The sequence below is a fragment of the Myxococcus sp. CA056 genome, assembly GCF_013336715.1.
Taxonomy (GTDB): Bacteria; Myxococcota; Myxococcia; order Myxococcales; family Myxococcaceae; genus Myxococcus; species Myxococcus llanfairpwllgwyngyllgogerychwyrndrobwllllantysiliogogogochensis.
Window position 1 is genome coordinate 183,859 of sequence record NZ_JABUMT010000005.1, and the last position, 230,686, is coordinate 414,544.

The 230,686-nt window shown below is 68.6% G+C and carries 168 protein-coding genes, 5 tRNA genes and 2 pseudogenes (2 of these 175 running past the window's edge); 96 read left to right on the plus strand and 79 right to left on the minus strand.

What is annotated here, in order from left to right:
• A protein-coding gene (gene cysC, locus HUA76_RS23005) for an adenylyl-sulfate kinase (protein WP_174462079.1) crosses the window boundary here: on the plus strand, positions 1–122 show its end. The gene continues 436 nt to the left of window position 1, outside the view; only the last 122 of its 558 coding nucleotides appear in the window; its start codon lies beyond the left edge, outside the window; it ends in the stop codon at positions 120–122.
• On the opposite strand, the gene HUA76_RS23010 is transcribed toward cysC, so the two are convergent.
• On the minus strand, positions 119–1,705 hold the full coding sequence (locus tag HUA76_RS23010) for an MBL fold metallo-hydrolase (protein ID WP_141644535.1): 1,587 nt from the start codon (positions 1,703–1,705) through the stop codon (positions 119–121). The two genes, cysC and HUA76_RS23010, sit on opposite strands and share 4 nt — an antisense overlap.
• 224 nt (positions 1,706–1,929) lie before the next feature.
• On the opposite strand from HUA76_RS23010, the gene HUA76_RS23015 reads away from it, so the two are divergent.
• The gene (locus HUA76_RS23015; RefSeq protein WP_174462080.1) at positions 1,930–3,138 is read left to right on the plus strand and encodes a PLP-dependent aminotransferase family protein; all 1,209 of its coding nucleotides are present in this window, start codon (positions 1,930–1,932) and stop codon (positions 3,136–3,138) included.
• A 61-nt stretch (positions 3,139–3,199) separates the two neighbouring features.
• On the opposite strand, the gene HUA76_RS23020 is transcribed toward HUA76_RS23015, so the two are convergent.
• Both HUA76_RS23020 and HUA76_RS23025 read right to left on the minus strand, forming a co-directional pair.
• Entirely contained in the window at positions 3,200–5,755 is a 2,556-nt protein-coding gene (locus HUA76_RS23020; RefSeq protein ID WP_254614416.1) for an RCC1 repeat-containing protein, read from the minus strand.
• A gap of 381 nt (positions 5,756–6,136) precedes the next feature.
• A complete protein-coding gene (locus HUA76_RS23025; protein ID WP_174455311.1) occupies positions 6,137–7,132 on the minus strand; it encodes a peptidyl-prolyl cis-trans isomerase in 996 nt (331 codons plus the stop codon).
• 566 nt (positions 7,133–7,698) lie between these two features.
• Here HUA76_RS23025 and HUA76_RS23030 point away from each other — a divergent pair.
• Together HUA76_RS23030 and HUA76_RS23035 are read left to right on the plus strand one after the other, a co-directional pair.
• Positions 7,699–8,439, plus strand: coding sequence for a hypothetical protein (locus HUA76_RS23030; RefSeq protein ID WP_174462081.1), 741 nt, complete (start codon positions 7,699–7,701; stop codon positions 8,437–8,439).
• A gap of 11 nt (positions 8,440–8,450) precedes the next feature.
• Positions 8,451–8,813, plus strand: coding sequence for a hypothetical protein (locus HUA76_RS23035; protein ID WP_174462082.1), 363 nt, complete (start codon positions 8,451–8,453; stop codon positions 8,811–8,813).
• Between the two features lie 679 nt (positions 8,814–9,492).
• On the opposite strand, the gene HUA76_RS23040 is transcribed toward HUA76_RS23035, so the two are convergent.
• The 3 genes from HUA76_RS23040 to HUA76_RS46480 all read right to left on the minus strand — a co-directional run bounded on the left by HUA76_RS23040 (position 9,493) and on the right by HUA76_RS46480 (position 13,365).
• A complete protein-coding gene (locus HUA76_RS23040; RefSeq protein WP_256434490.1) occupies positions 9,493–10,011 on the minus strand; it encodes a peptidylprolyl isomerase in 519 nt (172 codons plus the stop codon).
• Positions 10,012–10,265: 254 nt separating this feature from the next.
• A tRNA-Arg gene (locus HUA76_RS23045) sits at positions 10,266–10,339 on the minus strand.
• Positions 10,340–11,376: 1,037 nt separating this feature from the next.
• On the minus strand, positions 11,377–13,365 hold the full coding sequence (locus tag HUA76_RS46480) for a VCBS repeat-containing protein (protein WP_174462084.1): 1,989 nt from the start codon (positions 13,363–13,365) through the stop codon (positions 11,377–11,379).
• On the opposite strand from HUA76_RS46480, the gene HUA76_RS23055 reads away from it, so the two are divergent.
• The 9 genes from HUA76_RS23055 to HUA76_RS23095 all read left to right on the plus strand — a co-directional run bounded on the left by HUA76_RS23055 (position 13,348) and on the right by HUA76_RS23095 (position 21,170).
• Positions 13,348–13,788, plus strand: coding sequence for a hypothetical protein (locus HUA76_RS23055; RefSeq protein ID WP_174462085.1), 441 nt, complete (start codon positions 13,348–13,350; stop codon positions 13,786–13,788). The genes HUA76_RS46480 and HUA76_RS23055 overlap by 18 nt on opposite strands.
• A 349-nt stretch (positions 13,789–14,137) precedes the next feature.
• Positions 14,138–14,680 (plus strand): TetR/AcrR family transcriptional regulator, encoded by a 543-nt coding sequence (locus HUA76_RS23060; RefSeq protein ID WP_174462086.1) that lies wholly within the window; start codon positions 14,138–14,140, stop codon positions 14,678–14,680.
• A gap of 12 nt (positions 14,681–14,692) precedes the next feature.
• The gene (locus HUA76_RS23065; RefSeq protein ID WP_174462087.1) at positions 14,693–15,928 is read left to right on the plus strand and encodes an MFS transporter; all 1,236 of its coding nucleotides are present in this window, start codon (positions 14,693–14,695) and stop codon (positions 15,926–15,928) included.
• A gap of 151 nt (positions 15,929–16,079) precedes the next feature.
• Positions 16,080–17,351, plus strand: coding sequence for a CCA tRNA nucleotidyltransferase (locus HUA76_RS23070; protein WP_174462088.1), 1,272 nt, complete (start codon positions 16,080–16,082; stop codon positions 17,349–17,351).
• 107 nt (positions 17,352–17,458) lie between these two features.
• Positions 17,459–18,505 (plus strand): tRNA 2-thiouridine(34) synthase MnmA, encoded by a 1,047-nt coding sequence (gene mnmA, locus HUA76_RS23075; protein WP_141647737.1) that lies wholly within the window; start codon positions 17,459–17,461, stop codon positions 18,503–18,505.
• Positions 18,506–18,535: 30 nt separating this feature from the next.
• The gene (locus HUA76_RS23080; protein ID WP_141647738.1) at positions 18,536–19,309 is read left to right on the plus strand and encodes a hypothetical protein; all 774 of its coding nucleotides are present in this window, start codon (positions 18,536–18,538) and stop codon (positions 19,307–19,309) included.
• A 73-nt stretch (positions 19,310–19,382) separates the two neighbouring features.
• Complete coding sequence (locus tag HUA76_RS23085) at positions 19,383–19,748, plus strand: integration host factor subunit beta (RefSeq protein ID WP_141647739.1); 366 nt, start codon at positions 19,383–19,385, stop codon at positions 19,746–19,748.
• 135 nt (positions 19,749–19,883) lie between these two features.
• Entirely contained in the window at positions 19,884–20,780 is an 897-nt protein-coding gene (locus HUA76_RS23090) for an SPOR domain-containing protein (RefSeq protein WP_174455323.1), read from the plus strand.
• Between the two features lie 27 nt (positions 20,781–20,807).
• The gene (locus tag HUA76_RS23095) at positions 20,808–21,170 is read left to right on the plus strand and encodes a cupin domain-containing protein (RefSeq protein ID WP_141646421.1); all 363 of its coding nucleotides are present in this window, start codon (positions 20,808–20,810) and stop codon (positions 21,168–21,170) included.
• A 30-nt stretch (positions 21,171–21,200) separates the two neighbouring features.
• Here the strand turns inward: HUA76_RS23095 and HUA76_RS23100 are convergent, their stop codons facing one another.
• The gene (locus tag HUA76_RS23100; RefSeq protein WP_141646422.1) at positions 21,201–21,830 is read right to left on the minus strand and encodes a hypothetical protein; all 630 of its coding nucleotides are present in this window, start codon (positions 21,828–21,830) and stop codon (positions 21,201–21,203) included.
• Positions 21,831–21,924: 94 nt separating this feature from the next.
• Here HUA76_RS23100 and HUA76_RS23105 point away from each other — a divergent pair, with 94 nt between their 5' ends.
• The 9 genes from HUA76_RS23105 to HUA76_RS23145 all read left to right on the plus strand — a co-directional run bounded on the left by HUA76_RS23105 (position 21,925) and on the right by HUA76_RS23145 (position 31,485).
• On the plus strand, positions 21,925–22,104 hold the full coding sequence (locus HUA76_RS23105; protein ID WP_044281109.1) for a ribbon-helix-helix domain-containing protein: 180 nt from the start codon (positions 21,925–21,927) through the stop codon (positions 22,102–22,104).
• Between the two features lie 28 nt (positions 22,105–22,132).
• Positions 22,133–23,089, plus strand: a complete 957-nt coding sequence (locus tag HUA76_RS23110; protein WP_141646438.1) for a UDP-glucuronic acid decarboxylase family protein — start codon at positions 22,133–22,135, stop codon at positions 23,087–23,089.
• A gap of 69 nt (positions 23,090–23,158) precedes the next feature.
• Complete coding sequence (locus HUA76_RS23115) at positions 23,159–24,100, plus strand: NAD-dependent epimerase/dehydratase family protein (protein WP_174462089.1); 942 nt, start codon at positions 23,159–23,161, stop codon at positions 24,098–24,100.
• Between the two features lie 229 nt (positions 24,101–24,329).
• Complete coding sequence (gene lepA, locus HUA76_RS23120; RefSeq protein ID WP_174462090.1) at positions 24,330–26,141, plus strand: translation elongation factor 4; 1,812 nt, start codon at positions 24,330–24,332, stop codon at positions 26,139–26,141.
• A gap of 2 nt (positions 26,142–26,143) precedes the next feature.
• Positions 26,144–27,400 carry a signal peptidase I gene (gene lepB, locus HUA76_RS23125; RefSeq protein WP_174462091.1) on the plus strand — a complete coding sequence of 419 codons (1,257 nt, stop codon included), beginning with the start codon at positions 26,144–26,146 and terminating at the stop codon, positions 27,398–27,400.
• A gap of 85 nt (positions 27,401–27,485) precedes the next feature.
• On the plus strand, positions 27,486–28,379 hold the full coding sequence (locus HUA76_RS23130; protein WP_141646426.1) for an aspartate carbamoyltransferase catalytic subunit: 894 nt from the start codon (positions 27,486–27,488) through the stop codon (positions 28,377–28,379).
• Positions 28,376–29,680 (plus strand): dihydroorotase, encoded by a 1,305-nt coding sequence (locus tag HUA76_RS23135; protein WP_174462092.1) that lies wholly within the window; start codon positions 28,376–28,378, stop codon positions 29,678–29,680. The genes HUA76_RS23130 and HUA76_RS23135 overlap by 4 nt, the downstream gene beginning before the upstream one ends.
• Positions 29,680–30,804: a glutamine-hydrolyzing carbamoyl-phosphate synthase small subunit gene (gene carA / locus HUA76_RS23140; protein WP_141646428.1), complete on the plus strand. Its 1,125-nt coding sequence runs from the start codon at positions 29,680–29,682 to the stop codon at positions 30,802–30,804. Before HUA76_RS23135 ends, carA begins: the two co-directional genes overlap by 1 nt.
• Before the next feature lie 15 nt (positions 30,805–30,819).
• Entirely contained in the window at positions 30,820–31,485 is a 666-nt protein-coding gene (locus HUA76_RS23145; protein WP_141646429.1) for a hypothetical protein, read from the plus strand.
• 19 nt (positions 31,486–31,504) lie between these two features.
• On the opposite strand, the gene pyk is transcribed toward HUA76_RS23145, so the two are convergent.
• The 3 genes from pyk to HUA76_RS23160 form a co-directional block, all read right to left on the minus strand.
• Positions 31,505–32,905, minus strand: a complete 1,401-nt coding sequence (gene pyk, locus HUA76_RS23150; protein ID WP_174462093.1) for a pyruvate kinase — start codon at positions 32,903–32,905, stop codon at positions 31,505–31,507.
• Positions 32,906–33,121: 216 nt separating this feature from the next.
• Positions 33,122–33,829: a bifunctional nuclease family protein gene (locus tag HUA76_RS23155; protein ID WP_174462235.1), complete on the minus strand. Its 708-nt coding sequence runs from the start codon at positions 33,827–33,829 to the stop codon at positions 33,122–33,124.
• 177 nt (positions 33,830–34,006) lie between these two features.
• Positions 34,007–34,381, minus strand: coding sequence for a hypothetical protein (locus HUA76_RS23160; RefSeq protein ID WP_181791072.1), 375 nt, complete (start codon positions 34,379–34,381; stop codon positions 34,007–34,009).
• 81 nt (positions 34,382–34,462) lie between these two features.
• On the opposite strand from HUA76_RS23160, the gene HUA76_RS23165 reads away from it, so the two are divergent.
• A complete protein-coding gene (locus HUA76_RS23165) occupies positions 34,463–36,280 on the plus strand; it encodes a long-chain fatty acid--CoA ligase (RefSeq protein ID WP_174462094.1) in 1,818 nt (605 codons plus the stop codon).
• A gap of 128 nt (positions 36,281–36,408) precedes the next feature.
• Here the strand turns inward: HUA76_RS23165 and HUA76_RS23170 are convergent, their stop codons facing one another.
• The 8 genes from HUA76_RS23170 to aroF form a co-directional block, all read right to left on the minus strand.
• On the minus strand, positions 36,409–37,710 hold the full coding sequence (locus HUA76_RS23170; protein ID WP_174462095.1) for a citrate synthase: 1,302 nt from the start codon (positions 37,708–37,710) through the stop codon (positions 36,409–36,411).
• Positions 37,711–37,787: 77 nt separating this feature from the next.
• Positions 37,788–39,071: a 3-phosphoshikimate 1-carboxyvinyltransferase gene (locus HUA76_RS23175; RefSeq protein WP_174462096.1), complete on the minus strand. Its 1,284-nt coding sequence runs from the start codon at positions 39,069–39,071 to the stop codon at positions 37,788–37,790.
• A 2-nt stretch (positions 39,072–39,073) separates the two neighbouring features.
• Entirely contained in the window at positions 39,074–40,144 is a 1,071-nt protein-coding gene (locus HUA76_RS23180; RefSeq protein WP_174462097.1) for a 3-dehydroquinate synthase family protein, read from the minus strand.
• Entirely contained in the window at positions 40,141–41,160 is a 1,020-nt protein-coding gene (gene aroC / locus HUA76_RS23185; protein WP_141646432.1) for a chorismate synthase, read from the minus strand. The genes HUA76_RS23180 and aroC overlap by 4 nt, the downstream gene beginning before the upstream one ends.
• Entirely contained in the window at positions 41,157–42,428 is a 1,272-nt protein-coding gene (locus HUA76_RS23190) for a shikimate dehydrogenase (RefSeq protein ID WP_174462098.1), read from the minus strand. Before HUA76_RS23190 ends, aroC begins: the two co-directional genes overlap by 4 nt.
• Positions 42,425–42,970 (minus strand): shikimate kinase, encoded by a 546-nt coding sequence (locus tag HUA76_RS23195; protein WP_246137561.1) that lies wholly within the window; start codon positions 42,968–42,970, stop codon positions 42,425–42,427. Before HUA76_RS23195 ends, HUA76_RS23190 begins: the two co-directional genes overlap by 4 nt.
• 37 nt (positions 42,971–43,007) lie before the next feature.
• A complete protein-coding gene (gene ubiE, locus HUA76_RS23200; RefSeq protein WP_141646435.1) occupies positions 43,008–43,697 on the minus strand; it encodes a bifunctional demethylmenaquinone methyltransferase/2-methoxy-6-polyprenyl-1,4-benzoquinol methylase UbiE in 690 nt (229 codons plus the stop codon).
• Positions 43,694–44,611, minus strand: a complete 918-nt coding sequence (gene aroF, locus HUA76_RS23205) for a 3-deoxy-7-phosphoheptulonate synthase (RefSeq protein ID WP_174462099.1) — start codon at positions 44,609–44,611, stop codon at positions 43,694–43,696. Before aroF ends, ubiE begins: the two co-directional genes overlap by 4 nt.
• Before the next feature lie 104 nt (positions 44,612–44,715).
• On the opposite strand from aroF, the gene HUA76_RS23210 reads away from it, so the two are divergent.
• Genes HUA76_RS23210 through menE form a run of 6 tightly spaced genes read left to right on the plus strand, consistent with a single transcriptional unit; the run spans position 44,716 to position 52,159 of the window.
• Positions 44,716–46,026, plus strand: a complete 1,311-nt coding sequence (locus tag HUA76_RS23210; RefSeq protein WP_174462100.1) for an isochorismate synthase MenF — start codon at positions 44,716–44,718, stop codon at positions 46,024–46,026.
• Positions 46,010–47,779 carry a 2-succinyl-5-enolpyruvyl-6-hydroxy-3-cyclohexene-1-carboxylic-acid synthase gene (menD, locus tag HUA76_RS23215; protein ID WP_174462101.1) on the plus strand — a complete coding sequence of 590 codons (1,770 nt, stop codon included), beginning with the start codon at positions 46,010–46,012 and terminating at the stop codon, positions 47,777–47,779. Before HUA76_RS23210 ends, menD begins: the two co-directional genes overlap by 17 nt.
• Positions 47,770–48,630, plus strand: coding sequence for a 2-succinyl-6-hydroxy-2,4-cyclohexadiene-1-carboxylate synthase (gene menH / locus HUA76_RS23220; protein WP_174455337.1), 861 nt, complete (start codon positions 47,770–47,772; stop codon positions 48,628–48,630). Before menD ends, menH begins: the two co-directional genes overlap by 10 nt.
• Entirely contained in the window at positions 48,627–49,550 is a 924-nt protein-coding gene (locus HUA76_RS23225) for a 1,4-dihydroxy-2-naphthoate polyprenyltransferase (protein ID WP_371817249.1), read from the plus strand. The genes menH and HUA76_RS23225 overlap by 4 nt, the downstream gene beginning before the upstream one ends.
• A gap of 9 nt (positions 49,551–49,559) precedes the next feature.
• Entirely contained in the window at positions 49,560–50,720 is a 1,161-nt protein-coding gene (locus tag HUA76_RS23230) for a mandelate racemase/muconate lactonizing enzyme family protein (protein WP_141645888.1), read from the plus strand.
• The gene (gene menE, locus HUA76_RS23235) at positions 50,717–52,159 is read left to right on the plus strand and encodes an o-succinylbenzoate--CoA ligase (RefSeq protein ID WP_174462102.1); all 1,443 of its coding nucleotides are present in this window, start codon (positions 50,717–50,719) and stop codon (positions 52,157–52,159) included. The genes HUA76_RS23230 and menE overlap by 4 nt, the downstream gene beginning before the upstream one ends.
• 270 nt (positions 52,160–52,429) lie before the next feature.
• On the opposite strand, the gene HUA76_RS23240 is transcribed toward menE, so the two are convergent.
• Entirely contained in the window at positions 52,430–52,642 is a 213-nt protein-coding gene (locus HUA76_RS23240) for a hypothetical protein (protein ID WP_141645890.1), read from the minus strand.
• Between the two features lie 364 nt (positions 52,643–53,006).
• Between HUA76_RS23240 and HUA76_RS23245 the strand changes: the two genes are divergently transcribed.
• Positions 53,007–54,674: a bifunctional 3-(3-hydroxy-phenyl)propionate/3-hydroxycinnamic acid hydroxylase gene (locus tag HUA76_RS23245; RefSeq protein WP_217440066.1), complete on the plus strand. Its 1,668-nt coding sequence runs from the start codon at positions 53,007–53,009 to the stop codon at positions 54,672–54,674.
• A gap of 96 nt (positions 54,675–54,770) precedes the next feature.
• Here HUA76_RS23245 and HUA76_RS23250 read toward each other — a convergent pair whose 3' ends face one another.
• Both HUA76_RS23250 and HUA76_RS23255 read right to left on the minus strand, forming a co-directional pair.
• The gene (locus HUA76_RS23250; RefSeq protein WP_141645892.1) at positions 54,771–55,520 is read right to left on the minus strand and encodes a hypothetical protein; all 750 of its coding nucleotides are present in this window, start codon (positions 55,518–55,520) and stop codon (positions 54,771–54,773) included.
• Between the two features lie 20 nt (positions 55,521–55,540).
• Positions 55,541–57,685, minus strand: coding sequence for a hypothetical protein (locus tag HUA76_RS23255; protein ID WP_174462103.1), 2,145 nt, complete (start codon positions 57,683–57,685; stop codon positions 55,541–55,543).
• Between the two features lie 540 nt (positions 57,686–58,225).
• On the opposite strand from HUA76_RS23255, the gene HUA76_RS23260 reads away from it, so the two are divergent.
• The 5 genes from HUA76_RS23260 (at position 58,226) to sdhB (ending at position 64,091) form a co-directional block, all read left to right on the plus strand.
• Positions 58,226–58,645: a sensor histidine kinase gene (locus HUA76_RS23260; RefSeq protein ID WP_254614418.1), complete on the plus strand. Its 420-nt coding sequence runs from the start codon at positions 58,226–58,228 to the stop codon at positions 58,643–58,645.
• A gap of 183 nt (positions 58,646–58,828) precedes the next feature.
• A complete protein-coding gene (icd, locus tag HUA76_RS23265; RefSeq protein ID WP_141645895.1) occupies positions 58,829–60,127 on the plus strand; it encodes an NADP-dependent isocitrate dehydrogenase in 1,299 nt (432 codons plus the stop codon).
• Positions 60,128–60,159: 32 nt separating this feature from the next.
• Positions 60,160–61,104: a malate dehydrogenase gene (gene mdh, locus HUA76_RS23270; RefSeq protein WP_141645896.1), complete on the plus strand. Its 945-nt coding sequence runs from the start codon at positions 60,160–60,162 to the stop codon at positions 61,102–61,104.
• 222 nt (positions 61,105–61,326) lie between these two features.
• Entirely contained in the window at positions 61,327–63,204 is a 1,878-nt protein-coding gene (gene sdhA, locus HUA76_RS23275) for a succinate dehydrogenase flavoprotein subunit (RefSeq protein ID WP_174455550.1), read from the plus strand.
• An 80-nt stretch (positions 63,205–63,284) separates the two neighbouring features.
• Positions 63,285–64,091 carry a succinate dehydrogenase iron-sulfur subunit gene (gene sdhB / locus HUA76_RS23280; protein WP_141645897.1) on the plus strand — a complete coding sequence of 269 codons (807 nt, stop codon included), beginning with the start codon at positions 63,285–63,287 and terminating at the stop codon, positions 64,089–64,091.
• Between the two features lie 378 nt (positions 64,092–64,469).
• Here sdhB and HUA76_RS23285 read toward each other — a convergent pair whose 3' ends face one another.
• A complete protein-coding gene (locus HUA76_RS23285; protein WP_174462105.1) occupies positions 64,470–65,552 on the minus strand; it encodes a S41 family peptidase in 1,083 nt (360 codons plus the stop codon).
• A gap of 321 nt (positions 65,553–65,873) precedes the next feature.
• Between HUA76_RS23285 and sucC the strand changes: the two genes are divergently transcribed.
• From sucC to rsmI, 12 genes are all read left to right on the plus strand, one after another.
• On the plus strand, positions 65,874–67,034 hold the full coding sequence (gene sucC / locus HUA76_RS23290) for an ADP-forming succinate--CoA ligase subunit beta (protein WP_141645899.1): 1,161 nt from the start codon (positions 65,874–65,876) through the stop codon (positions 67,032–67,034).
• A gap of 40 nt (positions 67,035–67,074) precedes the next feature.
• Positions 67,075–67,971, plus strand: a complete 897-nt coding sequence (sucD, locus tag HUA76_RS23295; RefSeq protein WP_141645900.1) for a succinate--CoA ligase subunit alpha — start codon at positions 67,075–67,077, stop codon at positions 67,969–67,971.
• Positions 67,972–68,002: 31 nt separating this feature from the next.
• A complete protein-coding gene (gene ndk, locus HUA76_RS23300) occupies positions 68,003–68,446 on the plus strand; it encodes a nucleoside-diphosphate kinase (protein ID WP_141645901.1) in 444 nt (147 codons plus the stop codon).
• A 205-nt stretch (positions 68,447–68,651) separates the two neighbouring features.
• A complete protein-coding gene (rlmN, locus tag HUA76_RS23305) occupies positions 68,652–69,788 on the plus strand; it encodes a 23S rRNA (adenine(2503)-C(2))-methyltransferase RlmN (RefSeq protein WP_174462106.1) in 1,137 nt (378 codons plus the stop codon).
• An 89-nt stretch (positions 69,789–69,877) separates the two neighbouring features.
• Complete coding sequence (rpsP, locus tag HUA76_RS23310) at positions 69,878–70,141, plus strand: 30S ribosomal protein S16 (RefSeq protein ID WP_141645903.1); 264 nt, start codon at positions 69,878–69,880, stop codon at positions 70,139–70,141.
• A gap of 26 nt (positions 70,142–70,167) precedes the next feature.
• Entirely contained in the window at positions 70,168–70,452 is a 285-nt protein-coding gene (locus tag HUA76_RS23315; protein ID WP_141645904.1) for a KH domain-containing protein, read from the plus strand.
• Positions 70,449–71,012, plus strand: a complete 564-nt coding sequence (gene rimM, locus HUA76_RS23320; RefSeq protein WP_141645905.1) for a ribosome maturation factor RimM — start codon at positions 70,449–70,451, stop codon at positions 71,010–71,012. The genes HUA76_RS23315 and rimM overlap by 4 nt, the downstream gene beginning before the upstream one ends.
• A complete protein-coding gene (trmD, locus tag HUA76_RS23325) occupies positions 71,009–71,752 on the plus strand; it encodes a tRNA (guanosine(37)-N1)-methyltransferase TrmD (protein WP_174462107.1) in 744 nt (247 codons plus the stop codon). Before rimM ends, trmD begins: the two co-directional genes overlap by 4 nt.
• 122 nt (positions 71,753–71,874) lie before the next feature.
• Positions 71,875–72,258 (plus strand): 50S ribosomal protein L19, encoded by a 384-nt coding sequence (gene rplS, locus HUA76_RS23330; protein WP_141645907.1) that lies wholly within the window; start codon positions 71,875–71,877, stop codon positions 72,256–72,258.
• Positions 72,259–72,351: 93 nt separating this feature from the next.
• Complete coding sequence (locus HUA76_RS23335; RefSeq protein WP_174462108.1) at positions 72,352–74,250, plus strand: chromosome segregation protein SMC; 1,899 nt, start codon at positions 72,352–72,354, stop codon at positions 74,248–74,250.
• Positions 74,251–74,293: 43 nt separating this feature from the next.
• On the plus strand, positions 74,294–74,671 hold the full coding sequence (locus tag HUA76_RS23340; RefSeq protein ID WP_174455348.1) for a YraN family protein: 378 nt from the start codon (positions 74,294–74,296) through the stop codon (positions 74,669–74,671).
• A 9-nt stretch (positions 74,672–74,680) separates the two neighbouring features.
• Positions 74,681–75,511, plus strand: coding sequence for a 16S rRNA (cytidine(1402)-2'-O)-methyltransferase (rsmI, locus tag HUA76_RS23345; protein ID WP_174462109.1), 831 nt, complete (start codon positions 74,681–74,683; stop codon positions 75,509–75,511).
• A gap of 111 nt (positions 75,512–75,622) precedes the next feature.
• Here rsmI and HUA76_RS23350 read toward each other — a convergent pair whose 3' ends face one another.
• From HUA76_RS23350 to HUA76_RS23370, 5 genes are all read right to left on the minus strand, one after another.
• Positions 75,623–76,942: a hypothetical protein gene (locus HUA76_RS23350; RefSeq protein ID WP_141646342.1), complete on the minus strand. Its 1,320-nt coding sequence runs from the start codon at positions 76,940–76,942 to the stop codon at positions 75,623–75,625.
• Positions 76,943–77,037: 95 nt separating this feature from the next.
• Complete coding sequence (locus tag HUA76_RS23355) at positions 77,038–77,964, minus strand: M23 family metallopeptidase (RefSeq protein WP_371746259.1); 927 nt, start codon at positions 77,962–77,964, stop codon at positions 77,038–77,040.
• Between the two features lie 196 nt (positions 77,965–78,160).
• Positions 78,161–79,585, minus strand: coding sequence for a sigma-54 dependent transcriptional regulator (locus HUA76_RS23360; RefSeq protein WP_174462110.1), 1,425 nt, complete (start codon positions 79,583–79,585; stop codon positions 78,161–78,163).
• 25 nt (positions 79,586–79,610) lie between these two features.
• Positions 79,611–80,477, minus strand: coding sequence for an encapsulin nanocompartment shell protein EncA (gene encA, locus HUA76_RS23365; protein WP_174462111.1), 867 nt, complete (start codon positions 80,475–80,477; stop codon positions 79,611–79,613).
• A gap of 47 nt (positions 80,478–80,524) precedes the next feature.
• Entirely contained in the window at positions 80,525–81,004 is a 480-nt protein-coding gene (locus HUA76_RS23370; protein WP_141646338.1) for a ferritin, read from the minus strand.
• 105 nt (positions 81,005–81,109) lie between these two features.
• Here HUA76_RS23370 and murJ point away from each other — a divergent pair, with 105 nt between their 5' ends.
• From murJ to HUA76_RS45500, 6 genes are all read left to right on the plus strand, one after another.
• Positions 81,110–82,810, plus strand: coding sequence for a murein biosynthesis integral membrane protein MurJ (gene murJ, locus HUA76_RS23375; RefSeq protein WP_174462112.1), 1,701 nt, complete (start codon positions 81,110–81,112; stop codon positions 82,808–82,810).
• 284 nt (positions 82,811–83,094) lie between these two features.
• A complete protein-coding gene (locus tag HUA76_RS23380; RefSeq protein ID WP_174462237.1) occupies positions 83,095–85,053 on the plus strand; it encodes a S1 RNA-binding domain-containing protein in 1,959 nt (652 codons plus the stop codon).
• Positions 85,054–85,150: 97 nt separating this feature from the next.
• Positions 85,151–85,224, plus strand: a tRNA-Met gene (locus tag HUA76_RS23385).
• A 68-nt stretch (positions 85,225–85,292) separates the two neighbouring features.
• Positions 85,293–85,366, plus strand: a tRNA-Met gene (locus HUA76_RS23390).
• Between the two features lie 528 nt (positions 85,367–85,894).
• A complete protein-coding gene (locus HUA76_RS45490) occupies positions 85,895–93,208 on the plus strand; it encodes a myxosortase-dependent M36 family metallopeptidase (protein ID WP_174462113.1) in 7,314 nt (2,437 codons plus the stop codon).
• A 307-nt stretch (positions 93,209–93,515) separates the two neighbouring features.
• Positions 93,516–95,927 carry a cation:proton antiporter gene (locus HUA76_RS45500; RefSeq protein ID WP_217440067.1) on the plus strand — a complete coding sequence of 804 codons (2,412 nt, stop codon included), beginning with the start codon at positions 93,516–93,518 and terminating at the stop codon, positions 95,925–95,927.
• A 19-nt stretch (positions 95,928–95,946) separates the two neighbouring features.
• On the opposite strand, the gene HUA76_RS23410 is transcribed toward HUA76_RS45500, so the two are convergent.
• On the minus strand, positions 95,947–97,005 hold the full coding sequence (locus HUA76_RS23410) for a patatin-like phospholipase family protein (protein WP_141646335.1): 1,059 nt from the start codon (positions 97,003–97,005) through the stop codon (positions 95,947–95,949).
• A 108-nt stretch (positions 97,006–97,113) separates the two neighbouring features.
• Between HUA76_RS23410 and HUA76_RS23415 the strand changes: the two genes are divergently transcribed.
• Positions 97,114–98,781, plus strand: coding sequence for an amidase (locus HUA76_RS23415; protein WP_174462114.1), 1,668 nt, complete (start codon positions 97,114–97,116; stop codon positions 98,779–98,781).
• A 13-nt stretch (positions 98,782–98,794) separates the two neighbouring features.
• On the opposite strand, the gene HUA76_RS23420 is transcribed toward HUA76_RS23415, so the two are convergent.
• Together HUA76_RS23420 and HUA76_RS23425 are read right to left on the minus strand one after the other, a co-directional pair.
• On the minus strand, positions 98,795–99,166 hold the full coding sequence (locus tag HUA76_RS23420) for a DUF1330 domain-containing protein (protein ID WP_141646334.1): 372 nt from the start codon (positions 99,164–99,166) through the stop codon (positions 98,795–98,797).
• 264 nt (positions 99,167–99,430) lie between these two features.
• Positions 99,431–100,138, minus strand: a complete 708-nt coding sequence (locus HUA76_RS23425) for a 2OG-Fe(II) oxygenase (protein WP_174462115.1) — start codon at positions 100,136–100,138, stop codon at positions 99,431–99,433.
• A gap of 110 nt (positions 100,139–100,248) precedes the next feature.
• On the opposite strand from HUA76_RS23425, the gene HUA76_RS23430 reads away from it, so the two are divergent.
• The 4 genes from HUA76_RS23430 (at position 100,249) to HUA76_RS23445 (ending at position 110,305) form a co-directional block, all read left to right on the plus strand.
• Positions 100,249–101,304, plus strand: a complete 1,056-nt coding sequence (locus HUA76_RS23430; RefSeq protein WP_254614420.1) for a methyltransferase — start codon at positions 100,249–100,251, stop codon at positions 101,302–101,304.
• A gap of 229 nt (positions 101,305–101,533) precedes the next feature.
• A complete protein-coding gene (locus HUA76_RS23435; RefSeq protein ID WP_174455358.1) occupies positions 101,534–102,358 on the plus strand; it encodes a hypothetical protein in 825 nt (274 codons plus the stop codon).
• A gap of 126 nt (positions 102,359–102,484) precedes the next feature.
• Positions 102,485–104,644 (plus strand): flotillin family protein, encoded by a 2,160-nt coding sequence (locus HUA76_RS23440; protein WP_174462116.1) that lies wholly within the window; start codon positions 102,485–102,487, stop codon positions 104,642–104,644.
• 147 nt (positions 104,645–104,791) lie between these two features.
• Positions 104,792–110,305: a DNA repair ATPase gene (locus tag HUA76_RS23445; RefSeq protein WP_174462117.1), complete on the plus strand. Its 5,514-nt coding sequence runs from the start codon at positions 104,792–104,794 to the stop codon at positions 110,303–110,305.
• Positions 110,306–110,375: 70 nt separating this feature from the next.
• Here the strand turns inward: HUA76_RS23445 and HUA76_RS23450 are convergent, their stop codons facing one another.
• Positions 110,376–111,074 carry an expansin EXLX1 family cellulose-binding protein gene (locus HUA76_RS23450; RefSeq protein WP_174462118.1) on the minus strand — a complete coding sequence of 233 codons (699 nt, stop codon included), beginning with the start codon at positions 111,072–111,074 and terminating at the stop codon, positions 110,376–110,378.
• A gap of 126 nt (positions 111,075–111,200) precedes the next feature.
• Here HUA76_RS23450 and HUA76_RS23455 point away from each other — a divergent pair, with 126 nt between their 5' ends.
• Positions 111,201–111,806: a hypothetical protein gene (locus HUA76_RS23455; RefSeq protein ID WP_217440069.1), complete on the plus strand. Its 606-nt coding sequence runs from the start codon at positions 111,201–111,203 to the stop codon at positions 111,804–111,806.
• Positions 111,807–111,898: 92 nt separating this feature from the next.
• Here the strand turns inward: HUA76_RS23455 and HUA76_RS23460 are convergent, their stop codons facing one another.
• The gene (locus HUA76_RS23460; RefSeq protein ID WP_174462119.1) at positions 111,899–113,752 is read right to left on the minus strand and encodes a von Willebrand factor type A domain-containing protein; all 1,854 of its coding nucleotides are present in this window, start codon (positions 113,750–113,752) and stop codon (positions 111,899–111,901) included.
• A gap of 98 nt (positions 113,753–113,850) precedes the next feature.
• On the opposite strand from HUA76_RS23460, the gene HUA76_RS23465 reads away from it, so the two are divergent.
• Positions 113,851–114,339, plus strand: a complete 489-nt coding sequence (locus tag HUA76_RS23465) for a VOC family protein (protein ID WP_174455361.1) — start codon at positions 113,851–113,853, stop codon at positions 114,337–114,339.
• On the opposite strand, the gene HUA76_RS23470 is transcribed toward HUA76_RS23465, so the two are convergent.
• Positions 114,333–115,433: a heparan-alpha-glucosaminide N-acetyltransferase domain-containing protein gene (locus tag HUA76_RS23470; protein ID WP_174462120.1), complete on the minus strand. Its 1,101-nt coding sequence runs from the start codon at positions 115,431–115,433 to the stop codon at positions 114,333–114,335. The genes HUA76_RS23465 and HUA76_RS23470 overlap by 7 nt on opposite strands.
• 249 nt (positions 115,434–115,682) lie before the next feature.
• Here HUA76_RS23470 and HUA76_RS23475 point away from each other — a divergent pair, with 249 nt between their 5' ends.
• Together HUA76_RS23475 and HUA76_RS23480 are read left to right on the plus strand one after the other, a co-directional pair.
• Entirely contained in the window at positions 115,683–116,723 is a 1,041-nt protein-coding gene (locus HUA76_RS23475; protein ID WP_174462121.1) for a pirin family protein, read from the plus strand.
• A gap of 192 nt (positions 116,724–116,915) precedes the next feature.
• The gene (locus HUA76_RS23480) at positions 116,916–118,271 is read left to right on the plus strand and encodes an MFS transporter (RefSeq protein ID WP_371817259.1); all 1,356 of its coding nucleotides are present in this window, start codon (positions 116,916–116,918) and stop codon (positions 118,269–118,271) included.
• Positions 118,272–118,333: 62 nt separating this feature from the next.
• On the opposite strand, the gene HUA76_RS23485 is transcribed toward HUA76_RS23480, so the two are convergent.
• Positions 118,334–119,524, minus strand: a complete 1,191-nt coding sequence (locus HUA76_RS23485; RefSeq protein WP_174462122.1) for a hypothetical protein — start codon at positions 119,522–119,524, stop codon at positions 118,334–118,336.
• A 454-nt stretch (positions 119,525–119,978) separates the two neighbouring features.
• On the opposite strand from HUA76_RS23485, the gene HUA76_RS23490 reads away from it, so the two are divergent.
• Positions 119,979–120,311, plus strand: a complete 333-nt coding sequence (locus HUA76_RS23490) for a hypothetical protein (protein ID WP_174462123.1) — start codon at positions 119,979–119,981, stop codon at positions 120,309–120,311.
• Positions 120,312–120,543: 232 nt separating this feature from the next.
• Here HUA76_RS23490 and HUA76_RS23495 read toward each other — a convergent pair whose 3' ends face one another.
• The gene (locus HUA76_RS23495; protein WP_174462124.1) at positions 120,544–120,774 is read right to left on the minus strand and encodes a hypothetical protein; all 231 of its coding nucleotides are present in this window, start codon (positions 120,772–120,774) and stop codon (positions 120,544–120,546) included.
• A gap of 471 nt (positions 120,775–121,245) precedes the next feature.
• On the opposite strand from HUA76_RS23495, the gene HUA76_RS23500 reads away from it, so the two are divergent.
• The 4 genes from HUA76_RS23500 (at position 121,246) to HUA76_RS23515 (ending at position 124,538) form a co-directional block, all read left to right on the plus strand.
• Positions 121,246–121,653, plus strand: a complete 408-nt coding sequence (locus HUA76_RS23500; RefSeq protein ID WP_174462125.1) for a DUF1801 domain-containing protein — start codon at positions 121,246–121,248, stop codon at positions 121,651–121,653.
• A gap of 188 nt (positions 121,654–121,841) precedes the next feature.
• On the plus strand, positions 121,842–122,294 hold the full coding sequence (locus tag HUA76_RS23505) for a GNAT family N-acetyltransferase (RefSeq protein WP_174462126.1): 453 nt from the start codon (positions 121,842–121,844) through the stop codon (positions 122,292–122,294).
• A 37-nt stretch (positions 122,295–122,331) separates the two neighbouring features.
• On the plus strand, positions 122,332–124,065 hold the full coding sequence (locus tag HUA76_RS23510; RefSeq protein ID WP_174462127.1) for a hypothetical protein: 1,734 nt from the start codon (positions 122,332–122,334) through the stop codon (positions 124,063–124,065).
• 233 nt (positions 124,066–124,298) lie between these two features.
• Entirely contained in the window at positions 124,299–124,538 is a 240-nt protein-coding gene (locus HUA76_RS23515; protein ID WP_174462128.1) for a hypothetical protein, read from the plus strand.
• An 87-nt stretch (positions 124,539–124,625) separates the two neighbouring features.
• Here the strand turns inward: HUA76_RS23515 and HUA76_RS23520 are convergent, their stop codons facing one another.
• From HUA76_RS23520 to HUA76_RS23585, 14 genes are read right to left on the minus strand one after another with little or no spacing between them, the layout of a single operon-like run.
• Positions 124,626–125,393 carry a hypothetical protein gene (locus tag HUA76_RS23520; protein WP_174462129.1) on the minus strand — a complete coding sequence of 256 codons (768 nt, stop codon included), beginning with the start codon at positions 125,391–125,393 and terminating at the stop codon, positions 124,626–124,628.
• A 15-nt stretch (positions 125,394–125,408) separates the two neighbouring features.
• Positions 125,409–127,118: a hypothetical protein gene (locus HUA76_RS23525; RefSeq protein WP_174462130.1), complete on the minus strand. Its 1,710-nt coding sequence runs from the start codon at positions 127,116–127,118 to the stop codon at positions 125,409–125,411.
• Between the two features lie 27 nt (positions 127,119–127,145).
• Positions 127,146–127,358: a hypothetical protein gene (locus HUA76_RS23530; protein ID WP_141640590.1), complete on the minus strand. Its 213-nt coding sequence runs from the start codon at positions 127,356–127,358 to the stop codon at positions 127,146–127,148.
• The gene (locus HUA76_RS23535) at positions 127,355–129,109 is read right to left on the minus strand and encodes a tail fiber domain-containing protein (RefSeq protein WP_174462131.1); all 1,755 of its coding nucleotides are present in this window, start codon (positions 129,107–129,109) and stop codon (positions 127,355–127,357) included. Before HUA76_RS23535 ends, HUA76_RS23530 begins: the two co-directional genes overlap by 4 nt.
• Complete coding sequence (locus tag HUA76_RS23540) at positions 129,106–130,509, minus strand: hypothetical protein (RefSeq protein ID WP_174462132.1); 1,404 nt, start codon at positions 130,507–130,509, stop codon at positions 129,106–129,108. The genes HUA76_RS23535 and HUA76_RS23540 overlap by 4 nt, the downstream gene beginning before the upstream one ends.
• Positions 130,506–132,071, minus strand: a complete 1,566-nt coding sequence (locus tag HUA76_RS23545) for a baseplate J/gp47 family protein (RefSeq protein WP_141640591.1) — start codon at positions 132,069–132,071, stop codon at positions 130,506–130,508. The genes HUA76_RS23540 and HUA76_RS23545 overlap by 4 nt, the downstream gene beginning before the upstream one ends.
• The gene (locus HUA76_RS23550) at positions 132,068–132,553 is read right to left on the minus strand and encodes a hypothetical protein (protein ID WP_141640592.1); all 486 of its coding nucleotides are present in this window, start codon (positions 132,551–132,553) and stop codon (positions 132,068–132,070) included. Before HUA76_RS23550 ends, HUA76_RS23545 begins: the two co-directional genes overlap by 4 nt.
• A 48-nt stretch (positions 132,554–132,601) precedes the next feature.
• The gene (locus HUA76_RS23555) at positions 132,602–133,012 is read right to left on the minus strand and encodes a GPW/gp25 family protein (RefSeq protein ID WP_141640593.1); all 411 of its coding nucleotides are present in this window, start codon (positions 133,010–133,012) and stop codon (positions 132,602–132,604) included.
• Entirely contained in the window at positions 133,012–133,662 is a 651-nt protein-coding gene (locus HUA76_RS23560) for a hypothetical protein (protein ID WP_141640594.1), read from the minus strand. The genes HUA76_RS23555 and HUA76_RS23560 overlap by 1 nt, the downstream gene beginning before the upstream one ends.
• Positions 133,663–133,664: 2 nt before the next feature.
• Positions 133,665–134,297, minus strand: a complete 633-nt coding sequence (locus tag HUA76_RS23565) for a phage baseplate assembly protein V (RefSeq protein ID WP_141640595.1) — start codon at positions 134,295–134,297, stop codon at positions 133,665–133,667.
• Entirely contained in the window at positions 134,294–134,848 is a 555-nt protein-coding gene (locus tag HUA76_RS23570) for a hypothetical protein (protein ID WP_174462133.1), read from the minus strand. The genes HUA76_RS23565 and HUA76_RS23570 overlap by 4 nt, the downstream gene beginning before the upstream one ends.
• Positions 134,845–135,729 (minus strand): hypothetical protein, encoded by an 885-nt coding sequence (locus HUA76_RS23575; RefSeq protein ID WP_141640597.1) that lies wholly within the window; start codon positions 135,727–135,729, stop codon positions 134,845–134,847. The genes HUA76_RS23570 and HUA76_RS23575 overlap by 4 nt, the downstream gene beginning before the upstream one ends.
• Before the next feature lies 1 nt (position 135,730).
• On the minus strand, positions 135,731–136,759 hold the full coding sequence (locus HUA76_RS23580) for a hypothetical protein (RefSeq protein ID WP_174462134.1): 1,029 nt from the start codon (positions 136,757–136,759) through the stop codon (positions 135,731–135,733).
• 4 nt (positions 136,760–136,763) lie between these two features.
• Positions 136,764–137,471 (minus strand): hypothetical protein, encoded by a 708-nt coding sequence (locus HUA76_RS23585; RefSeq protein WP_217440071.1) that lies wholly within the window; start codon positions 137,469–137,471, stop codon positions 136,764–136,766.
• 7 nt (positions 137,472–137,478) lie between these two features.
• Here HUA76_RS23585 and HUA76_RS23590 point away from each other — a divergent pair, with 7 nt between their 5' ends.
• Positions 137,479–137,898: a hypothetical protein gene (locus HUA76_RS23590; protein ID WP_174462136.1), complete on the plus strand. Its 420-nt coding sequence runs from the start codon at positions 137,479–137,481 to the stop codon at positions 137,896–137,898.
• Between the two features lie 439 nt (positions 137,899–138,337).
• On the opposite strand, the gene HUA76_RS23595 is transcribed toward HUA76_RS23590, so the two are convergent.
• From HUA76_RS23595 to HUA76_RS23645, 11 genes are all read right to left on the minus strand, one after another.
• Entirely contained in the window at positions 138,338–139,198 is an 861-nt protein-coding gene (locus HUA76_RS23595; protein ID WP_174462137.1) for a hypothetical protein, read from the minus strand.
• Between the two features lie 3 nt (positions 139,199–139,201).
• On the minus strand, positions 139,202–139,591 hold the full coding sequence (locus HUA76_RS23600) for a hypothetical protein (RefSeq protein WP_174455379.1): 390 nt from the start codon (positions 139,589–139,591) through the stop codon (positions 139,202–139,204).
• Between the two features lie 15 nt (positions 139,592–139,606).
• Positions 139,607–140,875: a phage tail sheath C-terminal domain-containing protein gene (locus tag HUA76_RS23605; protein ID WP_246136933.1), complete on the minus strand. Its 1,269-nt coding sequence runs from the start codon at positions 140,873–140,875 to the stop codon at positions 139,607–139,609.
• 329 nt (positions 140,876–141,204) lie between these two features.
• The gene (locus HUA76_RS23610; protein ID WP_141640603.1) at positions 141,205–141,711 is read right to left on the minus strand and encodes a hypothetical protein; all 507 of its coding nucleotides are present in this window, start codon (positions 141,709–141,711) and stop codon (positions 141,205–141,207) included.
• 236 nt (positions 141,712–141,947) lie between these two features.
• Entirely contained in the window at positions 141,948–143,489 is a 1,542-nt protein-coding gene (locus tag HUA76_RS23615) for a DUF1501 domain-containing protein (RefSeq protein ID WP_174462138.1), read from the minus strand.
• A 3-nt stretch (positions 143,490–143,492) separates the two neighbouring features.
• Positions 143,493–145,163 carry a DUF1800 family protein gene (locus tag HUA76_RS23620; protein ID WP_174462139.1) on the minus strand — a complete coding sequence of 557 codons (1,671 nt, stop codon included), beginning with the start codon at positions 145,161–145,163 and terminating at the stop codon, positions 143,493–143,495.
• Between the two features lie 108 nt (positions 145,164–145,271).
• Positions 145,272–145,748, minus strand: a complete 477-nt coding sequence (locus tag HUA76_RS23625) for an MEKHLA domain-containing protein (RefSeq protein ID WP_174462140.1) — start codon at positions 145,746–145,748, stop codon at positions 145,272–145,274.
• Between the two features lie 25 nt (positions 145,749–145,773).
• On the minus strand, positions 145,774–147,510 hold the full coding sequence (locus HUA76_RS23630) for a thiamine pyrophosphate-dependent enzyme (protein ID WP_174462141.1): 1,737 nt from the start codon (positions 147,508–147,510) through the stop codon (positions 145,774–145,776).
• Positions 147,511–147,787: 277 nt separating this feature from the next.
• A complete protein-coding gene (locus tag HUA76_RS23635) occupies positions 147,788–149,680 on the minus strand; it encodes a hypothetical protein (RefSeq protein WP_174462142.1) in 1,893 nt (630 codons plus the stop codon).
• A 175-nt stretch (positions 149,681–149,855) separates the two neighbouring features.
• The gene (locus tag HUA76_RS23640; protein ID WP_254614449.1) at positions 149,856–150,371 is read right to left on the minus strand and encodes a DUF3105 domain-containing protein; all 516 of its coding nucleotides are present in this window, start codon (positions 150,369–150,371) and stop codon (positions 149,856–149,858) included.
• A 54-nt stretch (positions 150,372–150,425) separates the two neighbouring features.
• Positions 150,426–151,520, minus strand: coding sequence for a DHH family phosphoesterase (locus HUA76_RS23645; protein WP_174462143.1), 1,095 nt, complete (start codon positions 151,518–151,520; stop codon positions 150,426–150,428).
• Positions 151,521–151,758: 238 nt separating this feature from the next.
• Between HUA76_RS23645 and HUA76_RS23650 the strand changes: the two genes are divergently transcribed.
• From HUA76_RS23650 to HUA76_RS23665, 4 genes are all read left to right on the plus strand, one after another.
• Positions 151,759–153,591 carry a M2 family metallopeptidase gene (locus HUA76_RS23650; protein ID WP_174462144.1) on the plus strand — a complete coding sequence of 611 codons (1,833 nt, stop codon included), beginning with the start codon at positions 151,759–151,761 and terminating at the stop codon, positions 153,589–153,591.
• 117 nt (positions 153,592–153,708) lie between these two features.
• The gene (locus tag HUA76_RS23655; protein WP_141640610.1) at positions 153,709–153,912 is read left to right on the plus strand and encodes a cold-shock protein; all 204 of its coding nucleotides are present in this window, start codon (positions 153,709–153,711) and stop codon (positions 153,910–153,912) included.
• Positions 153,913–154,119: 207 nt separating this feature from the next.
• Positions 154,120–156,105 (plus strand): hypothetical protein, encoded by a 1,986-nt coding sequence (locus HUA76_RS23660; RefSeq protein ID WP_254614421.1) that lies wholly within the window; start codon positions 154,120–154,122, stop codon positions 156,103–156,105.
• A 30-nt stretch (positions 156,106–156,135) separates the two neighbouring features.
• Entirely contained in the window at positions 156,136–157,086 is a 951-nt protein-coding gene (locus HUA76_RS23665; protein ID WP_174462146.1) for a class I SAM-dependent methyltransferase, read from the plus strand.
• Between the two features lie 10 nt (positions 157,087–157,096).
• On the opposite strand, the gene HUA76_RS23670 is transcribed toward HUA76_RS23665, so the two are convergent.
• Positions 157,097–157,822 (minus strand): FKBP-type peptidyl-prolyl cis-trans isomerase, encoded by a 726-nt coding sequence (locus tag HUA76_RS23670; protein ID WP_174462147.1) that lies wholly within the window; start codon positions 157,820–157,822, stop codon positions 157,097–157,099.
• A gap of 164 nt (positions 157,823–157,986) precedes the next feature.
• On the opposite strand from HUA76_RS23670, the gene HUA76_RS23675 reads away from it, so the two are divergent.
• From HUA76_RS23675 to HUA76_RS23740, 14 genes and pseudogenes are all read left to right on the plus strand, one after another.
• Positions 157,987–158,337 (plus strand): PilZ domain-containing protein, encoded by a 351-nt coding sequence (locus tag HUA76_RS23675; RefSeq protein WP_141640614.1) that lies wholly within the window; start codon positions 157,987–157,989, stop codon positions 158,335–158,337.
• 116 nt (positions 158,338–158,453) lie between these two features.
• Positions 158,454–159,260, plus strand: a complete 807-nt coding sequence (locus tag HUA76_RS23680) for a hypothetical protein (protein ID WP_141640615.1) — start codon at positions 158,454–158,456, stop codon at positions 159,258–159,260.
• 48 nt (positions 159,261–159,308) lie between these two features.
• Positions 159,309–159,722 carry a PEGA domain-containing protein gene (locus tag HUA76_RS23685; protein ID WP_371823510.1) on the plus strand — a complete coding sequence of 138 codons (414 nt, stop codon included), beginning with the start codon at positions 159,309–159,311 and terminating at the stop codon, positions 159,720–159,722.
• A gap of 293 nt (positions 159,723–160,015) precedes the next feature.
• Entirely contained in the window at positions 160,016–161,173 is a 1,158-nt protein-coding gene (locus tag HUA76_RS23690) for an AI-2E family transporter (protein WP_174455555.1), read from the plus strand.
• 5 nt (positions 161,174–161,178) lie between these two features.
• Positions 161,179–161,964 carry a hypothetical protein gene (locus tag HUA76_RS23695; protein WP_174462148.1) on the plus strand — a complete coding sequence of 262 codons (786 nt, stop codon included), beginning with the start codon at positions 161,179–161,181 and terminating at the stop codon, positions 161,962–161,964.
• Complete coding sequence (locus HUA76_RS23700) at positions 161,961–162,647, plus strand: uracil-DNA glycosylase (RefSeq protein ID WP_174462149.1); 687 nt, start codon at positions 161,961–161,963, stop codon at positions 162,645–162,647. The genes HUA76_RS23695 and HUA76_RS23700 overlap by 4 nt, the downstream gene beginning before the upstream one ends.
• 96 nt (positions 162,648–162,743) lie before the next feature.
• Positions 162,744–162,815 (plus strand) — tRNA-Val (locus HUA76_RS23705).
• Between the two features lie 76 nt (positions 162,816–162,891).
• Positions 162,892–164,820: a threonine--tRNA ligase gene (gene thrS, locus HUA76_RS23710; RefSeq protein WP_174462150.1), complete on the plus strand. Its 1,929-nt coding sequence runs from the start codon at positions 162,892–162,894 to the stop codon at positions 164,818–164,820.
• Positions 164,821–165,092: 272 nt separating this feature from the next.
• Complete coding sequence (gene rpmI / locus HUA76_RS23715) at positions 165,093–165,299, plus strand: 50S ribosomal protein L35 (RefSeq protein WP_141640619.1); 207 nt, start codon at positions 165,093–165,095, stop codon at positions 165,297–165,299.
• 95 nt (positions 165,300–165,394) lie between these two features.
• On the plus strand, positions 165,395–165,742 hold the full coding sequence (gene rplT, locus HUA76_RS23720) for a 50S ribosomal protein L20 (RefSeq protein WP_141640620.1): 348 nt from the start codon (positions 165,395–165,397) through the stop codon (positions 165,740–165,742).
• A 160-nt stretch (positions 165,743–165,902) separates the two neighbouring features.
• Positions 165,903–166,952, plus strand: a complete 1,050-nt coding sequence (gene pheS / locus HUA76_RS23725) for a phenylalanine--tRNA ligase subunit alpha (RefSeq protein WP_141640621.1) — start codon at positions 165,903–165,905, stop codon at positions 166,950–166,952.
• Between the two features lie 91 nt (positions 166,953–167,043).
• A complete protein-coding gene (pheT, locus tag HUA76_RS23730; protein ID WP_174462151.1) occupies positions 167,044–169,458 on the plus strand; it encodes a phenylalanine--tRNA ligase subunit beta in 2,415 nt (804 codons plus the stop codon).
• Between the two features lie 99 nt (positions 169,459–169,557).
• Positions 169,558–169,836 (plus strand): annotated as a pseudogene (locus HUA76_RS23735) (integration host factor subunit alpha); the annotation flags it as partial.
• Between the two features lie 208 nt (positions 169,837–170,044).
• Positions 170,045–170,121, plus strand: a tRNA-Pro gene (locus HUA76_RS23740).
• 57 nt (positions 170,122–170,178) lie between these two features.
• Here the strand turns inward: HUA76_RS23740 and HUA76_RS23745 are convergent.
• Complete coding sequence (locus HUA76_RS23745) at positions 170,179–171,486, minus strand: polysaccharide deacetylase family protein (RefSeq protein WP_174455392.1); 1,308 nt, start codon at positions 171,484–171,486, stop codon at positions 170,179–170,181.
• 135 nt (positions 171,487–171,621) lie between these two features.
• On the opposite strand from HUA76_RS23745, the gene HUA76_RS46485 reads away from it, so the two are divergent.
• Complete coding sequence (locus HUA76_RS46485; RefSeq protein WP_174455393.1) at positions 171,622–172,368, plus strand: galactosyltransferase-related protein; 747 nt, start codon at positions 171,622–171,624, stop codon at positions 172,366–172,368.
• A gap of 15 nt (positions 172,369–172,383) precedes the next feature.
• Positions 172,384–173,211 (plus strand): glycosyltransferase family 2 protein, encoded by an 828-nt coding sequence (locus HUA76_RS23755; RefSeq protein WP_174462152.1) that lies wholly within the window; start codon positions 172,384–172,386, stop codon positions 173,209–173,211.
• A 92-nt stretch (positions 173,212–173,303) separates the two neighbouring features.
• Here HUA76_RS23755 and HUA76_RS23760 read toward each other — a convergent pair whose 3' ends face one another.
• The 3 genes from HUA76_RS23760 to HUA76_RS23770 form a co-directional block, all read right to left on the minus strand.
• Positions 173,304–174,233: a biosynthetic peptidoglycan transglycosylase gene (locus HUA76_RS23760; RefSeq protein WP_217440074.1), complete on the minus strand. Its 930-nt coding sequence runs from the start codon at positions 174,231–174,233 to the stop codon at positions 173,304–173,306.
• Positions 174,234–174,328: 95 nt separating this feature from the next.
• Positions 174,329–175,150, minus strand: a complete 822-nt coding sequence (locus tag HUA76_RS23765) for a sulfotransferase domain-containing protein (RefSeq protein WP_174462154.1) — start codon at positions 175,148–175,150, stop codon at positions 174,329–174,331.
• Between the two features lie 206 nt (positions 175,151–175,356).
• The gene (locus tag HUA76_RS23770) at positions 175,357–176,100 is read right to left on the minus strand and encodes an aspartate/glutamate racemase family protein (RefSeq protein WP_174455397.1); all 744 of its coding nucleotides are present in this window, start codon (positions 176,098–176,100) and stop codon (positions 175,357–175,359) included.
• A 143-nt stretch (positions 176,101–176,243) separates the two neighbouring features.
• On the opposite strand from HUA76_RS23770, the gene HUA76_RS23775 reads away from it, so the two are divergent.
• On the plus strand, positions 176,244–177,551 hold the full coding sequence (locus tag HUA76_RS23775) for a nucleotide disphospho-sugar-binding domain-containing protein (protein WP_174462155.1): 1,308 nt from the start codon (positions 176,244–176,246) through the stop codon (positions 177,549–177,551).
• Between the two features lie 56 nt (positions 177,552–177,607).
• Here the strand turns inward: HUA76_RS23775 and HUA76_RS23780 are convergent, their stop codons facing one another.
• The 4 genes from HUA76_RS23780 to HUA76_RS23795 all read right to left on the minus strand — a co-directional run bounded on the left by HUA76_RS23780 (position 177,608) and on the right by HUA76_RS23795 (position 211,881).
• The gene (locus tag HUA76_RS23780; RefSeq protein WP_174462156.1) at positions 177,608–189,886 is read right to left on the minus strand and encodes a non-ribosomal peptide synthetase/type I polyketide synthase; all 12,279 of its coding nucleotides are present in this window, start codon (positions 189,884–189,886) and stop codon (positions 177,608–177,610) included.
• Positions 189,879–207,881 carry a non-ribosomal peptide synthase/polyketide synthase gene (locus HUA76_RS23785; RefSeq protein WP_174462157.1) on the minus strand — a complete coding sequence of 6,001 codons (18,003 nt, stop codon included), beginning with the start codon at positions 207,879–207,881 and terminating at the stop codon, positions 189,879–189,881. Before HUA76_RS23785 ends, HUA76_RS23780 begins: the two co-directional genes overlap by 8 nt.
• 203 nt (positions 207,882–208,084) lie before the next feature.
• A complete protein-coding gene (locus tag HUA76_RS23790) occupies positions 208,085–210,511 on the minus strand; it encodes an acylase (RefSeq protein WP_371823511.1) in 2,427 nt (808 codons plus the stop codon).
• Positions 210,512–210,723: 212 nt separating this feature from the next.
• Entirely contained in the window at positions 210,724–211,881 is a 1,158-nt protein-coding gene (locus HUA76_RS23795; RefSeq protein WP_174462159.1) for a hypothetical protein, read from the minus strand.
• 168 nt (positions 211,882–212,049) lie between these two features.
• Here HUA76_RS23795 and HUA76_RS23800 point away from each other — a divergent pair, with 168 nt between their 5' ends.
• Positions 212,050–212,925 (plus strand): class I SAM-dependent methyltransferase, encoded by an 876-nt coding sequence (locus HUA76_RS23800; protein WP_371745683.1) that lies wholly within the window; start codon positions 212,050–212,052, stop codon positions 212,923–212,925.
• Here HUA76_RS23800 and HUA76_RS23805 read toward each other — a convergent pair.
• From HUA76_RS23805 to HUA76_RS23815, 3 genes are read right to left on the minus strand one after another with little or no spacing between them, the layout of a single operon-like run.
• Complete coding sequence (locus tag HUA76_RS23805) at positions 212,900–214,222, minus strand: nucleotide disphospho-sugar-binding domain-containing protein (protein WP_174462160.1); 1,323 nt, start codon at positions 214,220–214,222, stop codon at positions 212,900–212,902. The two genes, HUA76_RS23800 and HUA76_RS23805, sit on opposite strands and share 26 nt — an antisense overlap.
• Positions 214,223–214,230: 8 nt before the next feature.
• Complete coding sequence (locus tag HUA76_RS23810; protein WP_174462161.1) at positions 214,231–215,283, minus strand: hypothetical protein; 1,053 nt, start codon at positions 215,281–215,283, stop codon at positions 214,231–214,233.
• A gap of 26 nt (positions 215,284–215,309) precedes the next feature.
• The gene (locus HUA76_RS23815; protein ID WP_141640637.1) at positions 215,310–217,349 is read right to left on the minus strand and encodes a carbamoyltransferase C-terminal domain-containing protein; all 2,040 of its coding nucleotides are present in this window, start codon (positions 217,347–217,349) and stop codon (positions 215,310–215,312) included.
• 321 nt (positions 217,350–217,670) lie between these two features.
• Between HUA76_RS23815 and HUA76_RS46490 the strand changes: the two are divergent.
• The 3 genes and pseudogenes from HUA76_RS46490 to HUA76_RS23825 form a co-directional block, all read left to right on the plus strand.
• Positions 217,671–217,757 (plus strand): annotated as a pseudogene (locus HUA76_RS46490) (hypothetical protein); the annotation flags it as partial.
• A gap of 243 nt (positions 217,758–218,000) precedes the next feature.
• Positions 218,001–219,464, plus strand: a complete 1,464-nt coding sequence (locus tag HUA76_RS23820) for an ATPase domain-containing protein (RefSeq protein WP_174455405.1) — start codon at positions 218,001–218,003, stop codon at positions 219,462–219,464.
• Positions 219,461–220,540: a hybrid sensor histidine kinase/response regulator gene (locus HUA76_RS23825; protein WP_174462162.1), complete on the plus strand. Its 1,080-nt coding sequence runs from the start codon at positions 219,461–219,463 to the stop codon at positions 220,538–220,540. The genes HUA76_RS23820 and HUA76_RS23825 overlap by 4 nt, the downstream gene beginning before the upstream one ends.
• A gap of 41 nt (positions 220,541–220,581) precedes the next feature.
• On the opposite strand, the gene HUA76_RS23830 is transcribed toward HUA76_RS23825, so the two are convergent.
• Positions 220,582–221,199 carry a hypothetical protein gene (locus tag HUA76_RS23830; RefSeq protein WP_141640640.1) on the minus strand — a complete coding sequence of 206 codons (618 nt, stop codon included), beginning with the start codon at positions 221,197–221,199 and terminating at the stop codon, positions 220,582–220,584.
• A 157-nt stretch (positions 221,200–221,356) separates the two neighbouring features.
• On the opposite strand from HUA76_RS23830, the gene HUA76_RS23835 reads away from it, so the two are divergent.
• Positions 221,357–222,478 carry a hypothetical protein gene (locus HUA76_RS23835; RefSeq protein ID WP_254614423.1) on the plus strand — a complete coding sequence of 374 codons (1,122 nt, stop codon included), beginning with the start codon at positions 221,357–221,359 and terminating at the stop codon, positions 222,476–222,478.
• A gap of 60 nt (positions 222,479–222,538) precedes the next feature.
• Here HUA76_RS23835 and HUA76_RS23840 read toward each other — a convergent pair whose 3' ends face one another.
• Positions 222,539–223,780 (minus strand): GNAT family N-acetyltransferase, encoded by a 1,242-nt coding sequence (locus HUA76_RS23840; RefSeq protein WP_174462163.1) that lies wholly within the window; start codon positions 223,778–223,780, stop codon positions 222,539–222,541.
• Positions 223,781–223,814: 34 nt separating this feature from the next.
• Positions 223,815–224,504, minus strand: a complete 690-nt coding sequence (locus HUA76_RS23845; RefSeq protein ID WP_141640642.1) for a glutathione S-transferase — start codon at positions 224,502–224,504, stop codon at positions 223,815–223,817.
• A 104-nt stretch (positions 224,505–224,608) separates the two neighbouring features.
• On the opposite strand from HUA76_RS23845, the gene HUA76_RS23850 reads away from it, so the two are divergent.
• Together HUA76_RS23850 and HUA76_RS23855 are read left to right on the plus strand one after the other, a co-directional pair.
• Positions 224,609–226,912: a lantibiotic dehydratase gene (locus tag HUA76_RS23850; RefSeq protein ID WP_254614424.1), complete on the plus strand. Its 2,304-nt coding sequence runs from the start codon at positions 224,609–224,611 to the stop codon at positions 226,910–226,912.
• Positions 226,913–226,949: 37 nt separating this feature from the next.
• On the plus strand, positions 226,950–228,407 hold the full coding sequence (locus tag HUA76_RS23855) for a hypothetical protein (protein ID WP_254614425.1): 1,458 nt from the start codon (positions 226,950–226,952) through the stop codon (positions 228,405–228,407).
• 15 nt (positions 228,408–228,422) lie between these two features.
• Here HUA76_RS23855 and HUA76_RS23860 read toward each other — a convergent pair whose 3' ends face one another.
• The 4 genes in view from HUA76_RS23860 to HUA76_RS23875 are tightly spaced (at most 23 nt apart) and all read right to left on the minus strand, a layout consistent with a single transcriptional unit that may run on beyond the window.
• Positions 228,423–229,292, minus strand: coding sequence for a cupin-like domain-containing protein (locus HUA76_RS23860; RefSeq protein ID WP_141640643.1), 870 nt, complete (start codon positions 229,290–229,292; stop codon positions 228,423–228,425).
• A 22-nt stretch (positions 229,293–229,314) separates the two neighbouring features.
• Complete coding sequence (locus HUA76_RS23865; RefSeq protein ID WP_141640644.1) at positions 229,315–229,647, minus strand: hypothetical protein; 333 nt, start codon at positions 229,645–229,647, stop codon at positions 229,315–229,317.
• 23 nt (positions 229,648–229,670) lie between these two features.
• Entirely contained in the window at positions 229,671–230,459 is a 789-nt protein-coding gene (locus HUA76_RS23870; RefSeq protein WP_141640645.1) for a thioesterase II family protein, read from the minus strand.
• Positions 230,456–230,686 carry the 3' end of a glycosyltransferase family 4 protein gene (locus tag HUA76_RS23875; protein ID WP_141640646.1) on the minus strand. 1,074 nt of this gene lie beyond the right edge of the window, so 231 of the gene's 1,305 nt are visible here — the last part of the coding sequence; its start codon lies beyond the right edge, outside the window — the gene reads right to left on this strand; the stop codon is at positions 230,456–230,458. The genes HUA76_RS23870 and HUA76_RS23875 overlap by 4 nt, the downstream gene beginning before the upstream one ends.

A 230,686-nucleotide genomic window follows, 5' to 3' on the forward strand; every position in this document is an offset into this window, starting at 1 on the left:
ACGAGGCTCCGGAGGCGCCCGAAGTCACCGTCCGCTCGAGCTCGGAGCCCTTGGAGGCGGGCCTTGAGCGCGTGCTGGCCGCGCTCCAGACCCGGGGACTCCTGGTGCCTCGCGCCGCCTAGAGCACGCGTTCCATGCGCACGTAGGGGCGCTCGGCCTGCATGCCCTTGGAGCGGCAGTGGTCGATGAACTTGTTCGACTCGATGAGCTGCGGGGTGGTCTCGTTGTAGACGAGGATCATCACGTGCCGCAGCCAGGGCTCCTGGCCCATGGCGTAGACGTAGACCTCCTTGGGCGTCAGGTGGTTGGTGATCTCCATGGCGCGGTTGCAGTCGGAGCCGTTGAGGCGCCGCGCCTGGTCCATCTTCCGGGGCAGCGGGTTGGACAGGAGCGGGCCGTACATCCAGCTCATCGGGCCGCCCTCGCACTCCATGCCGAGGAACAGGATGTCGATGGGGCCGATGATGTCGCGCAGGTGCTGGTACATGCGCGGCTCAATCGCGTTGGAGTCCGCCGCCATCAGGATGGACTTGCCACCCACGCGCACCAGGTGGGCCGTCTTGGCCTGGATGGCCAGGTCGCTGTGCTCGCCGAGGAAGGGCAGGCCGGTGATGGAGCCGCCGGGGATGGTGATCTCCTGGAGGTCGTCGATCTCCACCACGTTCTTGAAGCCCGTGTGGTGGAGCATCAGCCGCAGGGAGGGGTCCGCCAGCGAGTTGCCGTTGTTGCGCGGGACGATGATGGTGCCCACGCGGTGACGCAGCTGGAGGAGCGTCTCCATCATCAAGTGGTCCGCGTGGCCGTGGGTGAGGACCACGTAGTCCACGTGCTCGGGCAGGTCCGCGTGCGTGTAGCGCGGCAGGTCCGTGGGGAACTCGTAGCTGATGACGGGGTCGGTGAGGATGCTGACCTCCTTCGTCTCCAGCAGCACGCAGGCGTGGCCGAAGTAGCGCACCCGCACGCCCTCGCCGTCATAGCGAGGCGCCTTGCGAGGCACGGCGTCCGTGAAGAGGTCCGCGAACGCCGCGGCGGCCGAGGACGGCACGCCGAGCATCTCCGCCACCTGGCCCGGCGAGCCCGGGGTGTGACGCATGCGGAACAGCGCGTCCAGGCCCTCGTGGCGGTAGGGCACCTTGAGGTGCACCGGCATGTCCTCCTCGAGGCGCGGCGTGCTGAAGATGTACGGGCGCCAGTCGCCGTCCACCTGCATCAGCGTCACGCTCTGCGAGGACTCTTGATAGAAGCGGCTCTTGTACAGCAGCGGCTCGATGAAACGCGCGCTGGCGCGGTTGCTCAGGTCGTACGTGAGCTCCACGTAGCCGCGCAGCAGGTCCGGGACCTTGGGGTAGAGCGCTTCCAGCGAGCCGCCGTTGTTCGGCGCCATCAACTGCTCCAGCTCCGCCACCGCCTTGGTGTACGCGAGCATGTGCGCCTGGTCTCGCAGCGTCCGCTCGAGCAGCTCCTTCACCCGGGCCGCGCGCGCCGTGGGGTGGTTGATGAACGGGCCGCCCATCAACATCGGGTTCTTCAGCGCGGCCACGTGGACGTCGGGGTTGGCGACGAAGGACTGCATCAACTTCTGGTGCAGGTTCGTCACGAACAGCGGCGCGGTGGCGGGAGACAGCAGGTACCACCAGGCGTACCACTGGTTGTACAGTGGCTCGATCGCCACGTTGGGCTTGAGGTACATCGGTCGGTCCAGCATCGGTTCTCCAGGCGAGGTTTGATTATCTGGGAGGGCATGGAGACAGGGAAGCCCCTGATGACGTTCGCCTGCCTGCTGGACCTGTAAGGGTGGGCCCTGAGTCCACACCGCGAGTCTCTCCCTCTAACGGCTTTTAGCCCTCGCGGATTTCGCCTGCGCTACCATTACGTCGGACCTTCAAGAGTGCGCACGTTTTGTGCGTCAGCGTCCGGAGGCTTCTCCACGTGACGGCATCCTCGACTTCCTCTTCGGAGTTGCCGCTGGCGTCCTGGGCCCGGCGGCTGGCGCCCTCGGCCATCCAGGACATGCTGCAGATCATCACCCGGCCGGGCGTGTTCTCGCTTGCGTTGGGGCTGCCCGCCGCGGAGCTGTTTCCCACGGAGGGGATGGCGGAGGCGGCGGCGCGGGTGCTGGCGGAGCAGGTGGGGGCGTTGCAGTACTCGCCGACGCTGGAGCCCCTGCGCGAGCAGGTGGTGGCGCTGATGGCGAAGCGCGGGGTGCGCTGCTCGACGAGTCAGGTGTTCCTGACGACGGGGGCGCAGCAGGGGCTGAACCTCCTGACGCGGCTCTTGCTGGAGCCGGGGCAGACGGTGCTCCTGGAGGACCGGGTGTACTCGGGCTTCCAGCAGGTGTTGGATCCGTTCCAGGCGCGGCGGCTCACGGTGCGCAGGGATGCGCGGACGGGGTTGGACCTGGTGGACGGCCTGGCGTCGCTGCTCGCGTCAGGGGAGCGGCCGGCGTTCTTCTACACGATGAGTGACGGGCACAATCCGCTCGGGACGAGCCTCGCGATGGATGCGCGGGAGAGACTGGTGGGGCTGGCGCGGGAGTACCGCATGCCCATCATCGAGGACGATGCGTACGGCTTGCTCCACTACGAGGAGGGCGGGGCACTGCCTCCGCTGCGCTCGTTGGACGCGCAGTGGGTCTATTACGTCGGCTCGTTCTCGAAAATCCTGGCGCCGGCGCTGCGGGTGGGCTGGGTGGTGGTGCCGGAGTCGCTGGTCTTCCGGTTGGCGACGGTGAAGGAGTCGAGCGACATCGACACGGCGACCTTCACGCAGCGGATGGTGCTCTCGTTCCTCCAGTCGGGGAAGTTGGAGGCACACCTGACGCGGCTGCGAGGGGAGTACCGGCTGCGGCGGGACACGTTGCTGAGGGCGCTGGAGGCGCACCTGCCGGCCGGGGCCTCGTGGACGAAGCCCACGAGCGGGATGTTCGTCTGGGTGGAGTTGCCGGAGGGGAGCGACACCACGGTGTTGCTGGCCCGGGCGCTGGAGACGCAGCAGGTGGCGTTTCTTCCGGGGCAGGCTTTCGGCGTGAGCGGCGGGCGGTCGGCGTCACATGGGCTGCGATTGAACTTCTCGAATTGTGATCCAGCGCGCATCGAGGAGGCCGTGCGTCGGCTGGGCACGGTCCTTCGGGCGGCTTGAGTCTGGCTTTGGACGCGAAGGGAAGGGGCGGGTGCTTCGGAGGCCCCCTCCCTTCAGTCGCCTATGGCAGCGTGACCTGCCTCGGGTGGTGGACGTCGGCCGAGGTCCCGTCGCCAAGCTGACCCATGAGATTGTCGCCCCAGGTCCAGACGGTGCCGTCATCGCGGACGGCCAGGGAGTGGCGGTTGCCCGCGGCGATCTGGATGAGGTTGGAAATGCCGGCCACCTGGAGCGCGGTGAGTTGGTCTCCGGAGCTGGCGTCTCCGCGCTGGCCGTGGCTGTTGCTACCCGTGGCCAGGAGCGTCCCGTCCTCGCGCAGGGCCAGGGAATGCTCGCCGCCGCCGGCCAGGGCTCGGATGTGGGTCAGCCCGCTCATCCGATCCGCTATCCGTCCACCTGTGTCCCGTCCGGTGCCGAGCTGTCCCTGCTTGTTCCATCCCCAGGCCCAGGCGGTGCCATCCGTCCGCATGGCGAGCGAGTGGTCCCTGCCCGCGGCCACATCGAAGACGTTGGTCAACGCATACACCGGGAAGGGCACGTGGCGGTGGGTGTTCGTTCCATCGCCGAGCTGGCCGACGACGTTGAGGCCCCAGGCCCAAAGGGTGCCGTCATCGCGCAGGGCGAGTGAGTGGTACCCACCCGCGGCGATTCGGGTGACGTGGGTGAGGCCGGGCACCTGAACAGGCACGCTTCGGTCGGTGGTTGTTCCGTCGCCAAGCTGGCCGAAGAGGTTGCTGCCCCAGACCCAGACGGTGCCGTCTTCGCGCAGGGCGAGCGAATGTTTCATGCCCACGGCGATTCGGGTGACGTGGGTGAGGTTGGGTACCTGGATGGCTTTGCGGCTGATGACCGTTGTCCCATCGCCGAGTGTGCCGGAAGCATTGGTACCCCAGGCCCAGAGGGTGCCGTCGCCACGCAGGGCCAGTGAGTGCGTGTCGCCCACGGCGATGGCGACGATGTCGGTGAGTCCGGACACCTGCACCGGGGAGGGGCGCCGGAGGAAGGTCCCATCGCCAATCTGGCCGTTGTCGTTGTCACCCCATGCCCAGACGGAGCCATCCGCGCGCAGGGCCAGTGAGTGGTGGTCGTCCGAGGCGACGTGAAGCACACCTGTCAGCCCGGGGACCTGGGTGGGTGTATGGCGTCGAGGAGGCGCGCCCACGCCGAGGCGCCCGTCTCCGTTGTGGCCCCAGGCCCGCGGGGTGCCGTCAAGAAGGAGCGCGAGAGAGTGCTCCTTGCTGGCGGAGACGGAAACGACGCCGGTCAACTCCGGCACCTGGACGGGCGTGTGGCGGTCCACTGCCGTTCCGTCTCCCAGTTGACCGTAATAGTTTTCCCCCCACGCCCAGACCGTCCCGTCGTCACGCGTGGCCAGGGAGTGGCTGGTTCCCACTTCGAGGGTCGTCACACCTCTCAACCCGGTGACTTCCACGGGCTCGTTCCGGGAGATCTCCGTCCCATCTCCCAGGGCGCCTTTGTAATTGAAGCCCCATGCCCAGACGCTGCCGTTGGTGAGGAGGGCCATGGACCGGCCCAGGCCGCCGGAGAGGGCAACGACCGGCCCCAACCCCGCGATTCGCACGGGCGTGGAGCGGTCCGTGGTTGTTCCATCGCCGAGCTGGCCCAAGGCGTTGAAGCCCCACGCCCAGGCGGTACCGTCCGCGCGCACCGCCAGGGATTGCGAGGCTTTGCCGACGGCGACGCGGGTGACTCGATTCAGCCCCGATACCGGCACGGGCGACCTTCGGGTCGTGGTCGTTCCGTCGCCAAGCTGGCCGAAAGAGTTGCTACCCCATGTCCGGAGGGTGCCGTCCTCGCGGAGCGCGATGGAGTGATAGCTCCCCGCGGCGATGCTGATGACCCGGGTCAGCCCGAGCAGCTGTGTGGGCGTGGAACGGTCCGTGGTCGTTCCATCGCCGAGCTGGCCGCGGACGTTGTAGCCCCAGGCCCAGACAGTGCCGTCCTCGCGCAGGGCCAGCGAGTGGGACTCTCCCGCGGCCACGGCGGTGATGTTCGTCAATCCGGCCACCTGGACAGGGGTGTCGCGGTCGAGGGCGGTCCCATCGCCAAGCTGGCCGAAAGCGTTGCTACCCCATGCCCAGACGGTGCCATCCGCGCGCAAGGTCAGCGAGTGGCGAGCGCCCCCGGAGACCATGGGGCCTGTGCAGGGGTGGGCTGACAGCAGGAACGTCTGGGTGGTGGAGAGGTCGTCATCATCCGTCACGGTGGCGGTGACGGCGATGCGAGTCCCCGCGGGCAGACAGGGGGGCGCGGTCCACTTCACCTCGCTGATGTTGACTGTGTTGGTCGGAGTCCCGAGCGAGCCCGTGCTGGCCGTCCACGTATAGGTGAGCTGGGGCGTCTTGTCGTCCCGCGTGATGACTCGGAGGGAGACCACCTCTCCAGGCCTGGTGTTGACGGCGGACTGGGTGGTTTCGATGAGCGTGGGCGGCTCGAGAGGAGGGCCAGCATCGGGTGGGCCCGCGTCTGGGGCGCAGCTCGCGGGGGTTGTCGTACAATCGTCGGTGGGCTCCGGGTTGGAGGAGCAGCCGGCGCCGAGGGTCAGCAACGCCGAGGCCAGCAGGAGTGGGAGGGCGAAACGACTGTGTCGCTGCATGGGCATTTCAATCCTTGCGAAGATTCGAGGGACTGAAGGGCTGCGGACGGTGTTCGGCACGCGGGCGCTGGCAATCGCAGCCTACTTCATGCCGGGTTCACATGAAGTGAACGAGGGGCCGACTCCGGGCCACCTGTGCACCCAGCGTGCCCCGCCTGCTCCCACGAAGAGGAGTCACTCGAGAATGCAGGGGTGTGCACGCCCATGTATGCCCAATGACGCACGTGTATAGGGGGCTGCACAGCTGGCCCTCCGCACCACACGCGGGTCCTTGGCGGGGTCGTGATGTCTGTGATGCCTTCTGTCGCGATCAGGTCGGGCTCGCGAGCCGGCGCGAACCGCTGAGGCGGTACGCCGGCTCGGTGTGTCGCAGCGAGCCGCCTACGGGTGAGGCTGGGACGTCGGAGCAGGGGCTGCGGGCTTGTTCTCCGCGCCTTCGATCTTCAACTGCTCGAGGGCGTCTTCCTTCACCTCGATCTTCGCCTGGGCCTTCAGTCCGTCGATGAAGCCCTCCATCGCCTTGGAGCGGCGCTCGCCCGTCAGGCGCGCCTCGATGCGCGGCTTCGCCTGCTCGAAGGTCTGGTTCATCCCGACCTGCCGGCTCTGGAACTTCACCAGGTGGAAGCCTTTGTCGGTCTCCACGACCTGGCCAATCTCAGACGACGACTTCAGACCGAACGCCGCATCCGCCAGCGCGGCGCCCCAGGCCTGGGTCAGCTCCTCCCGGCTGCGGAAGCCCAGGTCGCCCCCGGCGGCCTTGGTGGCGGAATCCTGGGACTGCTGTGTGGCCGCCATTTCGAAGGCGCTCTTGATGGGGCCGGCTTCCTTTGTCTTCAGGTCCGCGAGCAGCTTCACCACGGTGGTGCGCGCCTGCGTGCGCTTCGCGGCGTCAGCCGGCGGCGCCTCCAGGAAGATGTGGCTCACCCGGACGCGCTCGGGCTTCACGAACTCGGAGGTGTGCTCGTCGAAGTACTTGCGCAGCTCCGGCTCGGAAATCGTCCCGGCGGCGGCCTCCTGCTGCTTTCGCAGCAGCTTCTGCACCATCACCTTCTCCAGCGTCGCCTTGATCTCCGGGTCCTTTTCCAGCCCCTGCTTGCGAGCTTCCTGCACCAGCAGCTCGAAGCGGATGAGGTTGTCCAGGAACTCCTTCTTCTTCTCCAGTGTGGCGTAGCGGCTGCGCACGAACAGTGGCTGCTCGTCCAGCTTCGCCTTCACCTCCTGGGTCGACAGGGAGCGGCCATTGACGACCGCGACCGCGGGGCCCGTGTCCTTGGCGCTCTGTTCCGCTGGGGGGGCGCTGCCACCGCCACAGGCGGAGAGGGCGAGGACGGCGACGATGGCGGACAGGACTCGGGTTCGGACGGAGGGCGTGTGCATGGGCGGACTCGACCAGCGTATATCCAACAGGGCGGGAGGTGCGAACCCCGTTGTTCCGAGTGAGCATCCAAGCGCGCCCATGCCCTGATGGCCCCGTGTGCCAGCCAGGCGCGGCTCTCCCTGGTGTGATGACGGCCACCACGATGGAACGTCCTGCCCGCAGTCACGGCTCCTTGGGTTGTTGTGGCGAACAGGCGCGAGCAAATGCCCGCTCGGGGGTCCACTGGCAGGGGCTCAGGAACCCACCCAGACTGACCACCAGACTCACGATGCCCAGGGCAATCCAGAGGAGGAGGACGCGTTGGGTCGCGAGGCGTGACAACGGCAGGGGGATGAACATCCGGGGTCCTCTCCTCTCGCGAACAGGGTGTGTCCGGTAGGAGAGCAGGGTGGAGGGAGCCACCCGGGCAGGTCCATCCCAGGAATGTGGGGTCTTCGAGGGGGATGCCGGTCAGGGCGTGGGGCCGGGGAGAACTCAAGGGGACACGGAACGTGCGGGCGGCCCTGGGCGTCTTGTGGGGGATCGGGCGAGACTCCTCGCCCATCCCCTCCGTCTGGAGAATTGAATGGGACTCGCCGAACGCAAGGCCGCGAAGCAGTTCGAGGAGACGCACTACCCGAAGATAAAGAAGGACCTTGAGGCCGCCGCGCGCTTCGAGGTGCCCATCGAGGTCGACTGGGCCAGTCTCACGGCGGAGGGTTATGCGGACCTCTACGCGGAGGCGTGGCCCCAGGTTTACTTCAGGCCGCTCATCGGTGCGTTGGCGGCCCTGGGCCAGGACGACCTGGGCCGGGAGTTCCTGCGAGGCGCGCTCAAGCGCATCGTCATCCGCAATTCGTCGAGCAACTCCTCTTCGTCCAGCATCGCCACGTTTCAGGACGGGGTGCTCACGTTGGACCACGAGCCCGTCACGAATGTGGACCAGGTGGAGGACCGCAAGGAGTCCATCCGGAGGACGATCGAGGCCGCCCCGGAGCTGCCGAACCCGTACACGGGTGACTCCCTGCGTGCCTTTCTGGATGCGGATGCCAAGGGGCTGGACGCCGTGCTCCAGGTGTTGCTGCGCATCAGCGGGCGGCAGCGTTCGGGGATTCCCCTGCTGCTGCCCCGCGCGACGTTGTCCCTGCGCAGTGGCCGCGCCGTCACTGGCATCGTCCGAGAGATGCTGGAGGACCGTCGCGAGGGCCGCGCCATCCTGCTCCTCATCCCCCGCGAGAGCGGCTACCCCAAGAGGACGCGGTCATCATCCCCGTGGGCACCATCGAGACCGTCACGGTCCACGATGTCGCGTCGTTCGGTGAGCTGAAGCGCGATGCCGTGCCTGTTCCTTCACTGCTCGAGCTTCGTCGTCAGCTCGGCGCGCTGGAATCCCGCTTTCGAGCCGTCACGGAGTCTCCGCTGACGCTGGCGCTGGCCCCCGGAGTCAATCCCGCGAGCGCCGAGGAGCTGCGCGCGCTCGGCTTCCTCGTGGCGCGTGTACATGAGGTGCTGGAGTCCCTCCAGAAGGACGATATCGGCCGCACCGCGCTGAGGGAGAAGGTGAAGCGCATCCAGTTGCGTACGGACCTTCACGCCGCCGTCACCGTCTCGAGTGGGACGCTGGAACTGGTGGCGGGCCTGCGTCCCGTGAGCTGGCAGACGCGCGAAGAGCTGGAGCAGACGCTCCAGGCCGCGCTGTAGCGCCCACGTCACGAGCGATGCCTTCGCCTCCCCAGCGCGGACCCCACTGTAGGGGCTCGCGCACGGGTGAGGCACTTGCCGCGGAGTGAGAGTCCCCTGCTGGCGGTGACGCGGAGTTTCCGTGCTGGTGTGACACGAGCCTGATGCTGAACTGGCTGAGCTTGATGCGTCGGGGCTGCCATCGAATGAGGTGTGCACGACTGAGTCGCGATATACTGCGGCCCACGGACTTGATGGTGAATTGCGCGAGTTTGCCAGGAGGAGGGGAATTCAGTGGGAGCTGTGGATGGGGGCTCTGGCGAGATTGTCTCCGTGGAGGGGCTCTCCGCGACTCGCGGTGACTTCATCATACTGGCGAACCTGCGAATACCGCGCATTGCGTTCTGTGAACTGAGTGAGGCGGAGTATGCGTATTTACTGGTTGTATGTTTGTGACTTCGGCCATGCCTGGCACATCGAGCGGGATGACGAAATTGTTCCGAACTTCGCGGAGCAGATCTGCTCCAAGGGGCATCCGGCGGTTACGGGGTCTCGTCATGTCGCGATGGACCTGGTGGAGATACGATTCAGGCCAGCGGGTCGAGTAGTTGATCCGTATAGGCCCCCCGGAAAGCAGAACGCGTACGAGAAAGATTTCCATCTGGTGCTCACGGCAGTCGGGGGCACGGAGGAAGTTGTCTCACAGCAATTGTATAAGTGGCGCGAGGTGCTTGCACTTGCTGAGCGATTTCAGGGAAGGCCCGTGGAGGAGTGTTTCCGGCGAATGAGGGAGAGTGGGCTCTGACTTATGCCGGTGTTGTTTCAGCGTTGCTGGCGAGTGTCGACAGTTATGTGTGTGGGTGATGTCATGGGAGATGGGAATGGAAAGCGACTTCCTGCTGCCCCGTCCCGACCTGCGGCTCTGGAGCTTCACCAGATGGACGCCCTTGTCGGTCTCCACGACCTGACCAATCTCAGACGACGACTGCAGACCGAGCGCCGTCTCCGCCAGCGCGGCGCCCCAGGCCTGGGTCAGCTTCTCCCGACTGTGGGAACCCCAGGTCTTCCCTGCGGCCTTGGAGGCCGCGGCCTGCGACTGCTGCGAGGCCGCCAGTTTGAACGCGCTCTTGATGGGGCCGGCTTCCGTCGCCTTCAGGTCCGACAGCAGCTTCACCACCAAGGCCCGTGCCTGGGGCCGCTTCGCTGAGTCCGCCTGCAGTGCCTTCTATGGGGGGCTGTACCTCGACTCGGGCCGCACCGCCCCGTTGTCCGGCACTGTGATCGCGGGGTGATGGCCGTCGAGGCAGGGCCCGCTGAGGGATGGGTAGCCCCGCTTCCACGGGAACTGGCCGGTCGGACTACCCGGGGGGCTTCAGCGTCGCAGCGCCACAAGGACGCCACGCCGGCGCGTCAGGCACTGTCCGCGACAGGTGCTGCGAGCGGAACCCCTTGGAAAATCAAGGGGTTCCGCTATGACCCCGACAGGAATCGAACCTGTGGCCTGCGGTTTAGGAAACCGCCGCTCTATCCAACTGAGCTACGAGGTCGGACGGCTAAAGCTGCGGAACTACTTGTACTTTCTGATGAAGGGCCGCCACCTTCGACGAGTCCTTCACCCCGGTCCGTAAGCAGTACGTAACCGGCCAGCGCGTTATAGCAGGCGGCTGGAGGCGTGCAACGAGAGTGAGGCCCTGGCCGAGCTGCCACTCTCCGAGCGGCGCCCCTGACGCCTATCCGACAAAGGGGGAGGCAGCCGACGCGGTCTGCTCAGCGGGGACCAGGTGGCCCGCTTCCTCGCCTCAAGGCCGAGGGACGCAGCGGGCGCCACCACCGCCCTGCGCAATGGCAAGAGGCGCGCTGGGGGTGAAGCCTCCGCGTGCGGCACGTGAACCCTCCGGTGCTACCGTCCCTGTTCCAATCACATCGGCTGGCCAGGGAAGGCGCAGGACCTTGCTGAGTGACGGAGGTCTTGTATGCGTCGTGCTGATGCACGAGGGCCTTCGATCTCCCCTCTGTGATGCCGCCTTGAAACAACTGTCCATCCCAGCGTGAGAGGTTTCTGCCCGAGGATGGCGGAAACGCATGCTGGATCACGAAGTTTCATGGAGGCCCATCAGAATCCTGAGCCGCCACTTCGTTGGGGCAAACAAGGGCGGGTCTGAAACCGGTGGCAGGTATGCAATGGTACGTGGATTGCTTGTTGGGGGCGACTCTTCACGAGAATGGAGTCGTGCGGATGTTCTGGAAAAGAATGGTTGTCATTCTGGGAATCGGTGTCGGGGCGGTGGCTTGTGGTGATAGCGACAACGAGGGTGGAGGGGATCCGTTGACGCCCGAGGAGTGTCTCGCGAAGGGAGGGAGTCCACGGGGAGATCCGGGAGATGGAAGCACCCACAGGGACGGGTGTCCTCTGGGGCAGCGGTTGCTCGGAGACCTCGTGTTCGGCGAAGAGGGAGGCATCTGCTGCAAGTAGTCGCCACCCAGATGTTCAGCCGCCCATATCCCGTGGGGGCGACTGCTCGGGACCTGGATGGCCCAGGTCCCGAGTGCGTCATGGCTCATTCTCGCGAGCCATGTCCGCCTGTCATTGCTGCCATTCCCTTCCCATGGGCAGCTCTCCGGTCCGTACCCCGGCTCTGCTTCGTGTGCTCGTGATCTGCGAGCCCGAGAAGGTGATGGTGTAGTACCCGCCCGCTGCTGGACTGCTCGTGCGAGGCGTGTAGACCGCGATGTCTGTCTTGCTGTCTCCGTCGTAGTCGCCCGTCACGGGAACATCGCCGACCCCGCCGAGGAACTTCACGTAGGACGTCCCCGTCGAGCTGTGGACGTAGGTGAAATAACCGCCGCCGTCGTTCGTGGGCCAGCGGGGCGTGTAGAGGGCCAGGTCGCTTCGGCCATCGCCGTCGTAGTCCCCGACGACAGGAATGTCTCCGACCTGTCCCATCGTGTCCCAATCCCAGGCGTTCTCCGCGGGCTTCCACACCGTGAACCATCCACCCCAGCCCGTACCTGCTTTATGCTTATACATGGCGAAGTTATCGAGGCCGTCGCCGTCGAAGTCTCCGACGATGGGCGTGTCGTCGGGCTCGCCCATTAGGAAGGTCTGCGGGAGACCATCCAGACTCGAGAGCCACCGGAACTCTCCATAGTACAGCCCGGAAGGGGTACTCTTAGGGGCGGTGAAGTGATGGTACACGGCGATGTCCGTGGTCCCATCGCCGTCGTAGTCAGCGGCGATGGGGATGTCGCCCTGCTCCCCATAATCGAACCAGCTCCAGTGCTGCCCCCGGCTCCGCCACACCGTGAAGAACCCCGCAGCGTTGGAGTTCTCGGCGGGAGTGTACACCGCGAAGTCCGTGAGGCCGTCTCCGTCGTAGTCGCCAGTGAGCGAGATGTCCCCCGGGAGACCTCCTGGGAAGCGCATCGGCCGGGGAAGCGAGCTGGCCTGGACAGTGAGAAGCCCTGTCTGCGGCATGGCGGGTGACTCCCAGTACCAGGTGAAGTCCGACTTCCCATCCCCATCGAAGTCATCCTTCCGCCCATAGATGGGCGCGTCCGTGTAGACATGGACCTCCCAGGGGCCGAACGTGTCGGTCCATCCACCCTGGCTGGAGTTGTAGAGGATGCTGCTGCGCTGCTCGAAGAGGGGGCGAGCCGGCGAAGTTCCATTCCAGGCAACCGGAGTGATGGGGCCGGTCACCGCCGTGGGCGTGCGGTTGGCGACGATGAGGATGTTGTGCTGTCCGATGGTGCTTCGGATGCCCTCGAGCTGTCCGGCGCCGGCATCGGGCGCGAAGCCCCCAAGGGCATACGTTTCGTCCGAGAGCAGCGCGGGCTCCAGGATGCGCAGCTGCGAGGCGACCTTCTTGATGTCCCACCAGAGCTGAGAGTCTTGCTCGATGTTTTCCGTTCCCCACCAGAAGATGCCGCGAGCCTCATGGATGATGGAGGAGTACGCCATGAAGCGTGTCTCCGTGTAGTTGGGTCTGCGGCCTATTGTCGGTCCCATGTGAGAGCTGCAGCACTCGGCATAGCCCTGTCCCTGAAGCACTATCAATATGGGGCCCGCGGGGGAGTAGGGTGCCACGAAGTTGTCGTCATGGAGCACCTTCATGGCTTCGATGCTCTCCGCCGGGTGATTGAGGGGGGCCAGGGGGAATGGTGGAGAACCGCCGCCGGGCAGGAGGGAGATGGGGTACCTGTCCTGTCCCCACGCGTTCGCCGCGGCCCTCCATTTCCGGTACTCCGATGCGGGGAAGCCGGGGATGCCTTCCCAAGCCGCAACGCCCTCCGCATCATTGGCGGCGATCTCCGTGTAGTAGACCGGGTGGGCCGGGTCTCTCTCGTTGACGAACGCGCGGAAGCTCGTGGCCTCCTCCACGGTGGGGATTCGAGCACGATTGGTGTCTGTCTTGGGCCCGTCAATGGCCCCGCCATCCCATACGATCTGTCCTCCTCCATCCTTGTTCCAGCCCATCTCGTCCATGGAGTCATAGCCGAGGAGTGCCGACTTGGCCTTCAGCTCCTGGATCTTGAGGTCGAGGTCGCTGCCGATATGGTGCTGATCGGCCACCTCTCGCACCCAGTGGAGCTCACTTTCCCACTCTCCTCGGTGACTCCAGTTCCAGGCCTTGGCGAGGGCGTGGACGCCGCGCAACTCCAGCTTGTCAAGGTCGGCTGCCGTCAGATCCTGCATGTCCAGGATCAAGGTATTGAATCCCACGCGCCCCAGTTCATCCAGCGCGACCTCTGTCTTGTCGATGTTTGGGAAATCCTCCGAATCACCCGCATCCGCGGTGACTCGATCAGGATAGTCGAAGGCGCCAATCACGAAGAATCGCTTGCCTTCGTGAATCCAGAAGGGTGCTCGATCAGTGGGCCCAGGAACTTCGGTAGGGTTGCAGATCGGCCGTGGGTCCAAGGGGCCGCAATCCGGATCAGCGAAAGAGATCTGCGGCACGATCAGACCCAGCGCGGCGACGGTGACCGCCAGTAGCAGTCTGCGTCTTTGGGGTGATTCAGGAGGAGCTGATTTCATGGAGGAGTGTCATACACATCGCGAGCTTCTCCGTCGATAATCTCCGCCAGCGCGAGAGCCATTCCTTTCCGTGTGGACCAGCGTCGAGGGCGGGAAGGAGGGGCTCGGGTGTCTGAGATTGCCAGCGGGCCTCACGGGAGCCTTCTCCGGCCGGATGGAACGACCTGGGCCGCCGGGCTGCTGGATGCCTGCTCGACTGCTTCGGGCCCGAGAAGGGTCCTCGCTCGGGAACAAATTGGCCCCGGACAATGTCGATATGTACGAACGTACACATGGAGGGTATCTTCCCCCAGAGCCAGGAGCCCCCATGGCGACTCGCCGAAACGACCCCGACCGACGCGACCGCATCATCGACGCCGCGCTCGCCGTCATCGCGGAGGGCGGAGTGGCGGGCACTTCGCACCGGCGCGTCGCGGACCGGGCCGGGGTGCCTCTCGGCTCGATGACCTACCACTTCACGAGCATGGACGAGCTGCTGCGTGAGGCCTTCACCCGCTTCGCCGAGCGTGTCAGCGAGCGCTTCACTGCGCGACTCTCGGCGGTCGCTTCTCGTGACGAGCTCGCCACGGCCATCGTCGATCTGGTTCACAAGGACCTCGTGGCCGGTCCCGACGACCTGGTGCTCACGCTCGAGCTCTACACCCTCGCGGCCCGGAAGCCCGCCTTCCGGAAGATCACCCACGACTGGATGCGCCGCAGCCGCGCGGTGCTCGAACAGCACGTCGACGCGCGAACCGCCCACAAGCTCGACGCCTTGATTGAAGGGCTGTTCATCCACGTCAGCCTCGACCCGACACCGCACGGCCGCGACGTCACTCGCGACGCCGTGCTCCAATTCCTCTCATCCTAGAGCTGCTGCCTCATGACCATCCCCCTCCGCCCCCCGGTGCTCCGCGAGCACCGAGCGGCTCGCGCCGCCGTCGCGGTGCTGTTCCTCACCAATGGCGCCATCTTCGCCAACCTGTTGCCGCGCTATCCGCAGATCAAATCCGACCTCGGGCTCAGCAATGCCCAGTACGGACTCGCCGTCGCGTCCTTCCCGTTCGGAGCCCTGGTGGCCGGGCTGGCCGCCGGAGCGCTCATCCGTCGCTTCCGCTCGTCACGGGTCGCCGTGGCCGGGACGGTGCTCACGGGGTTGGGCGTGTTGTGCGCCGGTGTCGCGCCCTCGTGGGTGGCGCTCGCGGTGACACTCTTTCTCGCCGGCAGCATGGATGCGATCACGGACGTGGCCCAGAACTCCCACGGCCTGCGGGTGCAGCGTCTCTATGGCAGGTCGATCCTCAATGGGTTCCACGCGGTCTGGAGCATTGGCGCCGTGCTGGGGGGACTCATGGGCGGGCTCGCCGCGGGGCTCAACGTGCCACGTGGTGTCCACCTGGGTGTCTCGGCCCTGGTCTTCTCACTCGTGTCGTTGACCGCCCTGCGCTACTTGCTGCCCGGCCCCGAGCCCACTGCGTCCAATGTCTCATCCGAGGACGCGTCGCAGCTGGAGAGTGACCCGGCACGCCGTGGAGCGCCGGGTCGACTGCGCCTGGGGCTCGTGGTCGCCGCGCTGGTCCTGATTGCCCTCGGCGGAGCGCTCGTCGAGGACGCGGGGTCGACCTGGGCGGCTGTCTATCTTTCCGGCACGCTCGGCGCGGGCGTCGTGGTCGCCTCGTTCGGATACGTGGCGCTCGTGGGTTCGCAGTTCATCGGGAGGCTGCTCGGCGACAGGTTCGTCGACAGGTTCGGACAGCGCGCCGTGGCTCGGGCAGGAGGCGGGCTCGCGGCGGTGGGCATGGGGGCGGCTCTGCTGTTCCCGTCGGTGCCCGCCACCATCGCGGGGTTCGCGCTCGCGGGCTTCGGAGTCTCGACGCTGGTGCCCGCCGCCATGCACGGTGCTGACGAGCTTCCCGGACTGCGACCTGGCACGGGCCTCACGCTCGTGAGCTGGTTGATGCGCCTGGGCTTCCTCTTGTCGCCTCCCGTGGTCGGCCTCGTCGCCGACGCCGTGGGACTTCGCGTGGGGCTGCTCGTGGTGCCGCTCGCCGGCGTGCTCGTGCTGTCCTTGTCCGGAGTTCTGTCGGCCACCCGCCTCCCTGAGAAGCGGTCCGGCTGAGCGGGCCGCACGGGGGGACGGATCCACCATCCATCGCGGAACACTGCCGCGAGTTGCACGGGGCCTGTCGCCAGGGCCCTGGCTTCGGAGGGGCGCGCGCAAGTACAACCCGGGTTGTCAGGCGGGCACGTCGCTCGCCGCCCCTGGACCCATGCTCGCCAACCTCCACAACGCCGACATTCCCCAACCCGTGCTCGACGTCATCGCCCGGCTGCGAGAGCTGGGCCACGCCGTGTATCTGGTGGGCGGCTGCGTCCGGGACATGGTTCGCAAGGTTCACCCGAAGGACTTCGACGTGGCCACCAGCGCGCTCCCCGAGGAGGTCCAGCGCGCCTTCCGCAAGGTCATCCCCACGGGCATCCAGCACGGCACCGTCACCGTCGTGCAGGGCGGCACCCACGTCGAGGTGACGACGTTCCGCTCGGAAGGGGACTACCTCGACGGACGGAGGCCCAGCTCCGTCGCCTTCGAGCGCGACATCGTCAAGGACCTGTCCCGCCGCGACTTCACCATCAACGCGATGGCCTACAACCCACTGGACCGCGACCTCGCGGACCCGTTCGGCGGCCAGACGGACCTCCAGGCCCAGCTCATCCGGTGCGTGGGTTCGGCCCTGGAGCGCTTCTCCGAGGACGGTCTGCGCCCCATGCGCGCGGTCCGCTTCGCCGCGGTGCTCGGCTTCTCGCTCGACCCGGACACCCGCGACGCCATTCCCGCGACCCTCGCCGTGTTCCGCAAGGTGGCCCTGGAGCGCGTGCGCGAGGAGCTGACCAAGTTGCTGCTCTCTCCGCGCGCGGAAGGGGGGCTGCTGCTGCTCGCGGAGACGGGGCTGCTGGACGTGTTCCTCCCCGAAGTGGCCCGAGCCACCCCGGAAGCCGCCCAGCTCGCGCGCGCCGCGGTGCAGGCCGCGCCGAACGACATCGAGATTCGCGTGGCCGTGCTGCTCGCGGACCTCGTCGACCGCGCCCAGGCTCGTGACATCGGCCTGCGGCTCAAGTTCCCCAACAAGGTCGCCGACCTGGTGGCCCTGCTCGTGGAGACCGCGAAGTTGGAAGAGCGCTTCTCGGACACGGACCCCTCGCTGCGCCGACTCCTGGCTCGCGTGGGGCTTCCCCAGCTTCCGCAGCTCCTCGCGGTGGCCCGGGCCCGCGTCCAGGTCCGTGCCCCGGAGCGCCTGCCAGACCTGGAGCGCCTGTTCGCGCGGCTGGAGGCCCTGGCCGCCGCGAAGCCGCCCCTGGTGCCCAAGGACCTGGCGCTCACCGGGGGCGATATCATGGCCACGCTCGCCGTCGGCCCGTCGCCCATCGTCGGCGAGGCGACACGCTTCCTCATGGACTCGGTGCTCGACGAGCCTGCCCTGAACACCGCCGAGGGCCTCAAGCAGCGGCTCCAGGCCTGGCAGTCGGCTCGCACGGGGGCCTGAGCCCGGCCGGTGGGCGGCCCTCCCACCGGGCTCCGGGGTCGGGTTTGGGGGGCTCCCCCCGTCCTCCCGCGTGCGCCCGGACGCTGGGGCGTGTAGGAAGGGGCACCATGCGAGTCGTCGTTGCGATGAGCGGCGGGGTGGATTCCTCGGCCGCTGCCGCCCTGCTCAAGGAACAGGGCCACGAGGTCATTGGCATCACCCTGCGCGTCTGGTCCTACGAGGGCAAGGCGAAGTGTGGGAGTTGCTGCAGTCCGGACGACATCGATGACGCACGCGCCGTCGCCCAGACGCTCGGGATTCCGTTCTACGTCGCCAACGCGGAGGAGATCTTCCAGGACCGCGTCGTCAATCCCTTCGTCCAGTCCTACCTCGGTGGGCGCACGCCCATCCCGTGCGTGGCCTGCAACCGCGACGTGAAGTTCAACTTCCTCCTCAAGCGCGCCCGAGCGCTCGGTGCGAGGCTTGCGACCGGCCACTACGCGCGCGTGGAGGAGACCGACGGCCGCTATGTCCTGCGCCGCGCCGTCGACGCCGCGAAGGACCAGAGCTACTTCCTCTTCACGCTCGGCCAGGACGAGCTGCGCGACATCGTCTTCCCCGTGGGCGACATGACGAAGGCGGAGGTCCGCGCCGTCGCCGAGCGCCACGGCCTGACCACCAGCCACAAGCCGGAGAGCATGGAGATCTGCTTCGTGCCGGACGGTGACTACGCGGGCTTCGTGGAGAAGGTCGCCGGCCCCCAGCCCTCGGGTGAGATTGTCGATGGGGACGGCCAGGTGCTCGGCACCCACCAGGGCATCCACCGCTACACGGTGGGGCAGCGCAAGGGGCTCAACCTGGGTGGCGGACAGGTGCGCTACGTCCAGCGACTGGAGCCGGAGACCCACCGCGTGGTGGTAGGCAGCGCCGAGGAGACGGGGCGTGATCGCTTCGGGCTGCTCCAGCCCCACTGGGTGGATGCGCCACCGTCCCCGGAGACGCCCGTGGAGGTCCGCATCCGGCACCGCCACGCGGGGGCCGCGGGCCGTGTGGAAATCTCGCCCCATGGTCTCGTTTCGGTGAAGTTGGATGCCCCCGCGCGAGCCGTCACCCCAGGACAGGCCGCGGTGGTCTACGCTCAGGACAAGGTGCTGGGTGGTGGTTGGATCGTCTGAGCTCGAGTCGTCTTGAGGAGGAAGCGGGACATGGCGCAGCGCCTCATGGGATGTCTGCTCGTGGCCGCGACCGCGAGCCTGGTCACCGCCTGTAAGGAGCGCTCGGACAAGCCCATCGCCGGGTTGCTCGCGGCGGGGGCCCCGGTGCTGCGCACGCAGGGCAAGGAGCAGCGCACCGTCGCCGTCGGCGCCCAGCTCACGGGGGACGCGCTGCTCACGGCCACCGGTCCCGCCGTGCTCGAGTACTTCGGCGGAGGCCTGCGCTTCCTCGAGAAGGGCGACACGCTGGAGATTGGCGACGCGGACGAGGCGAAGCTCCACGGCTCCAACCTCCCGGCGCACCGGTGGGTGGAGGGCAGCGTGCAGGAGGCGCCGCGCGCGCTGCGCATCGTCGCCGCCCGCTACACCAACGTGCAGGTGACGCCCAAGAGCGCGCACGAGGACGCGTACACCTCCACGCAGTACTTCGTCGCCTTCTTCACGCCCAACGGATTGCAGCGGCTGGGCTCGGACACCGATCACGAAGGGCCGCACACGCCGCTGCCAGCGCCGCCGTTCCGTCCGAAGGTCCCCTTCATCCATGCGGGAGACCTGGGGGAAGGTGGGTTGGTGGCGGTGGTGGATGATGGCTTCGCCGTGGCGGAGACGGATGACCTGGCCACCGCCGTGCTCCTGGAGGGGCGCGAGGTGCCCCTGGGCCGCACCGTCCGCCTGCTCGTGCCGGATGGGGCGGAAGTCACCTTGAGAGCGAAGGACGGCTCCGAGGTCGAGGTCGAAGGCCCCGCCGACCTGCGCCTGCGCTGAGGCGTGGGGCAGGGTGGTTTGTCCTCGCGGGTGCGCCTTCTGTAGAGTCCACCGTCCCTCGCGGAGGTGTGCCATGACGAGGAGTGAGCTCATCGAGCGCATCGCGGCGCGTGCACCCCACGTCCCGCGGCGCGAGTTGGAAGCCATCGTCCATGCCGTCTTCGACTGCATGGCGGAGGCCCTCGTGGCGGGAAAGCGCATCGAGCTGCGAGGCTTTGGCGTCTTCTCCCTTCGCACGCGCCGCGCCCGTACGGGACGCAATCCGAAGACGGGGCAGAGTGTCGCCGTGCCGGAGCGCCGCACGCTCAGCTTCGCCGCCGGCAAGGAGCTGCGTGCGCGGCTCAATGCGCCCGCGCCGAGGCAGGAGCCCGTGGGCTCCGTGCTGCCCTCGGTGGCGCTCGCCACGGCGGTGTTGCCGGTGACGTCCGTGGCGCGGTGACGGCGCGGCCCCGACGCCGCTTCCGTGAATTTGACCGGGTGGGGGGTGGGGCGTACTTTGCCTCGACGCCGACGCTACAGGCCGCAACACGGACTCGTGTGGCCCGCTCTGTCCGCGCGCGAGGATCCCTGAGTCATGCGAGACGCCCACCGGATGAAGGAGAAGTTCGACGTCTCTCTCGACAACCGGCAGATTGTGAGCCTGTTGATCGCCGGCATCGTCGTGCTCGGCGCCGTCTTCGTGTTGGGCGTCGTCGTGGGGAAGAAGCTCGCCGGTGACGTGCAGACGGCCAGCGCTCCCGACCTGCTCTCCGCGCTGGATGCCAATGCCCAGGCGCTCCAGGCCGTGCAGCACAAGGACTCCGCGCTCACCTTCCAGGACGAGCTGACGCGCAAGGCCAGCGCCGAGCCCGTCGCCGTCGCTCCCAAGCCCGCCGCTCCCAAGCCCGCCGCGCCCGTGGAGAAGCCCGCGCCCAAGCCGCCCGAGCCCGCCAGGACCGCCGCGATGGCCCCGACGCCGGACCCCGACACGGGCGAGCTGCCCCCGGAGGAGCCCGCCGAGGAGCCCCAGGCCGTCGCTGTCGCCGAGACGCCCAAGCCCACCCCCGCGCCCGTCGCGGAGAAGCCCGCCGCCGCTCCCGCCGAGAAGCCCGCCCCCGTCGCCGCGAAGCCCGCACAGGTGTCGGGCAAGGTGGAGACGGCGGCCGTGCCCACGCGGACGACGCAGAAGGAGGGTGGAGGGATGAAGGACGCCATCGCCCGCGCCGCGCAGTTGCCGGACCCGGCGGTGAAGGGTGGGGCCTTCACGCTCCAGCTGTCGGCGTTCCAGGACAAGCAGGAGGCCGACCGGTTCATGGCCCGGTTGCGTGATAGGGGCTATGCCCCCTATATCGTCACGGCGGAGGTGGCCGGTAAGGGCACCTGGTACCGCGTGCGCATGGGCACCTTCGCCTCGAAGGACGCTGCGACGCGGTATCTGTCAGACTTCAAGCGTGAGACCCAGCTCGACGCGTTCGTGGCCGGCACGAACTGAGAGCGGGCGAGGAAGACGGGAAGCACCATGACGACGACTAGGCGGGTGGAGAAGCCCTGGGGCCACGAGCTCATCTGGGCCCACACCGAGCGCTACGTGGGCAAGCTGCTGCACGTGAAGCAGGGCCACAAGCTCAGCCTGCAGTACCACAACCAGAAGGACGAGACGATCCACGTCCAGAGCGGCAAGCTGCTCTTCGTCGTCGACGAGGGACAGGGGCTCATCGAGAAGGAGATGAACCCGGGGGAGAGCTACCACATCAAGCCCCTCACCAAGCACCGCATGGTGGCCATCACCGACTGCGACATCCTCGAGGTCAGCACCCCCGAGCTGGATGACGTCGTGCGGTTGGAGGACTCCTACGGCCGCACGGGCACGAGCAAGCCGTAGTCGCTCCGCCGTGAAGGCGCGGCTCGCCCTTCAGTCGCGGGCCGCGTTGTTGGGATTGCGGGTCCACTTGTCGACGGTGCCATCGCCGTCCAGGTCCTCGCCGATGCGGTCCACCTGACCGCCCTCCCAGTACTCCCAGTAGTCCACGCGCCCGTCGGAGTTGGTGTCGCGCTCCTTGCGCACCAGGACACCCCGCTCGTAGAAGGTGACGCTGTCCGCGCGGCCGTCGCCGTCGAAGTCCCGCTCGCGGCGAGTGTTGGCCCCCTTCTCGTAGAAGTAGGTGGCGTCCACCTTGCCGTCGTAGTCCAGGTCCATCACCTCGCGCATCAGCGCGCTGGCCTCGTCGAAGTAGCGCGTCAGGTCCACGCGGCCGTCCCAGTTCAGGTCCAGCTCCTGGCGCACCTTGCGAAACCGCTCCTCGCCATTCGCGCCCGCGTCCGCCACCGTGTAGGTCCACACGTCCGGCTTGCCGTCGCCGTTCACGTCCTGCTGCGTGACGTGTTCGCCACGCGCGGGTTCCGGGTGGATGGCCTCGGACGAGGCGGGTGAGGACTTACCCGGGGCGTTGGTGCCGCGCTCGGCGGCCTTGTCGCTGGCGCAGCCGGTGAGCAGGCCGGAGGTCATCAACCCGAGGAAAATCCAGCGCTTGCTGCCGGTCATGCGGTGCTCCCGGGACGCAGCGGCCTCTCCGCCGAGGCGTGCGCACGAGATGCTTTCGCGCGCCACGTCATTCCATATATTTTCACATATAGCCATGGCCCGAAAGAAGATCAGCACCACCATCTACATCACCCCGGAGCAGAACGAGCTCCTCAAGGCGCTGAACCAGAAGACGAAGGTGCCCGTGGCCGAGTACATCCGCCAGGGCATCGACCTGGTCCTGGAGAAGTACAAAGCGCAGCTGCCGGGGCAGGCGACCTTCGACGAGATTTGACAGAGAGACGAGGCGCGACGTGAAGAGCATGCAGGGCAAGCGAGTGGTGGTGCTGGGGGGCGCGGGCTTCGTGGGCTCGCACCTGTGCGAGCGCCTTCTGGACGACGGTGCGGCCGCCGTGACGGCCGTGGACAACCTCATCACCGGCAACGAGGAGAACCTGCGCACGCTGAAGGGCCGGCCGGGTTTCAGCTACGTGAAGGCGGACATCATCGAGGGCATCCCGGTGAAGGAGCCCTTCGACTACATGTTCAACATGGCCTCGCCCGCGTCGCCCATCGACTACGCGAACCTCCCGCTGGAGACGCTGCGCGTGGGGTCCATCGGCACGGAGAACGGGCTGAAGCTGGCGGAGGCGAACAAGGCCGTCTTCCTGATGGCGTCCACCTCCGAGGTCTACGGAGATCCGCTGGTGCACCCGCAGCGCGAGGACTACTGGGGCAACGTCAATCCCATCGGCCCGCGTTCGGTGTACGACGAGGCCAAGCGCTACGCGGAGGCGGTGACTGCGGCCTACGGTCGCAAGGGCGTGCAGGTCCGCATCGTTCGCATCTTCAACACCTACGGCCCGCGCATGCGGCTCAACGACGGCCGCGTGGTTCCGGCCTTCGTGGGCCAGGCGCTCAAGGGCGAGGACTTCTCCGTCTTCGGCGATGGCAGCCAGACGCGCTCGTTCTGTTACGTGAAGGACCTGGTGGATGGCCTGGTCCGGCTCGCGCTGTCGGACGAGCCCCATCCGGTCAACATCGGCAACCCCCGGGAGATGACCATCCGTCAGTTCGCGGAGGCCGTGCGCACGGCGGCGGGCGGCGGGGGGAGCATCATCGAGAAGCCCTTGCCCAAGGATGATCCCAAGCAACGTCAGCCAGACATCACCCGCGCCCGCACGCTGCTCGGCTGGGAGCCCAAGGTGCCTCTGGAGGAGGGTCTGCGAGAGACCATCGCGTGGTTCCGCGAGGTTGCCGTGCGGCGATCCCCGTCATAGGTTGCCGCCGCGAGAGACTCTGAAATCAAAGACAGTTTGGCCACGGCCGGGTGGCGGGGAGACGGAAGCGTGAAAGTCCTGGTGACGGGTGGAGCGGGCTTCATCGGCTCGCACGTGTGCGACGAGTTCCTGAAGGCGGGACACGAGGTCATCGCGTTGGATGACCTGTCGGGTGGCAAGAAGGAGAACCTGGACCCGCGCGTCCGGCTGGCCGTGCATGACATCCGCAGCCGCGAGGCCGCGGAGCTCATCAAGTCGGAGAAGCCCCAGGTGCTCTGTCACCTGGCGGCGCAGATGGACGTGCGGCGCAGCGTGGATGATCCGGGCTTCGACGCGGATGTGAACATCCGCGGCATGCTGAATCTACTGGAGGCCTCGCGCGTCGCGGGCGTGAAGAAGGTCATCTTCAGCTCCACCGGCGGCGCCATCTACGGCGAGCAGGACGTGTTCCCCGCGCCGGAGTCCCACGCGACGCGCCCGGTGTCCCCGTACGGGGTCTCCAAGGCGGCGGGGGAGCTGTACCTGGGCTACTACCGGGCCCAGTACGGCCTGCCGTACGTCGCCCTGCGCTACGCCAACGTGTACGGCCCGCGACAGAACCCGCATGGCGAAGCGGGCGTGGTGGCCATCTTCTGCCAGCGCCTGCTCTCCGGGCAGGACTGCACCATCTTCGGTGAGGGCAAGCAGACCCGCGACTTCGTCTTCGGGCCCGACGTGGCCCGGGCGAACCGGCTGGCCTTCGAGAAGGACTACGTGGGCGCCATCAACATCGGCACCGGCGTGGAGACCGACATCAACCGCCTCTATGCGCTGCTGGCAGAGGCCGCGGGTTCGACGGCCGCCGTGGCCCACGCGCCCGGCAAGCCCGGCGAGCAGCTGCGCTCGTGCATCGACAACTCGCTCGCGAAGAAGGTGCTCGGCTGGGAGCCGTCCGCCGACCTGCGCGAGGGGGCTCGCCGCACCGTCGCCTACTTCCGCGAGAAGGCCGAGCCGGTCCGCGTCCACGGCTGAGGCTGGCTGACGGGAAGCAGGGCAGGGGAGTCCGGGAGGAAGTCGCCTCCCGGACGGGGCCTCGTGCCCTGTCGTCCCCGGGTGGCCGGGCGTCCGTTCAGGGGAGCACGGTGGTTGGGGGAACAATCGGGCGCCCCCGACGGGTTGCTCGTCTGGCGGGCGTTCGCGCGTAGATTTTCGCGCGGTTCGATGTTAGGCACGCCCGCTTCTTCCGACGAGCGCCACGAACATGCCGGCTGAAAACGCGCACATCCGCAACTTCTGCATCATCGCCCATATCGACCATGGAAAGTCGACGCTGGCTGATCGCCTCCTCGACAAGACGGGGACGCTGAGCAAGCGCGAGGCGCAGGCCCAGTTCCTCGACAACATGGACATCGAGCGCGAACGGGGCATCACGATCAAAGCCCAGTCCGTGCGGATGAACTACACCGCGAAGGACGGCAAGCAGTACGTCCTCAACCTCATCGACACGCCGGGGCACGTCGACTTCGCGTACGAAGTCAGCCGCAGCCTGGCCGCGTGCGAGGGCGCGCTCCTGGTGGTGGACGCGTCGCAGGGCGTGGAGGCGCAGACGCTGTCCAACGTCTACATGGCGTTGGACCACGAGCTGGAGATCATCCCGGTCATCAACAAGATCGACCTGCCCAGCGCGGACGTCGACCGCACCCGCGCGGAGATTGAAGACGTCATCGGCATCGACGCCTCCGTGGCCGTGCCCGCCTCCGCGAAGGAAGGCATCGGCATCCACGAGATTCTGGAAGCGGTGGTCGCGCGCGTGCCGCCGCCGATGGGCTCGCCGGACGCGCCGCTCAAGGCCCTCATCTTCGACTCCTGGTACGACAACTACCGGGGTGTGGTGACGCTGGTGCGCGTGCTGGAAGGCACGCTCAAGCTCAAGCAGAAGATCAAGCTGTTCAGCAACAACAAGGTCTTCGAGGTGCAGGAACTGGGTGTCTTCACCCCGTTCTCCCGCCCCGTGACGCAGCTCATGGCCGGCGAAGTGGGCGTGCTGGTCGCCAACATCAAGGAGCTGCTGGACGCGAAGGTCGGCGACACCGTCACGGAGGAGGCCCGTCCGACGCAGGAGCCGTTCCCCGGCTTCCAGGAAGTGAAGCCGATGGTGTTCTCCGGCATCTTCCCGATCGAGTCCGACCAGTACGAGAACCTGCGTGACGCGCTCGCGAAGCTGAAGCTCAACGACTCCGCCTTCACGTATGAGCCCGAGTCGTCCACGGCGCTCGGCTTCGGTTTCCGCTGCGGCTACCTGGGCCTGTTGCACATGGAGATCGTCCAGGAGCGCCTGGAGCGCGAGTACAACCTGAACCTCATCACCACCGCGCCCAGCGTGGTGTACCAAATCACCAGCGGCAAGGGTGACGTCCAGCTGGTGGACAACCCCGCCAAGCTGCCGCCGGTGCAGAACATCGCGAAGTTCGAGGAGCCCATCCTCACCTGTCACATCCACGTCCCCAATGACCACCTGGGCGCCATCCTGAAGCTGTGCCAGGACCGCCGTGGTGTGCAGAAGGACATGAAGTACCTGGGCAGCAGCGGGCAGCGCGTGCAGGTGACGTACGAGATGCCGATGGCCGAGGTGGTCTTCGACTTCTTCGACAAGCTCAAGAGCGTGTCGCGCGGCTACGCCAGCCTGGACTACGAGCTGACCGGCTACCAGGAGGCGGATCTGGCGCGCCTGGACATCCTCATCAACGGGGAGCCGGTGGACGCGCTGAGCGTCATCGTGCACCGCGAGCGCGCCTACCTGCGCGGTCGCGAGGTCTGCGCGAAGCTGAAGGAAGTCATCCCGAAGCAGATGTACGAAGTGGCCATCCAGGCGGCGATCGGCGCGAAGATCATCTCCCGTGAGACCATCTCCGCCATGCGCAAGAACGTGCTCGCCAAGTGCTACGGTGGTGACATCAGCCGCAAGCGCAAGCTCCTGGAGAAGCAGAAGGAGGGCAAGAAGCGCATGAAGCAGGTGGGTACGGTGGAGATTCCGCAGGAGGCCTTCCTCGCGGTCCTCAAGTCGGAGCAGTAGCCATGAACGCTGCCAGTCCTTCCGCCAACCCTCCCGCGAAGCTGGCGACCGCGATGGCGGCCCGGCGCACCCCTGAACAGGTGCGCGCGCGCCGTAAGTTGCTGTGGCGCGAGATGCTCACCAGCCTGTGGGCCCCGCTGTGCATCGTCGCCCTGGTGCTGTTCCCGTACACGACGCTCATCGAGTTCGTGCCCACGGCGGCCGCCTGGGCCCAGCCCGCGATGAAGGGGCTGGGGCTGCTGATGGTGGCGTACTTCGTCGCGCTGCTGGTGTGGCGCAACGTGTCGCCGCGCGAGAAGCAGCTGCGCCGCCAGCGGCACGAGGCGCATGAGCTCATCTCCGAGAACGAGCGCATCCTCCAGAAGCCGCAGGTGCGCGAGAAGCTCTCCCCGGCGCTGACGGAGCAGATCACCGAGCAGGCGCTGAAGGTGGAGTCAGCCTCGGCCGAGGGAGATCTGGAGAAGCTGGCCCGCGAGGTGAGGGCGCTGGAAGCGCTCACCTCCCAGCACCTGGGTGCGTTCCGCAAGGAGTCGCCCATGGATTTCGTGGGCGGCTTCGTGAAGATGTTGCTGGTCGCCCTGGTGTTCCGGACGTTCATCGTGGAGCCGTACCGGATTCCCTCCGGCTCCATGCTGCCCACGCTCCAGATTGGCGATCAGGTCTTCATCAACAAGTTCATCTACGGGGTGCGCGTCCCGTTCGCCAACGTGGTGCCGTTCGTCATCGTCCGGCCTCCGGGGCGCGGGGACGTCATCGTCTTCAACAACCCCGTCAACGAGGCCACCGACTACATCAAGCGCGTGGTGGGCGTGCCCGGCGACACCGTGGAGATCTTCGACGGCGTGGTCCACATCAATGGCCAGCCGCAGACCCGCGAGAGTGTCGACAGCGAGTACATCGTCCACAACATCACGGATGCCGGTCAGTGGTACGACCAGCAGGAGTCGCTGTACCGGGAGAACCTGAGCGGCGTGCCGCACAGCGTGCTCCAGACGCCCTCGCGGATGCCTCGGCACGAGGGGCCCTACGTGGTGCCCGAGGGTCAGGTCTTCGTCATGGGCGACAACCGCGACAACAGCTCCGACAGTCGTCACGGCCTGGGCATCACCGGCTACGGCAAGACGGAGTTCGTGCCCTACGGCCACATCAAGGGCAAGGCGATGGTGGTCTGGCTGTCGCTGGGCTACCACGGCCTGCTGCACGGCCTGTTCGGTGGCACGGGTCTCCGGTTGGACCGCTTCTTCGAGCCCGTGCGCTGACCCACACCCGGGGGGCAGGCGACCCGCCACGCCTCGGACGGTGCTTGACGCGCCGCACGGCCCGGGGTACGCGGCGCCCCCGGCCATGAGACACCTCCTTGGAATCGAAGGCTGGCGCCGGGACGAGCTCGAAGCAGTGCTCGACAGGGCGCGCGCGCACCTGCCTGGTGGTCCAGACGTCACCCACACCCTGCGCGGCAAGGTGGTCGCCAACCTCTTCTTCGAGGACTCGACCCGGACGCGCACCTCGTTCCACATGGCCGCCCGAGGCCTGGGCGCCGGCGTCCTCAACTGGAGCCCCTCCGGTTCGTCCACCTCGAAGGGCGAGACGCTGCTGGACACCGCTCGCAACATCGAGGCGACGGGGCCCGTGGCCATCGTCATGCGCCACCGCTCGTCCGGTGCGCCCCACCTGGTGGCCAAACACGTCCGCTGCGCCGTCATCAACGCGGGGGACGGCACCCACGAGCACCCCTCCCAGGCCCTCCTGGACGCCTTCACCCTCCGTCAGCACTGGGGCAGCCTGGACGGCCGCACGGTGCTCATCGTCGGGGACATCCTCCACAGCCGCGTGGCCCGCTCCAACCTGTGGTGCCTGAAGGCCCTGGGCGCGCGGGTGGTCTTCTGTGGTCCGCCCACGCTGGTGCCCCCGGGACTGGAGTCGCTGGGCGCCGAGGTGACGCACAACCTGGACGCGGTGCTGCCTCAGGCGGACGCGGTGATGTGCCTTCGCCTGCAGATGGAGCGCATGGGCGAGGCGTTCCTGCCCTCGACGAAGGAGTACTCGCGCCTGTTCGGCCTCACCCCGGCCCGAGAGGACAGGATGAAGGCGGGCGCGCTGGTGATGCACCCGGGCCCCATCAATCGAGGCCTGGAGCTGGCGCCCTCGGTGGCGGACGGGCCCCGCAGCGTCATCCTGGAGCAGGTTTCCAACGGCGTCGCCGTGCGGCGGGCCATCCTCGAGGTGTGCGCGTCATGAGCTCCACGGTGCTTTTCCGGAGAGGGCGCGTCATCGACCCGCGCAACGGCGTCGATGGAGTCCGCGACGTCCTGGTGCGTGACGGCAAGGTGGCGGAGGTCTCCGACGCGCCGCTCCCCGTGCCCCCGGGCGCGGAGGTGGTGGAGGCCGCGGGACGCTGGGTGCTGCCGGGCTTCATCGACCTGCACGTCCACCTGCGCGAGCCGGGCGAGGAGGGCAAGGAGACCGTCCTCACGGGCTGCCGCGCCGCCGTGGCGGGAGGCTTCACCGCCGTCGTCGCCATGCCCAACACCAAGGTCGTCAACGACAGCGGGCTCGTCACGGAGCTGGTGCTGTCGCGCGCTCGCGCCGCCGGCCTGTGCCATGTGTACCCCGCGGGCGCCATCACCAAGGGCCTCAAGGGCGAGGAGCTGGCGGAGACGGGCGAGCTGGTGTCCTCCGGCTGTGTCGCCATCACCGATGACGGCCGCCCGGTGATGAACGCCGCGCTGATGCGCCGCGCGCTCCAGTACGCCACGCTCTTCGGCGTGCCCGTGATGGTGCACGAGGAGGACCTGACGCTGTCCGCCGGTGGCGCCATGCATGAAGGCACCACGTCCACGCGCCTGGGCCTGCGCGGCATTCCCGCCTCCGCGGAGGTGGCCATGGTGGCGCGAGACCTGGTGCTGCTCGAGGAGACGAAGGGCCGCCTGCACATCGCCCACGTGTCCTGCGAGGGCAGCGTGCGCCTCATCCGCGAGGCGAAGCGCCGGGGCCTGCTCGTCACGGCCGAGGCCACCCCGCACCACGTCATCCTGGATGACCGGGCAGTGGGGGACTACGACACCCACGCCAAGATGGCGCCGCCCCTGCGCGCGGACCGGGACGTGGAGGCGCTGCGCGAGGCGCTGGTGGATGGCACCGTGGACGCCATCGCCACGGACCACGCGCCCCATGGCGTGCTGGACAAGCAGGTGGAGTTCGAGAAGGGCATCAACGGCATCGTCGGGCTGGAGACGGCCCTGGGGCTGACGCTGGAGCTGGTGCACGCGGGGCTGTTGGGCGCGAAGCGGGCCGTGGAGCTGTTGACGCACGGCCCGGCGAAGGCGTTCGGCCTGCCGGGCGGTCACCTGGCTCCCGGGGCCCCGGCGGACATCACCGTGGTGGACCCCTCGGAGGAGTGGACGGTGGATGCCCACCGGTTCTATTCCCGCAGCCGGAATACGCCCTTCCATGGCCGTAAGCAGAAGGGCCGCGTGGTGCAGACCTGGGTTTCTGGCCGGAAGGTGTTCTCCGACGGCCAGGTGAAGGAGTCACGGTAATGACGAAGCGGGCAGTGCTCGCCCTGGCGGATGGCACCACCTTCGAGGGCCGTGCCTTTGGCTCGGTCGGCGAGACGGTGGGTGAGGTGGTCTTCAACACGTCCATGTACGGCTACCAGGAGATCCTCACGGACCCCTCGTACGTCGGGCAGATCCTCACCATGACGTACCCGGAGATGGGCAACGTCGGCGTGACGCCGGAGGACGAAGAGGCCGGCAAGCCGCACGCGGTGGGCATGGTGGTGCGCGCTCTCGCGAGCCAGCCGTCCAACTGGCGCGCGCGCGAGTCGCTGGATGCGTACCTCAAGCGCCACAACGTCGCCGGAATCGAAGGGCTGGACACCCGCCGCCTGGTGCGCCACCTGCGCACGCATGGCGCGCAGATGGGCGTCATCTCCAGCGAGGGCCTGTCTCCGGCCGCGCTGTCGGAGCGCGCTCGCTCCGCGCACGGGATGGAGGGCCTGGACCTGGCCAGCGGCGTGTCGGTGAAGACGCCGTACACGTTCACCGCGCCCTCGCCGGACGTCTTCACGGGCATTGGCGAGGCCCACCCCCAGGGCGACCCGCGCTTCGACGTGGTGGCCTACGACTACGGCCTCAAGAAGTCGATGCTCCACTTCCTGGTCGACGTGGGCTGCCGCGTGACGGTGGTGCCCGCGCACACCACGGCGGAGGAAGTGCTGGCCCGCAAGCCCCACGGCGTCTTCCTGGCCAACGGCCCCGGAGACCCGGCGGCGGTGAAGGGCGCGGACCGCACCGTGGCGGCGCTCCTGGGCAAGGTGCCCGTGTTCGGCATCTGCCTGGGCCATCAGATCATGGCGCTGGCGCTGGGCGGCCGGACGTACAAGATGAAGTTCGGCCACCGTGGCGGCAACCAGCCCGTGAAGGACCTGACGACGGGCAAGGTGGAGATCACCGCGCAGAACCACGGCTTCGCCGTGGACGACGCCAGCCTCAAGGGCAAGGCGGTCGTCACGCACATCAACCTCAACGACGGCACGGTGGAGGGCCTGGCCGTCCCAGATGCGCGGGCCTTCAGCGTGCAGTACCACCCCGAGGCCTCTCCCGGCCCGCATGACGCACGCTATCTCTTCGGTCGCTTCGCGAAGCTGATGGCGGGGTAGGATGACCGACCTTCTATGGACTCCCCGCTGTCACCGCTCTCCTACCAGCCGTACCTGGACCAGCTCATCGCCTTCGGCAGCGTGGAGTCGCGGAAGGCGGACCTGCTCGAAGCCAAGGCGGAGTACTTCCGCCTGACAGGCGAGGTCTTCGAGGACGACAAGCTCTTCGAGCTGCGCATGGCGTCGTTCCTCGACTACTACCTCTATGACCGCGTCTCGCCTGGAACGGGCAAGACGCCGGCCGTGGAGTTCTACGAGCAGCGCCTGGCGAACACCTCGCCCGAGGAGTCCAACGCCTTCCGCAGCTTCACGGAGACGGTCCACGGCATCTTCGAGGTCCGCAAGCTGGGCAAGGGCCTGGTGCGCCTGCGCGACATGTACTCGGGCAAGGACTTCGACGTGACGGAGCGGCGCAACATCGCCGGGCTGGAGACGGGCGACATCCTCGAGGCCCGCCTCATCCCCTTCGGTGGGCACCTCCTATTCACCTCCTCCTTCTGCTACCACCCGCGCGCCGCGGTGAAGTCCATCAAGGCCGAGGTGAAGCGCCGCAAGAAGAAGGAGCCGGAGCGCACGCCCAACGAGCTGGTCTGGGAGTGCGCTCGTCGCGCCCTCAACATGGAGCGCTACCGTCAGCTCGCCGTCGAGAAGATCTACGACTTCGAGCAGAAGGTGCTCTGAGTGACGACGTCCACCGCGCTCACACGCGGTGGATGCTCATCAGATTGGTGTTGCCCGGTACGTTGAGCGGCACTCCCGCCACCACGACGACGGGCGCGCCCACCTGGCAGATGCCCTCGCGCAGGCACAGCTTGCGCACCTGCCGCAGCATGGCGTCCGTGGACCTCACGCGGGGCACTTGGAGTCCCGTCACGCCCCAGTACAGCGCCATGCGGTTGACGGCGGCCTCGTTCGGCGTGAGGGCGATGATGCGCGCGTGGGGCCGGAACTCGGAGATGAGGCGCGCGGTGTGGCCGCTCTCCGTGTACGCGACAATCGTCTGGATGTTGAGCTGGCCTGTCGCCGCCACCGCCGCCGCCGCGACGCCCGTGCCCAGGTCCTCCGAGCGCTCGAAGGGGGAGTGGTGCTGGTGTCGCACCACGCCGCGCTCCGTCTCCTCGACGATGCGGGCCATGGTGGACGCCGCGTCGATGGGGTAGCGCCCCGCGGCCGTCTCGCCGGACAGCATCACCGCGTCCGCGCCGTCCAGGATGGCGTTGGCGACGTCCGACACCTCCGCGCGCGTGGGGCGCGGGTTGCTCACCATGCTCTCCAGCATCTCCGTGGCGACGATGACCAGGCCGCCCATCTGGTTCACCACGCGCACCATCCGCTTCTGGATGGCGGGCAGCTGCTCCAGGGGCATCTCCACGCCCAGGTCCCCACGCGCCACCATGATGCCGTCCGCGGCCCGGGCGATGGCTTCGAGCTGGTCCACGGCCTGGGGCTTTTCAATCTTGGCGATGAGCGGCGTCTTGTTCTTCGCCACGTGCTTGCGGGCCCGGTGGATGTCGTCCGCCGTGCGCACGAAGGACAGCGCCACGTAGTCCACGCCCACGTCCTGGCCGAACGCCAGGTCCACCTCGTCCTTGGGTGTAATCGTGGGCACGGACATGGGCGAGCCCGGCAGGTTCAACCCCTTGTGGTCCTTGAGCAGGCCGCCGATCTCCACCTCGCAGAGGACGTCCTGGCCCGCCACGTTGCGCACGCGCAGCCGCACCCGGCCGTCGTCCAGGAGGATGGCCTCTCCCGGCTTCACGTCCTTCGTCAGCGACTTGATGGGGGTGGGGATGATGGAGCCCTGGCCCATCACCGCGCGCGTCGTCACCGTCACGCGCTCGCCCGGCTTCACCGTGAGCTGTCCACCCTCGAACTTTCCGAGGCGAATCTTGGGGCCCTGGATGTCCTGGAGGATGGCCACCGGCAGCTTCAGCCGCTTGGACGCCTTCCGGATGAGGGCCACCCGCTGGCGGTGCTCGTCGTGCGTACCGTGCGAGAAGTTCAACCGCGCCACGTTCATCCCCGCGCGGATGAGGCCCTCGATGACCTCCAGCGAGCTCGATGCGGGCCCCAGGGTGCAGATGATCTTCGCCTTGCGCATATGCGCGCGCATCCTAGGCGGCGGGGTGCGTGGCTTGACAGCCTCGCGCCCGGGAGACTAACTCTTTGCCCCAGGCGCGGTGCCGACCCCCGGGTTGGACCCACGCCAGCGTCTTGCAGGCACTCGATGTTCGAGAGAGAAAGCCCGGCTTCCCTGGGAGGGGGGGCCGGGCTTTCTCGCACCTGTCGCTGGCTCTGCTCGCCCCCGGCTCGAAGCCTAGAGGTCTATCTTCTTGCCGGTGCCCTGCGGCGCGCCGAGCGGCGGGTGGCCAGGCGGAAGGGCCTCCGTGTCCATGTCGATGGGCGGATTGCCGGGCGCGGGCATCCCAGGAGGCGGCATCGGGGCGGGCTCTTCCAGCTGTCCGCCAGGGCCACTGCCACCCACGCCGGGCCCGCCCTTCTGGAGGGATTCAATCTCCTCGCGGCTGATGCCGGCCAGCGTCAGCACCTTGCGCGTGACGCGGATGCGGGCGTGGCTGGTGAGGGCCATGGCGATGGAGTCCGACGGGCGGGCCTCCAGCGTCATCTTCTTCGCACCCTGCTCCAGGAACACGCGGCCCGAGTAGACGTTGTCGCGCAGGTCGTCGATGCGGACCTCCGTCACCTTGGCGCCGAGCTGGTCGACGACGTCGTCCAGGAGGTCCTGGGCGAGCGGCTGGGGCGGCTCGCGCTCCGCCAGTCGGAAGGCGATGGAGACGGCGGAGGCCTCATCCACGAAGACGGGGAGGACGACCTGGCGGTCCTTCGTGGTGAGCACGACGGCGTGCGTCTGGGCCTCCACCAGCGGGACGACGTCCTGTACCTCCAGTTCGACCAGCTCGTTGCAGGCCTTGGGGTCGCCTCCGTGCTCGGTGATGCACGGTTGCCCGGAGTCGCCCGGGAGTGTGGCCGCGATGGCCCCGGGAGCACTGAAGGCGGGGAGCATCAGCACCCCCCCGAGCGCCAACAACAGCGCCGACAGGGGGGCGAAGAAGAAAGTGGCGCGGTTGGGTGTTCTCACACCCTGAAACTACGCACCCACCCCCCTCTCGGGAGGGTAGCGATTCAGCCCGGTTGCCCTGGACGGCGTGAAACGGCCGCCCGGAGGGCAAGGGAGCAGACGTCAGGGACGCTCGTCCTCGTCCTCGTCGTCGTAGTCCTCGTCGTCCTCGACGTCCTCGTCTTCATCCTCGTCGAGGTCGTCGTCCTCGTCGTCGGATTCCTCATCCTCCTCTTCGTCCTCTTCGTCGATCGTGTCCGCGACGTCCTCCGACTCCAACGTCATGGAGACGGCGAACTTCTTGTCGAGCACGGCGATCTGCGCGCGCATCTCCGAGAGCGCGGCGACGAAGTCCTCCGAGAGATTCGCGGGCGCTTTCGCGTCGCAGTGAGGACAGATGATCTTCTCCGTCCCCTCGATGAGGTCTTGAACGTCAAGCTCGAAGCTTGCCTCGCACTTCTGGCAGGTGAAGTCGATGCTCATGGTCGGGCGCGGCATACAAAGCCATCCAACCAGCTGTCAACGTCCGCGAACCGGGGGCGTGGTCGGGACGCCCCTACATCCGCTAACCTTCGTCGGATGGACCTCCCGAAGACGATGGTGCATGCCCTCCATGACCGGGCCGCGCAGCAGGAGCATCGGCCGGCCCTCTGGACCCGCCGGGGACACGGCTATGTCCCTACCTCCTGGTTCGAATACGCCCAGCGGGTCAAACGCTTCGCCCTCGGCCTGAGGACGCTCGGGTACGGGGAGGGCCAGCCGCTGGGCATCATCAGCTTCAACCGCGAGGAGTGGCACGTCGCGGACCTGGCCGCCATGGCGCTGGGAGGCGTCCCGGTAGGTCTGTACACCACCAGCGCGGTGGAGCAGCTCGAGTACATCCTGGGCCACTGTGAGGCCACCGTCCTCGTCGTGGAGAACGAGAAGCACCTGCGCACCGGCCTCGCCCTGCGCGAGCGCCTGCCCAAGCTGCGCCACCTCATCATCCTGGACGCGCCGTCCACGCCGCTGCCGGAGGGGGTCCTGCGCTACGCGGACGTCCTGGAGAAGGGCACGGGGGTGGATGACAAGCCCTACTGGGACAGCGTCAACGCGCTGAATCCGGAGGCGCTGGGCACCCTCATCTACACCTCCGGGACGACGGGCCACCCCAAGGGGGTCATGCTCAGCCACTACAACCTGTCCTGGACGTCCCGGCAGCTCATCACCGCCGTGGACTTCAAGCACCAGCAGGACTCGGTCATCATCTCCTATCTGCCGTTGTCCCACATCGCCGAGCAGGTCATCTCCCTGCACTGCCCGCTGATACTGGGCATCCAGGTGTACTTCGCGGACTCGGTCGAGGCGATGCCGGCGAACCTGAAGGACGTGAGGCCCACGTTCTTCTTCGGCGTGCCGCGCGTGTGGGAGAAGTTCAAGGCCAAGGCGGAGGAGGGGCTGCGCGGCCAGCCCCCCATGAAGCGCCGCATCGTCTCCTGGGCCCGGGGTGTCGCCTCGGAGCTGCATGCCCGCGCCCAGCGCCACGAGCGCATCCCGGTGCTCCTGGAGGCCCAGTACCGGCTGGCCCAGCGGCTGGTGTTCGAGCCGCTCAAGACGCGCATCGGCATGGAGCGGGTGGATTTCTTCGCCACGGCGGCGGCCCCCATCGGCCGGGACGTGCTGGAGTTCTTCGCCTCCATCGACATGTTCATCCACGAGGTGTGGGGGATGACGGAGGTGGCGGGCCCGGGCACGGTGAATACGCGCGAGGCCGCCCACCTGGGCACCGTGGGGCGCCCGCTGATTGGCGTGGAGGTCCGCATCGCCGAGGACGGGGAGATCCTCGTCAAGGGCGGCAACGTGTGCATGGGCTACTACAAGAACCCGGAGGCCACCGCGGAGCTGCTGGAGGGCGGGTGGCTGCACACCGGTGACGTGGGCCAGCTCGACGGAGAGGGCTACCTCCACATCACCGGCCGCAAGAAGGAGATCATCGTCACCTCCGGCGGGAAGAAGACGGCGCCCGGCAACATCGAGGAGCTCATCAAGTCCCTTCCCGGGGTGGGCCACGCGGTGGTGGTGGGCGAGCGGCGCAACTACCTGGTGGCCCTGCTGGCGCTGGACGTGGAGAAGTGCCGCGCCCTGGCCCAGCAGAAGGGCTGGCCCGAGGACCTGAAGACGCTCTCCCAGGACGCGCGCCTGCGCCAGCTCATCCAGGAGGGGTTGGACCGCGACATCAACCCGAAGCTGTCCCGCTTCGAGTCGATCAAGCGCTTCGCCATCCTGGAGCAGGACTTCACCGTGGACGCGGGCGACCTGACGCCCACCCTGAAGGTCCGCCGCAAGGCCGTGGAGCAGAAGCACGCCGGGCTCATCGAATCGATGTACGCCGAGCCCACCACGGCCCAGGCGGGCTGAAGCGGGGCGGTGCGGGCGACTCCGAGGCGCTGGAGTCGCCGGACGGGCCCGCAAAGAGAAAGGGGCGGGGAACCTCGCGGTCCCTCGCCCCTTCTCACTTCATGCCCAGGGGTGTGTGGACAGGCCGCCTACTTCGCGGCGCGCTTGTCCATGGCGATGTAGTCGCGGCGCTTCTGGCCCGTGTAGACCTGACGGGGACGCGCGATCTTCTGCTCGGGGTCCAGGACCATCTCCTCCCACTGCGCGCACCAGCCCACCGTGCGGGGAATGGCGAAGAGGACGGGGAACATCTCGGCCTGGAAGCCCATCGCCTCGTAGATGAGGCCGGAGTAGAAGTCGACGTTGGGGTAGAGCTTGCGCTTGACGAAGTACTCGTCCTGCAGTGCGATGCGCTCCAGCTCCACGGCGAGCTCCAGCAGCGGGTTCTTGCCCGTCACCTCGAAGACCTCGTCCGCCACGCGCTTGATGACCTTGGCGCGCGGATCGTAGGACTTGTAGACGCGGTGGCCGAAGCCCATCAGCTTCTTCTCGCCCTCGCCGCTCTTCACCGACTTGATGAAGTCGGGGACCTTGGAGACGTGGCCAATCTCGCGGAGCATGCGCAGCACCGCCTCGTTGGCGCCGCCGTGCAGCGGGCCGTAGAGGGCGCCGATGCCCGCCGTGACGGCCGAGTACGGGTCCACTTCCGACGAGCCCACCGTGCGCACGGACGTCGTCGAGCAGTTCTGCTCGTGGTCCGCGTGCAGGATGAAGAGCACGTCCAGCGCGCGCTCCAGCACCGGGTGTACCTTGTAGGTCGTGGTGCCGATGCGCTTCACCATCGCCAGGAAGTTGGCGACGTAGGACAGGTCATTGTCCGGGTAGATGTAGGGCAGGCCCATCGTGTGCCGGTAGGAGAACGCGGCGAGCGTGGGCATCTTGGCGATGAGCCGGGTGATCTGGATGCGGCGGCTCAGCTCATCCTTCGTGTTCTTCGCGTCCGGGTAGAAGCTGGACAGCGCCGCCACGGTGGAGCCCAGCATGGACATGGGATGCGCGTCGTAGCGGAACCCATCCATGAAGGACTTCACGTTCTCGTGCACGAACGTGTGGTGCGTGACGAGGTGGACGAACTGCTCCAGCTCCTTCGGGGTCGGCAGCTCTCCGTTCAGCAGGAGGTAGGCGACCTCCAGGTAGCTGGACTTCTCGGCCAGCTGCTCGATGGGGTAACCGCGGTACTCCAGGATGCCTTTGTCACCATCGATGAAGGTGATGGCGCTCTTACAGTTCGCGGTGTTGAGGAACGCCGGATCGTAGCCCATGAGGCCGAAGTCGTCGTCCCCGACCTTGATCTGTCGGAGGGCGTTGGTGCGAATACAGCCGTTCTCGACCGGGACCTCGTACGTCTTGCCGGTCCGATTGTCGGTGATCGTCAGCGTGTCCTTGGGCATGGGCGGAGATTTCACAGGGCGCAGATCGCTTTCAACAAAAAAGAACGATAAGTCGGATGGGGAGACACTGATGGTTCCTACGGCTGCTCGGAAATACGTGCTCCCGAGCGGGACAGCTGCCGCCAGAAGCCCGGAAAACTCTTCTCGACACACTCGGGGCCGGTCAGGACGAGGGTCGCTCCGGACAGCACGCTGAGTGTCGCGGCCGTCATCGCCAGGCGGTGGTCACCCCGGCTGTCCATGGTGAACCGGGCAGGAGGGGCCGCGGGAGGCGTCAGGTGGAGGATTTCCCCCTGGAGCTCCGTCGTCCCTCCGTAGGCGCTGACCAGGTCTCGGATACCTTCCAGCCGGTCGCTTTCTTTCAATCGGAGAATTCCGACGTCCGTCAGCGTGGAAGGCGCGGGGAGCACACAGGCGAGCGCCGCCAGGGTTGGCAGCAGGTCCGGACACTCCTTGCCCGAAGCCCGCAAGCCTCCCGCCGGGTGGCCCGTCACCTTCAACGTGTGGGCCGGACCTGTCGGCGTCGTCCCCAGGCCCACCTGCTCGATGAGGCGGAGGATGGCCTGGTCCGGGTGGGCGCTGGCCGCGTCGGCTCGCTCCACCGTGCCCCCAGCCTTCCAGGCGATGAGCAGGAGGTAGCCCAGCGACGACCAGTCCCCGGGGAGCGAAGGGACGCTCGGAGGGGGCGTGTAGCCGGAGACGGTGTATCGGGAGTCGGACTTCTGGACCTCGAAGCCGAAGCGCTCCAGCCACGTGAGGGTGAGCTCCAGGTAGCCGGCGCTCGTCAGCGTGCCTTCGATTTCGACGCTCCACGCCCGGCGCTCTCGCAGGAACAGCGCGGCGCAGCCCAGGAGCAGGCTGGATGCGTACTGGCTGCTCTGGTCGCCGGGCACCCGGAAGACGGGCGACACCTTCGAGGTGTCCGTTGGCGCGGACAGCTCCACGGGCCAGGGCTGGCCCTCGGTGAGCGTGAGCCCCGCGGGACCGAGTGCGTCCTTCAGCGAGGTGAAGAGTGGGCCGTGGGGACGCTCACCCAGGCGAGGCGTGCCGGTGAGGCGCACGCGAGCACCCGGCGTCACCGCGACCTGGGTGGCCAGGATGCGGAAGGGGGCGCCACCGTCCGCGCAGTCCACGCCACGCACGGGCCCGGCGGGCAGCCGCAGGGCTTCCACGCCCCGGCGCAGCACTCGCACGTCGGCGGGGAGGTCCTCGTCCGCTTCGGCCTGGACGGAGGGCAGGGGCCAGGCGCCCGTGAGGTGACCCAGCACCAGGGCGCGCTGCGCGTCCGATTTGGAGACGGGCGGGGTGAGCGGCGAGGCCACGAGGTGGCTCGGGTCCAACAGGATGCGACGGGTGCTCATGCTCACGGGCGCACCGCCTTCGTCCACGCCGGCCACAGCTCGCGCCACGTCGACGCGGCCACGTCGCGGACCTCGGTGGCGCCGATGGCCGTCAGGAGCACCATGCGCAGCTCGCCCCGGGCTCCGGCCTTCTTGTCGGCGTCGAGCAGCGTGGCGATGTCCTTCAGCGATGGGCGGCGCAAGAGGTCGGCGACTCGCTCACGGTCGAGGACACCCGGGCCGTCGATGAGGGCACGCTCGACCTCGGCGGCCACGGGCTCCGGGGTGACGCCCAGGTGGCGACCCACGTCCAGGGCCAGGAGGATGCCCAGGCCCACGGCGTCACCGTGGGACAGCTTGAAGTGGGACACGCTCTCCAGCACATGGCCGAAGGTGTGGCCGAAGTTGAGCACCCGGCGCAGGCCCTTGTGCTCGTAGGGGTCCTGCTCGCACACGCTCTCCTTGAGGCCGCGCGCGTCCTTCACCAGCTTTTCGAGCGCGGGCGGCTTGCGCAGGTAGCGGCGGAAGAGGGCCGCATCCAGGCTGATGACCATCTTCCACGCCTCGAGCGAGCCCTCGCGCACCTGTGTCGGCGACAGCGTGGCGAACAGCTCCGGGCAGATCCACGACTCCTCGGCGTAGTGGAAGACGCCGGCGGGGTTCTTCACCACGCGGCCCTTCACGGTGAGGTCCACCGCGCCCTTGCCACCCAGGCTGCTGTCGACGGCGGCGAGCAGCGTGGTGGGCACCTGCACCAGCCTCACACCGCGCTTGAGCAGGTGCGCGGCGACGGTGGAGACATCGCCCACGGTGCCTCCGCCCACGGCGAGCAGCGTGCCGGAGCGCGGCAGGGACAGCCCCGCGGCGAGCACCTTCTCCAGGGCCTTGAAGCTCTTCGCGCTCTCTCCGCCCACGAGCTGGACGATGGCGCGAGGGTTCTGCGCCTCCAGCGCGGGGATGAGTCCCGGGTGGAGTCGGGCGACGGTGCGATCCACCACCGCGAGGCTGCCTTCAGGAAGGCGTTTGGCGAGTCGCGAAAACGGACCCCAGCGGTCGTTGGGAGGACGGTAGGCGCCGGGAGGGTAGGGGCTCATAGGGTGTTGGGGCGTGCGTTCATCTGTTGGACGAGGTCTGCGATGACCAGTGACACCATGGACTCCAGCACCGGAACGGCGCGGGGCATGATGCACGGATCGTGACGGCCACCCTTCGCGTGGTCCGCCAGCGTCGCTGGGGGTTTGAAGAAAGCGCGGACCTGGAGCGGCTCACCGTTGGTGAGGCCACCCTGGATGCCGCCGTAGACGTCCTTGACGGAATGGAACTGGGTGCCCGGCTGGCCAATGCGCTGGAGCAGATCCGGCGGACCCCAGACGACACCCGTGATGGCGCCCACGCTGCCCAGCGCCTGGGCGATGAGCGCCTTTATCTTCCCGAAGATGGGCTCGCCCAGTCCCACGGGCAGCCCCTCCACGCGGATGTCGATGGAGCCACCGAGGCTGTCCCCGGCCTCCTTCGCGGAGAGGATGCGGCGCGACATCTCCTCGCGGACCGCCTCGTCGGGGCAGCGCGTGGGGTGCGCATCCACCATGGCGCGCGTGAGGCCCGGCGCGGGCACGGAGGCGATGAGGTCACCGACCTGGGACACGTACGCGACGGTGCGCACGGTGGGCATGTCCCGCTCCAGATAGGCCTCCGCGATGGTTCCGCCGATGACGCGGCAGAGCGTCTCGCGTCCGCTGGTGCGACCGCCGCCGCGGTGGTCCCGGTGCTTGTAGCGCTCGCGCCACACGGCGTCCGCGTGGCCGGGCCGGTCCACCTGCTTGAGCTGCTCGTAGTCGCCCGAACGCTGGTTCGTGTTGCGCACCATGGCGGCGATGGGCGTGCCGAGCGTCTTGTCCTCGAAGACGCCGGAGAGGATCTCCACCCGGTCTGGCTCGTTGCGAGGCGTGACGAGGGCGGACTGGCCCGGGCGGCGCCTGTCCAACGCGGCCTGGAGGCGCTCTTGCGTGAGGGGCACGCCCGCGGGGCAGCCGTCCACCACCGCGCCGAGCGCGGGGCCGTGGCTCTCACCAAAGGTCGTCAAACGGAAGAGGACTCCGAAGGTGTTCATGTCGCGGTCTCCCAAAGCTGTCGCTGCCGCCGGGCCTGCGCGACGAACCACGCCGCACCCAGCAGGACCGGGGTGCCGCCGCGCCGCGTAATCTCCGCCGCGATGCGTCGGCCGGGCGCACCGTATGCGATCACCGCGACGCGTGCTCGCTCGAATCGCAGGGAATCCGGCGGCTCCACATGGACCGGCCAGGTCCAGACGCCTGAGCCGGTGAGGGGTGCCTGGATGTCCGCCCGACGAAGGATGCGCAGGGCTTCACCGCGCTCGGTCGCCACTGTGCGCAGCGCGGACGTGGCGCCTCCGTCACCGAGGACGAAGACCTCCGTCGAGCCCAGGCGCTCCAGCACCTTCCGGGCGCCCTCGGTGTCCGTGTTGAAGGACTCCCACCGGGTGCCTCGACGGACCAGGGTGTTGATGGCGTCCAGTGACGAGCCCGTGTGCCGCGCCAGTGGCATCTTGAACGGGCTGGTGACGGCGAAGCCCGCGTAGTGGGGCAGGAGCGAGTCCAAGAGGGCCTCGACGGGGCCGTCCGCGGGAATGTCGATGCGATCAAAAGGCTGCCGGTGGATGCGAGGCGAGCGCGAGTGGGCGATGGACATCCCGAAGATGCCCAGCCGCAGCGGGGCCGGCAGTGTGGTGCGGTCCGCGCCGCGCCACTCCCGAACCACGTCGTCGAGGAGTCGCTGTCCCGGCGCAGCGGCCCAGGAGCCGCCAGCGGCCACGTAGTCGAGCATGTTGTTCCGGGCGAGCACGGCGCGCGCGGGCAGCGCCACCGCGCCCATGCCGAGCACCGTGACGCGAGTTACTCCGAACCGGTCCGCCAGCCTGCGCTGTGTCTCCAGCAGGGTGCCGACATGGTCCGGATGGGTCATCGGCTCCACGTGTTTCACCAGCGCGTCAGCGGGCACATCGCGTTCCCACAACCGCAAGGCTTCGTCGGTGGTGAGCTGTCGGTCCGCATGGTGCGACGCGAGCAGCTTGCCGGAGGGCGCATCGAGCGAGCCCTGGTGCCCGGTGGCGTCCATCAAGTCCCTGTCCACGCGCCACGCGGCGGTGACCCATGCGGACGGCAACGGCTTGCCACGCTCGGAAACGAGCAGCGGGAGGACGGCCGCGAGCGCGGCTGGGTCCACGGCCTCCGGGGCGTGCAGGTCCGTGCGAATCTCCAGCACGTCGGCGCCGCGACGCTGGCACTCCCGGGCGAAGTGGACGGCGTCAGTGCCGAGCAGGGTGGGAGGCAGCGTCACGACACGCCGTGCGGGCGTCACGGGGACTCCTCGAGGTGGAGGCAGCCCCGGAGGAAGTCCACCAGGGCGACGGTGGGAACGCGGGCGTGGAGGGCCTCGCGCTCTTGGAAGACGGAGGAGAGTTCCTCCTCCAGGGAGAGGCCCGGACGCAGCCGGGGTCGGGTCCGGTCGTGGAGCAGTCGCTCCCGGTAGGTCTCGAACGTCACTGGGATGAGCAGGGTGAACATCCCCTCCAGCGCGTCCGGGTGGTGCGAGAGGAAACCGCCGCCCACCGCCACGAGGGTTCCGGAGGGAAGCTCCAGGAGCGCGCGGCGCTCGGCGGCGCGGAACTCCGTGGGCGCCTCCGCGACCCACTTGCGCAGCGGGCGGCCGTGGGTCTGCTCCAGGTGGGTGTCCAGGTCCAGGCCCCGCCGCGCGAGCAGTCCGCCGACTCGGGGCAACAACGTGGATTTGCCCGCGCTGCGATGGCCACACAGCACCACCGTCTGTCCCGCGGCCGGGCGAGGCGTGGGCCCCGGACGCGCGACGGCTTCTCTCAGCGTCGGCGCGAGCCGGGGATCCACTGAGTTGAGGACATGCTCGACGAGTCTTCTCTGGCCTTCAGCGGACGATGCCGACATACACGTTCGCCGTTCCGAACATCAGCGGATGCGCGCTTCGCTCCGCATATGCGCCGGACTGGTCCATCAGCGACAGGAAACGGTCTCCGGCGGGGAAGGCCGCCGAAGTGCGGGGCAGGTACTCATAGGCCGCGCGGTTGCCGGTGAGCAGGCCGCCAATGGCCGGCATCACCGTCTTGCTATAGAAGCGGAAGAGCGCTCCGAAGACGCCGTTGGGCTGACCGAACTCCAGCACCACGACGCGGCCTCCCGGCTTCACCACGCGCCCCATCTCGCTGAGGCACTTCACCGGGTCATCCACGTTGCGGATGCCGAAGGCGATGGAGGCCACGTCGAAGCTGTTGTCCGCGAAGGGCAGCGCCATCGCGTCGGCGACCTGGAAGTCCACCTGGAGGCCCGCCTTGGCCGCCTTCGCGGGGGCGCTCTCCAGCATCTCCGGGCAGAAGTCCGTGCCGACGACGCGGCCGTTGCTTCCCACCTTCCGCTTGAAGACCAGCGCCAGGTCTCCGGTGCCGGAGGCGCAGTCGAGGACGCTGTCGCCTTCCTTGGCCCGGCTGAGACGCACGGCCGTCCGACGCCACAGGCGGTGGATGCCGAACGACAGGACCTCGTTCGTCACGTCGTACCGCGTGGCGATGGAGGAGAACATCTGACGGACTTCGGTACTCATCGCGCCCTCACGACCTGGGCCGGACTCTCCGGCCGCCAAAGGTGTCGGCCCACCGCGTCTAGCACGGCTGGCAGCCGCTGCATCAACGTTTGAAAGCGCTCTGGTGTCAGGGCCTGTGCCCCATCGCACAGCGCCTGCTCCGGCTTCGCATGGACTTCAATCAACAACCCATCCGCCCCCGCCGCCGCCGCCGCCAGGGACATGGGGAGGATGAGCTCCACCTGTCCCGTCGCGTGCGAGGGGTCGACGATAACGGGCAGGTGTGTCCGCTGCTTGGCCCAGGCGACGGCGGCCAGGTCCAGCGTGTTGCGCATCTCCGTCTCGAACGTCCGGATGCCCCGCTCGCACAGGAGGACCTGCTCGTTGCCGCCCTCGAGGATGTACTCGGCCGCCAGCAGCCACTCTTGAACGGTGGCGGACAGCCCCCGCTTCAGCAGCACCGGGCGGCGTATCTTGCCCAGCGCGCGCAGCAGGGAGAAGTTCTGCATGTTTCGCGCGCCCACCTGGAGGATGTCCGCGGACTCCGCCATGAAGGGAATCTGCGCGGTCTCCATCACTTCACTGATGATGGGCAGCCCGTGGCGGCGCCCGGTGTCGGCCAGCAGCTGCAGCCCCGGCTCTCCCATTCCCTGGAACGCGTAGGGACTGGTGCGAGGCTTGAACACGCCACCTCGGAGGATATGGGCACCCGCTTGAGCCACGGCGGCGGCGGTCCGGTCGACCTGCTCCACACCCTCCACGGCGCAAGGGCCAGCCATGACGACGAACCCCGGGCCGCCTACCTCCACGCTGCCCGCACGCACCCGCGTCCCTTCGGGTCGGAACGCTCGGAGCACGCGCCGCGCACCCGTGTCCTTCCCGGCGTTCGCCGGCACGGATTCGTCTGGCTGCTTGCCTCCCACGAGCCCTCCCATCCACCGAGTTCAAGAGGTTTTGAACTCCTTGGTGCATGTATAGCCGAGATGGCTTAGAAGACAACCGAAGGTGATTTCAGGGCAGTCGCGGATGAGGACCGCTGATGAAGACGCTCAATCCCGTTGAGGGCCAGCGCTGGGTGGCCGGAATGATGCCCCTGGCGGCGGTGGATCCACTCTCCGGAGCGGATTCGCTGGGCGTTCCGACGGTGTATTGGGAGCGGCCCCTGGCTCAAGAAGCGGCGGCGGGGTGGGGCGAGGCGGCGGTGGTGGTGGCCGCTGAGTCCGGGCAGGTGCCCGCGGTTCTCACCACCCTGGCCGCGACGTCCTTGCGCTGGCTGGGCGCGGTTCCCGACAGTCTCCCGGGTCCCTGGTTCGGTGGGATTCGTTTCGGCGCGACGGGCCTGCCGGATGAGGCCTGGGCGGCGCATGGCGTGGCGCGCTGGACGCTGCCCGAGGTGCTGGTGTGGCGCACCGGGAGCGGGCTGGCGGTGGCGGCCTTCGCGCCCGAGGGACGTGGCGGCGAGGACGTTGTGCGCTCGCGGCTGGAGCGGGTGTGCGCGCGCTTCTCGGAGGCGTACCGACACGCGCGGGGCGGTCCGGTGGACCTGTCGCAGACCTCGTCGCGTCCGGAGTTCGAGGCGCGGGTGGAGCGTGCGCTGGAAGCCATTGCTTCGGGGCAGCTCCAGAAGGTGGTACTGGCGCGCGCCGTGGATGTAGAGGGGCCGGTGCCCTTCGACGTGGTGGACGTGCTGGCGCGCCTTCGGGAGCAGAACCCTCGCTGTGCCACCTTCTTGTTTCGAGCGCCGGACGGGACGTGCTTCCTGGGCGCGACGCCGGAGACGCTGTGTCGGGTGGAGGGGCGGGTGCTGGAGACGGAGGCGCTCGCGGGGACGGCCGCGCCACATCAGGCCGAGGGGCTGCGGGGGCAGGACAAGGACGTGCGCGAGCATGAGGCGGTGGTCCGCTACATCCTCGCGACGCTCCGGGGGCTTGCGGCCGACGTGCGAGCCGACGCGGAGCCCCAGTTGTTGACGTTGAAGAACGTGGTGCACCTGCGCACGGCCATTCGCGCGGAGCTTCGCGAGGGTGTCTCGGCCGCGCAGGTGGTGGGGGCGTTGCATCCCACGCCGGCGGTGGGTGGCACTCCGTGCGAGCGAGCGCTGTCCTTCCTGGTGGAGCACGAGGGACTGGACAGGGGCTGGTACGCGGGGCCGGTGGGTTGGGTGGGGCCGGGGCGTGCGCACCTGATGGTGGGGTTGCGCTCGGCGCGGGTGCGGGGCTCGCGGGCCCGGCTGTTCGTGGGTTGCGGAATCGTGGCCGGCTCCATCGCGGAGGCGGAGTGGCGGGAGACGGAGATGAAGAGTCTGGCCGTGTTGCGTGCGTTGGGAGGCGGGGATGTCGGGCGACAGTAATCTCAACCTGCTGTGGGCTCGTGCGCTCGTGGAGGAGTTGGTTCGCGGTGGCGCGCGGCACGCGGTGGTGTGCCCGGGCTCGCGCTCCTCGCCGCTGGCGATTGCGTGTGCTCGCGCGGAGGGCCTGCGCACCTGGTCCGTCATCGACGAGCGCAGCGCCGGTTTCTTCGGGCTGGGGCTCGCGAAGCAGTCACGTGCGCCAGTGATTCTCGTGGCCACGAGCGGCACTGCGGGCGCGCATTTCTATCCCGCGGTCATCGAGGCCTCGCTGTCCCAGGTGCCCCTGATTGTACTCACTGCGGACCGCCCGCTGGAGCTGCAGGGGTGGGGCGCGGCGCAGACGGTTCCCCAGGCCCGCTTCTATGGCGAGCACGCGCGCAGCTTCACGGACGTGGGCGTCCCCGAGGCCAGTGACGTGGCGCTGATCCACCTGCGCGCGACCGCCGCCCGGGCCGTGTCCACCGCGCTGCGCGCGCCGCGGGGCGCCGTGCAACTCAACGTCCCCTTCCGCGAGCCGCTCGCGCCCGTGACGGAGGCCTTCGGTGAGGAGCGCCTGTCCGTGCTGTCGAAGGCGGGCCGCGCGGGTGCGCCGCTCACGCGAATCGTGCCACCTACGCCAATGCCGGATGCGGCGGTGTTGGAGTCGCTGCGTCAGCGCATCGCCGCGACGGAGCGGGGTGTCATTGTCTGTGGTCCTCGCGACGAGGCGGACGGGTTCGCCGACGCCATCTCCGCGCTGTCCCAGGCCACGGGCTACCCCGTGCTCGCCGAGGCGACGTCCCAGGCGCGTTATGGCGGTGGGCCGCTCACGCTCTCGTATTACGACGCGCTGTTGCGCCATGCGCCCTTTGCTCGGACGCACCGCCCGGAGTTGGTGTTGCGCTTCGGTGGCGGGCTGACGCCCAAGTCGCCGCAGCAATGGGTGGAGGCGTCGGGCTCGGACGTCGTCCTCTTCAGTGATGGGGGCGCGTTGTTCGACCCGACGCATCGCGCGTCGACGGTGGTGGAAGGCTCGGCGGTGGCGGCCTGCGCGGCGCTGGCGAAGGGACAGACCCGGGGCCCGGGACGGTGGGCGCAGGGCTTCCTCGCGGCGGAGCGACTGGCGCGAGGCGCGCTCGAGGCCGCCTTCGCCGAGCGGCCCGACCAGCTCAGCGAGCCGCGCATCGCCCGCGAGGTGGTGGCCGCGCTTCCCGCAGAGGCTCCGTTGTTCGTCTCCAGCAGCATGCCCATTCGCGACGTGGATGCCTTCGCTCCGGCGGGTCCCGTGCCGCTGCGGGTGCTGGCCAACCGTGGGGCGAATGGCATCGACGGCATCATCTCCAGCGCGCTGGGCATGGCCGCCGCGGCCTCGCGTCCCGCCGTGCTGCTCACGGGTGACCTGGCGCTGCTGCACGACGTGGGGGCCTTCGTCACGGCCGCGCGCGCCCGGGTGCCACTGACGGTGGTCGCCGTGAACAACGACGGCGGCGGCATCTTCTCGTTCCTGCCCATCGCCCAGGCGGCGAAGCCGGACGAGTTCGAGACGCTGTTCGGCACGCCGCACGGCGTGGACCTGTCGCACGCGGCGGCGCTGGGCGGAGCGCGACTGCACCGGCCGACGACGCCCTCGGCGTTGCGGTCAGCGGTGCGTGAAGGGCTCGAAGGCGGCCTGCATCTCGTGGAGGTGCGCGTGGACCGGGCCGCCAACGTGGATGACCATCGGCAGCTCTTCGCGAGGATGGCCGCCGCACTGGGAGACGGACCATGGGCGTGACACTGGCCTACGAGACGTGGGGAGAAGGCTCCCGGCCCCTCGTGCTGCTGCACGGCTTCACCGGCAACCGGGCTTCGTTCAACGGGTTGCGGCCATTGATGGGGCGCTCCGTGCGAGCCATCGCGGTGGACCTGCCAGGACATGGCGCCACACCGCTGCCCGAGCGACAGGGCCGCGACGGCTTCCTGGAGACGGTGGACGCGCTGGTGGCCCTGGTGGACTCGCTCGGCGCGGGCACGGTGGATTTGCTCGGATATTCGCAGGGTGCGCGGGTGGCCCTGGCCGCGTCCGTGCGTGCGCCGGACCGGTTCGGTCGGCTCATCATGGAGAGCGGCTCGCCGGGGTTGCACCGCCGTCAGGAGCGTTCCGCGCGACGTGAGGCGGACGCGCAGCTCGCGGCGTTCATCCGCGCCCGGGGTGTGGACGCCTTCGTGGAACGCTGGGAAGCGCTGCCCCTGTTCGACAGCCTTCGCACCATGCCCGAGGAGCGCCGCGACACGCTGCGCGCGCACCGTCGAGGCTGCACCGTGGAGGGGCTCGCCGGCGCACTTGAGTGCCTGGGGCTTGGAGTACAACCGGATTACTGGTCGGAGCTTCATCACCAGCGGTTGCCCACGTTGCTGCTCACGGGAGCGCGGGACGAGAAGTTCACGCAGACGGCGCGCAAGATGGCGACGGAGCTTCCGGTGGTGTGGCGACATGCCTTCTCGGATTGCGGCCACGCGCCGCACCTGGAGGCACCGGAGGACTACGTCCGGGAGGTGCTGGGCTTCCTCCAGACGCCCTGGTTCGAGGCGCCCCAGTTCGAGGCCGTTGCTCCGGTGGCGAGTTCAGGGAGGGTGAATCCGTGAGTACGTCCGTCCCTGGATCCCCCGTGGCGATGGCGAAGCCTCGGCCCACGGTGAAGACGTGGTTGCTGGCGGTTCGTCCCAAGACACTGACGGCGGCGCTGGTGCCGGTGCTGGTGGGAACGACGCTCGCGTTCGGCCTGGGAGTGGGGCGCATCGTCCCGGCCCTCGCGGCGCTCCTGGGCGCGGTGCTCATCCAGATTGGCACCAACTTCATCAACGACTACTACGACTTCAAGAAGGGCGCGGACACGCACGAGCGACTCGGTCCGGTGCGAGTCACGCAGAGCGGGCTCATCGCGCCGAGCACGGTGCTCGTGGGCGCGGCGGTCTGCTTCGCCCTGGCGACGGCGGTGGGGGCGTACCTGGTCGCGGTGGGTGGCTGGCCCATCGTCGCCATCGGGCTCGCGTCGCTCCTCTGTGGCTACGCCTACACGGGTGGGCCGTTTCCCCTGGGCTACAACGGCCTGGGCGACCTCTTTGTCTTCATCTTCTTCGGGCTCGTCGCGGTGACGGGGACCTTCTACGTTCAGGCCGGCACGGTGCATCCGGCGGCGTGGTGGGCGGCGATTCCGGTGGGCGCGAGCGGCACCATGCTCATCGTCGTCAACAACCTGCGGGACGTCACCACGGACGTGAAGGCGGGCAAGCGGACGCTGGCGGTGCGCTGGGGGACGACGGCGGGGAAGGCCGAGTACGTGCTGCTGCTCCTGGCCGCGTTCGCCACGCCCATCGCGATGTTCGTGCTGGGACTCGCCGGACCCTGGGTCTTTCTGTCGTTCCTGAGCCTGCCCCTGGCGGTGCCGCCACTGAAGCGGGTGCTGCGAGAGCAGGGGGCCGCGCTGAACCCGGCGTTGGGGGGGACCGCGCGCTTCCAACTCTTCTTCGGCGTGCTGTTCGGCCTGGGCCTGTACCTGCGATGATGTGAGTCCATGCGTATTGTTCAGGCGACGCTGACCCCGCTGCGGTTGGAGCTGCTCCAGCCCTTGAAGACGGCCCGAGGCTCCTACTCCGCGCGCGAGGGCTTCCTCGTGAGGCTCGAGGATGAGGACGGGAATGTGGGACTCGGAGAGGCGATGCCGCTGCCGGAGTTCGGCACGGAGTCCTTGTCCGTGTGCGGCGAGGTGCTGGGGGCGTGGCTGTCGTCGCTGAAGGGCCAGCTCCTGGGCGACTCGGTGCGCGCGGTCGAGGACACGTTGTCTCCCTTCCCGCCGACGGTGGCGCGCGGCGAGGGCGTTCGTGTCCGGGCCCGTCATCCCGCGCCGCCGGGCCCCGTGCCCGCCGCTGAGCATGCGCTGGAGTTGGCCCTGTTGGACCTGCTCGCGAAGCGCCAGGGCGTGCCGCTGTGCTGGCTGCTGGCCGAGGAGTCGCGTCCCGAAGTGCTGGTGAACGCGCTGCTGAGCGAGGAGGCGCCGGAGGCATTGGCGGAGGAGGCTCGGCGGGCGGTGGCCGAAGGTTACGGGACGCTGAAGCTGAAGGTGGCGACGCGTTCGCTGGAGGCAGACGAGCAGCGCGTGAAGGCGGTGCGCGAGGCCGTGGGGCCGGACGTGAAGCTGCGGTTGGACGCGAATGGCGGTTGGTCCGAACCGGACGCGAAGCGCGCGCTCGACAAGCTGGGCTGGTACGGCCTGGAGTTGGTGGAGCAGCCGACGCCGCCGGAAGACCTGTCGGCCCTGTGGCGTGTGCAGCGAAGGGCGCCGTGCATGGTGGCGGCGGACGAGTCGCTCGGCTCACCGGAGACGCTGCGTGCGCTGCTGTCGGTGGATCCGCTGTTGGGCGGTGGACCGGCCGTGGGCGCGGTGGTGCTCAAGCCGATGGTGCTGGGCGGACTGCTGCCCGGACTCGTGGTGGCGATGCGGGCCGCGCGGTTGGGAATGCAGGCGTATGTGACGAGCTCGCTGGATGGCGTGGTGGCCCGAGCGGGCGCCGCGCACCTGGCGGCCGCGCTGCCTTCGGGGTCGCTGGCATCGGGGCTCGCGGTGGGGCGTCTCTTCGCGCATGAGCCCGCCATGCATGAGTACCAGCCCGTGCACGGGCGCATCCGTCTTCCGGAGTCGCCTGGACTGGGCCTGGATGCCGGGGTGGTGGTGTGACGAAGTTCGGGTGCCCCATTCGCGAAGGGGCCTCGCGTCACCCGGACGCCGAGGCGCTCACCTTCGCGGGGCGCTCCTGGAGCTACGGCGCACTGGATGCGGAGGTGCGTCGGTGGGTGGCCGCGCTGGAGGCTCGCGGGATTGGCAAGGGCCATCGCGTCTGTGTGCTGGCGACGAATCACGCGGCCTGTGTGTTCCTCTTCTGGGCCGTGGGCCGTGTCGGAGCCGTGCTGGCGCCGCTCAATGCGCGCCTCACCCGCGTGGAGTTGGCGCCCCTGGCCCAGGATGTCGAGCCGGGTTTGACGCTCGCCCTGGGGACACTGCGTGAGCGGCTTGTCGGCGCGGAGGTGTTGGAGACCTTCGTGGCCGAGGCTTCTTCCGACACGTGCGTGGAGCTGGAAGAACACGAGCCTCGGGTCGTCCTCTTCACCAGTGGGACGACGGGAAGGCCCAAGGGCGCGGTGCTGACGGAGGGGAACTTCCGGGCGTCGTCGCGCGGGTCCGCGGCGAACCTGGGAGAACACCCGGCGCCCCGTTGGCTCGGGACGTTGCCGCTGTTCCATGTCGGTGGCCTCGCGATGCTGACGCGCACGGCGTACGAGGGAGGCTGTCTCGTGCTGCACGAGCGCTTCGACGCGGAAACCACGAGTCGTGCCATCGACGAGGAGAAGGTGTCTCACGTCAGTCTCGTCGCCACCACGCTGGAGCGGGTGCTGGATGTCCGTGCTGGGCGACGGGTGCCTGAGACTTTCAAGGTGGCGCTGATTGGCGGAGGGCCGGTGCCCGTGCCCTTGCTGGAGCGGGCGCGCGCCGTGGGCTTGCTCGCACTCCAGACGTACGGGCTCACCGAGGCGTGCTCGCAGGTGACGACCGAGCGGCCCTCCGAAGCGGATGGTCGGACGGCGGGTCCACCGCTCCCGGGGATGGAGGTTCGCATCGTCGGTGAGCGCGGCGAGGTGCGAGGCCCCGGGCAGGAAGGCGACATCGAGGTGCGCGGGCCCACGGTGATGGCGGGCTATTGGCGCAGGCCCGAGGCCACGAGTGAAGTCTTGCGAGAGGGCTGGCTGCGCACGAAAGACCTCGGTGTGCTTAACGCACGGGGCAGGCTCACGGTGCTGTCGCGCCGCACGGACCTCATCGTTCGGGGCGGTGAGAACATCTACCCGGCCGAGGTGGAGGCGGTGCTCGCCAATCATCCCTCGGTGCAGGAGGCCGCGGTCGTCGGCGTGGCAGACCCACGCTGGGGCGAAGTGCCCGTGGCCTTCCTCGCGCTGCGCGTGGGGCAGTCGCGTCCCGAGGTGGAGGCGATGGAGGCCTGGTGCCGCCAATCGCTCGCGGGCTTCAAGTTGCCCGCTCGGTTCATCTGGGTGGATGCCCTGCCACGCAATGCCATGGGAAAGCTGGAGCGCTCCTCGTTGCGCAAGGCCGCCGAGGACTGAAGGCGGCGCTCTTCACACCCCTTCGCCGAAGTTCGGCGCGTGACACTGGGCGTCCTGGTGAGAACCCGGTAGTCTGAGGTGGGAGTGGATTGATGTGTCAATCAATCGTGAGACAAACCGCTTTCGCCAGAGCCCTTCCCTCGGATGGGAGCTTTCGTGAGGCCCCTTGAAGGGACCGTTCACTTGCTCACCCTCGACGAGGGGGCCGGGGCTCCTGGTGGGGACGTGACGCCGGAAGCCGGGAGACTTCCGGCGAGCGTCATGCCCGAATCAGGACTCCGAGACCGGGTGGCCCCAGGGGTTGGTGCGAGGATACTCACGCAGCATCGCGCTCAGCCGGTACGCCGCCGCCACGGTGGCGCTGACGCGCACCCGGCGGGTCAGGGAGGCTCCACGGGCCGCCGCCGCGCCCAGCCGCGCGGCCTGCTGCGCGAGCTGTCGCTCCACCTCGGGGGACCAGCGGGAGAATTCGAGCCATTCCATCGGACTGCTCCTTCGCGAACTTCGCGTGAGGGGGAAGCGCCACCAAAGCATCCGTCGATCCCCGAAAGCACGACGCCGCGCGTTGCCCACGACGTCTGTGCTGCTTTCCCGACAGGGTCTCCGTCGCTACTCGACACTGCGATTTCATGCGGACGCAAATCTTGAAGCTCACGAGGAATGAGCACCCACTTGAGCCCACGACGGGAATCCGCCGGGTAGGGAGCACCCCTCGCTTGAAACGGAAAACATCCGGGAGTGATTGGAAATTCTGCCCGAGAGGTGAATCTCAAGCAGGCAAGGAATCCTCCCCCAGGCGTTCTTTGAACCAAGAGGCACTTGATAAATCCAAGGCCTGGCCTGGGGGATGAATCAAAGGCAGCTCAACAAGCACGACACCCGGAGGGCGGACGTGGCTCCTGAAACTGTTGATGTCATCATCGTGGGATGTGGACCGGTCGGAGCGATGGCAGCCAATCTGCTGGGGCTCCAAGGCGTGAAGACCCTGGTGGTGGAGAAGGAGCTGTCCGCGCATGGTCAGTCCCGCGCCATCAGCGTGGATGACGAGGCGCAGCGCATCTTCCAGTCCGCGGGGCTGGAGGGCGAGCTGGGGCCGGGCTTCCATCCGTGCCACACGCTGCGCTACCTCGATGACCGGCTGCGCTCGCTCGCGGAGGTGGACTTCGCGAACCTGGACCAGCCATTTGGCCACTACGTCGGCGCCTTCTTCCAGCAGCCTCGCATGGAGGCGGTGCTGCGCCGGGGCATGGCGCGCTTCGAGCACGTGGAGCTGTGGCAGGGCCGCGAGGTCGAGTCCTTCGTCCAGGACGGTGAGGGAATCACCGTGCGCGTGCGTGAGTGCGGCACCGAGAAGTCCGTGACGGTGAGGGCGCGCTACCTGCTGGCCTGTGATGGCTCCCACAGCACCATCCGCCGCAAGCTGGACCTGAAGCTGGAGGGCACCACCGCGCTGGAGCACTCACTGGCCATCACCGTGAGCACGGCGTCTCCAGAGCCCGACTACACCAGCTACCTGTGTGGCCCGAACCGGCGGGGGTTCATCGCGCGCACGGCGCGGGACGAGATGCGCTTCGACATCATCGTGGACCCGGGCGCGGACCTGGAGGCCGTGCGCCAGCCCGAGCATGTGCGCTCGCTCATCTCTCACTACGTCGACCCGGCGACGGTGACGATTCGCTCGGTCAACGTCCACTCGTACCACAGCCGGATCGTGGACCGCTGGCGGGTGGGGCGCGCCTTCCTGCTCGGAGACGCGGCGCACCTGATGCCGCCCTTCCTGGGACAGGGCCTGTGCGCGGGCTTTCGCGACGCGGCGAACGTGACGTGGAAGCTGGCGCGGGTGCTGGACGGCTCGGCGGATGACTCGCTGCTGGACACGTATGAGCACGAGCGGCGCGGCCATGTCTCGGAGGTCATCAAGAGCTCGGATGCGATGGGCCGGATGATGATGACGGGAGGCCAGGTGCTGGCGCGCGCGCGCAACGTGCTCATCCAGGTGCTCTACCGGCTGCCCGTCACGGGAGAGTTCATCCGCCAGTTCAAGGTGAAGCCCGCATTCGCGCTGGAAAAGGGCTTCATCCTCGGCACGCAGCGGGCGAAGGCCGCGCCTGAAGGCACCTACTTTCCGCAGCCGCGCGTGGAAGCCACGGAGGGGCAGCGGGTGTTGATGGACCACGTGCTCGGCGACGGCTTTGTCGTGCTGACGCGGCCCGGCGCCTCGCAGGACACGCAGCGCGAGGCGCGCGCGCTGGCGGCGGAGCTGGGCGCGCGGGCGTGGTCCGTGCTCTCCGCGGAGCGCATCGGCGAGCCTCCTCCGGACGCGTTCGTGGACACGGAAGGCCGGCTGGGCGCGTGGTTCTCACGGCACGACAAGGACGTGGTGGTGCTGCGTCCGGACCGGTACGTGTTCGGCACGGCCACGGGGCCTCGCCTCGACGGGCTTCGTCGCGCGCTGCGAGGTCTCATCCGTCCCCGGCCGCGGGGTGGCGCCTCGGAGGTTCGTCGGGCCGGGTAGGGGAGGGCGTGGAAAAAGTCGACGGGGCGCCCGGGCCGGAACATGGCCACAGGCGCCCCGGAGTCGGGCATGGCTGGACTTCCGCCCGACGGGACGTCAGGCCGCGGCGGCGGGCTTGAGCAGGCCCTGGGCGCGCTCGACACAGTCGCCCATGAAGCGCAGGTAGATGTCGAGCGCCAGGGCGCCCGTCTTGCCGATGACCTCGGCCTTCTCGGGCACCTGGGTCAGCAGCTTGCCCAGCATCACCTCGTTGAGGGCGGTGTGGCCCACGTCGATCTCCGCGTGCTCCTTGACGAAGGACATCGCCTCCATGATGTCCTCGCCACACACGCGCTTGGCCTGCTCCATCAGCCCGGGCGCGAAGACGACCGACAGGTTCTCGATTTCATATTCGATCGCGACCTGGGCGGCGGGCATGGGACCGACGATGGTGTCCTCGTGGATCTTCCGGTACTCCACCATAGCCTGCGTGGGCACCTGGTTCAGCAGCGCCGTCGCATCCAGCTGGGGACCGCGCTTGGCATTCCACCGGGCGACGAGGCTCTTGGTGTCCTCGATCATCATCAGGTGGTGGCCTTCCTCGTGCTTCGCGTGGGTGATGAGCTTCTCGCCCACGTCCTTGAGGCCCATCTTCACGGTGGCCTCGCCCGCGCGGCGGATCCATCCGTCCACCGGCTCCGTCATGTACACGCCCAGCGAGTTGAGCTGGATGAGGAAGCCTTCCACGAGCGCGGGGTCCACGTTCGGATCCAGCAACGTCTGGAGCGCGGGGGAGGACTTGAGGCGCTCGCGCACCTCGACCACGTGGGGAACATACTTCTGCTCCACGAGTTGCTTGTTGCTCATGTCTGAACCTCTAGGGCGTGTTAGCGAGGGTTGTGGGCGCCACGGCGCCCGATGGTCAGCTCACTGATGTGCTCGAGGAAGTCGGGAATCAGCTTGGAGGAGATGATCCACATGAATGGATCAGGCCCTCCGTGGATGCCGGCCTCCTGCACGTAATCCCCCCCCTCGTCCTCACACAGGAAGTGGAACGAGGTGCGGCGGCGCGCTGCGTACCAACGGCGCGCGGCGTCCACCAGGGCGACATAGGTGGACGGTCCTTCTTCGGTCAGTGAGAACAGGCGGGCCATGTCCAGCAGGCAGTACAGGTTCGTGCCCCGCTGACCCAGCTCCAGCACCGTCGCCGCCACGGGCACGCCGCCCCGCCGCGCGACCAGGATCTCTCGCTCACGCTCGAGACCGAATTCCTTCCAGCGCGCCTGCACCGGGCGCATGTCGATGCGCTCCCGCGTGAAGTCCAGCGCTTCCACGTAGCAGGCCGGGCGCGTGCGAGCGATGGAGTCCGCCAGCAGCGTCAGCTCTTGCGGCGTGGCGAGACCCACCTGGATGCCCTCGTGGCTGCGGCCCGTCTGCTCGTGGGTGAGCACGTCCAGCATGTGGACCTTGCGGGTGAAGGCCAGGCCCTGGCCCGTCTCCATCTGCCGCTCGGCGTAGCGCACGTGCGCCTTGGCGATCCACGGGTTGAGGGCCTCCACGTAGGCCACCACCCAGCGGAAGTCCGGGTCGCTCTGCGGGTGCTCGAACGTGCGCACGTACAGGTCGCGCATGATCTGCCCCGGCTCCTGCACGCTCGGCGGCGGCTTGCCGGGGCGCTTGGCGACCTGATGCCCCATCCACGCGTGGCGGTAGGGCTTCATGAAGGACAGCGTCGCCTCGGGCCCGCGCTCGGACGGCCACACCGCCTGGCAGAACAACTGCGGAATCTCCGCGCCGCGCTTCGCCATGCCGCGGAAGGCCAGCCGCAGCTCCTCGAACTCCTCGGTGGACTTGCCCGCCAGGCTGAAGAAGCCGGAGCGGGTGAACAAATCCCACAGCCCGTCCTCCATGTCCTCGCTGGTGCGAGTCGCGGGGGACGTCGTCTGCGACACGAAGCGCACCCAGCGCGCCTCGTCCACGGAGTAGGGCTGCACGCTCAGGCCGCACAGCACGTGGCCATCCGCGCGGGGGCTGGTGACGTAGCGGATCTCTCCGCGCAACGTCAGCGTCTGGCCCGCGCCCGTCTCCAGCTCGATGTGGGGCGGCAGCAGGCCGGGGAACATCAGGTCCTCCGGCTTGCAGCGGATGCACAGGCCGGAGAAGGACAGGTCCACCGCGTCGCGCGTCAACTCGCCCAGCTCGCGCCAGAGCGGGTGGTGGAAGCGCACGCTCGCGCCCGTGGGGGCGGGGACCCGGCGGTGCCAGCGATGACGGATGCGGGAAATGCGCGCGGGCATCGGCGTGAAGAGCCGATCTCCGTCCATGCCGCCCGCGTCCAGCCGCATGCGGTACGCGCTGTTGTAGCCGATGACGTCCACGTCGTAGGGCGCCTCGCCCCACTCGGCGACCGCCTCCTCCGTGCGCCACTCCAACTGGGCCGTCGCCGAGTTGAAGCGCTCCAGCACCATGCGCACCGAGCGGCCCATCCGTCGCAGCACGCCCTTGTTACCGGAGGCGCAGATGGCGGTGAGGATGGAGCGGATGCGCTCCGGCTGCTCGATGATGTCCTGCATCGGCATCGCGGAAGCAGCGGGCTCCGCCACGCCGTTGCGCAGGGCATCCGCGAGCATCGAGAGAATCTGCCGGCCCTGCTCCACGGTGACTCCCACGAGCTGCAGGCCCACGGGCGCGCTCGCCGTCTCGGAGTCGGTGCGGATGAACGCGCCCACCAGCGGACCAATCGTGACGCCAAGACCCTTGAGGAAGACGGGCAGGGTGGGCGCCTCGGCGTGATTCACGGGGCCGCGAGGCATCACCCAGACCACCGTGGGGCTCAACCGCGTCACCTCGCCAATGGTTCCTTCCAGCGAACCCAGCGAGCAGGTGATGGCGTTCGGCCCCCGGCCATGCAGCGAATAGCCCGAGTCATCCAGCGCGGCTTCCGCTGGCGGCAGCGGAATCACATTGATGAATGCGTCTCGGCTATCGAACTCGACCGTCCGCCGGTCGGAGAGCGGGTTTCCCCCTTCCATGTCCAGGAGCCCCCTTCTCCGGTAGTGAGGAACGCCTGATGCGGATGGCGAAGTTGCAAGCACAACAGTTCCTCCCTGCTCCAGCGGTGCTGCGGTGGGCGGCATTTCGCTATGGGTCCGTATCATACGGAGTCGACAGGAACAGTCAAATCGAATTTGTGCAGCCTTGCTGTTTTCGTCAAGGCGGGAATCTAGGTCACTGGGTCAACCGTGACAGGTCATTTCTCCAAGTTTCACGAACTGTATGCCCAGCACCCGACAACGCCACCGCCAAGATGTCGCGCAACTGTAATGTCACCAGTCAACCACGCTCTGAGTGCTTTCTCGTAGTGAAATGGAGCGAGTCGGATTGCTCCAGTAAACTCCGTCCGGCACGCCAACCAGATGAGGTGAGCGATGAGCGCGGCACGGGATTGGGTGGGCAGGACTTTGGGTGAAGCAGGGGACGGTGTCGGACACCCTGCGCGCGCCCCTCGTCTGGAGTCGGTGGAGGGGCCAGACTTCCACCAGGTGGATGTGGCGGCGCTCATACGTGAATCCATGGAATTGCTGGAAGCCGCGCGAAGAATCCACGGCATCGCGGTGAACCTGGAACTTCCGGATGAAGCCGTGCTGACCCGCACGGGGCTGCGACGTACACGGCAGGTGTTGTTGTTGTTGCTGGCCCACGCCGCCGACCTTGCCGGGGAAAGCGGGGTTCGCGTGTCATTGGATCCACCCGATGACTTTGGAGACGAGGGGCCTCGCTTCCAGGTGGTGACGCCGGATGCGCACCTCTCCGAGCGGGAGCTCCGGGCCGTCTTCCTGTCGCCCATGTTGGTGGGGCCCACCCACCGGCGGCTGGCGCGCGCCCGGGAGCTGGTGGAGTCCGTGGGCGGCACCTTGGATGTGGTGCGCGGCGCGGAGTCGGGGCTCACTGTGACGGTGGAGCTGCCCGCGCCGGGCCTGGCCTGCTGGTAGTCCGGCCGGCGAGGACATCGAGCGCTCGGGGGCGCGCGGGAGGGTCGTCCTCTCGTGCCGCGCCGCTGGGTCCGATAAGTCCTGCAACCTGGAGGGGTGGCCAAACTCCTTGACGGGAGGGGGGCGGGTTCTCGACTATCCCGCGCCAATTCTTACACGGCCACACCTTCCAGGAGTACGTCCATGGCGCCCCCGTCGTCCGGCGAGAAGATCACCCTCCAGAACGGCAAGCTGTCCGTCCCGGATCACCCGATCATCCCTTACATCGAGGGCGACGGCACTGGCCGCGACATCTGGCGCGCCTCCCAGGCCGTCTTCGACGCCGCGGTGGAGAAGGCCTACAAGGGCAAGAAGAAGATCGCCTGGTACGAGGTGCTCGCCGGCGAGAAGTCCTTCAAGGCGGTCAACAACTGGCTGCCCGATGAGACCGTCGAAGCCTTCCGCACCTATCTGGTCGGCATCAAGGGCCCGTTGACGACGCCGGTGGGCGGCGGCATCCGCTCGCTGAACGTGGCGCTGCGCCAGATGCTGGACCTGTACGTCTGCCTGCGTCCCGTACGTTACTTCAAGGGCGTGCCCAGCCCGGTGAAGACGCCGGACAAGGTGGACATGACCATCTTCCGTGAGAACACGGAGGACATCTACACGGGCATCGAGTTCGAGGCCGGCACCCCGGCGGCGGACAAGTTCCTGGCCCTGCTGAAGCAGGAGTTCCCGAAGGAGTTCGGGAAGATCCGCTTCCCCTCCGACGTCGGCATCGGCCTGAAGCCGGTGTCCCACGAGGGCAGCGATCGGCTCATCCGCGCGGCCATCCAGTACGCGGTGGACCACAAGCGCAAGAGCGTGACGCTGGTCCACAAGGGCAACATCATGAAGTTCACCGAGGGCGCCTTCCGCAAGTGGGGCTACGAGCTGGCCGCCCGGGAGTTCGGTGACAAGGTCTACACCTGGGACCAGTGGGAAGTGACGAAGGCCGCCAAGGGTGAGGACGCGGCCAACGCGGAGCAGAAGGCCGCCGTCGCAGCCGGGAAGATCATCATCAAGGACTCCATCGCGGACATCACCCTGCAGCAGGTGCTCACGCGTCCCGACGAGTTCGACGTCATCGCCACGCTGAACCTCAACGGCGACTACCTGTCGGACGCGCTCGCGGCCCAGGTGGGCGGCATCGGCATCGCCCCGGGCGGCAACATCAACTACGTCACCGGCCACGCCGTCTTCGAGGCGACGCACGGCACGGCGCCCAAGTACGCGGACCAGGACAAGGTGAACCCCGGCTCCGTCATCCTCTCCGGTGAGATGATGTTCCGGCACCTGGGCTGGCACGAGGCCGCGGACCTGATGATCCAGGGCATGGACCGCGCCATCGCCGCCAAGACGGTGACCTACGACTTCGCCCGCCTGATGAAGCAGGAAGGGCAGTCTGGCGTGAACGAGGTGAAGTGCTCCGAGTTCGGTCAGGCCATCATCAAGCACATGTAGTCCCCTCACGGGGAATGGGAGACGGCGAATCCATGGCTCAGAATCGCAAGAAGAAGATTGGCCTCATCGGCGGCGGGCAGATCGGCGGCAACCTCGCGCTGCTGGCGGTGCAGAAGTCGCTGGGTGACGTGTTCCTGTACGACATCCCGGTGGCCGAAGGTCTGGTCAAGGGCAAGGCGCTGGACATCAACCAGCTCGCGGCGGTGGATGGCTACGACTGTCGCGTCACCGGCACCACGGACTGGAAGGACGTCGCTGGCTCGGACGTGATCATCATCACGGCCGGCATGCCCCGCAAGCCGGGCATGAGCCGCGAGGATCTGCTCGAGATCAACCTCAAGATCATGAAGGACGTGGCTGCCAACATCAAGCAGCACGCCCCGGGCGCGTTCGTCATCAACGTGGCGAACCCGCTGGACGCGATGGTGTTCGCGCTCCACAAGATCGCGGAGCTGCCGGACAACATGGTGGTGGGCATGGCGGGCGTGCTGGATACCAGCCGCTTCAAGTGCTTCGTGGCGGAGGCCCTCGGCTGCTCCATCCGTGACGTGGAGGCGCTGGTGCTTGGCGGCCACGGCGACGACATGGTGCCCCTGGTGCGTCACAGCACCGTGGGCGGCGTGCCCCTCACGGAGCTCATCGCGAAGGACAAGCTGGACGCCATCGTCAAGCGCACCCGCGAGGGCGGCGCGGAGCTGGTCGGCCTGTACAAGACGGGCAGCGCCTACTTCGGGCCCGCGGCCTCCTCCATCGCCATGGCGGAGAGCTTCATCTTCGACCGCAAGCGCATCCTGCCGGGCGCGGCGCTGCTGAAGGGCCAGTACGGCATCAGCGACTACTTCTTCGGCGCTCCCATCCAGATCGGCGCGGGCGGCATCGAGAAGATCATCACCGTGGACCTCAACGAGGCCGAGAAGGCCGAGCTGGCGAAGTCCTTCCAGTCGGTGAAGAAGACGGTCGACTCCGTCAAGCTGTAGTCCGTTCCAGTCGTGGAGCCCGCCGGAAGCAGTCGGCGGGCTTCGCGCCTGATGCCGCGGATGACGCGGGCTTATCGTTTTCGACGCCGCCGTTGCGGCGCGGTTCCGCCAAGTTAACTAGCCTGTAGAACTCGCACGGGGATGTCCGGAGCGTGGCGCGCCGAAACGGCGAGCCGGCTGACGGCAGGCGTGTCCGATGTCCCGGCAGTCAAGGAGACGATGATGGCAGCAGCAGCGCGGTTCACAGTGGTGGGCGGCGGTCTCGCCGGGCTGATGACGACGATCAAGCTCGCGGAGGCGGGCCACCAGGTGGATGTGCTCTCGCTCGTCCCGGTGAAGCGCTCGCACTCGGTCTGCGCCCAGGGTGGCATCAACGGCGCGGTGAACACCAAGGGCGAGGGCGACAGCCCGGAGATCCACGTCAAGGACACGCTGCGCGGCGGCGACTTCCTGGCCGAGCAGATCTCCGTGAAGGGCATGTGCTACGCGGCCCCCGGTATCATCTACCTGCTGGACCGCATGGGCGTGACGTTCAACCGCACGCCGGAAGGCCTGCTGGACTTCCGCCGCTTCGGCGGCACGCTGCACCACCGCACCGCCTTCGCCGGCGCGACGACGGGCCAGCAGCTGCTCTACGCGCTGGACGAGCAGGTCCGCCGCTATGAGGCCGAGGGCAAGGTCACCAAGTACGAGTACTGGGAGTGGCTCGGCACGGTGAAGGACGAGGGTGGCCGCTGCATCGGCAGCGTGGCCGTGGACCTTCGCACCATGGAGATCCGCACCTTCCCGGCGGAGGCCGTGTGTCTGGCCACGGGCGGCCCTGGCATCGTGTTCGGCCGGTCCACCAACTCCATCATCAATACCGGCACCGCCGCGGGTCGCGCCTACATGGAGGGCGCCATCTACGCGAACGGTGAGTTCATCCAGGTGCATCCGACGTCGATTCCGGGCGAGGACAAGCTGCGCCTGATGAGCGAGTCGGTGCGCGGCGAGGGTGGCCGCGTCTGGGTGCCTCGGAAGAAGGGCGACACGCGCGGGCCCCGGGACATCCCGGAGAGCGAGCGCTGGTACTTCCTCGAGGAGAAGTACCCCAAGTACAAGAACCTGGTCCCCCGCGATGTGGCCACGCGGGAGATCTTCATCGTCTGCCGCGACCTGGGCATGGGCATCGGGGGCAGGGACGGCGTGTACCTGGATGTGACGCACATCCCGGCCAAGACGCTGGACGCCAAGATCAAGGGCGTCATGGAGATCTACGAGAAGTTCGTCGGTGACGACCCGCGCGTCACGCCGATGGTCATCTTCCCGGGCATGCACTACTCGATGGGCGGCCTGTACGTTCAGTTCGAGGCGGACTCGAAGACGCTGACGCCGCTGGAGGGCAGCCCGAAGAACCAGTCCACCAACATCCCGGGCCTCTACGCCGCGGGCGAGGCGGACTACGCGTTCCACGGTGGCAACCGCCTGGGCGCCAACTCGCTGCTCTCCTGCATCTACTCGGGGATGATCGGCGGCCCGGCCATGGCGTCCTTCGCCAAGAGCAACACGACGAGCGCGGCGGCCATGCCGGAGAAGTACTTCCAGGATGCGAAGCGCTACTGGGAGGACCGGTTCGGGACCATCAAGAAGATGGCCGGCGCGGAGAATCCCTACGGTCTGAGCCAGGAGCTGGGCGACGTGATGACGGAGAACTGCACCGTCGTCCGCTACAACGACCGGCTGAAGAAGACGGTGGACAAGATCCGCGAGCTGAAGAGCCGTTGGAAGAACGTCAACGTCCTGGACACGGGCAACTCGTCCAACCGGTCGTTGTCGTACACCAACCAGCTCTGGAACATGCTGGAGCTGGGCGAGGTCATCGCCACCAGCGCGCTCTTGCGCGACGAGAGCCGTGGCGCGCACTACAAGCCGGACTTCTCGCTGCCCGAGCCGAAGACGAAGGACCCCAACGACGATCCCGCGTGGATGGCGCTGTGGCAGGCGCGCCATGACAGGTGGGCGAAGACGACCATCGCGAAGTACGCGGAAGAGGGGCCGAACATCTCCTATGAGGACGTCCCGACGCCGGTGCTGAAGCCCGAGCCGCGCTGGTACGCGTAAGGCACCGGGGAACTTTCTGGGTGGGCCCGCGTGAGAGCGCGGGTCCCCGTAACTGACTTGGAAGTGAAGGGTCGAGCCACATGGACACCGCACAGGCAGGCGCCGTCAGCACCCAATCCATCTCCTTCCGAATCTGGCGGCAGGACGCTCCGGACCAGCCGGGCCGCTACGAGGAGTTCAAGGTTCCCTATCGCAAGGGCGCCAACGTCATCTCGTGCCTGATGGAGATCCAGCGCAACCCCGTCACGGTGGAGGGCAAGCGCGTGCCCCCCGTGGTGTGGGACGCCGCGTGTCTCGAAGAGGTCTGCGGCAGCTGCGCCATCAACATCAATGGGCGGGTGCGCATGGCGTGCTCGGCGCTCATCGACAAGCTGGAGCAGCCGATCACCCTGGAGCCCATGAGCAAGTTCCCCGTGGTCCGGGACCTGGCCGTGGACCGCAGCCGGATGTTCGAGGCGCTCAAGCGGGTGAAGGGCTGGATTCCCACGGACGGTACCCACAACCTGGGGCCGGGCCCGCGCCAGTCGCCCGTGGACCAGTCGACGATGTACGTGCTCTCCACGTGCATTACGTGTGGAAGCTGCCTGGAGGCGTGCCCCCAGGTGACCATGGACAACGACTTCGTCGGCGCGGCGGCCATCAGCCAGGCCCGCCTGTTCAACATGAACCCGACGGGCAAGTTGAACTCCGAGGAGCGCGTGCGTTCGCTCATGGGGCCCGGCGGCGTGCAGGACTGCGGCAAGGCGCAGAACTGCGTGAAGGTCTGCCCGAAGGAGATTCCGCTCACCACCTCCATCGCGATGATGAACCGTCAGGTGACCAAGCTGGTCATCAAGGACCTCTTCTCGCAGGAAGAGGAGAAGAAGGGTCACAGCGGTCCGGGGTGACGGGGCTGTTGTTCCCGTGAAGGCCAAGCGGCCTCATGCGTGTGTCCCTGGGACACGGCATGGGGCCGTTGCCGTTGATGCGCATGGCATGGAGAGGTGCGTGCTTCGCGTGGCGGTCCACGGTTTTCGGGCGGTGCGAAGCTCCGCGAGTTGCTCGGGCTCAGCGTGGAGGGCCGAGGTTCTTCCGTGCGGACTGGAGTGCCGCGCGTCGCCAGGGCTCAGCGTGGCGAATCGAGGCCCTTCCGCGCGGACTGGAGTGCCGCGCGTCGCCAGGGCTCAGCGTGGCGAATCGAGGCTGGATCTCCGCGAGTCGCTCGGGCGCAGCGTGGCGGGTCGAGGTTCTTCCTCGCGGACTGGACCTCCGCGCGTCGCCAGGGCTCAGCGTGGCGAATCGAGGCTCTTCCGCGCGGACTGGATCTCCGCGAGTCGCTCGGGCTCCGAGGCCTGCTTCACGAGGGTGTCGAGCGCGGCGGCATACGCCATGCGCAGCGCCTCCGAGGCAGGCACGGCCACGTCTGGAGTCACCCCGGTGCCTTCCCAGTTCGCCCGAGTCACGGCGTGGACGGTGCGCCCCATGGGGACACCGACGAGGAAGTGCTCGTCCACGGGAAGCACCACGCCCGTGTTGGCACCGCCGCGCGTCTTCTCACCGACCACCCGCGCGCGCTTGCGCGCCTGGAGGTCATACGCGAACAGCTCCGCCGAGGAGAACGTGTCCTTGTCCGTGAGGAGGTAGACCTCCTTGTCTCCGTAGCGTCCCGCCAGGAGCTCCGTCGGAGTGTGGAGCGACGTCGTCTCCCGGCCTCTCCACACCGTGTCACGCACGTGGACGGGCGCGGGCAGGAGCCATGCGAGGTACTGGGCCACCAGGGTGGAATCGCCGCCGCCATTGCCGCGCAGATCCACGATGAGCGCGTCCGTGGAGGACAGCAGGGTCATCGCCGCCGCCGTGGCATCACGCGCGAGCTTCTCGTCGGGGAAGCGGGAGAGTCGAAGGTAGCCGACATTGCCTTCCAACCGCTCCACCCGAGTGATGCCCCGCGCGTCGAACCGCGCCTGCCGCGCGTGAATCGCCTCGCGCTCGGCGCGCCACGCTTCGATGTGCGCCGGTGCGGGCTCCCAGGGAAGGGGAACGTTCGTCGGCACGGGCCTCGCGCTGTGGATGACCACGAAGTGCGCGTCCTGTCCGGCTTGCTCGAGGTGCACGGTGAGGACCTCCGCGAACCGCTCCGGGTCGGTGATGGCGTCATAGTCCCCGCGCTTCAATCTCGCGCGCAGCAGTCGGTGCGCCAGCTCTCCCAGCTCCGGAGAGTGATGCCTCGCGCGGACCTGCACGAGCACCGCCTCGATGATCCGCGTGCGCTCCGTGGCGTTGAGCACCGGCGGCTTCGCGGGCGCGGACGCAAGGGCAGGGGACGCGAGCAGTGCCACGGCGACGAGGTGCCACGGGCGCAAGCACATGGGGCGAAGGCTCCTGGAGGGAACACGTCACGGCTGCGACACGGAACGCGTGGCGACCCGGGTCATACCGTCCCCGGGCCTGGCTCCCTGGTCGTGGGGCTTCGTGCGTGCTCGGGCCTTGTTGCTCCGTTGCTCGGAGTTCGGACGCGGTGAAGGCGTCCTCATCTACCCGGACATTCCTGGTTATCAGCTGTCCACAGCCTGCCGCACCGCGGTGTGTGCCGGGTCAAACGGCCTTGCCATCCGTCGGTTTCTGCGCAATGAGGGCCACGCGCTGACGCCTGTAAGGGGTCGTCCCCCTCGTCTCCACATGGAGCCTCGATGAAGATCCACGAGTACCAGGGCAAGGAAATCTTCCGGAAGTACGGTGTGCCCACGCCGAAGGGAATTCTCGCCCTCTCGCCGAATGACGCGGAGGCCGCTGCCAAGGAGCTGGCCACGCCGGTCGTCGTGGTGAAGGCCCAGATCCATGCCGGTGGCCGAGGCAAGGGCGGCGGCGTGAAGCTGGCCAAGAGCCCCGCCGAGGCGAAGGAACTCGCCAAGCAGATGCTTGGCATGATGCTGAAGACCATCCAGACCGGGCCGGAAGGCACGAAGGTCCACAAGGTCTACATCGAAGAAGGTCTCGCCATCGGCCAGGAGCTGTACCTGGGCGTGACGCTGGACCGCGTCACCAGCCGCGTCACCTTCATGGCGTCCCGCGAGGGCGGCGTGGAGATTGAAGAAGTGGCGGAGAAGCACCCCGAGAAGATCCTCCGCGAGACGGTGGACCCGGCGGTGGGCTTCCTGGACTTCCAGGGCCGCAACCTGGCCTTCGGGCTGGGCCTGTCGGGCCCCACGGTGAACAAGTTCGCCCAGTTCTGCACCGCGCTCTACCGGATGTTCATCGAGACGGATGCGTCCCTGGTGGAGATCAACCCGCTGGTCATCCTGAAGGATGGCGGCGTGGTGGCGCTGGACGCGAAGGTGACGTTCGACGAGAACGCCATCTACCGCCACAAGGACCTGCTGGCGTACCGGGACCTGGCGGAAGAGGACGCGCGTGAGACGCAGGCCAAGGAGTGGGATCTGGCCTACATCGCGCTCGAGGGAAACATCGGCTGCATGGTGAACGGCGCGGGTCTGGCCATGGCCACCATGGACACCATCAAGCTGGTGGGCGGCTCGCCGGCCAACTTCCTGGACGTGGGCGGCGGCGCGAGCAAGGAGAAGGTGACGGCGGCCTTCAAGCTCATCCTGGCCGACCCCGCGGTGAAGGCTGTGCTGGTCAACATCTTCGGCGGCATCATGAAGTGCGATGTCATCGCGGACGGCATCATCGCCGCGGCCAAGGAAGTTCAGCTCAAAGTGCCCCTCATCGTTCGCCTGGAAGGCACCAACGTGGAGCAGGGCAAGGAACTGCTGCGCAACTCCGGCCTCGCCATCACCCCGGCGGACAACCTGCGTCAGGCGGCCGAGAAGGCCGTCGCCGCGCTGAAGTAGTCCGCGCGCTTCATCGCCCACACTTTTTTGAAGGAGCGCCATGAGCATCCTCGTCAACGAAAACACGAAGGTCCTCTGCCAGGGCATCACCGGCTCGGCGGGCTCGTTCCACTCGAAGCAGATGTTGGAGTACGGCACGAAGCTCGTTGGCGGTGTCACGCCGGGCAAGGGCGGCACCAGCTTCGAGGGCAAGGTTCCCGTGTTCAACACGGTCGCCGACGCCGTGAAGCAGACGGGCGCGAACACGTCCGTCATCTTCGTCCCGCCCCCGTTCGCCGCGGACTCCATCATGGAGGCCGCTGACGCGGGCGTGTCCCTCATCATCACGATCACCGAAGGCATCCCGGTCCTCGACATGGTGCGCGCCAAGCGCTACCTGCAGGGCAAGCCGGGCGTGCGCCTCATCGGTCCGAACTGCCCGGGTGTCATCACCCCCGGCGCCAAGTGCAAGATCGGCATCATGCCGGGCCACATCCACAAGCCGGGCCGCATCGGCGTGGTGTCGCGCTCTGGCACGCTGACGTACGAGGCCGTGCACCAGCTCACGCAGCTGGGCCTGGGCCAGTCGACGGCGGTGGGCATCGGCGGAGACCCGGTCAACGGCACGGACTTCGTGGACGTGCTCAAGCTGTTCAACGCGGATCCGGACACGGACGCGGTGATCATGATTGGTGAAATCGGCGGCAGCGCCGAGGAGCTGGGCGCGGAGTACGTCGCTCGCGAGTTCACCAAGCCCATCGCCGGGTTCATCGCCGGCCAGTCGGCGCCTCCGGGCAAGCGCATGGGCCACGCGGGCGCCATCATCTCCGGCGGCAAGGGCACGGCGACGGAGAAGATCAAGGCGATGGAGGCCGCGGGAATCGTGATGGCCGCCAGCCCCGCCGAGCTGGGCACCACCCTCCAGGAGGCCGTGAAGCGCGGCCCCAAGAAGCGCTAACACCCCTCAGGGGCACAAGGAGCCAGTCAAAATGGCCATCGAGCGTACGCTGTCCATCATCAAGCCGGACGGTCTGCAGAAGGGCGTCATCGGGAAGATCATCAGCCGCTTCGAGGAGAAGGGTCTGAAGCCGGTCGCCATCCGGCTCCAGCAGCTCTCCCAGAAGGAGGCCGAGGGCTTCTACGCGGTCCACAAGGCCCGGCCCTTCTTCAAGGACCTGGTGCAGTTCATGATCTCCGGCCCCGTGGTCCTGATGGTGCTGGAGGGCGAGAACGCCGTCCTGGGCAACCGCGACATCATGGGCGCCACCAACCCCGCGCAGGCGGCCGAGGGCACCATCCGCAAGGACTTCGCCACCAGCATCGACCAGAACACGGTGCACGGCTCCGACAGCCTGGAGAACGCGAAGAACGAGATCGCGTACTTCTTCCGCGAGACGGAAGTCCAGCCGTACGAGTACACCGCCAAGAAGTAGGCGGCAGGCCCCGGAAGGGGCCTCTGACTGACGGCCCGGTGTCGGCACCCGCGAGGGGCTGGCCCGGGCCGTTGGCCTTCCAGCGGGGCAGGGGAGGGGTGCTCATGCCTGGAGCAGGACTCAGGGGGCGTGCGCTCCTTTGACTTGTCGTGCCCAGGTGTGGGAAGGGACGCCCCGGGCCTTACCGTTCAATAGCGCGACGACGATGACCGAGACCTCCGCCACCCCCTCTCTTCCTGTCACGGAGCCACTGCCGGCGCCCGCGCCCGCGAAGCTCGTGGACGTGGCCAGCCTGTCGCTGGAGGCGCTCACCCGCTTCGTCACCGAGCAACTGGGCGAGCGCGCCTTCCGTGCCCCCCAGGTCTACCGCTGGCTGCATCAGCGCGGTGTCACGTCGTTCGACGAGATGACGGACCTGTCCAAGGTCCTGCGCGAGAAGCTGAGGGTCGCCGCGGAGATCGTCCCGCTGGTGAAGGACCTGGAGCAGCGCAGCATCGACGGCACCATCAAGTACCGGTGGAAGACGCGGGACGGGCGCTACATCGAGTCCGTCTACATGCCCTCCGAGGACCGCAGGACGCTGTGCGTGTCCACCCAGGTGGGCTGCGCCATGGCCTGTGGCTTCTGCATGACGGGCACCATGGGCCTCAAGCGCAACCTGACGCCCAGCGAGATTGTCGCCCAGGTCCACGCGGTGAACCGCGAGGTCCGCAAGAACGAGGGCCACGAGACGCTGCGCCCGCTCTCCAACCTCGTGTTCATGGGCATGGGCGAGCCGCTCCACAACTTTGAAAACCTGAAGACGGCGCTCTCCATCCTCCAGTCCGAGGACGGGCCGAACTTCAGCCACCGCCACATCACCGTCTCCACCGTCGGCCTCGTTCCCATGATCGAGCGCTTCGGCCAGGAGACGGACGTGAAGCTGGCCATCTCCCTCAACGCCAGCACCGACGAGCAGCGCAGCAAGACGATGCCCGTCAACCGCAAGTGGAATATCGCCGCGCTGCTGGATGCGTGTCGCAAGTTCCCGCTGCGCCAGGGACGCCGCATCACCTTCGAATACGTCCTCATCCAGGGCTTCAACGACAGCGATGAGGACGCGCACCGCCTCATCCAGCTGCTCAAGGGAATTCCGGCGAAGGTCAACCTGATTCCCTACAACGAGAACCCGGGTCTGGGGTTCCAGACCACCGCGGAAGAGCGGGCGGAAGAGTTCCGGGCCATCCTGTCGGATGGTCACGTGTCCGCCTACATCCGCAAGAACCGGGGCCGGGACATCGCTGGAGCCTGCGGGCAGCTCGCCAATCGTGGTGAGTCGTCCGCAGCCGAAAGCACGACATAAAGTCCCGAGCTTCCTTGACAATCCGGCGGGTGCGGCGTTAAGAGCGCCACCCCGTTTCCATCGTCGTAACCTGTTCGCTGGAGTACTCCATGGCCGTCGTCCTCCGTCTTGCCCGCGCGGGCGCCAAGAAGAAGCCCTACTACCACGTGGTCGCCACCGACTCCCGCAACCCGCGGGATGGCAAGTTCATCGAGGCCGTTGGCGCGTACGACCCGAACATCACCCCCCCGAAGGTGGAGTTCAACGAGGAGCGGCTGAACTACTGGCTGAAGACGGGCGCGACGCCGTCGGAGACCGTGGCGGACCTCATCAAGGTCGCCGCGAAGGCTCCCAAGTCCACCCCCGCGGCTTGATCCGCGACCGCCTGTACTGAGCGGACGTGGAGCAACTCCTCACGTATCTGGCGCGGGCCCTGGTCGATCAACCGGACCAGGTGGGCCTGCGCATCTCCGAGGTGGACGGCGCGCGGCTCTATGAGCTGAAGGTCGCCCCCGAGGATGTTGGCAAGGTCATCGGCCGTGATGGGCGTACCGTGAATGCCCTCCGGACGCTGCTCAATGCCGCGGCCCAGAAGTCAGGCCAGAAGGTTCGTCTGGAGATCCTCGACGACCGGCGCAATGCGGCCAGCGGTCAGCCCGCCGCCGCACCGGACACGTCACGGTGACTCCGAACCCCTTGCTTGAGCTGGGCTTCATCTCGCGCGCGCACGGACTGCGCGGCGAGGTGGCCGTGCGTCCGTTTGATCCAGGATCGGAGACGCTCGCCACCGTCGAGCGGGTTCGCATCCGCACCCGGGCGGGCGTGGAACGCGACCTCAAGATGGAGGAGCTGCGGCCCACGCCGAAAGAGGACATCGTCGCCTTCGAGGGCGTGGAGACGCGCACGGAGGCCGAGTCGCTCGTGGGCTCCACCGTGTTCGTCTTCCGCGAGGACCTGGAGCCGCCCGAAGAGGGCCAGTTCTTCCAGGGCGATCTGGTGGGCCTGTCCGCCGTGGACGAGGCCGGCACGCCCCTGGGAACGGTGGAGGAGATCTGGGCCACCGGCGAGGTGCCGAACCTGGTGATCCGCGCCGCGGGGCGGCAGGAGTTGGTGGTGCCGTTCGCGGATGAGTTCGTCCCCACCGTGGACATCGCCGCGCGGCGCATCGTGATCCGCCCTCCCGAGTACGTGGAAGTCGGCCGCCGCGACGCGGACAAGGATGCGCCCGACGGGTCCGAGCAGTGAGTCCGTCGTATCCGGTGGAGCTGCTCACGCTGTTCCCCGGCATGGTGACCGGCTACCTGGGGGCCAGCATCCTCGGCAAGGCCCAGGAGAAGGGCCTGCTCTCCACCACCATCACCGACATCCGCGAGTACGCGGAGGGCAAGCATCGCGTCACGGACGACGCTCCCTACGGGGGCGGGGCTGGGATGGTGATGAAGCCCGAGCCGCTGATCGCCGCGATTGAAGCCGCGCGGGCGCGACTGCCCGGCGCGAAGGTGCTGCTGATGAGCCCTCGCGGCGTGACGTTCACCCAGGCCGCCGCACGTGAGCTTGTCTCCCACACGGCGGGGTTGATCCTCGTCTGTGGTCGCTACGAGGGCGTGGACGAGCGGGTGATGAGCTACCTGGATGGGGAGCTGTCCCTGGGAGACTTCGTCCTCACCGGTGGGGAGGTCGCCGCGATGGCGGTGGTGGACGCCGTGGCGCGGCTGGTCCCCGGGGTGCTGGGGAATGTGGCGTCCTCGGTGTCGGAGAGCTTCGAGGAGGGCACGCTGGAGCATCCCCAGTACACGCGCCCGCCTGTCTTCCGGGAGGTCGAGGTGCCCGCCGCCCTCCAGTCGGGAGACCATGCCCGCATCGCCCGGTGGCGCCGTTGGAAATCGCTGGTGCTCACACGAGAGCGCCGGCCCGACTTGTTCTCCCGCCTGACGTTGTCCAAGGCGGATCAAAAACTGCTGGCTCGCCGCGAGGAAGACCTGTAACCCTGGGGGTTCTCAGTGGATTGGGCTTCAGCGGGCTTGTCCGACACCATTCTCTCTGGTAGTACGGCCCGCTCTTTCACGCGTTCATCGTCGCGTTAGCTTCCGCTTTACTGGAGTCTGTCATGCGTAACAGCGCCATTCAGCACGTCGAGGCCAAGTACCTGCGCCAGGACGTCACCTCGTTCCGTTCTGGTGACTCCGTGCGCGTCTTCTGGAAGGTGAAGGAGGGCGAGAAGGAGCGCGTCCAGGCGTTCGAGGGCACCGTCATCCGGAAGACCTCGGGCAGCCACAGGGCCACCTTCACGGTCCGCAAGGTGTCCTTCGGCGTCGGCGTGGAGCGCATCTTCCCGCTGCACAGCCCCCGCTACGAGAAGATCGAGGTCCTCTCGCGTGGCCGCGTGAACCGCAGCCGCCTGTTCTACCTCCGCGACCTCAAGGGCAAGGCGGCCCGCGTGGACGTGCAGGAAGATCCCGACAGGGCCCCCAAGGCCGCCAAGGCCTCCTGAGCGCCTGAGTCCTCGTCGGCCCACGGGCCGTCGTGAGAAGGAGCGTCCGATCCCGGGCGCTCCTTTTTTCATTCGCGGTAACATGCGCCGGCCATGCAATTCGTCGAGGTCGCCGTCCAGAATGTCCGGGGCTTTACTCCCGCGGGCCGCTTCTCGCTGAAGTCCGGGTACCTTGTCCTCAAGCCGCCCTCGGCCGAGGCGAGCCCGTTCGCGGGAGTCCTGCTCGCGCTGCTCTTCGCGGACGGTCGGGGCGGAGACGCCTCCTTCATCGCGCCCGGTGCGAAGTCCGGCAAGGCCGCGCTGACCTTCCAGGGCGTGGATGGTGCGACATACCGGGTCCTGCGGGAGCTGGGCGGCTCGGGGACGCTGCATCGCTTGAACAAGGCGACGCAGCAGCCGGAGCTGGTGTCGTCGGATGCCTCGGAGATGAACCAGTTCATGCGCGGGCAGGTGGGGCTGCCTCCGCGGACGACCTTCGAGCAGCTCTACTGCCTCCAGGTGGGGCAGCTTCCATCCCGGCGTCCGCGCAAGGCCGCGGCCAAGGCGGTGGACCCCAAGGCGTCCGGCAAGTTCCCCTCGCTGGCGTCCGTCTCCACCGTCGCGCCCTCCGACGACATCGCCGCATCCGAGGCGAAGGCGCGTGCGTTGGAGGCGGAGCTCATCTCCGCGCGCGAGGTGGATGGGCTCCAGTTCAAGGTGGACGGGTTGTCCTCGCAGATCTTCGACGCGGATCAGCGCCTGAAGGGCACCGAGGGGCTGAAGGTCGCCATCCACGACGCGGAGAATGCGTGGCGGGCCGCGCCGACGCCGCAGACGCTGGGGCTTCCCCAGGACATCCTCAACCGGGTGCAGCGCTATTCCAAGGTGGTGGCGAAGCGGGACGATGCGCTGGTCCGGCTCGGCGCGGACCGGGATGCGGACGCGGCGGATGTGCCGGACTCGGTGGAGCCGCTGACTGAGGACCGTGGCTTCTGGGTCGGCATCGCCGTGGGCGTGCTGTTTCTCGGGCTGGGGTTGGGTCTGGGGCTCGGCATCGACAGCACGTTCCGCTACCTGGCGCTGCTGGACATCCCCGCCTTCGGCTTCTCCGCGTTCGTCGCGCTGCGCTACGTGGATGAACTCCAGAAGTCCTCGCAGCGAGGCAGCAAGGAAGGTCGCTTCGACGCACGCGAGAAGAAGATCCACGAGGAGTTCGAGGCCGAGGCCGCGCCGGTGCGCATGGCGCAGAAGGCACTCGGCGTGGAGAGCCTGGACGAGATTCCCGCCGCGCTGGAGCGCAAGGAGCTGCTGGCCGCTCGCGTGGTGGAGCTGAAGGATCAGCTCGCGGCGGTGGAGGCGGACCCCGAGTTCGTGGCCGCGTCCACTCAGCGCCAGGCGCTGAAGGACCAGCTCGAGGCGCTCAACGCGGAGCTCATCCAGAAGGGCTCCTACGTGCGCGACATTCGCGAGGTGGAGCGGGAACTCGGCCGGGTGAAGGAGTCCATCGCGCTGGCGAAGGCGCCACCTCCGCCGGCCGCCGCCGGGCCGGATGGTGCCCCCGCGCCCGCGGAGCCGCTGGACGATCCTTCCCCCGCGCTGCTGGCCCAGGCCGCGGACATCTTCACCACAGACGTGCTGAGCGTGCAGGCCATGCTCAAGGATCGCTGCGTCCAGTACCTCACCGCGCTCACGGACCGCCGATACCAGGGTGTCGAGTGGGACAAGGAGGGTCGGGCCTTCGCGCTCGCGGGCGGGCGACGGGTGCCGGTGGGCGAGATTCCGCCAAAGGACCTGGACCTGTATTACCTGGCGCTGCGGCTGACGGTCGTGGAGAAGGGGAGTGCGCGCGTGAAGCGGCCCTTCGTCCTCGAGGATGTCTTCGCGGGCGTCGAGGAAGTGAAGCTGCCGCTCATCGCCCGCATGCTGAAGCACCTGGGCACGCTGACGCAGGTGCTCCACGTCACCCCGCACCCTGGCTTCGCCCAGATGTCGGACGGCACGGTTAACGTGTAGTCCGATGTGGAAGGTGTCCTCCGTGGGGGAGGACGGTGGGGGTATGGGGATGGGGCGTGGGGTGCGGCGGGAGTTCGGGGATGAGGCGGAGTCGGTGGCGGTGCGGTACCTGGAGGAGCGGGGCTGGCGGGTGAGGGCGCGGAACTGGCCGTGTCGTTACGGCGAATTGGATGTGGTGGCTGAGCGAGAGGACACCGTGTGCTTCGTCGAGGTGCGGATGCGCTCCTCGGCCGTATGGGGAGACCCGGCGCACACCGTGTCGTTCGCCAAGCAGCGTCGGGTGGTGAAGGCGGCGCTGCACTATCTCTTCGCTCATGACCTGCGTGAGCGGATGATGCGCTTCGACGTGATTTCCGTGGTGGGGCGTGGAGCGCGCGCCACCGTGGAGCACATTCCCGGCGCCTTCGATGCGGGCATGTAAGGGGAAGGCATGGCTGGAACGCTGTACCTGGTGGCCACGCCCATCGGGAACCTGGGTGACATCTCTGCGCGCGCGCTGGAGACCCTCCGCGCGGTGCGCTTCATCGCCTGCGAGGACACGCGGCACTCCCGTGTGCTGCTCGACCACTTCGGCATTGGCGGCAAGGACCTGGTCAGCCTGCCCGCCTTCGCGGAGGGGCAGCGGGCCGGGCGAATCCTCGATCGAATCGCAGAAGGGGATGACTGCGCGCTCGTCACGGACGCGGGCAGTCCGGCCATCAGCGACCCCGGAGAGCGACTGGTGGCGGAGGCGCTGGAACGAGGGCTGACGGTGGTTCCAATCCCGGGCGCCACGGCCCTCGTCGCGGCCCTGAGCGCGTCCGGGCTGCCCACGGGGCGCTTCCACTTCCTGGGGTTCCTGCCCCGCAAGGGCGCCGAGCGGCGCGCCATGCTTGAAGAGGTGGCCGCGCTGTCCGCGACGCTGGTGCTCTACGAGTCTCCGCGCCGTCTGGGAGAAACGCTCCCGGACCTGCAGGAGGTCTGGGGGGACCGCCGTGCGTGTGTCGCCCGCGAGCTGACCAAGCTGCACGAGGAGTTCGTGCGAGGGCCGCTGTCAGAGCTGTCCGCGCGCTACGAGACGGAAGAGGCCCGGGGTGAGGTCGTGGTGCTCGTGGAAGGCCGCACCGGAGAGCGCCGCTGGTCCGAGGAAGAGCTGCGGCGCGGGCTCGAAGAGGGGCTTGCTCGCGGCGAGAAGCTCAAGCCCCTGAGCACCGAGCTGGCGCGTCGTGCGGGCTGGTCGGGACAGGACGTCTACCGACTCGGGCTGTCGCTGAAGCGGTGAGTCGAAGCGGGACCCAGGAGGCGCGTTCTCCCTCCTGGCGTCCGCGTTGCTGCTGCCCGCGACACCGGGAGGCAGGCGGTGGATGCCGCGCCTCCCGGGTGTCATCTGCCGCTAGAAGTTGAACGAAGCGCTCAGGTCGAAGCGGAACGTCGTGCTGCCGATGGCGCGGAACCGGCGGGAGACAAGGTCGTAGCGCCAGTCGAACGTCGGGTTGAGCTCGGGCGAGCCCACCGCCGTGTCGACCTGACCATCACCGTTGAGGTCCTGGCCCATCTCCTCGTTCGTCAGCGTGTGGTCCGTGTTGTAGAGGAACGTGCCCGACGCGCGAATCTTGAAGGTGTCCGACGCGCTCGCGGTGGCGCCGAGCATGCCGCCGACCTGGAAGTACTCCTCGGAGGTGAGCAGCTTGCGAAGCGCCGCGCTCAGCTCGTTGTTGTACCGGCCCGCGCCCACGTAGTTGCCGATGGCCCGCAGGTCCAGGGTGAACTTCTGGTGCTTCTGAGGCCTGTCGAACGGCACCAGCTCCACACCGGCGACCATCCCCAGCATCTCCGGCGACTTGATGCCCGTCTCCTTGCGGTTCCACGGACCTTCGCCGCAGTTGCCGGGAGCACCCAGGTTCGTGGGGTTCGACGTGCGCTGGTCGCAGTTCGAATAGAAGAGGGGACCTCGGACGGGGATGGTGTAGCTGGCCTTGAAGTACGGCTCGGCCACGCCCATGCGGCGCGAGAACGCCGTGTAGAGCTGGTACTTGTGGACCCGGTCGCCAATGTTGCCGCGCTCGTCCGAGTTCGTGGTGTCCACGCTCGGGTCCCTCACCTTCGCGGTGGGGGCCTCGTAGTCGATGCCGACAATCCAGGTGGGCTTGGTCTCGTCCTTCGCCTGATTGAAGAAGGCGTAGGCCAGGCCGAAGTGGAGGTTGCCCAGTCCGCCCCGGAAGCTCTCCTGCGGCACGCCGAAGAGCGGCACACCGTTGGTCTGCGGGTCCGAGAGGCATCCCGCGATGGTCGAGCCATCCGCGTTGATGCAGTTGTTGGTGATGGTGGAAGACTCCTGGGACGACTGGGAGGTGAAGTCCCATCGCTCGTTCTGCTGGAACACCAGCGGGAGCGTGAAGGACAGCTCCAAGTCCCTGTAGAGACCCACCGCCAGCCTCAGGTTGAGGCGGGCATCGACGCCCTTGTACCAGAGCTCCGCGGCGTCACCGCGCGTGGCTGGCGAGCCATCCTCGTTGGGCGGCGTGCCCGCGGGCGCGAGCTGCTCGCGGACAATCTTCGCGCGAGTCTGCGTACGTTCGAACCCGACGTCGATGAACAGGTCGAACGGATCGTCATCCTCGAAGGAGGAAGCGATCCGGGTGATATCTGCCGCGCTGGCGGCGAACGGCGCGCCCAGCGTCAGCGCGGCGAGTACGGCGCGAAGCCTGTGCATCCGACCTCCGACGGCGAAACGAGCGGGCCTTCCGGCAAGCCCGGGGGCTTCCAGCTAGCCGCGCCGTCGAAGGAGTGTCAAGAATCGGGTTGCTTTTACTTCCCCGCGACGGAGGTTCCGAGCAGCCCTTCCAGGCGCCGGACCTCGTCATCGAAGCCCGTCTTGTGGCCGGCCGCCATGGTGCGGCGGTAGGTCTTGTGCTGGTCGAAGGGGTCCAGCACCCGGTCGTCCTGGGTCATCAGCTGGTAGTGGAGGTGGGGCGCGAAGGAGCGGCCCGTGTTGCCGCTCCGGGCGATGACCTGGCCCACGTTGAAGCGCGAGCCCGGGTGGATGTCCTTGGACACCTCGTCCAGATGCAGGAAGAGGGCGCGGCGGCCACGGCCGCCCGTCTCCACCAGCTCCAGGCAGTTGCCGTTGCTGCCCCAGTTCCAGTTCTTGCGCTTCACCACGCCGGCGAAGGGCGCCTTGACGGGCGTGCCCACCGGGGTGCGGAAGTCCACGCCCTTGTGGCGGCGACCGTCGCGCAGCAGGGACGTCACCTGCTCGTAGTCGTCCAGCGGCGACTTCTCCAGGCGCAGCTCCAGCTCCTCGCCCGTGGACAGGTAGTAGCGCGCGGCGCCCTCGGTTCCGGCCTGGTAGCGGTACGCACTGAGCGTCTTGCCCAGCTTGGCGCTGGTGAAGCGCACCGCGTGGACCAGGGGCTCCTCGTTGGGGCGGCGCTGGAAGAGCACGTCCAGGGTGTCGCCGCGCAGGATTTCACCCGGAACCTCCACCCACCACACCAGCGTGCGCGTCACCACCTGCGCCAGGGCCGGGCCCACGTCCGCGCCAGCGGAGTTGTTGAGGGCCGTCTCCAGCGGGCCCTCGATGCGCATCGACGCGCGCTCCAGGCCCGCGGCCTTCACCGGGTCCACGGGAACAGGCGCGGCGAGAGGGGCCGCCGCGAGGGCGCCCGCATCCGCGGGGCCGGTGGCCTCGGCGACAGGCTGGTGGATGGCGGCCTCGCCCGTGGCGTTCGCCATCCGTTGCTTCCACCACCACACGCCCCCGGCGGCTCCGCCAAGGATGAGTGACACGGCGACCACGGGCCCGATGGGGCTGCGCTTTGGAGGTGCACCGAGGGTGGGAAGGTTCGGCCGCATACAGGCTCCCTGGTTTGGAAAGAGTGGGCGGGCGCGAAAACCAGCGCCCGCGACGAGGAATTCCGCCAGCCGAGGGTCAATCCTCGGGGCCGTCCTCTTGCTCGTCTGGCGTGGTGTCGCGCAGACCGAATTCCTTCATCTTCGTTTGCAGGGACTTGCGGCTGATCTGCAAGAGCCGCGCGGCCCGGGTGACGTTGCCGCCCGTCTCATCGAGCTTCTTGACGATGAGGTCCCGCTCCAGCTCCGCCGCCTTCATCCGGACGATGTCCTTCAGGCCCACCTCACCCGTGGGAACTTCCAGGGTCGGTGCGCTGGGGGGCGGAGCGGGGCTTGCCTGGACGCCCGCTCCCTGCCGAACGGGCTCTGGCAGGTCCTTGGCGGTGATGAGCGGCCCGTCCGCGAACAGCAACGCGCGCTCGATGAGGTTCTCCAGCTCGCGGATGTTGCCCGGCCACGCGTAGCCCTGCAGCAGCGCCAGCGCGTCGTCGGTGATGCCTTCAATCTTCTTGTTGAGGCGCCGGTTGTACTTGTCCACGAAGTGCCGCGCGAGCATCAGGATGTCGCTGCGGCGTTCTCGCAGGGGGGGCAGGGTGAGCGGCACCACCGCCAGCCGGTAGTACAGGTCCTTGCGGAAGCGGCCGGCTTCGATCTCCGCCTGGAGGTCGCGGTTGGTGGCGGCAACGAGGCGCACATCCACGCGCGTCGTCTTGATCCCGCCCACGCGCTCGAACTCGCCTTCCTGGAGCGCGCGCAGCAGCTTCACCTGCATCTCGACGGGAATCTCCCCGATTTCGTCCAGGAAGAGGGTGCCGCCGTCGGCCAGCTCGAACCGGCCGGGCTTGGAGGTGACGGCGCCGGTGAAGGCTCCGCGCTCGTAGCCGAACAGCTCGCTCTCCAGCAGCGTGGCGGGGATGGCCGCGCAGTTGATCTTGATGAACGGCTTGTCGCGACGGCTGGAGGCGCCGTGCAGCGCGGTGGCGATGAGCTCCTTGCCGGTGCCGCTCTCGCCGGTGATGAGCACCGTGGAGGGCGTGTCCGCCACCTTGTCGATGACCTTGTAGACGTCCTGCATCTGGGGCGACTCGCCGATGATGGCGGCGCGCGCCTTGAGGTCCGGACGGACGGAGCGACGGGCGCTCTCGTTCGTCTTGGCGGCCTTGGCGACCACGGCGGACAGCTCCGTCTGGTCGAAGGGCTTGGTGATGTAGTCGAACGCGCCCGCCTTGATGGCGTCCACGGCCGAGTCCACGGTGCCGTGCGCGGTGATGATGATGACCGGCACGTCGGGGTTGGCGGAGCGGATGGTGCTCAGCACCTCCATGCCGCCCACCTTGGGCATCACCAGGTCCGTCACGACGATGTCGGCGCCGTTCTTGTGGAACTCCGCCAGCCCCTGCTCACCGTTCTCCGCGACGGTGACGTCGAAGCCATCCCGGCGCAGCATCGCGGCGAGCACCTTGCGGAGATTCGCCTCGTCGTCAATCACCAGGACTTTTGCCATGGGAGCAGGGCGCGGAGGGGCCGGACTAACGACGGGCCGACGCCGCGGTGGGGCCCTCAATGGTGCAGATGGCGTCCGGGTGCTTGATGCGCAAGAGGAGCGCCTCCAGCACGCGGAACGGATGGTTCATCCTCGAGGCACCCAGGTAGGCCGCCACCATGTCCATGGCCACGGCCAGGTCCATGTTCTCCCGGCCCGTGGACACCACCACGCCCGAGTCACCGCGCAGGCGGTTGGACTGGTAGACGCCGTCCGAGGCCAGCTGCTTGAGGGTCTCGATCTCCAGCACGCCCGTCTTCTCGTAGATGCGGTGCAGCGCCGAGTACAACCGGGGCGACAGCACGACGGCATAGGGGCCGAAGTGGCCGTGCTCGTTGAGCGTGCGCGTGGCCTCGACGACGGCCTGGAAGCCGCCGCCCGCCACCGTCCAGTCACCCAGCGGCACGGTGAGCCGGCCGTTGGCCGTCATCAGGCCCTCGTAGCCCAGCTTCGCGTCACCGTAGAAGATGAGCTCGTCTTCCTGCTGCGCGCACAGCGCCGCGGCGCCCGCGGCGGCGGACACGTCCAGCGGCATGTTGTGCGTCCGGGCCGCCTCGATGTCGCGCCAGTGCAGCAGGAAGTCCTTGTAGATGATGGGGATGGTCTTGAACTTGCGCGCGTCGGTGAAGACCATCGCGGTCTCCTGCTCGCCGACGATGTCCACCGCGCCCGGGGACACGCCCTGGAACTCGTCGTAGGGCACCGTCTGCACGCCCGCGCCCAGCGGACCGTAGATGTCGAGGATGCGGCGGCCCACGAGCGAGCGCCGCGCGACCTGGATGACGGTTTCATTCAGGCGCGCCCACTCCTCTTCACGGAGCGGGTTCTCGGCATGTCCAAGGAAGTCAGGCATCGAACAGTCTCCAGATACTCAACAAGGAGAAAAGAAAAGGAACGTCTTCAGCGATTGCCGCCGCCGCCACCACCGCCACTCCGGCGGAGCGAGCCCACCGTGAGGGGATGGGACTCCACGGCGGGCGGCGGAGCGGGCAGGCCGTACATCAGGCGCTGCGGGGGAAGGGCGGTGAGCGGCTCCACCGGGGACCGGCCGTTGATGACGTTCGGCGCCGGTGGGGTGGGGGAGGGCGAATGGGCCGCGACGGGTGTGCCCGCATCGGCGACGGCCTGCTGGAAGTGCCCGGCCGCGATGGGACTGGTGAAGCGGGCGTCCTGGTTGGCGTCGAGCATGCGCAGCATGTGAACCGCCTCGGACACGTGTTCCTTCTCCTCTGTCGCCAGGTGGAGGAAGAACGCCTTCACTTCCGGGTGGGAAGCGGCCCGGGCGAAGGACTCGTATTCGTTGATGGTCTCCAGCTCGCGCGCCAGCACGCGGCGAATGCGCGCCACGTCGTCCAGGTCGCTGTCCGGGGTTTCGGCCATTGGGAATGGACCCTTGCAATCCGCCGGGGGCACCGTCAAGAGAAACAGGGCCCGGTGGGTTTCCTGCTTCATGCCACTTGACGTCACGCATAGAGTCCGGCGCTCGTGACCGCCTCCGTGCCCGAGCCTTCTCCGCCGCCTCCCACCGCCCCGTCTCCTCGGTCCGAGCGCTCCAGCGGCCGAGGCGCGTTGCTCGTGGCCACGGGTATCCTCGCCTCGAAGCTCGTGGGGCTCGTGCGCGAGCGCGTCTTCGCGCACTACCTGGGCAACGAGGCGGCGGCGGCCATCTTCAAGGCGGCGCTGCGCATCCCCAACTTCCTGCAGAACCTGTTTGGCGAGGGAGTGCTCTCCGGCTCGTTCATTCCGGTGTACGCCCAGCTGCTCGGCCGCAAGGACACGGAGGAGGCGGACCGGGTGGCGGGCGCGGTGTTCGGCCTGCTGTCGCTGGCCACCGCGCTGCTCGTGGGCGCGGGCATGCTCTTCACGCCGCTCTTCGTGGACCTCATCGCCCCGGGCTTCGAGGGCCACGCGCGCGAGCTGGCCATCCGCGTGGTGCGCGTCCTCTTCCCGGGCACTGGCTTCCTGGTGCTGAGCGCCTGGTGTCTGGGCATCCTCAACAGCCACCGCCGCTTCCTGCTGTCGTACCTGGCGCCGGTGGTGTGGAACGGCGCCATCATCCTCACGCTGCTGGTGCTGGGCGGCCGCTATGGCGAGGAGCGCCTGGTGGAGCTGCTCGCCTACGGCGTCGTGGCGGGCAGCTTCCTCCAGTTCGCGGTGCAGGTACCAAGTGTCCTCAAGTTGCTGGGGCGCTTCAGGCCCTCGCTCTCCACCGCGGCGGCGCCGGTGCGCCAGGTGCTCAAGAGCTTCGGGCCCGTCGTCCTGGGGCGCGGCGTGGTGCAGTTCAGCGCGTGGGTGGACACCGCCTTCGCCACGCTCATCTCCGAGCGGGCCATGTCCTCGCTCGTCTATGCGCAGACCATCTACCTCATCCCGGTGAGCCTCTTCGGCATGGCGGTGTCCGCGGCGGAGCTGCCGGAGATGGCGCGCGCGGCGGATGGCGAGCGGGAGGAGGTCGTCGCGAAGCTGCGGACGCGTATCGACGCGGGCGCGCGGCGCATCGCCTTCTGGGTGGTGCCCTCGGCCGCGGCCTTCTTCTTCCTGGGAGACATGGTCGCCGCGGCGCTGCTGCAGACGGGCCGCTTCGGCGCGGCGGACTCGCGCTACCTCTGGTACCTGCTCATCGGCGCGTCCGTGGGGCTGGTGGCCGCCACCGTGGGCCGGCTTTATGCCTCCGCGTTCTACGCGCTGAAGGATCCGAAGACGCCGCTGCGCTTCGCCATCGTCCGCGTGGCGCTGGGCTCGCTGGGGGCCTGGGTCCTGGGCCTTCACGGGCCCGAGTGGCTGGGGCTCCCCCCTGAACTGGGCGCGCTCGGCCTCACGCTCTCCAGCGGCATGGTGGCCTGGCTGGAGTCGACCCTTCTGCGCCGCAAGCTCTCCAGGCAGCTGGGCCGCGTGGGCGTGCCTTCGGGGTTGCTGCCCCGACTGTGGGGCGCGGCGGTGATCGCCGGAACGGTGGCCCTGGGGGTGAAGCTGGGGCTCGCCTCGGTGCTGGGTCCCATGCCCGGAGTGCAAGCGGAGTGGGGTGGGGCCTTCCTCGCCCCCCCCGCGATGCATCCCATCCTGGGATTCATCGCCGTCGCCCTCCCAATGGGAGTAATCTATTTCGCGGTGGCCGCGGCGCTCGGCGTGCCGGAGGCCAGTGCGGTGTTCCGCAAGGTTTCTGGCCGCCTGCGTCGCAAGCGCTAAGTGCGCGCCATGGCTCGGCTCCTGACGGAGCAGGCAGGCTTTGATTGGGGGTGCAACCAGGTGTCGGAAGGGATGGCGTAAAGGGCTCTCGTCGTTAGGGTCCTGGCGGTGGTGTGGACCACGTGCGCGTCATCGGGGCTTCCTCCCGACAGGGCGCGCGTGTAGAGTGCGCCGCCTTTTTCATGGGCTCCGGCTTCACGGGAAGTCTGGGCTGACTTCGTCTCAGGAAGGTCTCGGCAGTGAGCGACGAGAAGAACGGTTCCAATGCGGGCGGTCCTGGCGGAATGGGCCCCAAGAAGCCGAAGGCGACCTTCGGCGACGTGATGCTCGGCATTCCTTCGGGCGGCGCAAGCCGTGGCGAGGGAGGTCGTGGCGGCGGCGGCGGTCGCGGAGGCGAGCGCGGCGGTCCCGGTCAGGGCCGCGATGCGCAGCCGCGTCCCGAAGGAGGAGCTCCTCGCGAGGAGCGCCGTCCGCGGGGCGGTGGCAGCCCAGGGGGTGAGCGCCGCGGTGGTGGCGGCGAGCGCCGTCCGTCCGGCCCCATGGTCGTCGTGAAGCGTGCGTCGGGTGCCATCGAAACGCGGGGTCCGGTGGGTGAGCAGCCCGCCGAGGCGACCGCGACGGCGGAGGCCACCACGGCCGCCGCCGAGGCCTCCGGCGCCACTCCGACTCCCACGCCGCGCCCTGTCGCGCCGACGCCGGCGCCTTCCACGGCGCTGTACGAGGAGGTCCCCGAGTCCGAGTCCTTCGCCGAGATGTTCGAGGTGCAGGTGAAGGAGGGGGGCGCTCCGGGTCGTCGGGGCGTCCGCCTGGGCGAGAAGGTCAAGGGCACCATCTTCCAGCTCGGCGCGGACACCGCGTTCGTGTCGCTGGAGGGCTCGTCCAAGAGCGAGGCGATGATCGAGCTTCGCGAGCTCAAGGACGACGAGGGCATCCTGCGCTTCGGCGTTGGCGACAGCCTGGAGGCGCACGTCATCGAGGTGGGCGCCAAGGGCATCGTGCTGAGCCGCGCGCTGGCCAAGGGCAGCGCGTCCATGGCGATGCTGGCCGAGGCCCGCGCTTCCGGCATGCCCGTCGAGGGCATGGTGCTGAGCGTGAACAAGGGCGGTGTCGAGGTCGCCATCGGTGACCAGCGCGCCTTCTGCCCCATCAGCCAGCTGGACCTGCGCTACGTGGAGAAGCCGGATCAGTTCATCGGCGAGAAGCTCAAGTTCCGCGTCACGGAGGTTCGTGACCGCAACGTGGTGCTGTCGCGCCGCTCGCTGCTCGAGGACGAGCAGCGCACGCTCGCCGCGGAGACGCGCAAGACCCTGTCCGAGGGCAGCATCGTCAAGGGCAAGGTCTCTGGCGTGCGCGACTTCGGCGTGTTCGTGGACCTGGGCGGCGTGGAGGGGATGATCCCCGTCTCCGAGCTCTCGTACACGCGCGTGGGTCACCCCAGCGACGTGGTGAAGTCCGGCGACGAGGTGGAGGTGGAGATCCTGCGCATGGAGCCCGCGCAGCCCAACTCGCCCGACAAGACCAAGCAGAAGGAGCGCATCACGCTGTCCATGCGCTCGCGGCAGGAAGATCCCTTCAAGAAGGCGATCTCCGAGATCAAGGAGGGCGACCGCCTGCAGGGCAAGGTCGTCCGCCTCCAGCAGTTCGGCGCGTTCGTGGAGCTGCGTCCGGGCGTGGATGGCCTGGTGCACATCTCCGCGCTGAGTGATCGCCGCATCGCGCACCCGCGCGACGTCGTGAAGGAAGGCGAGACCATCTGGGTCGCCGTCGAGAAGATCGACGCGAACGAAAAGCGCATCGGCCTGCGCCGCATCACCGAGGACGAGGCGCAGCGTCCTCCCGAGGAGCGCACGGCTCCGGTGGCCGCGGAGAAGACCGCGCCTTCGGCTCCGGCCACGCCGCGTCCCAAGGCGGGGCAGGTGGTGGTGGGCAAGGTGGACCGCATCGAGCCCTACGGCGTGTTCCTCCAGTTCCCGGGTGGCAAGGGTCTGCTCCCGGCCAGCGAGACGGGCACCGAGCGCGGCACGGATCTGCGCAAGCACTACGCGCTCGGTCAGGAGGTGAAGGTGGCGATTCTCGACATCGACGCCTCCGGCAAGATTCGTCTGTCCGTCACCGCCGCGGTGCGCGCCGAGGAGCGTGCCGAGGTGGAGGAGTGGCAGAAGACGCAGCAGCCGCAGGGCGCCGCCGCTGGCAAGAAGGGCTTCGGCACGCTCGCCGATCTCTTCAGCAAGTTCGGCAAGTGATTCACCGGACTCGAGCACGTGTGACGCGTGTTCGAGTTCGCGGGAAATAGATGTTGCAGTCCACGGCGAGGGGCGGTACTACCTCCCTCGCCGCTGACGCGGGGTGGAGCAGCCTGGTAGCTCGTCGGGCTCATAACCCGAAGGTCGCAGGTTCAAATCCTGCCCCCGCAATTAGGAATGCCAGAGGCCCGGAGAATAGAAAGCCGGGCCTCTGGTGTTTATAGGCAAACACAACATGTCGCGGGGTGGAGCAGCCTGGTAGCTCGTCGGGCTCATAACCCGAAGGTCGCAGGTTCAAATCCTGCCCCCGCAACTTGGTGTCTTTCGAGGGCCTGTCTGGATTCGGAAGAAACCGCAAGGTTGAAGACCCCGGTCGCCAGAGATGGTGGCCGGGGTTTTCTCTTTGGTGCGCTTGGATGCCTTCGCGTCAGCGCGCCGCCCCGCCCCTCAGCCCAATGGCAGATCAACCCGGGGGCAGGGGAGTGTCCGTGCCCTGACGACCGCCTGGACTCCCCGTCACGTCTGGCTTGACACCGGAGAAACTGGGTAGGTCCGTCAGCACTGGAATGTTGGCCCTGGACATTGCAGCCCCTTGAGATAACTGGGGATTTTTCAGACGAGGTCTCTCGTGGATACGGAAATCTCCCGCCATCATAGAAAAAACCGCAATGTCGCCTTTCAACCTACACCAGTAAAGGCACTAATCTCTCCAACAGGTGACAATTTGTCACCTGGGAGCCAATCAGAACAGACCTGAGCTTCCGGCAAGGCTGTCGGAACGCGACGTATCGGGTCTCCCGGGCGGCTCCCACCCCGCGCAATCCCATGGGAGCACCCCCACGTGAGAAGGTTGGTTGCCAAGCTGTCCGGCCTGGCGCTGGTACTTTCAGGTACTGGCTCCTTCGCCCGGACGCTGCCGAACTACGACGCATTCCTGGAAGCCAAGCCCGCGGGCCGCACCGCCGCGAGCTTCAAGCCGGTGGACGCCGACACGGATGCCCGTGTCACCCACCGGGATGAGCACACCGGCGCCCCTCGCTTCCTGTGGGCCACTGGTGGTGCACAGAACAAGCTGAAGGCGCAGTACGCCAGCATGGCGCCGGCGCAGGCGGCCCTCACCCAGCTCAACGACTACGCGGCGATGTACGGCGTGAAGTCGTTCGAGGTGGCCGGTGCCCGCGTCTCCGCCGTCAAGCAGCTGCCCCAGGGTGTCAAGGTCGTCACCGTGGCGCAGGAGGTTTCCGGCGTCGAGGTGTTCCGCCAGAGCCTCCGGCTGCTGTTGAACAAGAACAACGAGCTGGTGTCGGTCTCCGGCACCATCTCCGAGCACGTGACGGCGCGGGCCGCGCCGGAGCGGATGCGTTTCAAGCTGTCGGCGAAGTCCGCCATCGCCGCCGCCTTCCAGGACGTCACGGGCTCCGCGCTCGACGGCAGCCTGCTGAACCAGGTGAAGAGCGCGAAGCCCACGGGCCGCTATACGCGCTACGCCCTGGCCTCGTACGCGCGACCGCAGGAAGAGAGTCTTCGCGAGCCCGCCCGCGCCAAGCAGGTCTACTACGCGCTTCCGAACGCGCTGGTGCCCGCGTACTACGTGGAGGTCATCACCGGCCGCGAGAACAGCGTCGATTCGGACGCCTACGCGTACGTCATCTCCGCGTTGGATGGTCGCGTGCTGTCTCGCAAGGACATGCGCGAGCAGGCCGCCTTCAGCTACCGCGTCTTCGCGGACACCACCCCCCCGTATACGCCTCACGACGGTCCCGCTGGCACGAACGCCACGCCGCACCCGGACGGTGCGCCGACGGGCTTCCGGCCCGCGTTCGTTCCTCCCTCGCTCGTCACCCTTCAGAACGCGCCCTACAGCCAGAATGATCCGTGGCTCGCGGCGGGTGCGACGGTGACTGCCGGCAACAACGTGGACGCGTACGCGGACCTCTTTGCGCCGGACTTCTTCAGCGCGGGCGACCTTCGCCCCACCGTCACGGCTCCCGGCGTGTTCGACCGGACGATGCTGTTCGACATCCAGCCGAACGCCAATGCGGAGCAGATCGCCGCGGCGACGACCAGCTTGTTCTACCTGAACAACTGGCTGCACGACTGGTACTACGACTCCGGGTTCGACGAGCTCTCGGGCAACGCGCAGCTCGACAACTTCGAGCGCGGTGGCGAGGACGGCGACCCCATCCAGGCGCAGGCGCAGGATTACAGCGGCACCGACAACGCCAACATGCTGACGCCAGCGGATGGTGCCTCACCGCGCATGCAGATGTACCGCTTCTCCGGCCCGCGCGAGACGTACCTGACGGTGAATGCTCCCGCCCATGTCGCGGGTAACTATGCCGTCGGAATCGCATCCGGCATGGGTGCCCAGGCGTTCGACGTGGTGGGCAATGTCGTCATCGCGCTGGACGAAGTCACCGCGGGGGGGCCGTCCACCACGGACGGTTGCACCCCCCTGACCAACGCGGCGGCGGTGGCTGGCAACATCGCCCTCATCGACCGCGGTGGCTGCGGCTTCGTCGACAAGCTCACCAGTGCGCAGGCCGCTGGGGCGACGGGTGTCATCATCGCGGACAACGCCGCGGGGCCGGTCGCGGACATGGGCGGCACCTCGACCACGCTCACCATCCCCGCGCTGCGCATCACCCTGGCGAATGGCAACCTGCTTCGCAATGAGCCGGGCCTCAACGTGCGCCTGTTCCGTGCGCCGAGCATCGGCCCGGACGGCACCGTCGACAACATCATCGTCGCGCACGAGTGGGGGCACTACATCAGCAACCGCCTCATCCTCGATGCGGGCGGCCTCGTCAACCAACAGGGCCGTTCCATGGGCGAGGGCTGGGCTGACTTCCACGCGCTGCTCATGGTGACCCGGGCGGAGGACATCAACGTCCCCTCCAACCCTGACTGGACGGGTGCGTACGGCGCGGCGGAGTTCGCCCCCCGCTACGGCTCTCCCGACAGCGCTTTCTTCGGCATCCGCCGCGTGACGTACTCGTCCGACATGGCGAAGAACGCGCTGACGTTCCGCCACATCGCGAACTCGTCCGCCCTGCCCACCACCGCGCCCATCATTACGAACACCCTCCCGAACTCGCAGTTCCACAACTCAGGTGAGGTGTGGGCCACCATGCTCTGGGAGGCCTATACGTCGCTGCTGCGCGTCCACCCGTTCCAGGAGGCTCAGGACCGGATGAAGCAGTACATCGTCCTGGGGTACATGCAGACGCCCTACGCGCCCACCTTCCTGGAGGCGCGTGACGCCATCCTCGCGGGTGCCTATGCCATCGACCCCGCGGATGCGGAGCGGATGTGGACGGCCTTCGCCAAGCGTGGCGCCGGTGTCGGCGCCGTGGCCCCGTCCTATGTCTCCACCACCCACGAGGGTCTGGTCGAAAGCTTCCGCACCGGCCCCGCGCTGGGGCTCGTGAGCGCGACGCTCTCCGACGACCTGCCCACCGGTTCGTGTGATCGCGACGGTGTGCTCGACAACGGTGAGACGGGTCGCATCGTCGTCACCATCGCGAACACCGGCTCGCACCCCGCGCGCAACGCCTCGGTGACGGTGTTCTCGCCGTCCCGCGGTGTCGTCATCGGCAACGCGGGCGTGGTCCGCCTGCCTGAGATTCCCGTGTTCGGCCAGGTGACGGTGGCGCTGCCGGTGACCCTGACGGGCGCCGCGACGGCCTCCGTCGCGGAGTTCATCATCGCCTTCCGCGATGAGAACCAGGCGGTTCCGGGAGACGTCATCGCCGCGCTGAACGCGGTGACGAACTACGACGAGGCTCCGGAGACCAGCCGGACGGAGAACGTCCAGTCCAACCCCGCGACGCTCCCCTGGGAGCTCGAGTCCAGCGAAGCGCCTGAAATCAACGAGTACTTCTTCGGGCTCGTCTACGTCGATGACGCGTTCATCGACCGCGCGTTCTTCGGCGAGAACCGGGAGTTCCCCACGGACTTCTGGCTGAAGACCCCGCCGCTCAACGTGAGCGCCACCGCGCCGTTCATCGTCAGCTTCGACCACACCCACGACTTCGAGGCCGACGCGAACGCCAACTACGACGGCGCCGTCATCGAGCTCACCGAGGACAATGGTCAGACGTGGATCGACATCGGCGTCCCCCTGTACGGTGGCGTGCTGGATACGGCCCCGGGCGTGCTGAACCCCCTGCAGGGCCGTCAGGCCATCGTCGGCACGAGCGCGAACTTCCCCACGCTCGATCCCGCGACGCTGGACCTGGGCACCACGTACGCTGGCAAGACGGTCCAGATCCGCTTCCGCATCGGCACCGACAACTTCGTCGGCGCGACGGGCTGGGCGCTGGACAACCTGTCCTTCAGCGGCATCGACAACACGCCGTTCACCTCCCTGGCGGCGGACAACAACGTGTGTCTGAATCGTCCTCCGGTCGCCAACGCCGGTCCGGACCAGACGGTGCCCGAGCGCACCGCGGTGACGGTGGCGGGCAGCGCGACGGACGCAGACGGCAATCCGCTCACGTACACCTGGACGCAGTTCTCCGGCACGGCGGTGACGCTGTCCGGCGCCGACACGGCCACCGTGACCTTCACGTCCCCTGAAGTGGCGTCGGACCGCGACATCGTGCTGCGGCTGAACGTCAGCGACGGCAGCCTGACGTCCACGGACTTCGTGACGGTGCGCGTGCTCAACGTCAACCGCGCTCCCACCGTGAACGCGGGTCTGGATGGCTCGGCGAATGAGCGTGGCAGCTTCACCCTGTCCGGCTCCGCGAGCGACGCGGATGGCGACAGCGTCACCTACCTCTGGACGCAGGTGTCCGGCACTCCGGTGGCGCTGACGGGCTACACGGCCGCCTCCGCCACGTTCGCGACCCCCGAGGTGGACTTCGACACGACGCTCACGTTCCGCCTCACCGTCTCCGACGGCAAGGTCAGCGTGAACGACACCGTGGACGTGGTCATCCACGACGTGAACCGCGCCCCGGTGGTCACCGCTTCGTCGGTGACGGTCGATGAGCGCAGCACCGCCAACCTCACGGCCACGGCCTCTGATGCGGACGGTGACACGCTGACGTACGCCTGGACGCAGCTGTCCGGTGCCCCGGTGACGCTGTCCGGCGCGGACACAGCGACGGCCTCCTTCGCGACGGGCGAAGTGGCCGCCAACGCCGTCCTCACCTTCCGGGTGACGGTGTCTGACGGTACGGCGACCGCCACGCAGGACGTGACGGTGAACGTGCTTCACATCAACCGCGCGCCGACGGTGAACGCGGGCCTGGATGGCTCCGTGAACGAGCGCGCCGTGGCCACGCTGAGCGGCTCGGCGAGCGACGTGGATGGCGACGCCCTGACGTACACCTGGGTGCAGACGGCCGGTACTCCGGTGGGCATCACCAACGCCACCTCGGCCATCGCCACCTTCACCGCGCCGGAGACGGCGACCGGTGAGACGCTGACGTTCCGCCTGACGGTGAGCGACGGCGGCTCCACCGCGAGCGACACGGTGAACGTGCAGGTCAATCCGGTGAACCGCACGCCGGCGGTGACGGCCTCGCCCGTCACGGTCAACGAGCGCACCACCGCGACCCTCATCGCCACCGGGACGGACCCGGACGGTGACACGCTGACGTACGCCTGGACGCAGCTGTCCGGCGCCGCGGTGACGCTGTCCGGTGCGAACACCGCGACGGCCACGTTCACGGCCGCCGAGGTCATCACCACCGCCACCCTGACGTTCCGGGTGACGGTGTCGGATGGCACGGCGACCGCCAGCCACGACGTGACGGTGACGGTGCTCAACGCCAACCGCGCGCCGACGGCGAACGCGGGTGCCGACGGCACCGTGGGTGCTCGCTCCGAGTACACGCTGAGCGGCGTTGGCGGTGACGCCGACGGCGACGTCCTGACGTACACCTGGGTGCAGACGGCTGGTACGCCCGTGGGCATCACCCACGCCACCACCTCTACCGCCCGCTTCACCGCTCCCGACAGTGTGGAGACGCTGACGTTCCGCCTGACCGTGAGCGACGGGACGTCCGTCGCGAGCGACTCGGTGAACGTGGCTGTCACGAGGGTCAACCGGGCTCCGTCGGTGACGGCGTCCGCGGTGACGGCCGACGAGCGGAGCACTGTCTCCCTCGTGGCCCAGGGCGTCGACCCGGATGGCGACGCGCTGACCTACGCGTGGGCGCAGCTGTCCGGCACTCCGACGGTGACGTTGGAGAACGCCAACACGGCGACCGCGACGTTCGACGCGGGTGACGTGGACGACGACGCGGAGCTCACGTTCCGCGTGACGGTGTCGGATGGTGGCGCCACCGCGAACCAGACGGTGACGGTGACGCTGCGCAACGTGAACCGTGCTCCCACGGCGAACGCGGGTGCGGCGGCTTCCGCCGTGTCCGGTACCACCGTGACGCTGGATGGCAGCGCGAGCAGCGACCCGGATGGCACCTCGCTGTCCTACACGTGGACGCAGATCAGCGGCCCGTCCGTGGCGCTGTCCAACGCGGTCTCCGCCCAGCCGTCCTTCACCGCTCCGTCGGTGGAGGCGCAGCGCGACCTGGTGTTCAGCCTGGTGGTGAACGACGGTGCGGCCAGCAGCGCGGCCTCCCTGGTGGTCATCACCATCAACCCGGCGGCCATCCCCAACCGGTCTCCGGTGGTGACGGCGTCCGCGGTGACTGCCGACGAGCGGAGCACCGTCTCCCTCGTGTCGCAGGCCTCCGATCCGGATGGCGACACGCTGACCTACGCGTGGACCCAGCTGACGGGCGCTACCGTGGAGCTGCAGAACGCCGACGCGGCGACCGCGACGTTCGATGCGGGTAACGTGGACGACGACGCGGTGCTCACGTTCCGTGTGACGGTGTCCGACGGCACCTTCGATGCGACCCAGGACGTGACGGTGACGGTGCGCAACGTGAACCGTGCTCCCACGGCGAACGCGGGTACGGCGGCCTCCGCCGTGTCCGGTGCCACCGTGTCGCTGAACGGCGGCGCGAGCAGCGACCCCGACGGCGCCACGCTGACGTACCAGTGGACGCAGGTCAGCGGGCCGGCGGTGACGCTGTCCAACGCCACGGCCGCCCAGCCGACGTTCACCGCTCCGACGGTGACGGCCGAGCGCGACCTGGTCTTCGCCCTGGTGGTGAGCGACGGTGCGGCCAGCAGCACGGCCTCCCTGGTCGTCATCACCATCACCGCGCCGCCGGTTCCGAACCGTGCGCCCGTGGTGACGGCGTCCGCGGTGACGGCCGATGAGCGGAGCACTGTCTCCCTCGTGGCCCATGCCACGGATGCGGACGGCGACACGCTGACCTACGCGTGGACCCAGCTGACGGGCACCACCGTGACGCTGCAGAACGCCAACACGGCGACCGCGTCGTTCAGCGCGGGCGAAGTGGATGACGACGCGGCGCTCTCGTTCCGCGTGACGGTGTCCGACGGTGACGCCAACGTGAACGCGACGGTGACGGTGACGGTGCGCAACGTGAACCGTGCTCCCACGGCGAACGCGGGACCGGCGGCTTCCGCCGTGTCCGGTGCCACCGTGACGTTGGACGGCAGCGCGAGCAGCGACCCCGATAGCACCACGGTGACGTACCTGTGGACGCAGATCAGCGGTCCGGCCGTGACGCTGTCCGAGGCCACGGCGGCTCAGCCGACCTTCACCGCTCCGACGGTGACGGCCGAGCGCGACCTGGTGTTCAGCCTGGTGGTGAACGACGGGGCGGCCAACAGCTCGGCCTCCCTCGTCGTCATCACCATCACCGCGGCGCCGGTGGAGAATGTCGCTCCGGTGGCCAAGGCCCGCATCATCCTCAATGGCAGCCAGACGTCGATGACCCTCGACGGCTCGGCTTCCTCTGACGCGAATGGCGATGCCCTCACCTACAAGTGGGAGCAGACGGGCGGCCCGAGCGTGACGCTCAACGAGTCGACCAAGGCGGTGCTCAACGTGGACGTTCCGGAGCTGGATGACGACAGCGCCACGTTCACGTTCAAGCTGACGGTGAAGGACAGCCACAACGCCACCCACAGCGTCACGGTGGCGGCCACGGCCACCCCGGATGATGGGGGTGGTTGCTCGTCCACGGGCGCGGGTGCTCCGGCGGGCATGCTCGCCCTGGCGCTGCTCAGCCTGCTGCACCGTCGTCGTCGCGTGAACTGAGCCGGAAGCCGCCTCCTCTCGGGCAGGCGGTCTCCTCCGGGGACGGGCGCCTGACAGGCCCGGACCCGGAGGCTCTCCAGCGGTTCGAGCATTCTTGAAGTCCGACGGCCGGCATCCTCTCGCGAGGGTGTCGGCCGTCGTTCATTCCGGCGTCGTTCGCGGGACAACGTTCGTGGGGGCGAAGTGACGAGCCCCCGCCGCGTGACGGTGACTGGTGCACGAATCCGCCGCGCGGCGCACGGGTGGCCATGCGCGCTGGGGCAGGCTCGGCTCCCGTGTGGCTCGACCGGGCCGCCGCCTCCCGTCCATGTTCCCACTCGCCTCGGCCGCGCCGCCGTTCCTGCAAGAGATTGTCATCCTGATCGCCGCGGGCGCGGTGATGGCCTACGTGGGCCATCGCTTCAGGCTGGTGCCCATCGTCGGCTTCCTCCTCGCGGGCGCGCTGATTGGACCCAACTCCCTGGCCCTGGTGAAGGACCTGGAGCTGGTGAACTCCGCCGCTGAACTCGGCGTCATCCTCCTGCTGTTCAGCATCGGCCTGGAGTTCAGCCTGGAGAAGCTGGCCCGGCTCAAGCTGCTCCTCTTCGGCGGCGGAGGGCTCCAGGTGGGGCTGGCGTCCGTGGGGATGATGGGCTTGCTCATGCTGTTCGGCGTGGCGTGGCGGCCCGCGCTGTTCACCGGCTTCCTCGTCGCGCTGTCCTCCACCGCCATCGTCCTCAAGCTGCTCGGAGACAGGGGAGGGACCTCGTCCGACGTGGGGCAGGTGTCCCTGGGGCTGCTCATCTTCCAGGACCTCGCCGTGGTGATGATGGTGCTGCTCGTCCCCATCCTGGCGGGGAAGGGCGACTCACCGCTCCACTTCGTGTGGGCCTTCGCCAAGGCGCTCGGCATCATCGTCGCGGTGCTGGTGGTGGCGCGGCGGCTGATGCCCCGGCTGCTGGAGGTGGTGGCGCGCACGTGCTCACCGGAGCTGTTCCTGCTCACCGTCATCGCGGTGTGTTTCGGCACGGCGTTCCTCACCAGCCTCGCGGGCGTGAGCGTGTCCCTGGGCGCCTTCCTCGCGGGACTGGTCGTCAGCGAGAGCCGCTTCAGCGAGCACGCCTTCGGAGAAATCCTTCCGCTCCAGATTCTCTTCAGTGCGACGTTCTTCGTCTCCGTCGGCATGTTGCTGGACGTGGGCTTCCTCGTGGCGCACCTGCCCGTGGTGTTGCTGGCCATCGTCGCGGTGCTCGTCGTGAAGGCCGTGACGACGGCCATCAGCGTGCTGGCGCTCGGCTATCGCCCGCCGGTGGCGGTGGAGAGCGCGCTGCTCCTGGCTCAAGTGGGGGAGTTCTCCTTCGTGCTGGAGCGCAGCGGACGGCGCCTGGGGTTGTTTCCCGCGGGCCTCCCCGAGGGCTCCCAGGCGTTCATCGCGGCCACGGTGATGTTGATGGTGCTCACTCCGCTGCTGTCCCGGCTGGGCATCTGGGCGGGTGGACGCCTCACCCGCAGAGGTCACAACGCGATGGCGCAGGAGGGCCCTTCCACGGACGAGTCCGAAGCCCTCGCAGCCGAGTCCTTCGCCCGCTTCGAGAACCACGTCATCGTCGCCGGCTACGGAGATGGCGCGCGCCGACTCACGCGCGTGCTGCGCGGCTCGGGCATTCCGTTCCTGGTGGCCACCTTGAGTCCCCAGGGCGCGAATGAAGCGGAGGCCGAGGGCATGGCGGTGCTTCGCGGCGACTATGCGCGTCAGCGCACGCTGCGCGTGGCAGGCGTCCAACGCGCGAAGCTGTTGATGGTCGTCGACGACGAGGTCGCCATGGCCCACCGCGTGGTGGCGGTGGCGCGGATGGAGAATCCGACGCTGCGACTGGTGGCTCGCGTGCGCACGGTCGCGGACGTGGAGCCGATGAACGAGGCTGGCGCGGACGTCGTCGTGTGCGAGGAGCTGGAGAGTCTGGTCGCCGTGCTGACCTCGCTCCTCGAGGACTATCAACAGTCCCCCGAGGAGATCGAGGACCATGAGGACGCCGTGCGGCGCTCCGGCTACGCGGCGCTGCGACTGGCGGGCTCGCTGGAGAAGCCGCTGCTCGTCTGCGCCCTGGAAGAAGACTGCCTGGGCTCTCGCCGCGTGACGGTCCGCCCGGGTGCGCCCATCGTCGGACAGACGGTGGAGGCGCTGGTCCAGCGAGCCGGTGGGGCACTCAAGGTCCTGGAGCTGCGAAGGGAAGGGGTTCCGCTGTCGCGAGTGGAGCCGCACACGCGGTTCGAGGTCGGTGACGAACTCGTCCTCAAGGGCTCGGTCACGGCCTTCGAGCGCGGCGCGGAGTTGTTCCGCTCACCGCCTCCCGAAGGACTCGAGGTGGAGGCCGGGCCACCGGAGAACGTCGCGCCCCGCACGGCGGCGGAGCTCATCGACACGCAGGCCACCATCGAGTTCCATCCGAGCGCGGGCACGGGGCCTTGTGCCCACCTGGACCAGCTCCGTCCCGTGCGGCCCCGGACGCGCGGGTGCGAGGAGTGTCTCAAGCTCCATGACACCTGGGTCCACCTGCGGCTGTGCATGACGTGCGGCCACGTGGGCTGCTGCGACGACTCCAAGAACAAGCACGCGACGGGGCACTTCCACGAGACGACCCATCCCCTCATCCGTTCGCTGGAGCCCGGTGAGAGCTGGGGCTGGTGCTATCTCGACGAGGTCCAGCTCGAAAGCGAGCCCGCGCCGGCAGGGAGGTGAGCGCCGCGCGGCTCCAGGCTCAGAGCGGCCTCACGTGCTCGGCGAGTCGCCCCGTGGCGATGAGCTCCTGGAGTTCGTCTCCCATCCGCTCGCTCTCGGAGACCACCTGGTTCCAGGCGCGGATTCGCGCGGTGTCGGTCATCCGCTCGAAGTCGACGCGGTCCGGAATCTTTCCACCGGGCAGCCTCGCCACCAACTCGGGGGAAGGGGAGATGAGCAGCGCCCTGCGGAAGTTCTCCGGCCGCGCCCGTCGCCAGCGCAGGGCCTTGTCGAACCAGCCGGGCACCACATACGGATAGAAGTGCGGGTACAGCACCAGTCCCTCACCAGGACCGAAGTCCAGGTCCAGGTGGTAGTCGATGACGCCACCATCCCGGTACACCCCTGGATGCGCACCGGGGATGCGCACGCCGCTCAACACGAGCGGAATCGAGCCCGAGGCGATGAGCGCCGGCTTCAGGTTCTCCGCCGTCAGGGGCAGGTGGACGGACGGCAAATCCTTCTGTCCCGCGAAGGGCGTCGTGTCGCCGGCCGTGTCGAAGATGACGCGGCGCAAGTGGAGGCTCAGGCTCTTGCGGCTCACCACATTGCCCATCGCGCACAGCGCCAGGCCCAGGAGCTGGACGCGCGGATGCTCGACACCCAGGGGACCCCGACACAGCGCGGTGACGATGTGCAGCCGCGCCCACGGATGGTGGAGGATTTCCTTCAGACCATCGTCTCCGAGGAGCGCATCGAGGATCCGCTCGCTCGTCTCGCTCACCAGGGAGGGCGAAGGCTTCGGCGGATAGCGCTGGTCGATGTACGCAGCCTCGAAGCGCCGCAGCGCGGACACCGGGTCGTTCTGGGCCAGACACGCGAGTCGCCAACTGCCGATGGAGCTGCCAATCAAGTGCAGGGGGCGGGTGCGTCCCTTGAAGAGCTCGCCGAACAGGGCGCGGTCCAGCCCGGCCAGCACCAACCACTTGGGGCCACCGGAGGCTCCAGGCACCACATCCACGTCGTCACCGCGCAGCCCCCGCGCACGCAGCAGCCGCAGCGCGTCAGGTCCCGCCAGAAGCGTCAGATTCGAGGCCATGTCGGGGTTGCACCGTAACAGGAGCGGGTGGGTTGCGCGGGACTTCCGTGCTCGGGCGCGCATGGCTTGCGACAATCCATGCGCCACTGCTGTACTGCGCGCGCCCCCATGAAAAAGCCCACGCCTTCCGGACATCGCTCCTGGGAAATGAGTCGGCGCGCCTTCCTCGGTGGCTCGGCCGCTGTCACGGCCCTGGCCACGGTGGACGCCACCGCGAACCCTCGGGGGCACGCTGCTCCTTCCTCCAGTCCGTTCGAACTGGAGGAGGCCACCATCGTCGACCTCCAGGCCGGCCTGCGCGAAGGGAAGTACACCGCGCACGGCCTCACGGAGCGCTACCTGGCGCGCATCGCGGCCATGGACCGCACCGGCTCGCTGCCACTCCTGTCCGTCATCGAGCTGAATCCCGACGCGCTCGCCATCGCCCAGGCGTTGGACCTGGAGCGCAAGGAGAAGGGCGCTCGCGGTCCGCTGCATGGCATCCCCGTGCTCATCAAGGACAACATCGCGACGGCGGACCGGATGCAGACCACCGCGGGCTCGCTCGCGCTCGTCGGCGCCGTGCCCTCGCGAGATGCGTTCGTCGTCGAGCGCCTGCGCGCCGCGGGCGCTGTCATCCTCGGCAAGACAAACCTCAGCGAGTGGGCCAACTTCCGCTCCACGCGCTCCGCCAGCGGCTGGAGTGGACGCGGCGGGCAGTGCCGCAATCCGTATGCGCTGGACAGGTCGCCGTCGGGCTCCAGCTCGGGCTCGGGCGCCGCGACGGCCGCGAACCTCTGTGTCGTGTCCGTGGGCACGGAGACGGATGGCTCCATCGTGTCGCCCGCCGCGGCGTGCTCGCTCGTGGGACTCAAGCCGACGGTGGGACTCGTCAGCCGCTCGGGAATCATCCCCATCTCTCACAGTCAGGACACCGCGGGCCCGATGACGCGCACGGTGGCGGATGCCGCCGCGCTGCTCACCGTGCTCGCCGGCGTCGATGCCTCCGACGTGGCGACCGCCGCGAGCCAGGGCCGCACGGGACTGGACTACACGAAGTTCCTCGACGCCGACGGGCTGAAGGGCGCGCGCATCGGCGTCCCTCGCGAGCGCTTCTTCGGCTACCACGCCGCCACCGACGCGCTGGTGGAGCAGGCCCTGGAGGTCATGAAGTCGAAGGGCGCCATCCTCGTCGACCCAGCCTCCATCCCCAACGTGGCGAAGCTGGACGAGCCCGAGTTCGAGGTGCTGCTCCACGAGTTCAAGGCAGGCGTGGAGTCGTGGCTCGCGAGCCTGGGCGGCACGACGAAGCTGCGCACCATCGCGGACCTCATCCGCTTCAACGAGGAGCACCAGGACTCGGAGATGCCGTACTTCGGGCAGGAACTGCTGCGTCAGGCGCAGGCCCGCGGACCTCTCTCCGATGCGAAGTACCTCAAGGCGCTCGCCTCCAGTCGCAGGCTGTCACGCGCGCAGGGCATCGACGAGGTGATGCGCAAGCACCAACTGGACGCGCTCGTCGCGCCCACGCAGGCGCCTCCGGGGCTCATCGACCTGGTGAACGGCGACCACTGGCTGGGCAGCAGCTCCACCCCAGCAGCCGTCTCCGGCTACGCCACCCTCACCGTGCCCGCGGGCTACGTGCGCGGGCTGCCCGTGGGGCTGTCGTTCATCGGTCGCGCATGGAGCGAGCCCACGCTGCTCAAGCTCGCCCATGCCTACGAACAGGCCACGCGGCACCGACGTCCGCCTGGCTTCGTTCCCACCGCGGACCTGCGCCTCGTCGCCGGGCGCTGAGTCCTCGCCACGCTCAGGGCGACGCAGCCCAGGGAAGCGTCGCCTGCATCACCGCCTCGTGCAGCGCGGCCGTGCGCAGATGGCTGAAGCGCTGGTAGTCCGGGTCGTTCACCATCTCCAGGAACGCCGCGCGGCTCGGGTAGCGCACCAGCATCACCGCGTCCCAGGTCTGCCCTGGCTCCGCCACCAGCGCGGTGGAGCCGTCGCCCGCGTAGAGGGGCTGCGCGCCTGCCTTGATCATGAACGGCATGATGGCGTTCGCGTACTCCGCGAACGAGGCCCGTCCCCCCTCCTTGAACCGCACCAGGTTCATCATCACCAGCGGCCCCCCGGGGTCTTCCTGGATGAAGCGCTGAACGTCGGTGCCCTGCGGATCGACAGCCACGGTGCCTCCTGAAAATCGAATCGGTCCGCCCCCCATCGAGACGGCGTGTCATTGTCGCTCAGTCTCACCGTACGGTGAACCCGGAACAGGACAGACCCGGGAGCCCCAGAAACTGGGGCCCACGCCACCCACGGCGAGCGCGCCGCGGAAGTCAGGCTCCGTCTCGACGCGCCCGCCGCCCGCCTCACGTGGGATGCCGAAGCGATTCAGGCCCGCCGTGTCGGGTCCATCCGGAGGGCTCCACGCGGGCCGTTGAAGGCTCGTTCAGGTGTTTCCGGTGTCGGTGCGCTCGCGCTGAGCATCCAGGTAGGCGGCGAAGCCCGCCTTGGACTGGATGCGGAAGGGCGGCAGTCGCGCGAGTGCGTCGGGCGCGAAGACGTATTGCTCGCAGACGAGACTCGCGCGCTGCGAGTCGTCCCGCGCGCCGAGGAAGGGCTGCACCTCGTGCTGGAGATGTCCCTGGAAGTGCACCAGCAGCCCGGGCCGTGGCCGCACCTCGCCCACGTCGCGATTGTCATGCAGCAGGCGAAGCGCGCCGCCGCGCGCGCCCTCGGGCATCTGGAGATACAGGACGCTCACGTGTCGAGGCGTGGCCTCCGGGACGCCGCTGGGCCCCTGCAACGTCGCGTCGATGTGTCGGCCCACGCCCTTGCCCGCGTCGAGCAACAGCAGGTTCAGATAGAACGCGTTGGGCGCTGGCTGGCGCGAGCCGAACAGCCGCTCCCTCCACGGTCTCAAGCCGCGCGCGCTCTCCGGCGCCAGCACCCGCGCGAGATACGCGCGCAGGAACGGGAAGCGCGCCTCCAGGGTGCTCCTTCCTTCATGTGTGAAGATGAAGGCGAAGCCCCGACTCGCCTGGAACGTGCCCATCAGCGGGCTGCGGGCCACGAAGCGAGAGCCCAGCAGTGCGTCTCGCAGGGACTCCAGCTCCACGGGGGGGAGGGCTTGACGGTGGGTGATGTAGGGGCGCACGACAAAAGGCGGGGATTGCGAGGGAAGAGACGAAGAAGTGCTTTTACAGCCTACCTTTTAGGTTCCAGAATTGCCGTGTCTCACTCCCCCCGCGCAAGGTCCCCCCCTGCATGAGCCAGCAACCTCGTCCCGTCAACGCCGCCCCCGCCGCCCCCAGCTCACCTCCGCCCGCGGTCGTGATGACCCAGATGGTCTACGGCTTCTGGGTCTCTCGCAGCCTGCAGATCATGGCGGAGCTGGGTATCGCGGACACCATCGGTGATGAGCCGAAGAGCGTGGAGGAGCTCGCGCAGGCGAGCGGCACCCATGCTCCGGCGTTGAGACGCTTGCTCCGACTCCTGACCGGCCTGGGGGTGCTGGTCAAGGACGAGCAGAGCCAGCGTTTCGGCCTCACGGAGCTGGGCAGGATGCTTCAGAAGGACAGCCCGGGCTCGGTCTATGGCTCACTGCGCGCGCACGGCCACCTGCTGTCCTGGCAGGCGTGGGGAGACCTGGTGTCGTCGCTGAAGACGGGACAACCCTCCGTGGAGAAGTTCATGGGGGACAGCTTCTTTGGCTACATGTCCAAGCACCCCGAGGACGCGGCCATCTTCAACGGCAGCATGGCCGCGTATCAGAGTCTCAACGCTCCGGCGGTGGTGGGCGCGTATGACTTCTCCACCGTGAAGTCCGTGGTGGACGTGGGCGGTGGAACGGGCACGCTGCTGGCTCACATCCTCCAGTCCCATCCGAACCTCCGGGGCGCGCTCTTCGAGCTGCCGCACGTCAAGGCGGAGGCCACCGCGCGCCTGTCGAACCTGGGCATGGCGTCGCGCAGCGAGGTGCTGGAGGGCAACTTCTTCGAGAAGATTCCGTCGGGTTACGACATCTACATCCTGTCGCAGATCCTCCACGACTGGGACGACGAGCGCAGCCTGAAGATCCTCACCAACGTGCGCGAGGCGATGCATCCGGGCGCGAAGCTGCTCATCGTGGAGACGGTGCTGCCGGGCGACAACGTGTCGCACTTCGGAAACCTCTACGACATGGCCATGCTCGTGCTGGTGGGCGGCCAGGAGCGCACGGGGACGGAGTACACCGCGCTGTTGGAGAAGGCCGGGCTGCGCATCCATCGCGTGCTGCCGACGTACATGCCGCCCAGCGTGGTGGAGGTCGTTCCCGCCTGAGTCGCGCATTCCCACGGCCCGGCGTCGCAGCTCACGCCGGGCCCGTGCTCCCATGTCCGGGTGGGGGTGGACCCCGGACGCCCGCCGCGGCCGGGCCCTCCAGGAGTCGTGAAGCCCGGGGCTGCTTGACGATGCGGGCTTCGCTCGGAGGCTCGGCGAGCGTCCGTCCAGGAAATCGACGGGGGCGGTTTTCGGAGGGAATCAGGCTCGATTAGAGTCCCGGGCGACGATGACGCCCTTCTTCGACGCCATCCTCGCGTTCCCGACCGCGATCTTCACCACCGCCATGGGCGTGGTGCTCACATATTGGCTGTTCGTCATCATCGGGGCAGTGGGTATCGACCTGCTCGATGGCGGCCACGTCGACTTCGAATCGGGTGGAAAGGCACTGGGTGCGGCGTTCGAGGGCGGGGGCAAGGCCCTGGCCGGGACGCTGGAAGGTGGAGCGAAGGCTGCGGGCGAGGCCATCCAGGGCGGCGGCAAGGCGATGGGCGCGCACGACCACGACGCGCACGTGGACGGCGGCATCCTCTCCACGCTGGGTTTCGCGGGCATCCCGCTCACGGTGTCCGTGAGCCTCGTCTCGTTCTTCTCGTGGTTCCTGTCTCTCGTGGCGACCCCGCCCGCGCACGCGGCGCTTGGAGGCGTGCTTCCCTCGTGGTTGATCAGCAGCGCGGTGGGGCTCTTGTGCTTCGTCGCGGGGCTGGTGATTTCGGGCATCGCCGTGCGGCCGCTCAAGCCCGTCTTCGTGGCGCGCAAGGCGCCCGGGCGTGACTCGCTGATGGGCCGGGTGTGCACCATCTCCAGCGGCGGTGTCACGGACCGCAACGGCCACGCGACGTTCGAGGACGGCGAGGCGGGCTTCATCTTGAACGTGGTCTGCTCGAAGAAGAACGGGCTCAAGCGGGGAGATCCCGCGCTGGTGCTGTCGTACGACGCCCAGCGGGATGTCTACGAGGTGGAGCCCGTGGACTGGCTGTTGCCGGAAGAGATGGATCAGCTTCGCGACCCCGCTCGGGCCGCGGCGCTGGCCCGCGCGCGAGCGCGTACATGACTTGAGTCGAGGCGCGGTCCGCTCAGGGGGGCGGACCGTGTGTGGATTCGACGCCAGAGGGCTTTCGCGGGGGATCTCTGGCGCCTGATACAAGGCCCGCTGTCAATACTTCACAGGAAAAAGGCCATGGATCCCATCACCTTGGTAGCCGCCGTCGGCGGAGGCGTCATCCTCCTCACGGGCATCGTCCTCACCATCGTTCGCCTGTACCGGCAGGTGGATCAGGGCAAGGTGCTCATCGTCAACACGCTGAAGACCGAGCCGCTCGTGACCTTCACCGGCGCGGTGGTCTTCCCCATCATCAACCGGGCCGAGGTGATGGACATCGCGCTGAAGACGGTGGAGATCGACCGTCGCGGCAAGGAAGGCCTCATCTGCCAGGACAACATCCGGGCGGACATCAAGGTCACCTTCTTCGTGCGCGTGAACAAGACGCGTGAGGACGTGCTCAAGGTCGCCCAGTCCATCGGCTGCGTGCGCGCCAGCGACCAGGAGACGCTCGAGAAGCTCTTCGAGGCCAAGTTCTCCGAGGCCCTCAAGACGGTGGGCAAGAACTTCAACTTCGTGGACCTCTACACCAAGCGCGCGGAGATCAAGGACAACGTGGTGGAGGTGATTGGCCGGGACCTCAACGGCTACATGCTGGAGGACTGCGCCATCGACTATCTGGAGCAGACCCCGGTGGAGATGCTCGACAAGGACAACATCCTCGACGCCGAGGGCATCCGGAAGATCACCAAGCTGACCACCGAGCAGAACATCGTCACCAACGAGCTGCGCCAGACGGAGCGCCAGGCGGTGACGAAGCGCAACGTGGAAGCCGACCAGAGCATCTTCGAGCTGGAGCGTCAGCGTGAAGAGGCCTCCGCGAAGCAGCGGCGCGCCATCGAGACGGTGCAGGCCGAGGAGTCCGCGGAGACCGAGCGCGTGAAGCAGGAGCAGTACTCCAAGGCGCAGCTCGCTCGCATCAAGGCGGAGCAGGAGATCCTCGTCCAGGAGCAGAACAAGTCGCGCGACGTGGAAGTGGCCCAGAAGCACCGCGAGCGCGAAGTGGGAGTCGAGGCGGAGAACGTGGAGCGCGCCCGCTCGCTGGCGGCCATCAGCCGGGAGCGTGAGACGGAGCTGGAGCGCATCGACAAGGAGAAGGCGCTCGAGGAGCAGAAGAAGAACATCGCCGACGTGGTGCGCGCTCGCATCGCCGTGGAGAAGACGGTGGCGCAGGAGGAGGAGCGCATCAAGGACCTGCGCGTGGAGTCAGACGCCCTTCGCAAGAAGCAGGCGATCATCATCAACGCCGAGGCCCAGGCGCAGGAGAAGACCGTCAAGGACGTGAACGCCGCCAAGGCCAACAGCGAGATGGCGGTGTTCATGGCGAAGGAGAAGCTCACCCTCGCCGAGGCGGACCTCGAGGCCGCCGACAAGACGGCGAAGGCGAAGATGCGCCTGGCCGACGGTATCCAGGCCGAGTCCGCCGCCGAGGGCCTGGCGGGCATCCGCGTGAAGGAAGCCGACGCCGCGGCCACGGAGAAGCTGGGCATGGCGCAGGTGCGCGTGAAGGAGGCGGAGGCCGGCGCGATCGAGAAGCAGGGCCACGCGCAGGCGCAGGTCGTCCGTGAGCGGCTGCTGGCGGAGGCCGCGGGTGAGCAGGAGAAGGGAATTGCCCGGGCTCGCGTGCAGGAGGCCGAGGCGGTGGCCATCCACAAGCGCGGCGAGGCGGAGGCGTTCGCCACGAAGGAGATGCAGCTCGCCGAGGCCTCGTCCATCCAGGAGAAGCTGTTCGCCGAGGCCCGGGGCCTCGCGGAGAAGGCGGCGTCCATGAAGTTGATGGACGGCGTGGGCCGCGAGCACGAGGAGTTCCGCCTCAAGCTCAACAAGGAGCGCGACATCGAGCTGGAGACGATCCGCGTGCGCAAGGACATCGCCCATGCCCAGGCCGAGGTGCTGGCCAAGGCGTTCGCCAACGCGAAGTTCAACATCGTCGGTGGCGACGGCCAGTTCTTCGAGCGCTTCGTCAAGGCGGTGTCGTTCGGCACCGCGGTGGACGGCGCGTTGGACCACGGCGAGGCCCTGAAGACGGCGCTGGGGGGCTACCTCAACGGCCAGAAGGACCTGCCGGCGGACCTCAAGGAGATCCTCTCCAAGCCGGGTCTGAGCAATGACGCGCAGAACCTGGCGGTGGCGGCGCTGCTGCACCGCATGACGCCCGGCCCGACGGACCCGGCGGCGAACCTGAAGGCGCTCTTGGGCGCCGAGGGCAAGCCGTCCGCCTCCGACAAGCAGGGCTGATTCGGGCAGCAGAAGGGTCCGCCCTCGCCGAGCGCGAGGGCGGGCATGGCGTCACGACGACCTCGCCCCCAAGCCTTCCGGGGTGGCGTCCTTCCCATCCGGGCGGGACGGGGGCGGGGTCCCCGCGAAACTTTCCGGTGAGCACTCATGGCAACTGACGGTGGCAAGGGCGCGGCGCCCACGGGCGAGGCGGCGCTTGAGGGGGGCAGCTACGAGGTCATCCGGACGCGCCTGCTGGCACAGGCGGACGTGCTGGGCGCGAAGGCGAACGACCTCAATGCGCGGCGCAAGGCGTTCTTCGGCGGCTCGGAGCTGGCGGTCACCGGCAACGAGAGGGTGCGCACCGAGAACAACTGCGTGGCGCGCGACATCGTCAGCGTCGGCAAGTACCTGCTCTTTGGCTACAACGTCTTCATCGGGTTGAAGAAGGAGACGTCCGTCGCGGATGTCTTCTCGCTGCACCGGTTCGAGAAGACGGCCGACGGGTTTGATTTGTCCGCCGTGCCCCACACGGAAGCCGGCGGGTTCCTGGCCGACCCGCGCTTCGTCAAGGACTTCAGCGAGCTGTACCGGTACTACAAGGACGCGAAGCTCCTGCAGCTGAGGCGCAAGGACGCGCGGCTCCTGGCCATCTTCCAGACGGGCCAGACGGCGCGAGACCTCAAGGTGTTCCGCTTCAACCTGGACACCGAGGGCCGCGCCACCTACCTGGACAACCAGGGCGAGAAGGACCACGTCTTCCCCCCGTCCCACGACTTCGAGTGGACGGTGGCCACGCGCGAGAACTACGTGCTGGGCCAGCACCCGCACGTCAACGTGTTGGATCAGGTGTTCGTGGAGACGGTGAAGGGCGACCTCACCGTCAAGGTGGAGAACAACACCTCGTCCGGCCTGGGCATCTACAGCGAGCCGGTGGAGGACGCGAACCAGTCGCTGGACGACGCGCGGTTCGCCTGGGCCCGGGTGGGGACGCTCATCCTCATCCGGGTGCTGCCCTTCCGCGAGAAGGCCTGGCGCTACCTGGTGTTCAACTCGCGCACGCAGCACGTGGTGCGAATCGACGCCATCGGTCAGGCCTGCATCCGACTGCCCGAGGACCAGGGCATCATCTTCCCCGGGGGCTATTACCTCCAGACGGGCGACTACAAGGTCTTCGACGGTGACGCCACCGGCTCGGGGATGGAGTTCAAGCACGTCATCCGCTCGCCCAACGGCGAAGACGTCCTCTACATCTTCCACCAGCGCGAGGAGGGCCGGTACCTGCTCTTCCCGTACAACCTGGTGCGCAAGGAGGTGCAGAACCCGCTGGTGTGCAATGGCTACAGCCTCTTCGCGGACGGCGGGCTGGTGGTGTTCCGCGAGACGTCGCAGGAGCCCACGCGTGTTCACCCGATGCAGGTGTGGCAGACGCCCTTCGTGTCGGATGAGCACGCGGCGGCGGCACCCACGGCGCCCGGCTATCTGGGCAAGGTGGGCAACGCGGAGCTGGTGCGAGGCATCTCCGACTCGCTGACGCTCCAGCGCATCGCGAAGACGGACAAGCCCAACCGCCGCACGTACGAGGACCTGGTCGCCGCCGCCACGCGCGCGCTGGATGCGTACTACTGGCTGGGCCACGCGGAGACGGGCCTGCAGGAGCCCGTGGAGCTGTTGCGCCGCACGTCCGAGCTCATCATCGATGAGTTCGAGAAGGTGCTCGCCCTCCAGAAGCGCGCGTCCGAGTCGCTGGCCGAGGCGGAGAAGGCGCAGACGAAGTTGCTGGGACGCGTGCAGCCGGAGCTGCTCACCTCGGCCGAGGAGTTCATGCACGTGCTGGCGGAGTTGCGTCAGCAGCGCGGGCACCTCATCACGCTGAAGGACATCCGCTACATGGACCTGGGGCGCGTGGATGCCCTGGAGAAGGCGGTGGTGGAGGCGTCCGACAACACCAGCTCCGGCTGCGTGGACTTCCTCCAGAAGGGAGAGGCGCTTCAGCCCCTGGCCGCGCGCCTGGACGAACTGCTCGCGAAGCTGGAGCCGGTGAAGACGACGGTGGAGCTGGCGCCGCTGGGCGAGGACATCGAGAAGACGGCCCAGGGCCTCACGGTCCTGGGTGAAGTCGTGGGTGGGCTCCAGGTGGGAGACCCGCTGGCCCGCGCCCGCATCCTGGAGGGCATCTCCGAGCTGTTCGGCCGGCTCAACCGCGTGCGCGCGAGCCTCGCGGCCAAGCGCAAGGAGCTGTCCAGCCGGGAGAAGCGCGCGGAGTTCGGCGCCCAGTTCAAGCTGCTGGGGCAGGCCATCGAGAACGCGCTGGCCCAGGCGGACCTGCCGGAGAAGTGCGACGAGGGGCTGTCGCGTCTCACGGTGCAGTTGGAGGAGCTGGAAGGGCGCTTCGGTGAGTTCGACGAGTTCCTGGGGCAGATCACCCAGAAGCGCGAGGAGCTGCTGGAGGCGTTCGGCGCTCGCAAGCAGACGCTGGTGGATGAGCGGCAGCGCCGGGCCCAGAGCCTCTTCGGCGCCGCGGAGCGAATCCTCCAGGGCGTGCAGCGCCGCTCCAAGTCGTTCAAGTCGGACGACGAGCTCAACGGGTACTTCGCCACCGACGCGATGATCCTCAAGCTGCGGCAGCTCTCCGAGCAGCTCCTGGGACTCCAGGACAGCGTGCGCTCGGACGAGGTGCTGTCGCGGCTCAAGTCCTCCAAGCAGGACGCGCTGCGGGCCCTGCGCGACAAGCAGGACCTGTTCGCGGACGGCGATTCGCTCATCAAGCTGGGCACCTACCGCTTCAACGTCAACACGCAGCCGTTGGACCTGACGTTGGTTCCGAGAGACGGCGCGCTCTATCTCCAGCTCACCGGCTCCGACTACGCGCAGAAGTTGGAAGACCCGGAGCTGCTCAAGCACCAGGGCCTCTGGGAGCAGCACCTGGTCTCCGAGACGCGGGACGTGTACCGCGTGGAGTACCTGGCCTCCTGCATCCTCTCCGACGCGGAGGACGGCAAGGGCGGGCTGACGCTGTCCGCGCTGCATGAGGCGGTGATCGCCGGCACGCTGCTGGAGCGGGTGCGCACCTACGCGGCGGACCGCTTCGATGAAGGCTACGAGCGCGGCGTGCATGACGTGGACGCGGCGGCGGTGCTGGAGAAGCTGCTGACGCTGCACCAGGGCGCGGGCCTCTTGCGCTTCGCGCCGGTGCCTCGCGCGTGGGCCTCGCTGTATTGGGCCTTCGACTCCGACGAGGGCGCGCGGACGCTGTTGCACCGTCGGGCGCGGAGCCTCGCTCGGCTGCGTCAGACGTTCTCCTCGGTCGGAAGCCTGTCCGAGCTGGGGCTCGCGTTGGGGGAGGCCGTGGAGGCGTTCCTCAAGGCGCAGGGGCTTGCGCACTCGCCTGCGGAGGCTCGTCAGGCGGGACGTTACCTCGTGGAGGAGCTGGCGGTGGATCGCCCTCGCTTCACCACGAGCGGCGAGGCGGTGGTGCTGCGGGACGCGTTCCTGGCGCAGTTGGAGCGTCAGGGCACCCGGACCGCCTTCGAGGAGGATCTGCGCGGACTGGAGAAGGACCTGTCCTCGCGGCTGCTCATCGCCAAGGCGTGGGTGGAGGCGTATCTGGCCCAGCGCGACGGGGGCCCCGGTGACGCGGGCTACTTCGCATTGGAGACGGCGGTGCTGCTGCTCACCGAGCGCAAGTTGGACCGCGAGCCCGCGGGCGCTCTGACGGCGGCCGAGGTGACGGGGCTTCTGGGCAGTCACCCGCGCGTGCACGACCGGAAGCTGTCCTTGCGCCTGGACGAGTTCCTGGCGCGGCTGGGCGAGTTCCGTCAGCTCCGCGTGCCGCAATACCAGACGTACCGTGGACTGCTGCGGGACTTGCTGGAGCGCGAGCGCCGCAAGCTGCGCCTGGAGGAGCTGACGCCGAAGGTGCTGTCGTCGTTCGTGCGCAACCGCCTCATCGACGAGGTGTACCTGCCGCTCATCGGCGCCAACCTCGCCAAGCAGCTCGGCGCGGCGGGCGAGGGCAAGCGCACGGACCGCATGGGCATGCTGCTGCTCATGTCTCCGCCGGGCTACGGCAAGACGACGTTGATGGAGTACGTGGCGAGCCGGCTGGGCCTCACCTTCGTCAAGGTGAACGGCCCCGCGCTGGGCCACTCGGTGAAGTCGTTGGACCCGGCGGAGGCGCCCAACGCCACGTCGCGGCAGGAGGTCGAGCGCATCAACCTGTCCTTCGAGATGGGCAACAACGTGATGCTCTACCTCGACGACATCCAGCACACGGACCCGGAGCTGCTCCAGAAGTTCATCTCGCTCTGCGACGGCCAGCGCCGCGTGGAGGGCGTGTGGAACGGCCGGACGCGCACCTATGACTTGCGCGGCAAGAAGTTCTGCGTGGTCATGGCCGGCAATCCCTACACGGAGACGGGGGAGCGCTTCCGCATTCCGGACATGCTCGCCAACCGCGCGGACACCTACAACCTGGGTGAGATTCTCGACGGCAAGGAGCACCTGTTCGCGCTGAGCTATCTGGAGAACGCGCTGACCTCCAACCCGGTGACGGCGCCGCTGGCCACTCGCGACGCGGCGGACACGCACCGACTGCTTCGCATGGCGCAGGGCGAGGAGGTGCCCGCGGGCGAGCTGAAGCACGGCTACGCGGCGGCGGAGCTGCAGGAGATCATCGCCATCTTCCAGCGGATGTTCCGGGTGCAGTCGGTGCTGCTGAAGGTGAACATGCAGTACATCGCCTCGGCGGCGCAGGACGAGCGCTTCCGCGCGGAGCCCGCCTTCAAGCTCCAGGGCTCCTACCGCAACATGAACAAGCTGTCGGAGAAGCTGGTCGCGGCCATGACGGACGCGGAGTTGGAGCGGCTCGTCGACGACCACTACCAGGGCGAATCCCAGACGCTCACCACGGCGGCGGAGCAGAACCTGCTCAAGCTGGCGGAGATGCGTGGCCGCCTGACGCCGGAGAAGGCGAAGCGGTGGGAGGACATCAAGCAGGGCTTCGCGCGCGTCAAGCGCATGGGGGGCAAGGAGGACGACCCCGTGGCGCGCGTCACCGGTCAGCTCAGTGGAATCGAAGAGCAGCTCGGCGCGGTGCGCGATGCGGTGGCGAACGCGGCCACCCAGGTGCAGCAGGCCTCCGCGGACCGGAACGAGGACCCGACGGCCGAGGCGCTGCCCTACCTGGAGGCCCTGCGCGACGCGGTGCTGGAAGTGGCGAAGGTGGGACGCGAGGCGAAGGACAGTCCGCCGCCTCTGCCGGTGGCCGCGCCCGCGCCGGCGACGGACCTGGCGCCATACCTCAAGCACATGGCGCAGCTCCTCAAGGCGCTGACTGAACGGGTGGCGACGTCCGCCCAGGCGCCCGTGGTGCAGCAGGCTCCGGCCCAGGACTTCGGGCCGTACATGGAGCAGCTCTCCAGGGCGCTCTCCGCGCTCGCGGACCGACCGGTGAACGTGTCCGCGCAGATGCCGGCGGAGGCGCTCCAGCGGGCCGCCGTGGCAGGGCCGTCTCCGGCGGAGCTGAGCCGGCAGATAGAGCTGGTGGAGGGCGTGCTGCTGCCTCTGGAGCGGGCTTCCCGTCGCGCCGTGCAGGGCGAGGGTGAGAACGTCAAGTCGCTCCAGGTCTGGCAGAACGTCACCGAGGCGCTGGAGCTGCTGCGCTCCATGCTGCGTCGGTAGTCGCTCGGAGCTTTCGCGGCCGGGGCTCGATGGTGTGTCGAGCCTCGGCCGGTGCGAAAGCGGCCCCGCGTCAGCGGAACTGGGCGGAGCCCTCGAAGGTGTCGTTGTCCAGCACGCGGGGCAGGGTGTCCTCCACCTGCTCGCCGGTGGTCGACGTCACGCGCACGGTGAAGGAGCCTTCGCCCATGCCGTCGCCGTTGACGAAGTAGTTGTAGTCCTCGCGCGGGACGTCCTTCCACGCGCCGTCGCCGCGACGCCACTCCAGCTTGGAGATGGGCACCCGGTGGTTGCGCACCTGGATGGCGGTCCACCACGGGTTGCTGCCGTTCTTGAAGTGGTACTCCAGGCCGCCGGCCACGTCGCAGGAGACCACCTTCCAGGTGATGTCCACGCGGCCCAGGCGCATCTCGGCGATCTTCGCGAAGGCCTGCCGGCTGAGGTCCAGGTGACCGGCCTCGCACTCCGGGCACCTGTCCACGATTCGCACCCGCACGTTGCCGCTGGGCCCCTTGATGTCCACGCACTGGCCACATGCCGCGCTGTTCGCGTACTGCGGGGTGTTCATCGCCGCGACCATCAAGTCATCCGGGCTGGCGTCGTAGCTGCAGTTCCCCGCGCCGGTGGCGTCGTAGTACGTGGCGATGCCCTTCTGCTCCTCACCCAGGGGGACGCCTCCTCCGCTGGGGTCATCACCGCATCCTCCACACGCGAGGAAGAGGGTGGCCATGGGAACGAGCAGGAGGCGGGAGGGCAGGTGGGATGGGCGCATACGGCCCGAAGGATACCGCAACGTGTCCGCGCCGTGCCCACCCCACACTCACGGAAATGTCGCTGCAATGACTTGCAGGGCTGTTAGCGTGTCGCCGCTTTCAAACGAACAGGGGGTCGTCACGTCATGAAGTTCTTCAGGCGCGCTGTCTGTCTTTGTGTGGCGGTGGTCCTTTCCGCGTGTGGTGGAGAGCCCTCCCCGGGAGCGACGGAAGATGTCTTCGCCTCGAGTGAAGCCGCCGCGACTTCCGTGACGTACGACGGCTGTCTCCTCATCCTCACGGCGGTGTCGACGGGAGGGTTCCCGCCGAACTATCGAATCGTCTTGAGGCGGCAGGTGATTGAGTTCTGCTACCTGCCACCCTCCGAAATCAATCTCGACACGTCTGTCAACTACCTCCCCGCCCTGTCACTGGTGGCCAACGACCAGGGAGTGGTCGCAACCTATGTGAAGAAGCAGAGTGTCAGTGGCAGCTCTCCCAGCACGCTTGGCATCAGCCATGTCGACCCGGCGACGATGACTGTTGTCCGGAAGACAGGGCTGGCCGTGTACCTGGGCACCGGCAACATCACCTCGGGAGTCCCATTCCTCGAAGCCGACGGGACGACGCTCACCGTGAGCGGAGGCAAGACGGGTCGCATCGGGGGAGAAACGGGCAGCGGTAGTCACTACATCGCCACGTTCCCGGACTTCTTCACCAGCACCACGCCGCCCACCGTCGTCGCGTACTGAGCGCGTCCGGGAGGCTCGCCGGAAAAATAATGGGGTGGAAGGCGCCCCCCGGGCCTTCCACCCCATTCCCCCTGCAACCTGCTTGGGTCTGCTTACTCGCCGCGGGCGGACGCGCCGGACAGGGCGCGAGCCTGCGACACCAGCTTCACGAACTCGTTGCGGTCAGCGTCTCCAGCGGCGGCGCCCTCGGCGAGCTTCTGCGCGGTGGCCAGGCTCCAGCCCTCGGCGGCCGGGTTGCCTCGGAGGATGTCCGCGGTGGAGGCGACGGCCACGGCGAAGCGGAAGTCGGGCGAGGCGGCCTCCAGCGACGCGCGCAGCAGGGAGCGCGTGAAGGGGAAGGACTGCTCGGCGGCCTCGGTGCCGTTGGGCGCCTTGGCACGCACACGCACGGTGGCGAGCGACTCCTTGGCGTCCTTCACCAGCTCCACCTCGTACAGCGCGGTGACGTTGTGGCCCGCGCCAATCTCACCCGCGTCCACCTTGTCGTTGCGGAAGTCGTTGTCCGCCACGTCCCGGTTCTCGTAGCCCAACAGGCGGTAGCGACGCACCGCGAGCGGGTTGAACTCCACCTGGAGCTTCACGTCCTTGGCGATGACCTCCAGCGTGCCGGTGAGCTGCGTCTCGAAGACCTTCTTCGCTTCCTTGTAGCTGTCCACGTAGAAGCAGTTGCCGTTGCCCTTGTCCGCGAGCTTCTCCATCATGTCGTCGCGGTAGTTGCCCATGCCGAAGCCCACGGCGGTGAGGGTGACGCCCTCGGCCACGTACTTGTGGATGCTCTCCAGCATCGCCTGCGGGCTCAGCGTGGGGCCGATGTTGGCGTCGCCGTCGGTGAGGACAATGACGCGGGAGACCACCTTGCCGGAGGCCTTCTTCACCGCGTGCTTGTAGGCCATCTCCATGCCGGAGCCCATGGCGGTGCCGCCCCCGGACTGGAGCGCGTCCAGCGCGGCGTGGATGCTCTTGACGTCCGTGGCCGGCGTGGGCGCCAGCACGTCCCGCGTGGAGCCCGCGTAGGTGACGATGGCCACCGTGTCGTTCTCGTTGAGGTTCTTCACGGCGATCTTGATGGCTTCCTTGGCGAGCGGCAGCTTGTCCTGGGACGCCATGGAGCCGCTGGTGTCGACCAGGAACACCAGGTGCGCCGGCTTGCGCTGCGAGCGCGAGACGACCTTGCCCTGCACGCCCACGCGCACGAAGTGGCGCTTCGAGTCGAAGGGCGACGGCGCGGCCTCCAGATGCACGGTGAAGGCCCCCGTCTCCGGCGGGGCGTAGCGGTACTTGAAGTAGTTGACGAACTCCTCGACGCGCACGGCGGAGGAGGGCGGCAGGTTGCCGTTCTGGAGGTAGCGGCGGGCCACTGTATACGACGCGGTGTCCACGTCCGCGGCGAAGGTGGACAGCGGGTCCTTGCTCGTCTCGGTGAAGGTGTTGGGCTTCCAGGCCTCGAAGCTGTTGCCCTGCGGACCCGCGTGGGCGTCCGAGCCGTCCACGTCCTTCTCCGTGAGGCGGGCGCTGGCCTCGAGCTTCTTGGGAGCCATCCGGGACGGCTTCGCCATCTCCGCGCCCTGGGCACGGCCGATGACGCCATTGGCCACCGCGCCGCCCATCGCACCCGTGGCGGGCGCGACCATGAGGGGCTCGGGAGCGGGCGCGTCACGCAGCTCCGCGTCGATGCCTCGCGGCGCCTTCCTGGCCCGGTCCTCGCGAGGCGCCGGGGACTCGGCCGTGGCCCTGGCGTCGTCGCCCTCGGCGGCGGCGAAGTCCTGGGGCGCGGCGCTCGGAGGCGGGGCCGGCTTCGCGGTGGCCTGGGGCCGTGGGGTGGAGCGCGTTTCAGGGGCCGTCAGGGTCTGGCGCTCGTCCATGGACATGCAGGCGGGCAGGACACAGGCGACGAGCAGGGCACTTCCCCACTGGCTCAAACGGCGCTTCAGGAAGGTCTGGGACATGTGTTCTCCGGGGGACGGAATCAACAGGCGCCGCATCGAAACGCACGACCTGACAAATGGGTCTATTCCCGCGATTTTTCCCGGTAGGTTCCGGGCCCATGCAGACCTCGAGACCCTTCCGAATCCTGGGCATCCAGCAGATCGCCATCGGCGGCGCCGACAAGGGCCCGCTCCGCAAACTCTGGGTGGACCTGCTGGGCTTGACGCCTCACGGCACCTACCGCAGCGAGCGGGAGAACGTGGACGAGGACATCGTCACCGCCGGTGCGGGGCCCTTCAAGGTGGAGGTGGACCTGATGCAGCCCATCAACCCGGAGGGCAAGCCCCGGGTCCACGAGACGCCGCTCAACCACGTGGGCCTGTGGGTGGATGACCTGCCCGTCGCGGTGAAGTGGCTGGAGCAGCAGGGCCTGCGCTTCGCCCCCGGAGGCATCCGCAAGGGCGCCGCGGGCTTCGACATCTGCTTCGTCCACCCCAAGGGCAACGAGCAGTTCCCCTACGGTGGCGAGGGGGTCCTCATCGAGCTGGTCCAGGCGCCGCCGGAGGTCATCGCCGCGTTCGAGCGCCTGTCCACCGACGCTCACTGAGGAACGGCGGGGCGCAGCCTCTTGCTCAGGGACTGGAGCGCCATTCTCACCCGGTGCTCCAGCCGGTCCCACGCCAGGCACAAGAGCCATGTGGCGACGATGAGCACCGCGGTGAGCAGCCAGTACTGGCCCCAGCCGCTGCGGTCTCCCCAGAAGCGCTGGAAGGAGAAGACGCCGCCAAGCCGGTAGAACAGCAGCATCTCGTGGAAGAAGTAGGCGGAGAGCGACGAGGTCCCGAAGACCTCGATGAACCGCCGCAGCCGTGAGGGCGCATGGCCCGCGGGCACCCGGGCCTCCAGCCCCATCAATCCGAGCAGCACGGCGCACACCCACGCGAAGCGCGCCGCGGAGTTCGACGGGTTGGCGACGAAGAAGCGGTGGTGCGGGTAGAGCTGGAAGAGGAAGTCGCCCGACGCCGCGCCGATGGCGCCCACCGCGACGAGCAGGAGCAGCGCCAGGGCCAGCGGACGTCGGCCCCAGGCGCCCGCGAGTGTCCCCGCGAACGCGCCCAGCCACGCGAAGCCCATCCACGGCAGCAGGGGGAAGGGCGCGAAGGAGGACTTCTTCGTCAGCGTGGCCCAGGGCTCGGGCACGTGTTCGCCCAGGGGCGACACGGCGAAGACGATGAAGGCGAGGGTCAGGCTCACGCCGGCGAGCACGCGAGGCCGGGGCGCCAGCGCGGCGGCCACCGGCAGCATGAGGAGCAGACACACGCCCACGCACTGGAGGATGTCCATGCGCAAGAGCCACTTGGGCTCGCTCAGCAGTGGGAACCACGCCCAGTTGACCAGGGAGGCCACCAGGAGGACCTCGCAGGTGCGGCGGAAGTTCTTGGGCACGCGCTCGCGCAACTGGCCACTGGCGGCGCTGCGCACCATGACGAGCGCGAGCGCGAAGCCCGCGGAGAAGATGAACGCGGGGGCGACCAGGCCATCGACCTTGAGCAGGCGGCCCACCCAGGCGCTCTTGCGCAGCTCCGGGGTGAGCAGGGCCAGCGAGTGCGTCTGCACCATGAACAGGACGGCGATGCCGCGCAGCCAGTCGATGGCACGCACGCGCTCGTGGGACACGGGAAGGGGCGAGGAGGGGCTCAAGGCGGCGCACCCTACGGCAAGTCCGGGTCGGCGTGTATGGGGAGGACGGCTCGGCGGGCGGGCGGGCCCCGGGCATGAAAGGATGCGCCCCGTCCATGCCAGGATTACAGCCTGGAGACGGCGTCATTCGTGAGGTGGCTCTTGGGTGATGAGGTCAGTCGGAGAGCGGCGCTGAAGGTGCTCGCGGTGGCGGGGGCCACATCGGCCGCGAGCTGCTCTCGGAGCACGGGAAAGTCAGAGGAGCAGGGGATGAGTCAGCAGCAGGGAAGTGAGCAACCCGCCGTCATCGCCCTGAGCCCGCTCAGGGGGATGCCCTGGCCCACGCCAGACCCGTTCCTGTTCTGCGTGCACCACGTGGACGCCTACCCGGCGGGCAACGAGCGGATGGGGCCCACCGCGTCGCTTGCGGGCCGGCAGCTCGGGCAGGACTTCGACGGTCGGGACGGCTGGAACATGTACCACGGCACCGTGGTGCCCGGCTTCCCGCAGCACCCGCACCGGGGCTTCGAGACCGTGACGGTCGTCCGCAGCGGGCTGTTGGACCACTCGGACTCGCTGGGCGCGGCGGCGCGCTTCGGCGGCGGGGATGTGCAGTGGCTCACCGCGGGCAGCGGCGTGCTGCACTCGGAGATGTTCCCGCTCTTGAAGAAGGACCAGCCCAATCCGGTGGAGTTGTTCCAGATCTGGCTCAACCTGCCGAGCGCGGACAAGCTCGTGACGCCGCACTTCTCCATGCTGTGGGACCACGTCATCCCCCGGCACGTCGCGAGGGATGAAGCGGGGCGCACCACCGAGGTCACCGTCGTCGCCGGAACGCTGGGCGACGTGAAGGCCCCGCCGCCGCCGCCGAAGTCCTGGGCCGCGCGGGCGGACTCGGACGTGGCCATCTGGACGCTCAAGCTGGCGCCGGGGGCGCGCTGGACGCTGCCCGCCGCCGCGCGCGGGAGCAATCGCTTCCTGTACTTCTTCAAGGGCTCCGCGCTGAAGGTGGGAGGCCGCGCCATCCCCGCTTCACACGTCCTCCAGTTGCGCCCCGACGTGGACGCGGTGCTGGAGAACGGCCCCGACGAGGCGGAGTTGCTGATGCTCCAGGGGCGGCCCATCAACGAGCCCGTGGTGCAGCACGGCCCCTTCGTCATGAACTCCCGCCAGGAGATCCAACAGGCGTTCAGCGACTACCAGCGCACGGGCTTCGGCGGCTGGCCCTGGAAGAGTGACGACCCGGTGCACGCCCGGGAGGAAGGGCGCTTCGCGCGCCACGCGGATGGCCGCCTGGAGCGACCGACCTGACGAGCCAGGGCACCGATGCTCGGCTCCCTGGCTCCTTCGCGGGCAGGGGAGCCCCCGGATGGAGTGTCGTCGAGCGTGACATGCACGTGGGCTCCCGTGCATAGAAGAGAGGTGTCCGACTCTCCTGGCTCCTCTCCACCTGGATCGCCGCCCGCGTCCGCCAACAGAGGCTCCCGGCTCGCGTCCATCGCGGTGGCGAGCGCGCTGTTCATGGAGTTCGTCGACTCGACGGCGCTGTCCACCGCGCTACCGACGCTGTCCGTGGCCTTCGACACGGACCCCATCCACCTCAAGCTCGCGCTGACGTCCTACATCCTGGCGCTGGCGGTGCTCGCGCCCGCGAGTGGCTGGGTGGCCGACCGCTTCGGTCCTCGTCGCGTCTTCATGCTGGCGATGGGCGTGTTCCTCATCGCGTCGGTGTTGTGCGGCTTCTCGCGGACGCTGCCCCAGCTCGTCGTCTTCCGCACGCTCCAGGGGTTGGGGGGCGCGCTGATGACGCCGGTGGGCCGGCTCATCGTGGTGGGCTCGGCGCCCCGGGACAAGCTGGTGTCGGCGCTGAGTTGGTTCACGATGCCGGCGCTGGTGGGACCGCTCATCGGTCCGCCGCTGGCGGGCCTCATCCTCGGCGTGGCGGACTGGCCGTGGATCTTCTTCATCAACGTCCCCGTGGGGCTGCTCGGGATGCTCGCGGTGTCGCGCTACGTGCCGGAGCTGCCCCAGCCGCACCCGGGCCCGTTCGACTGGAAGGGCTATGCCATCGCGGCGGTGGCCATCATCCTGACGATTGGCGCGGCGGAGACGCTGGGCGTCGGCCTGGTGCCCGTGCACATCCAGATGGGCATGGCGCTGGTGGCCGTGGGGGCCATCGCGCTCTACGTGGCGCACGCGCTGCGGATGAAGAAGCCGGTGTTGGACCTGCGGCTCCTGAAGCTGTCGACGTTCCGGGCCAGCACGGCGGGCGGTGGGCTGGTGCGGATGGGCCTGGGGGCGACGCCGTTCCTCTTGCCGCTCATGCTCCAGGTGGGCCTGGGGTGGGGGCCGTTCGAGGCGGGCATGGTGACCATTGGCACGGGGCTGGGGGCCATGTCCTGCAAGCCCGTGGCGCCGTGGGTCATCAAGCGGCTGGGCTTCCGGACGACGCTTGTCGGTTCCAATCTGGCCGCGGCGGTGCTGACGGCGCTCCCGGCGTTCTTCCGCAACTCCACGCCCATTCCGCTCATCGTCGCCACGTTGATGGTCAGCGGCTTCGTGCGCTCGCTGCAGTTCACCGCCATCAACGCCGTGGCGTACGCGGACATCCCTCCGGAGAAGATGAGTCAGGCCTCCACGGTGGCGGTGGTGACGCAGCAGATGGCGCTGAGCGTGGGCATCAGCCTGGGCGCGCTCATGCTTCACCTGGCGCGAGGCAGCGGGGATTTGCCGCTGACCCCGGACCGCTTCTTGTTGCCGTTCCTCGCCGTGGGCGTGGTGTCTTCGCTGGCGGGGCCGCTGTTCAGGCGGTTGCCAGAAGACGCGGGCTCGCGCATCGGTGGGCGCGCGGTGAGCTGAGCGGAGGCGCCGCGGCCCGGGCTGGAGGGGACCCGGACAGCGAACGCCCCCGCTCACTTCCCTTAGCGACCGTCGTGGTAGCAGAAGCCGTAGGTGCGGTCGAAGCCGCCGCCGGAGCGGCCGTAGTTCATGTAGCCCAGCTCCTCGCCCGGGCCGCAGTTGCTGCGCGCGCGCTCATAGGCGTAGCAGGTGCCCTTGCCCGTGCGGGCCAGGTCCAGACACGCGCCGCGCGCGCCCTCGGTGCCGCAGAACTCCGCGTAGCCCACGTTGCACTGCTCGCCAATCTGCGCGGGGTCGAAGTCGAAGCCGAGCGGCTGGAGCACGGACTGCTCGATGCACAGGCCGTAGACGCCGCACACGGTGCCCGTGGGGCAGCCCGGGTTCGCCGCCATGAAGTCACACGTCTTGAGGCACTGGGCGTTCGCGGAGAGCAGGTCCGTGCAGGTGAAGCCCTGCTCGCAGTCCGTGGAGTCCAGCTCGTACTCGCTCACCGCCGGGGTGGTGGTGCACGCCTGGCCGTGCGTCTTGGTGCCCAGCGCGCGCTCCAGCGTGCCGTCGCTGGCGGCGTAGTTGGTGGGCACGCAGGTGGTGTCCGGCAGGTTCGCCGTCAGCGAGCCCTCGCGCGGATCGCAGCCACCCGGGCGCACGGTGTTCCACGTCGCGAAGCGGATCCACTTGCACTCGCCGCCCGGCACCACGGCGCTGCCCCAGTACGGGGCGTTGAGCGGCGCGGCGTCCACGGACTCGCGGAGCACCACGTTCGCCAGCGCTCCAATCGTCTGGTCCGGCGAGACCTTCAGCGCGACGAGCATCGTCCCGGAGTCGGCGACGAGGTACTTCTCCGTCGGCGCACCGGAGTCCTGGTAGCCCATCACGCAGCGATCACACGTGAAGGTGTTGCCTCCGCCCACGGACAAGTCATACAGCCCGGGCGCGGTATTCACGTCCAGCCGGAGGTACGCCAGGTTCGTGGCGGTGGGGGCGGCTGGGTTGGTGAACGTGCCCCGGTACATCGGCTGCTGCGAGTATCTCACCGGCGTCAGCTCCACGCCGTTGCTCAGCTCTCCCAGCGTGATTTCGGTACAGCCCGGGGGAGGCGTCAGTGCCTTGGACTGCTCCTCGATGGAGCGCACTTCCTCCTGGTTCGTCGCGGGCTCCTTCGTCGTGGTGGGGCCACAGCCCACCAGCCCGGCGAGAAACACCGCACCCCAACGCAAACCCTTCGCAGACGTATCACCGAGACGGGACGCCATGTTTCCACCAATCCTTGTCATGCACGCACGCGTGCCGCCAGCCGGGAAGTTCCGGGGGCTCTGGGAATACTTGTAGTGTTGATACTGATGCAACTTCATTTCGACCAAGGTCGAGATGGAGCGAGATGACCTTCAAATGGCAAGTAAGTCCGCCCGCGCAGGGATGGAACGGAGCGCGCGCTGGAAGGTCGCATCTGTTTCCCGTGTTTTACTCGGAGTTCTGAAAGGGGATGTTTCGTGCGGACTGCGCGTGTGATTGGCGCAAGTGGCGGAAGGGGACTGGCCGCGCGGTCCACTCCGAAGAGCGGCGCCCAATGACTACGTGGGATCCACAGGGTCCTGGATGCCCCGGACGGGTGTGATGCCTCGGGCTGAGGAGGAGGGCGCTTCCTCGCACCGAGGTCCGCGAGGGAATGTGCTCTCCTGCAGGCCTCCCTTTGGAAGGAGTGTCACCATGAAGAGCACCCTGCGTGGTTTCGCCGTGCTGGCCGCGGGCTTCCTGATGGCGTGTGGCGGGGAGCCCCCGCCGCTCTCGGAGCAGCCCGTTCCGTCGACTGTCCTGGAAGGCGCGCCCACGGAAGGCACCGCTGGGGAGGTGTCCGCCCAGGCCTGTGTGCAGCTCTACCGCCCTCGGTACAGCGCCTGGTACAGCTCGCTCCCCTACAGCGAGGAGGGGCTGGTGGCATCCTGCTATACGAACGATGACTGCACCACGGAGTGTTCAGGCTCGGGGGATGGGCCGTACGCCTCGCACTCCGGCTTCTTCTACTGCACCTACTGCCCCTGATGGGCAGCGGGACCGAGTGCGCCCACGGCGTTCGGCCCCAGCGGTGAGCAGCGAACCCTGTAGCCCAGTGAGCCGCGCCAGCAGGTGGGGCTCAAGCTGTGCGCACGGGACGGCCGCGTAGCGCTTGGGTCCGCCCCGGAGTGTTGGGGCGGACCTTCAATCCTTCAATCGCAGGGAAGCGTCGAAGGCAAAGTCGACTGCGAGTGCGGAGCGGCGTCCTTCACTGGGATGCTCAACGGAGTTGCATCGATGTCGTGATGCTTTCGACCGTCCGCAGTTCCTCCGGCGAGAGTGCATGCACTGCCTTCAGAGCCTGCTCATGCGCTGCTTTGTACGCCGGCTCGTCCGAGCGCAGCATCGCGGCCTCACCCGCACGCACCGCCGTCGTCAGCGCCATGACGGCGCGAGTGTTGACGAGCTTCGCGGCGAGCGCTCTCTCGAAGTGGTCGGCATTGCCAGCCACGGTTTCAAATCCAGAGCCCTTCGCGAGACCTGGCCCCTGAGGTTGGTCCGGCTGCTCGGTAGGGAAGTCTGAGCAGATCGCTGCTCCGTCAGCGGAGCACGTGCACGACTTCGTCCCTGAACATGCGCCGCCCGAGCATTGCGCACTACATGCCGAGGCGGTGGTTGGAGTCATGAGCCCAAACATCAACGTTGAAGTGATGATCGATGCGCGCAAGAACACGATAGCCCCTCGCTGGAGTTTCTGTATGGGATGCGATTCTAAAGTATATGGAATGGTTGGGATGTAAAGGTGGGTCGGTTTTGAGCCGCAAGTGCCCCCACGGGACTGCGTCGCGGATTGGGATGCCTGTAGGGCTCGCTTCTCCCCTGCGGTAGACGTGGCGGAAGCCGCGCATTCGATGCCGGCCAGGTCCAGGGTTCGGTCATGGTAGACACCGGGACGCAATCACCGGAGAGGAGACACAGGACCATGGCCGCGAAGCGCGCTGTGACGCCCCCGCAAGACGGCTCGAAGGAGGTCACCGCGCTCCTCGACGAGCGAGCGCACCCGCTGCGCAAGGACATCGACCAGGTCCGAACGCTCATCCTCGGTGTCGACCCCTCCATCTCCGAGGCGGTGAAGTGGAACACCGCGAGCTTCCGCACCACCGAGTTCTTCGCGGCCGTGCACCTTCGCTCCGAGGACCGCGTGCAGCTCGTCTTCCACACCGGCGCGAAGGTGAAGCAGAGCGCGAAGAGTGGAGTCGAGCTCGACGATCCGGAGGGACTCTGCCGGTGGCTCGCGAAAGACCGCTGTCTCGTCACGCTCGAGTCCGTACGGAGCCAGCGCAAGGCGCTCGAGGCGCTCGTGCGTCAGTGGATTCGACAGGTGGAATGAACCCAGGGTGAAGACGCAGTCCGTGCGGGACCTCGGCGAACGGCATGGGGCTCCTGCGTGCCTTGCGGTCCTGGGGCGTCTCGCCGGTCCAGATTCCCGCGCTTCGTCATGCCCGAAAAAGCTAGAATCCGTCCACCATTCGCCTCGCGACGTCCCTCGCGGCGCAGACTGGACGGAGCTGTTTCAGAATGATTCTCCGCATCGTCACGGATGAGGACCTTCCCATCTTCTTCGAGCACCAGTGCGACCCGGAAGCGCTGCGCATGGCCGCGTTTCCATCGCGGGAGCGCGACGCGTTCATGACTCACTGGCGCACGAATGTTCTCTGCCCTGAAAACGTCAACCGCACCATCGTTGTGGGTGGCGTGGTCGTTGGGAACATCGGCAGTTGGGAACAGGATGGAAAGCGCCTCATCGGCTATTGGGTGGGGCGCGAGCACTGGGGCAAAGGCATCGCCACCCAGGCCCTCTCTGAGTTTCTCGCGCTCGTGCCCGCCCGGCCGCTTCATGCGTGGGTCGCTCTCCACAACGCCGCGTCGATCCGCGTCCTCGAAAAGTGTGGCTTCCAGACCATCACCGATGAGCATCAGGAACACCCGGATGGAGTCGCCGAAGTCCTCATGAGGCTGGGTTCGACGTAGCGAAGGTCGTCTGGATTTCCCTTCGAGGCATCACGACATGTCACGTTACGTCTTCGACTGGGGTTCGGACTCGGTGGAGGTCGACCTCTCGACCCAGGTTCTCGAACTCGAGGTGGCCGAGGAGGAGTCTTTCTTCTCGTTGCGAGGCAGGAAGGACCTCGAATCTCGGCCGGTTGACCCGGCGGACCCCTCCCTGGGCTCCATCTCCGTGGTGCCCAGACAGCTCGCCCCTCACCTGTACGCGAAGCTCTCGGACATCTCGTCTTTCTATGCATGGGCGCCAGCCCAGGCCTTCGCCGTCAAGTCCAAGTGCTTCGATGACGGGCTCCTCGCCACCGTGGAACTCCTCGTGCAAAAGGGGACGCCCCGGTTGCCTGGAAAGCGCGGGCTCGTCCTGGACGTGTGGCGTGCCCTGCGGCCCCGATGGCCCGAGGAATCATCGGACGAACTTCGAGGGACCTTGTCCTTCCTCCAGGCCGCCCTGTCGCTGACGGGCTCTCCCGAGGAGTCGAACAAGACCTTGACGCTGCACGCGAAACGATGCCGCCAAGCCTTCGAGGCGGATACCTTCAAGTCGAAGCCCCTGGGCTTCTACACGTGGAACAATGCATTGACTGCCTTGTTCAAACAGGGCCGTCTTCTCCAGGAGGAGTTGTCTCCAGAGTCCGCGGAGCTGCTTGCGCGGATGCTGACGGAGGATCCGTCGAGGCTGTCCACCTATCAGCGACACCTGGGGCTCATGGCGCGGTTGACGAACCCGCTGTCGAAGCCCGCGGTCCATGAGGCGGGGTTGACACATTGCTTCTTTCCTCCATCGGACTCGCACGAAGGGCGACTCGTGAAGCAGCTCTTCGGCGAGGTATCTCCTCCTGACGGGTACTCGTTCGTCGATGACTTCATCCAGCGGATTCGCGACGGGCGGATCGAAACCACACCTGGGACGCACTCCGGAGTGTATGACTATCAGATCCACGCACTGGCGCCCCTGTTGTTCCCAGAGCGAACGCCCGAGTCAGAGCGGCTCATCGTGGGCCCGAAATATCGCGCGGAGCTGGAGGCGCAGTTCCGGACGCTCTTCGCGCTGACGAGGGAGACGCAGCTCAAGCAACTCGAGAGCCTTTCCGCAGGGGGAGCCCCGCTCGTCGTGGCTCCCCGCCTCAGCATCGAGCCCCTCGCGGAGCACTATCGACGGCGTGCGGAGGCTTATCGTTTCCTCCGGCATGTACTCGAGGAGTCTCTTGGTGCGGACGTCCTGGCCGGAGCGCGGCGCACCCTGCCCAAGGGGACCCAGGAAGAGTCGTTGTGGGATGAGCTGGTGTGGATGGAGCAACTCTTCCGAGGTGCCCATGTCATCGTCCGACAGGAACTCGGATGTGGCCTCATTCCCGAAGCAGACCTGCCCGCGGCCATGCTCACGCGCCGCTGGCTCCGGGATTGGAGGAGGGACTCGGATATCAGCGCGGATACTCGCTGCGTGGTGCCCGTGTACTTCGATAAGGAACGCGACCTGACCAAGGTCGTGGCGGTGATGGGGTTCCTCTCCATCACCGTGGAGGCCCGCTTTCAACAGGCTCCTCAGGTCCGGGTCTTCGGGGCTGATGGGCAGGAGCGTGCTGACGCGAAGCCGCTGTTGTTTCCCACCAGGTACAACACCCTCTGTCCCGTCGCGGAGGAGGTCTACGTTCGCCGGGTTCCCGACCGGAAGGAGTTTCGCGAACTCTGCGATACGCACGGCTCACGGGAGGCCATCCTGAGTGCCCTGCGGGCCTGAGCGGTGAGGGTGCGTCATCGCGGGTCTGGATCGTTGGAATCAAGCATTGATACTTTTCGACGCCACCGTGCTTTCGAAAGCAGGCCGAGAGGGTGGGTCGGTTCTGAATCGCAAGCACCAGATGACGCAATGTGTTGTTGATGGTGCGGAGCCGAATCGCACCGGGTGGCCCTGGGAGGAGGTGCTACTCTTGCAATGTCTTTCAATCCAGAAAGGCGCTTGAGGAGGCGTACATGCGGATCAAGTCCTTTATCACCAAGGCGCTGCTGACCGTGGGCTTGCTGTCGGGCTGTGGTGGCGTTGACGCGGAACAGGACCCCTCGGTCGAGGCTCTTGCATGCGGGGGCGTGTGCGACCGCCTCTACAACCGCTGCCTGTTTCTTGAAAACAGGCCGGCTGATGAATGTGTCGCGGATTGGGATGCCTGTATGGCTCGCTTCTGCCCCGCGGTAGACGCGACTGAAGCTGAGTAGCAGGTCCTTGAGCAAGAGCGGCCCGCCCGGGCATTCCCTGGGGCGGGCCGTTGTACGGCGGTTGCTCCACGCGCCAGCCTCCGACGGCTACGTCACCCGCCGCACCTCGAGGATGGTGCCCTCCAGCTCCGGCGTCCCCAGTGAGATGAGCTGTTCCAACTCGCCCCGGATGATGAAGTTCGCCTGGGCGCGGCTGAAGAACGTCTCACCCACGGGCTCCATGGCGCGCTGGATGTCCAGGAGGCTCGCCGCGGGCTGGAGCAGACGCAGCCTCACGCCCGACTCGTCGGGATACGTGTCCTCGTCCTCCAGGTTCCCCATGTCCGCGGAGGCGGCCAATGCCGCGGCCAGCGCACGAGAGAGCAGGGGTGCGGCGTTGCCCGGGGCCTTCACCCACGCGCGGATGGACAGCGACAGCTCGCACCGGCGCCGCTCCAGGAAGCCGTCGGCGCGGTCTCCTCGCAGGAAGGCGACCACGGCCTCGTTGGCCACGGCGGGCGCGCGATAGAGGCGCAGCGTGGTGTCCTCGAGCGTGTAGTCATCGCCCCTGCGCAGCGGGTGCCCGGGCGGTGACTCCACTTCGCTCACCTGTCCGCGCGCATTCGCGGGGAGCGTGAAGTCCTTCGTCGTCCCGTTGCCCGCCCAGCGGTGCACCTGGGCGAAATAGGACGGCTGTCGTTGCGCCGCCAGGTCATCGCCTTCAGGGAGCGCCAGCTTCAGTCGGGAGGCATAGACCTCGACGAGCGCCTCCGCGTCGGCGGCGGGTCCTCGTGAGGGGCCGGTCGCGACCTCCACTGTCTCGGGGACGGCGGGGCGCAGGGCATCGTGGAAGTAGGACTCGATGGCGAGGAGCATGGGGTGGGGGTCTCGCTACCTCGGGAAGAGTGCGTAGGTCTCCCGCTGGGGGATGACCACCTGGAGCCCGGAGAGGGTGATGTCACCGGCCACTCGCGACTGGACGAGGACTTCCAGCGGCGGCGGGCTTCCGGTGCCCCCGGGCGGTGTGAGGGTGGCCAGGGCCTTGGCATCCAGCGCGACGGAGCCGTCCTCGCGAGCCGTCACGTCGAGCACCTTCGCGCCCCAACGGAGCTGGAGGCGGGGCGGGGGCGGAGGCATGGCGGTGAGTGGACGCAGGCGTGGACGCGAGCATGCCCAGAGCGCCTCCGCGTCCTCTTCCGCCCCCGGAAGGCCATTCTCCCGAGGCAGCCAGGGGCCCATGGCCTCGGTGCGATGCAGCGCGGTGCCAGGCGTCAACGCGCCCGGCGTGGGAGTGGTCTCCGCATGGTCCGTGAGGCTCCAGAGGACATCTCCTTCGTCCACCGTGAGGACGGCCCACCACGGGCCCGTTCCGAGCGCGAGCGGCTTGCCAGGAGTGAAGGCGACCCAGCGCGAGGCCCACGGAGCCGAACCCTCCTGCTCCAGCAGCAGGGGAATGGAACCGCCAGCCAGGGGCGCATCATCGGGCCGGTCATGCACGTCGGCATGGAAGGCGAGGGTTCCCACCACGCGCCGGGTCAGCGGCCGCAAGTGGAGGTCCAGGGCCGCGAGCGGGCCCGTGGCGCGCGTCGCACGGAAGGCCTGCGCGGCGGAGTACCCGGAGCCGCAGTGGTGAGACAGCGCGGGCATCGAGGGCGGGCGCGGCGCGAGGGGAAGGTCCTCATCGTGCAGTTGATGCTGGATGTGGAACCGCACCTCGGAGAGCGCGCGGTCCCTGGGCACGGTGACTCGCGCGGACACGCTGCTGTCCGTGTTCACCGCCAGCGTCTGGCTCTCCGCGCCGTCGCTCCAGCGCTGGATGACCTCCAGCGTGTCCATGACGAGCTGGACGCGGTCGAACATGCCCAGCCCCGACGAGCGCAGCGCCACCGCCACCGCGCCGGACTTGAGGTCCACCGGCCACGCGCGCTGGAGCGCGTCGCTCAACGCATCCTCCAGCACCAGCTCCTGCCGGGGCAGCAGGGGCAGCGCATGGTGGAAGAACAGCGCGCCCGCGCCTACGCCCACGGTCGCGGTGAGGTCGGGAGGCCGCGCGGGTGCGCGCAGGGCGATGCTTGCCACCTGGGTCGCCGCCAGCGTCTTCGGAGTCCCCACCGGAGGCGGCGCGCTGCTCGCCTCCACGAACTCCACCAGCAAGCGGCTGGCGAGGATGCCCGGCAGTGGCGCTGGCGCCACGGCGTTCACCGACACCGTGTCCGACGGCGTCGGGGGATACCAGGCGCCGCCCTCCGCGACGCTCAGGCGTCCCTTCTTCTCCGTCTGCGTGGGAGAGGTCGGCAGCCGCACGTCCACGGAGGACAGGGGACGACGCGCCCCCCAGTCCAGGCTGAGCCAGGTGATGGGCTGCGCGGGGTCCAGGACGGTCTGCCCCCCGCTGGTGGCCAGCGTGGCGGTGGGCGACAGGTTCACCGTCACGTCATCCGACGGCGCGCGGACGGTGAGTGCCGCGCGCACCAACGCCACGCCCGCCGGCACTTCCAGGGCGACGACGAGACCGGCGGTGTCCACCGGAATCTGTGCGGCCGTGGGAGGCGTGGCCGTCCCGGTATAGGTCAGCGTGGCGCCGACGCGCGTATCACTCATGGCGGAGTCCTGACGTCGTGCGGGGAATCAGCGAGCGGCTTCCTTGATGTCCGTCACGGTGGCGGTGCCGCCCTCGGCCTTCGCGGGCAGCAGCTCCTGGAGCACCTGCATGGCGCCCTCGATTCGCAGCATCGTCTGCACCAGGTGCGAGCGCTTCGCCTCCAGCTCCGCCATCATCTTCTGACCTGCTTCGTGTTCGGCCCGGAGGTCCGCGAGGCGCTTCTCGATGGCATCCATCATGACTTCAGCTCCTGGTTCTGGAGACGCTGCTCGAGCGCCGCCAATCGTTCGTCGTATTGCTGCTTGAGTTCCTTGAGGGCCGCGATGGCGAGCACGCTGAAGGCCTGGTGGGCCAATCCCTTGATGACCTTGCCGCCCGCGGACTCGAGCTTCAGCTCGCTGACCAGCTCCGGGAAGACGGTCTCCACCTCCTGCGCCACCAGACCCAGGTTGAGGTCACCGGTGTTCTTCCAGTTGAAGCTCACGGGCCTGAGCGCCAGCACGCGCGGGAGGATGTCCTGGAGCGAGGTGATGTTGTCCTTCAGCGACGCGTCCGAGGGGCCGCGCCAGATGCCGTCCTGCTGCATCCACTGGCCGTTGCCGTTGCTGTGGAACAGGTGGAAGGTGCCCTGGCCCTCGTAGCAGAGGTCCATGAAGCGGCCGGACGTGTTCTCCTGGATGCGCAGGCCCGCGTTGGCGGCCTGCTGGACGATGTGCAAGGGCGTGGACGGGCGGGGCGTCCCCATGCCAATGAACCCATTGACGAGCGTCAACCGCTCGGCGCCGGACTGGTTGAAGATGATGGAGTCGCCCGGCTCGTTCGTGCAGGCGATGACCAGCCGGCCGTTCTCCTCCTCACCGGGCAGCGGGTTGGGCACGCGGTAGTAGCGGATGAAGGCCGCGTCTCCGGTGCCGCCCCACGAGTCCTCGGGGAACTGGATGCCGTTGCCGGACGCATTGCCGATGGAGGGCATGATGGCGCCGCTGACGCGCAGGCCGCCGCCCTGGATGTCCAGGCGGGCACCCGGCGTCACGGTGCCGATGCCGACGCTGCCATCCGCGCCCATCCACATCGTCTGGGTGCCGTTCACGCTGAAGGAGAATGCGTTGCCAACCCGGGCGCCCACGTCCCAGAACAGGCCCGTGGCGACGCCGCCGCTCAGGCCGTAGCGGATGGACGCGCGGTTCTCCGTCTTGTGCCAGATGACGTGGGGGTTGTTGATCATCAGGCCCGCGCCACCGCCGGCGCCGATGGTCACCTGTGCCGTGCCGCTGCCCCAGTCCGTCGTCGTGTTCACCACGAACCTGTCGAACCCGGCGGCGGCCCCCGAGAGGCGGATGTCCAGCGCCCCCTGCGGGTCCGTCGTGTTGAGGCCCACGCCGCCGCCGGACTTGATGTGGATGCGCGGCGTGCCCAGGCCCGAGCCCGTGTCCGCGTCGCCTCCGTCCTCGGTGATCTGCAGGCCGGTGGCGGTGGCGCCCTGCTCACCGCGGAGCTGCCAGCTCTTGGCGCGGCTTCTCAGCACCAGCCCCGCGCCCTCCGTGCCGCCAGTGGTCCGGATGACGGCGCCAATGCCCCAGCCCGTATCGCCACCGCTCCGCAGCTCCAGAGGGGCGTTCTGGTTGCCACTGCCCGGCGCCACGACGAGCAGTCGCTTGGTCCCCGCCGCCGCTCCGATGCCTACGTTGGCCGTCGCGACAGACAGCGGGCCCGTGAGGCTGCCACCGCCGATGGACAGCTTCTGGGTGTCCAGGGTGCTCAGTCGGGTGGCCAGGTCCACGCCGCCCACCGACATCGACACGGTGGCGTCCACCCGGCTCACCTTCAGCACGGCGGTGGCGGAGATGCTTTCGCCATCCAGTTGCCGGCCGTCGTCGGCGCCATGGTGGGTGTGGGCGCGGATCTCATCCCGCGTCTTGATCTGCATGTTGTTCCAGGTGTCCGCCAGGATGGGGTCACCGGACTTCGCGGTGTAGAAGGGATCACTCATGACTGGAACCTCGAGGTATCGAAGCGGGTCGCGGAGAAGACGCCGTCCCAGGCGAGCTTCTCCTGGGGATCTGGGAACTGTTCGTGCAACTCGATGGTGGAACCGAACGAGGTCAGCGCGTCCTTCGGCTCCAGCTTCTCGGTCAGGGACGTGTCGACCTCCATCCGGAGCGGTCCCTCGCTGGCGACGAGCGCCTCCGGAGGCAGGGGCAGCGTGAACTCGATGCGCGTGCGCACGCCGGCGCAGCGGCCGTACTCCAGCGCGCGCATCAACTCCTTCACCAACCCAGGCAGCCCGGGCACCACCTGGTCCTCGTTGGGCACCTGAAGGTGCGGCGGGATGTAGTCGACGGGGATGGTCAGCGTGCAGGTCGCGGGCGTTATCTCCGTCCAGTCGAGGCGCACGTCCGCGCGCGGCGTGGCTCGCACGGGCAGGGCCCACGCCACGGCGGCGTCCCGTCGTGTCTGGGACCAGCTCGTGAGGTAGGAGTGGACCTGTTGTTGATCCAGCGTGTCGTAGCGCCAGTGGTTCTCGCCCAGCGCCAGGTCGGGGACGTGCTGGTCCTCCTCGAACACGGAGAAGCGGGACTCGGGCGCATCGAAGCGCGTGAGGACGCCCGGGTCCGTCAGGGCGGAGAAGCGGGTGGGGTGCGTCCGGATGACGGGGTTCTTCACGGGGTCCACGGGAATGCCGTCGATGAAGGCGGCTCGCTCGTCGCGCAAGGTCAGCGTGGAGTTCAGGGGAACCCGGCCCAGGAAGATGAGGTCCAGCCCGGACTGCTCGTGGCGGAAGACGGGCACGGCGATCTCCTTCTCCGTCGCCTTGAGGGAGATGGCCGGCGATGCGACGTGGAGCCCTCCGTTCGTGGCGATCAGCCGCTGGCCCCCGCTCACGTTGCGGAAGCTCGCGCTCGAAGGCGTCGGAGGATTGTCCTCCAGTTCGACGCGAATGGTCCGGTAGGTGCCATCCGTGCGCGGCACGGAGAAGAGGCCGACCGCGAGCTTCCCCTCCCAGGTAATCACCGGCGGCTGCCGTGCCATGTAGACCAGGGACACGAGCCGGAGCAGCGCGCGCGCGGAGGCCATGCCGGTGCGGTGCAGCTCCACCACGGTGGCGACGCGCTGGCGGAGGTAGTCGGCGGACTCTCCCCGGCGAGGCAGCAGGTTGTAGAGCGCGGCGAGCTGCCCCAGCTCCGAGTCCGCCTTGTTCGCCAGCGACTCCTCGACGGGAAAGCCCCGCGCGAGCGCGTGCCAGCGGGAACGCATCAGCCGCGTCAGGCCTCCCTCCATCTGCTCCAGCTCCTGGGCGAGCGTGGAGAAGAAGAGGTTGAGCTTCGTTCCGGACTGCAGAACGGGCGGCAGGTAGCCCACCATGCGACGTCTGCGTTGGTCCGCGCTCATCCGACACCCACCAGCTCTGCCCCGCCGAACTGCAGCCGGACGTCGGCGCGCACCAGGAGCTGGGTGACCTGGGCGGGCACGACATGGGCGGGATTCGTCGCCAGGACGAGCGTCGCGGTGATTCCGGTCTCCAGGGTGACGTCGCAGCCCAGCAGCGCTTCAATGCGCGCCTGCGTCTTCAGGCTCTGCTGCAGGGAGTCGAAGGTGAGCTTCGCCTCGCGACCCATCTGTGCGTCCTCGGAGAGCCGCGCCGCGTACACGTCCAGGGCGCCTCGCAGCGCCTCGCGCACCTGCTCGGCCGTGCGCGCCTCGCCACTGGACAGCGAGACGACCAGGTCCAGCCGCCACGTCGGCGCGCGCAGGCGGGTGATGCGCGGCGGCTTGAGCTCCAGGTCGATGCGCGCGGCCTCCAGGGGCTCCAGCTTCCAGTCGCGGTTGGCGCCATACAGTCGGCCCGCCGTCTCCTTCACGAGGACCTTCTTGATGGGAGGTCCGGGGTCGGTGCCCCAGACATACGTCTCCACGGACAGCTCGTTCACCCTGCGCACCGCGGGGTTGCCGAAGAGCAGGGCCTCCAGCTTGCGGCGACTCACGGGCGCGCCCACGGGCAGCTCGTTCATGTGGAGCGCGAGCGTCTGCTGGAGCTCCCGGCGGAGCCGGTCGAACGTCACCTCGTCCATCTCCGGGTTGGTGGGCTCCACCTGGAAGTCCACCTGGAAGAAGACGGTCTTCGCGTAGCGGAGCCGGACGTGGATGCCGGCGGCCTTCGTCTCCCGGATGGCGGACTCGACGCGGACCACGCCCTCGACGTCCGACTCGAAGTCGGTGTCGCCGACGAGGACATCGACGACGCCCGGAGGCGCGTCGGCGGGCTCCCTCACCGTGACTTGCTGCACGCCCTGCTGGCGCACGGCGGCGGCGATGGACTCCAGCGTGCCCTTCTCGCCATCCCGCAGCGCGGTGCGAGCGCGCGCGCGGAGGTTCTCGTCCGTCTCATCATCCGAGCCGCGCCGCAGGGGGGCCGGATTGGTGACGGCCTCGATTCCCAGGATGGGCCTGGGCATCAGCGTCAGCCGGAAGGGGTTGATGACGGGAGGCGCCTCGGCCGCGGCCCCGGCGTCATCCTGGATCTCCTGCACGGGAATGAGGACGCGCGTGTCGCCCTTGCGCAGGGTGGCGTCCTCGAGCGTCTCGAAGAGGGGGAGCGGCTTGCCGTCCGCCGCCAGGCCCGTCAACTGCCGTCCCGCGGGAATGCCGATGTCCTCCGGCGCGGGGGCGGCGCGGCTGAGCTCCACCTCGCCGGTGAGGCGACCTGCGCGTGCGCGCTTCAGGCCCAGCACGGCGACGACGTTGTCCAGCGCGGCGCCTTCTGCCGTGTCGAGGTAGCCGGAGCGATGGGCCAGCTCCATCATCGCGTAGAAGGTCGCCATCTCCCGTGCGTAGGCTTCGGCCAGGGTTCGCGCCATGCCACCGGCGTTGGGGTCCGTTCCCGGCCCCATGTTCTTCAGCAGCCGTTCGACGATGGCGCTGAAGGTGGTTGTCTCGGGAGGGATGAGGCTCAAAAGGAGATCTCCCACATCATCTTCATGACCATGTTGGAGCCGCGATTGACCTCCTCGAAGCGGACCCGGTTGAAGAGGATCTTCGTGGTCTCCCCCAGGGTGACTTGAATGCCGGCCTCGGTGAGCGGCTGCACCGTGGCGTCGGTGATGGCGGGCAGGGTGGCCGTCACGAGGGCGCGCACCAGGCTGGAGCCGTCACCCGGGTCGATGACCTCCACCTTGGGCGCGGGGTCCTCGGCCTCGGCCGCCGGGCCCTTCAGCACGGTGTCCCCGGGCACTGGCGCCTCGGTGCCAGTGCCCACGACGATGGACCATTTGACGGGCAGCCCGTTGACCCGGCCCATCAGCAGCTCCGCCACCAACCGCTTGCCCGCGGTGGTGATGAGGTTGGGGACCCGGCGCCGCTCCATCAGGGAGCCATCCAGGTTGAGCAGCTCGAGGGTCAGCACTCCGTTCATGCCCTGCTTTTCCTTGCCGTTCATCACGCTCTCCCGAAGTCGTGTCCGTACCCGTTGCCCACGCCGCCGCGCTCAACCCAGGTCGAGCGCCAATCCCAGCTCCACCGCTTCACCGCTGATGGCCTTGATGCGGGCTCGCACATCCACCGCGCCCGGCACATCCGCCCGGGCCGTGACGCTCAACTGCGTCACCTCGTCCACGCGCGGGTCTTCCTTGATGGCCTGCCGCACGTAGCGGCGCAGCAGGTCCAGATTGGCGCGATCCAACGGCTCGCCGATGAGGTCCGCCACGCGGCTGCCGTAGCGCTGGTGGCCCAGTTGCTCCAGGTGTCCCCGGTAGACGATGAGCCGCATCGTCAGGGCCTGGATGAGGTTGTCCTTGCCGCTCACCGTGGTGGCGCCGTCGTCCGTGGACCAGTCCAGGTCCACGCCGCCCGATTCGTTGAACTTCAGGCGCAGGTCCGTCTTGAGCTCGTCCGCCATCAGAGCAACCTCCCCGGGCCCGCCGTCGCCCCGGGCGAGCTGGGAATGCCCGGGGAGACCTTGAGGCGCGTCATCATCTGCGTGAGCGCGTTGGACAGCGTCTCGGCCATGGCGCCCGCGAGGTCCGGCGCGTTCTCGCCCCGGATGCCACCGGCCATGAGGAAGCCCAATGCAATCGGCTGGAGCATCGGCTTCGCGGGAGCGGCGCCCATGAGACTGCCGGGCGACGACGTCACGAAGCCCGCGATGGCGATTCCCGGCGCCACCATCACCTGGACGGTGAAGAGGATGAGGGCCTGCTCCACCGTCTGGGCAATCGCCTTCGCCAGCGCGTCCCGCTGCTCGCCGTTGATCTTGTTCGACGCGAGCAGGCCCTTGGCGATGGGCTCTATCTGCGACGCGCCGGGGCCCCCTGCCGGCGGTGGCAGCATCATCCCGGGCCCCGCGGTGCTGCCCGCGCCCGGTGGCGGCGGCGCGGCGGCGGGGATTCCCGGCGTCACCATGGCCATGGAGGCGAAGAGCGTGAAGGCCTGGCCGCAGGCGTCACCGAGCGCGGTGGCCAGGTCCGGAGCGTTCTCTCCCCGGAGGCTCGCGGACTGCATCGCGCTCTTCGCCAGGGCGCCTATTTCGCTTCCGCTCGGTGCAGGCATGGTTACTTGGCCTTCACGTCCTTGGAGCCCTTGAGCGGAGCGCCGGTGAAGTAGCACTTGTGGCTCATCTCGGTGATGACGCCACTGCCTCCCTTGCCCAGGTCGATCTTCCCGGACGCGTCCACCGTGCAGTCCGTGCACTTGAGCTGCACGTTGCCTTCCACCTCCAGCGACAGGTCCGTCTTGCCCTTGATGGTGATGACGTCGTCCTGCTTCACCGTCACCACCGTCTCGCCGGCGGTGATGACCACCGACTGCTCCTGGTCGATGGCGATGGACGTCTTGCCACCCGGTGGCGAGACGACGCGCCACTCGTCCGCTTCGTGAATGGGCGGGTTGAGCTTGTCCGAGTACAGGCGTCCGGTGATGACGGGGCGGTTGGGGTCGCCGTTGAGGTAGGTGATGACGACGAGGTCTCCGGCGTGCGGCGCGCTCACCATGCCGATGTGCGGCGTGGCGATGGGGACGCGGCGCAGCTCCAGGCCGCTCTCGCGCAGCTTCACGTGGCACTCGTGGTTGTTCGCGTCGCCGTCCGCGTGCGGGAAGGCGCTCGTCACCACTCCCAGGTCGCCCAGGCGCAACGACGCCAGCTCGTCCCGGATGATGGAGCGGATGATGGTGACCAGGTCGCTCACGTCGTGCCTCCCGCGAGCAGCGGCATGCTGCCAGCACCCAGTGAGGGAGCGGGTGTCGTGGGCGGCGGCGCGGCGAGCAGCGCCTCACCGAGCGCCTTGAGCGTCGCCTTGACGCCGATGACGGACTCGCGAAGGGACGTCAGGGACTGCTTGGGCAGATAGCCCTGGAGGATGACGACGGCGCCGGCGCGAATCTTCTCCAGGACCAGGTGCGCCGCGTGGGCCGCGCCGGCGAGCGGGGCGAGCGCCTCCATGCCCATGTCGCGCATCTCCTGCTCGGACTTGTCGCCAATGGCCTTCAGGCCCTCCAGCGCGGGGTCCAGTTTCTCCAGCAGCTCGGGGATGGCCGCGACCTGCTCCAGCTTGGCGATCCACCCGATGATGAGGTTCAGTGCATTGCCCAGCGCGTCGATGCCCACCTTCACGGGGGCGCCGATGCCGAACCTGCGCACCAGGCTGACGATGGCGTTCACCGTGTCCGTCTTGAGCAGGTTGTCCACGGCGATGACGAGTCGGGTGATGCTGTCGACGATATCGGCGGTCGTGCTCACGGAAGGTTCTCCAGGTCCTTGAAGGGTCCGAGCGGATCGAACCCGCCGATGGCCGCGCCCAGTGCGCCGGCTTCCTTGCCCACGGCCTGGAGCTTCGCGAGGAAGTCCCCGGCGCCCGCGATGCCCTTGACGATGTCGAGCGCGGCGCCCAGGTCCAGCCCGGTCATCTGCTCCAGGATGTTGATGCCCTCGGTGGCGAGCTTCTCGATGAACTCGCCCAGGCTTCCGGCCTGGCTGAGCGACTGCACGAATCCGATGATGGCGCCGGGGTTCACCTTGCCGAGCGCGCCCAGCAGGCTTCCGAAGTTCTTCCCCGTCAGCGAGCCCTTCGTCCCGTTGACCACCGAGCCCAGCTCGTCCGGAGACAGGTGGCCGAGCAGGTCCGGGTTCGCGTCGACGGCGTCCATCAGCGACTCGGGGTTCTGGAGCACGCCCGCGGCGTCCGTGGAGCCCTGGGCCCAGGACTGCGCGTCGTCGGCCACCGCGTCGTTCACCGCGCCGACGCCCGCGTCCTGGGTGGCGGGGGGCTCGACGTACTCCTTGACGCGCAGGAAGAAGCTGAAGCGGTTCTGGTGTCCCGCGAGCTGGCGGACCTGGAAGTCCGCGATGAGGACGTCGGTGAGGTCCGCTCCGGCGATGGCGTCCGAGGCGAACGACATCGGCGTCGCCTTCATCTGCGCTTGTCTCAGCTCCTCCAGCGCCGCTTGCGGGTCCTCGCCGAGGAGGAGTCCTTCCATGACGACGGTGACGGGCTCACGGCCCAGGTCCTGGAAGACGGAGCCGGACTGACCGGGCACGCGCTGCTGCACGAGGTTGCGCGCGTCCTCGGTGTAGATTTGCGTGAGCCCGATGAGCTCGATTTTTCCGATGCGGACGGGCATGTCAGAGTTCCATCCGGGTGGCGAAGCCCGTGCGGGCATTCAGGGTGTGACGCACCGAGCGGACGCGAAGCACCTTCCCGGACAGCAGGGCCTCCACGGGATGGCCCTCCGGGATGTCGTCCACCTTGATCAAGTCTCCAGGCTTCACGGCGGGCGCTCCCAGCACCTCGATGAAGCCGTGCAGCGGACGGGCGGCCAGCGCGCCCACGCGGGCCTTGGCCTGATCGGACGCGTCGGCGCCCGCGCGGACCGAGCCGTCCTTCACTTCGCGCGAGCTCTTTCCCGTGGAACCCGCCTGCACCTTGCCGCTGGTGCCCAGCGCGGCCTTGCCGTGGACGGAAGCCAGGTCATCCACCAGCCAGTGCGCCTTCTTCTCGCCCTGTGAGCTGGCCGCGCCTTCGCCCCAGACCTCGAAGCCGTCGATGGCGGGGAGCGGCTTGCCCAGCTGCGTGCGCAGCACCTGGGCGTCGTAGGCGAACGTGTGGTCCGCGCCGCCCTGCTTCGGCGCCGTGAAGTACACCTTCCCCTCGCCGTCGGTGAAGACGTCGAAGCCGCACTGCTCTCCGAGCTGGAGGATGTGCCGCAGGGCGCGAGGCCCGCGGTGCAGCACGTAGCTGGGGAATGTCGGGCCGTCGTCGATGGTGCCCGGCGTGCCGCCCGCCTTCTTCACCAGCTCACGGACGATGGAGCCCGCGGACATCTGCTCGTAGGCGCCCGACACGTCGAGCCGCGCGAGCTTCGCCAGGGCATCTCCGCCGATGACGATGGACGTGTCCGGCGCGGCGCGGGCTTCCAGCACCAGGCCGGTGAAGACGGTGACCGCGCCATCGCCGCCATCCAGGGCGATGGTGGTGGTTTCTCCGGGAGGAGGGAGCGCCGCGTCGGAGGGCACGAGCTCCACGGTGCACCGGCCGCCCGCGCCGTCCATGGTCAGCTCGCTGGTGATGGAGCGGATGAAGGCCTGTCCCTGGCGGGCCTTGTTGGAAGCCCGGAGGGAGCCAATCGTCACGGAGTATCCGATGCCTGCCATGGGCTCAGACCTCCAGTCCGTGACGGCGTGCCGTCTCGCGAAGGATGTCCACCAGCGCGTCTTCCAGCGTGCGCCGGTCCATGCCCGCCGTCGCCGTCTCCGTGCCCAACTGCACGTTCACGTTGAACGTGTTGCGAACCGCCGCGTTCGCACCGGAGTCCACGGCGGGAGTCGAGGCGGGACGCGAGGAGCGCTCGACGGTAAGGGCCTCGTGGGTGACTTGCTGGGCTCGCTCCAGGACGGGCGTCAGCCCCTGGCTCACCTGGCGCACGACCTGGGATGTGGCCAGCGCGGCCGGTGGCACCGCGCGCTCCGGCTCGGGCGACGACGGAGGGGCCACGGGCGCGGCTTCCGTGGGCGGAAGGAAGGTGAGGCGGGACCTGGGTCGTGAGACGGCGGGCGCGGCGGGACGCACCACGGGCGTGGACTGCGCGACTGACCCTGGCGCCCGGAACGCGGCGGGAGTCGATGACAGCACGCGCATGACGGGCGTCGCGGACGGGAGGCTCGTGTGAGCCTCGACGGCTGCGGAGGGGGGACGCGGGGTGACCCCGGCCGGAGTGCTCGCCTCGTAGCGAGGTGCGTCCGCTGTCACTTCGCGAGCCGCGGGCGGCACGTTCGAGGAAGCATCTTCGCCGCGTGAGGGCAGGGGACTGGCGCGCTGGAGCGTGGGGACGCTCTCGCTCGCCGAGGTCTCGGCGGGGAGCGGCATCGGTCGCATGAGTCGCACGACCTGTCGCTTGGGCGACCGGGGCTCGGTGGCCTTGATGGAGACGCGGAGTCCCTCGGACGAATCGCTGCTCGTGGCGAGCGACTCCGGAGGGGCACTCAGGGGGGACGAGCTGGCTGTTGATTCGACGCCATCGCTCGGAGTCCGCGCCGCGACAGGCGCTTCGTCCGTGCTCCTGTCCCCCATGCCCGAGCGCTTCGACGGACCCGCCGAGAACTCCGAGGGCAACGAAGTCGATGCGCCCGCGTGGAGTGTGGCTGCGTCGAACCTCACCGGGTGGCTCGCACCGGAGTTCACCGAGTGCGTGTCGTCGCCGGGAGCCAGCTCGGAGACTCGCGCGTCGCTCGCGAGGGGAACACCGGCGCGCTTCCCGGACGAAGGCAGGTCGTGCGCCGGAGAGGAGGAATGACCCTCATCGGACGTGGGCGCACGACTCACGGACCTCGAGACCTCGGATGCGGAGACCGGCGTCACCGCGGGCCGCGAGGGCGCGACGGACCGGGGAGCGATAGGGGCCGAAGGGACGCTGATGGGCTCAGGTCGAGCGACGAGAGGCCCGGAGGGGCGCTGTCCATGAGGACCCGGAGCTGCATCCACCTCGCCGCTGGACCGTGAAGGCGAGAGGAGACCGGTGGGCCGAGCCGTCGCCGGTGCCTCCACTCCGGGACGCACGGTGGTCGCATCGCTGCCGGAGGTCGGCGCTGACGCCTCGTCAGGTGAAGGCTCGCCTTGCTCCGAAGCATGAGGAGCAAGCTTGACGCCGAGCTGTCGGGCGACACCTTCGAGTGCTCGAAACGCCGGGCGGGCCAGTCGCGAGGTCAGCTCGGTGGTGGTGAACGTCGTGCGCATCAGTCGTCCTCCACCTGAATGACCACCGCGTCGGGAAAGTCGGAGAGTCTCCTCGGCCGCGAAGTCGGGGCCGGGGCGGGAGCACCAGGCTCCGTGAGCTGCAACATCGCGAGCAGCCGGTCCACCTCGGCGGCGGGGGTTGCCCAGACCTGGGAAGGTGTCCACCCCAGGGCACGACAGAGCTTCAACGTCACTTCCGCGAGGACCCGGGCTTGTTTGCCCGAGGCACGCATCGTGCGGTCTTCATCGCGCTCGTCCCCCGCGTTGAGCGCGACCACGCCGTCCAGCAGCGCGGCGGTGCTGGCCCCATCCAGCGTCTCCAGGGGCGCCGTGGGAAAGTGCTCCACGACGGAGCTGGAGAGCATCGAGCGCAGGTAGCGCTCCAGGCTGAGTTCCCTCGAGCCATCGGGCTGCGACGTCAGGCTCTCCTCGAGCGCCCGGGAGCGCTCGGAGAACGTCCAGGGCCGCAGTCGGGCACGCACCGCTCCCGCCTGCACCCATCCCGGTGGAAGCGTCCCGGGCGAAGGCTCCTGTGCCCCGCCCGAGGCCCACCACAACGCGAGGGGCGCCAGCTCCGCGTGGAGCGACTCCGGCACCCCTGAGTTCCGCAGCACGTCGGCGGCGAAACCGTCGGCGTCGAAGGCCAGTCCCGCGCCATCGAGCCGCGCATGAAGGTCGAGCGCCCGCAGGTGCGCCTCGAAGCTCCATGGATGGAGCGCGAGACGTTCGCCCGTGGAGCACTCCACCTCCAGGGGCCCGGAGTTGACTCCGGGGTGGAGGTGGAAGGTCCGGCCGTCGATCTCCAGGGAGATCGGCGCCGCACCGGACTCCGTGCGTGAGCTGGCGGGCGACTCCCTCACGGACTATTCCTCGCGGATGCGGGTCGCCGTGAAGGCGTACGTCGTGGCGGCGCTGCCGTGCGCGTCCATCTGGAAGGACTTGCCCTCGACGAAGCAGTCGTCGAAGGACAGGGTGCGCGTGTCGTCCGTGCCCTCGGTGCGCTTGAGGTTCGCCACGAGCTGGAACTTGCCGCGCTCGGAGAGCAGGGTGTCCAGCTTCACGGCCGCGGAGCGGATGACCAGCTCACCGACGACGGTGCGCAGGCCGAAGATGACGTCGACGCGCTCGTTGGACCCGATGGCGCGAATGTCCTCGCGCTCGGTGACCACTCGGAATGCGATGGATTGGAGGCCGTCCACGGCCTCTCCGTCGACGAGGATGCTGCTACGGTTGGCTGAGAATACCGTTGGCATCGGTGCGTTCCTTCATCAGACCTGGACCGTGATGGTCGCGTAGATGTAGTCGATGGCGCGGACGGGTCTGACGGCCATGTTGACCCTGACGATTCCGAGCGCGAAGTCCGCCTGCGAGGAATAGACCTCCACCTTGAAGGCGGGATCCTTCCCGTCGGTGGAGGGGACGATGGCGCCGTCCTTCTGCATCTGCACCAGCGCCTCCACCAGCTTCTGCTTCAGGGCGCTGCGCCCGTCGGCGTTGTTGAGCAACCCGATGAACAGGTCGCCCACCATCTTCAGCGTGCGCACCGCGCGGTCCGCGACGCGGCGGACGTTGATCTGATCTCCGTCCGTCGTCAGGCCACGCACGACGATGGTGCCCCGACCGCGCTCGGTGACGACGGGGACGACGAAGGCACGCAACAGCGCCTTCTGGTCCTCCACGCCCACCAGCAGTTCGTTCAGTCCGGAGACGCGCTTGAACGTGGGGGACTGGTGCGGCGCCAGGCTCCCCACCATGCCGGCGACCGCGCCCACCGTGCCGTGAGGCGCGACGAGCACGAACCGGTCGCTGACCAGGTTGGCGGCGAGCTGCGTGTTCTCCGCCATCGTCCCGGCGGGAGGAACCTGTCCGAAGCCGAGGCGGCCCTTGCTCTCGCTGCTCAGCGTGTTGCAGTGGCTGATGACGTCGCCGTAGATGCGCGTCAGCTTGGTCCGGTCGGAGAAGTCCTGCACCGCGGCCAGCACCAGGTCCACGTCCGGCTGGTCCTTCAGTCGGCCCAGCGCCGTGGCGTAGTCGTCCGGCGTGGCGTCCTTGCCCGTGGCCAGCGTGTACGTGCCCGCGGTGGGCCAGCCCACGCCCTTCGTCGTGTCGATGCGGATGAACGACGACGTGTCCAGCGACGAGGTCAGCGACGCGGAGTTGACGTTGCGCAGCACCTCCACCGAGCCGCTGGAGGGGTGGGTGACCTCCAGGTCGAACGACACCGACAGGTCGATGTTGTCACGGTAGGTGACCTTCAGCGTGATTCCGTTGGCCCACAGGCCTGGGACTCTCGCGATGAAGGTGGCGCCAAACTTATCGCCGACGTGCCCCGGCGGATATTTGCTGTTGTCGGCCGCGACGGCGATCGTCGCGGCGGTGCCCGCGGTGGCGGGCAGGGGGGAAATCACCAGCTCGGAGACGCCATTGTCCAGCGCCTGGCGCGCCTCCGGGAGGCTGTAGGCGCTCGCGCGCCCGGCCACCTCCAGGAAGCGAGACCAGCTGCTGGCTCGGACGACCTTGCCGTTGGCTGACTCCAAGAAGCCTGTGATTCCAAGAACCCCAGACGGTGCAAGCTGTTGGGGCAACACTTCCTTGACGACCGTGACCTGGACACCAGGAATGATGAGACCTGTGGCCATACGCTCCCCGACCCTCGCCAGCGAGGGGGTGGAAATCCCTGCTCCGGGTGCAGGTTCCCTGGACCGCGTGCCTGGGCTTGCGCCCACCCCTGATGGGGGACGGTCCTATTCATAGACACTGATTTGAGAAAAGCGTGCGCAGGGCCGTGACGACACGCTGGAATTCCTGGCGGCGAGCCATGACGCCCGCGACACACCAGGAGATGCGACAGACGACAGGGGTTGAATCAGGGATTGGTGGCGGGAATCTGCACACCCGTCTTGCGCAGCGCGGCGATGGTGGTGGCCGCCAGCGTGGAGAGTTCGCCGATGATGGCCTTGCCCACGTTGAGCAGCAGGTCGACGATGGCGACGATGTGCTCGACACCCGCGCCCACGAAGTCGACGATGATGTTCAGGAAGCGCTGTCCCGTCAGCGCCAGGTTCCGCGCGGAGTCAGGCAGCAGGTCCAGCGTGGAGTTCACCAGGTCTCGGCCCGCTTCCAGCACGTCCTTGATGGACGTGACGACCTGCGGATCCATCAGCGGCTTGATGAGACCTTCGACTTGTTTGAGCACCGAGCTCAGTACATTGCGTACCGGCGTCCAGATGACGGAAATCTTGTCGGTGATGCTCTTGAATCCCGTACCGCTCACGGCCAGATACAGTTTGTACAGCGCCTGTTCGACCTGGATGGCGATGTTGTCCACTGTAGCCAAAGCGTCGGAAACGTTCGCCGCTGCGTCTGCTGCCATGGATATGTCCCCCTCAAGTGAAAATGAGTGCGCTCATGCGAAACATGAACGCATGCGCACAGTATGTTAGCGAACACTCCGGTTTCAAGGGTTTATCAGGTAGGGCACGAAACAACGGTTCGGCCCTACCATTTCCGGGTTGTCATTGCTGACCCTGGCTCAAGGTGACGCAGGGGGTCGAGGGGCGCGGGGTGGATGAAGGGGAGGTGACCCCGCGCCCCTCTGAGAACCGTCGCTCAGGGGTCCGGCAGGAGGAACGGAATCCGGTAGGCGCGCGCGGCGGCGGGGAAGCCTCCGGAGGTTGCGGCGGCGACGTAGTCGGTGAGATTGGGGAAGGCATGGTCGCGATCAGCGACGCCGCTCAGCCCCAACCACGACGCCAGGGTAAAGCCGTATTGGTCCACGGAGAGTGAAGGCAACCAGCGGCCCTTGGCGTCGACGGAGTCCAGGTTGTTCACGGCGCCGGCGGACAGGTCCAGGTTGGGGAAGGTGCCGTGGAGGCGGCGGCCCTGCACCCGGTCTCCCAGGACGATGGCGTGGCTGCCCCAGCCGTGGTCGGAGCCCTTGTCTGAGTTCTCAGCCAGGGTCCGGCCAAAGTCGCTCATGGTGAAGAGCGTGGCCTGGGGAGGATTCACTCCGAAGACGCCCTCGGTCTTCAGGCGGGTCATCGCCTTCTGGAAGGCGTCCAGCGCGAAGTCGACCTGGAGGAGCAGCGCCGTCTGCGTGGCGTCCTGGCCCACGTGGGTGTCGAAGCCGCCGAGCCCCACGGAGAACATCTGTCGGCGCACGCCCAGCCCTCCGCTCGTGGACGGCACGGCGCCGGCGACCAGGTCGCGTATCACCTGGTAGAGCTGCGTGTGCAGCGTCCAGCCCGTCGTGCCTTGCGGCGGGGTGAAGTAGCCGTCGATGTCGAGCCGCGCCTCGTTGGGAAGCGCGTCCCACGCGGCGGCGCGCGCGGTGGCTCGAGCGGAGGCGAAGGTCTGCGCGGTGGTGAAGACGCCACCGTAGGAGGCCTCCAGCGTGACGCCACGGTCCAGGGCCACGATGTCCGCGAGCGCCTCCGAGCGGAGGGTGTTGAAGTCCGCGTCGGACGTCCCCTTCATCTCGAGCACGCCGGAGGAGGACACCATCATCGGCTGTCGCTCGGCGCCGCCGGAGTACAGGGCCTTGCCGCCGAAGGAGGTCACCTCCGGATAGTCACCGGGGTTGTGCGTGTGGAGGCGGTCGGCGGTGCGTCCGCCCCAGCCGGTGGCCTTGCCCTCGAGCGCTGGGGGCAGGTCCACGGTGGAGGGGTTGGAGATGCCGCTGGCCCAGGCGTCCTGCTGGTCGCTGTGAGAGAAGAGGTTGTCGGGGCGGGGCACATCGCCCAGCTCGTAGTTGACCTTGCGCATGGGGAGGGTGAGCGGCCCCACGTTGCAGACGAAGGCCGCGCGCTCCTGCTCGAACAGCGCCTGGAGCTTCTCCAGCGAGGGATGGAGCCCATAGGCGCCCGGCGCCAGGCCCACGGGGTTGATGGGCCGCAGGTCGTTCAAGGGGATGCCGAGCGTGGAGCGCGCGTCGAGATATTGCGCGTGGATGCCGGCGTCCCGGGGGACGAGGACGTTGTTGGTGTCATTGCCACCCAGCAGAAAGACACACACCGTCGCGCGGTAGCCGGCGTAACCGGACAGCGTCGCGGCGGCGGCGTTCCCGAGCCAGCCGGGCATGGGGGAGGAGACCGCCAGATATCCCAGGCCCAGCGAGGTGCCACGGAGGAATTGTCGTCGTGAGAAGCTCATGGGCTACCTCTGGATCTGGAATTCGGGAGCGAGGGACGTGAGGTAGACGGCGAGCTTCTTCCTGCGCAGGGTGTCGCCGGCATCCGGGTGGGAGATGGCATTGAGGACGATGTCCCGCAGCTCCGGAGACATGGTGCCGTGCAGGAAGTAGCGGTTGAGCCACTGCACGGTGTCGCTGGAGTTGACGGGGAGGATGTCCAGGTCGATGAGGACGCCCGCGTTGGCCGTGGCCGCCGCGAAGAGCAGGTCATGCGTCACATTGGCGCGCGCGGTGACGGTGGCCGTGTCCAGGATGGCGAACTCGGGACCGAGCAGACCTCCTCCTCCCGGGGCGGGCGCGTTGGGCGGGTAGTAGCTGAAGACAGACGGAGGCTGGGGCACGTATTGCCCCATGGATTGGCTCCAGGAGCTCAGCTTCGCGCCGGGGTCCAACGTGCCCGTCGTGTCGAGCGTTCCCTTCAGGCCGCGGACGAGCGTGGTGACGTGGAGCGCGGGCGAGCGCAGGTGGCCGAAGGTCGCGAGCTGCGCGGCGGGAGGCACGGGGCCCCGGGCCTCGTCGTGCTGGAGGATTCTGCGGATCACCGCGCGCAGGTCTCCCCGGACGTCGCTGCCATTGTTCTTGAAGATGTTGACCACGTCCTGCACGTACTCGGGGCTGGGGTTGCTGGTGACCAGGTGCTGGATGAGCTGCTTGCAGATGAACGGCGGCAGGTTCGGGTCGTCGAAGACGTTGTCGAGCGCCTCTTTCAGGTGCTGACGAGGCGTGCCGTTGGCGGTGGTCCACACGCCCCGGAGCAGCTCCTTGGACGTGCTGTTGTGGTTCACCGCGCAGTCCATCATCGGCGCCGCGTAGGTCGGCGGATTCGTCCGGCCGATGGTCGGGCAGGTGGGGCCGGCATAGGTCCAACCGGAGAGGGCGTGGGCGAACGCCTGGACCTGCGCCTCGGTGTAGGACGGCGTCGTGCGGCCCAGGTTGTCGAGCACCGGGGTGCCGTTCTCATTCAGCTTGTGGAGGCCGAGTGTGAAGAGCTGGAGCATCTCCCGCGCGTAGTTCTCGTTGGGCTCGATGGGCTGGCCATTGGGCTTGAAGGCCCGGTTGTTGGCCATGTCCAGGTACGTGCCCATGGCGGGGTGCAGCGTCACGTCCTCCAGGAGCTGGCGGAAGTTGCCGAACGCGCGCTGGGACAGGAGGTTGAGGTAGCTGGCCATCGCCACGCGCGGCTCGGGCTCCGGCGTGGACATGACGTTGGGGATGCCGTTCTGGGAGACGACGAGAATCTGGCTCAGGGCGAAGGCGATGCGCAGCCGGAGCTGGTCCTGTCCATGGACGGCATGGAAGAAGAACTGCGAGCCCAGGTCCTTCGTCGCAAGGCCGTCGAAGGTGGAGCGCGGCGCGGCGAATTGGTCGGTGATGGCCTGACGGATGCCCACCGTCATGACGTGCTCGACGGTGTCGATGGGCGGCGTCGGGGCGCCAAAGGCCTGCCGGGGTCCGAAGGTCGCCTGCTCCAGGAAGCGCAGGGTGTTGGGCTCGGTGGGCGTCTCGAGGGGCTCGGCGTGCTGCTCCTGTTGTCCTGGCGCGTCGAGCGGTGGGGTATGGGAGGTGGGCGGGCCCTCGTCGGGTGCGCATGCGGCCACGCACACGGCGAGGGTGAGAGTGAGGCGTCGAATCATCCGGAGGTACTCCTTCAGTGGGTCCACGAAGGGGGAGAGGACTCCCCCGGGAACAAAAACACTGAAGTCCGGAAATAGTTGCGCTCCCCGGTGGGGATTCCGAGGGCTCTAGAGAGGCCCGGGCCAGACGAGGGCGCCCAGGCCGACGAGCCTGTCGGCCTCGTCGTGTAGCAGCCAGAGTTCGGCATCGCGAATCCGGAAGAGTTTTCCGCCCTTGGTGATGCGGACGCCCGTATAGCCGAGGATGGAGCCTTTCTCGTACGTGGCCTTCACGGCGGCGTCGCGGTCCTCCTGCCCTTCGGGAGTGGCGCTGTGCCGGGCGGGCGTGGAGAGGAACTCCTCGGGTGTGTAGCCGAAGTGCTGGGAGGCGGAGGCGTTGGTGTAGAGGTAGAGCGGGTCCTCGCTCGCGTCCTGGGCGAGCAGCATGAACGGGGCCTGGGTGTGAACCCATTCCAGCCGGGCTTCTGGAGGCGCTCCCTCCAGGTGAGGGGGACAGAAGCCGACGCCCAGCGGCTTGCCACGCTTCCGCTGGTAGGACGCATCCATCATCTTCAGGAGGGGCAGGACGATACGCTGTTCTCTCATCGGGTGTGCTCCTTGGGAGAAGAGGTCAGAGGTTTCCGGCGCGTGGATTGAGTCCGAGGACCTGCTCGGTATCGACGGGGACCGTCACGAGGATGGACTTGCCGGACTGCTCGCGGTGGAGACCCAGGATCTCCTCGAGGTTGGTCAGGTCGGGCTTCAAGTCGAAGGCCGCCCAACCGCAGGCGCGCGCCATCTCGCCGAAGTCCATCCGCGTCAGCTGGGTGTGATGGCGGGAGGGGCCCACGTCCGGGAGGATGGTGGGCAGGGCCTGCTCGACGATGCCGTAGCTCGCGTTGTCGAGCACGAACAGCAACAGGTCCAGGGCGCTGGCCTCGGAAAGACAGCCGGCGAAGAGGCGGAAGCAGCCGTCTCCCGTGAAGCCCACGACATGGCTTTGGGGCGTGGCCAGCTTCGCGCCGATGCTCAAGCCCAGGACGTTGCCCATCGCGGAGCCCCGGTAGAGCGAGAAGAAGCGGGTGTTGGGGTGGGGGCGCTGGGTGACGTACTGGCGATCCTTGTAGGAGAGACAGACGTCATCGAAGCCGAGGGTGTTGGGGGCCCACAGGGAGTCGAGCCGACTGAAGAACTGGCGCATGTCCACGAAGCCGGGCCGAGGCGGCTTGCGTTCGGAGGTGTTGAGGTTCGGAGGGGCGGGGCGGGTGCGCAGGGGGCGCGGCGGATGGCTCTCCAGGTGTTCGACGAGCGAGTGGAGCGCGCTCTCCAGCGGGGTCACCCATTGGCGGAAGGCATGACGCGCGCGGTGGGCGAAGCTCCCATTGTGTTGGCCGTAGCCGTCCTCGATGGAGGTGATGACGAAGGTATGGCCGGCCTGGAACTTCTCCAGATTGACGGTGTACTCGTCCGGACAGGCGCCGAGCACGAGCAGCACGTCGTCCTCGCCAATGCTCTTCCACACCGCCATGGCCGCGTCATTTCCTCCGAAGGAGATGTAGCCATGTCCCATCGTGTTTCCGCGCTCGACGCCATTCGCGCCGTTGATGCTCCAGACCAGCGGTGCGCCCAGCTGTTGGGACAGCCGTGTCGTGAGTCGTTGGGCATGGGGGACGCGCGCCAGCTCCTCTCCGGCCAGGATGATGACCCGGCGCCCGTCGAGCTCCGAGCGGATGGACTCCACGAGCTCCTGGACCTGGGAAGGGTTGGCTTTGGCGGGACGGATGGCGGAGAAGTGGCACCGCTCCATGCCGGTGGGGCGCTTGAGGACGCCAGGCTCGATGACGAGGACAATGGGCTTGTAGCGCTGGAGTCTGTGCTGGGCCTGCAGGAGCTGCTGGACGATGGTCCCCGGCTGGTCGAGCACGAAAACGCCCTGGGGGATTTCGGCCTGGAGCTGCGGGATGATGTTGTTGCCCAGCGCGGAGGTGTCCTGGATGGGACTGCGCCCTTCGGCCGTCGCCGACGAGATGGGGACGAGGAAGACGGCGGGAATGTCGTGCAGCTTGGCGTCGGTCAGCCCGCATGAGAGCAGCTTCGTCGCCGCGCCCGTCGTGGCGACACAGCAGCCCAGCGCTCCGGTCGCCAGATAGCTGCCCAGCGGAACGAAGCCCGCGGCGTACTCCCCCAGGGTGAAGAGGCGCAGCGCACCGTCGGGTGGAGAGCTGGCCATGCCGGGATGCGGCTCCAGGTTCCGGAGGAAATGCAGCAGGCCGCCTCCCGTGACGCCCGTGCAGGTCGTGATACCCCAGGCGCTCAATGCATTCAGGACCACTTCGTAGCCGGTCAGCCCGCGATTGGATGTGTTCATTGCGATGAGACTAGGGGGGCGTTCGTCGATCTGCATGGCAATGATTGTTTTTTAAATTCGCGCCAGGGGAGATGGATTGCCCGCATGTCGGGCTCGATTGCGGGGTTTGCTTGTGATTGATTGCGGGACGTGGCGTGAGGCAAGCCCGGCGGCACCCCGCAGACACAGCGGGGTGCGGGTGTCGTTGCTCGGACCTGTCGGGGAGGAAGACTGTCGGGCCGGGAGCGAGCGCGCGGTGGGAGGTCCCGCCGGGCTCGGCTCCTCGAGCCCTGGGGTGCTACCAGGTGATGGCGTCCAGGTGGACGGTGCCCGTCCATCCGCTGTTCGTCGTGAACTCGACCCCGAGTTGGTAGAGCGGTGTCGTGCTGTTGGTGGGCAGGGCCACCGTCACGGTGTTCCACGTTCCCGTCTGGAGGCTGCCCATCGCCGTCCAGCGCCCGGTGTAGCGCCAGCCGCCTGGCTCTCCTTCCAGTGCGAAGGGCTGGATGGCGGTGATGCCACTGCCGCTGGGAATCCAGACGCGGAACGTCACGGTCGCCCCGCGAGGAACGGGGGCGGTGAGGACGGACACGACGCCCGTTCCCGAGGTCCCGCTGAAGGGCACCGCGAGTGAGCGCGTCCCCGCCTGGGCTCGCGCCGTGGAGGACGTCGCGGCCTTGAGTGGGGCGCCCGAGGACGACCAGCCCTCGGTGCTGGACTCGAAGCCGTAGCCGCGAGTCGTGCTGCCGCCGTCGCTCGTCCCTGCGTCGGAGCCACCCGAACCGCCGTCGCGCGTGCCGCCGTCGTTCGTCCCGGCGTCGGAGCCACCCGAACCGCCGTCGCGAGTTCCGCCATCCGAGCCGCCGTCGCGCGTCCCGGCGTCGGTGCCCGCGTCGGTCCCTCCACCCGAGCCGCCATCAGCGCCTCCTCCCGCGCCGGGGAGGGTGGTGCCCGTGGCGGGGAGGGTCAGTCCACCCGCGAGGAGGAACGGGGCCGCGTGAGTCTTGAGGTAGGGCTGTCCATCCGCGCCCAGGTCATTCGGATACGAACTCTGTCCGCCCGCGCCCGCGCCGAAGAGGAGCGCGATGACGCCCGTGTTGGCGAACTTGCGGCGGTGCGCGTCGCCGCTCGTGCCGAAGAAGTATTCGGTGCGGTTGTCGCGATAGCCCGCGCGGGTGCTGCCGTCGTTGTTGATGTTGCGATGCTGGGAATTGCCGAGCGGAATCTGCCAGAGCACCCATCGCTTGCCGGTGGACTGGTTCATGAGCGTCAACCACTGCGCGTAGCGATTGAAGGAGCGCGAGGAGATGGAGGCGTTGTCACTGGCATCCCACCAGACGTCCTGGGCCCGCGTCAGCTTGTAGAAGTCCGCGTCGCGGTCCAGCGGGTCTCCGACGAGCACGTCGTAGGTGGCGCCCGTCACGTTGGTTCCAAGGCCCAGGGGTTTGAGGAAGTTGACGACCTTGTCCACCTCGGGCTGGAGCGGGTCGGTGACGGAGCAGCAGGAGATGTCCTTGCCGCTGGCCCACGCGGAGATGTGGATGCCGAGGATGACGTTGTTGGCGCCCACGGACTTGCGGAGCTGGAGGAAGGCGAGGCCCCAGCCGGCCACGGTGTTGGGGAGGCTCGCGAGCTCGGGCATTCCCGTGGCGGCGACCGCGGCATAGGCGTTGGGATTGGAGTTCGTCTGGAACTGGAGGAGCCCCACGGCGTCCGGTTCGATGTGAAGCAGCACCGGCTTGCCGAGCTCCTTCGCGCGCTGGAGCAGAATCTTCAGGTCGCCGAAGTAGCCGCGCATCGTGGCCGCGTTCTGCACCTTGGCGAGCGACTCGCCCTCACCACCGCCCGGCTCGGCGAACAGTTGGTAGAAGACGGGCGCGGGGAGGAAGCCCTGGGTCTTGGACTCATCGAGGAAGGCCTTCCCCCAGCTTCCATCGGGCTGCCCCCAACCCCAGTTGTCCACCCAGCCCTTGGTGAAGTAGCGGTAGCGCACGTCCCAGGGGACGCCGCTGTCTCGCATCCAGTTCTGACCTGCTTCCTCGAAGAGTCCCACGGCGAGGCGATTGGGCATCCCCGTGGGAACGGGGCCCTTCACACCCGGTGGTTGTGATTGAGCGAGGGCGGGCGACACGGCGGCTGTCAGCCACGCCAACGCCAGCACGGCGAGGTTTCGTCGGAGCGTTGGTTTCATGCCCCTGACTACAAATGGCTGGCAGTCGACAAACCGGTTGCCCGCACCCAGCGTCGGGACGCCTGCCCTCCGTACCGACGGGCGAGCCCCCGCATTCGTGGCCCGCGCCGCGAGGGGCAACTGTCATCCGCCGGAGCCACTCATGGGCTCCGAGCGAGGAGTCATGCGCGAGGTTTCACGGGCCCGGGCAGGCAAGGCCAGGCTCGGGGGCATCCGAGTCCTGATGTGCCAGGAGGCAGCGAAGGGCCTCCGGGTCCACGGCGTCCGCCAGGTACGTGCGTCGCCAGAGCAACGCGGCCACGCGCTGGGGCATCTGCGGGTCCTGCGCCACCAGGGCTCGGCGCACACCGTTTGCGCCCGTGGGCACGCTGGCCGCGGCGGCCTCGAGCTTCGCGACCTCGTCGGGACAGCCGTCGGGGCAGTTGTAGAGAAACACCGCGTGCCCGTGCTCCAGGTTGTGGACGTACAGGCAGCGAGACACGGGCTCCGCGTAGACTCCGCAGCGCGCCACGTTGCCGCAGTGCGGGCCGGAGTTCGGTGGATTCTCTCCGTTGCCGCAGGCCGGGCTGTCGCAGACGGCCAGGTGGCCGGACGAGGTCTGCGCGGAGAGCGGGAAGCTGTATTGCTCGCAGCCGCGAAGTTCCCCGTCATCCGAGGAGTCGCACGCGGACAGCGACACGAGCGCGAGCAGCGAAGGGAGCACGACGAGGGCGTGTTTGAGTGGCACGGCCCTTGTCATATCCCATCAGCCCGGGAACGCGCCTCGCCGCTCCACGTCTTGAGCGCGCAGTCCTGGAAGGCCCACGGCCTCCGCGAAGCGGAGGAAGTCGGGCTGGGACAAGCTCCCACCCGTGGCGTGGGCGTGGCCCGCTGTGAGCGCGTCTCCCAGCGCGGAAGGCGCCAGTCCCTGGAGGAGGGTCATCGGGTCTCGGGTCGCCTGGCTGCGCAGCGCGAAGTCCACGCGCCCGGGCAGGTAGCCCGTGTTGGCGGCGATGACCAGATGCTCGGGAAGGCGCTGCGCCCACCTCACGGCCACCAGGGGGTGTACCAGGGCCTCGGAGCTGAACAGCAGGAGCGCCACGTTCGTCGCGATGCGTGGAGGTGTCTTCGCGCAGCGTTCGACTTCCCGACGCACTTCCAGGCGGCAGTCGCGCAGTTCGTCCACGCCGGGCACGTGGCCGTCCGCGACGTCCTTCGCGTTGCGTGCGCGCAGGAGGACCTCCAGCGCCCTGGGTGCGGCGAAGCGCGCGGAGCGTCGCGCGGCGTTCACCAGGGACACCGTCTCCACCACGGCCTTGCGGTTCGCGCGTCGCAGCGCGTCCTTGAGGAACGGCATGGGCGCGTCGGTGCCGAGCGCGCCGGCCGAGCCGAGCACCGCGAGCCACTCCAGCGGCCCGGGCACGACGAGCGGTGACACGAGCACATAGGTGAGCAGGCTGGTGCTCGCGGCGGGCTCATGGCCGTGCGCGGAGAGGAGCCGAACCTCGGCGGGAAGCGGCTCGGTGTCTCGATGACGGTCCACGACGAGCGTGGGGAGGAGAGGTGTCGCCCGGCTGCCCATGGCGAGCACGATGAGGGCTTCGGGCGAGGAGGCGCGGACCCGCTCGAGGAACCCTGGCGAATGGGCATGCTCTCCCTTTCCCGGCACGCGGAGGGCGCCGGATGCACCCAGCGCTTCCAGGGCACGGACGATGAGCACGCCGGACGCGAGCCCATCCACCTCCGAGTGGGGCACCACGAGCACCCGCTTCCCTCGCTGTTGTTCCATGAAGCGACGGGCCTCGGTGAGTGCGTCCTCGGGCGCGGGCCAGGTCGGGTCCTTCGTGTGTCCAAGCAGCATGGCTTCAAAGCTGTAACGCGGCCTGGGGACTCGGGAGGGAGAGGGCAGGGGACTCGCCTGCTCCACGGGCGGGCCCTGGGGCGCGTGTCGTCCCTTTCGTCCGGGGCGCTCGATGCCGCTTTCGCGTTGCGTCAGTCGGTGACGAGGCCGGACGCCGACGTGGTGGGAGGGACGCGCAGGTGCTTGAGGGCCTACTTTCGGGATGTCATTGGCCGGCGGTTCCTCTACGGTCCGCCCCATGAAACGGACCCGACTTCCGCAGTCATTGCTGCGCTCGGCCCTCGCGGCCATGGTGCTGACCGCCGTCCCGGGCTTTGCCCAGGCGCCCGCCGCGAAGGCCACGCCCGAGGAGGCGAAGCAGTTCGCCGAGAAGGTGAACGCGGACCTCAAGCGGCTATGGACGAAACAGGCCACCGCCGAGTGGATCAAGTCCACGTACATCACCGATGACACCGAGCGGAACGCCGCCTACGTCAACGAAGAGGTGCTCGGCTACGTCAACGGCGCCATCAAGGACTCGCGCCGCTTCGACGGCCTGAAGCTCGATGCGGACACCGCGCGCATGCTGCACCTGCTGCGCGTGTCCCAGGCGTTGCCGGCGCCCTCGGACGCGAAGAAGCGCGCGGAGCTGGCGACGACGGCCGCGAAGCTGGAAGGACTCTACGGCAAGGGCAAGTACTGCGGCGCCGACGGCAAGGGCAAGTGCAGGGATTTGGAGGAGCTGTCGGACGTCATGGCGGAGAGCCGTGACTACAACGCGCTGCTGGATGCGTGGCAGGGCTGGCACTCCATCTCCAAGCCCATGCGCCCGCTCTACCAGCAGCTGGTGAGCATCTCCAACGACGGCGCCAAGGACATCGGCTTCAACGACCTGGGCACGCTGTGGCGCTCCGGTTACGACATGCAGCCCGCCGAGTTCGAGAAGGAGGCCCAGCGCCTGTGGGGCCAGGTGAAGCCCCTGTATGACGACCTGCATTGCTATGTGCGGGGCCGGCTGGCGAAGCAGTACGGCGCGGAGAAGGTTCCTTCGGGCAAGCCCATTCCGGCGCACCTGTTGGGCAACATGTGGGCCCAGGAGTGGAACAACATCTACCCCCTGGTGGAGCCGTTCCCCGGTCAGGCCAGCCTGGACGTGGACTCCGAACTGAAGAAGCAGGACTACGACCCGCTGAAGATGGTGCGGCTGGGTGAGAAGTTCTTCACCTCGCTGGGCCTCAAGCCGCTCCCGGAGTCGTTCTTCGAGCGCTCCCAGTTCACCAAGCCGAAGGACCGGGACGTCGTCTGCCACGCCAGCGCCTGGGACGTGACGTACGAGAACGACCTGCGCATCAAGATGTGCATCAAGCCCACCGAGGAGGACCTCGTCACCATCCACCACGAGCTGGGTCACAACTACTACTACACGTACTATTACAACCTGCCCGTGCTCTATCAGGCCGGCGCGAACGACGGCTTCCACGAGGCCATTGGCGACGCGCTGACGCTGTCCATTACCCCCGCCTATCTCCAGCAGGTCGGTCTGCTGAAGGAAGTGGCGAAGAACGACAAGAACCTCATCAACCTCCAGATGAAGGACGCGCTGGAGAAGGTGGCGTTCCTGCCCTTCGGCCTGCTGGTGGACCAGTGGCGCTGGGAGGTCTTCTCCGGCCGGGTGAAGCCGGCGGACTACAACAAGTCCTGGTGGACGCTGCGCCAGAAGTATCAGGGCGTGGGCGCGCCGGTGGCTCGTTCCGAGCAGGACTTCGACCCGGGCGCCAAGTATCACGTGCCGGCGAACGTCCCCTACACGCGGTACTTCCTGGCCCGCATCCTCCAGTTCCAGTTCCACAAGGCGCTGTGTGAGGCTTCAGGTTTCAAGGGCCCTCTGCACGAGTGCTCCATCTACGGCAACAAGGAGGCCGGAAAGCGGCTCCAGGCGATGCTGGAATTGGGCGCGAGCAAGCCCTGGCCGGAGGCGCTCCAGGTCGTCACTGGAACGCGGAAGATGGATGCGACACCACTGCTGGATTACTTCAGCCCGCTGCGCCAGTGGTTGAAGGCCCAGAACAAGGGTCAGAAGTGCGGCTGGTAACGTGCTGAAGTGGACTTCCCGGGGAAAGGCCGCATAGATTCCCCGGGTCCTTTAGGGTTCGCTCGGTAGGACCGGACGGCGGATTTTCGCGTCCGTGACGAAAGAAGAAGAAATCGAATGGCTACTGGTACCGTGAAGTGGTTCAACGATGCGAAGGGCTTCGGCTTCATCACCCAGGACGGCGGTGGTGAGGACGTGTTCTGCCACCACACCGCCATCAACATGGATGGCTTCCGCACCCTCCAGGAGGGGCAGAAGGTGGAGTTCGAAGTGGCCCGCGGCCCCAAGGGTCTGCAGGCGCAGAACGTCCGCGCTGGCTGATTCCCGACGTCGTTCGCAACGACTTCCTGGATGCATCATGAGGGTCCGGCCTGCCAAGGTCGGGCCCTTCGTGCTTTCTGGTGCCTGCCCATGTCCTCTTCAAAGCCACGCTTCGTTTCCGCCGTCCGTTCCTGGCCTCTGTTGTTGGCATTGGGATGTGCCACCCCCGCACGGCCCCCTGTCATTGCGCCGGAGGAGTCCCGAGCCATGAAGCCCGCGTTCGACCTGGCGGCGGTGAAGGCCGGACTCGTGGCGAAACATGGGGAGGCGTCGCGCGAGCGCATCGAGCGGGGCGTCGATCAGGTCGCCCTGCAATGGCGGGCCGAGGACGGAGACCTGTCTGTCTTCGTGAGTGAGCAGTTCGTGTCGGATGCGCGGGTGTTGGACGCGACGTTCGCCCGGTTGGAGCGGCTGTTCGAGCAGTTGGATGGGCACATGCTCGAGCTGGGGCGCGAGACGCAGTGGTACACGGACCTGGACCTGGGGCCGCTGTTGCCGGTGGAGCCGCTGGTGGCGGCCTATGACCCGTCCTCGCACGTCACCGAGGACCTGTTCCGCGCGAAGGTCGCCTTCGTGGTGCTGCTCAACTTCCCGCTGACGACGCTGTCGGAGCGTACGGAGAAGGGGCCCACGTGGACGCGCAGGCAGTGGGCGGAGGCGAGGCTCGCCGGGCGCTTCAGCATGCGGGTTCCCGCGGATATCGCCCAGGAGTCCTCGCGTGAGGTGGCGGCGGCGAACCTCTACATCGCCGAGTACAACGTGTGGATGCACCACCTGCTGGACGAGCGCGGCGAGCGGCTCTTCCCGAAGGGGCTGCGGCTCATCAGCCATTGGAACCTGCGCGACGAGCTGAAGGCGGACTACGCGGACCCGCGAGGGCGCGAGAAGCAGCGCATGATCGTCCAGGTGATGGAGCGCATCATCACCCAGACGATTCCGGCGGCCGTCATCGACAACCCGAGGCTGGACTGGAACCCATACACCAACGTCGTCACGGTGGCGCCGGCGGACACGGTGAAGGCGGATGCGCCATCGAAGGAAGCCAAGGCGGACGCGACGCGGGAGCAGGACGTGCGTTACGCGCGGCTGCTCGCCATCTTCCAGGCCGCGCGCAGGGCGGACCCGTACGTGCCGGTGGCGCCCACGCGCATCGCTCGCGCCTTCGAGCTGGGTCGGGAGCTGCCCGAGGAGCGGGTAAAGGCGCTGCTGACGCAGGTGTTGGAGTCCCCGCTGGTGCCGCGTGTGGCGAAGGAGATTGAGACAAGGCTGGGCCGGAAGCTGGAGCCGCAGGACGTCTGGTATGCGGGCTTCAAGCCGGGTTCCCAGCGGCCGGAGTCGGAGCTGGATGCGTTGACTCGCCAGCGCTACCCGAGCGCGGAGGCGTTTGCGCAAGACATGCCCCGCATCCTTCGAGGCATGGGGTTCAGCGCGCAGAAGGCGGACTGGCTCGCGGCGCACATCCGCGTGGATGCCTCGCGGGGGGCGGGACATGCCCAGCAGGCGATGCGCAGGGGGGACTTCCCTCGGCTGCGCACGCGCGTGGAGAAGGAGGGCATGAGCTACAAGGGCTACAACATCGCGGTGCACGAGCTGGGGCACAACGTGGAGCAGGCCTTCAGTCTCTACGGCGTGGACCACACGTTGCTCACGGGTGTCCCCAACAACGCCTTCACGGAGGCGCTGGCCTTCGTGTTCCAGGCGCGGGATTTGGAGCTGTTGGGGCTGGGCAAGCCGGATGCGGCCAGCGAGCGGGAGCGGGTGCTCGGCGACTTCTGGCAGACGTGGGAGCGCTCGGGCATCGCGATGGTGGACATGGGCGTGTGGCACTGGCTGTACGCGCATCCGGAGGCCACCGCCGCGGAGCTGCGTGAGGCGGTGGTGTCGATCTCCCGCGACGTGTGGGCCCGCTACTTCGCGCCGGTGCTGGGGGGCGAGGGGACCACTCTGCTCGCCATCTACAGCCACATGATCAGCTACCCGCTGTACCTGCCGGATTATCCGCTGGGGCACCTCATCGCGTTCCAGATTGAAGAACACCTGTCTCGCAAGGGGCCGCTGGGCGCGGAGTTCGAGCGGATGGCGACCTATGGCTCGGTGACGCCGGACGTGTGGATGACGCATGCGACGGGCGCACCGGTGAGCGCGGAGCCGCTGCTGCGGGCGACGGAGGCCGCGTTGAAGGGGAAGCCGTAGTCCCACGCGGTGGTAGGCTGCGCGCCGCACATGCCCATCAAGCGTCGACTCAAGGAGCTGCTGGCCCAAGGACTGGTGAACGGAGGTCGGCGGCTCGGGCTGCTCGACGACCCTCGGCTGTTCCAGGTCTTCGAGCGGAGCGGCTACCACGTCACGCCGAACCACTTCTATCAGCCCATCCCCGACACAAGCTCGCTGCCGGAGTCGCTCTGGAGCGCGCGCTCGGAGCTGGTGGGCGTGGACCTGCGCGAGTCCAGGCAGCTCGAACTCCTGGAGCGCTTCTCCACGCAGTATCGCGACGAATACACGGCCTTCCCGCGCGAGCCCACGGGCGTCCCGCACGAGTTCCACCTGGACAACAGCGCGTTCGGGACGGTGGACGCGGAGCTGCTGTACTGCCTGGTGCGGGAACTCAAACCGCGCCGGCTCTTCGAGATTGGCTCGGGCTGGTCCACGCGACTGGCCGCGCAAGCGTGCCGGGTGAATGAGTCACACGGCGCGCCCGCGTGTGAGCTGGTGGCGTTCGAGCCCTACCCGAGCGACGTGCTGCGCGCGGGATTCCCCGGGCTGACGCGCCTGGAGCCGATGAAGGCGCAGGACATTCCGTTGTCGGAGGTGGCGAGGCTGGAGGAGAACGACATCCTCTTCATCGACTCGAGCCACGTGTTGAAGGTGGGCAGTGACGTCCAGGTGGAGTTCCTGGAGCTGCTGCCCCGGTTGAAGAAGGGCGTGGTGGTGCACATCCACGACATCTTCCTGCCAGCGGAGTACCCCAGGTCCTGGGTGCTGGAGCACCGGCGCTTCTGGACGGAGCAGTACCTGCTCCAGGCGTTCCTGTCCTTCAATGACAGCTTCGAGGTGCTCTGGGGCAGCAGCTTCATGCACCTGACGCATGCGGACCGACTGCGTCAGGCCTTCCCGTCGTATCGAGGCGCTCCCGTGGACTGGCCCGGGAGCTTCTGGATTCGTCGGGTGAAGTGAGCCGCGCGGCTTACCGCCGGGACGTGTCGCCGGGAATGTCCACCAGCTCCACGTCGAAGACGAGGACGGCGTTGGGCGGAATGCGCGAGCCCGGAGGAGGGCGCTCGCCGTACGCGGTGGCGCCGGGGCACGTGAGCTTCGCCTTGCCGCCCACCTTCATCCGCGCGACGCCCTGGGTCCAGCAGGCGATGACGCCGTTGAGAGGGAACTCGACGGGGATGCCGCGCTTGGCCGACGTGTCGAACACCGAGCCATCCACCAGTCGCCCTTCGTAGTGGACCTTCACGGTGTCGGTGACGCGGGGGCTCTTGCCGTTGCCCGCCTGCGTCTCGCGGTAGATGACGCCCGTAGGCAGCTTCACCGCGCCGGGCTCCTTCGCCGCGCGCTCCAGCGCCGCGTTGCCGGCCTGGGACTGACGCGACTTCGCGAACGCCTGAATCTTGGGCGCGTACTCCTTGGGCTCGACGGTGGCAGTGCCCGCCATTCCGTCGGCGACGCCGCGCTGGAGGATGAGGACTTCTTCTGGCGTGAGGGCGAAGAGGGAGAGGTCCTTCCCCACGCTGACGCCGAGCGCGTAGATGGTCTTTCCGTCCTCGGAGAGTTCCCCGGCAGGAGTCGGGGCCGCGGGAGCCTTCGCGGTGGGCTCGGACTTCTTCGCCGCGCCGCCACCCTGGGCGTGTGCTCCCGTGGTGCCAAGCACCAGGGCGAGTGTCGCCATGCACATCGTCGTTCGCATGCTTCCACCTTTCATCATGTGGGCTGGAATATAGGGCCCACGCGCTCGCGCCCAGCACGGAGTGGTGGGTCGTTTTCTTGCGAGTTCAGCACCTGCCTCTACCCTGCATCCAGGTTGCTTCAACCCCGGAGCAACCTGTTGCACGCAGCGGAGGCGACGGAGCGATGAGCGACAAGCGGAAGGCGAAGCGGGCGCCCCTCGACATCTACCTGAACAAGTACATGGGCGGCGTGCCGTACATGTCGCGGGCCGCGGACATCAGCCCGGAAGGGGTGAGTCTGGCACGGTTGATTGAACCCCAGCACGAGGCCAAGCGCGTGGGCCTCCAGTTCCAGCTCCCGGGCTCGGAAGAAATCATCTACGCGGAAGGCGAAGTCGTACGCGAGTGGGTGGAGCTGTCCACCGCCAAACGCGGCGAGCGCTCCGGCGTGAAGTTCACCCTCCTCACCGAGCGGCACCGGAAGATGATCGACGCCTACGTCGACCGTCACGGCCGCCCGGGCAGCGAGAACTGACGCGACGCGTTGCTCCTCGGAGGTTGTCTTGACTTCCAAGGAGGCGGGCTCCTTGAATGGGCAGCCATTCTGCCCTGGGACTACCCAAGGTATCGGGTGAGGACGGGAGGAGCTCCATGCGGCATTTGCGATGGGCGGTGTTGCTGGCCGTGCCTCTGTCGGCGTTCGGCCAGGGCAAGGCGGCGAAGCCCGTCCCCACCGTTGAGGTTGTCCGTCCGGTGGGGAGTGTGGGCGTGAATTGGGAGGGGCAGGTGCTTCGGGCGACCGGGGCGGGTGCTCCCGATTTGAAGGCGGCAAATCCGGGGCAGGCGCGCCTGGGGGCCGAGCGCTCCGCGAAGCAGGATGCGTCCAAGAATCTCCTCGAGCAGGTGCGCACGCTGCAGTTGAGCGCGGGGCGGAGCGTCGGCGACGAGATGGCGCGGAGCGAGGTGCGCGAGCGGGTGGAGACGGCGGTCCGCGGCCACAAGGTCGTCGCCAAGCGTTTCTTCTCGGACAGTGGCGTGGAGCTGGATGTGGAGGTGCCGCTGGCGGCGATTACGTCCGCGTTGGTGGTGCCCGCACCGGGAGCGACCATCGTCTTCAACAGCGCGGGCGCGAAGAAGTACACGGGGCTCGTGGTGGATGCGCGAGGTTTGGGGCTCAAGCCCGTGCTCGCGCCCCGGCTGCTGGATGCGGCGGGCAAGGCGCTCTACGGCGCGGGTGCGCTCGCGAGCGAGGTCCGTGAGTCCACCGGTGTCGCCGCGTGGTTCAACAGCCTGGATGCGGCGAAGAAGGCCGCGCTGGTGGGAGAGAAGCCCATGGTGGTGAAGGCCACCGGGTTGAAGGGCTCCGACCTGGTGCTCGCCTCGGATGACGTGAAGACGCTGGGAGAGGTCAACACGGGCTTCCTGGCCGAGGGCCGTGTCGTCATCGTCACGCAGTAGCGCGGATGCTGGCTCCCGAGGCCCGGTTCCGCGCGGCAGGGGACTTCGGTGGAAGGTCGACAGGGTGATGGGGTGAGTGGTGCGCGGGTGGGACGGTGGCCGAGGTACGGCGCGGGATTGTTCCTGCTGTCACTGCTGGGGTGCGCGGGGCAGCAGGAGCCCGACTCGATGGCGCGGGCGCGCGAGCTGATGGCTGGTGCCCAGGGCACGAGCGGAGACGTGGTGCTGCGGTGTGATCCCGATGACGCCGAGGTGTATCTGGACGGCGTGCTCCAGGGCGCGTGCAGCGACTACGCCGGCAATCCCCGGGGGCTGACGCTGGGGACGGGCCTGCATCAAATCGAAGTGAAGAAGCAGGGGTACTGGCCCTATACGACGTACTACGAGCCCAGTGGTGCCCGGGCGAGGCTGACCATCCAACTGCGCTCCTCGGAGAGCGCGCCCGGGGGAAGCACTCCGTGACGGGTGTCGCCGGTTCGCGGCGGGGATGTCCAAGGGGGCTGCCTGCCGTTCATCCAACCAGGCGGGACCGCGCCACGGATGCCCTCGTGGTTTCCCTGGAAGCCTGGGCGATGATGAGCCGTGGGTCCGGGCTTTTCCGTCCGAACCCTGACGGGGCCTAAGCTGGACGCTTTCGGGATGCGCAATGACGGCTTGAAGAAGCCGTAATCCACGAACGATTCGTGGAAGAGGAGTGGGTCATCGGACGCCGCAACAACAAGAAGAGCAGCCCCGGGTCGGTGAGCCAGTCGCCGGTGCCTCCCGTGCTTCACTCCGTGAAGGAGGCGCCGTCGCCGCCGGTGGCAGCGGTGCCGGAGGTCGAGCTGACGGAGGTCGAGGCTCGTCGCATCGACCTGTGGTGGTCGGCGGTGATGGTGGGCTCGCTGGGATTGGTGTTCGCGCTGCTGGCGGTGTTCGGCGGCGTGGCGGTGCCGGTGCTGCTGGCGCTGTCCGGAGCCTACATCTTCAATCCGATGGTGACGGCCCTGGAGCGCAGGGGGTTGGATCGGACGCTGGGGACGACGGTGGTCTTCGTGGCGGGGACCCTGCTGATGGTGGGCGCGGTGCTCTATCTCGTCCCGGTGTTTCGTGACGAGGCGCTGAAGCTGCCGGACTTCTTCCGTCGCGCGAGCACGCAGGTGGTGCCTCGGCTGGAGGGGTTGCTGGGGCGCTCGGTGCCGGACCTGGTGCGGCAGCGCACCACGGAGTTGGGACAGCAGGCGTCGGACCTGGTGCAGAGCGCGGGCCCCGCCGCCGCGCGCCTCCTGGCGGCCTTCGCGGGCAACACGGCGCGGTTCGTCGTGACGCTGCTGGGGCTGGCGGTGGTGCCGGTGCTGGCCTTCTTCTTCCTGCAGGACTACCCGCGATTGATGGGGCGGCTGAAGGACCTGCTGCCGCGTCGCGCGGTGGGGCTGGTGGGGCGTCGCTTCGCGGAGGTCGACGAGGTGCTGTCCGCCTTCGTGCGCGGGCAGCTGACGGTGGGCGCGATGCTGTCGGTCATCTACGCCGCGGGCCTTTCGGTGGCGCGCATCGACATGGCCATCGTCATCGGGGTGATCGCCGGGTTCGGCAACATGGTGCCGTACCTGGGGACGGGGCTCGGCATCGTGCTCTCGCTCGTGGGGCTGATGCTGTCGTGGCAGGGGCCCTGGCAGCTGGGCGTGGTGGCGGGCACGTTCATCTTCGGCCAGATGCTGGAGGGCTTCGTCATCACCCCGCGCATCGTCGGAGAGAAGGTGGGGCTCGCGCCGGTAGCGGTCATCATCGCCATCCTGGCGTTCGGTGAGCTGTTCGGCTTCGTGGGCATCCTCCTGGCGGTGCCGGTGGCGGCCATCCTCAAGGTTGTCTTGAGCGTGGTGGTGCAGCGCTACCAGCGGACCTCGCTGTACACGGGCGAGGCTCGCTCGAAGTGATCGGCGTGGCGGTGTTGCTGGCGGCGGTGCTGGCGCAGGCTCCAGGCCCCGCCAGCCTGACGCTGCCCCACTATCGGCTCCACCTCCGGGTGGATGAGTCGGTGGATGCGGATGCCCTGCGCTCCCTCGCTGGTAGCGGGACGGTGCTGTGGCTGAGCACCCGCTCGAACATGTTGCGAGACTCGACGCTGGAGGCGCTCAAGAGCTTCCCCGAGGTCTATGTCCAGGTCCGTCCACCGCTCCTGGAGGCGCATGCGCGGCAGCTCGGGCGGGCACCCCGGGTGGGGCTCTGGGTGGATTCGTCGACGCTCGACGCGTCGGGCTGGCACCACCGGCTGGGGCCCAGGGCCGTGGCGGTGGAGGTCCGTGGGGTGCTCGATGTGGACGTCGCCAGTCGCGTGGCGGACGTGAGGCCCTCGCGGGTGGCGTGGTTTCCCGGGCCCGAGGATGCGAGCCTGGCGGGCTGGGGCGAGTTCGTGCAGCTCCCGGGTGCGAAGCTGCTGGGGCCCATCGCGCTGGGTGGGCGCGACGTGGCTCTCGGCGCGTGGCCCTGGAGGTCTTCGGCTTCGAGGGTCTTGTTGTGGACCGACGCGAAGGGGAGGGCGCTGGGAAGCGCTGTCCGGCGGATCCGCGTGAGGGAGCCCTTGGATGAGGTGACCCTCGTCGCGCTGTTCGTCCAGGAGCCGGCCACGGAGCTGGAGCTTGAAGTGGGCGCGGACCTGGAGTCCCTGGGTTATGCCCGGGCCTGGGTCGAGCGGCTGGAGGCCGCGGTGAGCGGGAGCGCGCGGTGACGAAGCTGGAGCAACTGCATCAGGAGATTTCGTCGTGCCGGAGCTGTCCCCGGCTGGTGGAGTGGCGCGAGGAAGTCGCCCGGGTGAAACGCCGCGCGTACCGCGAGTGGACCTACTGGGGGCGGCCGGTGCCGGGCTTCGGAGATCCGCGGGCGAGGCTCGTCATCGTCGGCCTGGCGCCGGCGGCGCATGGGGCCAACCGGACGGGGCGCATGTTCACCGGAGACAGGTCCGGGGACTTCCTCTTCGCGGGACTGCACCGGGCGGGGTTCGCGAACCAGGGGACGAGTGAGCACCGGGAGGACGGGCTGGCGCTGAGGGATGCCTTCATCGTGGCGGCCGCCCGCTGCGCTCCACCGGACAACAAGCCGCTTCCCGAGGAGCTGGCTCGCTGTGCGCCGTTCCTGGATCGGGAGATGGCCCTGTTGCCCGCCCGGGTGCTGCTCGCCCTGGGGGCCATCGGCTGGAACGCGGCGCTCGCCTCGCTGGAGCGGACCGGAATGAAGTTCAGATCGCCGCGCCCCGCGTTCGGACACGGGGCGGAGCTGGAGCTCCCGGATGGGCGGATCCTCCTGGGCTGCTACCACGTCAGTCAGCAGAACACGCAGACGGGGCGGCTGACGCCGGCCATGTTCGACGCGGTGATGGCGAGGGTCCGGGCGCTGATCGCAGCGAAGCCGTAGGGACGCGCCGGGAAATTGGGAAGATCGGATGCGCAGTCGCGTGTTTGCTTGACAGCTACGGGAGCCCGCTGTTATTCCCCGCGCCACCTCAGCACCGGGTCGTTAGCTCAGCGGTAGAGCACTACCTTGACACGGTAGGGGTCAGTGGTTCGATCCCACTACGACCCAACACAGTTGATGTGATCTCCAGCGGGCGGCACGGCTTTCAAGAGCCCTGCCGCCCGCGGTTTTTCCGAGGTATCGCATGTCCGACATGATCACGGTCACCCTCCCCGACGGCAGTCAGAAGCAGGCCGCCCGGGGGACCACCATCGCGGACTTCGTTCGGGAGAGCATCGGTGCCGGCCTGGCGAAGGCCGCGCTGTTCGCTCGGGTGAACGGTCAGGACATGGACCTGGCCCGGAAGCTCGACGAGGACGCGAAGCTGCAGATCTTCACGCCCAAGAGCCCGGAGTCCCTGGAGCTCATCCGGCACGACGCGGCCCACGTGGTGGCCAGCGCCGTCCAGAAGCTCTTCCCCGGCACGCAGGTGACCATCGGTCCCGCGACGGAGGAGGGCTTCTACTACGACTTCTTCCGCGAGAAGCCGTTCACGCCCGACGACCTGGAGAAGATCGAGGCCGAGGCGAACGCCGAGCTGAAGCGGGACCTCACGTTCGTCCGGACCGAAATCTCCATGGACGACGCCATTCGCCTCTTCGAGGAGAAGGGCGAGAAGTTCAAGGTGGAGATCGTCAAGGACATCGCCGCGCGCGGCGCCAAGACGCTCACCCTCTACACCCACGGTGACTGGGTGGACTTCTGCCTGGGGCCCCACGCCCCGAGCACCGGGAAGATCGGCGTCATCAAGATCCTCTCGTCCAGCGGAGCGTACTGGCGCGGTGACCACCGCAACCCGATGCTCCAGCGCGTCTACGGCACGGCCTTCTTCGACAAGAAGGCGATGCAGGAGTACCTGACGCGCATCGAGGAGTCGAAGAAGCGCGACCACCGCAAGCTGGGCAAGGAGCTGGACCTCTTCCACTTCCACCCGTACGCGCCCGGCGCCGCCTTCTGGACCCCGAAGGGCACGACGTTCTACCAGACGCTCTCCGACTGGATGCGCCGGCTCACGGCGAATGACGGCTACGTGGAGATCAAGACGCCCCTGATGTTCAACAAGGGCCTCTGGGAGACGAGCGGCCACTGGGGCAAGTACAAGGAGAACATGTTCCTCGTGCTCGACAGTGAGTCGGGTGAGCATGACTTCTCGCTCAAGCCGATGAACTGCCCGTCGCACCACCTGTTCTACGGCTTCAAGAAGCACAGCTACCGCGACCTGCCGCTGCGCCTGCACACCCAGGACGTGCTGCACCGCAACGAGGCGGCGGGCTCGCTCGGCGGCCTCACCCGGGTGCGCCAGTTCGCGCAGGACGACGCGCACATCTACTGCACGGAGGCGCAGATCACCGACGAGGTGAAGCGCTTCGTGAAGCTGCTGGACCACGTCTACAAGGCGGTGGGCCTGACGTACGCGGTGAAGCTGTCCACGCGTCCGGAGCAGCGGCTGGGAGATGACTCCCTGTGGGATCGCGCCGAGGCGGGCCTGAAGACGGCGCTCGAGTCGCTGGGCCTGGAGTACGAGCTGGCCCCGGGCGACGGTGCCTTCTACGGCCCGAAGATCGACTTCACGGTGTCCGACAGCATCGGGCGCCGCTGGCAGCTGGGCACCATGCAACTGGACTACCTGGCCCCGGAGCGCTTCGACCTGTCCTACGTGGGCGAGGACAACGCGCTCCACCGGCCCGTCGTGCTCCACCGCGCCATCTTCGGCTCCTTCGAGCGCTTCACCGCCATCCTCATCGAGCACTTCGCGGGGGCCTTCCCGGCGTGGCTTGCGCCCATCCAGGCGGTCATCGTCGTCGTGGCGGACCGGCAGGCGGACTACGCGCGCAAGGTGCGCGACACGCTGCGGGCCAAGGGCTTCCGGGTGGACTTCGACGACCGAGGCATGTCCCTCAACGCGAAGATCCGCGAGGCGCAGCTCCAGAAGATTCCGTTCACCCTCGTGGTGGGCGACAACGAGGTCGCCGCGGAGGGCGTGGCGCCCCGCCGGTACGGGGGCGAGGACCTCAAGAGCATGAAGCTTGCGGACTTCGAGGCCCTGTTGGCCAAGGAGACCGCCCTGCCGTAGGCCGTTGGACGGGGTGGTCCGTGCATTGCGGACAGGTCTTGACTCCCCGTCATGCCCAAGTATCTTGGGGCACTTTTGTAGGAATCGTCGCACCCAGCCCGAAAGGGCAGGGGGCGCGGGGACGGTAGGTCGACGGCTTGGCGTGCGGTCGGCGGTAGCCATTCCAGTTGAAAAGAAATAGTGGTAGAGGCTGCCGGCTCCCGCCGTGGCCTTGGGTGAAAACGCCAGAGGCCGTGACGCTGACGGCACGCTGTAAGGAAGGAATCAGGACGATGCCGAAGTTGAAGACCCGCAGTGGCGCGAAGAAGCGCTTCCAGGTGAAGAAGAGCGGCAAGGTCAAGCACGGCAAGGCCTACGGCAAGCACCTCTTCACTCACGCCAAGACGCCGAAGCAGAAGCGCGGCAACCGCGGCACCAGCCATCTTCGCGACATGGATGCGAAGAAGGTCATCAAGGAAATGTTCCCCTACGGGGCCTGAGCCACGGCTCGGCAACCTCGTGGCCCTTGGCGGAGCGGCGTGAAGCCGGCACCGCGCGGGGGCTGACAACCTACGCAGTCCGGAGTGAGTGAAACATGCGCGTCAAGAAGGGTGTAAAGGCTCGTCGCCGTCGCAATAAGATTTTGAAGCTGGCCAAGGGTTTCCGCGGCCGCCGGAAGAACTGCTTCCGCCGGGCGAACCAGGCGGTTGAGCGCGCCCTGGACTACGCCAGCCGCGACCGCATGCAGCGCAAGCGGGACTTCCGTCGCCTGTGGATCGTCCGCATCAATGCGGCGGCCCGCACGGTCGGCCTGTCCTACTCGAAGCTGATCGCCGGCCTGGCGAAGGCGAAGATCAGCCTGGACCGCAAGGTGCTGTCGGACATGGCCATCGCGGACCCCTCGGGCTTCGCGGCCATCGCCAACATCGCGAAGGCGGCCTGATTCACGCCGGTCCTCCCTGAGGGCCAGCGACAGAGCGGGTGAGGTGGCCTTCACGGGCCGCCCGCCTGCGTGAGTAAACGGGCTGCCTCTCCAGGGCGGCCCTTTTTTTTGCCCCGATGGGCCATGCGTCCAGGGGCCGTGCAACGGAGGCGACAAGGCCATGCGGGACAGGTTGCAGGCGTTGGCGGAGGCCGCTCGGCGGGAGATCGCGGGGGCGTCCGAGTTGCCCGCGGTGGAAGCGCTTCGGGTCCGTTACCTGGGCAAGAAGGGCGAGCTGTCCGGAGTCCTCGGCGGCATGGGCAAGCTGCCCCCCGAGGAGCGACGGGCGCTGGGTGAGGTGGCCAACATCGTCAAGGCGGAGCTGGAGAAGCTGCTCGCCGAGGCCACGCAGCGCGCGGAAGACGCCGCGCTGGAGGCCCAGCTCCAGGGGCCCGGGCTGGACGTGACGTTGCCCGGTCGCGCGGTGGCGCCGGGGAGCCGGCACCCGGTGTCGAGGACGATGGAGGACATCGTCCGGACGTTCTCCCGGCTTGGCTTCGACGTGGCCGCGGGCCCCGAAATCGAGCTGGACTACTTCAACTTCGAGGCGCTGAACCTCCCGAAGGACCACCCCGCGCGGGACATGCAGGACACGTTCTACGTGGACGAGCCGTCACTGGGGCACGCGAAGAAGGCGGACAGCTCCGTGCTGCTGCGCACGCACACGTCGCCGGTGCAGGTGCGGTACATGCTGCAGCGTAAGCCGCCCATCCGCGCGGTGATGCCGGGGCGGGTGTACCGCCGCGACTCGGACATCACCCACACGCCGATGTTCCACCAGGTGGAGGGCCTGCTGGTGGACAAGGACGTGACGTTCGCCGAGCTGAAGGGCTCGCTGGACGCGTTCGTGAAGGCGTTCTTCGGCTCGGACACGCGCACGCGCTTCCGCCCGTCGTTCTTCCCCTTCACCGAGCCGTCGGCGGAGGTGGACATCTCCTGCACCTCGTGTGGCGGCAAGGGCTGCCGCGTGTGCAAGCAGACGGGCTGGCTGGAGGTGCTGGGCAGCGGGATGGTGCACCCCAATGTGTTCACCTCCGCGGGGTATGACCCGGGCGAGGTGACGGGCTATGCGTTCGGCATGGGCGTGGAGCGCATCGCCATGCTGCGCTACCGCATCGACGACCTGCGGATGATGTTCGAGAACGACGCTCGGTTCCTCGAGCAGTTCTGAGTCCTTCGGGCGCGGCCGCCCGGAGCCTCCCGCCTGGCGGGGTGGCGTGGCCGCGCTCCTGTCTTCGTCCCGAGAGCAAGAGGGTGGACCTGTGAAGATTTCGGTGAAGTGGCTTGGCGACTACGTGGCGCTGCCGCCGTCGGTGGACGAGCTGGCGCGCAAGTTGACCGCCGCGGGCCTGGAGATCGAAGGCCTGGAGCGTCCGGGAGATGGGCTCCGAGGCGTGGTGGTGGCGCAGATCAAGGAGTCCGTGCAGCACCCCAACGCGGACAAGCTCTCCGTCACGCAGATTGACGCCGGGGGCGGCGCGCTGGTGCAGGTGGTGTGCGGCGCGAAGAACTACAAGGTCGGCGACAAGGTGCCGCTGGCCACGGTGGGCACGAAGCTGCCCAACGGGATGGAGATCAAGCAGGCCGCGCTGCGAGGCGTGGACAGCTCCGGCATGCTCTGCTCCTCGAAGGAGCTGGGGCTGAGCGAGGAGTCCAATGGCCTGCTCATCCTGTCGCCCGACTTGAAGCCGGGCACGCCCATCGCGGAGGCGCTGGGGCTGGATGACGTGGTCCTGGAGGTCAACGTCACGCCGAACCGGCCGGACGCGCTGAGCCACCTGGGCGTGGCGCGCGAGGTGAGCGTGGTGACGGGGGCGGCGTTGAAGGTGCCCCAGCCGAAGCTGACGGAGTCGGGGACGCCGGCGTCCCAGAGCGCCAAGGTCCGCGTGGAGGACTCGGTGCGCTGCCCGCGGTATGCGGCGCGCGTGGTGGAGAACGTCACCATCAAGCCGTCGCCGCAGTGGATGCAGGACCGGCTGAAGGCGTGTGGCGTGCGGGCCATCAACAACGTGGTGGACATCACCAACTACGTCAATCTCGAGTTCGGGCAGCCGCTGCACGCGTTCGACCTGGACAAGCTCGCGGGGCAGGAGATTGTCGTCCGCGGGGCGAAGAAGGGCGAGAAGCTCACCACCCTGGACGGCAAGGAGCGGACGCTGGACCAGGAAGAGCTGGTCATCTGTGACCGGGACCGGCCGCAGGCGCTCGCGGGCGTCATGGGTGGCGGGGACAGCGAGGTGACGGAGAAGACGACGCGCCTGTTGCTGGAGGCGGCGAACTTCCTGGGCTCGGGCGTGCGCCGGGCGGCGAAGCGTCATGCGCTGCACACCGAGGCGTCCCACCGCTTCGAGCGTGGGGCGGACCTGGACGCGGTGGTTCCCGCCATCGAGCGGGCGGCGCAGCTGCTCGTCGAGCTCGCGGGCGGCACGGTGGCGCCGGGGTTGATCGACATCTATCCGGCCGAGAAGCCGCCGCGTCAGGTGACGCTGCGCTTCGCCCGGGTGGAGAAGGTGCTGGGCGTGGCGGTGCCCGAGGCGGAGGTGCGGCGCATCCTGGAGGCGCTCGGCTTCCAGAAGCTGGCGGAGAGCGCGGGGCAGGCGACGTACTCGGTGCCTCGGGCGCGGGTCGACGTGGAGCGCGAGGAGGATCTGCTGGAGGAGGTCGCTCGCGTCTTCGGCTACGACAACATCCCGGCGAAGCTGCCGCGCGGGCTCGCCTCACTGGCGCCCGAGCCGGCGCACTCCGAGGCGGAGCGTCGCCTGCGGCAGGCGATGTCGGGTGCGGGGCTGGACGAGGTGGTGAACTACTCGTTCGTCGCGCCCAAGAGCCTGGAGGTCCTGGGCCTGAAGGAGCAGCCTGTGGCGCTGCTCAACCCGCTGAGTGTCGAGCAGTCGGTGATGCGCACCAGCCTGCTTCCCGGGCTGCTGGAGAACCTGTCGCGCAGTGTCCGGCACCAGGTGGAGTCGGTGTGCCTCTACGAGACGGGCCGCGCCTACTTCCGGGACGCGGAGGGGGGGCAGGGGACTCGGCCGGCGGCGCGCGAGGTGAACCGCGTGGCGGGCCTGGTGTGGGGCCTGCGAGGTGGCGGCCGGAGCTGGACGCAGAAGGATGCCCGGGCGGACTTCTACGACGCGAAGGGGGCGGTGGAGGCGGTGCTCGGGGCGCTGCGTGTGGAGGGCGTCACCTGGTCGCTCGGCGGGCCTGCGGCGTACCACCCGCGTGCCAGCGCGGAGGTGAAGTTGGCGGACGGCACGGTGCTGGGCCATGTGGGTGAGCTGCACCCTCGCGTGGTGAAGTCGCTGGGGCTGCCCGAGGGAGTGTTCGTGTTCGAACTGGACACGGAGCCGCTGTACGCGGCGGCTCGGCTGGTGCCCGAGTATCACTCGCTGCCCAAGTTCCCCGCGGTGCTCCGCGACCTGGCGGTGGTGGTGCCGGTGGAGCTGGCGAACGACTCGGTGCGGAAGGTGATCCTGGAAGTGGGGCGTCCCCTGGTGGAGGACGCGCTGGTGTTCGACGTGTACACGGGCAAGCCGATTCCCGAGGGGAAGAAGAACCTGGCGTACGCGCTGCGCTACCGCTCGGCGGAGCGGACGTTGACCGACGTGGAAGTCACGGAGGCGCACCAGCGCATCATCAGCGAGGTGAACCAGCGCCTGGGTGCCTCGCTGCGTGCCTGAATTCCTGAATGAAGTCAGAGGGTTGACTTGCCTTCGGGAAGGCTGCCACAGTATTTGGGCGTTCACCGTGCTGAGGGTGGGGGCATCCCGAGGATTCGCATGACGAAGGCGGACATCATCGAGGGCGTCTACGAGAAGGTCGGCTTCTCGAAGAAGGAGTCGGCCGAAATCGTGGAGCTCGTGTTCGACACGCTCAAGGAAACGCTGGAGCGCGGCGACAAGATCAAGGTCTCCGGGTTCGGCAACTTCCAGGTGCGCCAGAAGAAGGCGCGCGTGGGTCGCAACCCGCAGACGGGCAAGGAGATCGAAATCTCGGCCCGTCGGGTGCTGACCTTCCGGCCGAGTCAGGTGTTGAAGAGCGCCCTCAACGGGGAGGCCCCGCCGGAAGATCACGCGGAGATCGACGCGCGCGAGGAAGCGGCGGCGGACGCGGCCGAGGCCCGGGGCGAGGACTTCGACGAAGAGGGAATGGAAGATTCAGAAGGGTGAGTTTTCCCAACGCGGCCTGCTGCTCCTGCTTGACCTGGGCGTTGTGTAGGGGCATAAGGGCGCACCGTTTCACGACGGCGGCAGCAACCGCGGTTCTCGGGGCGTAGCGCAGCCTGGTAGCGCACTTGCTTGGGGTGCAAGTGGTCGCAGGTTCAAATCCTGTCGCCCCGACCATCGAAGGCCCTGGACTCCTAGGCGAAAGCCAAGAAGTCCAGGGCCTTCACCTTTTTGTCACGGCTTCGACGCGGCGGTGGCGTCCCAGCTCGGAATCTTCTTCTCGGCGAGCTCGCGGAAGGAGGGGAACTCCACTTCCTGACAGTGGCGGGCCCCCTTCTCATCCGGACAGCCCGCGGCGGCGTAGGTGAGCGTCTTCTGCATGGCGCGCCAGTAGTCGCCGCCCCGGAACAGCGCGAAGTGGTGGCCCATGTTCCACGGCACCCGCCCGAAGTCCTCGTAGGCCGCGTGGAGAGCCTTCTGGTAGTCCTCCTCCATCTGCGCTCCCGTGCCCCCCTTCGAGTTGTATGCGTCGTCCATCGAGTACGTGAGCGCACCCTTCATCCACATCAGCGGGAACTGGGCCATTCCCAGTCCGGGCTCCTTCGTCATGCGCCGGGGCGGGCCCAGCTTCCAGCTCGGGCTGCTGTCGTACGCGTAGCCGCGCGCGGACAGCACCCGGTAGAGGGCTGAATTGAAGTGCAGGAAGGGCGCGCGGAACCCCACCACCCGGTACGGCTTGAGGTTCTCTCGCTGGGGCTTCCCCTCCGCGTCGAACAACACCTTGCCTTCATGTTCGATGGGGAAGGCCGGAGGGGGAATGCAAACGTCCGTCGCGGTCGTCCACGTCGGGCTTCCGCAAACCAATCCCGCCACGCAGGGTGTATTGGCATTGCAGGTCGTGCTGCACACGCCCACGTCCTCGGTCAGGTGCAGGCACGTACCGCCCTGGCAGTCCGCGTCGGCGCCGCACCGCGCACCCGGCTGTCCCGCAGCCGCCGTCTTCAAGGGCTCCCACTTCGGGAACACCGCCTTGCCCTTCGCATCGACGACGGGCTCGAAGAGGTTCGCCTCCACCAGCGCGTGGAACTCGTCGATCTCCTTGCGCCAGGCGTCATCAGTCCATGTCTGCCCGGACGCGTGGCGGACCGTGTGGTTCGCGACCTCGTGCCCCTCGTTCAGGGCCTGCTGGGTGAGGGCCCACCGCACGCGGGCCTCTTCAGCCGTCGTCGGCACGTCGAGCGGATCAATCGCCACACCCTGCACCGTGGGGTCGTAGTACGCGGTGTTGATGAAGTAGGTGTAGTGGAGCGGCTTGCCTGTCTCCCGCTCCAGCTTCCGGGCGAACCCCAACGTGTCGAGCCACATCGCGAAGCGCTTGCTCCCGTCGAATGAGGCGGTGACTTGCAGCGGGTGCGCGCCGAAGTCCGTCTCCATCGGCTCGCCGAAGGGGGCATCGCGCTTCTTGCAGGATGCCGCCACGCAGACGAGGACGGCGAGGAGTGACATCCGCGTGAGGCGCGAGCGGACAGGGGCGACAAGCATGGGGGCGTGCTCCAGGGCAGAAGCCGTGAAGCGCGTAGAATAAGTTAAAGCCGTGAACACGGCTATTCAGGAAAATGTATCATTCGGTCCTCGCCAGGCGGTCCGGGGCTTCCGGGCACGAAGTGGAGGGAACGGGTGAATCTCAGTGTCGTCATGCCGTACTTCAAGCGCATCCGGGAGTTTCAGAGGGTGCTGCTGCTGAACGCGCCGTACTTCGCCCGGCCAGGCACCGAGGTGGTCATCGTCCTCGACGAGCCGAGCGAAGAAGGGGAGGTGATGCGCCTCGTCCGCGACTTCCCCTCCATCCGGTGGCGCATCATCGTCAACGACTTCGACCACCCCTGGCGGCCGCCGTGTCGCGCCATCAACGTGGGGGTGCGCAATGCCATCGGCGAGCACGTGCTCGTCATGTCGCCCGAGTCCGCCTTCGTCACCGACGTGCCCGCCATCGCGCTCGCGCATATCGCGGCCAACCCCGGTACGGCGGCGCTCGGCCACGTCGCCTTCGCGACGTTCGACCAGGTGGAGTCCGCCGGAGGTTCTCTCGCGACGGCGTTCACGGAACCCGTGACGATCTACGGCTCCATCTGCGTGGCCCGCGAGCGCCTGAATGCCATCCATGGCTACGACGAGAGCTTCGACCAGTGGGGCGGTGATGACGACAACCTGCGCGTGCGCCTCATGATGACGGACACGTACCTCTTTCCGCTCGAGGACATGCGCATCCTCCACCTGTCCCTCGAGCCCCGGCAGGTGCGGCAGGCCAGCGCGATGCCTTCACCCGAGTACACGCAGCGCATCTTCAGCCCCTCGTCGGCGCAGGCGAACCCCGAGGGCTGGGGTGAGAGCTTCAAGCGCATCGCCTTCGACTGGCGGCGATAGGAGATGGGACACCCCATGCTCGTGGCGGTCCTGCAGCTTCGGAACGAGGCGTACTACCTGCGCGGGTGCCTGGACCACCTGCGCGACCATGTGGATGCCTTTGTCGCGCTGGACGACGGGTCGACGGATGAAACGCGCGCCATCCTCGCCGCCGAGCCCAAGATGGCCGACGTGCTCACCAATCCGCCGCGTCCCGACGAGGTGGGCTGGGATGAGCCCGGTAACCGCTCCCGACTGCTGCGGCGGGCGAAGGAGCTGGGCGCCCGGTGGGTGCTCTGCGGTGACGCCGACGAGCGCTTCGAGCAGGGCTTTCTCGCGCGGCTGCCGGAGTACCTCCTCAAGGCGGAGAAGCAGAACCGGCCCCTGGTGGCGATGCGCTACCGGGAGCTGTGGGACGGCGTCGCGCAGTACCGCGCCGATGGCCTCTGGGGCCGGAAGACCCGCTGCTGCGCTTTTCCTCTTCCTGATGCGATGACCTTCGGAGGCCGGCGCCATACGAAGTTTCATGGCGTGTGGTACCCCGAGCAACTCCTGGGGGCCCGGCACCTGATGCTGGACCACGGCCTGTATCACCTGCGCATGGTGAAGCCGGAGGACCGCATCGCGCGGAGAGACCGCTACGTCCGGTTGGATCCGGAATCGCGCTTCCAGCGCGTCGGGTACGACTACCTCACCGAGACGCGAGGCGTGAAGCTCAAGCCCATCCCTCCGGGCCGGGAGTATGCGTTCCACACGCTCCCCGAGGATCTCCGGCAACAGGTGCCCGCCGCATACCTGGACGGAAGGCCGGCCCCATCCGCCAGCGGGCTCACCGGTTGGTTGCGCCGGCTGTTCTCCTCGTAACTCCTCCGTCAGGGCAGGCCAGCCCCAGCCCCTGTCGGTGAAGGCCTGCTCTCGCGGATGAGGGCGTGCCCTGCGCGGGCGCCCGTTGCCTCTCAGAACTTCGGGACGGGGTTGGGGCCCGTGTAGTAGCCGAGCTCGCTGCGATAGCCGCAGGACTCCTCCAGCATCCGCTCCTCGGGAATCTCCTCGGTGACGACACGGAAAGGCACGGGGGGCGGCTGCACGTCGGCGGGAGTGGGGAGCCGCAGCGCTTCCTGCAGCGGGACTCCCTTCTCGAGGGCCTGGAACAGGACCTGATGGCGGAGGACCAGTGACTGGTACTGCTCCGGGCCGAGCAGGCCGGAGATGAACATGCGCCACAGGACGGAGGCCTGCTTCTTTCGTGCTCGCTCGCGATTCGGTCCCTCCAGGGGCTGCCGCGGCGCGGGCGCGATGGCCGCCAGGAGCGTGCCCTCGAAGGCATCGAGCTGCGCGGGCTGCTTCTGGAAGTAGTACTGGCTGGCCTGTCCCACGCCCCAGACTCCGGGGCCCAGCTCCATGATGTTCAGGTAGAGCTGCAGGATGCGCTGCTTGGGCACCTCGCGCTCCAGGTCGCGGGTGAGGAGGATCTCCCGCAGCTTCCGCTCGAAGGTCTGCTCGGGTCCGAGGAAGAGGTTGCGCGCGAGCTGCATGGTGATGGTGCTGTGCCCGACGACCCGGCCGTTCAAGCGGCCGTGTATGGCCAGCAACGTCTGCCGGTAGTTGAAGCCCCGATGCTGGAAGAAGATGGTGTCCTCCGCTTTCACCACTCCGCACACCAGCGCGTTGGACATCGAGGAGAGGGGAAGCCAGGTCACCGCGAAGTTCTCGGGGAGCTGTCCCTCGGAGATGGCCAGGCGCATGTAGTTGGTGCGCTCCGGGTTCTCCTCGCCCAGCCGGCTCACGGAGGGCAGCTGATGCGACACCCAGGTGACGTACAGCGCGAAGGGGATGCCCACGACGGCGAGCAGCACCAGCATCCCGCGCGCGAGGCGCCGGAACACGCCGCGCCGCTTGGGCTTGGGGGAAACGGACCGGTCAGGGGCGCTACGGGGGCTCTGAGACATGATGCTGGCAACCCTATTCTCGTGGTCAGCTGTCAGACTTCGTTGCCGGTGATGCCAAGCTCGCGGAACAGCGGGGCCAGCGTCTTTTCGAGCAGGGCCTGCTGCCCGGCATCGAGCGCGTCGCGGCCGCTCCCCACCTTGCCCTCGCGGATGAATCCCTCCGCGCTCAAGCCTCCTGGCATGGGCGGCGCGAAGCGGGCGTTGTGCCGCTTCATGTACTCGAAGCTCGTCTTCTCCAGGATGTCCGGCAGTCGCTCTGGAGGAAGTGGAAGCGCGAGGAACGTCGCGACGCGCCGCAGCTCCCGCTCGCGGTCCGTCACGAGATCCTCGTAGCGCACGTGCAGGACGTTGGGCGCCCGGCTGTGCGGCCACCAGGACCTGAGGTGGGACGACCACCCGCGGTTCTTCATCTCCCGCTGGAAGAACTGATCGAAGTCCAGATGCGCGCCATGGGCTCTGCACACGTGGTGGTAGTAGGACACCAGGGTGTCGGACGCCGCACGCGTGACGTAGATGACTCGGCTGTTGGCGGGAGGCCTCAGCAAGCCATGGCTCAGGTGCGTCTTGAAGATGCGGGGCGAGGGCAGTCTGGCCAGCACCTGCTCCGCCTGGGGCTTCGTCCCGAGCTGCTCCAGGAATGGGGACACCTGGAGGATGTGCTCGAACTCGCCACGTCCCTCGTGGATCAACTGGAAGACGATTTGCTGCATCCACGTCGTCCCGGCCTTGGCCGCGGTGGCGATGTAGATGTCCCCAGGGCGGGGCTTGAGCCAGACGTAACGCACGCGCAGCCACGAGCGCGCCGACCGAAGCGCCCACCGTGCGCGCATCAACCCGCCAACCAGACCCCTCATCGGGTCCGGTGCTGGCCGGGTCGGACGATTCGTGACGCCGTGCCGCTCACTCATGCTCACCCGGCCAAGCTTGCCAGAGCTGCATAGTCAGAACATCGCAATATTCAGGCGATTTCTGAATTTACTTTCTTGCCCGCTATTCGCAACGCAGTGAGCCGCGACACGGAGGTGCGGGAGGGAGTCTCCAGGCACTCGCGCCCAAGCCTCTACGCGCTGCGCTTGAGGGCGTACCGGTGCGTGACGAGCGCGGGCATGCGGTTCGCCACCAGGTAGAGCGGGTCGATGTTCCGCAGGCGCTCCTGTGGGGGGCGGGTGCGCATGTACCGGGTGACGAGGTGAAGCTCGGTGCAGCCCGCGATGAAGCCGTCCACGCCATGGGCCCGGACCAGTCGCTCGCACAGGACGGCCGCCTCCGTGACGTCGCCGTGTCGCTTGAGCCGGTAGATGGCGTCGTGCAGTTCGACCTGCTCCGCGGCGCTCGTCCAGGTCAGGTGGGGCTCCGCTGCGCGCCAGCGCTCGCTGCGCTCGAAGACGCGCGCCGCGCGGGTCCCCTGGCTGGAGAGAATCAGCCAGCGCTTCCCCTCCGCGCTCACCTCGTCGAGGGTGAGGTCCACGAGCGACACGGTGAGGTCGCGCAGCGGCGCGGGGATGTGTTCGAGGAAGTGGTGCATCGTGATGCAGGCGATCACCATGCGCCGCGCACCCATGTCCCGCAGGCGCATCAACGCGCCCTCGAGCCATCGCGCCACCAACGCCTCCTGGCCCTGGATGATCGCCTGGGTGCGATCCGGCACGTTCGGGTCCGACAGCAGGACACAGGCCGGCCCCGACTGCTCCACCTCGAACGGGTTCTCCTCGTAGATGGTCTTCAGGAACTCGGCCGACGCCAGGGGCCCGAGGCCCCCCACGATGCCCAGGAGCTCGCTCGGCGCCGGGACCGCGTCCCACATGTTCGTCCGCGCGGCAGGCGGCAGCCCAAGGCTATCCAAGGTCTCGTCTCACCGGATGTCTAATCTTGCAGGTTTGAACAATAATCCACGAAAAACCATTCTACAATCCGTTCGATCCAGATCGACCTCCTCGAAGGATTCAGATGGCCACCATCCTCCTCGCGCCGCTGCCTGTTCCGGGCCACGTCAATCCCAGCTTGCGGATCGCGCGGTCGCTCCAGCGCGGCGGTCACCGGGTCATCTACCTGGGCATCCTGGAGATAGAGGACGAGGTGCGTGCCGAGGGGTTCGAGTTCACGCCCCTGTTCGGGGACGTCTTCCCCAAGGGGAAGCTCACCGAGCTGCGAGCGACCGCGGCGCGGCTGAAGGGACTGCGCCTGCTGTGGTTCCTGCGCACGCAGGCCCGTTGCTTCAACGAAGCGCTGCGCCGGATGGTCGAGGGGGAGGTCGATGCCCTCCTGGCCCCGCTTCGACCGGACCTCCTCATCTGCGACGAGAAGCTCCGGCACCTCGCCATCATCGGGCACGGGCTCGACGTCCCCGTTCTGCAGATGAACGTGACGATTCCCCCGGAGTTCATTCCACGCCCCGAGGGCGCCTCGCGGGGACCGGGGCGTGGCGCCGCGATGCCGGGTGAGCGACTCCTCATGGCGCTGGGGCTCTTTCCCCGCCTTCGCCCAGCCCTGCTGGCGTTGGCGCGCAAGCACCGCTACCCGCTGAAGAACATCAAGACCGTTCCGATGCTCGACCGGAGCCTCTCGCCCGAGCTGCTCCTCTGTCCCAAGGAGTTCGCCGAGGTGCGGGTGCGCAGCACCCCCGGGGAGTATTGCTACATCGAGCCGTGCATCGACCATGAACGCCGCGAGCCCGAGTTTCCCTGGGAGCGCCTGCGCGAGGACCGACCGCTGGTCCTCTTCGCGCTCGGGACGCTCGCCGCGACCTCGAAGCACAACCTGCGCATCCTCCAGGAGGCCTTCCTCGCGGCCGCCCGCCGCCCGGACCTTCAGTTCGTCATGGTGGTGGGCTCCACGATGGAGCCCGCGATGTTCGACGTGCCGCCCGGCGTGATCGCCGTGAAGGTGGCGCCGCAGCTCGGCCTGCTTCGGAAGGCGGCGGTGATGGTCAACCATGCCGGGACGAACAGCGTGAAGGAGTGCATCGCCTTCGGCGTGCCCATGGTCTCCATTCCACTCCAGTTCGATCAGCCCGACATCGGCCGGTTGATTGAACTTCATGGGGTGGGGCGCACCATCCCACCTCCAGAGGTCACCGCCGACCGGCTGCTCGAGGCCCTCGACGACGTCCTCCAGAATCCCGCGTACAAGAAGGCCTGCGAGCAGTTGCGGGTCCACTTCGTCCAGGCCGCGAGCGCACGGGGGGCCGCGGGCCCCATCGAGGAGTTCCTCGCGCGCCGCTCTGCCTCGGTGGGTGAGCGCCGCCGCCTGGCGTAGGCCTTTCGCGCGCTCACTGCGTCCGCGCGCGGACCCGGTCGGGCTCATTTGCATCCTCACGCCGTCTCGTGCCTTCCATGGGCGAGGCCCAGGGCGTGCGTGCGTCGCGGAAGCTCGGACAGGCGCTGGTCGGGGGCCGCGACGATGAACTCGAGCAGGGCCTGGAAGTCGTCCTGCATCGCCTGGATGCTCTCGTGCTCGAACAGGTCGGCCTTGTACTCGAAGGTACCGCCCAATCCTTCCGGTGCCTCCACGACGTTCAGCTTGAGGTCCGTCAGGGACCGGGTGCGATGGAGGGGGAGAGGGGACACCGACAGCCCGGCCACGGAGGTGGCTTGTGCGCGATCCACGCGCGTGAACGAGAAGCCGACCTGCCACGGGGGCGGCATCAGCTTGACCAGTTCGGTGTGCGGAAGCCCCTGGTGCTGGAACGCCTCCAGGTACGTCGAGCGAGCCCGCCGGAGGACCTCGAGGAAGCTCGGGTCACCCGACAGGTCCGTCCGCAACACCATGTAACCGGCGAACATCCCCAGGACCTTCTCCAGTTCCATGCGCTGGCGGTTGGCGTGCGAGAAGCCGACCGCGATGTCCTCCTGCCTGGCGCAGCGCGACAGGACCACCTGGAATGCCGCGAGCATCAGCACGAACGGCGTCACGCCCTCCTTGCGGCAGAGCGCCCGGGTTGCCCTGGAGAGCTCGGGCGAGAGGTGGAACGGCTGGAGGCTGCTCACGATGCCCTCGTGCCGCTGGCGCGGGCGCCGGTAGGGAAGCGCCACCTCCAGGACTGGACTGGCGAGCTTCAGGGACCAGTAGGCGCGCAGCTGTTCCAGCGCTCCCCCGCGCAGCCAGTCGTGTTCCCAGCGGGTGACGTCGCGGTACTGCAGCGCGGGCTCGGGGAGCCGCGGCGGCAGCCCTTCACGGAGCGCGGCGTAGACCTCCGCCAGCTCGCCCATGAAGAGGGACGTGGAGACGTAGTCGGTGATCGCGTGGTGCTGGTTGAGGAGCAGGACGTGCGTGTCGGCGGTGAGGCGGAACACCCAGGCGCGGAGCAGCGGTCCCTGGGCGACGTCGAACGAGCGGTGCTGCGCCTCGTCGATACGCCGCATGAGCTCCGCCTGGCGCTGTTGCTCCGGCAGGTCGCCGAGCTCGACCACCTGGAGCCGTGCTTCCCCCTGCGAGGCAATCCGCTGCATCGGAGTGCCGTCGATGAAGGGGAAGCTCGTGCGGAGGATCTCGTGGCGCCGGACGAGCAGGTCGAAGCCTTCCCGCAGTGCTTCCGTGTCGAGCGGGCCGTCCAGGCGGAACGCCGCCGGGGAGGAGTTCGCGAGGTCCTCGGGCCCCTTCTCCTCGTCCGACCAGTAGACCTGCTGGCGCGGCGAGAGGGGCAGCACCTCGCACGGTGGCGTGGCAACGACTGGCGGGACGCGCGGCCCGGACGTGCCTCCGAGTGAGTCGATATGCGTGGCGAGCGCCGCCACGGTGGGCTTCGAGAAGAAGTCGGTCAGCGACAGCTCCAGGCCGAAGACTCCGCCCACGCGCGTGGTCACCTGGGTGGCCATGAGCGAGTGTCCGCCCAGCTCGAAGAAGTCATCGTCGACGCCCACGGACCCGCACTGGAGGACGTCGGCCCACACCTCGGCGATGAGCTCCTCGGTGGGCGTGCGGGGCGGGGTGCGCTGGCGGGTATCATCAGTGCCGGGCGCCGCCTCGGGAGCGGGGAGCGCCTTGGCGTCGACCTTTCCGTGGGGTGTCAGCGGCAGGGCCATGAGGAGCACCCACGCGGACGGCACCATGTAGTCGGGGAGCCTCTCGCGCAGGAACGCACGGAGGTCCTCGACGGCGAGCCGCGTGTCCTCCCGGGCGACGAAGTAGGCCACGAGCCGCTTGCCTCCCGCCGCGTCGGCACGGGCCACGACGACGGCCTCGTGCACCCCGGGGGCCTGCCCGAGCACCGCCTCGACCTCCCCCAGCTCGACGCGGAAGCCGCGGACCTTCACCTGGTTGTCGACGCGGCCCGAGAACTCGAACTCGCCCGACGGCAGGGCGCGCACGAGATCTCCCGTCCGGTACAGCCGCTCACCGGGGGTGAGCGCGAAGGGGGACGGGATGAACCGTTCGGCGGTGAGGTCCGGGCGCTCCAGATACCCACGCGCCAGTCCCACGCCACCCACGTACAGCTCGCCGGTGCTCCCCAGGGGAACCGGTTGGAGGTGGGGGTCGAGGACGTAGAGCCGCACGTTCGGGAGCGGACGGCCGATGCTCGGCCGCTCGACCTTCACGTCAGGGCTGATGCTCGCGCACACCGTCACTTCGGTCGGGCCGTAGGCGTTGAGGAATCGCCGGCCCGGCTTCCACCGCGCGGCGAGCTCCGGCGTGCACGCATCGCCTGCGGAGATCACCACCCGCAGCGTGTCCAGCGCTCGCGGCTCCAACTGCGCGAGCACCGGCGGCGTGAGCGTCACGGTGGTGATGGCCTCCCGTTGAATCAGATCGCGCAGGGGCGCACCGGGCATCAGCTCGTTACGGAGGGGCAGATGGAGGCAGCCGCCGCCCAGCAGGGTGGCGAAGACCTCGGAGACAGACGCGTCGAAGCCGAGCGCGGCGGCCTGGAGCACCCGACTCCCGGGCGCGATGTCGAAGGCCGCCACCTGGGCCAGCGCGGTGTTGCACAGGCCCCGATGAGCGAGCAGGACGCCCTTGGGCTGGCCCGTGGAGCCCGAGGTGAAGATGACGTAGGCCAGGTTCTCCGGCGTCACGTCGACCGACGGCGCGCTCGTGGGGTGGCGGGCGATGTCCGTCCAGTCCGAGTCCAGGCAGACCGGGAGCTCCGAGCGGAGGGGCAACTCGTCGAGGACCGCGTCCTGCGTGAGCAGCACCGACACGGCGGACTCCCGCAGCAGCAGGGAGAGCCGCTCCGTGGGGTAGCCAGGATCCAATGGGACGAAGCTGCCCCCCGCCTTCAGCACTCCCAGGAGGGCCACCACCAGCTCCAGCGAACGTTCCAGGCAAACGCCGACGCGCAGCTCGGGCCCGACGCCGAGCCCACGCAGGTGGTGCGCGAGCTGGTTGGCCCGCTGGTCCAGCTCCGCGTAGCTCAGCGCGCGCCCCTGGAAGGACACGGCCGGCGCTTCCGGTGTGCGGCGCGCCTGCTCCTCGAAAAGGTGGTGCGCGCAGCGGTCCTCCGGGAGTTCGGCGTCCGTCGCGTTCCACTCGACGAGCAGCCGGTGGCGCTCCTCGTCGGCGAGGACGGGCAGGGCGGACAGCCGCAGGTCCGGCGCGGTGACCACCGCCTCCAGCACCCGCTGGTAGGCCGCGGCCATGCGCGCGATCGTCGCCTCGTCGAAGAGGTCGGTGCTGAACTCCCACAGCCCGACGAGGCTGCCCTCGAACTCCTCCAGGACGAGCGTGAGGTCGAACTTGGACGACGCGTTCTCGAACGCCACGCCGCTCAGACTCAGGCCCGGGAGCTGGAGCTCCGTGAACGGCTGGTTCTGCAGCGCCAGCTTGACCTGGAACAGCGGCGTATGGCCCAGACTCCGCTCGGGGTTGACCGCTCGGACGAGCTCCTCGAAGGGCAGGTCCTGGTTCGCGTACGCCTCCAGCGCCGTGTCACGCACGCGCGTCAGGAGCGCGCGGAACGGGGGGTTGCCGTCGAGCTGCCCGCGGATGACGAGCTGGTTCACGAAGAACCCGATGAGCCCCTCCAGGTCGGCGTTGTTGCGGCCGGCGACGTCGGTCCCCACGGTGAGGTCTTCCTGCCCCGTGTAGCGCGAGAGCAACGCCTGGAAACCGGCCATGAGGGTCATGAACAGCGTGACCCCCTCCGTCCGGCCCAGCCGCTTCAACGCCTCCACGAGAGGCGGCGGTAGCGTGGCCCGGTAGTGGGCGCCCCGCAGGCTCTGCGCCACCGGACGAGGACGGTCCGTGGGCAGGGCCAGCACCGGCGGCACGCCCGCGAGCCGACGCCGCCAGTACGCGAGCTGGGCCTCCAGCACCTCGTCCCGCAGCCAGCTCCGCTGCCAGTGCGCGAAGTCGGCGTACTGCAGCACCGGCTTCGGCAGGGGCGAAGGCTGATCCGCGACGAAGGCGACATAGAGCGCCATGAGGTCCCGGACGAGGATTCCGCGCGACCAGCCGTCCGAGATGATGTGGTGCATCGCGAACACCAGCACGTGCTCCGCCTCGGACAGTCGCAGCAGCGAGAGGCGTAGCAGCGGGCCTTGGGCCAGGGCGAAAGACCACCCCGTCTCCTTGGCGACGAGCCGGGCGACCAGGTCTTCGCGCTCGGGCTCGGGGAAGTCCGACAGGTCCACGCGCCCCAGCGGCACCTCGAGCTCGGCGGCGATGCGCTGCACCGGCTCCTCTCCCACGAACTCGAAGGTCGTGCGCAGGCTCTCGTGGCGCCGCACGATCTCCGCGACGCAGCGCTCGAGCACCTCGGCGTCGAGCGCCCCACGAACCCGGATGGCCCCCGAGATGTTGTAGGCCGGGTCGCCGGGCCGCAGTCGATCCACCACCCAGAGGCGCTTCTGCGCGAAGGACAACGGCAGCCCTTGCGTGCGCGGTGCGGGCACGAGCGGCGGCCTGCCCCTGGCCGACTGCCTGCTCATCGCGAGTTCGTCGATGCGCGCGGACAGCGCCTCCACGGTGGGGTGTGTGAACAGCTCACGCAATGGGACTTCGACTCCCAGGGCCACACGCACGCGCGACACGGCCTGGGTGGCCAGCAGCGAGTGCCCGCCCAGGTCGAAGAAGCTGTCGTGAATCCCCACGCGCTCCACCGACAGGAGCTGGGCCCAGAGTCCGGCGACAATCTCCTGGGTCGGTGTCCGCGGCGTCACGGAAGGAGCCCCGCTGTTGGCCCCACCGCGCCGCCGGGCGGCGGTCGCCGCGGGCATGAGCGCCGCCCGGTCCGCCTTGCCGTTCGGCGTTCGTGGCAGCACATCGAGGAGCAGGTACGCAGAGGGGAGCATCGGCTCGGGCAGCCGGGCCGCGAGGAACGTGGTGAGTTCGGTATCGCTCGGAGCCCCGGCGTCGCTGGCGACGATGCAGGCGACCAGCCGCGTCTCACCGTCCTGCTCGGGAACAGCGAGGACCACGGCCGCGCCCACTCCCGGGCAGCGCGTCAGGTTGGATTCAATCTCGCCCAGCTCCACCCGGTTTCCACGCACCTTCACCTGGTCGTCGCGCCTGCCGACGAACTCGAGCGCACCGTCAGCGCGCCAGCGCCCGTAGTCGCCCGTCGCGTAGAGGCGGGCCCCGGGCCGGTTCCCGTCCGGGTGCGGCACGAAGCGCTCGGCGGTGAGGTCGGGCCGCCCGAGGAAGCCATGCGTCACGCCGTTGCCGCCGATGTGGATGTGGCCGACGACCCCGGCGGGCACACGCTCGCCGCGGGCATCGAGCAGGACCACCTCGGCGTTGTCGATGGGCCGCCCCGCGGGCACCACGCCCACGAGGTCCTGGGGCGTGGCGATGTGGAACGTGCTCGTCAGCGTGCACTCGGTGGGGCCGTACTGGTTGACGATTCGCACGTGCGCACCGAACACCGCGCGCGCCCGCTCCACGTCCGTCGCGAGGAGCCGCTCGCCACTGCAGAGGATCAGCCGGACCGTCCCCAGCTCGCGCGGCCGGGTCCCCGCCGCCGCCAGGAGCAGCCGGAGCAGGCTGGGCACCACGCTCGGCAGCAGCGTGACGCGGTAGCGCTCGATGGCCGCGAGCAGTTCCTCGGGATCTCTCCCGCGATCGCCGTCGGCGAAGACGACGGGCGTGCCCATCAACACCGGCGCCAGCATGTCGCGCAGCGAGGCGTCGAAGGAAGCCGAGGCGAGCTGCAGCGCGACGTCACCCGGACCGGGCCGATAGGTGCGCTCCAGGTAGTCGACGTAGTTCAGGATGCCGGCGTGGTGGCCGATGATGCCCTTGGGCATGCCAGTGGAGCCGGACGTGTAGACCAGGTGCGACACGTCATCGCCCTGGAGGTCGGCCGGACGCGGCGACGCTCCCGGTGAATCGGTGAGCGACTCGACGAGGACCGCGCCTTCCCGCCACGCTTCCGGGAGTTGCTCACGCCGAGGCCCATCCGTGACGACGACTCGGGGGCGCGCGTCGCCCAGCATGTAGGCCACGCGCTCCGCCGGGTAGCCCGGATCGAGCGGCACATACGCGCCGCCCGCTTCGAGGACGCCGAGCAACGTGGCGAGCAGCTCGGGGGAGCGGGGGAGGAAGACGGCGACCGGCGTCCCTCGTCGGACCCCGTGCCGTGCCAGCTCGCGGGCCACGACATGGGCGCGGAGGGCGAGGGCGTCATAGCGCACGGTGCGCTCGCCCATGAGCGCGGCGGGCGCCGCCGGCGTGTGGTCCACCCACGCTCGGAAGCGCTCGAGGATGGACCGGGGCGAAGGTCGCTCACGCCGTCCTGACTCCAGGTGCGCGAGTTCACGCTGCTCGTCCGCGGACAGGAGCGATACGGTGTCCAGCCGCTGGTCGGGGTTGGCTGCCACGGCCTCGAGGAACATGCGCAGGTGGCCGAGCAGGCGCCGCGCGGTGTTCGCGTCGAACAGTGCCGTGGCGTACCGCAGTGTCCCCTGCAACCCGCTGGCGGTCTCCGTGAAGGACAGGCTGAGGTCGAACCTGGCCGGCTCTTCCGGCGCTCCGACAGGGCGCAGCTTGAGACCCCCGGGCAGGGCCAGCTCTGGAACCGGCGCGTTCTGCAGGATGAGCAGGACCTGGAACAGCGGCGAGCGGCTGCGGTCGCGCGGTGGCGCCAGGGCTTCCACCAGCTTGTCGAAGGGGATGTCCTGGTGGGCGTAGGCCGCCAGCGTCACCTCGCGCACCCGACCCACGAGTTCGCGGAACGTGGGGTTGCCCGACAGCCGCGTTCGCAGGGCGAGCGTGTTGATGAAGAAGCCGACGATGCTCTCGAGCTCGACGCGGTTGCGCCCGGCGATGGGTGTGCCCACGACGATGTCGTCCTGCCCCGAGTGACGGGCCAGGACCGCTTGGAAGCCCGCGAGCAGGACCATGAAGAGCGTTGCGCCCTCGCGCCGGCCCAACTCCTTCAGCCCGTCGGTGAGCTCACGAGGGAGGTCCAGCGGATGACTCGCCCCGTCGTATGACGGCGTCGCTGGCCGGGGGCGATCCGTCGGCAGCTCCAGCGCCGGAGGGGCTCCCGCGAGCCGCGTGCGCCAGTGCGCGAGCTCCGCTTCGAGCACGTCACCCTGGAGCCGCTCCCGCTGCCAGCGGGCGAAGTCCGCGTACTGCATGGTGAGCTCGGGCAGGCGGGGCCGCCGCCCGGCCGCGAAGGCCGTGTAGAGCTCCGCCAGCTCACGGATGAGCAGGCCGAGTGACCACGCGTCGAAGATGCTGTGGTGCACTGTAAGGGTGACGACGTGCTCGCGCGCGGCCAGCTTGATGAGTCGGGCGCGCAGGAGCGGTCCCTTCTCCAGGTCGAAGGGCCGGCGTCCCTCTTCCTCCGCGACGCGGCGTGCCTCGTCCGCGCGCGTGTCGTCGGAGCGATCGCGCAGGTCGGTGACGGGTACCTCCAGGTCGAGCCGGCGGGCGATCACCTGGACGACCTGGTCCCCCTCCTCGACGAAGGTGGTCCTGAGCGCCTCGTGGCGAGCCGCCAGTGCATCGAGGCTCCGCCCCAGGGCGCCCACGTCGAGGTCACCGTCACACTGGAGCGCCGTGTGGATGTTGTAGACGGACGTGCCCGGCTCCAGGCGCTCCCAGAACCAGAGGCGCTGCTGGGCGAAGGACAGTGGGGCGCGGGACGGTGTGGTGCTCGCTGTCGTGGGCGCGGGATCTGGGCGCGTCTCGGGCCCGCTCCGGCTTTGGGTGATCGCCTCCGCGAGGCCGGCGACCGTCGGGGTCTCGAACAACGTCCGGATCGGCAGCTCGACCCGGTAGGTCTCTCGCAGGCGCGACAGCAACTGCGTCCCGAGCAGCGAGTGCCCACCGAGATCGAAGAAGCTGTCGTGGCGGCCCACCGGGGTCACGCCGAGGAGCTCCTGCCACATCGCCGCCAGCTCCTGTTCCAATGCGTCGCGAGGGGCCATGTAGCCGGTCGCGAGCTGGGGGCGCGCATGCGACGACACCGCGCTCGCCGCGTCCCCACGCGCCGCCACCGGCTGGACCCAGGTGGCCAACCGCGCGGAGAGGTCTCCGGTCGATACGACCCAGCGCGGAACGTCGCCGCGGAGCACGCTCCGGAACGCGGCGACGCCCTCGGCCATCGTGAGCGCCAGCATCCCCTCGTCGAGCGTCTCCTCGTCGCCCCAGCCATCCCAGTCCACGCTGAGCCAGGGCGTGGAGTCGCTCCGGTTCTGGCGGGCAGCGAAGGCGTCCATGAACAGGTTTGCCGCCGCATAGGCCGCGAACCCGATTCCTCCCAGCACCGCCGCCAGGGAGGATTGCAGCAGCACGAAGTCCAGCGCGCGGCCCCGCAGCGCGCGTTCGAGCGCCAGGACTCCGCGCACCTTCGCGTCGAATTGCTCCGCATGCCGCGCGTCACCAGGGTCCAGGACCGGGACGTGGGCCCGCTCACCCAGGCTTCCCGCCGAGTGGATCACCCCGTGGAGGGCTCCGAAGCGCGCCTCGGTTCGCGCGAGGACCTCCGCGACTTCCTCCGGGCGGGAGATGTCCGCGCGGAGCACAAGGACTTCGCCACCGCGCTGCTCGATGACGAGCAGTTGGCGGATGCGCCGCGACGTTTCGTCGTTCGAGCCATGGGAAGCCAGCCACGCCTCCCACGCTTCGCGCGCGGGAAACGCTGACCTGCCCACGAACACCAACCGCGCCTGGAACGACGTCGCGAGTTCCTCGGCCAGCGTCAGTCCGATGCGCCCGAGCCCACCCGTGATGAGGTAGACACCGCGCTCACGCAGCCGCCCCTGTCCCCCCTCTGGCGGGCGCGCGCGCTCGTAGGTCTCCGCCCAGCGGCGTCCACCCCGGTACGCGATGACCGGCTCGGCCGTTTCCACGCGGAGCTCGTCCACCAACAGGCGCGTGAGCCGCTCTCCACCCACCTCCGCCGGGGCGACGTCGATTGTGCGCACGTGCAGGGCGGGGGACAGCTCCTGCGGCAGGACCTTGCATGCCCCCACGAGGAGCGCGCTCGCCGGACACAGGGACTCCTCTCCCGTGACGTCCTGGGCTCCGGCGGTGACCACGATGAGTTCGACAGCGGCCCCTGCCTTCCGCGTGTGCAGTGCGCTCGCCAGATGCAGCAGATCATGGAACCCGTTCACCGCCCGATCCACCGTGGAGGCCTCGTCCAGCGAGGCCCCGGCGACGCTCCCCAGGTGGACGACCCGCTCGGGCTTCCATCCATCCGCGTCGAGCTCCGCGAGCAGGCGCGTGTAGCCCTCCGGCTGTCCCTCGGCCACGGTGAAGCGGCGAGGTCCCTGGCGGCCGTAGGCGTCCGTCGTGGCCACCCTCACGACGTCCCCGCCCGTGGCCTCCAGGCGGTCGGCCAGCGCGGGACCGAGGCGCTCATCGAGCATCACCAGCCAGCGTGTCGCCGCCGTGCTCGGGCCGGGCCGCACCGCGTGCTTCCAGCCCGGGACGTAGAACCAGTCGGCCAGCGAGCCCTGCTTGCGCACGAGCCCCGGTCCTGTCACCGCCCGCGCCTGGGTGAGCCCGGCACCGGCGCGCGGTTCAATCCAGTACCGGTCGCGCTGGAACGGGTAGGTGGGCAGGGGCAGCCGGCGACGGTGCTCGACGGGCTGGAGCCCGTTCAAGTCGAGCGCGGCCCCGGCGAGCCACAGCTGTCCCACCGCCTCCAACACGCGCGTCCGGTCAGAGACCGACTCGCGCGGGTGCCGCAGGGTGGACAGGATGGTGCTCGGCCCTGACGACCGTGCCGCCTGCCTCACCAGCGCGCCGAGCGTCGTGCCAGGACCGACCTCCAGGAACACGTTCGCCGTGTCCTCGAGCAGCAGCTTCGCTCCGTCGGCGAAGCGCACGGCCTGGCGCAGGTGCTCCACCCAGTAGCCTGGGTCCGTGGCCTCCTTCTCGGTGATCCAGGTGCCGGTCAGGTTGGAGACGTAGGGACGGCGAGGCCGCGACAGCCGCACACCACGGACCTTCGCGGCGAAGGCCTCCAGGATGGGGTCCATCATCGCCGAGTGGAAGGCGTGCGACGTGTGCAGCCGGCGGAACTCGACCTTCCGCCGGGTGAGCACCGCCTCCAACGCCTCCACCATCTCCGTGGGGCCCGAGGCCACGCAGAGCGCGGGCCCGTTGACCGCGGCGAGCGACAGCGCGGGGCCGAGCAGGGGCCGCAGCTCGGCCTCGGGGAGCGCGACCGAGAGCATCGCGCCCGAGGGGAGCGACTGCATGAGCTGGCCGCGCGCTGTCACCAACGCGAGCGCGTCGTCGAGCGTCAGCACTCCCGCGATGCACGCGGCGACGTACTCGCCAATGCTGTGACCGAGCATCGCCTGCGGCGTCACGCCCAGCGACATCCACAGCTTCGCCAGGGCGTACTCGATGACGAAGAGCGCCGGCTGGGTCACCGCCGTCTGGGTGAGCCGAGCCTCCGCGGCCGAGGGGTCCACGTCGGACGGTGGGAACAGCACCTCGCGCAGGTCGAAGCCGAGCAGGGACTTCAGGCGGGTGCAGCAGTCATCCACATGCTTGCGAAAGACGGGCTCCGACGCGTGCAGCTCCTGCCCCATGCCCACGTACTGCGCACCCTGGCCGGGGAACAGGAAGACGACAGGGCTCGTGGAGTCCTCCTGGAGGGTGGTCCGCAGGCGCTGGGGGTCTCTCGCCTCCAGCGAGGCGCGAGCATCCTCCGCGTCACGGCAGACCAGGACACGGCGGTGCGAGAACCGCTGGCGCCCCACCTGTAGCGTGTGCGCCACCTGGGCGAACTCGGCCTCCGGGTGCTGCGTCAGCCAGGTCTGGAGGTTCGAGGTGGCGGCCTCCAGCGCGGGCACGGTGCGCGCCGACAGCGTGAGCAACTGCCACGGGCGGCTGGAGGACGTCGAGGAAGGCCTCGCGGGCGCCTCCTCCAGGATGACGTGCGCGTTCGTCCCGCCAATGCCGAACGAACTCACGCCGGCCCGGCGCGGCGTGCCGTCGCTCTCCCACGGCCGCAGCGTGTCGTTGACGAAGAACGGGCCGCTCGCCAGGTCGAGCTTCGGGTTGGGCTGCTCGAAGTGGAGGCAGGGCGGCAGCTCCCGGTGCTGGAGGGCGAGGACCGTCTTGATGAGCCCCGCGACGCCAGCAGCGGCATCGAGGTGCCCGATGTTGGTCTTGACCGAGCCGAGCGCACAGCGCGCCCGCGCACCCTGCGAGAGCCGGGCGCGGAACGCCTTGGTGAGCGCGGTGACCTCGATGGGGTCGCCCAGGGGCGTGGCCGTCCCGTGGGCCTCCACGTACGTCACGCTCTCCGAGGGGACGCCCGCGATGCCCAGGGCCTCGGAGACGACCGCGGTCTGCCCCTCGATGCTCGGGGCGGTGTAGCCCAGCCGTGCCTCGCCGTCGTTGTTGACCGCCGAACCACGGATGACCGCGAGGATGGGGTTACCGTCCGCGAGAGCGTCCGCGAGGCGCTTGAGGACCACGACTCCCGCCCCCGAGCCGCGCACCGTGCCGGCGGCCTTCGCGTCGAAGGTCCTGCAGTGCGCGTCCGGTGAGACGACGCCGCCTTCCTGGTAGGCGTAACCGGTCCGCTGGGGTAGGGCGATGGATACGCCACCTGCCAGCGCGAGGTCCGACTCGCCCGTCAGGAGGCTCTGACACGCGAGGTGGATCGCCACGAGCGAGGACGAGCAGGCCGTCTGCACCGCGATGCTCGCGCCGCGCAGCCCCAGCTTGTGGGAGATGCGTGGCGGGAGGAAGTCCTTGTCGTTGCTGATGGTGACCTGGAAGGTCCCCATGCCCTGGAGGACGTCCGGGCGGGAGAGCAGGTTGCTGTAGAGGTACGAAGACGCGCCCGCGCCGCCGAAGACGGAGATCTGCCCTCGGTATGCCCGGCTCGCGTACCCGGCGCGCTCGAGCGCCTCCCAGCAGCACTCCAGGAAGACGCGGTGCTGCGGATCGAGCACCTCCGCGTCGCGCGGGCTGAAGTCGAAGAACCCCGCGTCGAAGCGGTCCACGTCTTCGAGCACGAAGCCCGCGCGGACGTAACCGGGCTGGTGGATGCGGGCCGGGTCGGCGCCGTCGGCCAACAGCTCCTCGTCGGTGAAGACGGTGCGCGCCTCGACGCCACGGCGAAGGTTGTCCCAGAACTGCTCGAGCGTCGCGGCCTGGGGGAAGCGGCCGGACATGGCGATGATCGCCACGCCCTCCGGAGAAGGCTCGGACCGCTCCATGTCGTCACTCATGGGAATCCTCCGGATTGCCGTCCGAGTCGGCCTGGGTGGGGCCGGCGCGTCCTCGCCTCCGGGCCTGCTGCCGTTCGAGCAGGGCCCTTCGGGAATCGAAGCGCTCCTCTTCGGCGGCGGTGTCCACGGGCGTGGCCGCGGCCTCGGCGATACGGCGCAGGTGCGCGGCGAGCGCGCTCACGCTCTGGTGCTGGAAGAGCTCGACGAGCGGGAACTCCACGCCCAGCGCGCTCTGGAGCTTGCCGTGGATCTGCACGAGCGAGAGCGAGTTGCCGCCCAGGTCGAAGAACCCGTCGTGCAGGCCCACCCGAGGCACGTTGAGGACCTCCTGCCAGATTCCCGCCACGGTGCGCTCGACGTCGCTCCGCGGCGCTTCGTATGTGGCCGCCGAGCCCAGGTGCCGAGCGTCGGGCGGCGGCAGCGCCTTGCGGTCGAGCTTGCCGCTCGACGACAGGGGCAGGGTGTCCAGCACCACGAAGGTGGCGGGGACCATGTACAGCGGCAGCCGCTCGGTGAGATATCCGCGCAGCCCCGGCACCTCGAGGCCCGGCCCGTCGCCGGTGACGTACGCAACCAGTCGGCGAGTGCCGCCTTCATCTCGCGCCACGACAGCGGCATCCCTCACCGCCGGGTGCTCGCGTAGGACAGCCTCCAGCTCTCCGAGTTCGATGCGGAAGCCGCGCAGCTTCACCTGTCCGTCGGCGCGCCCGACGTATTCGAGCTCGCCGTCCGCGCACCATCGGACGATGTCGCCCGTGCGGTACAGGCGCGCGCCTGGCAGCGCGCCGAAGGCATCCGGCACGAAGCGCTCCGCCGTCAGGTCCGGCCGGCCCGTGTAGCCGCGCGCCACGCCCGGTCCGCCGACGTACAGCTCGCCGGCCACGCCGACCGGGGCGGGGACGAGGCGCGCATCCAGCACGTACACCCGCACGTTGGGGAAGGGCCGGCCGAGGGTGGGACGCTCGGGGTCCACCGCGCCGTTGATGGACGCGCAGATGGTCACCTCGGTGGGACCGTAGGCGTTGAGCAGCCGTCTGCCACGGCTCCACCTGCGGGCCACGTCCGGCGTGCAGGCCTCACCCGCGGAGATCACCGTCTCCAAGGCGGGCAACCCCTCCGGCTCGAGCTGCGCCAGCACCGACGGCGTCAGGGTGACCGCGGTGATGGCGTTGTCCGTCAGCACGGCCCGCAGCGGGGGCCCCGGCAGCAGCGCCTCGCGCGGCGCCAGGCACAGCGTGGCTCCCGCCAGCAGCGTGGCGAAGATCTCGCACACCGACGCATCGAAGCTCGTCGCCGCGAACTGCAGGACGCGACTGCCCGGATGGAAGCCATGCTCCTTCACCGCCGCGAGCGCCGTGTTGCTCAGGCCGCGGTGCGTGAGCAGCGTGCCCTTGGGTCGCCCCGTCGAGCCCGATGTGTAGATGACGTACGCCAGGTTGTCGGCGTCGACGGCGACGTCCGGTGGCGTCTCCGGTGCGCCTTCGCCCACGCTCGGCTCGAGCACGTGCACCGTCACGCCCGGCGCGGCCACGCCGTCCGCCAGATGCCGTTGCACCAGCAGCAGCCGGACGCCGCTGTCGGCGAGCATGAACGCCAGACGCTCACGCGGGTAGCCCGGGTCGAGCGGCACATATGCGCCACCCGCCTTGAGCACCGCGAGGATGCCCACCACCAGCTCCACCGAGCGATCCACGCACAGGCCCACCTGCACCTCGGGACCCACGCCCAGCGCCCTCAGCCGGTGCGCCAACTGGTTGGCCCTCCTATCCAGCTCGCGATAGGTCACCCGTTGGTCCTGGAACGTCACCGCGAGCGCCTCCGGCGTTCGTGCCGCCTGGGCCGCGACCAGCTCGTGCGCGCACCCCGACGGAAGCACCGCCTCCGTGGCGTTCCAGTCCACCAGCACCTGGCGGCGCTCCACGTCGGACAGCAGGGGCACTCGGGAGGGCTGGCGGTCGACGTCCTCCAGCACCGCCTGGAGCAGGCCGACGAGGTGTACCTCCATCCGGCGGATGGTCGCCCCGTCGAACAGCCGCGTGTTGTACTCGATGGCCCCGGTCAGCGCGCCGTCCTCCTCCATGAGCGTCAGGATGAGCTCGAAGCGCGCGGTGGGCAGGTCCGGCTCGAGCGGCGTCACCTTCAGCTCCGGCAATGCCAGCGCCGGCACCGCCGTGTTCTGCAGCGCGAACATGACCTGGAACAGGGGCGAGCGGCTGAGGTCGCGCTCGGGCTGGAGCGCCTCGACGACCTTCTCGAAGGGCACGTCCTGGTGGGCATACGCCCCCAGCGTTCCGTTCCGCACGCGGGCGAGCAGCTCGCGGAAGCTCGGGTCGCCCGCGAGGCTGGTGCGCAGCACCAGCGTGTTGACGAAGAAGCCGACGAGCTGCTCGGTCTCCTCGCGGGTGCGTCCCGCGATGGGTGAGCCCACGCAGATGTCGTCCTGCCCGGAGTAGCGGCTCAGCAGTGACTGGAACGCCGCGAGGAGCGTCATGAAGGGCGTGACACCCTCCTGGCGGCTCACCGCCCTCACGCGTGCGGACAGCTCGGGCGACCAGCGGATGCGGTGGCTCGCGCCGCTGTAGGTCTGAACCGGGGGCCGCGCGCGGTCCGTGGGCAGGTCCAGCGCACGGGGCGCCCCGCCGAGCTGGTCCTTCCAGTAGCCGAGCTGCGCCGTCAGCACTTCGCCTTCCAGCCACTGACGTTGCCAGAGCGCGTAGTCCACGTACTGGATCGGCAGCGGTGCCAGGGGCGATGGGCGCTTCTGCCGGAAGGACTCGTAGAGGGCGGCCATCTCCCGCACGAACACGCCCACCGACCAGCCGTCCGAGATGATGTGGTGCATCGTCATCGTCAGGACGTGCGTGTCCTCGGAGAGCTCGAGCAGCACGGCTCGGATGAGCGGCCCGCGCGCCAGGTCGAACGGCCGGCGCACCTCCGCCGCGCACCTGCGCAGGGCGGCCTCCTCGCGCTCCTCGGGCGTGCCTTCCATCCGCACCCGCTCGAGGACCGATGGGAACTCCGAGGCCACGACCTGGAAGGGCAGCCCCTCATTCATGCCGAACGTCGTGCGCAGGCTGTCGTGGCGGCGCACCACTTCCGCGAGGCCGTGCTCCAGGGCCTCCACGTCGAGGTGCCCGCTCAGCCGCATGGCATGGGAGAGGTTGTAGAGCGCGCTGCCGGGCTCCAGCCGGTCGAGGAACCACAGGCGCTGCTGCGCGAAGGACAGGGGCAGCCGCTCCCCGCGCGGCATTCGCGTGAGCGGCGGCACCGGTGGCCCGCCTTCCTTGCGCGCCAGGGCTTCCACTCGCTCTGCCAGGTGCTCGGGAGTCGCGGACTCGAAGAGCACCCGGAGCGGCAGCTCGACACCGAAGGCCGCCCGCAGCCGCGATACGAGCTGCGTGGCCAGCAGGGAGTGTCCACCCAGGTCGAAGAAGCCGTCCTTGATGCCGACCCGCTCCACGCCAAGCACCCGCGAGAAGAGGCCGGTGAGGATCTCCTCGGTGGGAGTCCGTGGGGGCACGTAGCCCTCCGTGCTCCCGGCGAACAGCGCTTCGGGAGCGGGCAGGGCCTTGCGCACGACCTTGCCGTTGGAGTCGAGTGGCATCGCCTCCAGTCGGATGAACGCCGCGGGCACCATGTATTCCGGCAGCCGTTCGAGGAGCCAGCGGCGCAGCTCCGCGGCCTCCGGCAGCTCCTGGCGGCCCACGACGTAGCCCACCAGCCGGCGGTCCTCCGCCACCTCGTGCACGGTGACCACGGCCTCCTTGATGGTCGGGTGCGCTCCGAGCGCTGCTTCGATTTCGCCCAGCTCGATGCGGAACCCACGGAGCTTCACCTGGCTGTCCAGCCGGCCCAGGAACTCCAGCCGCCCATCGGCGCGCATGCGCGTCCTGTCGCCCGAGCGGTACATGCGCGAGCCAGGAGGGCCGAGTGGATCCGGGAGGAACCGTTCGGCTGTCAGGTCCGGCCGGCCCAGGTATCCCCGCGCGAGGCCACCGCCCGCGATGAACAGCTCGCCGGGTGTTCCGACCGGTACCGGCCGCAGGTGCGCGTCGAGGACGGACACGCGGGCCCCGGAGATGGCGCGGCCAATCGTGGGGAGCCCCTGCTCGACGTTGGATGGCACCACGACGTCGAAGGTCGCGAGCACGGTCACTTCGGTGGGGCCGTAGACGTTCAGGAGTTGGTACGGCGTCTCGGCGGTGGGCCGCCGCCGGAGCTGTTCGCCACCGACGACGATGACGCGCACGCGGTGGTGCGCCGGGAGCGGCTCGGCCAGGACCAGCTCCCCGAGCGCCGTGGTGAAGAAGGCCGTGGTGATGGCCGTGTCCGCCATCCAGCGCGCGAGCGCGGCGGGCGCGGCGCGCACCTCGTCCGGGACGATGACCAGCGTCGCTCCGGCCGCGAGCTTGGGCCAGAGCTCCAGCATCGATGCATCGAACGCGGGGGATGCCAGCACGGCCCCGCGGTCACCCGGGCCCATGGGGAGGTCGCGCTGATGCCACGCGGTCAGGTGGGCCAGCGCGGCGTGGTCGGTGGTGATTCCCTTGGGGACGCCCGTCGTGCCCGACGTGAAGATGACGTAGGCGGACTGGGACGGGAGTGGCTCCGGCCTTTCGGTGGTGCCTTCGTCCTCGCCCCTGTCCGCGTCGGACGGACGGACGTTGGCGAACACCACCTGGAGACCCGAGGGCAGACGCGCCGCCAGCGCGGGCGAGGTCACGACGACCGCCGCGTGAGCCTCGGCGAGGATGACGCGCAGGCGCGCGTCCGGCATGGTCGGGTCGAGCGGCATGAACGCGCTGCCTGCCTTGAGGATCGCAAGCTGGGCCATCACCATCTCCGCCGAGCGGTCCAGCAGCACCGCGATGGGATGCGTCCCATGGGAGTCCATGCGCGCGAGCCTGTGTGCCAGACGCGAGGCCTCGCGGACGAGATCGCCGTAGGTGAAGACGCGCTCCCCGTCGATGACCGCTGGCGCCTCGGGTGCGCGTGAGGCCTGTCCGGCGATGAGGGAGAGCACGCTCGGGTGCACCGGAGCTGGCTGTGGCTCGAGGGACGGAAGCCCGCTCGTATGCGTGAGCGCCAGCCGCGACAGACGCGCCCGCGGCTCGGACACGACACCCTGGAGCAGGACGCGCAGCTGGTCCTCCATCCGGGAAATCGTCTCCGCGTCGAACAGGTCCGTGTCGTACTCGATGAAGCCGTCGAAGCCGTCAGGCCCCTCGCGGAGTGACAGGGCCAGGTCGAACTTGGCCGCCTGGCTCTCGGTGGGCAGCGCCCTGAGGACGAGCCCCGGGAGGGTCAGCTCGGCCGTCGGCGCGTTCTGGAGGGCGAACACCACCTGGAAGAGGGGCGGGTGGCTCAGGCTGCGCTCGGGGTGCAGTTGCTCCACGAGCTTGTCCAGCGGGACGTCCTGGTGCGTGTAGGCCGCCAGCGTCACCTCGCGGACCCGGCCGAGCAGCTCCAGGAACGACGGGTCTCCCGCCACACTCGTGCGCAGGACGAGCGTGTTCACGAAGAAGCCGATGAGGCCCTCGACCTCCGTACGCGTCCGGCCCGCGACGGGCGTTCCCACGCAGAGGTCGTCCTGGCCGGACGTTCGCGCCAGCAGCGTCTGGAACGCCGCCAGCAAGACCATGAACGGAGTAGCCCCCTCCTTCTGGCCGAGCGCCTTGATGGCCTCGGACAGCTCCCTGGGCAGGGCCACGGCGTGGGTGGCTCCACGGTAGGCGCGGACGGGGGGGCGGGGGCGATCGGTGGGGAGTTCCAGCAGCGGGGGGGCGCCGGCGAGCGTCGTCCGCCAGAAGTCGATCTCAGCCTCGAGCTCCGGTCCATCCATCCACCGTCGCTGCCACGCCGCGAAGTCGGCGTATTGATAGTCGAGCTCCTTGAGGGGCGAGGGCTTTCCACCGGAGAAGGCCTCATAGAGCGCGGCCACCTCGCGGATGAGCACGCCGGTGGACCAGCCGTCCGAGATGATGTGGTGCAGCGTCACGAGCAGCGTGTACGCGCGCTCGTCCTGCTGGATGAGCACTGTGCGCAGCAGCGGTCCCCGCTGGAGGTCGAACGGGGTCCGCGCCTCCTCGGCCTTCAGGCGCCGCTCCTCGGCGTCGCGCTCCGCCAGGGGCAGACCGCGCAGGTCCACCCGCCGCAGCGGCAGCTCGCCCACCGGGGAGATGACCTGGATCGGTTGCCCGTTCTCGGCGCGGAACGCCGTCCGCAGGGGCTCATGACGCGCCACCAGCGCGGCGAACGCACGCTCCAGCGCGGCTGCGTCCAGGTCACCTTCGATGCTCAGCGAGGCGGGGATGTTGTACGCGGCGCTCCCCGGCTCCAACTGGTCCATGAACCAGAGGCGCTGCTGCGCGAAGGACAGCGGCAGCGCCCTGTCACGCGGCACGCGCACCAGGGGCGTCCACCGCACGCCCACCCCGGCGTCGAACGCTCGCTCGACGTGCTCGGCGAGCGCGCCCACGGTGGGCGCATCGAAGAGCGCACCCACCGGCAGATCGATGCGGAAGGCATCTCGGACGCGGACGATGGCCTGCGTCGCCGTCAGCGAGTGGCCACCGAGCGCGAAGAAATCGTCATCCCGCCCCACGCGCGGTCGTCCGAGCACCATGGCGAGGATCTCGGCGATCCGTTCCTCGACCGGGGTCCTCGGCGCGGCATACGCCATGCCGTCCGTCACCGCCTTCACGTCCATGTCGGGCAGGGCCTTGCGGTCCACCTTGCCGTTGGGGGTGAGCGGTAGCGCGTCCAGGGTGAGGAACTCCGAGGGCACCATGGGCTCCGGCAGCCGTGTCAGCAGCCAGCCTCTCAGCTCCAGGGAGTTCGGCGGCGCGTCGTGGGCGACGACATACGCGATCAGCTTGCGGTCACCGCCGTCGTCCCGCACCGCCACGGCCACTTCCTTCACGGCCGAGTGCTCGGCGAGCACCGCTTCAATCTCGCCCAGCTCGATGCGGAAGCCGCGCACCTTCACCTGGTCGTCGATGCGTCCCAGGAAGTCGAGCTCCCCGTCGGCGCGCCAGCGCACGAGGTCTCCCGTGCGGTAGAGGCGCTGCCCCGGCGTGGAGGAGAACGAATCCGGCACGAACCGCTCGGCCGTCAGCGCGGGCTGCTGGCTGTAGCCACGCGCGACGCCCGCTCCGCCGATGTACAGCTCACCCGCCACGCCGACCGCCACCGGCATGAGGTGCGCGTCCAGTACGTACAGCTTCGTGTTGGCGATGGGGCGGCCAATGGGCACCGTGCTCCCGAGGGCGGTCTGGGGACCCACCTCGAAGGTGCAGCAGCCCACCACCGTCTCCGTGGGGCCGTACTCGTTGATGATGCGCGTGGCCGGCGCCCGCTCACGCCAGAACGCGAGCGCGGCGGAGGTCAGCGCCTCGCCACCCACGACGAAGCAGCGCACGCGGCCAGCCACGGCCACGTCGCCAAGCTGCGTCTCCAGGAGCGACAATTGGGTTGGCGTCAGCTTGACGAGGGAGAGGTCCGTGCCCGAGCGCAGGACCTGGGCCAGCCCTTCGCCCGCCTTCGTGTCGGGCACCAGGACGACTCGTCCTCCCGCCATGAGGGGCGTCAGCAGGCTGGTGATGGTCAGGTCGAAGCCCAGCGGCGAGTGAACAGGCGCGCCCGCACCCGACGCCGCGTCATAGGCCTCGCGGCTCCACACGAGGTAGTTGACGGCGCCCCCGTGCGTCACCATGACGCCCTTGGGCCGGCCGGTGCTGCCCGACGTGTAGAGGACGTAGGCCAGTTGGTCCGCGTCCACCGTCACGCCGAGGTCCGTGTCCTCCTCGGGGGACAGGTCGATCTCGTCGAGGCACACCTGCGGCCCCCCGGTGTCGGGGAGTTCGTCGCGGAGGATGGAATGGGCGACCAGCACCTGGGCCGCGCTGTCCTTGAGCACGTAGGCGAGCCGCTCATACGGGTAGCTCGGGTCGAGCGGCACGTAGGTACCGCCGGCCTTGAGGACGCCCAGCACGCCCACCACCATGTCGAGGCCGCGCTGAAGCGCGAGCGCGACCCGCACCTCCTGCTTCACTCCGTTGCGCCGCAGGACGCGCGCGAGCTGATTCGCCCGCGCGTTCAGCTCGCGGTAGCTCAACGAGAGGGCGTCGACCTGGAGCGCCACCGCGTCGGGCGTCCGCTGTACCTGGGCCTCGAACAACGCGCCGACGTGCTTCGCGGGTGGCGCCTGCGTGGCCGTGTCGTTCCAGGAAACGAGCAGGCGGTGACGCTCCTGTGCGTCGAGGAGCTGGCAGGACTCGTAGCGGCCCAGCGGGCGCAGCGCCATGTCCTCCAGCGCGCGCAGGTAGATGCCGGCGATGTACTCCAGCCGGTCCAGGTCCCACTCGCGCCCGTGGCTGCGCAGCGTGAGCTTCACGTCCTGGGTCTCCGGGTCCACGCTGAACGTCGTGTCGAGCGGCATGTCCAGCCACGACGTCTCCCAGTACGGCTCCACCAGCCTCATTCCCGGGATGCGCGTCAGCCCCTCGGAGACGTGGAAGTGGACGAAGTTGAAGAGGGCGTCGAACAGCGGGCGTCCCCCCAACTGTTGCTGCATCCGCGCCATCGGGTAGCGCCGATGCGGGGAGAGTGCCTGCTCGCGGGCGAACACCTCGCGGACCAGCTCCACCCAGGTACCTCCGCCGAGCCGCACCGGGAAGGGGACGCTGTTGAGGAACAAGCCCAGCACCCGCTCGCCGTCGCTCACCTCCGGGCGGCCGTTCACCACGAAGCCCGTCACCACTTCGGAGGCCCCTTCGAGCACCCCTCGGACCCGCAGGTGCGCCGCGAGCAGGACGCTCTTGATGGGCACCACGGCCTGGTGGGCCAGAGCCCGGAGTCCCCTGGCCAACGGCTCCGTCAGCGGGAACTCGCGAAACAGGAGCGGGCCCGGCGCCTGGGCTCCCGTCCGGCGGGCGGCGTCCACGCGCACGCGTGACACCTCGGCCAGCCGCTCCTGCCAGTAACGCTGCGTCTCCTCGGAGTCGAGCGCCTGACGCTCCAGCGCCACGAACTCGCGGTACACCGCCTCCAGCGGAGGGACGGGCGCCGCCGCGCCCCGCCGAACGGCCAGGTAGCGAGGGACGAGCTCGGTCAGCAGTGACGCGAAGCTCCAGCCATCGAGAATCGCGTGGTGGAAGATGACGGACAGCTGCACCGTGTGCTCACCGCGCCGGTGGAAGCCGAAGCGGAGCAGGGGCGCCCGGTCCCAGGCGAAGGGGCGGCTGCGCTCACGGCCGATCCACTCCCGCAGCACGGTGTCCTGCTCGGCGCGGGACAGGTGACCGAGGTCCTCCACGTGCAGCGGCACCTCCGCCTCGCGGTGGACGAGCTGTAGCGGGACGCTGTAGCGGACCAGATCGAACGAGGTCCGGAGCACGGGGTGGCGCGCGGCCAGCTCCTGGAGGACGTGCCGCAGCGGCTCGGGGCTGGCGTCCTCCAGCTCCAGGTGGAAGCTGAAGGCGTCATGGTAGAGCGCCGACTGCTGGCTGTACTCGCTCTGGAAGAGCATGCCCACCTGGAGCGCGGCCAGAGGGTAGGCGTCCATGACGTCCGCGGGCAGCCGCGCCCGGTCCTCGGAGGACACCAGGGAGAAGGGCTGGCTCGCCGCCGCCGTCCGGGGTGGCTCCTGGTGCAGGAGCGTCTCGGCCATGGCGCGGACGGTCTGCTTCTCCAGGAGCGTCGCCACCGACAGCTCGACGCCCCGCTCGCGGCAACGCGCCACGTACTGGATGGCGCGGATCGAATCGCCGCCCAGGTCGAAGAAGCTGTCGTCGATACCCACGGTCTTCACGCCCAGCGTCTCCGCGCCCACTACGGCGAGGATCTCCTCGGTAGGAGTGCGAGGGGCCACGTAGGTCGTGCCGAGCTCGGGGCGCGCCCCATCCGGCGCCGGCAACGCGCGACGGTCGACCTTGCCGTTGGCCGTGAGCGGCAGCTCCGCGAGCGTTACGACGGCGGCTGGCACCATGTGCGCGGGCAGCTTGTCCGACAGGAAGGACCGCATCCCGTCGACGGTCACCGTCTGGCCCTCGACGGGAACGACATAGGCCACCAGGGACTTCTCTCCGGCGAACTCACGCGCCACGACCACGGTGTCCCGCACCGCCGGGTGGCGTCGCATGGCGGTCTCGACTTCCCCTGGCTCGATTCGAAAGCCACGGACCTTCACCTGGTTGTCGACGCGGCCGAGGAACTCGAGCGTGCCGTCACGGCGCACGCGGCACAGGTCACCGGTGCGGTACAGCCGGGCCCCGGCCGTGGTGCCGAAGGGGTTCGGGATGAAGCGCTCCGCGGTCAGCGCGGGCTGGTGGAGGTAGCCGTGCGCGAGCCCGTCTCCCGAGGCGTACAGCTCTCCAGGCGCGCCGATGGGGACCTGCGCCAACGCCGGGTTGAGCACGTACACCTGTGTGCCCGGGACGGGCCGGCCCAGGGGCACGCCCGCGCGGAGGTCCTCACGGTCCGTCACCGGGAAGCAGCAGGTGAACGTCGTGTTCTCCGTGGGACCGTAGCCGTTGATGACCCGGCAGGTGGGGTAGGTCTCGAGCACGCGCGCCACGTGCGGAGCCGACAGCACGTCACCGCCGGCAAGCAGCTGACGCACCGGGGCCAATGCTCCGAGGTGCGTGTCGACGACCTGGTGGAACAGGCCCGCCGTCAGCCACACCGTGGTGATGTGCTCACGGGAGATGAGCCCGCCCAGCTCGTCGAGTGACGGCGCGTGCGGCGGCGCGATGACCAGCCGGGCGCCGTTCAGCAGCGCGCCCCAGACCTCGAAGGTGGACGCGTCGAAGGCGAGCGGCGCCAACTGCAGGAGGGTCTCCTCCGACGACAGGCGCACGTAGCCCGGCTCCTGGACCAGCCGGAGCACTCCGCGATGGGGCACCGCGACGCCCTTGGGCGTTCCGGTCGAACCGGAGGTGAACAGGACGTAGGCCTCGGACTCCGGGCCCACCGCGTGCGCCAGGTCGTGCTCCGGCCTCTGTCCAATCGTGGCCTCATCGCGGTCCATGCACACGAGCTGGGCCCAGTGCGCGGGCAGCTCGTCGGCGACCTCCGAGCGCGTCACGATGGCCGCCGGCCGTGCTTCCTCCAGCAGGAAGGATAGGCGCTCCGCCGGGTAGCTCGCGTCGAGCGGGACATAGGCGCCGCCGGCCTTGAGGATCGCCACCATGCCGACCACCAGCTCCAGCGAGCGCTCCAGCGCCAGGGCCACGCGGCTGCCAGGGCCCACGCCGAGCCCGCGCAGGTGGTGGGCGAGCTGGTTGGCGCGGCGGTTGAGCTCGCCGTAGGTGAGCGTCTGCTCCTGGAAGATGAGGGCCACCGCGTCCGGCGCCGCCGACACGCGCTGCTCGAAGCAGGCGGGGATGCACGCGTCCGGAGCGATGTGCCGCGAGGGGCCATTCCATGCCGCCAGTCGCTGGTGCTCCTCGCGGGTGAGCATGGGCAGGGCGGAGATGCGCTGTCCGGGGGCTTCGACGGCGGCGTGGGCCAGCAGGAGGAAGTGCTCCCACAGGCGCGCCATCCCCTCGCCGTCGAGGACGTCGGTGTTGTACTCGGCGACGACGCTCAGCCCCTGACTGTCGGGTGTGAGGATGAGCAGCAGGTCCCAGCGCGCCAGCCCGTTGCTCGCGCCTTCCATGAGCTCCAGGGCGAGGCCCGGCAACCGCATCGCGGGCATGGGGGCGTTCTCGAGGACGAGCTTGGCCTGGAAGAGCGGCTGTCCCGTGGCGGCGCGCTGGTCGCGCAGCTCCTGGACGAGCCGGCCGAAGGGCGTGTCCTGGTGCTCGTAGGCCTCCAGGGCGACCCGCCGTACGCGCGAGAGGAACTCCTGGAAGGTGGGCTGGCCCGACAGTGGCGTGCGCAGGACGAGCTGGTTGGTGAAGAAGCCGATGATGCCCTCGAGCGCGTCGTGCTCGCGGCTGGCGATGTCGGTGCCCACGACGATGTCGTCCTGCCCCGTGTGGTGATGGAGGAGGACGTCGAAGACCGCGAGCAGCGCCATGAAGAGCGTGGCGCCCTCACCGCGAGCGAGCGACTCCAGCCGCGTGGTCAGCTCCGCGGGGAAGGTGAAGCGCCGACTGTCACCGCGGAAGCGCTCACCCGGAGGGCGCGGCGTATCGGTGCGCAACTGGAGCGTGGGCAGCTCCGTCAACTGCTCCCGCCACCAGGCCAGGTTCTCCGCCAGCACGCCGGACTCGAGCCAGCCGCGGTGCCACGCCGCGTAGTCGGCGTACTGGATGGGCAGCTCCGCCAGCGGCGAGGGCCCGCCCTGGCTGAAGGCGCCGTAGAGCGCCGCGAGCTCGCGCAGGAACACGCCGCCCGACCAACCGTCGGAGACAATGTGGTGCAGCGTCAGGCAGAGGATGTGCTCGTCCTCACCCAGGCGGACGAGCACCGTGCGCACGAGCGGCCCGTGCGCCAGGTCGAACGGGTGCACGGCCTCTTCGCGCGCCAGGCGCCGCGCCTCCGTCTCCGCCTCCTCGCGCGAGCGGCCGCCCAAATCCTCCACCTGCAGCGCCAGTTCCCCCGGAGGCAGGATGACCTGCACCGGGCGCCCGTCCACCTCGCGGAAGACGGTGCGCAGCGCCTCATGCCGGCGGATGAGCTCGGCGAGACCTCGCTCCAGGGCGGGCACGTGGAGCATGCCGCGCATCCTCACCGCGGCGGGCACGTTGTAGAGAGGCGAGCCCGGGGAGAGCTGGTCGGCCAGCCACAGGCGCTCCTGCGCCAACGACAGCGGAAGGGGCCCGGTGCGCGGCACCCTGGCGAGCGGCGGCGGGGCCCTGCGGGGCTGCTGCGCGCTTGCGTCGATGCGGCGGGCCATCACGGCCACGGTGGTCGCATCGGTCATCAACGCGGTCAGGGGCAGGTCCACCCCGAAGGCGGTGCGGATGCGGGAGATGACCTGGGTGGCCATGAGCGAGTGACCGCCCAGGTCAAAGAAGTCGTCGTGAATGCCAATGCGGTCGGTCCGCAGCACCTCCGCCCAGATGGCCACCAGCTTGTTTTCCGTGTCCGTCGTGGGCGCGGCGTACTCCTCGCCCAGCGTGAGGCGCGGGTCCTCCGGCGGAGGCAGGGCCTTGCGATTCAGCTTCCCGTGGTGGGTCAGCGGGAGCGCCTCAAGCGGGATGAAGGCCGAGGGAACCATGTACTCCGGCAGTCGCGACTCGATGGCGCCGCGCAGCCCGCGCGCCACCTCGAGCGAGGCCACCACGTAGGCCACCAGTCGCGGATCGCCCGCGACGTCCTCTCGGACGATGACCGCCGCGTCGCGCACGCCCGGTTGCGCGCGCAGCGCAGCCTCGATCTCACCCGGCTCGATGCGGTAGCCGCGCAGCTTCACCTGGTCGTCGACACGTCCCACGTACTCCAGGTCGCCGTCGGCGAGGTGTCGGACCCGGTCGCCCGTGCGGTACAGCCGGGCACCGGGCACCGAGGAGTAGGGGTGGGGGACGAACCGCTCGGCGGTGAGGTCCGGGCGGCCCAGGTAGCCCCGCGCCAGGCCCACGCCCGCGACGTACAGCTCGCCTGGAACACCGGCCGGCACGGGCTGGAGCGCGTCATCCAGCACGTACACCTGGACGTTGGCCAGCGGCCTGCCCAGCGTGGGGCGCTCGGGGTCCATCGCCGTGTTGACGGTCGCGCAGACGGTGACCTCGGTGGGGCCATAGGCGTTGACGAAGCGCAGCCGGTCCGCCCAGCGCAAGGCGATCTCCGGCGTGCATGCCTCGCCTGCAGTGAGCACGGTCCGCAGGCTCGTCACTCCCGCAGGGAAGAGCTGCGCGAGGACGGACGGCGTCAGCGTGACGACGGTGATGGCCTGCTCGTTCAGGGTCTGCTCGAGCGGAGCCCCCGGCATCAGCCGCTCCCTGGGCACCAGGACCAGCGTGGCCCCCGACAGCAGCGGCGGGAAGATGTCGGACACCGCCGCGTCGAAGCTCAGCGCGAAGAACTGCAGGAGGCGGCTGCCCACCTCCAGCTTCATCACCGCGAGCGTCTGCCGCGCTGTGTTGCACAGGCCCCGATGCTGGAGGAGCGTCCCCTTGGGACGGCCCGTCGAGCCCGAGGTGTAGATGACGTACGCGAGGCTGTCGCCAGTGGCGCCAGTGTCGAGGTCCTCCGTGGACTCGAGGAGGAGCTCCGCGTCCACTTCCTCCAGGCACAGCGCCCGGGCCTGCTGCCCGCCCAGTCGGTCGACCAGCGCGCGGCGAGTGAGGACGAGTGGCGCGCGCGTATCGTCGAGGATGAGGGCGAGCCGCTCCACGGGCTGGCTCGGGTCGATTGGCACGTACGCGCCGCCCGCCTTGAGGATGGCGAGCAGCCCCACGACCATCTCGAACGAGCGCTCGACGCACAGTCCGACGAGGACCTCCGGCCCCACGCCCCGGCGCCGAAGCACCCGCGCCAGCCGGTTGGCCCGCGCGTTGAGTTCGCGGTAGCTGAGCTCTTCACCCTCGAAGCTGAGCGCCACTGCGTCGGGTGTGCGCGCGACCTGCGCCTCGAAGTGCCGGTGAACGCAGACATCCTCCGGCTCACCGGGGACGGCGCCGCTCCACTCGACGAGCAGTTGGCGGCGCTCCACTTCATCCAGCGGGGACAGGGACGCCAGTGGCGCCGAGGGCTGGGAGACCGCGGCCTCCAGCAGGGCGCCGAGGTGCTTGACGAGCTGGCGCGCCGTCGCCGCGTCGAACAGGTCCGTGCTGTACTCCAGCCGGCCGTGGAGGCCCTGGACGCTCTCCGCGAGCGCGAGGCGCAGGTCGCTCTGGACCAGGCGGCTCGGCAGCTCCAGTTGCTGAAGCTCCAGCCCCGGCAACGGCTGCGCGGAGAGCGGGTCCGGCAGGATGGCCAGCACCACCTGGAACAGCGGCGAGGCCCCGAGGTGGCGGGTCGGCCGCAGCGCCTCCACCAGCTTCTCGAACGGCAGTTCCTGGTGGGCATAGGCCTCCAGGGTGACGTCGCGCACGCGCGCGAGCAGCTCGTGGAAGGTGGCGGCTCCCGCCAGCCGCGTGCGCAGGACCAGGGTGTTGACGAAGAAGCCGATGAGTCCCTGCGTCTCCGGGCGGTCACGACCGTTGATGGGCGTGCCCACGCAGATGTCGTCCTGCCCCGAGTAACGGGCCAGCAGGAGCTGGAACGCCGCCAGCAACACGACGAAGGGTGACACGCCCTGCTCGCGCGCGAGGGACTTCACCTGCTCCATCAGCAGGGCCGACAGCTTCACCTCCACGCTGTCACCCTGGTGCGTGGACACCGCCGGCCGGGGCCGCGCAACGCCCAACTCCAGCACCTCGGGCGCACCCTCAAGCTGCCGACGCCAGTAGCCGAGCAGCCGCTCCAGCGTCTCGCCCCGCAGGTGCTCGCGCAGCCAAGCGCCGTAATCGGAGTACCGCAGCGGCAGCTCGGGCAGCGCCGCCGGCTGACCGGAGGTGTGCGCCGCGTAGAGCGCCGCGAGTTCGCGGACGAGCACCTCCATGGACGCGCCGTCCGAGACGATGTGGTGCATCGTGAGCACGAGCACGTGCTCCTGCTCGCCGGTCCGTAGCAGGAGCCCGCGCAGGAGCGGCCCTTGCGTCAGCAGGAAGGGCCGAAGCGCCTCGGCGTCCGCACGTCGCTGGACCTCCCGTTCGCGCTCGGCAGCCGGCCGCGCGCGCAGGTCGTCGGTGGCGAGCGTGAAGTCCGCGTCCGGCGAGACGATCAGTACGGCCGGACCCTCCGTCTCCACGGCGCGGAACGTGGTCCGGAGCACCTCGTGGCGGCGCACGATGTCCTGGAACGCGCGCTCCAAGGCCACGGTGTCCAGGGCGCCCTTGAACCGGACGGCCACGGCGAGGTTGTACAGGGCACCCCCCGGCTGGAGCTGCTCCAGGAGCCATAGCCGCTCCTGGCCGGGGGAGAGCAGGGGTGGCGTGTCATCCGCGCGGCGAGTGATGGCCGGGAGCGCCGCCTTCGCGGCCGAGCGCCGTCCGTGCAGCAGTGCCGCCAGCTCCATGACGCTGGGGCCTCGCAGCAGCTCCTCCATGCGCAAGGAGACGCCCGTGGCGATCTCCAGCGCGTGTCCCAGCTCGATCGCGACGAGCGAGTCAAAGCCGAAGCGGGTGATGGGCACGGCGGGATCCAGCTCCTCCGCCCGGACACGCAACCGCCGGCCCAGGGTGTCCCGCAGCCAGGTGGTGGTCTCCTCCAGGGTTGCGCTCGAGGAGAGCGCCACAGCCTCCGGAGCTGTCGCGCCGACCGCGGCCTCCTCGCGCCAGGTCGACACGAGGGCCAGCTCGCTGGCGACGAACGCCGCGCGGGTGCCGTTGCGCTGGATCTTCCCGCTGGACGTCTTGGGAATACTGCCGGGTTCAATCAACGCGAGCGCGTGGAGCTGGACGTCGTGCTGCTCCGCGAGCCGGCGGCGCACCAGGGCCGTCACCTCGGCGGGATCCACCAGTTTGCGGACATCCACCTCCTGGACGACGACGAGCCGCTCCTCACCATCGACGTCCAAGGCGAAGGCGGCGGTGCAACCGGGACGGAGCGAGGGGTGGCTCTGCTCGACGGTCAGCTCCAGGTCCTGGGGATGGAGGTTGCGGCCGCGGAGGATGATGAGGTCCTTGAGCCTCCCGGAGACGAACAGCTCGCCTTCGTGCAGGAAGCCAAGGTCGCCCGTGCGCAGGAATCGCCTGTCACTTCCGGGCACCTGGGCCTCGAACGCGCGGGCCGTCTCCTCGGGGCGTTGCCAGTAGCCCCGCGCCACGCTCGGGCCAGAGACCCAGATCTCTCCCACGGTGCCCGGCGGGCACGGCGAGCACGTCGCGGGGTCCACGACGCGCAGCTCCTGGTCCGGCAGGTTTCCACCGCAGCCGACGAGCACCTGTCCCTCGGTCGTCGTGTCGACTCGGGCCTCATTGCGCGCCAGCGCTCCGGGCGAGAACGAACGATGAACGGGGAACACGCCCTTCTTGCCGCCCGAGACGATTAGCGTGGCCTCGGCGAGGCCGTAGCAGGCGTACAGCGCTCCGGGGCGGAACCCGCTCGGCGCGAACGCCTCCGTGAAACGCGCGAGCACCTCCGGGCGGATGGGCTCGGCGCCGCAGAACGCGACCTCCCAGGCGCTGAGGTCGAGCGCCGCGCGCTCCTCGGGCGTGCTCTTGCGCACGCACAGGTCGAACGCGAAGTTCGGACCGCCGCTGATGGTGCCCTTGAAGCGCGACACGGCCTCCAGCCACCGGAGCGGGCGCTTGAGGAAGTCCAGCGGCGACATCAGCGCCACGGGGAACCCCATGTAGAGCGGCTGCAGGATTCCGCCGATGAGCCCCATGTCGTGGTAGGGCGGCAGCCAGATGACGCCCACGGAGTCCCGGCGGCTCTCGAACGCGTGAGCGATGAGCCCCAGGTTGTGCAGCAGGTTGCCGTGGCTGAGCATCACCCCCTTGGGCGTGCCCGTGGAGCCGGAGGTGTACTGGAGGAAGGCCAGCGCGTCCGGACCGACGTCCGCCGGCGTCCAGTCGTGCCCCGTATCCTCGGGGAGCGTGTCGGTGGCCACCCACTGGAGCGACTGGAGCTCCGGGGCCTGCTCGAACAGCATCTCCGCGAAGGACGCGATGAACGAGGTGGTGAGCACCACCGTGGCCCGCGCATCCTCGATGATGGCCCGCAACCGGGGCAGCGTCCGCCCGAGCCGGAGCGGATCCGGGGGGTAGGCCGGCACCGCGACCCGCTGCGAGTACAGGCACCCGAAGAAGCCCGCGATGTACTGCAGTCCGGGCGGGTACAGCAGCACGACGCGCGCCCCGGCGGGAGACACCGCCTCCAACGCCGCGCCAATCCGCCGGGCCCAGCGGTCCAGCTCTCCGCCCGTCATCTCGCTGGCGGCCCCGTCCTCTTCCAGGAACGTGTAGAGCGGGTCCTCTGCCCGAGCCTCCGCCCGCTGACGCAGAAGGCCGACAAGAGACGCGGAGGAGCCAGGAGACGAGGTGGAGTGGGCGGACATGAAGTTCACGTTTCCAGTGTCTCGGGCACTTGGCGGGCCTGGGCGGGCGGTGCCGAGCACGACGGGTGAAGGCTCGTCCTCCGAGACCGGAGGACGGGTTTCACTCGGGAGGACATGCAAGTGAGGAACGGGCCCCCGGGGGCAGCCGGAGGCCCTGTCGAGGCTCCCGGGCGGGACGCCCCGCCCGTGGAGGTACAGAGGGGTTACGGGGCCGACACGGACTGCACCACCAGGGCCGGGTCCGCGAGGATCTGCTCCTCGGTGAAGCGGATGTCGCGCCACTGCTTCCCGGAGAAGAGCTCCGTCTGGTCCGAGTAGTAGGGCGAGGCGGGATTGGACGACTGGCCGTAGGTCATCAAGGCCCGCGCCTGCACTCCGGTGTCGGTGAACTCCAGGGCCATGAGGAAGCTGGACCCGGAGGTGATGACGTAGCCGTCCGACGTCAGGCCCGTCTCGCCATTGAGCAGCCTGGCCCGCGCGGGCGGCACGTCGATGAGCGTGGACTGGATGGTGCCGTAGTTGACGACGTTCGCCACGCCGTCGCGGTTGTGGCCACCGTGGATGGGGATGCGCAGGCCGCGGCGCGGGGTGAACTGCACGGTGCCCAGGGGCGCGTCCAGGGAGATGTTCGAGGACGTCAGCAGCGTCACCGCCTGCGCGAGCTTGACGAGCATCGGGTCCTCACCCTGCGCGGGGGCGGGCGTGAGGGTGCCAGGCGTGGTGAAGGGCGCGTTGACGTCGAAGGCCGTGTCGAAGAGCGTGCCCTTGTTCAGCAACTGGTTCACCAGATAGGTCCCGATGAACTCGCGCCAGAGCACCGCGCCCACGCTGTCCACGTCGAAGCGACCGTTCCAGGCGGCGAGGATGGCGCAGGCCCGGGAGAGGTCCACGCTCCTGCCCTGGTAGGTCGCGGTGGGCGTGGCCTGGCAGCGCTCCACGACTCCGGGGCGCAGCATCTCCGCCACGAGGCCGCGGTTGCTGAGGATGGCGGCCTGGAGCTCGTCGAGCGTGAACTTCCCATCCGCGCCGGAGGCCCCTTCCGCCGTCTGCTCGGTCAACATCACCAAGTTCATGCGCGAGCGCGGCTGCTGGCTGCGGCGCGTGGGACCGTGCAGGGGGGACAGGTCTGGCAGGGGCTCCGCCGGATTGGTGAGCCAGTAGCTGTCGTTGGCGTTGAAGACGAAGTCACGCCGCGCGAGCTGGGGCACGCGGGCGAAAGGGATGAGTCCCGGGCTGCGTCCGCCGGGAGTGGCCACCCACTCGTTGACGGAGGTGCTGCCGTCGAGCAGCACGAGGTTGAGGTTGCGCAGGAACAAGGTCACCTGCGGGTCCACGCCCGAGCTGGCCGTGCGCCAGGCGTCGATCGCCGCGCTGCTCAGGTCGGGCGTGGCCGCGGCGTCCGCGTACCAGGTGTTGCCGTCACGGTCCGCCGCCAGGGTGTTGACCCAGGGGATGCCCTGGATGGTGGCGAAGGCCTCCTTGAACTCCTGGAGGTTGCGCGCCCGGTTCATCGCGTGGAACTGGGCCAGCAGGGTGGAGTTCTCCAGGTTGGCGTCGCGGTACGTGAAGGCGACCGTGGAGGTCCAGTCCGTGGCGCCGGGGATGGCGAGCATGGGGCCGACGTGGCTGCTGTAGAGCGTGCGCTTCACGTTGGTGAGCGAGCCCTCCGGCAGGCGCACGAGGATGGTGTGTTCCCGCGCCGTCATCTGCCGCTCCTGCCCGTCATACAGGTAGTGGGTCGGCTTGCCGGGCACGAGCTTCAGCCGGTACAGCGTCATGCGCTGGCCGGCCGACACCGTGTGCGTCCAGGCGACGTTTTCGTTGAAGCCGATGAGCACCCCTGGCACGCCCAGCAGGCTCGCGCCGTAGACGTTCATCACGCCCGGCACGGTGAGGTGGCTCTCCCAGAGCCGCAGCTCGCCCTGCCAGGGGAAGTGGGGGTTGGCCACGAGCATTCCGCGGCCCCCGCGCGAGCGCTCGGCGCCAATGGCCCAGCCGTTGCTCCCCGTGTCGTGATCGCGCAGCTCCTTGAAGGCCTCCGGCGACGGCACGGTGATGCGCATGCCGCCCGTGGTCGTGGGCGGCTGGGCATTGGTGACCGCGGCGACGAACTGGTAGCTGCTCATGAGGAGCGCCAGGCTGACGTGGTAGGCCATCAGGTCCACGTCGCTGATGGGCCTCACCCACGCGGCGTTGACGCAGCCTGGGGGCAGTCCGGCGGGGCCCACCTCCTCAAGGTAGCGGTTGTAGCCCGCGACGTAACCCTCGATCATGGACTTCACGTCCGCCGGCAACCTGGGGAGCGCCTCCCGCGCGCGGCCGTAGACGTCCAGCGCGAGGTAGCCGAAGTCACTGGCCACGTTGGCATTGCCAGCGCCCGCGCCCAGGAACCGGGCCCGCTCGCTGCGAACCTTGAGGACTTGATCCGCCAGGGCGCAGACGTGCTCCTGGGCAAAGGCATAGCCCTGGCCGAAGGCCGCGCTGCCCAGGTCCCTGGCGGTGATGTGGGGAATCCCGTGGCGGGTGAGCCGGATCGTGGCCTCGTAGCCCGGCGCGGCGATGGGAGGCGGCTCCGGGACCGTGTCTTCACCACAGGCGGCCAGGGTGAAGATCGCGAGGGTCGCGAGCACGCAGCGCAAGAATGGGCCGCGAAACGAGTAGTTCATGAATGACAAGGGAGACCTGGAAGACCTGTGGTTGAAGTCAGCCATGCAGACTATGGAAACATGGCTCAACTGGTCAAACCGGCAATATGCTTCCTTCGACCACGAGTCCGTCCGGACCTGAAACACGCGCTCATGTCAAAAGCAGGTGTCCGGACAGCACGTCGCGCGGCGGTGTGCTAGGCCACCCGCGCTTCGTTCCGGGGCCGCGCGTTGTTGGCCGGGGACGCGGGCGCCCAGAGCTCCTCCGGGGGCTCGCCGAAACAGTCCGGCACGACGTGGATGCCGTAGACGCACTCGTGGCGGTGGGTGCCCAGCTCGAGCAGCCGCTCGCAGCGCGGTGAATCGAAGTCCACGTCATACAAGGCGGCCGGCCGCTGGCTGCCCACGAGGAAGCGGTTTCCCCCCAGGGGCGCGAGACCGCGGACGAAGGGTGGATCTCCGGGGATGGCCACCTGCCGCTTCCAGCTCCCATCCACCGCCTGCTGCACGACCTGGTTGTTGTGGGTGTCGTTGTAGACGAGCGTGTCCCGGTGCCGCAGCAGGTTGTGGTTGGGCCGCAGGATGCCGTCCTGGCGGGCGACGACGCGCGCGGGCCCCTGGTCCGGCAACAGCACGCCGACCCAGGAGGAGGCCGTGAAGCTCGAGGCCAGGAAGCGCAGGTCGAACGCGCTCGAGGCCTTCGTCTTTCGCGTCCCGCGCCCCAGCCGCCGCAGGAGCGCGTCGGGAAGGTCCGTCAGCGCCTGGATGCGTCGTGAGAGCCGGGACGGGACGAAGCCGAAGGACACGAGCAGCCCCTCGGGGCAGCGTGCTACGCCATTCACATGGACGAAGTCGAAGAAGGCGGGGAGCCGGCGCGGGTCCCGGTAATCGTCGCTCAGCGCTCCGCCGAGCGCGTCCGCCAGCTTCAGCTCCCGGGCCAGCGCGGGGTCCTCCCGCCAGCTCCACGCGCGCAGCACGGCGCCGTCCCAGCCCAGCTTCATCACCATGTCCGATGCGCTGGCCGTCACCCAGACGCCATCCGGTTCGACCAGGAGGTCATGCACCTGGCCGAGGAGGGGATGGCTCAGCTCGCCCACCTGTCTCCACTCGCGATTGAAGACGAAGAGGCGATCCGTCACCGCCACCACGAGCCGCTCCCCGTCGCCGCTGATGCCCCGACCGCCCCTGAGCCCTCCGCGCGGGTTCGGGTCGTACGCGCGAAAGGGACTCTCCGGAATGGGCCAGTCCGCCAGGACGCGCCGCTCCTTCAGGCTGACCAGTCGCACGGAGCCGCTGCGCTCACCGGGCTCGGTGATTCGGATGATGCTGCTGACCAGGAGGCGGGTGTCATTCATGGAAGGAGCTTCATCGAGGGCTGTTTATACATAATCAGGAAATGTTTACATTCGTGATTAATCGCGATTCCTTGACCTCGCGGTATACCGCATGGAACCATCCAAGACACTCGCGGACGCCGGCAGGGTGTCGTGAGTGCCCCTCCCTCTGAAGAAAGGCAGGCCCGCGTGAACCCCGGGGTTGAGCTGTCCCAACAGGTGTCGTCGCTGGCCATGCGCTTCCAGGGCTTCCTGCGGATGGAGCCCGCGGCCGCGAACGAGGGCATCCTCGCGTGGCTCCGGGAGGTGGAGAGCCTGGGGGCGATGCTGACGAACGGGGCGGCGGCGCGGCTGGGGCCTCATGCCGCGTCGGTGGACAACCTGCGGAGCTCCGTGCACGCCGCGCTCGGGCGGCTGCTGGACTTCAAGTGGGCCTCACCGGAGGTCAAGGCGGCGGCGCGCGGGTACATGGAGCGCAACCCGGCGCTGCGGCAGGTGGGGCGCTACCGCTTCTCCACGGACTGGATGTCCAAGTGCGAAGCCGAGTGGCGCGAGGTGCTCTCGCCGTTGATGGGGCAGCCTGGCGCGAGGGTGCTGGAGATTGGCAGCTTCGAGGGACGCTCCGCCATCTGGCTCCTGGAGAACGTGCTCACGCACCCGACATCGCGCATCACCTGCGTGGACCTGTTCGAGGGGAATGCCGCGCGCTTGTTCGACGAGAACATCGCCACGAGCGGCGCGGGCGAGCGCGTGGAGAAGCGGGTGGGCCTGTCCCATGTCGCCCTGCGCCGGCTTCCTCCCGAGCCCGTGTATGACTTCATCTACGTGGACGGCTCGCACGAGACGTACGACGTCCTGGAGGACGCCGTGCTGTGCTGGCGGCTGCTGAAGCCGGGTGGGGTGATGACCTTCGACGACTACGGCATGGCCGCCGCGCAGCTCGCGGACTTCCAGGACATCTCGCGCCCGGACCTCGGCATCGACGCGTTCCTCTCCGCCGCGGCCAGGCACCTCCAGGTGGTGCGCAAGGCCTTCCAGGTCACCGTGCGGAAGAACCCGGCCTGAGCCGCGCGCCCTGGGCCTCGGGCGCCTGGAGGAGGCGCTCGAGGGCGTCCGCGGCCGAGTTGTTCCGCTCGTTCTCATGGAAGCACGCGCGCATGGCGGCCAGGGCCGTGCGCCACCGCGGCTCGCCCACCAGCGAGTCCAGCGATGCGAGCAGGTGCTCCAACTTCAGCGTCTTCGCGGGGCAGGAGATGCCCAGCCCCCGGTGCTCCACCGCGCGCCCCACGCCGGGCATGTCGAACACGAACGGCACCACGACCATGGGCACGCCGAAGTAGATGCACTCCTTCACCGTGTTGAAGCCGCCGTGCGTGACGACCGCGGTGGCGCGCTCCAGCAACTGGAGCAGGGGCGCGGAGTGGACGGCCACCACGTTGGGCTCCGCGTCGTAGGGCTTCGGGTCGTGGGCGGGCGTCACCGCGAAGACGAACTGCCACTGGGGCCTCGCCCGCGCCGCCGCGAACACGGTGTCGAGCACCTGCTGCTCCAGCGCTCGGCGGAAGGCGCCCTGGCTGCCCAGGGAGAAGAGGATGAGGGGCTTGTCGGCGGCGAGCCGCTCCCAGGGGAAGTCCATGGGGGCCCGGTCCAGGTCGATGCTCGGCCCCGCGTAGATGTAGTGGGACTCCACGTAGCCATCGGGCTCGGCGAACTCACGCGGGGCGAGGATCAGCTCTGGCAGCCGGGGCGCGAGCAGGCGCTCGGGCTCCGTCGCGAGCGCCTCCACCGGATAGCCGTAGCGGCGTGCGATGCGCGCGCTGCGCTCGTTCATCCGGGGCGCGATGCCCAGCGCCCCCATCACCCCGAGCAACGCCCGGACGGCGTGGGCGCGCAGCCTGCGGGAGGGCTCCGTGGGTGGGCGGGACAGGAAGGGGTGGATGAACTCGCGGGGCACGGAGGTGTTGAAGAAGACCGCTGGGACTCCATGGCCATGGGCCACCAGCGCCGTGTACGGGAGGAGGGTGTCGCAGACCACCAGGTCCGGTCGCACGCGCTCGAAGACTCCGTCGAGCGCGCCCTCCGCGATGGCCAGCAGCGCGGCGTCGACCCGGCGGGTGAGCGCGCGGAGCTGGCGCACGTGCCCCAGGAACCCGGAGGCCTGGAAGGGGTCGAAGCTGCCCTTGGGCAATTGCTCCTCGAGCACGGGGATGAACTCGCCCCCGCGGCGGGTCACCAGCTCCTGGCAGTCCAGGGGGCCCGCGTAGACCACGCGGTGGCCTCGCTGGCCCAGTGCCCGGGCGAGCTTCAGGGTGGGATTGATATGGCCATGGCCCGCGAAGGGCGCGAGGAGGATGGTCGCCATGAGGGGAGTCAGTCCTTGATGGCGGGGGTGCTCGCGAGGGCCGTTTCCGAGGCCTCGCGGAACCGCTCGAAGACGGCCTTCGCGCGCCTCAGTCGGCCCATCCAGTCGGCAGTGGGGTGCAAGTCGAGCCGGGCGAAGAACGCATCGAAGCGCGCCTGGAACACCGGCCTCTCGTCGCCCGGGGCGTCTTTCTGGATCACCATCAGCGCGAGGAAATAGAGGCCGAAGAACCAGAACGCGGCCTCCCGGTGCCGCCCGGCATCGATCATCTCCTGGGTTCCCTCCAGGTAGGCGCGCCTCAGGTGCGCGCGAAGCTTGAAGCCGTACGGGATGTCGCCCCGCTTCACTTCAATCGCGCGGTCAAAGGCCCTCATGAAGTCCGCGTGGAAGTGCTCCACCTCCACTTTCGACAGGCTCGCGCTGCCCAGCAGCTCCAGCGATTCCTCGTGCAGGGCCCCGAGCCCCTGCCGCTCCAGCAACTCCCCCGAGAGGACGAAGCATTGGCGCACTGTGATGGGGCGCAGGTGTGACAGCGCCACGAGCCCCGACAGGTAGACCAGGGCGGCGTGGTAGTGCATGAGCATCAGCGGATACATCCCCGCCGCGCGGGCCTGGGTGGCCTGCTCCAGGTGCGTCAGGAAGGTGCGCTGGTGTGCCTCGCACCGGGCACGCACCCAGGGGCGCCGGGGGAACTCCACGGCGACGCGCTCGTGCAGCTTCTGGAAGGCGCCGGTCGGATCGGACAGGATGACCCCCGCCGCGAGGTTGTCCGCGTGCTCCGGGGTCGCGACGATATCCTCGGCGCGCTGGAAGAGCTTCGCGTCCAGGCAGCCGCACTCCACGATGACCTCCTGGTGCACGAACTCCAGGGGCGGCATCCGGACCTCGTTCGCGTCCGTCGTGGCGATGACGATATCGACGTCACGCCACGGCGCGAAGGGCGCGTCCAGCGGCATGCGCGTCGAACTCCCCGCGACATAGGCGCCCAGGAAGCCTGGGATCCGGCTGCCTTCCGTATCGACCCAGTGCTTCGTCCGCTGGAGGGCTTCCCGTACGTTCATGGCGTTCTCGAGTGCGGGCCCGCGGCTCACGACATCCGCAGGATGCGCGCCACCTGCAGCGCGCGCGCGGGATCTCCGTTGACGGAGATCTTTCCCTGGCCGAACAGCGACTGGGCCTCGTTGGGGTCGTTGTAGAGCCGCTGGAAGTCGCTCTCCGAGAGCTCGAGCACCACGTCCGGGGTCTTCTGACGGCCCTCGAAGAGGGTCGGCTGCTGGCGCGACAGGTCCATGGTGAAGGTCCGCACGCCGCTCAGGCGCAGCTCGAACACCCCGCCGATACGCTTCGCCTCCTCGACGTTGCGCTCCAGCGCGGGCTTGATGCGCTCCAGCAACAGCTTGTCCAGGGGCAGGTCCACGGACGTCCGCGTCGCCACCTTGAAGAAGATGCGGTCCTCCAGCACCAGCGCGTCCAGCGCGCAGCTAAGGAAGAACCGGATGGCCTCCTCGGGCGTCTCCACGATGGGCATGCCCTTGCGGTTGAAGGAGGTATTGAGCAGCACGGAGATGCCGGTGACCTCCTTGAACTGCTTCAGCAGCCGGTAGTACGCGGGGGACACGTCCTCCGTCACGGTCTGGATGCGCGCCGAGAAGTCCTGGTGCACGACGCTGGGGATGCGCGAGCGCCACTCCGGACGCACCGGCGCCACCATGACCATGTACGGGCTCTCGTAGTCGCAGTCGAAGTAGGTGGAGCAGTCCTCGCGCAGCACCGACGGTGCGAAGGGCCGGAAGTCCTCACGGAACTTCACCTTGCTGTTGATGAAGTCGCGCATCTCCGGCAGGCGCGGGTCCGCCAGGATGCTGCGGTGGCCGAGCGCGCGCGGACCGAGCTCCGAGCCCCCCTGGAACCAACCCACCACCTTGCCGTCCGCGAGCAGCTCCGCGGTGCGCCGGTACACGTCCTGCGCCGGCTCCTCCTTCAGCAGGTCGTCGTGATTCTTGAGGGCCGCGTCCACCTCGTCGCGGCGGTAGTGCCTGCCGAACGCCGAGGAGCCCGTGGCCTTCACCCGCTCGCGCTTGAGCACCTCCTGCCAGCCGTAATACGCGCAGCCCACCGCCAGCCCGTTGTCACCCGCCGCCGGCTGGATGAACATGTTCTTGAAGCGAGACTGCGTGCGGATGACGCGGTTGGCCACCGCGTTGAGCGCCACGCCTCCCGCGTACACGAGGTTGTCCGACGGCGCCTGCTCGTAGCGGTGGTTCACGACGTAGAGCAGGGCCCGCTCCACCTCACGCTGCAGCCACCACGCGAAGTCCGCGTGTGCCTGGAAGCCCTCCTTGAAGTCCGTCTTGTTGCGCGCCGGCCGCGTGAAGCGCTCCATCCAGTCGTAGCGCACGAAGACGCGACCGTCCTTCAGGTCGAAGATGGGGAAGTCGTGCTGGTTCGGGCGGCCAAACGGCGCCAGCCCCATCAGCTTCCCCGGGTCCTCGAAGCCCGCGAACACGTACACGCTCGCCGCCAGGTACATGCCTCCAATGGAGTGCATCGTGAAGTTGGGGCGCATGGGGTACTGCTTGATGCCCATGCCGGCCTCGGAGAAGTCCTTGTAGACCGGGCGCATCCGGCCCTGCTCGTAGTGGTAATAGCTGTCCTTCTCGAAGTAGAGGTGCTCCAGCTCCTTGGCGGGCGTCACGCCCAGGGTGCACCCTTCACGGTCCAGGCAGTCATCGAAGGAATTGCCACTGCCATCGATGATGAGCACCGAGGCCTCGTCGAACGGCGACGCGCAGATGGCGCTGAAGGCGTGCGCCAGGTGGTGGGAGATGGTGACGAGGGGGACGTTGGTTCCCTTCACCACCCGAGGCCCCTGGAACCAGTCGTCCGCCCCCACCAGCATTCCGAAGTTGTCGTTCTGCACGACCACGGCCACGTCGTCGATGGTGATGCCCTCGGCCTGCAGGCAGTAGCTCACCGCGTCCGAGTCGTTGCCACCGTCGTGCTTGCGCCGGGTGATGCGCTCCTTCTCGATGGCCACACAGATGCGCCCATCCTTGATGAGGCACGCCGAGCCGTCGTGAGAGAGACCCGTACCAAGGACGTAGGTGGACTTGACGTTTCGAGCCATTCCTGGATTCTCCGTTTAATGCGCGCTGACGACTCAGTCGCACTGTATTGAAAAACCCGCCTAAGATGAAAGAGTCCCGCGTTCAGGCTGGCGATGACCTCAAGAGCCTCGACGACCCCCTCGTCTTCGGTGGCGGCTCCGCGCCGCCCGATTGACGTCCGTGGAGAATCGCGAGCTCGGGCACCCTGAGGCGCTCCCGTCACCGCCAATAACATCCACAATCCGTCGCGCGTGGAGGCTGGGTTGCGTCTGGCTTTCTCGATGGGTTCATGTGCGGCCCGTTTTACGGGTCCGTTCAGATGAACTGGTCTTCCTAGAGATTTGCTCGGGGGCTCGAACCGCTGCTCCAACGCCTGCCCGTGTGATGGTCGCCGCACGTGCAGTTCCTCTGGCTGGTGCCAGGGGAGCGCGCCAGGTCCAGCGCACGGGGGGTTGGACGGCACACGGCAGGCGCCCAGCCCTTCGCTGGTTCAGCATCCAGCCCTGGAGGGCTGGAGGATGCTGACTGCTGAACAGTCCGGGGTCGTCGAACGGCGTTTCGGGGTGGCGGGTCGCCCGAGCCAACCGCAGGTTGCGCGCTGTGCCGTCGCGTGCACACCTCCTGGCTCAGGCCTCCCTCGCCTGGGTCTTCACGTTCCCCGGAATCCCCGAATGAGTCCGCCGCAGAACTTCGACACCGGCATCCCCAGCCTCAACGTGCTCCTGGCGGGTGGGTTGCCTCCTCGCCAGTCCATCATCGTCACCGGGACGCCCGGCAGCGGCAAGACGGTGCTGTGCAGCCAGGTGGCCTTCGCGGCCGCGTCGCGGGGCATCCCCGTCGTGGTGGTCACCGTCACTTCCGAGCCTCATGACAAGCTGGTGGATGCGCTGTCCGGCTTCGCCTTCCACAAGCCCGAGGTGCTGGGCGACATGCTGTTCCTCATCAGCGCCTACTCGGCGCTGAAGCGGGGCGCCAAGGAAGCCAGGGACCTGCTCCTCCAGACGGTGCGAGAGCGCGGCGCCCGCCTGCTCTTCATCGACGGCCTGCGCTCCATCCGCGACCTGTGGCAGGACGAGGCGCGGTTGCGCGAGTTCCTCTACGAGCTGGGCCTCGGCCTGGCGGCGCTCAACTGCATTGGCATCTTCACCACGGAGTATCCGCTCCAGCGACTGATGGAACTGCCGGAGGCCACCACCATGGATGGCATCGTGGCGGTGTCCGTCCGGAGCCAGGGCGCGCTCCGCATGCGCCGGGTGGAGGTGGTGAAGCTGCGCGGTCGTCCACACCTGATGGGTGAGCACGTCATGCGCATCACCATGCAGGGCGTGGACTTCCTGCCTCGCCTGGAGGCGACGCTGCCTGCCGTGCCGGAGGCTCCTCTGGACCTCGAACGCAGGGGCTTCGGGCTTCCGGAGCTGGACACCTTGATGTACGGCGGCTTTCCGTCCAACAGCGCCACGTTGATCGCCGGGAGCATGGGCATCGGCAAGACGCTGATGGCGTCGTACTTCGCGCTGGACGGTGCTCGCCGTGGGGAGAAGGCGCTCTTCGTCTCGTTCTTCGACTCACCCGAGCGCGTGCTCGCCCGCGCGCTGCGGGTGGGGCTGGACATGCGGCCCGCGTACGAGTCCGGGATGCTGGAAATCATCAACGAGCTGCCCGCGGAAGCCGAGGCAGACGTCCTTGTCCGCCGCATCCTCCAGCGCATCGAGGAGCGGGGAGTGAAGCGCGTTGTCCTGGATGGGCTGGCGGAGCTGGAGCAGTCCATCATGGAGGGCGAGCGACGCCGCGCCTTCCTGGCATCCCTGTCGTTGCGCCTGCGGCAACTGGGGGTGACGTCGTTGTTCACCCGCGAGGTCTCCAAGGTCGTGGGCACCGAGCTGGATTTCAGCGATTCGCCCGTGGCCATGCTGGCGGAGAACGTGCTGCTCCTGCGCTTCGTGGAGCTGCACGGCCGCCTGCACCGGATCCTCTCCATCCTGAAGATGCGCGACAGCAAGTACGACAGCACCGTGCGCGAGTTCGAGGTGGCCGATACGGGCCTGCGGGTGCTCGCCCCCATGCGTTCCTCTCAGGGATTGCTCACGGGCCAGGCCCGTCCGGTGGGAACCACCATCGGTGGGAGCACGACATGAGCCTGATCCTCATCGCCGAGGACGAAGAGGCGCTCCTGGAAGTGTTCTCCGAGGTGCTCGAGGACCTGGGCCACCGCGTCGTGCGAGCAAGCAATGGCGAGGAGGCCCTGATGCTCGCGCGCACGGAGCCTCCGGATCTGGTCATCAGCGACCACATGATGCCCCGGCGCACGGGGATGCAGTTGTTCTATGCGATGCGCTCGGAGCCCGCCCTGGCGCATGTGCCTTTCGTGCTCCTCAGCGCGGCGCGCCCAACCGGTCGCGAAGAGGCGGAGACGTTCCTGGCCAAGCCGGTGGACCTGGCCACCTTCGAGAAGACCGTCAGCGCCGCGCTGGCCCGTCACGAACGGGCCATTCCGGACACACCTCCGCCTTCGCGCGATTCCGCCACCTCCTTGGGAGCGGCGCGCGAGGAGATGCTCAACTGGGTCGCACATGAGCTGAAGACGCCGCTGAGCTCCGCGCGCCTCAACGTCCAGCTCCTGCTTCGCAAGCTGCTCAAGCGTGGCGCCCCCGAAGACGAGCAACGCTCCGCGGAGTCGGTGATGCGCCAGCTCGACCAGATGAACGGGTTGGTGACCTCCATCCTGGACGCCTCGCGACTGGTGGATGGGAAGCTGGAGCTCCAGCGCGTGCCCGCGCCCCTGGTTCCCTTCCTCCAGGAAGTCATCCAGGACTGGGCCGAGGCCCAGCCGGAGGTGACCTTCCGGCTGGAGGCGCAGGAGCCTCCGGAGCAGGTGTTCTTCGACGCGGAACGGACGCGGCAGATCCTCAACAACCTGCTGTCCAATGCGGTGAAGTATCGCGGCGCCTCTCGCGAGGTGGACATCCGGACGGCGTTGGATCCGGGCGCGGTCCTCATCCATGTGCGAGACAAGGGCGTGGGAATCCCGGCCGCCTCGCTGCCCCACGTCTTCGACCGCTTCCGGAGAGCGGACAGCCAACAGGGGAGGGGCCATGGACTGGGCTTGTTCATCGCCTCGTCGCTCGCCCGGCTTCACGGTGGCTCGCTGGCCGCCCGCTCCCAGATGGGCGAAGGCTCCACCTTCACCCTCCGACTGCCCCTCCGCTCCTGAAGAAGGGGGCCGGGACGCGCTCCCGGCCCTCCTCCCGAGGGCTACTGCTGACGGCCTTCGATGGCGCACATCAGGACCGCCGCGGCGATGCCGAGCCGCCGGTCGAGCAGGTTCCGGTCGTCCATCGAGAAGTCCAGGTCGATCTTCTGGATGAACGGGTTGAAGCGCTGGTGGAAGGCGAGGACCTTCGTCTCGCCCAGCTTCCCGGAGAAGGACTGCGGCACCAGGTTGGTGAGGAAGCGGCGCACCAGCGCCAGCATCATGCTGTCCTCTTCAATCTTCCCCGTCTCCTGGTCGTTCGCGTCCAGCACCAGCCACTGGTCTCGGAGGATGGAGCGCAGGCCCTTGCGGCGCAGCGCGCCCACGCGCTCTCCCGTGGCGGCGTCCGTCACGTCGTACGTCATGCCGAAGTCGAGGATGCCGCGCGCCTTGATGGTGAGCAGCTCCTCACGCATCTCCTCATCTCCGTAGATGCGCAGGTCCTCCTTCAGCTTGAAGGCCTTCATCTTCGAGTAGAACGCGAGGTTGCCCACCTCGTCGTAGATGTGGAAGGCGCCGCCGAACAGCTTGAAGAACTTCCGGCGAATCATGTAGCGCGTCTGACCAAAGCGGCCAGCGGCCAGGGAGCTGGGGGAACGGGTCTGGAGTGCGGATGACATGGCCCCCCCATAGCAAAATCCGCGTCCCGCAGCCGCCCCAAGGGGCAGCCGGTTCCGTGGGCCGGGTCGCGCTCTCCCGGCCAGACTCGGATATGCTCGGGTTGTTACCAGCCCGTGATACAGCGGGGCTTGGATACTCGCCCGTTCAGACGGAGGCATGCTCTTGATCACCTCGATTCCTCGCCGGGTCGTCACCACGACCCAGACGGACGCCACGAAGCCTCTGGCGCCTGAAGCACCGGCGACGCCCCCGGCCCCCGCGCCCTATTTCCAGGACGGCCTGGAGGCTGCCCGGCCCAGCCCCGTGAATCTCACCGGCCTGGGGACGAAGTCGGCGGTCGCGGAGCCGGCGAGCGTGGTGGCCGCTCCGCCTTCCTCGAGCGGCTCGGCGCCCGTCAGTCCGGAGCTGCTGCACCTCGATGCGGGCTGGACGCCCCAGGGCCAGGGCTACGACGCCAAACGCGATGAAGTGCTCACGACGTACTACTCCGACGGGCACGACGTGCTGCTGTCCGTGCAGGACAAGGGCTCGGGCAGCGAGTCGCTCCAGGTGCAGCTCGGTGGGCTCGACCCCAAGCACCCCGAAGAGGGAAAGCCCACGCACGGCGGTGGTGTCTCGACCGACGGCGAGTTCGTCTACGTCTCCGACACCCGGGGCATCTACGTCTACACGCGCGAGGAACTGGAGCGCGCGGCGAAGACGGGGACCGTGGCCCAGGCCTCCCAGGTGATGGAGGTCCCATTCCCCGAGGGAGTGAAGGACCCGGCCACTGGCATGGACCTGGTCTCCGCTGGCAGCTACATGACGGTGAAGGACGGCTACGCGTACATCGGCAGCTACAGCAAGGACGGCGATGGCAAGGCGGGCGCTGTCTGGCGTTACAAGCTCGACGAGGAGACCGGCTCCCTCATCGAGGACTCACGCCAGGGACCCATCCGCGCGCCGGACCGCGCCCAGGGCATGACGGTGGTCGACGGCGCCCTGCTGTTCACCACGGGCGACCAGAAGCTCATCTACCAGCCGTTCGAGGCCAGCGCGGACTCCTTCACGGCGAACATCGATAACCGGGTGGATATCAGCAATGGGCTCATCGACCCCTACGCCCAGGGCGTGAACATCATCGATGGCGAGCTGTGGGTGACGTACGAGAGCGGCTCCGAGAAGTATCGCGACAAGCTCAACCCCAAGTACGAGCCTCGCGAACACATCCAGCGAATCCCGCTGGAGGACCTGGACCTCGCCGCGGCCTGCGTCACTCCGGAGCAGCTCGAAGGCTGAGCCTGCTCAGGCTCCCGTGGCGGGGTGCGACGCGCCACGGGAGTCGGCGCACCCTCCAGGTCAGGGTGTCTTTCGCATCCGGTTCTTTTGAGGGCTGCCCGCCGCCATGGCCTTCGTCACGCGGGAATAGGCAGACACGTAGGGCTGAAGGATGGTGCGCGGCCAGCGCCCTGGAATCCACAGGTAGCTGAAGAGTGGATGTCTTCGCGCGCCTCTCCGCCGCTTCGTCTCGTAGGCGCTGGGCCCGAGCCAGAGCTTCCGGGCGCCCAGCTCGTAGGCCCGGCGCAGCGGCTCATAGAAGCCGAGGTTGAAGTACAGCGGTGTCTCCGACGCACCCGCCTCGGCGCGACCGACGCGGTAGAACCACACCTCGTCGTGCTTCTGCAGCAGCAGGGAGAACCCGATGGGCTCTCCGCCCTGGTAGCCCACCACGGCCTCGGCTTCGGGTGAGACGTGCTGCTCGATGGCGGACCAGAACGCGGGCGGGTGGCGGATGTGCTCGCTGCCGTACTTCGAATACGTCACCTCGTAGAACCGCTCGAGCAACTCGCCCATCTCACCCATGCGCGAGACACGCTCGAAGCTCACGCCCGCGTCTCGAACGTGCGCCATCTCCTTCTTGAGGAACCTCCGCGCGTCGCTCTTGAACTGGCCCAGATAGGCGTCGAGGCTCTCACCCGGCGGCACGTCGATGACGTTGTCGTCGTAGATGAAGACTTCCTGGAAGGACGCTGAGTTGAGCGCCTCTCGGAGCGCCGCATCGTCTCCATCCACTCCGTAGAAGTAGAGGGGGAGTCGCTCACTCGTCGCCAGCTCCCGCAGCCCCTGGAGGATGAGCTCGCGGGCCTGGCGCGCGAGTTCAGGCGACTGGGGCGAGCAGATGATGCCGCTGCGCATGCTGAGGGGGCTGGTGACGAACACGCCTCCATCGATGCCAGCCCCCGTGAGCCGCGCCAGCGAGTGGTAGAGGTCCGCCACCGTGACGGCCACCCGGCTCAGCCCCCCCGCGTTGGCGAAGCCTTTCTTCCAACTGCTGAAGAAGAACTTCTCCAGCGCGTAGGGGGTGTAGATGTTCTGGCTGCGGGTGATGAAACACGGCGCCAGCGCGACGGGGACCTCGCCCTGGCTGACAATGGCATAGCGAAGCGACAGCTCGCCCCGGACCATGAAGGGGAGGTCGACCGCGTCCAGCATCCTGAGCCAGCGCCGGCCGAAGAACACACTCGACTCGGACGTGAGGACGTCCAGCGCCTCATCACTCAGGTGGCGGACGGAGTCATGAAACTTCAGGGTCAGCGTCATGGCCGGAGGGCTTCGGGTGCCAGGATGATTCCGCTCAGCCGTTGAGGAGCTGGACGGGCGGGTTTCGCTTGGGAGAAGCGATGTAGCGCGCGAGGTTGGGGCGCTGTCTCATCCGCTCGAAAAACGAGCGCAGGCGCGGGTAGCTGTTCTCCAGCACCTCCATGAGCCCGTTGTCGACGAGCAGCTCCAGGAAGCCGAAGACGCTGGTGTCCGCCACGCTCACCGCGGTGCCGACGAAGAAGCCCTCGCCGCTGCCGTTGTTCCCAATCACCCGCTCGAAGTGGCCGAGCCACTGGGGCAGCTCCTCGCCCAGGATGATGGGGAGCTGCTCGGACAGGTCGTCCGGGCTGAGCGACGTCAGGCTGCGCGCGCGTGCGGTCACTTCCTCGACGCCTTCGATGATCATGTCGCAGGCGGCGCTCTCACGCGGGTTCGCGCCATAGAGGCCCCGGGTGCGCGCGACGTGACGCAGGATGGCCAGGCTCTGCACGACGCGGAAGCCGTCCGGCTCCTCCCACAAGGGCACCTTGTCGAAGGCCAGCTTTCCGGCGCGCTTCAGCTCCTCGAAGGGAGGCGTCTTCTCCTTCGCCTTCACGTCGAACTTGCCCAGGTCGATGTCCTCGTACTCCGTGCCGGACTCGGCGAGCACCAGGCGGATCTTCTCCGCGACACCTCGACCCGTGAAATACGAAAGACGCGGCAATGATGATGATTGATCGCTCATACAGGGAACGCCGTTGAGAGGGACGGGCTGTATACTAGAGTAGGCGGACAATCCGGAAGGGGCAGACTTCCTTGACCGCTGTACCCGAGCCTCTGGAATCCTCGATGTCCGTTTCACCCTTGCTTGTCCCGCTTGCTCCTGGAATGGCGCTGTGGCCCTGGGCCGCGCTGCGCGGCGCCGGTTTTCCCGCCGAGGATGTGCTCCGGCTCGCGGCACCGAGCGCCGCCGCCGCCGCGGAGGCCTGGCTCAAGACGGGGGCTGAAACACCCGGGGACGCACTGCGTGCCACGTTCGACGCGGATTTGCTGAATATCAGCGCCGCGCTGCGCTCCCTGGCGGGTGAGACGCGACTGCGCGAGGCCCTGCTCTGGCAGAACCGTCACGCGTACAAGACGGGCGTCGAGCCACTCGCGGCGCTGCCCGCCACCGCGCGCAACAGCAAGGCCCGGCAACGCGAGCGGCTGGTCGCTTCCTACGTTCAGCGTTACAGCACCAAGAATGACACCATCGGGTTCTTCGGTCCGGTGGGTTGGGCGCGGCTGACGCAGTCGAGTGACGCCTTGCGTTTGTCGCCGGGGCAGCAACTCGTCTCCCGGCGCGCCGTCTACTTCGAGGCGTGGTGCATGGACACGCTCGGCGCCGCGCTGGTCCAGGACGCCACCCTGCGACGTTGGGCGCCGCCTCGGCTGTTGCCGTATTTCCGCCTGGAGGGCCAGGTGCTGCATGGCCCCATGCCCACGCCCGTGGAGCTGTTGCCGTCGCAGGCGCTGTTGCTCGCGCGGTGTGATGGCACGGTCAGCGCAGTGGCCATCGCGGAGGCGCTCACGCGCGGCGCCGAGCCCTCCTTCGCGAACGTGGACGAGGTCTACGACGCGCTGGACCAGGCGAGCGGGATGGGAGTGCTGGCCTGGGGTTGGGACGTGCCGCTGCTCGTGCGCCCGGAGGTGGTGCTACGCGGCGCGCTGATGGCGATTCCCGATGCGGATGCTCGGGCGCGCGCGCTGGCCCCGCTGGACCGACTGGAGCACGCGCGTGCCGCCGTCGAGGCCGCGGCTGGCTCACCCGAGTCGCTGGACGGAGCGCTCGCGGAGCTGGAGGGCGTGTTCAAGGAAGTGACGGGCGCGCTTCCGACGCGCGCGGCGGGCAAGACGTACGCCTCGCGCACGCTCATCTACGAGGACTGCGTGAGGGACGGCTCGCTGGAGCTGGGGGCTCCGCTGCTCGCGCGACTCGGACCCGTGTTGGAGCTGCTGCTGACGGGGGCTCGCTGGCTGGTGGGCGAGGTGACCCGTCGCACGGGCGTGGGCCTGGAGGCGCTGTTCGACAAGCTGTCCCAGGGAGGAGCGACGGTGGAGCTCACCACGCTCCAGCTCGCCTTCGTCGAGGGCATTCAAGACCCGGCGTCCGCGACGGAGCTGATGCCCATCCACGAGATTGTCACCGAGCACCGTCGTCGCTGGCGTGAGCTCTTCGCCCTCGAACCGGGTGTCCGTCGTCAGACGCGCACCGTCGAGGCACTGCGTCCCCTGGTGCGAGAGAGCTTCGTCACGAGCGGAGCGGGGTGGAAGCGCCGCTGGCATGCGTCGCCGGACGTGATGATCGACGCGGCGAGCGACGAGGCGGTCCGCGCCGGGGACTACCAACTGGTCCTGGGTGAGCTGCACCTGTGCAACAGCATCTCCTCGCTCTTCGTGGAGCAGCACCCCGCGCCCGCGGAGCTCTTCGCGCTCGCGGAGCGGTGTGCCACCGAGGCGGATATCATCCCGGTGTTTCCCAAGTCCGAGTGGAGCCAGCGGACGCTGCCGTGCCTGTTCCCCAGAGGCAGCCTCCACTACCTCTCCGGGCAGGAGCCGTCGCCGAACCCTGGTGCTCGCGCCTTGCGCGTGGGTGACCTGGTGGTGGAGCGCCGCGACGGCGCGCTCGAGGTTGTCGACCGGGTGAGCGGGCGCCGCTTCGGGTTGATGGACTTCCTGGCCGTCTATCTGGAGCACCGCTGCGCGAGCGCCTTCGACCTGGCGCTGGGCGAGGACTACTCGCCGCGACTGACGGTGGATGGTGTCATCGTCGCCCGCGAGCGATGGAGCGTGCCGGCGGCGAGCCTGGGCTTCGCCAGTGTCACGGAGGCGCTGGAGCAGTGGCTCGAGGCCCGGCGCTGGCAGCGCGGACTCGGCATCCCTCGCTTCGCGTTCTTCAAGGTGGAGACGGAGCGCAAGCCCTGCTTCGTGGACTTCGACAGCCCGCTCCTGGTGGAGATGATGGCCAAGCTGGTGCGGCGCGCGCTGGAGGAAGCTCCGTTCTCGCGGGTCAGCTTCTCGGAGATGGTGCCGGACCCGGACCACCTCTGGCTCACGGATGCGGCCCAGCACCGATATACGAGCGAGCTTCGCGTGGTCTGCGAGCTGTCTTGAGCGACTCCCACGCAGTCGACGTGGTTCACCCCTACCCATGAAGGAGCAGTACGGCATGCGCGCGCCCGAGCCGATTCCCGGCGGAACGTTCCCTCCCGACATCAAGGCGTTGCACGGGAGGCTGTCCTCCGCGGCCGCGGAGTTCCTGGACTTCGCCGAGCGCGTCCCGGAGACCTTCGCGCGGCACAGTTTCGCGCCGAGCGAGGCGTCACCGCTCTTTCCCTACCAGCTGCACGCCTGGCCCCTGTTCATCGACGCCACGGCGGTGTTGGCGATGCGGGAGATGGCCACGAAGCTGTGCCGACTCATCAAATGCGCGCCACGGCGACTGCTCGGGGACGCTGGCAGCGCGGCGGCCTGGTACGGGCTCTCCCAGGAGCGCGCCAGCGAGGCGCTGGACTGCCTCGCGCGCACGGACGACGCGCGTGGCGCCATCAGCCGGGGTGACTTCATCCACGATGGCACGTCCCTGAAGTGCCTGGAGTTCAACCTGACGGCGGGGGTCGGCGGCTGGGAGACGGCCTTCCTCGTCCAGCAGGTCATGTCGCAGCCCGTGATGCACCGCTTCGCCACCGAGCAGGGGCTGCGCGTCCGTCAGCCCCATACCCTGCGCGCCTTCTTCGCCAACATCGTGGACTGCGTGCGCCGCGACACCGAGTGGGAGGGCGAGTGCAACATCGCCATCCTCTTCCCCCCGAGCGGACTTCCGGGGCCGGCGCTCGCGGAGCAGGCGTGCCGACTCTTCACCAGCCAGCTCATGGAGATCCTCCGTCCTGAGGGCGCGCGGGGCGAGGTCTTCATGACCACCTACGGCGCGGTGAAGAGCGCCGAGGGACACCGCCTCACCACCCAGGGCAAGCGGCTGCACGCGGTGGTCGAGTACGAGGCCCGGGATCGTCTCCTGATGGCGGGCCCGGAGTTCATCGAAAACGCGCGGGCCGCCACCTCCGCTCGCTCAATCAGCCTCTTCAACGGTCCTGCTCAGGACGTGCTCGACGACAAGCGCAACCTCGCGCTCCTGTCGGAGCGTGTGACGTCCTCCGCGCTGTCCGCCGAGGAGCAGGCGCTGGTGCGCACCCACGTGCCCTGGTCTCGCCGTGTCGAGCGGGCCCACGTCGAGCGCGGGGGAGAGCGCGTCTTCCTTCCGGAGCTGCTGTCCTCCCGGCGCGAGGAGCTGGTGCTCAAGGCGGGGCGGGACTTTGGCGGCGCCTCGGTGTTGCTCGGGGCGTCGACGCCCGCGCCGGCGTGGGACGAAGCCGCGCGCAAGGCGCTCGATGAGGGCGGCTGGGTGGTGCAGGAGCGGGTGCGGTCCGCGCCCTTCCACTACTTGGGACCCGACGGTGGGGTGCTGCCTCACAGCGTCATCTGGGGACTCTTCGTCCTCGGTGAAACCTACGGCGGCCACTCGCTGCGCCTGTGCCCCATGGGAAAGGGCACAGGCGTCGTCAATGTCTCGCAGGGCGCGATGTTCGCCGCCCTCATCGACTTGGAGTGAGCCGCCGGCTCCGCGTCACTGCTCGCGGTACTCGCGACCGAGCGTCTGCTGCTTGCGCATCTTCTTCATCGCGCTCACCGCGATGGAGGGGATGAGCTTGGGGCCGATGCGCGCCAGCATGGACCAGGTCCACCACCAGTAGTTGGTGGCGATGGCGTCCTCCACCGTGTACACGCGGTGCCACCAGCCATAGGGCAGGTAGAGGATCTCCCCGGCCTCCAGGACGAAGTCATAGTCGGGGACCTTGCCCGCGGGCAGCTCATCCGGCTTGCCCCCGTGCGGCGTCAGGTCATGCGCGCTCATCACCGACCAGGGGTGGCTGAGCTTCGCCGGCCGCAGCTCCGCGTCCCGTGACGGCGCGTACAGCTGCCACTGCTTGCGGCCCACCATGACGGCGTGCAGGTTGTGCGCGCGGTCGAAGTGGAGCTGGGTGAAGGTGCCCTTCGGCCCCATGAAGAAGAGCTGCTCGGTGAGGCGCCGCTGCACGGCGTACTCGTCGAAGCGCACGTCGCGGTGCAGGGCGGGGAGGGTGCGGAACAAGTCGTTGCCGATGAGGTAGCCCGGCGTCTCCTCGCCGTCCTTCACCTTCAACGACGCGACGTAGTCGCGCATCGTCATCTTCCGCACGCGGCCCACGCGCTCCACGTCGCCAGCGGGGCGTGCGTTGTAGCGCAGCCACTCCACCGGGACGCTCACGTCGCCGTACTGCTGGATGAACCAGTCGAAGGTCCACCGCTCGGCGGCGGGCCAGCCCTTCATGGCATCCGTGAAGATGATGGGCTTGTTGTTGGCTTCGAGGCCTTCGTAGAAAGCCCGACGGTTGTCGAGCGGCATGCGCTCGGGGACCTGGGGCCCGACATCCTTCTGCACGGTGGCGGTGCTCATGACAGCTCTCCTGGGTGGCGCGTCACGCCGCGTTTTCTTCGGCCTGGGCCTTGGGGCCCTCGCGCGTCAGTCGCTCGAAGTTGTTGTCGATGCCGTGGCGCACGTCCGCCAGCATGTGGATCTCGAACTCCTGGAACGCGAACGACGGCCACGCGCGCAGCAGCGTCAGCAGCGTCTCGTGCGAGTCGGCGTTGATGATACAGAGGCCCATCTTCGGGAGGACGTAGTAGGCACAGTCCATGGTGCCGTCCTGGAGGCGGGCGCCCACCCACTCGCGAACGGAGCGGTTGAGGGCGATGGGGTCCGGGGGCACGGGGCCCGAGGTGCGGTCCTTGACGTAGATGAGGTACTTCATCGGGGCAGCTCCTTTGGGGAGGGTCAGCGGGAAGGCGCGGGCCGCGACTTCGCGAGGCTCCGGCGCATGTTCTGCAACAGGCCGCGAGGCGTCTGCCGCAGGAAGAAGTGGTCGCCCAGGAATGTCTGGGTGAAGAACGTTCCGGAGGTGAGCTGGCGCCAGGCCTCCGTCGCGTCCTCGGGGACGTAGTCGTCGAAGCCTCGGAAGGCGGACAGCGGACAGGCCAGGGCGGGGCCCGGCTTCCACGTGTAGCCCTCGCACACGGCGGTGTCCGCCAGCAGGGTGGTGCGAATCAGCTTCAGCAGCTCTTCCGCCATGTCGCCCGAGACGGAGATGGCCTCGCCCATGCGCCGGGCCTCGGCCGCGTCGATGTCGTGTGTGATCGCCGTGGGCGGGTGGGCCTTCAGCGTCTGGGGCGCGCGGTAGCTGGCGACGAAGAGGTGCAACGGCGTGGGGAGCCCCCGCTCGCGCAGCGCCCGCGTCAGCTCGTACGCGAGCAGCGCGCCCATGCTGTGACCGAACAGGGCGAAGGGCTTGTCCCCGTGGCGCGCCACCACGTCCACCAGGAAGTCGACGACTCGCGGCAGCTCACGCAGGGGCGGCTCACGCAGCCGGTTCTCCCGGCCGGGGAGCTGCACCGGGCACACCTCGATGTCCTGTCCCAGCTCCGCCTGCCAGGTGCGGAACAGCGACGCGCTGCCGCCCGCGTGGGGCAGGCAGAACACCCTCACCCAGGCGCTCGGCTGCGGGACGTGGAAGGCCAGCCACTCCGCCGCGGCCAGGGCGGGGGAGGGCGACACCGGGGATGTCATGAGAGCACCTCGCGCCGGGCGACAGGGGCCTCGGCCTGCCGGGCGGGCATGTCGATCAGCTTCTGGTACACGACGCGGTTGGCGGCCACCATGCGCGGCAGGCCGAAGAGCTCCACCACGCGCTGCTGTCCGGCGAGGCCCATGCTCCGAGCGCGCTGGCGGTCCTCCAGCAAGTGGAGCTGCGCGTTGGCGAGCGCCTCGATATCCACCTCGCGCGGGCCTCCTGG

Coding starts and splice junctions, on each gene's coding strand:
- HUA76_RS23650 (WP_174462144.1), top strand. CDS start 151,759: ATGAAACGGACCCGACTTCCGCAGTCATTGCTGCGCTCGGCCCTCGCG.
- HUA76_RS23130 (WP_141646426.1), top strand. CDS start 27,486: ATGAGACACCTCCTTGGAATCGAAGGCTGGCGCCGGGACGAGCTCGAA.
- HUA76_RS23865 (WP_141640644.1), bottom strand. CDS start 229,647: ATGAAGTACCTCATCTACGTCAAGGACCGCACCTCGGGCCCCGTGCCC.
- HUA76_RS23580 (WP_174462134.1), bottom strand. CDS start 136,759: ATGGCAGGCATCGGATACTCCGTGACGATTGGCTCCCTCCGGGCTTCC.
- HUA76_RS23775 (WP_174462155.1), top strand. CDS start 176,244: ATGGCCACCATCCTCCTCGCGCCGCTGCCTGTTCCGGGCCACGTCAAT.
- HUA76_RS23825 (WP_174462162.1), top strand. CDS start 219,461: ATGAGCCTGATCCTCATCGCCGAGGACGAAGAGGCGCTCCTGGAAGTG.
- sucC (WP_141645899.1), top strand. CDS start 65,874: ATGAAGATCCACGAGTACCAGGGCAAGGAAATCTTCCGGAAGTACGGT.
- HUA76_RS23055 (WP_174462085.1), top strand. CDS start 13,348: ATGGTGCTGATCGGCCACCTCTCGCACCCAGTGGAGCTCACTTTCCCA.
- HUA76_RS23490 (WP_174462123.1), top strand. CDS start 119,979: ATGAAGAGCACCCTGCGTGGTTTCGCCGTGCTGGCCGCGGGCTTCCTG.
- HUA76_RS23540 (WP_174462132.1), bottom strand. CDS start 130,509: ATGAGCGCGGACCAACGCAGACGTCGCATGGTGGGCTACCTGCCGCCC.
- HUA76_RS23670 (WP_174462147.1), bottom strand. CDS start 157,822: ATGCGAACGACGATGTGCATGGCGACACTCGCCCTGGTGCTTGGCACC.
- HUA76_RS45500 (WP_217440067.1), top strand. CDS start 93,516: ATGTTCCCACTCGCCTCGGCCGCGCCGCCGTTCCTGCAAGAGATTGTC.
- HUA76_RS23175 (WP_174462096.1), bottom strand. CDS start 39,071: ATGAGCACCCGTCGCATCCTGTTGGACCCGAGCCACCTCGTGGCCTCG.
- HUA76_RS23030 (WP_174462081.1), top strand. CDS start 7,699: ATGGGACTCGCCGAACGCAAGGCCGCGAAGCAGTTCGAGGAGACGCAC.
- HUA76_RS23745 (WP_174455392.1), bottom strand. CDS start 171,486: ATGCTTGTCGCCCCTGTCCGCTCGCGCCTCACGCGGATGTCACTCCTC.
- HUA76_RS23070 (WP_174462088.1), top strand. CDS start 16,080: ATGCTCGCCAACCTCCACAACGCCGACATTCCCCAACCCGTGCTCGAC.
- HUA76_RS23625 (WP_174462140.1), bottom strand. CDS start 145,748: ATGAGAGAACAGCGTATCGTCCTGCCCCTCCTGAAGATGATGGATGCG.
- HUA76_RS23415 (WP_174462114.1), top strand. CDS start 97,114: ATGAAAAAGCCCACGCCTTCCGGACATCGCTCCTGGGAAATGAGTCGG.
- pyk (WP_174462093.1), bottom strand. CDS start 32,905: ATGCGCAAGGCGAAGATCATCTGCACCCTGGGGCCCGCATCGAGCTCG.
- ubiE (WP_141646435.1), bottom strand. CDS start 43,697: ATGAGTACCGAAGTCCGTCAGATGTTCTCCTCCATCGCCACGCGGTAC.
- HUA76_RS23810 (WP_174462161.1), bottom strand. CDS start 215,283: ATGAACGTACGGGAAGCCCTCCAGCGGACGAAGCACTGGGTCGATACG.
- HUA76_RS23460 (WP_174462119.1), bottom strand. CDS start 113,752: ATGTCCCAGACCTTCCTGAAGCGCCGTTTGAGCCAGTGGGGAAGTGCC.
- HUA76_RS23110 (WP_141646438.1), top strand. CDS start 22,133: ATGCAGGGCAAGCGAGTGGTGGTGCTGGGGGGCGCGGGCTTCGTGGGC.
- thrS (WP_174462150.1), top strand. CDS start 162,892: ATGTCCGACATGATCACGGTCACCCTCCCCGACGGCAGTCAGAAGCAG.
- HUA76_RS23515 (WP_174462128.1), top strand. CDS start 124,299: ATGCGGATCAAGTCCTTTATCACCAAGGCGCTGCTGACCGTGGGCTTG.
- HUA76_RS23780 (WP_174462156.1), bottom strand. CDS start 189,886: ATGAGTGACGACATGGAGCGGTCCGAGCCTTCTCCGGAGGGCGTGGCG.
- menH (WP_174455337.1), top strand. CDS start 47,770: ATGGGCGTGACACTGGCCTACGAGACGTGGGGAGAAGGCTCCCGGCCC.
- HUA76_RS23170 (WP_174462095.1), bottom strand. CDS start 37,710: ATGCCCAAGGACACGCTGACGATCACCGACAATCGGACCGGCAAGACG.
- HUA76_RS23180 (WP_174462097.1), bottom strand. CDS start 40,144: ATGAGCCCCTACCCTCCCGGCGCCTACCGTCCTCCCAACGACCGCTGG.
- HUA76_RS23340 (WP_174455348.1), top strand. CDS start 74,294: ATGGGGATGGGGCGTGGGGTGCGGCGGGAGTTCGGGGATGAGGCGGAG.
- HUA76_RS23285 (WP_174462105.1), bottom strand. CDS start 65,552: ATGTGCTTGCGCCCGTGGCACCTCGTCGCCGTGGCACTGCTCGCGTCC.
- HUA76_RS23820 (WP_174455405.1), top strand. CDS start 218,001: ATGAGTCCGCCGCAGAACTTCGACACCGGCATCCCCAGCCTCAACGTG.
- aroC (WP_141646432.1), bottom strand. CDS start 41,160: ATGAACACCTTCGGAGTCCTCTTCCGTTTGACGACCTTTGGTGAGAGC.
- HUA76_RS23455 (WP_217440069.1), top strand. CDS start 111,201: ATGAAGTTCTTCAGGCGCGCTGTCTGTCTTTGTGTGGCGGTGGTCCTT.
- rplT (WP_141640620.1), top strand. CDS start 165,395: ATGCGCGTCAAGAAGGGTGTAAAGGCTCGTCGCCGTCGCAATAAGATT.
- menD (WP_174462101.1), top strand. CDS start 46,010: ATGTCGGGCGACAGTAATCTCAACCTGCTGTGGGCTCGTGCGCTCGTG.
- rlmN (WP_174462106.1), top strand. CDS start 68,652: ATGACCGAGACCTCCGCCACCCCCTCTCTTCCTGTCACGGAGCCACTG.
- HUA76_RS23245 (WP_217440066.1), top strand. CDS start 53,007: ATGAATCAAAGGCAGCTCAACAAGCACGACACCCGGAGGGCGGACGTG.
- HUA76_RS23615 (WP_174462138.1), bottom strand. CDS start 143,489: ATGAGCTTCTCACGACGACAATTCCTCCGTGGCACCTCGCTGGGCCTG.
- HUA76_RS23020 (WP_254614416.1), bottom strand. CDS start 5,755: ATGCAGCGACACAGTCGTTTCGCCCTCCCACTCCTGCTGGCCTCGGCG.
- HUA76_RS23350 (WP_141646342.1), bottom strand. CDS start 76,942: ATGCACAGGCTTCGCGCCGTACTCGCCGCGCTGACGCTGGGCGCGCCG.
- HUA76_RS23815 (WP_141640637.1), bottom strand. CDS start 217,349: ATGGCTCGAAACGTCAAGTCCACCTACGTCCTTGGTACGGGTCTCTCT.
- HUA76_RS23370 (WP_141646338.1), bottom strand. CDS start 81,004: ATGGCCGAAACCCCGGACAGCGACCTGGACGACGTGGCGCGCATTCGC.
- HUA76_RS23450 (WP_174462118.1), bottom strand. CDS start 111,074: ATGCGCCCATCCCACCTGCCCTCCCGCCTCCTGCTCGTTCCCATGGCC.
- HUA76_RS23440 (WP_174462116.1), top strand. CDS start 102,485: ATGGATCCCATCACCTTGGTAGCCGCCGTCGGCGGAGGCGTCATCCTC.
- HUA76_RS23660 (WP_254614421.1), top strand. CDS start 154,120: ATGAAGCCCGCGTTCGACCTGGCGGCGGTGAAGGCCGGACTCGTGGCG.
- carA (WP_141646428.1), top strand. CDS start 29,680: ATGACGAAGCGGGCAGTGCTCGCCCTGGCGGATGGCACCACCTTCGAG.
- pheS (WP_141640621.1), top strand. CDS start 165,903: ATGCGGGACAGGTTGCAGGCGTTGGCGGAGGCCGCTCGGCGGGAGATC.
- sdhB (WP_141645897.1), top strand. CDS start 63,285: ATGGACACCGCACAGGCAGGCGCCGTCAGCACCCAATCCATCTCCTTC.
- HUA76_RS23610 (WP_141640603.1), bottom strand. CDS start 141,711: ATGGCAGCAGACGCAGCGGCGAACGTTTCCGACGCTTTGGCTACAGTG.
- HUA76_RS23555 (WP_141640593.1), bottom strand. CDS start 133,012: ATGGCGGACGAGCTCAAGACGGACCTGCGCCTGAAGTTCAACGAATCG.
- HUA76_RS23830 (WP_141640640.1), bottom strand. CDS start 221,199: ATGTCATCCGCACTCCAGACCCGTTCCCCCAGCTCCCTGGCCGCTGGC.
- HUA76_RS23240 (WP_141645890.1), bottom strand. CDS start 52,642: ATGGAATGGCTCGAATTCTCCCGCTGGTCCCCCGAGGTGGAGCGACAG.
- HUA76_RS23060 (WP_174462086.1), top strand. CDS start 14,138: ATGGCGACTCGCCGAAACGACCCCGACCGACGCGACCGCATCATCGAC.
- HUA76_RS23505 (WP_174462126.1), top strand. CDS start 121,842: ATGATTCTCCGCATCGTCACGGATGAGGACCTTCCCATCTTCTTCGAG.
- HUA76_RS23785 (WP_174462157.1), bottom strand. CDS start 207,881: ATGTCCGCCCACTCCACCTCGTCTCCTGGCTCCTCCGCGTCTCTTGTC.
- HUA76_RS23840 (WP_174462163.1), bottom strand. CDS start 223,780: ATGACGCTGACCCTGAAGTTTCATGACTCCGTCCGCCACCTGAGTGAT.
- HUA76_RS23665 (WP_174462146.1), top strand. CDS start 156,136: ATGCCCATCAAGCGTCGACTCAAGGAGCTGCTGGCCCAAGGACTGGTG.
- HUA76_RS23355 (WP_371746259.1), bottom strand. CDS start 77,964: ATGGCGAACGCCACGGGCGAGGCCGCCATCCACCAGCCTGTCGCCGAG.
- HUA76_RS23550 (WP_141640592.1), bottom strand. CDS start 132,553: ATGAACGGCAAGGAAAAGCAGGGCATGAACGGAGTGCTGACCCTCGAG.
- HUA76_RS23100 (WP_141646422.1), bottom strand. CDS start 21,830: ATGACCGGCAGCAAGCGCTGGATTTTCCTCGGGTTGATGACCTCCGGC.
- HUA76_RS23155 (WP_174462235.1), bottom strand. CDS start 33,829: ATGCTCCCCGCCTTCAGTGCTCCCGGGGCCATCGCGGCCACACTCCCG.
- HUA76_RS23165 (WP_174462094.1), top strand. CDS start 34,463: ATGGACCTCCCGAAGACGATGGTGCATGCCCTCCATGACCGGGCCGCG.
- HUA76_RS23795 (WP_174462159.1), bottom strand. CDS start 211,881: ATGAATGACACCCGCCTCCTGGTCAGCAGCATCATCCGAATCACCGAG.
- HUA76_RS23380 (WP_174462237.1), top strand. CDS start 83,095: ATGGGCCCCAAGAAGCCGAAGGCGACCTTCGGCGACGTGATGCTCGGC.
- HUA76_RS23485 (WP_174462122.1), bottom strand. CDS start 119,524: ATGGCGTCCCGTCTCGGTGATACGTCTGCGAAGGGTTTGCGTTGGGGT.
- HUA76_RS23860 (WP_141640643.1), bottom strand. CDS start 229,292: ATGAGCACCGCCACCGTGCAGAAGGATGTCGGGCCCCAGGTCCCCGAG.
- HUA76_RS23465 (WP_174455361.1), top strand. CDS start 113,851: ATGCAGACCTCGAGACCCTTCCGAATCCTGGGCATCCAGCAGATCGCC.
- HUA76_RS23065 (WP_174462087.1), top strand. CDS start 14,693: ATGACCATCCCCCTCCGCCCCCCGGTGCTCCGCGAGCACCGAGCGGCT.
- HUA76_RS23855 (WP_254614425.1), top strand. CDS start 226,950: ATGAAGGAGCAGTACGGCATGCGCGCGCCCGAGCCGATTCCCGGCGGA.
- encA (WP_174462111.1), bottom strand. CDS start 80,477: ATGCCTGACTTCCTTGGACATGCCGAGAACCCGCTCCGTGAAGAGGAG.
- HUA76_RS23105 (WP_044281109.1), top strand. CDS start 21,925: ATGGCCCGAAAGAAGATCAGCACCACCATCTACATCACCCCGGAGCAG.
- HUA76_RS23675 (WP_141640614.1), top strand. CDS start 157,987: ATGAGCGACAAGCGGAAGGCGAAGCGGGCGCCCCTCGACATCTACCTG.
- HUA76_RS23585 (WP_217440071.1), bottom strand. CDS start 137,471: ATGCCGCTCCCCGCCGAGACCTCGGCGAGCGAGAGCGTCCCCACGCTC.
- HUA76_RS23210 (WP_174462100.1), top strand. CDS start 44,716: ATGAAGACGCTCAATCCCGTTGAGGGCCAGCGCTGGGTGGCCGGAATG.
- HUA76_RS23835 (WP_254614423.1), top strand. CDS start 221,357: ATGCTCTTGATCACCTCGATTCCTCGCCGGGTCGTCACCACGACCCAG.
- mnmA (WP_141647737.1), top strand. CDS start 17,459: ATGCGAGTCGTCGTTGCGATGAGCGGCGGGGTGGATTCCTCGGCCGCT.
- HUA76_RS23095 (WP_141646421.1), top strand. CDS start 20,808: ATGACGACGACTAGGCGGGTGGAGAAGCCCTGGGGCCACGAGCTCATC.
- HUA76_RS23360 (WP_174462110.1), bottom strand. CDS start 79,585: ATGGCAAAAGTCCTGGTGATTGACGACGAGGCGAATCTCCGCAAGGTG.
- HUA76_RS23520 (WP_174462129.1), bottom strand. CDS start 125,393: ATGCTCCTCGCCATCGAGTCCTACTTCCACGATGCCCTGCGCCCCGCC.
- HUA76_RS23680 (WP_141640615.1), top strand. CDS start 158,454: ATGCGGCATTTGCGATGGGCGGTGTTGCTGGCCGTGCCTCTGTCGGCG.
- HUA76_RS23870 (WP_141640645.1), bottom strand. CDS start 230,459: ATGACATCCCCGGTGTCGCCCTCCCCCGCCCTGGCCGCGGCGGAGTGG.
- icd (WP_141645895.1), top strand. CDS start 58,829: ATGGCGCCCCCGTCGTCCGGCGAGAAGATCACCCTCCAGAACGGCAAG.
- HUA76_RS23410 (WP_141646335.1), bottom strand. CDS start 97,005: ATGGCCTCGAATCTGACGCTTCTGGCGGGACCTGACGCGCTGCGGCTG.
- HUA76_RS23850 (WP_254614424.1), top strand. CDS start 224,609: ATGTCCGTTTCACCCTTGCTTGTCCCGCTTGCTCCTGGAATGGCGCTG.
- aroF (WP_174462099.1), bottom strand. CDS start 44,611: ATGGGAGGGCTCGTGGGAGGCAAGCAGCCAGACGAATCCGTGCCGGCG.
- HUA76_RS23600 (WP_174455379.1), bottom strand. CDS start 139,591: ATGCCAACGGTATTCTCAGCCAACCGTAGCAGCATCCTCGTCGACGGA.
- sucD (WP_141645900.1), top strand. CDS start 67,075: ATGAGCATCCTCGTCAACGAAAACACGAAGGTCCTCTGCCAGGGCATC.
- HUA76_RS23160 (WP_181791072.1), bottom strand. CDS start 34,381: ATGCCGCGCCCGACCATGAGCATCGACTTCACCTGCCAGAAGTGCGAG.
- HUA76_RS23590 (WP_174462136.1), top strand. CDS start 137,479: ATGAGTCGCACGACCTGTCGCTTGGGCGACCGGGGCTCGGTGGCCTTG.
- HUA76_RS23025 (WP_174455311.1), bottom strand. CDS start 7,132: ATGCACACGCCCTCCGTCCGAACCCGAGTCCTGTCCGCCATCGTCGCC.
- HUA76_RS23090 (WP_174455323.1), top strand. CDS start 19,884: ATGCGAGACGCCCACCGGATGAAGGAGAAGTTCGACGTCTCTCTCGAC.
- lepA (WP_174462090.1), top strand. CDS start 24,330: ATGCCGGCTGAAAACGCGCACATCCGCAACTTCTGCATCATCGCCCAT.
- HUA76_RS23255 (WP_174462103.1), bottom strand. CDS start 57,685: ATGGAAGGGGGAAACCCGCTCTCCGACCGGCGGACGGTCGAGTTCGAT.
- HUA76_RS23260 (WP_254614418.1), top strand. CDS start 58,226: ATGGAATTGCTGGAAGCCGCGCGAAGAATCCACGGCATCGCGGTGAAC.
- HUA76_RS23010 (WP_141644535.1), bottom strand. CDS start 1,705: ATGCTGGACCGACCGATGTACCTCAAGCCCAACGTGGCGATCGAGCCA.
- HUA76_RS23805 (WP_174462160.1), bottom strand. CDS start 214,222: ATGGCGACCATCCTCCTCGCGCCCTTCGCGGGCCATGGCCATATCAAT.
- lepB (WP_174462091.1), top strand. CDS start 26,144: ATGAACGCTGCCAGTCCTTCCGCCAACCCTCCCGCGAAGCTGGCGACC.
- HUA76_RS23500 (WP_174462125.1), top strand. CDS start 121,246: ATGGCCGCGAAGCGCGCTGTGACGCCCCCGCAAGACGGCTCGAAGGAG.
- HUA76_RS23630 (WP_174462141.1), bottom strand. CDS start 147,510: ATGAACACATCCAATCGCGGGCTGACCGGCTACGAAGTGGTCCTGAAT.
- rplS (WP_141645907.1), top strand. CDS start 71,875: ATGCGTAACAGCGCCATTCAGCACGTCGAGGCCAAGTACCTGCGCCAG.
- rsmI (WP_174462109.1), top strand. CDS start 74,681: ATGGCTGGAACGCTGTACCTGGTGGCCACGCCCATCGGGAACCTGGGT.
- rpmI (WP_141640619.1), top strand. CDS start 165,093: ATGCCGAAGTTGAAGACCCGCAGTGGCGCGAAGAAGCGCTTCCAGGTG.
- HUA76_RS23845 (WP_141640642.1), bottom strand. CDS start 224,504: ATGAGCGATCAATCATCATCATTGCCGCGTCTTTCGTATTTCACGGGT.
- HUA76_RS23145 (WP_141646429.1), top strand. CDS start 30,820: ATGGACTCCCCGCTGTCACCGCTCTCCTACCAGCCGTACCTGGACCAG.
- HUA76_RS23445 (WP_174462117.1), top strand. CDS start 104,792: ATGGCAACTGACGGTGGCAAGGGCGCGGCGCCCACGGGCGAGGCGGCG.
- HUA76_RS23770 (WP_174455397.1), bottom strand. CDS start 176,100: ATGTGGGACGCGGTCCCGGCGCCGAGCGAGCTCCTGGGCATCGTGGGG.
- HUA76_RS23535 (WP_174462131.1), bottom strand. CDS start 129,109: ATGAGTGATCCCTTCTACACCGCGAAGTCCGGTGACCCCATCCTGGCG.
- HUA76_RS23080 (WP_141647738.1), top strand. CDS start 18,536: ATGGCGCAGCGCCTCATGGGATGTCTGCTCGTGGCCGCGACCGCGAGC.
- mdh (WP_141645896.1), top strand. CDS start 60,160: ATGGCTCAGAATCGCAAGAAGAAGATTGGCCTCATCGGCGGCGGGCAG.
- HUA76_RS23430 (WP_254614420.1), top strand. CDS start 100,249: ATGAGCCAGCAACCTCGTCCCGTCAACGCCGCCCCCGCCGCCCCCAGC.
- HUA76_RS23575 (WP_141640597.1), bottom strand. CDS start 135,729: ATGCCCGTCCGCATCGGAAAAATCGAGCTCATCGGGCTCACGCAAATC.
- rpsP (WP_141645903.1), top strand. CDS start 69,878: ATGGCCGTCGTCCTCCGTCTTGCCCGCGCGGGCGCCAAGAAGAAGCCC.
- HUA76_RS23230 (WP_141645888.1), top strand. CDS start 49,560: ATGCGTATTGTTCAGGCGACGCTGACCCCGCTGCGGTTGGAGCTGCTC.
- HUA76_RS23755 (WP_174462152.1), top strand. CDS start 172,384: ATGCTCGTGGCGGTCCTGCAGCTTCGGAACGAGGCGTACTACCTGCGC.
- HUA76_RS23475 (WP_174462121.1), top strand. CDS start 115,683: ATGAGTCAGCAGCAGGGAAGTGAGCAACCCGCCGTCATCGCCCTGAGC.
- HUA76_RS23655 (WP_141640610.1), top strand. CDS start 153,709: ATGGCTACTGGTACCGTGAAGTGGTTCAACGATGCGAAGGGCTTCGGC.
- HUA76_RS23435 (WP_174455358.1), top strand. CDS start 101,534: ATGACGCCCTTCTTCGACGCCATCCTCGCGTTCCCGACCGCGATCTTC.
- HUA76_RS23525 (WP_174462130.1), bottom strand. CDS start 127,118: ATGAGTGATACGCGCGTCGGCGCCACGCTGACCTATACCGGGACGGCC.
- HUA76_RS23335 (WP_174462108.1), top strand. CDS start 72,352: ATGCAATTCGTCGAGGTCGCCGTCCAGAATGTCCGGGGCTTTACTCCC.
- sdhA (WP_174455550.1), top strand. CDS start 61,327: ATGGCAGCAGCAGCGCGGTTCACAGTGGTGGGCGGCGGTCTCGCCGGG.
- HUA76_RS23560 (WP_141640594.1), bottom strand. CDS start 133,662: ATGCCTGCACCGAGCGGAAGCGAAATAGGCGCCCTGGCGAAGAGCGCG.
- HUA76_RS23635 (WP_174462142.1), bottom strand. CDS start 149,680: ATGAAACCAACGCTCCGACGAAACCTCGCCGTGCTGGCGTTGGCGTGG.
- HUA76_RS23510 (WP_174462127.1), top strand. CDS start 122,332: ATGTCACGTTACGTCTTCGACTGGGGTTCGGACTCGGTGGAGGTCGAC.
- HUA76_RS23620 (WP_174462139.1), bottom strand. CDS start 145,163: ATGATTCGACGCCTCACTCTCACCCTCGCCGTGTGCGTGGCCGCATGC.
- HUA76_RS23530 (WP_141640590.1), bottom strand. CDS start 127,358: ATGATGGATGCCATCGAGAAGCGCCTCGCGGACCTCCGGGCCGAACAC.
- HUA76_RS23250 (WP_141645892.1), bottom strand. CDS start 55,520: ATGAGCAACAAGCAACTCGTGGAGCAGAAGTATGTTCCCCACGTGGTC.
- HUA76_RS23085 (WP_141647739.1), top strand. CDS start 19,383: ATGACGAGGAGTGAGCTCATCGAGCGCATCGCGGCGCGTGCACCCCAC.
- HUA76_RS23765 (WP_174462154.1), bottom strand. CDS start 175,150: ATGAGGGGTCTGGTTGGCGGGTTGATGCGCGCACGGTGGGCGCTTCGG.
- ndk (WP_141645901.1), top strand. CDS start 68,003: ATGGCCATCGAGCGTACGCTGTCCATCATCAAGCCGGACGGTCTGCAG.
- HUA76_RS23135 (WP_174462092.1), top strand. CDS start 28,376: ATGAGCTCCACGGTGCTTTTCCGGAGAGGGCGCGTCATCGACCCGCGC.
- HUA76_RS23645 (WP_174462143.1), bottom strand. CDS start 151,520: ATGCTGCTTGGACACACGAAGGACCCGACCTGGCCCGCGCCCGAGGAC.